The 223,933-nt window shown below is 63.7% G+C and carries 221 protein-coding genes, 4 tRNA genes, 3 rRNA genes, 4 pseudogenes and 1 riboswitch (1 of these 233 running past the window's edge); of the genes and pseudogenes, 152 read left to right on the top strand and 80 right to left on the bottom strand.

Annotation, left to right across the window (positions count from 1 at the left end):
- Positions 1-79 precede the first annotated feature (79 nt).
- The 31 genes and pseudogenes from rpsJ (at position 80) to dsbD (ending at position 17,177) form a co-directional block, all read left to right on the top strand.
- Positions 80-391, top strand: coding sequence for a 30S ribosomal protein S10 (gene rpsJ, locus OKW37_RS22005; protein ID WP_006998489.1), 312 nt, complete (start codon positions 80-82; stop codon positions 389-391).
- 201 nt (positions 392-592) lie between these two features.
- On the top strand, positions 593-1,252 hold the full coding sequence (gene rplC / locus OKW37_RS22000) for a 50S ribosomal protein L3 (protein WP_429408099.1): 660 nt from the start codon (positions 593-595) through the stop codon (positions 1,250-1,252).
- Complete coding sequence (rplD, locus tag OKW37_RS21995; RefSeq protein ID WP_090802165.1) at positions 1,252-1,872, top strand: 50S ribosomal protein L4; 621 nt, start codon at positions 1,252-1,254, stop codon at positions 1,870-1,872. The genes rplC and rplD overlap by 1 nt, the downstream gene beginning before the upstream one ends.
- Positions 1,869-2,183 carry a 50S ribosomal protein L23 gene (gene rplW, locus OKW37_RS21990; RefSeq protein ID WP_008923345.1) on the top strand — a complete coding sequence of 105 codons (315 nt, stop codon included), beginning with the start codon at positions 1,869-1,871 and terminating at the stop codon, positions 2,181-2,183. Before rplD ends, rplW begins: the two co-directional genes overlap by 4 nt.
- A gap of 2 nt (positions 2,184-2,185) precedes the next feature.
- The gene (rplB, locus tag OKW37_RS21985) at positions 2,186-3,013 is read left to right on the top strand and encodes a 50S ribosomal protein L2 (RefSeq protein WP_184065465.1); all 828 of its coding nucleotides are present in this window, start codon (positions 2,186-2,188) and stop codon (positions 3,011-3,013) included.
- 10 nt (positions 3,014-3,023) lie between these two features.
- Complete coding sequence (gene rpsS / locus OKW37_RS21980; protein ID WP_006998484.1) at positions 3,024-3,299, top strand: 30S ribosomal protein S19; 276 nt, start codon at positions 3,024-3,026, stop codon at positions 3,297-3,299.
- Positions 3,300-3,311: 12 nt separating this feature from the next.
- Positions 3,312-3,642, top strand: a pseudogene (gene rplV / locus OKW37_RS21975) (50S ribosomal protein L22).
- A gap of 11 nt (positions 3,643-3,653) precedes the next feature.
- Positions 3,654-4,460 (top strand): 30S ribosomal protein S3, encoded by an 807-nt coding sequence (rpsC, locus tag OKW37_RS21970; protein WP_012434570.1) that lies wholly within the window; start codon positions 3,654-3,656, stop codon positions 4,458-4,460.
- A 2-nt stretch (positions 4,461-4,462) separates the two neighbouring features.
- The gene (rplP, locus tag OKW37_RS21965) at positions 4,463-4,879 is read left to right on the top strand and encodes a 50S ribosomal protein L16 (RefSeq protein WP_008923342.1); all 417 of its coding nucleotides are present in this window, start codon (positions 4,463-4,465) and stop codon (positions 4,877-4,879) included.
- Between the two features lie 10 nt (positions 4,880-4,889).
- Positions 4,890-5,084, top strand: coding sequence for a 50S ribosomal protein L29 (gene rpmC / locus OKW37_RS21960; protein WP_007180130.1), 195 nt, complete (start codon positions 4,890-4,892; stop codon positions 5,082-5,084).
- Positions 5,081-5,353: a 30S ribosomal protein S17 gene (gene rpsQ, locus OKW37_RS21955; RefSeq protein WP_007180129.1), complete on the top strand. Its 273-nt coding sequence runs from the start codon at positions 5,081-5,083 to the stop codon at positions 5,351-5,353. Before rpmC ends, rpsQ begins: the two co-directional genes overlap by 4 nt.
- 290 nt (positions 5,354-5,643) lie before the next feature.
- On the top strand, positions 5,644-6,012 hold the full coding sequence (gene rplN / locus OKW37_RS21950; RefSeq protein WP_006998478.1) for a 50S ribosomal protein L14: 369 nt from the start codon (positions 5,644-5,646) through the stop codon (positions 6,010-6,012).
- A 9-nt stretch (positions 6,013-6,021) separates the two neighbouring features.
- Positions 6,022-6,330, top strand: a complete 309-nt coding sequence (gene rplX, locus OKW37_RS21945; protein ID WP_184035555.1) for a 50S ribosomal protein L24 — start codon at positions 6,022-6,024, stop codon at positions 6,328-6,330.
- Positions 6,331-6,346: 16 nt separating this feature from the next.
- Positions 6,347-6,886, top strand: a complete 540-nt coding sequence (gene rplE / locus OKW37_RS21940) for a 50S ribosomal protein L5 (RefSeq protein WP_090802163.1) — start codon at positions 6,347-6,349, stop codon at positions 6,884-6,886.
- Between the two features lie 7 nt (positions 6,887-6,893).
- Positions 6,894-7,199 (top strand): 30S ribosomal protein S14, encoded by a 306-nt coding sequence (gene rpsN, locus OKW37_RS21935; protein WP_090802162.1) that lies wholly within the window; start codon positions 6,894-6,896, stop codon positions 7,197-7,199.
- Positions 7,200-7,213: 14 nt separating this feature from the next.
- The gene (gene rpsH, locus OKW37_RS21930; RefSeq protein WP_006052216.1) at positions 7,214-7,609 is read left to right on the top strand and encodes a 30S ribosomal protein S8; all 396 of its coding nucleotides are present in this window, start codon (positions 7,214-7,216) and stop codon (positions 7,607-7,609) included.
- Between the two features lie 18 nt (positions 7,610-7,627).
- Positions 7,628-8,158, top strand: a complete 531-nt coding sequence (rplF, locus tag OKW37_RS21925) for a 50S ribosomal protein L6 (RefSeq protein WP_018420154.1) — start codon at positions 7,628-7,630, stop codon at positions 8,156-8,158.
- A gap of 12 nt (positions 8,159-8,170) precedes the next feature.
- Complete coding sequence (rplR, locus tag OKW37_RS21920) at positions 8,171-8,536, top strand: 50S ribosomal protein L18 (protein WP_134169729.1); 366 nt, start codon at positions 8,171-8,173, stop codon at positions 8,534-8,536.
- 14 nt (positions 8,537-8,550) lie between these two features.
- On the top strand, positions 8,551-9,069 hold the full coding sequence (gene rpsE / locus OKW37_RS21915) for a 30S ribosomal protein S5 (protein ID WP_184065468.1): 519 nt from the start codon (positions 8,551-8,553) through the stop codon (positions 9,067-9,069).
- 11 nt (positions 9,070-9,080) lie between these two features.
- Complete coding sequence (rpmD, locus tag OKW37_RS21910) at positions 9,081-9,263, top strand: 50S ribosomal protein L30 (protein ID WP_008923335.1); 183 nt, start codon at positions 9,081-9,083, stop codon at positions 9,261-9,263.
- Between the two features lie 29 nt (positions 9,264-9,292).
- Positions 9,293-9,727 carry a 50S ribosomal protein L15 gene (gene rplO, locus OKW37_RS21905; RefSeq protein WP_075303261.1) on the top strand — a complete coding sequence of 145 codons (435 nt, stop codon included), beginning with the start codon at positions 9,293-9,295 and terminating at the stop codon, positions 9,725-9,727.
- Between the two features lie 46 nt (positions 9,728-9,773).
- Positions 9,774-11,120, top strand: coding sequence for a preprotein translocase subunit SecY (secY, locus tag OKW37_RS21900; protein WP_090802158.1), 1,347 nt, complete (start codon positions 9,774-9,776; stop codon positions 11,118-11,120).
- 8 nt (positions 11,121-11,128) lie between these two features.
- Entirely contained in the window at positions 11,129-11,347 is a 219-nt protein-coding gene (gene infA, locus OKW37_RS21895) for a translation initiation factor IF-1 (protein WP_004521905.1), read from the top strand.
- A 20-nt stretch (positions 11,348-11,367) separates the two neighbouring features.
- Entirely contained in the window at positions 11,368-11,484 is a 117-nt protein-coding gene (rpmJ, locus tag OKW37_RS21890) for a 50S ribosomal protein L36 (RefSeq protein ID WP_004199844.1), read from the top strand.
- A 41-nt stretch (positions 11,485-11,525) separates the two neighbouring features.
- The gene (gene rpsM, locus OKW37_RS21885) at positions 11,526-11,891 is read left to right on the top strand and encodes a 30S ribosomal protein S13 (RefSeq protein ID WP_013589830.1); all 366 of its coding nucleotides are present in this window, start codon (positions 11,526-11,528) and stop codon (positions 11,889-11,891) included.
- A 28-nt stretch (positions 11,892-11,919) separates the two neighbouring features.
- Complete coding sequence (gene rpsK, locus OKW37_RS21880) at positions 11,920-12,324, top strand: 30S ribosomal protein S11 (protein ID WP_006052224.1); 405 nt, start codon at positions 11,920-11,922, stop codon at positions 12,322-12,324.
- A gap of 147 nt (positions 12,325-12,471) precedes the next feature.
- On the top strand, positions 12,472-13,095 hold the full coding sequence (gene rpsD, locus OKW37_RS21875; RefSeq protein WP_013090752.1) for a 30S ribosomal protein S4: 624 nt from the start codon (positions 12,472-12,474) through the stop codon (positions 13,093-13,095).
- Between the two features lie 124 nt (positions 13,096-13,219).
- Positions 13,220-14,197, top strand: coding sequence for a DNA-directed RNA polymerase subunit alpha (locus OKW37_RS21870; protein ID WP_007730697.1), 978 nt, complete (start codon positions 13,220-13,222; stop codon positions 14,195-14,197).
- Between the two features lie 192 nt (positions 14,198-14,389).
- Positions 14,390-14,782 carry a 50S ribosomal protein L17 gene (rplQ, locus tag OKW37_RS21865; RefSeq protein ID WP_013090750.1) on the top strand — a complete coding sequence of 131 codons (393 nt, stop codon included), beginning with the start codon at positions 14,390-14,392 and terminating at the stop codon, positions 14,780-14,782.
- A 189-nt stretch (positions 14,783-14,971) separates the two neighbouring features.
- A complete protein-coding gene (gene cutA / locus OKW37_RS21860) occupies positions 14,972-15,304 on the top strand; it encodes a divalent-cation tolerance protein CutA (protein ID WP_409259630.1) in 333 nt (110 codons plus the stop codon).
- Positions 15,297-17,177 carry a protein-disulfide reductase DsbD gene (gene dsbD, locus OKW37_RS21855; RefSeq protein WP_429408104.1) on the top strand — a complete coding sequence of 627 codons (1,881 nt, stop codon included), beginning with the start codon at positions 15,297-15,299 and terminating at the stop codon, positions 17,175-17,177. Before cutA ends, dsbD begins: the two co-directional genes overlap by 8 nt.
- 123 nt (positions 17,178-17,300) lie before the next feature.
- Here dsbD and hemB read toward each other — a convergent pair whose 3' ends face one another.
- Entirely contained in the window at positions 17,301-18,299 is a 999-nt protein-coding gene (hemB, locus tag OKW37_RS21850) for a porphobilinogen synthase (RefSeq protein WP_429356259.1), read from the bottom strand.
- A 278-nt stretch (positions 18,300-18,577) separates the two neighbouring features.
- Positions 18,578-19,240 carry a ribosome biogenesis GTP-binding protein YihA/YsxC gene (gene yihA / locus OKW37_RS21845; RefSeq protein ID WP_429408107.1) on the bottom strand — a complete coding sequence of 221 codons (663 nt, stop codon included), beginning with the start codon at positions 19,238-19,240 and terminating at the stop codon, positions 18,578-18,580.
- 220 nt (positions 19,241-19,460) lie between these two features.
- Between yihA and OKW37_RS21840 the strand changes: the two genes are divergently transcribed.
- The 5 genes from OKW37_RS21840 to msrQ all read left to right on the top strand — a co-directional run bounded on the left by OKW37_RS21840 (position 19,461) and on the right by msrQ (position 25,567).
- Entirely contained in the window at positions 19,461-20,114 is a 654-nt protein-coding gene (locus tag OKW37_RS21840) for a c-type cytochrome (RefSeq protein WP_184036008.1), read from the top strand.
- A 118-nt stretch (positions 20,115-20,232) separates the two neighbouring features.
- Positions 20,233-22,443 (top strand): cytochrome c biogenesis protein ResB, encoded by a 2,211-nt coding sequence (locus OKW37_RS21835; protein ID WP_429509914.1) that lies wholly within the window; start codon positions 20,233-20,235, stop codon positions 22,441-22,443.
- 4 nt (positions 22,444-22,447) lie between these two features.
- Positions 22,448-23,659 carry a c-type cytochrome biogenesis protein CcsB gene (gene ccsB, locus OKW37_RS21830; RefSeq protein ID WP_184065481.1) on the top strand — a complete coding sequence of 404 codons (1,212 nt, stop codon included), beginning with the start codon at positions 22,448-22,450 and terminating at the stop codon, positions 23,657-23,659.
- Positions 23,660-23,865: 206 nt separating this feature from the next.
- On the top strand, positions 23,866-24,861 hold the full coding sequence (msrP, locus tag OKW37_RS21825; RefSeq protein WP_184065483.1) for a protein-methionine-sulfoxide reductase catalytic subunit MsrP: 996 nt from the start codon (positions 23,866-23,868) through the stop codon (positions 24,859-24,861).
- Positions 24,862-24,871: 10 nt separating this feature from the next.
- Positions 24,872-25,567, top strand: coding sequence for a protein-methionine-sulfoxide reductase heme-binding subunit MsrQ (msrQ, locus tag OKW37_RS21820; RefSeq protein ID WP_429408110.1), 696 nt, complete (start codon positions 24,872-24,874; stop codon positions 25,565-25,567).
- Positions 25,568-25,678: 111 nt separating this feature from the next.
- Here msrQ and lysA read toward each other — a convergent pair whose 3' ends face one another.
- Both lysA and lptM read right to left on the bottom strand, forming a co-directional pair.
- Complete coding sequence (lysA, locus tag OKW37_RS21815) at positions 25,679-26,941, bottom strand: diaminopimelate decarboxylase (RefSeq protein ID WP_429408112.1); 1,263 nt, start codon at positions 26,939-26,941, stop codon at positions 25,679-25,681.
- A 9-nt stretch (positions 26,942-26,950) separates the two neighbouring features.
- The gene (lptM, locus tag OKW37_RS21810; RefSeq protein ID WP_090802141.1) at positions 26,951-27,295 is read right to left on the bottom strand and encodes an LPS translocon maturation chaperone LptM; all 345 of its coding nucleotides are present in this window, start codon (positions 27,293-27,295) and stop codon (positions 26,951-26,953) included.
- 35 nt (positions 27,296-27,330) lie between these two features.
- On the opposite strand from lptM, the gene cyaY reads away from it, so the two are divergent.
- On the top strand, positions 27,331-27,651 hold the full coding sequence (gene cyaY / locus OKW37_RS21805; RefSeq protein ID WP_184065492.1) for an iron donor protein CyaY: 321 nt from the start codon (positions 27,331-27,333) through the stop codon (positions 27,649-27,651).
- 95 nt (positions 27,652-27,746) lie between these two features.
- Here the strand turns inward: cyaY and OKW37_RS21800 are convergent, their stop codons facing one another.
- Positions 27,747-30,143, bottom strand: a complete 2,397-nt coding sequence (locus OKW37_RS21800; RefSeq protein ID WP_429408115.1) for a penicillin-binding protein 1A — start codon at positions 30,141-30,143, stop codon at positions 27,747-27,749.
- A 270-nt stretch (positions 30,144-30,413) separates the two neighbouring features.
- Between OKW37_RS21800 and pilM the strand changes: the two genes are divergently transcribed.
- The 7 genes from pilM to OKW37_RS21765 all read left to right on the top strand — a co-directional run bounded on the left by pilM (position 30,414) and on the right by OKW37_RS21765 (position 37,834).
- A complete protein-coding gene (gene pilM, locus OKW37_RS21795) occupies positions 30,414-31,403 on the top strand; it encodes a pilus assembly protein PilM (RefSeq protein WP_090802137.1) in 990 nt (329 codons plus the stop codon).
- Positions 31,400-32,086, top strand: coding sequence for a fimbrial assembly protein (locus OKW37_RS21790; RefSeq protein WP_429408117.1), 687 nt, complete (start codon positions 31,400-31,402; stop codon positions 32,084-32,086). The genes pilM and OKW37_RS21790 overlap by 4 nt, the downstream gene beginning before the upstream one ends.
- Positions 32,083-33,021, top strand: coding sequence for a hypothetical protein (locus tag OKW37_RS21785; protein ID WP_429408120.1), 939 nt, complete (start codon positions 32,083-32,085; stop codon positions 33,019-33,021). Before OKW37_RS21790 ends, OKW37_RS21785 begins: the two co-directional genes overlap by 4 nt.
- Entirely contained in the window at positions 33,018-34,736 is a 1,719-nt protein-coding gene (pilQ, locus tag OKW37_RS21780) for a type IV pilus secretin PilQ (RefSeq protein WP_429408122.1), read from the top strand. The genes OKW37_RS21785 and pilQ overlap by 4 nt, the downstream gene beginning before the upstream one ends.
- Positions 34,737-34,850: 114 nt before the next feature.
- Complete coding sequence (locus tag OKW37_RS21775) at positions 34,851-35,402, top strand: shikimate kinase (RefSeq protein WP_090802131.1); 552 nt, start codon at positions 34,851-34,853, stop codon at positions 35,400-35,402.
- An 8-nt stretch (positions 35,403-35,410) separates the two neighbouring features.
- A complete protein-coding gene (aroB, locus tag OKW37_RS21770) occupies positions 35,411-36,487 on the top strand; it encodes a 3-dehydroquinate synthase (protein WP_429408124.1) in 1,077 nt (358 codons plus the stop codon).
- Positions 36,488-36,631: 144 nt separating this feature from the next.
- Complete coding sequence (locus tag OKW37_RS21765) at positions 36,632-37,834, top strand: deoxyguanosinetriphosphate triphosphohydrolase (protein WP_429408501.1); 1,203 nt, start codon at positions 36,632-36,634, stop codon at positions 37,832-37,834.
- A gap of 103 nt (positions 37,835-37,937) precedes the next feature.
- Here OKW37_RS21765 and OKW37_RS21760 read toward each other — a convergent pair whose 3' ends face one another.
- Both OKW37_RS21760 and OKW37_RS21755 read right to left on the bottom strand, forming a co-directional pair.
- Positions 37,938-38,318 (bottom strand): DUF883 family protein, encoded by a 381-nt coding sequence (locus OKW37_RS21760; RefSeq protein WP_090802126.1) that lies wholly within the window; start codon positions 38,316-38,318, stop codon positions 37,938-37,940.
- Positions 38,319-38,685: 367 nt separating this feature from the next.
- Complete coding sequence (locus OKW37_RS21755) at positions 38,686-39,411, bottom strand: OmpW/AlkL family protein (RefSeq protein ID WP_429356249.1); 726 nt, start codon at positions 39,409-39,411, stop codon at positions 38,686-38,688.
- Positions 39,412-39,598: 187 nt separating this feature from the next.
- On the opposite strand from OKW37_RS21755, the gene OKW37_RS21750 reads away from it, so the two are divergent.
- The 3 genes from OKW37_RS21750 (at position 39,599) to OKW37_RS21740 (ending at position 46,936) form a co-directional block, all read left to right on the top strand.
- Positions 39,599-40,306 (top strand): transposase, encoded by a 708-nt coding sequence (locus OKW37_RS21750; protein WP_013090727.1) that lies wholly within the window; start codon positions 39,599-39,601, stop codon positions 40,304-40,306.
- Between the two features lie 352 nt (positions 40,307-40,658).
- A complete protein-coding gene (locus OKW37_RS21745) occupies positions 40,659-45,362 on the top strand; it encodes a glutamate synthase-related protein (protein WP_429408126.1) in 4,704 nt (1,567 codons plus the stop codon).
- 104 nt (positions 45,363-45,466) lie between these two features.
- A complete protein-coding gene (locus OKW37_RS21740) occupies positions 45,467-46,936 on the top strand; it encodes a glutamate synthase subunit beta (protein WP_090802122.1) in 1,470 nt (489 codons plus the stop codon).
- Positions 46,937-47,133: 197 nt separating this feature from the next.
- On the opposite strand, the gene OKW37_RS21735 is transcribed toward OKW37_RS21740, so the two are convergent.
- Positions 47,134-48,399 (bottom strand): D-amino acid dehydrogenase, encoded by a 1,266-nt coding sequence (locus tag OKW37_RS21735; RefSeq protein ID WP_429408128.1) that lies wholly within the window; start codon positions 48,397-48,399, stop codon positions 47,134-47,136.
- 27 nt (positions 48,400-48,426) lie between these two features.
- Positions 48,427-49,686, bottom strand: a complete 1,260-nt coding sequence (locus tag OKW37_RS21730; RefSeq protein WP_429408130.1) for an MFS transporter — start codon at positions 49,684-49,686, stop codon at positions 48,427-48,429.
- Positions 49,687-50,039: 353 nt separating this feature from the next.
- On the opposite strand from OKW37_RS21730, the gene OKW37_RS21725 reads away from it, so the two are divergent.
- Complete coding sequence (locus tag OKW37_RS21725; protein ID WP_429356245.1) at positions 50,040-50,915, top strand: tyrosine-protein phosphatase; 876 nt, start codon at positions 50,040-50,042, stop codon at positions 50,913-50,915.
- Between the two features lie 190 nt (positions 50,916-51,105).
- On the opposite strand, the gene OKW37_RS21720 is transcribed toward OKW37_RS21725, so the two are convergent.
- On the bottom strand, positions 51,106-52,413 hold the full coding sequence (locus OKW37_RS21720; RefSeq protein WP_429509913.1) for an ATP-binding protein: 1,308 nt from the start codon (positions 52,411-52,413) through the stop codon (positions 51,106-51,108).
- The gene (locus OKW37_RS21715; RefSeq protein WP_018420192.1) at positions 52,410-53,150 is read right to left on the bottom strand and encodes a response regulator; all 741 of its coding nucleotides are present in this window, start codon (positions 53,148-53,150) and stop codon (positions 52,410-52,412) included. The genes OKW37_RS21720 and OKW37_RS21715 overlap by 4 nt, the downstream gene beginning before the upstream one ends.
- Before the next feature lie 392 nt (positions 53,151-53,542).
- On the opposite strand from OKW37_RS21715, the gene OKW37_RS21710 reads away from it, so the two are divergent.
- The 4 genes from OKW37_RS21710 to OKW37_RS21695 all read left to right on the top strand — a co-directional run bounded on the left by OKW37_RS21710 (position 53,543) and on the right by OKW37_RS21695 (position 55,457).
- A complete protein-coding gene (locus OKW37_RS21710; protein ID WP_429408132.1) occupies positions 53,543-53,734 on the top strand; it encodes a hypothetical protein in 192 nt (63 codons plus the stop codon).
- Between the two features lie 15 nt (positions 53,735-53,749).
- The gene (locus OKW37_RS21705) at positions 53,750-53,947 is read left to right on the top strand and encodes a DUF6726 family protein (protein WP_184070632.1); all 198 of its coding nucleotides are present in this window, start codon (positions 53,750-53,752) and stop codon (positions 53,945-53,947) included.
- A 3-nt stretch (positions 53,948-53,950) separates the two neighbouring features.
- Entirely contained in the window at positions 53,951-54,664 is a 714-nt protein-coding gene (locus OKW37_RS21700; protein ID WP_429408134.1) for a hypothetical protein, read from the top strand.
- Positions 54,665-54,785: 121 nt separating this feature from the next.
- Positions 54,786-55,457 (top strand): flagellar basal body L-ring protein FlgH, encoded by a 672-nt coding sequence (locus tag OKW37_RS21695; RefSeq protein WP_184035706.1) that lies wholly within the window; start codon positions 54,786-54,788, stop codon positions 55,455-55,457.
- A gap of 94 nt (positions 55,458-55,551) precedes the next feature.
- On the opposite strand, the gene OKW37_RS21690 is transcribed toward OKW37_RS21695, so the two are convergent.
- The 5 genes from OKW37_RS21690 to OKW37_RS21670 all read right to left on the bottom strand — a co-directional run bounded on the left by OKW37_RS21690 (position 55,552) and on the right by OKW37_RS21670 (position 60,360).
- Positions 55,552-56,295 carry a response regulator gene (locus OKW37_RS21690; protein WP_184065545.1) on the bottom strand — a complete coding sequence of 248 codons (744 nt, stop codon included), beginning with the start codon at positions 56,293-56,295 and terminating at the stop codon, positions 55,552-55,554.
- Positions 56,296-56,396: 101 nt separating this feature from the next.
- Complete coding sequence (locus tag OKW37_RS21685; protein ID WP_429408137.1) at positions 56,397-57,065, bottom strand: hypothetical protein; 669 nt, start codon at positions 57,063-57,065, stop codon at positions 56,397-56,399.
- Positions 57,066-57,129: 64 nt separating this feature from the next.
- On the bottom strand, positions 57,130-57,603 hold the full coding sequence (locus tag OKW37_RS21680) for a hypothetical protein (RefSeq protein WP_429408139.1): 474 nt from the start codon (positions 57,601-57,603) through the stop codon (positions 57,130-57,132).
- A gap of 205 nt (positions 57,604-57,808) precedes the next feature.
- Complete coding sequence (locus tag OKW37_RS21675; protein ID WP_090802109.1) at positions 57,809-58,612, bottom strand: SDR family NAD(P)-dependent oxidoreductase; 804 nt, start codon at positions 58,610-58,612, stop codon at positions 57,809-57,811.
- Positions 58,609-60,360 (bottom strand): ABC transporter ATP-binding protein/permease, encoded by a 1,752-nt coding sequence (locus OKW37_RS21670; RefSeq protein ID WP_184065552.1) that lies wholly within the window; start codon positions 60,358-60,360, stop codon positions 58,609-58,611. The genes OKW37_RS21675 and OKW37_RS21670 overlap by 4 nt, the downstream gene beginning before the upstream one ends.
- 431 nt (positions 60,361-60,791) lie before the next feature.
- Positions 60,792-60,915, top strand: a riboswitch (TPP riboswitch).
- 221 nt (positions 60,916-61,136) lie between these two features.
- Between OKW37_RS21670 and OKW37_RS21665 the strand changes: the two genes are divergently transcribed.
- From OKW37_RS21665 to tatC, 28 genes are all read left to right on the top strand, one after another.
- The gene (locus tag OKW37_RS21665; protein WP_429408141.1) at positions 61,137-62,273 is read left to right on the top strand and encodes an FAD-dependent oxidoreductase; all 1,137 of its coding nucleotides are present in this window, start codon (positions 61,137-61,139) and stop codon (positions 62,271-62,273) included.
- 59 nt (positions 62,274-62,332) lie between these two features.
- The gene (gene thiS, locus OKW37_RS21660) at positions 62,333-62,530 is read left to right on the top strand and encodes a sulfur carrier protein ThiS (RefSeq protein WP_026225709.1); all 198 of its coding nucleotides are present in this window, start codon (positions 62,333-62,335) and stop codon (positions 62,528-62,530) included.
- A gap of 107 nt (positions 62,531-62,637) precedes the next feature.
- A complete protein-coding gene (locus tag OKW37_RS21655) occupies positions 62,638-63,453 on the top strand; it encodes a thiazole synthase (RefSeq protein WP_184052290.1) in 816 nt (271 codons plus the stop codon).
- On the top strand, positions 63,450-64,553 hold the full coding sequence (thiE, locus tag OKW37_RS21650; RefSeq protein ID WP_429408143.1) for a thiamine phosphate synthase: 1,104 nt from the start codon (positions 63,450-63,452) through the stop codon (positions 64,551-64,553). Before OKW37_RS21655 ends, thiE begins: the two co-directional genes overlap by 4 nt.
- 91 nt (positions 64,554-64,644) lie before the next feature.
- The gene (locus tag OKW37_RS21645; RefSeq protein ID WP_018420056.1) at positions 64,645-65,469 is read left to right on the top strand and encodes an ABC transporter ATP-binding protein; all 825 of its coding nucleotides are present in this window, start codon (positions 64,645-64,647) and stop codon (positions 65,467-65,469) included.
- Positions 65,466-66,233 (top strand): lipid asymmetry maintenance ABC transporter permease subunit MlaE, encoded by a 768-nt coding sequence (gene mlaE / locus OKW37_RS21640; RefSeq protein WP_018420057.1) that lies wholly within the window; start codon positions 65,466-65,468, stop codon positions 66,231-66,233. The genes OKW37_RS21645 and mlaE overlap by 4 nt, the downstream gene beginning before the upstream one ends.
- Before the next feature lie 90 nt (positions 66,234-66,323).
- The gene (mlaD, locus tag OKW37_RS21635) at positions 66,324-66,854 is read left to right on the top strand and encodes an outer membrane lipid asymmetry maintenance protein MlaD (RefSeq protein WP_187612918.1); all 531 of its coding nucleotides are present in this window, start codon (positions 66,324-66,326) and stop codon (positions 66,852-66,854) included.
- 19 nt (positions 66,855-66,873) lie between these two features.
- Positions 66,874-67,854, top strand: a complete 981-nt coding sequence (locus OKW37_RS21630; protein WP_187612917.1) for an MlaA family lipoprotein — start codon at positions 66,874-66,876, stop codon at positions 67,852-67,854.
- Positions 67,855-67,968: 114 nt separating this feature from the next.
- The gene (locus tag OKW37_RS21625) at positions 67,969-68,601 is read left to right on the top strand and encodes an MlaC/ttg2D family ABC transporter substrate-binding protein (protein ID WP_187612916.1); all 633 of its coding nucleotides are present in this window, start codon (positions 67,969-67,971) and stop codon (positions 68,599-68,601) included.
- A complete protein-coding gene (locus tag OKW37_RS21620; RefSeq protein ID WP_184065569.1) occupies positions 68,598-68,918 on the top strand; it encodes an STAS domain-containing protein in 321 nt (106 codons plus the stop codon). The genes OKW37_RS21625 and OKW37_RS21620 overlap by 4 nt, the downstream gene beginning before the upstream one ends.
- A gap of 191 nt (positions 68,919-69,109) precedes the next feature.
- A complete protein-coding gene (locus tag OKW37_RS21615; RefSeq protein WP_090802100.1) occupies positions 69,110-70,042 on the top strand; it encodes an ABC transporter ATP-binding protein in 933 nt (310 codons plus the stop codon).
- Positions 70,039-70,803 (top strand): ABC transporter permease, encoded by a 765-nt coding sequence (locus OKW37_RS21610; protein ID WP_184052306.1) that lies wholly within the window; start codon positions 70,039-70,041, stop codon positions 70,801-70,803. Before OKW37_RS21615 ends, OKW37_RS21610 begins: the two co-directional genes overlap by 4 nt.
- A gap of 15 nt (positions 70,804-70,818) precedes the next feature.
- The gene (locus tag OKW37_RS21605) at positions 70,819-71,058 is read left to right on the top strand and encodes a BolA family protein (protein ID WP_008918725.1); all 240 of its coding nucleotides are present in this window, start codon (positions 70,819-70,821) and stop codon (positions 71,056-71,058) included.
- 111 nt (positions 71,059-71,169) lie between these two features.
- Positions 71,170-72,432 carry a UDP-N-acetylglucosamine 1-carboxyvinyltransferase gene (gene murA / locus OKW37_RS21600; RefSeq protein ID WP_090802097.1) on the top strand — a complete coding sequence of 421 codons (1,263 nt, stop codon included), beginning with the start codon at positions 71,170-71,172 and terminating at the stop codon, positions 72,430-72,432.
- Entirely contained in the window at positions 72,429-73,130 is a 702-nt protein-coding gene (gene hisG, locus OKW37_RS21595) for an ATP phosphoribosyltransferase (RefSeq protein WP_090802096.1), read from the top strand. Before murA ends, hisG begins: the two co-directional genes overlap by 4 nt.
- Positions 73,131-73,188: 58 nt before the next feature.
- Positions 73,189-74,523, top strand: a complete 1,335-nt coding sequence (hisD, locus tag OKW37_RS21590; protein WP_429408149.1) for a histidinol dehydrogenase — start codon at positions 73,189-73,191, stop codon at positions 74,521-74,523.
- Positions 74,524-74,766: 243 nt separating this feature from the next.
- Positions 74,767-75,837 carry a histidinol-phosphate transaminase gene (gene hisC / locus OKW37_RS21585; protein WP_429408150.1) on the top strand — a complete coding sequence of 357 codons (1,071 nt, stop codon included), beginning with the start codon at positions 74,767-74,769 and terminating at the stop codon, positions 75,835-75,837.
- Positions 75,838-75,952: 115 nt separating this feature from the next.
- Positions 75,953-76,540: an imidazoleglycerol-phosphate dehydratase HisB gene (gene hisB, locus OKW37_RS21580; protein WP_013090696.1), complete on the top strand. Its 588-nt coding sequence runs from the start codon at positions 75,953-75,955 to the stop codon at positions 76,538-76,540.
- Positions 76,541-76,701: 161 nt separating this feature from the next.
- The gene (gene hisH / locus OKW37_RS21575; RefSeq protein ID WP_429356236.1) at positions 76,702-77,343 is read left to right on the top strand and encodes an imidazole glycerol phosphate synthase subunit HisH; all 642 of its coding nucleotides are present in this window, start codon (positions 76,702-76,704) and stop codon (positions 77,341-77,343) included.
- Between the two features lie 181 nt (positions 77,344-77,524).
- Entirely contained in the window at positions 77,525-78,277 is a 753-nt protein-coding gene (hisA, locus tag OKW37_RS21570; protein WP_429408152.1) for a 1-(5-phosphoribosyl)-5-[(5-phosphoribosylamino)methylideneamino]imidazole-4-carboxamide isomerase, read from the top strand.
- 246 nt (positions 78,278-78,523) lie between these two features.
- Positions 78,524-79,297 carry an imidazole glycerol phosphate synthase subunit HisF gene (gene hisF, locus OKW37_RS21565; protein WP_429408154.1) on the top strand — a complete coding sequence of 258 codons (774 nt, stop codon included), beginning with the start codon at positions 78,524-78,526 and terminating at the stop codon, positions 79,295-79,297.
- A gap of 1 nt (position 79,298) precedes the next feature.
- Positions 79,299-79,709 carry a phosphoribosyl-AMP cyclohydrolase gene (gene hisI, locus OKW37_RS21560; RefSeq protein ID WP_090802086.1) on the top strand — a complete coding sequence of 137 codons (411 nt, stop codon included), beginning with the start codon at positions 79,299-79,301 and terminating at the stop codon, positions 79,707-79,709.
- Positions 79,706-80,101, top strand: coding sequence for a phosphoribosyl-ATP diphosphatase (locus OKW37_RS21555; protein WP_429408156.1), 396 nt, complete (start codon positions 79,706-79,708; stop codon positions 80,099-80,101). Before hisI ends, OKW37_RS21555 begins: the two co-directional genes overlap by 4 nt.
- A 90-nt stretch (positions 80,102-80,191) precedes the next feature.
- A complete protein-coding gene (locus OKW37_RS21550; protein WP_184065591.1) occupies positions 80,192-80,587 on the top strand; it encodes a DUF4870 family protein in 396 nt (131 codons plus the stop codon).
- A 93-nt stretch (positions 80,588-80,680) separates the two neighbouring features.
- Positions 80,681-81,046, top strand: coding sequence for a histidine triad nucleotide-binding protein (locus OKW37_RS21545; RefSeq protein ID WP_184035806.1), 366 nt, complete (start codon positions 80,681-80,683; stop codon positions 81,044-81,046).
- Positions 81,047-81,314: 268 nt separating this feature from the next.
- Complete coding sequence (tatA, locus tag OKW37_RS21540) at positions 81,315-81,560, top strand: Sec-independent protein translocase subunit TatA (protein WP_090802080.1); 246 nt, start codon at positions 81,315-81,317, stop codon at positions 81,558-81,560.
- A 48-nt stretch (positions 81,561-81,608) separates the two neighbouring features.
- Positions 81,609-82,151 carry a Sec-independent protein translocase protein TatB gene (gene tatB / locus OKW37_RS21535; protein WP_090802078.1) on the top strand — a complete coding sequence of 181 codons (543 nt, stop codon included), beginning with the start codon at positions 81,609-81,611 and terminating at the stop codon, positions 82,149-82,151.
- A 34-nt stretch (positions 82,152-82,185) separates the two neighbouring features.
- A complete protein-coding gene (gene tatC, locus OKW37_RS21530) occupies positions 82,186-82,971 on the top strand; it encodes a twin-arginine translocase subunit TatC (protein WP_429408159.1) in 786 nt (261 codons plus the stop codon).
- A gap of 90 nt (positions 82,972-83,061) precedes the next feature.
- Here tatC and OKW37_RS21525 read toward each other — a convergent pair whose 3' ends face one another.
- Positions 83,062-84,285, bottom strand: a complete 1,224-nt coding sequence (locus OKW37_RS21525) for a Do family serine endopeptidase (protein ID WP_429408161.1) — start codon at positions 84,283-84,285, stop codon at positions 83,062-83,064.
- Positions 84,286-84,304: 19 nt separating this feature from the next.
- Here OKW37_RS21525 and OKW37_RS21520 point away from each other — a divergent pair, with 19 nt between their 5' ends.
- The 7 genes from OKW37_RS21520 (at position 84,305) to OKW37_RS21490 (ending at position 89,425) form a co-directional block, all read left to right on the top strand.
- Positions 84,305-85,051, top strand: a complete 747-nt coding sequence (locus OKW37_RS21520) for a Nif3-like dinuclear metal center hexameric protein (RefSeq protein ID WP_090802074.1) — start codon at positions 84,305-84,307, stop codon at positions 85,049-85,051.
- Positions 85,052-85,271: 220 nt separating this feature from the next.
- Positions 85,272-85,892, top strand: a complete 621-nt coding sequence (petA, locus tag OKW37_RS21515) for a ubiquinol-cytochrome c reductase iron-sulfur subunit (protein ID WP_429408503.1) — start codon at positions 85,272-85,274, stop codon at positions 85,890-85,892.
- Positions 85,892-87,271, top strand: a complete 1,380-nt coding sequence (locus OKW37_RS21510) for a cytochrome b (RefSeq protein ID WP_184065603.1) — start codon at positions 85,892-85,894, stop codon at positions 87,269-87,271. The genes petA and OKW37_RS21510 overlap by 1 nt, the downstream gene beginning before the upstream one ends.
- A gap of 23 nt (positions 87,272-87,294) precedes the next feature.
- Complete coding sequence (locus OKW37_RS21505; RefSeq protein WP_184065606.1) at positions 87,295-88,050, top strand: cytochrome c1; 756 nt, start codon at positions 87,295-87,297, stop codon at positions 88,048-88,050.
- Positions 88,051-88,145: 95 nt separating this feature from the next.
- Positions 88,146-88,757 carry a glutathione S-transferase N-terminal domain-containing protein gene (locus OKW37_RS21500; RefSeq protein ID WP_006052302.1) on the top strand — a complete coding sequence of 204 codons (612 nt, stop codon included), beginning with the start codon at positions 88,146-88,148 and terminating at the stop codon, positions 88,755-88,757.
- A 66-nt stretch (positions 88,758-88,823) separates the two neighbouring features.
- Positions 88,824-89,330 (top strand): ClpXP protease specificity-enhancing factor, encoded by a 507-nt coding sequence (locus tag OKW37_RS21495; protein ID WP_429408164.1) that lies wholly within the window; start codon positions 88,824-88,826, stop codon positions 89,328-89,330.
- Positions 89,331-89,349: 19 nt separating this feature from the next.
- Positions 89,350-89,425: transfer RNA gene (locus OKW37_RS21490), tRNA-Thr, on the top strand.
- Positions 89,426-89,435: 10 nt separating this feature from the next.
- Here OKW37_RS21490 and OKW37_RS21485 read toward each other — a convergent pair.
- Complete coding sequence (locus tag OKW37_RS21485) at positions 89,436-89,669, bottom strand: hypothetical protein (RefSeq protein ID WP_184065612.1); 234 nt, start codon at positions 89,667-89,669, stop codon at positions 89,436-89,438.
- A gap of 187 nt (positions 89,670-89,856) precedes the next feature.
- On the opposite strand from OKW37_RS21485, the gene OKW37_RS21480 reads away from it, so the two are divergent.
- The gene (locus tag OKW37_RS21480) at positions 89,857-90,981 is read left to right on the top strand and encodes a methyltransferase (protein WP_429408166.1); all 1,125 of its coding nucleotides are present in this window, start codon (positions 89,857-89,859) and stop codon (positions 90,979-90,981) included.
- A 25-nt stretch (positions 90,982-91,006) separates the two neighbouring features.
- Here OKW37_RS21480 and OKW37_RS21475 read toward each other — a convergent pair whose 3' ends face one another.
- A complete protein-coding gene (locus tag OKW37_RS21475; RefSeq protein WP_429408168.1) occupies positions 91,007-92,278 on the bottom strand; it encodes a TIGR03862 family flavoprotein in 1,272 nt (423 codons plus the stop codon).
- Between the two features lie 441 nt (positions 92,279-92,719).
- Here OKW37_RS21475 and OKW37_RS21470 point away from each other — a divergent pair, with 441 nt between their 5' ends.
- Positions 92,720-92,929: a DUF1059 domain-containing protein gene (locus OKW37_RS21470; protein ID WP_090805487.1), complete on the top strand. Its 210-nt coding sequence runs from the start codon at positions 92,720-92,722 to the stop codon at positions 92,927-92,929.
- 134 nt (positions 92,930-93,063) lie between these two features.
- On the opposite strand, the gene OKW37_RS21465 is transcribed toward OKW37_RS21470, so the two are convergent.
- Positions 93,064-93,384, bottom strand: a complete 321-nt coding sequence (locus OKW37_RS21465; RefSeq protein WP_090802066.1) for a DNA-binding protein — start codon at positions 93,382-93,384, stop codon at positions 93,064-93,066.
- A 389-nt stretch (positions 93,385-93,773) separates the two neighbouring features.
- Between OKW37_RS21465 and OKW37_RS21460 the strand changes: the two genes are divergently transcribed.
- The gene (locus OKW37_RS21460; RefSeq protein ID WP_429408170.1) at positions 93,774-94,616 is read left to right on the top strand and encodes a class I SAM-dependent methyltransferase; all 843 of its coding nucleotides are present in this window, start codon (positions 93,774-93,776) and stop codon (positions 94,614-94,616) included.
- Positions 94,617-94,636: 20 nt separating this feature from the next.
- Here the strand turns inward: OKW37_RS21460 and OKW37_RS21455 are convergent, their stop codons facing one another.
- Positions 94,637-95,191 (bottom strand): DUF1415 domain-containing protein, encoded by a 555-nt coding sequence (locus tag OKW37_RS21455; protein ID WP_429408172.1) that lies wholly within the window; start codon positions 95,189-95,191, stop codon positions 94,637-94,639.
- Between the two features lie 58 nt (positions 95,192-95,249).
- The gene (locus OKW37_RS21450; protein ID WP_184065627.1) at positions 95,250-95,897 is read right to left on the bottom strand and encodes a TetR/AcrR family transcriptional regulator; all 648 of its coding nucleotides are present in this window, start codon (positions 95,895-95,897) and stop codon (positions 95,250-95,252) included.
- A 153-nt stretch (positions 95,898-96,050) separates the two neighbouring features.
- Between OKW37_RS21450 and OKW37_RS21445 the strand changes: the two genes are divergently transcribed.
- Entirely contained in the window at positions 96,051-97,334 is a 1,284-nt protein-coding gene (locus OKW37_RS21445) for an MFS transporter (protein ID WP_184065630.1), read from the top strand.
- 169 nt (positions 97,335-97,503) lie between these two features.
- Positions 97,504-98,121 carry a nitroreductase family protein gene (locus OKW37_RS21440; protein WP_260321396.1) on the top strand — a complete coding sequence of 206 codons (618 nt, stop codon included), beginning with the start codon at positions 97,504-97,506 and terminating at the stop codon, positions 98,119-98,121.
- Between the two features lie 103 nt (positions 98,122-98,224).
- Here the strand turns inward: OKW37_RS21440 and OKW37_RS21435 are convergent, their stop codons facing one another.
- A complete protein-coding gene (locus tag OKW37_RS21435; protein WP_429408176.1) occupies positions 98,225-99,718 on the bottom strand; it encodes an MFS transporter in 1,494 nt (497 codons plus the stop codon).
- Between the two features lie 188 nt (positions 99,719-99,906).
- Between OKW37_RS21435 and OKW37_RS21430 the strand changes: the two genes are divergently transcribed.
- On the top strand, positions 99,907-101,157 hold the full coding sequence (locus OKW37_RS21430; protein ID WP_429408178.1) for an Hsp70 family protein: 1,251 nt from the start codon (positions 99,907-99,909) through the stop codon (positions 101,155-101,157).
- Between the two features lie 134 nt (positions 101,158-101,291).
- Here the strand turns inward: OKW37_RS21430 and OKW37_RS21425 are convergent, their stop codons facing one another.
- Complete coding sequence (locus tag OKW37_RS21425; protein WP_007180251.1) at positions 101,292-101,495, bottom strand: cold-shock protein; 204 nt, start codon at positions 101,493-101,495, stop codon at positions 101,292-101,294.
- A gap of 429 nt (positions 101,496-101,924) precedes the next feature.
- Here OKW37_RS21425 and OKW37_RS21420 point away from each other — a divergent pair.
- Positions 101,925-103,521: pseudogene (locus OKW37_RS21420) on the top strand (APC family permease).
- A gap of 117 nt (positions 103,522-103,638) precedes the next feature.
- On the opposite strand, the gene OKW37_RS21415 reads toward OKW37_RS21420, so the two are convergent.
- The 7 genes from OKW37_RS21415 to OKW37_RS21385 form a co-directional block, all read right to left on the bottom strand.
- Positions 103,639-104,424 (bottom strand): DODA-type extradiol aromatic ring-opening family dioxygenase, encoded by a 786-nt coding sequence (locus OKW37_RS21415; RefSeq protein ID WP_184065641.1) that lies wholly within the window; start codon positions 104,422-104,424, stop codon positions 103,639-103,641.
- A 134-nt stretch (positions 104,425-104,558) separates the two neighbouring features.
- A complete protein-coding gene (locus tag OKW37_RS21410) occupies positions 104,559-105,161 on the bottom strand; it encodes a UbiX family flavin prenyltransferase (protein WP_429408182.1) in 603 nt (200 codons plus the stop codon).
- 40 nt (positions 105,162-105,201) lie between these two features.
- Entirely contained in the window at positions 105,202-105,513 is a 312-nt protein-coding gene (gene grxD / locus OKW37_RS21405; protein ID WP_018420101.1) for a Grx4 family monothiol glutaredoxin, read from the bottom strand.
- Positions 105,514-105,625: 112 nt separating this feature from the next.
- On the bottom strand, positions 105,626-106,513 hold the full coding sequence (gene prmC / locus OKW37_RS21400) for a peptide chain release factor N(5)-glutamine methyltransferase (RefSeq protein ID WP_429408185.1): 888 nt from the start codon (positions 106,511-106,513) through the stop codon (positions 105,626-105,628).
- Positions 106,514-106,523: 10 nt separating this feature from the next.
- Positions 106,524-107,606 carry a peptide chain release factor 1 gene (prfA, locus tag OKW37_RS21395; protein ID WP_429408188.1) on the bottom strand — a complete coding sequence of 361 codons (1,083 nt, stop codon included), beginning with the start codon at positions 107,604-107,606 and terminating at the stop codon, positions 106,524-106,526.
- A gap of 121 nt (positions 107,607-107,727) precedes the next feature.
- On the bottom strand, positions 107,728-109,014 hold the full coding sequence (gene hemA, locus OKW37_RS21390) for a glutamyl-tRNA reductase (RefSeq protein WP_090802047.1): 1,287 nt from the start codon (positions 109,012-109,014) through the stop codon (positions 107,728-107,730).
- Positions 109,015-109,093: 79 nt separating this feature from the next.
- Positions 109,094-109,804 (bottom strand): response regulator transcription factor, encoded by a 711-nt coding sequence (locus OKW37_RS21385; protein ID WP_429408192.1) that lies wholly within the window; start codon positions 109,802-109,804, stop codon positions 109,094-109,096.
- A gap of 229 nt (positions 109,805-110,033) precedes the next feature.
- On the opposite strand from OKW37_RS21385, the gene OKW37_RS21380 reads away from it, so the two are divergent.
- From OKW37_RS21380 to OKW37_RS21370, 3 genes are read left to right on the top strand one after another with little or no spacing between them, the layout of a single operon-like run.
- Positions 110,034-110,312 (top strand): hypothetical protein, encoded by a 279-nt coding sequence (locus OKW37_RS21380; protein WP_429335374.1) that lies wholly within the window; start codon positions 110,034-110,036, stop codon positions 110,310-110,312.
- A gap of 18 nt (positions 110,313-110,330) precedes the next feature.
- Positions 110,331-112,145 carry an aminopeptidase P family protein gene (locus OKW37_RS21375; protein ID WP_429408195.1) on the top strand — a complete coding sequence of 605 codons (1,815 nt, stop codon included), beginning with the start codon at positions 110,331-110,333 and terminating at the stop codon, positions 112,143-112,145.
- Between the two features lie 33 nt (positions 112,146-112,178).
- Positions 112,179-112,802 carry an HAD family hydrolase gene (locus OKW37_RS21370; protein ID WP_090802041.1) on the top strand — a complete coding sequence of 208 codons (624 nt, stop codon included), beginning with the start codon at positions 112,179-112,181 and terminating at the stop codon, positions 112,800-112,802.
- 14 nt (positions 112,803-112,816) lie between these two features.
- Here the strand turns inward: OKW37_RS21370 and OKW37_RS21365 are convergent, their stop codons facing one another.
- The 7 genes from OKW37_RS21365 to ychF all read right to left on the bottom strand — a co-directional run bounded on the left by OKW37_RS21365 (position 112,817) and on the right by ychF (position 122,072).
- Entirely contained in the window at positions 112,817-113,941 is a 1,125-nt protein-coding gene (locus tag OKW37_RS21365; RefSeq protein WP_429408197.1) for a DUF748 domain-containing protein, read from the bottom strand.
- A 156-nt stretch (positions 113,942-114,097) separates the two neighbouring features.
- The gene (gene ettA / locus OKW37_RS21360; RefSeq protein ID WP_184035945.1) at positions 114,098-115,762 is read right to left on the bottom strand and encodes an energy-dependent translational throttle protein EttA; all 1,665 of its coding nucleotides are present in this window, start codon (positions 115,760-115,762) and stop codon (positions 114,098-114,100) included.
- A 231-nt stretch (positions 115,763-115,993) separates the two neighbouring features.
- Positions 115,994-117,082, bottom strand: coding sequence for a sn-glycerol-3-phosphate import ATP-binding protein UgpC (locus tag OKW37_RS21355; protein ID WP_429408199.1), 1,089 nt, complete (start codon positions 117,080-117,082; stop codon positions 115,994-115,996).
- Positions 117,083-117,132: 50 nt separating this feature from the next.
- Positions 117,133-117,978, bottom strand: coding sequence for a sn-glycerol-3-phosphate ABC transporter permease UgpE (ugpE, locus tag OKW37_RS21350; RefSeq protein ID WP_429362858.1), 846 nt, complete (start codon positions 117,976-117,978; stop codon positions 117,133-117,135).
- A complete protein-coding gene (gene ugpA, locus OKW37_RS21345; RefSeq protein ID WP_429356216.1) occupies positions 117,975-118,859 on the bottom strand; it encodes a sn-glycerol-3-phosphate ABC transporter permease UgpA in 885 nt (294 codons plus the stop codon). Before ugpA ends, ugpE begins: the two co-directional genes overlap by 4 nt.
- 72 nt (positions 118,860-118,931) lie before the next feature.
- Positions 118,932-120,257, bottom strand: a complete 1,326-nt coding sequence (gene ugpB / locus OKW37_RS21340) for a sn-glycerol-3-phosphate ABC transporter substrate-binding protein UgpB (protein ID WP_090802032.1) — start codon at positions 120,255-120,257, stop codon at positions 118,932-118,934.
- 720 nt (positions 120,258-120,977) lie between these two features.
- On the bottom strand, positions 120,978-122,072 hold the full coding sequence (ychF, locus tag OKW37_RS21335; RefSeq protein WP_429509910.1) for a redox-regulated ATPase YchF: 1,095 nt from the start codon (positions 122,070-122,072) through the stop codon (positions 120,978-120,980).
- A 268-nt stretch (positions 122,073-122,340) separates the two neighbouring features.
- Between ychF and OKW37_RS21330 the strand changes: the two genes are divergently transcribed.
- The 5 genes from OKW37_RS21330 (at position 122,341) to OKW37_RS21310 (ending at position 127,772) form a co-directional block, all read left to right on the top strand.
- Positions 122,341-122,709, top strand: coding sequence for a hypothetical protein (locus OKW37_RS21330; RefSeq protein WP_260330594.1), 369 nt, complete (start codon positions 122,341-122,343; stop codon positions 122,707-122,709).
- A 236-nt stretch (positions 122,710-122,945) separates the two neighbouring features.
- Complete coding sequence (locus OKW37_RS21325; RefSeq protein WP_429408202.1) at positions 122,946-124,118, top strand: UbiH/UbiF family hydroxylase; 1,173 nt, start codon at positions 122,946-122,948, stop codon at positions 124,116-124,118.
- Positions 124,119-124,322: 204 nt separating this feature from the next.
- Positions 124,323-125,048 (top strand): DsbC family protein, encoded by a 726-nt coding sequence (locus OKW37_RS21320; RefSeq protein WP_090802025.1) that lies wholly within the window; start codon positions 124,323-124,325, stop codon positions 125,046-125,048.
- 145 nt (positions 125,049-125,193) lie between these two features.
- Complete coding sequence (locus OKW37_RS21315; protein WP_429408204.1) at positions 125,194-126,984, top strand: M61 family metallopeptidase; 1,791 nt, start codon at positions 125,194-125,196, stop codon at positions 126,982-126,984.
- A 191-nt stretch (positions 126,985-127,175) separates the two neighbouring features.
- Positions 127,176-127,772 carry an FMN-dependent NADH-azoreductase gene (locus OKW37_RS21310; RefSeq protein WP_429356211.1) on the top strand — a complete coding sequence of 199 codons (597 nt, stop codon included), beginning with the start codon at positions 127,176-127,178 and terminating at the stop codon, positions 127,770-127,772.
- 126 nt (positions 127,773-127,898) lie between these two features.
- Here the strand turns inward: OKW37_RS21310 and OKW37_RS21305 are convergent, their stop codons facing one another.
- From OKW37_RS21305 to rpe, 8 genes are all read right to left on the bottom strand, one after another.
- Entirely contained in the window at positions 127,899-128,714 is an 816-nt protein-coding gene (locus OKW37_RS21305) for a uracil-DNA glycosylase (protein WP_429408208.1), read from the bottom strand.
- An 85-nt stretch (positions 128,715-128,799) separates the two neighbouring features.
- Positions 128,800-129,426 carry a CYTH domain-containing protein gene (locus OKW37_RS21300; RefSeq protein ID WP_429408210.1) on the bottom strand — a complete coding sequence of 209 codons (627 nt, stop codon included), beginning with the start codon at positions 129,424-129,426 and terminating at the stop codon, positions 128,800-128,802.
- Positions 129,427-129,488: 62 nt separating this feature from the next.
- The gene (gene trpC / locus OKW37_RS21295; protein WP_429356209.1) at positions 129,489-130,274 is read right to left on the bottom strand and encodes an indole-3-glycerol phosphate synthase TrpC; all 786 of its coding nucleotides are present in this window, start codon (positions 130,272-130,274) and stop codon (positions 129,489-129,491) included.
- An 18-nt stretch (positions 130,275-130,292) separates the two neighbouring features.
- A complete protein-coding gene (gene trpD / locus OKW37_RS21290; RefSeq protein WP_090805481.1) occupies positions 130,293-131,324 on the bottom strand; it encodes an anthranilate phosphoribosyltransferase in 1,032 nt (343 codons plus the stop codon).
- A 19-nt stretch (positions 131,325-131,343) separates the two neighbouring features.
- A complete protein-coding gene (locus OKW37_RS21285; protein WP_187614361.1) occupies positions 131,344-131,961 on the bottom strand; it encodes an aminodeoxychorismate/anthranilate synthase component II in 618 nt (205 codons plus the stop codon).
- A 13-nt stretch (positions 131,962-131,974) separates the two neighbouring features.
- On the bottom strand, positions 131,975-133,468 hold the full coding sequence (gene trpE, locus OKW37_RS21280) for an anthranilate synthase component I (protein ID WP_429408213.1): 1,494 nt from the start codon (positions 133,466-133,468) through the stop codon (positions 131,975-131,977).
- A gap of 376 nt (positions 133,469-133,844) precedes the next feature.
- Positions 133,845-134,561, bottom strand: coding sequence for a phosphoglycolate phosphatase (locus OKW37_RS21275; RefSeq protein WP_429408215.1), 717 nt, complete (start codon positions 134,559-134,561; stop codon positions 133,845-133,847).
- Positions 134,562-134,574: 13 nt separating this feature from the next.
- The gene (rpe, locus tag OKW37_RS21270; RefSeq protein WP_429408217.1) at positions 134,575-135,258 is read right to left on the bottom strand and encodes a ribulose-phosphate 3-epimerase; all 684 of its coding nucleotides are present in this window, start codon (positions 135,256-135,258) and stop codon (positions 134,575-134,577) included.
- A gap of 328 nt (positions 135,259-135,586) precedes the next feature.
- On the opposite strand from rpe, the gene apaG reads away from it, so the two are divergent.
- Positions 135,587-135,961, top strand: a complete 375-nt coding sequence (gene apaG, locus OKW37_RS21265) for a Co2+/Mg2+ efflux protein ApaG (RefSeq protein WP_184009102.1) — start codon at positions 135,587-135,589, stop codon at positions 135,959-135,961.
- A 145-nt stretch (positions 135,962-136,106) separates the two neighbouring features.
- Here apaG and OKW37_RS21260 read toward each other — a convergent pair whose 3' ends face one another.
- Positions 136,107-136,268: a hypothetical protein gene (locus OKW37_RS21260; protein ID WP_176078910.1), complete on the bottom strand. Its 162-nt coding sequence runs from the start codon at positions 136,266-136,268 to the stop codon at positions 136,107-136,109.
- Between the two features lie 28 nt (positions 136,269-136,296).
- Between OKW37_RS21260 and mltA the strand changes: the two genes are divergently transcribed.
- Positions 136,297-137,415: a murein transglycosylase A gene (gene mltA / locus OKW37_RS21255; RefSeq protein ID WP_429408219.1), complete on the top strand. Its 1,119-nt coding sequence runs from the start codon at positions 136,297-136,299 to the stop codon at positions 137,413-137,415.
- A gap of 188 nt (positions 137,416-137,603) precedes the next feature.
- Here mltA and paaK read toward each other — a convergent pair whose 3' ends face one another.
- The 4 genes from paaK to paaN form a co-directional block, all read right to left on the bottom strand.
- A complete protein-coding gene (gene paaK, locus OKW37_RS21250) occupies positions 137,604-138,908 on the bottom strand; it encodes a phenylacetate--CoA ligase PaaK (RefSeq protein ID WP_429356206.1) in 1,305 nt (434 codons plus the stop codon).
- A 112-nt stretch (positions 138,909-139,020) separates the two neighbouring features.
- The gene (gene paaI / locus OKW37_RS21245) at positions 139,021-139,482 is read right to left on the bottom strand and encodes a hydroxyphenylacetyl-CoA thioesterase PaaI (protein WP_090802007.1); all 462 of its coding nucleotides are present in this window, start codon (positions 139,480-139,482) and stop codon (positions 139,021-139,023) included.
- 1 nt (position 139,483) lies between these two features.
- Positions 139,484-140,275 (bottom strand): 2-(1,2-epoxy-1,2-dihydrophenyl)acetyl-CoA isomerase PaaG, encoded by a 792-nt coding sequence (gene paaG / locus OKW37_RS21240; RefSeq protein ID WP_429408222.1) that lies wholly within the window; start codon positions 140,273-140,275, stop codon positions 139,484-139,486.
- A gap of 166 nt (positions 140,276-140,441) precedes the next feature.
- Complete coding sequence (gene paaN, locus OKW37_RS21235; protein WP_429408224.1) at positions 140,442-142,142, bottom strand: phenylacetic acid degradation protein PaaN; 1,701 nt, start codon at positions 142,140-142,142, stop codon at positions 140,442-140,444.
- A gap of 135 nt (positions 142,143-142,277) precedes the next feature.
- Between paaN and OKW37_RS21230 the strand changes: the two genes are divergently transcribed.
- The 6 genes from OKW37_RS21230 (at position 142,278) to rrf (ending at position 148,905) form a co-directional block, all read left to right on the top strand.
- Positions 142,278-143,054 (top strand): enoyl-CoA hydratase, encoded by a 777-nt coding sequence (locus tag OKW37_RS21230; protein ID WP_429408226.1) that lies wholly within the window; start codon positions 142,278-142,280, stop codon positions 143,052-143,054.
- Positions 143,055-143,523: 469 nt separating this feature from the next.
- Positions 143,524-145,056 (top strand): 16S ribosomal RNA (locus OKW37_RS21225).
- A 74-nt stretch (positions 145,057-145,130) separates the two neighbouring features.
- Positions 145,131-145,207 (top strand) — tRNA-Ile (locus OKW37_RS21220).
- Positions 145,208-145,260: 53 nt separating this feature from the next.
- A tRNA-Ala gene (locus OKW37_RS21215) sits at positions 145,261-145,336 on the top strand.
- A gap of 346 nt (positions 145,337-145,682) precedes the next feature.
- Positions 145,683-148,564, top strand: a 23S ribosomal RNA gene (locus OKW37_RS21210).
- A 227-nt stretch (positions 148,565-148,791) separates the two neighbouring features.
- Positions 148,792-148,905, top strand: a 5S ribosomal RNA gene (rrf, locus tag OKW37_RS21205).
- Together the 16S, 23S and 5S rRNA genes with 2 tRNA genes alongside form the textbook arrangement of a ribosomal RNA operon.
- Before the next feature lie 120 nt (positions 148,906-149,025).
- Here rrf and OKW37_RS21200 read toward each other — a convergent pair.
- Together OKW37_RS21200 and OKW37_RS21195 are read right to left on the bottom strand one after the other, a co-directional pair.
- A pseudogene (locus OKW37_RS21200) lies at positions 149,026-149,587 on the bottom strand (transposase); the annotation flags it as partial.
- Positions 149,588-149,689: 102 nt separating this feature from the next.
- Entirely contained in the window at positions 149,690-150,886 is a 1,197-nt protein-coding gene (locus OKW37_RS21195) for a M20 aminoacylase family protein (protein ID WP_429408228.1), read from the bottom strand.
- Between the two features lie 187 nt (positions 150,887-151,073).
- Here OKW37_RS21195 and OKW37_RS21190 point away from each other — a divergent pair, with 187 nt between their 5' ends.
- Positions 151,074-153,152, top strand: coding sequence for a molybdopterin-containing oxidoreductase family protein (locus OKW37_RS21190; protein WP_429408230.1), 2,079 nt, complete (start codon positions 151,074-151,076; stop codon positions 153,150-153,152).
- 147 nt (positions 153,153-153,299) lie between these two features.
- Positions 153,300-154,973: a long-chain fatty acid--CoA ligase gene (locus OKW37_RS21185; protein WP_429408232.1), complete on the top strand. Its 1,674-nt coding sequence runs from the start codon at positions 153,300-153,302 to the stop codon at positions 154,971-154,973.
- 126 nt (positions 154,974-155,099) lie between these two features.
- Here OKW37_RS21185 and OKW37_RS21180 read toward each other — a convergent pair whose 3' ends face one another.
- On the bottom strand, positions 155,100-156,296 hold the full coding sequence (locus OKW37_RS21180) for a porin (protein ID WP_090801980.1): 1,197 nt from the start codon (positions 156,294-156,296) through the stop codon (positions 155,100-155,102).
- A 304-nt stretch (positions 156,297-156,600) separates the two neighbouring features.
- Between OKW37_RS21180 and coq7 the strand changes: the two genes are divergently transcribed.
- From coq7 to lpxC, 18 genes are all read left to right on the top strand, one after another.
- Positions 156,601-157,239, top strand: a complete 639-nt coding sequence (gene coq7, locus OKW37_RS21175) for a 2-polyprenyl-3-methyl-6-methoxy-1,4-benzoquinone monooxygenase (protein ID WP_429408234.1) — start codon at positions 156,601-156,603, stop codon at positions 157,237-157,239.
- Positions 157,240-157,696: 457 nt separating this feature from the next.
- Complete coding sequence (gene mraZ / locus OKW37_RS21170) at positions 157,697-158,125, top strand: division/cell wall cluster transcriptional repressor MraZ (protein ID WP_013090620.1); 429 nt, start codon at positions 157,697-157,699, stop codon at positions 158,123-158,125.
- A gap of 15 nt (positions 158,126-158,140) precedes the next feature.
- The gene (gene rsmH, locus OKW37_RS21165; RefSeq protein ID WP_184058589.1) at positions 158,141-159,094 is read left to right on the top strand and encodes a 16S rRNA (cytosine(1402)-N(4))-methyltransferase RsmH; all 954 of its coding nucleotides are present in this window, start codon (positions 158,141-158,143) and stop codon (positions 159,092-159,094) included.
- A complete protein-coding gene (ftsL, locus tag OKW37_RS21160) occupies positions 159,091-159,441 on the top strand; it encodes a cell division protein FtsL (protein ID WP_090801975.1) in 351 nt (116 codons plus the stop codon). The genes rsmH and ftsL overlap by 4 nt, the downstream gene beginning before the upstream one ends.
- Complete coding sequence (locus tag OKW37_RS21155) at positions 159,438-161,303, top strand: peptidoglycan D,D-transpeptidase FtsI family protein (RefSeq protein ID WP_184058587.1); 1,866 nt, start codon at positions 159,438-159,440, stop codon at positions 161,301-161,303. Before ftsL ends, OKW37_RS21155 begins: the two co-directional genes overlap by 4 nt.
- Positions 161,300-162,862: a UDP-N-acetylmuramoyl-L-alanyl-D-glutamate--2,6-diaminopimelate ligase gene (locus tag OKW37_RS21150; RefSeq protein ID WP_429408237.1), complete on the top strand. Its 1,563-nt coding sequence runs from the start codon at positions 161,300-161,302 to the stop codon at positions 162,860-162,862. Before OKW37_RS21155 ends, OKW37_RS21150 begins: the two co-directional genes overlap by 4 nt.
- Positions 162,859-164,271 (top strand): UDP-N-acetylmuramoyl-tripeptide--D-alanyl-D-alanine ligase, encoded by a 1,413-nt coding sequence (locus OKW37_RS21145; protein ID WP_429408239.1) that lies wholly within the window; start codon positions 162,859-162,861, stop codon positions 164,269-164,271. Before OKW37_RS21150 ends, OKW37_RS21145 begins: the two co-directional genes overlap by 4 nt.
- Before the next feature lie 17 nt (positions 164,272-164,288).
- Entirely contained in the window at positions 164,289-165,458 is a 1,170-nt protein-coding gene (gene mraY / locus OKW37_RS21140) for a phospho-N-acetylmuramoyl-pentapeptide-transferase (RefSeq protein WP_090801969.1), read from the top strand.
- A 25-nt stretch (positions 165,459-165,483) separates the two neighbouring features.
- On the top strand, positions 165,484-167,022 hold the full coding sequence (murD, locus tag OKW37_RS21135; protein ID WP_429408241.1) for a UDP-N-acetylmuramoyl-L-alanine--D-glutamate ligase: 1,539 nt from the start codon (positions 165,484-165,486) through the stop codon (positions 167,020-167,022).
- Complete coding sequence (gene ftsW, locus OKW37_RS21130) at positions 167,019-168,284, top strand: putative lipid II flippase FtsW (protein WP_184058576.1); 1,266 nt, start codon at positions 167,019-167,021, stop codon at positions 168,282-168,284. Before murD ends, ftsW begins: the two co-directional genes overlap by 4 nt.
- Positions 168,281-169,405, top strand: a complete 1,125-nt coding sequence (gene murG, locus OKW37_RS21125; RefSeq protein ID WP_429408243.1) for an undecaprenyldiphospho-muramoylpentapeptide beta-N-acetylglucosaminyltransferase — start codon at positions 168,281-168,283, stop codon at positions 169,403-169,405. Before ftsW ends, murG begins: the two co-directional genes overlap by 4 nt.
- Positions 169,402-170,805: a UDP-N-acetylmuramate--L-alanine ligase gene (gene murC / locus OKW37_RS21120; RefSeq protein ID WP_429408245.1), complete on the top strand. Its 1,404-nt coding sequence runs from the start codon at positions 169,402-169,404 to the stop codon at positions 170,803-170,805. Before murG ends, murC begins: the two co-directional genes overlap by 4 nt.
- 1 nt (position 170,806) lies before the next feature.
- Positions 170,807-171,748: a D-alanine--D-alanine ligase gene (locus tag OKW37_RS21115; protein WP_090801962.1), complete on the top strand. Its 942-nt coding sequence runs from the start codon at positions 170,807-170,809 to the stop codon at positions 171,746-171,748.
- Positions 171,749-171,771: 23 nt separating this feature from the next.
- A complete protein-coding gene (locus OKW37_RS21110; protein WP_090801961.1) occupies positions 171,772-172,524 on the top strand; it encodes a cell division protein FtsQ/DivIB in 753 nt (250 codons plus the stop codon).
- Positions 172,525-172,551: 27 nt separating this feature from the next.
- Complete coding sequence (gene ftsA, locus OKW37_RS21105; protein ID WP_008921172.1) at positions 172,552-173,784, top strand: cell division protein FtsA; 1,233 nt, start codon at positions 172,552-172,554, stop codon at positions 173,782-173,784.
- A gap of 116 nt (positions 173,785-173,900) precedes the next feature.
- Positions 173,901-175,103, top strand: a complete 1,203-nt coding sequence (gene ftsZ, locus OKW37_RS21100; protein WP_184058571.1) for a cell division protein FtsZ — start codon at positions 173,901-173,903, stop codon at positions 175,101-175,103.
- Between the two features lie 265 nt (positions 175,104-175,368).
- Entirely contained in the window at positions 175,369-175,872 is a 504-nt protein-coding gene (locus tag OKW37_RS21095; protein ID WP_429408248.1) for a peroxiredoxin, read from the top strand.
- Between the two features lie 286 nt (positions 175,873-176,158).
- Positions 176,159-177,076 (top strand): UDP-3-O-acyl-N-acetylglucosamine deacetylase, encoded by a 918-nt coding sequence (lpxC, locus tag OKW37_RS21090; protein ID WP_429408250.1) that lies wholly within the window; start codon positions 176,159-176,161, stop codon positions 177,074-177,076.
- A gap of 64 nt (positions 177,077-177,140) precedes the next feature.
- Here lpxC and OKW37_RS21085 read toward each other — a convergent pair whose 3' ends face one another.
- Positions 177,141-177,623 carry a DciA family protein gene (locus OKW37_RS21085; RefSeq protein WP_187610014.1) on the bottom strand — a complete coding sequence of 161 codons (483 nt, stop codon included), beginning with the start codon at positions 177,621-177,623 and terminating at the stop codon, positions 177,141-177,143.
- Between the two features lie 285 nt (positions 177,624-177,908).
- On the opposite strand from OKW37_RS21085, the gene secA reads away from it, so the two are divergent.
- The 4 genes from secA (at position 177,909) to OKW37_RS21065 (ending at position 183,476) form a co-directional block, all read left to right on the top strand.
- Positions 177,909-180,725, top strand: a complete 2,817-nt coding sequence (gene secA / locus OKW37_RS21080) for a preprotein translocase subunit SecA (RefSeq protein ID WP_429408252.1) — start codon at positions 177,909-177,911, stop codon at positions 180,723-180,725.
- A gap of 153 nt (positions 180,726-180,878) precedes the next feature.
- Positions 180,879-182,120, top strand: coding sequence for a bifunctional glutamate N-acetyltransferase/amino-acid acetyltransferase ArgJ (gene argJ / locus OKW37_RS21075; RefSeq protein WP_429408254.1), 1,242 nt, complete (start codon positions 180,879-180,881; stop codon positions 182,118-182,120).
- Positions 182,121-182,157: 37 nt separating this feature from the next.
- Positions 182,158-183,027 (top strand): ATP-binding protein, encoded by an 870-nt coding sequence (locus OKW37_RS21070; RefSeq protein WP_090801949.1) that lies wholly within the window; start codon positions 182,158-182,160, stop codon positions 183,025-183,027.
- A complete protein-coding gene (locus tag OKW37_RS21065) occupies positions 183,024-183,476 on the top strand; it encodes an NUDIX domain-containing protein (RefSeq protein WP_184058560.1) in 453 nt (150 codons plus the stop codon). The genes OKW37_RS21070 and OKW37_RS21065 overlap by 4 nt, the downstream gene beginning before the upstream one ends.
- A gap of 83 nt (positions 183,477-183,559) precedes the next feature.
- Here OKW37_RS21065 and OKW37_RS21060 read toward each other — a convergent pair whose 3' ends face one another.
- The 7 genes from OKW37_RS21060 to OKW37_RS21030 all read right to left on the bottom strand — a co-directional run bounded on the left by OKW37_RS21060 (position 183,560) and on the right by OKW37_RS21030 (position 190,355).
- Positions 183,560-183,763 carry a DNA gyrase inhibitor YacG gene (locus tag OKW37_RS21060; protein WP_084754177.1) on the bottom strand — a complete coding sequence of 68 codons (204 nt, stop codon included), beginning with the start codon at positions 183,761-183,763 and terminating at the stop codon, positions 183,560-183,562.
- A gap of 123 nt (positions 183,764-183,886) precedes the next feature.
- The gene (zapD, locus tag OKW37_RS21055) at positions 183,887-184,642 is read right to left on the bottom strand and encodes a cell division protein ZapD (protein ID WP_008921182.1); all 756 of its coding nucleotides are present in this window, start codon (positions 184,640-184,642) and stop codon (positions 183,887-183,889) included.
- A 188-nt stretch (positions 184,643-184,830) separates the two neighbouring features.
- Positions 184,831-185,445 (bottom strand): dephospho-CoA kinase, encoded by a 615-nt coding sequence (gene coaE / locus OKW37_RS21050; protein WP_429335348.1) that lies wholly within the window; start codon positions 185,443-185,445, stop codon positions 184,831-184,833.
- 3 nt (positions 185,446-185,448) lie between these two features.
- The gene (locus OKW37_RS21045) at positions 185,449-186,390 is read right to left on the bottom strand and encodes a prepilin peptidase (protein ID WP_184058556.1); all 942 of its coding nucleotides are present in this window, start codon (positions 186,388-186,390) and stop codon (positions 185,449-185,451) included.
- Between the two features lie 27 nt (positions 186,391-186,417).
- A complete protein-coding gene (locus OKW37_RS21040; protein WP_429408257.1) occupies positions 186,418-187,656 on the bottom strand; it encodes a type II secretion system F family protein in 1,239 nt (412 codons plus the stop codon).
- On the bottom strand, positions 187,653-188,909 hold the full coding sequence (locus tag OKW37_RS21035; protein ID WP_184051022.1) for a GspE/PulE family protein: 1,257 nt from the start codon (positions 188,907-188,909) through the stop codon (positions 187,653-187,655). The genes OKW37_RS21040 and OKW37_RS21035 overlap by 4 nt, the downstream gene beginning before the upstream one ends.
- A gap of 147 nt (positions 188,910-189,056) precedes the next feature.
- The gene (locus OKW37_RS21030; protein ID WP_090801938.1) at positions 189,057-190,355 is read right to left on the bottom strand and encodes an HlyC/CorC family transporter; all 1,299 of its coding nucleotides are present in this window, start codon (positions 190,353-190,355) and stop codon (positions 189,057-189,059) included.
- 112 nt (positions 190,356-190,467) lie between these two features.
- Between OKW37_RS21030 and OKW37_RS21025 the strand changes: the two genes are divergently transcribed.
- Complete coding sequence (locus tag OKW37_RS21025; protein WP_409259250.1) at positions 190,468-190,581, top strand: hypothetical protein; 114 nt, start codon at positions 190,468-190,470, stop codon at positions 190,579-190,581.
- Positions 190,582-190,778: 197 nt separating this feature from the next.
- Here the strand turns inward: OKW37_RS21025 and OKW37_RS21020 are convergent, their stop codons facing one another.
- A complete protein-coding gene (locus tag OKW37_RS21020) occupies positions 190,779-191,162 on the bottom strand; it encodes a hypothetical protein (RefSeq protein ID WP_429408259.1) in 384 nt (127 codons plus the stop codon).
- 796 nt (positions 191,163-191,958) lie between these two features.
- Here OKW37_RS21020 and OKW37_RS21015 point away from each other — a divergent pair.
- The 4 genes from OKW37_RS21015 (at position 191,959) to OKW37_RS21000 (ending at position 194,880) form a co-directional block, all read left to right on the top strand.
- Positions 191,959-192,642: a recombinase family protein gene (locus OKW37_RS21015; RefSeq protein ID WP_429408261.1), complete on the top strand. Its 684-nt coding sequence runs from the start codon at positions 191,959-191,961 to the stop codon at positions 192,640-192,642.
- Between the two features lie 2 nt (positions 192,643-192,644).
- Positions 192,645-193,643 carry a hypothetical protein gene (locus OKW37_RS21010; protein WP_429408263.1) on the top strand — a complete coding sequence of 333 codons (999 nt, stop codon included), beginning with the start codon at positions 192,645-192,647 and terminating at the stop codon, positions 193,641-193,643.
- Between the two features lie 164 nt (positions 193,644-193,807).
- Positions 193,808-194,503 carry a hypothetical protein gene (locus OKW37_RS21005; RefSeq protein ID WP_429408265.1) on the top strand — a complete coding sequence of 232 codons (696 nt, stop codon included), beginning with the start codon at positions 193,808-193,810 and terminating at the stop codon, positions 194,501-194,503.
- A 176-nt stretch (positions 194,504-194,679) separates the two neighbouring features.
- Entirely contained in the window at positions 194,680-194,880 is a 201-nt protein-coding gene (locus OKW37_RS21000; RefSeq protein ID WP_429408267.1) for a hypothetical protein, read from the top strand.
- Here OKW37_RS21000 and OKW37_RS20995 read toward each other — a convergent pair.
- The 3 genes from OKW37_RS20995 to OKW37_RS20985 all read right to left on the bottom strand — a co-directional run bounded on the left by OKW37_RS20995 (position 194,869) and on the right by OKW37_RS20985 (position 197,613).
- Positions 194,869-196,404: a DUF6538 domain-containing protein gene (locus OKW37_RS20995; RefSeq protein ID WP_429408268.1), complete on the bottom strand. Its 1,536-nt coding sequence runs from the start codon at positions 196,402-196,404 to the stop codon at positions 194,869-194,871. The genes OKW37_RS21000 and OKW37_RS20995 overlap by 12 nt on opposite strands.
- Positions 196,405-196,494: 90 nt before the next feature.
- Positions 196,495-196,571, bottom strand: a tRNA-Pro gene (locus OKW37_RS20990).
- A gap of 49 nt (positions 196,572-196,620) precedes the next feature.
- Entirely contained in the window at positions 196,621-197,613 is a 993-nt protein-coding gene (locus OKW37_RS20985) for a polyprenyl synthetase family protein (RefSeq protein ID WP_184058549.1), read from the bottom strand.
- A gap of 285 nt (positions 197,614-197,898) precedes the next feature.
- On the opposite strand from OKW37_RS20985, the gene rplU reads away from it, so the two are divergent.
- The 4 genes from rplU (at position 197,899) to proB (ending at position 201,043) form a co-directional block, all read left to right on the top strand.
- Positions 197,899-198,210 carry a 50S ribosomal protein L21 gene (rplU, locus tag OKW37_RS20980; RefSeq protein WP_007180329.1) on the top strand — a complete coding sequence of 104 codons (312 nt, stop codon included), beginning with the start codon at positions 197,899-197,901 and terminating at the stop codon, positions 198,208-198,210.
- 25 nt (positions 198,211-198,235) lie between these two features.
- Entirely contained in the window at positions 198,236-198,496 is a 261-nt protein-coding gene (rpmA, locus tag OKW37_RS20975; protein WP_184058546.1) for a 50S ribosomal protein L27, read from the top strand.
- A gap of 237 nt (positions 198,497-198,733) precedes the next feature.
- The gene (gene cgtA / locus OKW37_RS20970) at positions 198,734-199,855 is read left to right on the top strand and encodes an Obg family GTPase CgtA (protein WP_184051016.1); all 1,122 of its coding nucleotides are present in this window, start codon (positions 198,734-198,736) and stop codon (positions 199,853-199,855) included.
- A 69-nt stretch (positions 199,856-199,924) separates the two neighbouring features.
- Positions 199,925-201,043, top strand: a complete 1,119-nt coding sequence (gene proB / locus OKW37_RS20965) for a glutamate 5-kinase (RefSeq protein ID WP_429408271.1) — start codon at positions 199,925-199,927, stop codon at positions 201,041-201,043.
- 133 nt (positions 201,044-201,176) lie between these two features.
- Here the strand turns inward: proB and OKW37_RS20960 are convergent, their stop codons facing one another.
- Both OKW37_RS20960 and OKW37_RS20955 read right to left on the bottom strand, forming a co-directional pair.
- Complete coding sequence (locus tag OKW37_RS20960) at positions 201,177-201,734, bottom strand: CNP1-like family protein (RefSeq protein WP_184058542.1); 558 nt, start codon at positions 201,732-201,734, stop codon at positions 201,177-201,179.
- 76 nt (positions 201,735-201,810) lie between these two features.
- Positions 201,811-202,560 (bottom strand): RNA pyrophosphohydrolase, encoded by a 750-nt coding sequence (locus OKW37_RS20955; RefSeq protein ID WP_090801927.1) that lies wholly within the window; start codon positions 202,558-202,560, stop codon positions 201,811-201,813.
- Between the two features lie 300 nt (positions 202,561-202,860).
- Here OKW37_RS20955 and OKW37_RS20950 point away from each other — a divergent pair, with 300 nt between their 5' ends.
- Both OKW37_RS20950 and OKW37_RS20945 read left to right on the top strand, forming a co-directional pair.
- Positions 202,861-204,597, top strand: coding sequence for a proline--tRNA ligase (locus OKW37_RS20950; protein ID WP_090801925.1), 1,737 nt, complete (start codon positions 202,861-202,863; stop codon positions 204,595-204,597).
- 12 nt (positions 204,598-204,609) lie between these two features.
- Positions 204,610-205,209 (top strand): MarC family protein, encoded by a 600-nt coding sequence (locus tag OKW37_RS20945; protein WP_184058540.1) that lies wholly within the window; start codon positions 204,610-204,612, stop codon positions 205,207-205,209.
- 97 nt (positions 205,210-205,306) lie between these two features.
- Here the strand turns inward: OKW37_RS20945 and OKW37_RS20940 are convergent, their stop codons facing one another.
- Entirely contained in the window at positions 205,307-205,858 is a 552-nt protein-coding gene (locus tag OKW37_RS20940) for a hypoxanthine-guanine phosphoribosyltransferase (protein ID WP_184058538.1), read from the bottom strand.
- Between the two features lie 152 nt (positions 205,859-206,010).
- A complete protein-coding gene (gene ffh / locus OKW37_RS20935; RefSeq protein WP_090801921.1) occupies positions 206,011-207,378 on the bottom strand; it encodes a signal recognition particle protein in 1,368 nt (455 codons plus the stop codon).
- A gap of 81 nt (positions 207,379-207,459) precedes the next feature.
- On the opposite strand from ffh, the pseudogene OKW37_RS20930 reads away from it, so the two are divergent.
- From OKW37_RS20930 to OKW37_RS20900, 7 genes and pseudogenes are all read left to right on the top strand, one after another.
- Positions 207,460-208,384: pseudogene (locus OKW37_RS20930) on the top strand (cytochrome C assembly family protein).
- Between the two features lie 8 nt (positions 208,385-208,392).
- Entirely contained in the window at positions 208,393-208,704 is a 312-nt protein-coding gene (locus OKW37_RS20925) for a PP0621 family protein (protein WP_429408273.1), read from the top strand.
- Positions 208,701-209,297: a 1,6-anhydro-N-acetylmuramyl-L-alanine amidase AmpD gene (gene ampD, locus OKW37_RS20920; RefSeq protein WP_429408275.1), complete on the top strand. Its 597-nt coding sequence runs from the start codon at positions 208,701-208,703 to the stop codon at positions 209,295-209,297. Before OKW37_RS20925 ends, ampD begins: the two co-directional genes overlap by 4 nt.
- 527 nt (positions 209,298-209,824) lie before the next feature.
- Positions 209,825-212,848, top strand: a complete 3,024-nt coding sequence (locus OKW37_RS20915; RefSeq protein ID WP_429408277.1) for a ribonucleoside-diphosphate reductase subunit alpha — start codon at positions 209,825-209,827, stop codon at positions 212,846-212,848.
- 597 nt (positions 212,849-213,445) lie between these two features.
- Positions 213,446-214,681, top strand: a complete 1,236-nt coding sequence (locus tag OKW37_RS20910; protein WP_184051000.1) for a ribonucleotide-diphosphate reductase subunit beta — start codon at positions 213,446-213,448, stop codon at positions 214,679-214,681.
- An 87-nt stretch (positions 214,682-214,768) separates the two neighbouring features.
- Complete coding sequence (locus OKW37_RS20905) at positions 214,769-215,086, top strand: hypothetical protein (RefSeq protein ID WP_084754174.1); 318 nt, start codon at positions 214,769-214,771, stop codon at positions 215,084-215,086.
- Between the two features lie 29 nt (positions 215,087-215,115).
- The gene (locus tag OKW37_RS20900) at positions 215,116-215,757 is read left to right on the top strand and encodes a histone H1-like DNA-binding protein (RefSeq protein WP_429356170.1); all 642 of its coding nucleotides are present in this window, start codon (positions 215,116-215,118) and stop codon (positions 215,755-215,757) included.
- Positions 215,758-215,980: 223 nt separating this feature from the next.
- Here the strand turns inward: OKW37_RS20900 and OKW37_RS20895 are convergent, their stop codons facing one another.
- The 10 genes from OKW37_RS20895 to OKW37_RS20850 form a co-directional block, all read right to left on the bottom strand.
- On the bottom strand, positions 215,981-216,457 hold the full coding sequence (locus tag OKW37_RS20895) for a hypothetical protein (protein WP_184058527.1): 477 nt from the start codon (positions 216,455-216,457) through the stop codon (positions 215,981-215,983).
- 25 nt (positions 216,458-216,482) lie between these two features.
- On the bottom strand, positions 216,483-217,421 hold the full coding sequence (locus tag OKW37_RS20890; protein WP_090801910.1) for a carbohydrate kinase family protein: 939 nt from the start codon (positions 217,419-217,421) through the stop codon (positions 216,483-216,485).
- 95 nt (positions 217,422-217,516) lie between these two features.
- Positions 217,517-218,017, bottom strand: coding sequence for a thiol peroxidase (gene tpx / locus OKW37_RS20885; RefSeq protein WP_090801909.1), 501 nt, complete (start codon positions 218,015-218,017; stop codon positions 217,517-217,519).
- A gap of 72 nt (positions 218,018-218,089) precedes the next feature.
- Positions 218,090-219,472 (bottom strand): zinc-ribbon and DUF3426 domain-containing protein, encoded by a 1,383-nt coding sequence (locus OKW37_RS20880; RefSeq protein WP_429408280.1) that lies wholly within the window; start codon positions 219,470-219,472, stop codon positions 218,090-218,092.
- 47 nt (positions 219,473-219,519) lie between these two features.
- Complete coding sequence (gene prmA, locus OKW37_RS20875) at positions 219,520-220,422, bottom strand: 50S ribosomal protein L11 methyltransferase (RefSeq protein WP_090801906.1); 903 nt, start codon at positions 220,420-220,422, stop codon at positions 219,520-219,522.
- A gap of 3 nt (positions 220,423-220,425) precedes the next feature.
- Entirely contained in the window at positions 220,426-221,790 is a 1,365-nt protein-coding gene (accC, locus tag OKW37_RS20870; RefSeq protein WP_184050991.1) for an acetyl-CoA carboxylase biotin carboxylase subunit, read from the bottom strand.
- A 116-nt stretch (positions 221,791-221,906) separates the two neighbouring features.
- Complete coding sequence (gene accB, locus OKW37_RS20865) at positions 221,907-222,380, bottom strand: acetyl-CoA carboxylase biotin carboxyl carrier protein (protein WP_090801903.1); 474 nt, start codon at positions 222,378-222,380, stop codon at positions 221,907-221,909.
- A 78-nt stretch (positions 222,381-222,458) separates the two neighbouring features.
- The gene (gene aroQ, locus OKW37_RS20860; RefSeq protein WP_090801901.1) at positions 222,459-222,914 is read right to left on the bottom strand and encodes a type II 3-dehydroquinate dehydratase; all 456 of its coding nucleotides are present in this window, start codon (positions 222,912-222,914) and stop codon (positions 222,459-222,461) included.
- A gap of 208 nt (positions 222,915-223,122) precedes the next feature.
- Positions 223,123-223,683: a TlpA family protein disulfide reductase gene (locus OKW37_RS20855; RefSeq protein ID WP_429408282.1), complete on the bottom strand. Its 561-nt coding sequence runs from the start codon at positions 223,681-223,683 to the stop codon at positions 223,123-223,125.
- Between the two features lie 19 nt (positions 223,684-223,702).
- Positions 223,703-223,933: the end of a UDP-N-acetylmuramate--alanine ligase gene (locus OKW37_RS20850; RefSeq protein WP_090801898.1), read on the bottom strand. 420 nt of this gene lie beyond the right edge of the window; 231 of the gene's 651 nt are visible here — the last part of the coding sequence; the start codon falls outside the window, past its right edge; it ends in the stop codon at positions 223,703-223,705.

Here is a 223,933-nt window from a genome sequence, read left to right as displayed (position 1 = left end):
CTCTGCGCGAGCGTCCGAGCCTACGTTCTTTTTCTAATCGGCGGTGCAATATCGCCTCGCTCTTTTCAAGGAATTTGTCATGCAGAACCAGAAAATCCGCATTCGCCTGAAGGCTTTCGACTATCGCCTGATCGACCAATCGGCAGCTGAAATCGTCGATACGGCAAAGCGGACTGGCGCGATTGTTCGTGGTCCCGTACCCCTGCCGACCCGCATTCAACGCTTCGATATCCTGCGTTCGCCGCACGTCAACAAGACCTCGCGTGACCAGCTCGAAATCCGCACCCACCAACGTCTGATGGACATCGTTGATCCGACGGACAAGACCGTCGACGCGCTCATGAAGCTGGATCTCCCGGCTGGCGTGGACGTTGAAATCAAGCTGCAGTAAGGCTTCCAGCCCTTGCCCGGCCACCCGGGCAACGCTAAGTCATTGATTGCTTGCGGAAAACGAAAAGGCTCGCTATACTGTTGAGCTTTTCGCGCATTTGCGTAAAAAAGTCGGCGTCCTGCAGCATGGTTTCATGCCCGAAGCGGTGCCGGCATTTTGTAAATTAGCCCCGACCAATCGCAGTCGGGAATGGAGAAAACGATGAGCCTTGGACTCGTAGGTCGCAAGGTTGGTATGACCCGTATCTTCACGGCTGAAGGGGATTCAATTCCCGTCACCGTGCTGGACGTGTCCGACAACCGCGTGACGCAGATCAAGACTGTTGAAACCGACGGCTACACGGCCGTGCAGGTTGCCTTCGGTATGCGCCGTGCATCCCGCGTGACGAAGCCGTTGGCAGGTCATCTCGCCAAAGCCGGTGTTCAAGCCGGTGAAATCCTCAAAGAATTCCAGATCGATGCCGCTAAGGCTGCCGAACTGTCGAGCGGCGCCGTGGTTGGTCCCGAGCTGTTCGAAGTGGGCCAGAAGGTCGACGTGCAAGGCGTGTCGATCGGTAAAGGCTACGCCGGTACCATCAAGCGTTATAACTTCTCGTCTGGCCGTGCATCACACGGTAACTCGCGCTCGCACAATGTGCCGGGCTCGATCGGTATGGCGCAGGATCCGGGTCGTGTTTTCCCGGGTAAGCGCATGACCGGTCACATGGGTGATGAGAAGGTAACGGTGCAAAACCTCGAAATCGCTCGTATCGATGCTGACCGCAAGTTGCTGCTGGTCAAGGGCGCCGTTCCGGGTGCGAAGGGTGGCAAGGTATTCGTTACGCCGGCCGTGAAGACGCGTGCCGTGAAAGGAGCGAAATAATGGAACTTAAGCTCCTGAATGCCAATGGTCAGGAAAGTGCAGGCGTTAGCGCGTCGGACGTCGTGTTCGGCCGCGACTACAACGAAGCCCTGATTCACCAGGTGGTGGTTGCGTACCAGGCGAATGCCCGTAGCGGCAACCGCGCGCAGAAGGATCGTGAGCAGGTTAAACACACGACCAAGAAGCCGTGGCGCCAGAAGGGTACGGGCCGCGCCCGTGCCGGTATGTCGTCGAGCCCGCTGTGGCGCGGCGGTGGCCGTATTTTCCCGAATTCGCCGGAAGAAAACTTTTCGCACAAGGTCAACAAGAAGATGCATCGTGCAGGTCTCTGCTCGATCTTCTCGCAGCTGGCCCGCGAAGGCCGCATCTCGGTGGTCGATGAGTTGACGCTCGAAGCGCCGAAGACGAAGCTGCTGGCCGAAAAATTCAAGGCGATGGGTCTCGATTCCGTGCTGGTGATTACCGACACGGTTGACGAAAACCTGTACCTCGCGTCGCGCAACCTCGCCCACGTGGCGGTTGTGGAGCCGCGTTACGCCGACCCGCTGTCGCTGATCTACTTCAAGAAGATCCTGATCACGAAGGCTGCGGTCGCCCAGATCGAGGAGTTGCTGTCATGAGCGAGATTCGCAAGAACGATCATCGTTTGATGCAGGTCCTGCTCGCGCCGGTGGTCTCCGAAAAGGCGACGCTGGTGGCCGACAAGAACGAACAGGTTGTGTTCGAAGTCGCGCCGGATGCCACGAAGCAGGAAGTGAAAGCTGCAGTCGAGCTGCTGTTCAAGGTGGAAGTCGATTCCGTCAACGTGCTGGTCGCGAAGGGCAAAGCCAAGCGCTTTGGTCGCTTCATGGGCAAGCGCAAGGACGTGAAGAAGGCGTACGTCTGCCTGAAGCCCGGCCAGGAAATCAACTTTGAAGCGGAGGCCAAGTAATCATGGCAATCGTGAAAGTTAAGCCGACTTCGCCGGGTCGCCGCGCGATGGTCAAGGTGGTCAACAAGGAACTGCACAAGGGCAAGCCGTTCGCAGCGCTGCTCGACACGCAGTCGTCGACCGCCGGCCGTAACAACAACGGTCACATCACCACGCGTCACAAGGGTGGTGGTCACAAGCATCACTATCGTGTCGTCGACTTCCGTCGCACGAAGGATGGTATTCCCGCAAAGGTCGAGCGTCTCGAGTACGACCCGAACCGTAGCGCGAACATCGCGCTGGTTCTGTACGCAGACGGCGAGCGCCGCTACATCATCGCTCCGAAGGGTATTGCCGTCGGTCAACAGCTGATGTCGGGTTCGGAGGCGCCGATCCGCGCAGGTAACACGCTGCCGATCCGCAACATCCCGGTCGGTACGACGATTCACTGCATCGAAATGCTGCCGGGCAAGGGCGCGCAAATGGCGCGTTCGGCGGGTACGTCGGCGATGCTGCTGGCTCGCGAAGGCATCTACGCGCAGGTTCGTCTGCGTTCGGGCGAAATCCGCCGCGTTCACGTTGAATGCCGCGCAACGATCGGTGAAGTAGGCAACGAAGAGCATAGCCTCCGTCAAATCGGTAAGGCTGGTGCGAACCGCTGGCGCGGTATCCGCCCGACGGTGCGTGGCGTTGCAATGAACCCGGTCGACCACCCGCACGGTGGTGGCGAGGGCAAGACTGCGGCAGGCCGCGATCCGGTGAGCCCGTGGGGCACGCCGACGAAGGGCTATCGCACCCGCAGCAACAAGCGCACGACGAGCATGATCGTCCAGCGCCGTCACAAGCGTTAAGGAGTAGGCAATGGCACGTTCTATTAAGAAAGGTCCGTTCTGCGACGCCCATTTGCTGAAGAAGGTTGAGGCGGCTGCAGCATCGCGTGACAAGAAACCGATCAAGACCTGGTCGCGTCGCTCGACGATCCTGCCGGACTTCATCGGCCTGACGATCGCCGTTCACAACGGCCGTCAACACGTTCCGGTGTATGTCACGGAAAACATGGTCGGCCACAAGCTTGGCGAGTTCGCACTGACCCGTACGTTCAAGGGACACGCGGCCGACAAGAAGGCCAAGAAATAAGGGGCAATCAAGATGGAAGTGAAAGCAATTCATCGCGGTGCCCGCATCTCGGCGCAGAAAACGCGCCTTGTGGCTGACCAGATCCGCGGTTTGCCGGTCGACAAGGCGCTGAACGTTCTGACGTTCTCGCCGAAGAAGGCTGCGGGGGATCGTGAAAAAGGTCGTGCTGTCGGCGATCGCGAATGCGGAGCACAATGAAGGCGCCGATATCGACGAGCTCAAGATCAAGAGCATCTACGTCGACAAGGCAGCATCGCTGAAGCGTTTCACCGCGCGCGCTAAAGGCCGCGGTAACCGCATCGAGAAGCAATCCTGTCACATCACTGTGACGGTCGGGAATTAAGGGGTCATACGATGGGACAGAAAATTCATCCGACTGGCTTCCGTTTGGCCGTCAGCCGCAATTGGGCTTCGCGTTGGTACGCGAACAACAACAATTTCGCGGCGATGTTGCAGGAAGACATCGGTGTTCGTGAATACCTGAAGAAGAAGCTGAAGAACGCGTCCGTCGGCCGCGTTGTGATCGAGCGTCCTGCAAAGAACGCGCGTATCACGATTTTCAGCTCGCGTCCGGGTGTCGTGATCGGCAAGAAGGGTGAAGACATCGAACTGCTGAAGTCCGAGCTGCAAAAGCGCATGGGCGTTCCGGTTCACGTCAACATCGAAGAAATCCGCAAGCCGGAAACGGACGCGCAACTGATCGCTGATTCGATCACGCAACAGCTCGAGCGCCGGATCATGTTCCGCCGCGCGATGAAGCGTGCGATGCAGAACGCGATGCGTCTGGGTGCTCAAGGCATCAAGATCATGAGCGCTGGCCGTCTGAACGGTATCGAAATCGCCCGTACGGAATGGTATCGCGAAGGTCGCGTGCCGCTTCATACGCTGCGTGCGGATATCGACTACGCAACGTCGGAAGCAAAGACGACGTACGGCATCATCGGCGTGAAGGTGTGGGTCTACAAGGGCGACACGCTCGGCCGCAACGACGCACCGGTGGTCGAAGAAGTCGCCGAAGAAAAGCGTCCGCGCCGCAATGCACGTCCGGGTGGCGATCGCCGTCCGCGTCGTGATGGCGAAGGTGGTGGCCCGGCAGGTGCACGCCGTGGCGCTCCCCGACGTGCTGGCGGTGCCGGCGGCGACGGGAAGACTGGAGAATAACGATGCTGCAACCGAAACGCAGAAAGTATCGCAAAGAGCAGAAAGGTCGTAACACCGGCGTTGCTACCCGCGGCAACGCGGTGTCGTTCGGTGAGTTCGGCCTGAAGGCTGTCGGTCGTGGCCGTCTGACCGCGCGCCAGATTGAAGCGGCGCGTCGTGCAATGACGCGTCACATCAAGCGCGGTGGCCGCATCTGGATCCGGATCTTCCCGGACAAGCCGATCTCGACCAAGCCGGCGGAAGTGCGTATGGGTAACGGTAAGGGTAACCCGGAGTACTACGTCGCTGAGATTCAACCGGGCAAGATGCTGTACGAAATGGACGGCGTAACCGAAGAACTGGCGCGCGAAGCGTTCCGTCTGGCTGCAGCGAAGCTGCCGCTGAAGACGACGTTTATCGTGCGTCAGCTCGGCGCCTAAGGAGCAAATGATGAAGGCTTCCGAACTTCACCAGAAAGATCAGGCCGCGCTCAACAAGGAGCTGTCGGACCTGTTGAAGGCGCAATTCGGCCTGCGCATGCAACTCGCGACCCAGCAGCTCACGAACACGAGCCAGCTGAAGAAGGTCCGTCGCGACATCGCGCGTGTGCGGACCGTCCTGACTGAGAAGGCGAACCAGAAATGAACGATAGCGTAAAAACCTCGCTCAAGCGGACGCTGGTCGGCAAGGTCGTCAGCAACAAGATGGACAAGACGGTTACCGTGCTGGTCGAGCACCGCGTGAAGCACCCGATCTACGGCAAGTACGTCGTGCGGTCGAAGAAGTACCACGCGCATGACGACGCGAACACCTACAACGAGGGTGACCTCGTTGAAATCCAGGAAACTCGTCCGATTTCGAAGACGAAGGCTTGGGTTGTGGCTCGCCTGGTCGAGGCTGCTCGCGTCATCTAATGTCGCAAAGCTGTAGAAGTAGTTGAAATCGCAGTAAGTTTCGCTTGCAAGACCGAGATTATTTGATATAATTTCGGTCTTCCCTCTTTGTGGGAGCCCCGTCGCGGGCGAAGTTGGTGGGGGAAGCGGTTCGGGCGCCAGCCCAGACCGAAGGATTCACCGGATTGCGATGGCGGGTTTCGTTTGCCGTCGCTGCTGTTCTAACCCAAGCAGCCGATCGGCTGACGGGACCAAGACTGACCGGGAAGCGCCATGGTGGCGTGACCGGATTAAGTTGGGAAAGATAAACCATGATCCAGACCGAAACTCGGCTTGAAGTGGCCGACAACACGGGTGCACGTGAAGTCATGTGCATCAAGGTGCTCGGCGGCTCGAAGCGTCGTTATGCCAGCATTGGCGACATCATCAAGGTGACTGTCAAAGAGGCAACGCCGCGCGGGCGCGTGAAGAAAGGCGAAATCTACAACGCCGTGGTGGTTCGCACCGCCAAGGGCGTGCGTCGTCAGGACGGCTCGCTGATCAAGTTCGACGGCAACGCGGCTGTGTTGCTCAACACCAAGCTCGAACCGATCGGTACCCGTATTTTTGGGCCTGTCACGCGCGAGTTGCGTAGCGAACGATTCATGAAGATCGTTTCGCTGGCGCCTGAAGTGCTGTAAGGAGTCGCGATGAACAAGATTCGCAAGAGTGACGAAGTTATCGTCATCACCGGCAAAGATAAGGGCAAGCGTGGCGTGGTGCTGGCCGTTCACGGCGAGACCGTGACTGTCGAGGGCATCAACCTCGTCAAGAAGCACGTCAAGCCGAACCCGATGAAGGGTACGACGGGCGGCGTGGAAGCCAAGACGATGCCGCTGCAAATTTCGAACGTCGCATTGGTGGACGCGAATGGCAAGCCATCGCGTGTAGGCATCAAGGTCGAAGGGGGCAAGAAGGTCCGTTTCCTGAAGACGACCGGTGCCGTACTGAGCGCCTGACGCTGCGGAGTAAAAAATGGCTCGTTTGCAAGAGTTTTACAAAGAGAAGGTTGTACCCGGCCTCATCGAGAAGTTCGGTTACAAGTCCGTGATGGAAGTGCCGCGCATCACCAAGATCACCCTGAACATGGGCCTTGGCGAAGCCGTTGCTGACAAGAAGATCATCGAAAACGCCGTTGGCGATCTGACGAAGATCGCGGGCCAGAAGCCGGTGATCACGAAGGCACGCAAGGCAATCGCTGGCTTCAAGATCCGTCAGGGCTATCCGATCGGTGCAATGGTCACGCTGCGTGGCCAGGCAATGTACGAATTCCTGGACCGTTTCGTGACGGTTGCGCTCCCCCGTGTGCGCGACTTCCGTGGCGTGTCGGGCAAGGCGTTCGATGGTCGCGGCAACTACAACGTCGGTGTGAAAGAGCAGATCATTTTCCCCGAAATCGACTACGACAAGATCGACGCACTGCGTGGGCTGAACATCAGCATCACGACGACTGCGAAGACTGACGACGAAGCAAAGGCTCTGCTCGCCAGCTTCAAGTTCCCGTTCAGAAACTGAGGTTACCGTGGCTAAACTGGCACTGATCGAACGTGAAAAGAAGCGTGCTCGCCTCGCCGCCAAGTACGCTCCCAAGCGTGCAGCATTGAAGGCAATCATTGGCGATACGAGCAAGTCGGAAGAAGAGCATTACGCAGCACGCCTGGAACTGCAGCAACTGCCGCGAAACTCTAACCCGACCCGTAAGCGCAACCGTTGCGCAATTACCGGTCGTCCGCGCGGCACGTTCCGTAAATTCGGGCTGGCGCGTAACAAGATTCGCGAAATCGCGTTCCGCGGCGAGATCCCTGGCCTGACCAAGGCGAGCTGGTAATAGGAGAAACATAAATGAGCATGAGTGATCCTATCGCCGATATGCTGACTCGCATCCGCAATGCGCAGATGGTCGAGAAGGTTTCGGTGACTATGCCCTCGTCGAAAGTCAAGGTTGCGATTGCGCAGGTCCTGAAGGACGAAGGTTATATCGACGATTTCGCAGTGAAGTCCGAAGGTGCGAAGTCGGAATTGAACATCGTGTTGAAGTATTACGCTGGCCGTCCGGTCATCGAGCGCATTGAACGCGTCTCGAAGCCTGGTCTGCGTGTGTACCGCGGCCGTAACGACATCCCCGTGGTCATGAATGGCTTGGGCGTGGCAATCGTGTCGACGCCGAAGGGCGTGATGACGGACCGCAAGGCACGTGCAACGGGCGTTGGCGGCGAAGTCATCTGCTATGTCGCTTAAGGCCGAAAGGAGAGAAACATGTCTCGAGTAGGTAAGAGCCCAATCGCGCTGCAAGGCGCGGAAGTGGCCCTGAGCGCCGACAGCATTACTGTCAAGGGTCCGCTGGGTACGATTTCGCAGGCTGCCAACAGCCTCGTGAAGGTAGTGAACGACAGCGGCACGCTGAAGTTCGAGCCGGTCGATGAAAGTCGCGAGGCGAATGCGATGTCGGGCACGATGCGCGCGCTGGTTGCGAACATGGTGCACGGCGTGACGAAGGGTTTCGAGCGCAAGCTGACGCTGGTCGGCGTCGGTTACCGCGCACAAGCGCAAGGCGACAAGCTGAACCTGTCGCTGGGTTTCTCGCACCCGGTGGTGCACCAGATGCCGGCTGGCGTCAAGGCAGAAACCCCGTCGCAAACCGAAATCGTGATCAAGGGGATCAACAAGCAACAAGTCGGTCAAGTCGCTGCAGAAGTGCGCGGCTACCGCCCGCCGGAGCCCTACAAGGGCAAGGGCGTGCGTTACGCCGATGAGGTTGTGATCCTCAAAGAAACGAAGAAGAAGTAAGGGTGCGCAATCATGGATAAGACTCAATCTCGCCTGCGCCGCGCTCGTCAGACGCGTATCAAGATCGCTGAGCTGCAGGTCGCGCGTCTCGCCGTGCATCGCACGAACACGCACATCTATGCGCAAGTGTTCTCGCCGTGCGGCACCAAGGTGCTCGCTAGCGCGTCGACGCTCGAAGCCGAAGTGCGTGCGCAACTGGCCGATCAATCGGGAAAGGGCGGCAACGTTGCTGCTGCAACCCTGATCGGCAAGCGCATTGCAGAAAAGGCTAAGGCTGTCGGCATCGAATCCGTCGCCTTCGACCGTTCGGGTTTCCGTTACCACGGCCGCGTGAAAGCGCTGGCTGACGCGGCGCGCGAAGCCGGACTCAAGTTCTAAGGGAAGAATTCGTCATGGCAAAGATGCAAGCTAAAGTTCAGGCTGACGAACGCGACGACGGCCTTCGTGAAAAAATGATCGCGGTTAACCGCGTGACCAAAGTCGTGAAGGGTGGCCGTATTCTCGGCTTCGCTGCACTGACCGTGGTTGGCGACGGTGATGGCCGCGTCGGTATGGGCAAGGGCAAGGCGAAGGAAGTGCCGGTCGCTGTCCAGAAGGCGATGGAACAGGCTCGCCGCAACATGTTCAAGGTGCCGTTGAAGAACGGTACCTTGCAACACGAAGTGCACGGTAAGCACGGCGCATCGATGGTCCTCCTCGCTCCGGCGAAGGACGGTACCGGCGTGATCGCAGGCGGCCCGATGCGCGCCGTGTTCGACGTGATGGGCGTGCAGAACGTTGTGGCCAAGAGCCACGGCTCGACGAACCCGTACAACCTCGTTCGTGCGACGCTCGATGGTCTGCGCAAGCAGTCCACGCCGGCCGACATCGCTGCGAAGCGTGGCAAGTCCGTCGAAGAAATTCTGGGCTAAAGGTGGACACCATGTCTGATAAAACTGTCAAGGTCCAGCTCGTCAAGAGCCTGATCGGCACCCGTGAATCGCACCGTGCAACGGTGCGTGGCCTGGGCCTGCGCCGACTCAACTCGGTTAGCGAGTTGCAGGATACGCCGGCTGTGCGCGGCATGATCAACAAGGTTTCGTACCTCGTTAAGGTCATCAGCTAAGCGGCTGACCAGGACTCAAGGAGTTGATAATGGAATTGAATAACCTGAAGCCGGCCGAAGGCGCGAAGCACGCAAAGCGCCGCGTTGGTCGCGGCATCGGCTCCGGCCTCGGCAAGACCGCTGGCCGTGGTCACAAGGGTCAGAAGTCGCGTTCGGGCGGCTTTCACAAGGTTGGCTTTGAAGGCGGTCAAATGCCGCTGCAACGTCGCCTGCCGAAGCGTGGCTTCACCTCGCTGACGAAGGAATTCGTCGGTGAAGTACGTCTCTCGGATCTGGAGAAGCTGCCGGTCGACGAAATCGATCTGCTGGCTCTCAAGCAAGCCGGCCTCGTCGGCGAGCTGATCCGTAGCGCCAAGATCATTGCAACGGGCGAGCTCAAGCGCAAGGTCGTTGTGAAAGGTCTGGGTGCGACGAAGGGCGCACGTGCTGCTATCGAGGCAGCCGGTGGCTCTTTTGCCGAGTAACGCGCGAGTTAATTGCCGTCACTAGCACTTGCATCGGAGAAGGTACTTGGCTAACAGCCCGAGTCTCGCAAAACCCGGTCGCAGCGCGGCGAAGTTTGGCGATTTGCGCCGGCGAGCAGTGTTCCTGCTGCTGGCGCTAGTCGTCTACCGTATCGGCGCGCATATTCCGGTGCCGGGTATCGACCCGGACCAACTGGCGAAACTGTTCCAAAGCCAGTCGGGCGGCATCCTTGGCATGTTTAACATGTTCTCGGGTGGCGCACTTTCGCGGTTCACGATTTTCGCGCTGGGGATCATGCCGTACATTTCGGCGTCGATCATCATGCAGTTGCTGGCGATTGTTTCGCCGCAGCTCGAAGCGCTGAAAAAGGAAGGGCAGGCAGGTCAGCGAAAGATTACGCAGTACACGCGGATCTTCACGGTTGTGCTGGCGACGTTCCAGGCGTTCGGTATTGCCGTCGCTCTGGAAAATCAGCCGGGCCTCGTGATCGATCCGGGGATGGTATTCCGCTTGACGACGGTTGTGACGCTGGTGACCGGCACGATGTTCCTGATGTGGCTGGGTGAGCAGATCACGGAGCGCGGGCTTGGCAACGGTATCTCGATCATCATATTCGGCGGTATTGCGGCGGGTTTCCCGAACGCAATCGGTGGTCTCTTTGAACTGGTGCGAACCGGCTCGATGAGCATCATCTCGGCGATTATCGTCGTCGCGCTGATTGCTGCTGTGACCTATGTGGTGGTGTTCATCGAACGCGGCCAGCGCAAGATACTTGTGAATTATGCGAAGCGGCAGGTGGGCAACAAGATTTACGGCGGCCAGTCTTCGCATTTGCCGCTGAAGCTGAATATGTCGGGCGTGATTCCACCGATCTTCGCATCGTCGATCATTCTCTTCCCGGCAACTATCCTGAACTGGTTCAGTTCGGGTTCGCGTACCAGCTGGTTCGCAGACACGTTGCACAACGTTGCCGAAGCCCTGAAGCCCGGTCAACCGGTGTACGTGTTGCTGTACGCGTTGGCGATCGTCTTCTTCTGCTTCTTTTACACTGCACTGGTGTTTAACAGCAGGGAAACGGCCGACAACCTGAAAAAGAGCGGCGCTTTCGTCCCAGGTATCCGCCCGGGCGATCAGACGGCGCGATATATCGACCGCATCCTCACGCGTTTGACGCTTGCCGGTGCGATCTACATCGTGTTCGTTTGCCTGCTGCCTGAATTTCTGGTGCTACGCTGGAACGTGCCGTTTTATTTTGGTGGAACGTCGCTGCTGATCATTGTCGTCGTCACAATGGATTTCATGGCGCAGGTGCAGTCGTACGTTATGTCGCAACAGTATGAATCGCTGCTGAAGAAAGCTAATTTCAAAGGCGGCGGCGTCCCGATGCGTTGAAAGGACTTATGGCCAAAGACGATGTTATCCAGATGCAGGGCGAAGTAATCGAGAACCTGCCTAATGCTACCTTCAGGGTGAAGCTGGAAAACGGCCATGTCGTGTTGGGACACATATCCGGCAAAATGCGGATGCACTACATCCGGATCTTGCCGGGCGACAAGGTGACGGTTGAATTGACGCCTTACGATCTGTCGCGTGCGCGGATCGTGTTCCGGGCGAAGTGATTTGAAAAAAGGGTAATATCATGAAAGTGATGGCATCGGTTAAGCGCATTTGCCGCAATTGCAAGATTATCAAGCGCAAAGGCGTTGTGCGCGTGATTTGCAGTTCTGATCCGCGCCACAAACAGCGTCAAGGCTGAACGCCGCGCTTTTGCTTGCGCTTTTTGTTTGAGGAAAAACAATGGCTCGTATCGCAGGGGTTAACATCCCGAATCACCAGCATACTGAAATCGGCCTGACGGCTATTTACGGTGTCGGTCGCACGCGCTCGCGCGACATTTGCGTCGCTGCTGGTGTGGCATTTTCGAAGAAGGTCAAAGACCTGACTGACGCAGACCTCGAAAAGCTGCGTGAAGAAGTCGGCAAGTTCATCGTTGAAGGCGATCTGCGCCGTGAAACGACGATGAACATCAAGCGCCTGATGGATCTCGGCTGCTATCGTGGCGTGCGGCATCGTAAGGGTCTGCCCCTGCGCGGCCAGCGTACGCGTACGAATGCCCGTACGCGCAAGGGTCCGCGTCGTGCAGCGCAATCGCTGAAGAAGTAAGCGGAACTGACAGTTACAGGAAAACGTAATGGCTAAGGCTTCGAACAACTCCGCGGCGCAACGCGTTCGCAAGAAGGTCAAGAAGAACGTCGCCGAGGGCGTGGTTCACGTTCACGCGTCGTTCAACAACACCATCATCACGATCACCGACCGTCAAGGCAACGCGCTTGCCTGGGCAACGTCGGGAGGTCAGGGCTTCAAGGGTTCGCGTAAGTCGACTCCGTTTGCAGCTCAGGTCGCAGCTGAATCAGCTGGCCGCGTGGCGATGGAATACGGCGTGAAGAACCTCGAAGTGCGGATCAAGGGCCCCGGTCCTGGCCGGGAATCGGCGGTGCGCGCGCTGCATGGTCTTGGCATCAAGATCACCGCGATCTCCGACGTGACGCCGGTCCCGCATAACGGCTGCCGTCCGCCGAAGCGTCGTCGTATCTAAGACGCTGGTATTTCGAGCGCCTGTTCCCGCCTTGCGCGGTGGCGGGCTGCGCGTGTTATTGAATTGACTAAGCCCACCGTTCGACTCAAAGGGTTCGGACTAGCGCGAGTGGAAGCATTCGCGTGATAAATCACAGAAGGAATCAACGTGGCACGTTATATCGGCCCCAAGGCCAAGCTGTCCCGCCGGGAAGGCACTGACCTCTTCCTGAAGAGCGCGCGCCGTTCGCTCGCTGACAAGTGCAAGCTTGACAGCAAGCCCGGCCAGCACGGCCGTACCTCGGGCGCACGTACGTCCGACTATGGCACTCAGCTGCGCGAGAAGCAAAAAGTAAAGCGTATCTACGGTGTCCTCGAGCGCCAGTTCCGTCGCTACTTCGCTGAAGCAGACCGCCTGAAGGGCAACACGGGTGAGAACCTGCTGCAACTGCTCGAATCGCGTCTGGACAACGTCGTGTATCGCATGGGCTTTGGCTCGACGCGCGCTGAAGCACGTCAGCTCGTTGGCCACAAGGCAATCACGGTGAACGGCGTCGTAACGAACATCCCGTCGATGCAGGTGAAGGCTGGGGACGTCGTCGCCGTGCGCGAACAGAAGCGCAAGCAGGCTCGCATCATTGAGGCGCTGTCGCTCGCTGAGCAAGGCGGCATGCCGAGCTGGGTCGCGGTCGACGCGAAGAAGTTCGAAGGTACCTTCAAGCAGAAGCCGGAACGCAGCGACATCGCTGGCGACATCAACGAAAGCCTGATCGTCGAATTGTATTCGCGGTAATCGGATTGACGGCCGGGGCGCCCTGATTGCGTTGCGCAAGGGGGCGTCTCGGCTGTTTATTTTCAGGTTGTTACCGGTCAGCCTTATCGGTGTAACGAGCCGAGGGTATTGAAAAGGAAAACCTATGCAAACCAGTTTGTTGAAGCCCAAGATTATTGCAGTTGAATCGCTTGGCGAGAGCCACGCGAAAGTGGTCATGGAGCCGTTTGAACGCGGTTATGGCCACACCTTGGGCAACGCGCTTCGGCGCGTGCTGTTGTCGTCGATGGTGGGCTATGCCCCGACCGAGGTGACGATTGCAGGCGTCGTGCACGAGTATTCGACGCTCGACGGTGTGCAAGAGGATGTGGTCAACCTGTTGTTGAACCTGAAGGGCGTCGTCTTCAAGCTGCATAATCGTGACGAAGTGACGGTTACGCTGCGGAAGGAAGGCGAAGGCGTGGTCACGGCCGGCGATATCGAACTCGCACACGATTGCGAAGTCATCAATCCCGATCACGTGATTGCGCATCTATCGAAGGGCGGCAAGCTCGACGTGCAGATCAAGGTCGAAAAGGGCCGCGGCTATGTGCCGGGCAATGTGCGTCGTTACGGTGAAGAGTCGGCCAAGATCATCGGCCGGATCGTGCTGGACGCCTCGTTTTCGCCGGTTCGTCGCGTGAGCTACGCGGTCGAAAGCGCTCGCGTCGAGCAGCGCACCGACCTCGACAAGCTCGTGATGAACATCGAGACCAACGGTGTGATTTCGCCGGAAGAAGCGATCCGACAATCGGCGCGCATTCTGGTCGATCAGTTGTCGGTGTTCGCGGCGCTGGAAGGTACCGAAGCAGCGGCGGAAGCGCCGTCGCGCGCACCGCAGATCGATCCGATCCTGCTGCGTCCGGTCGACGATCTCGAACTGACGGTTCGTTCCGCGAACTGCCTGAAGGCCGAGAACATCTACTACATCGGCGACCTGATCCAGCGTACCGAGAACGAACTGCTCAAGACTCCGAATCTGGGTCGCAAGTCGCTGAACGAGATCAAGGAAGTTCTGGCATCGCGTGGGCTGACGCTCGGCATGAAGCTCGAAAACTGGCCGCCGGCTGGTCTCGACAAGTAAGCGGACAACTCGGTCGGGTGTGGACCCGCGAATTGCACCGCTGTACTGTACTGGCAAAGGCGCGGATTTTCCTTTAAAATCCGCGTCTTGTCTTTTGTCACTACCGGCCCGTGCGCTCACTGTTTGTAGTCGATGCTGCAGAACGAGTGCGATAGAAGAGCTGGACCAAAACTTTGAACTGAAGGAATTAACATGCGTCACCGTCATGGTCTGCGGAAACTGAACCGCACGAGCAGCCACCGTTTGGCAATGCTCCGTAACATGTCCAACTCGCTGATCGAGCACGAAGTCATCAAGACCACGCTGCCGAAGGCCAAGGAACTTCGTAAAGTCGTCGAGCCGCTGATCACGCTCGGCAAGAAGCCGTCGCTCGCAAACCGTCGTCTGGCGTTCAACCGCCTGCGCGATCGTGACTCGGTCACGAAGCTGTTCGACGTGCTCGGCCCGCGCTACGCAAACCGTCCGGGCGGCTACCTGCGCGTGCTGAAGTTCGGCTTCCGCGTCGGTGACAATGCGCCGATGGCACTGGTCGAACTGCTCGACCGTCCGGAAGTCGAAGAAACGGAAGTGCAAGAAGCTGAGTAAGCTTTCTGCTTCGACAAAAAGCCAGGCGCATCGCCTGGCTTTTTTGTTTTCTGCGGCGGATTTTTCATTGATAGCGAAAGCCGCTTCGCCGTGACCAAATGTCGCGGCCGCACCGCGTGGCGCCCTGCAGGGCGACAGGGCCAGGTGATACGATATCGGGATCGAAATCCTGCGCCGCCGGAGCTTGGTGTGAGTGTGAATGTGACCTTGGTGCTGACAACGGTGCCGGATGCGGCCGGCGCTCAAAAGCTCGCAGCCGACGCGCTCGCCGCTCGCCTTTGCGCGTGCGTCACCCAGCTACGCAGCGTGCAGTCGAGCTATCACTGGCAGGGCGCGATCGAAACCGCGCAGGAAATCCAGCTGCTGTTCAAGACCAGCGCCGCTCGCGCGCTCGAACTGGAGCAATACATTCAGGCTCACCATCCCTACGGCACGCCGGAAATCCTCTCATGGCAAGCGACGGCCTCCGCCGCCTACGGGCAGTGGATCACTGCTGAAACCCAACGCCCTGTTCATGTTTAACGGTCTCGACCGGCGCGCGCGCGCTGCGCTGCGCACCGCATTCTTTCTGCTCGGCTGGGTGTTCCTCGCGCAAGTCGCCACGCTCGCGCGCGCCGCGGACGACTTCCTCGACCCGTCCGTCGCGTTCCGGTTCAGCGCGACCGAGGCCCCCGGCCAAGTCGTCGTCACCTACAAGATTGCGGACGGCTACTACATGTACCGCGAGCGCTTCGCGTTCGCGACCCGCAACGGCACGGCGACGCTTGGCGAGCCTGAACTGCCAGGCGGTCATGTGAAGTTCGATCAGACATTCAACAAGAATGTCGAGACGTATCGCAACGAGCTGACGATTCGTATTCCGGTCAAGCAGGCTGCCGGACCGTTCGATCTTGCGGTGACGTCGCAGGGCTGCGCCGACGCGGGCATCTGCTACCCCCCGATGGAGCGCGTGTACCACGTGAGCAGCGAGGCGCTGCAGCTGGCTGGCAGAAGGGCGGCGACCCCAAGCGCGCAACAATCGGCCGCCGCTGACGACGAACCTTGGTACGAACGCGCCACCAGCGCCGATTACGCGCAGTCGCTGCTGCAGCGTGGCGGTTTTTTTGCGATCGTCGGGCTTTATTTCGTTGCCGGCGCCATTCTGAGCTTGCTGCCGTGCTCGTATCCGATGATTCCGATTCTGTCGGCGATCATCATCGGTGAGGGAGCGCGCGTCACGCGCAGGCGTGGCTTCGCGCTGTCGCTCGCGTATGTAGTCGGGATGGCGCTCGTGTACACGGTGCTGGGTGTCGTGGCGGCACTCGTCGGGCAGAGTCTCGGCGCATGGCTGCAGAACCCGTGGGTGCTCGGCGCGTTCGGCGGGCTTCTGACGATTTTCGCGCTGCTGCTGATCGCCGGTGTGGATCTCGAACTGCCGCCGCGCTGGCGCGATCGCATGTCGAGCGGGTCAGCGGGACGCTCGGGTGGCAAATTTACCGCGGTCGCCGTGATGGGCGCGCTGTCGGCGCTGGTGGTCGGCGCCTGCATGACCGCGCCGCTTTTTGCGGTGCTCGCTTTCATCGCGCATACCGGCAACGCCGTGCTCGGTGGCGCGGCACTGTTCTCGATGGGCATCGGGCTCGGACTGCCGCTGCTGATCATTGGCCTCGGCGCGGGTACACTGCTGCCGCGCGCGGGCAAGTGGATGGACAGCGTAAAAGTGTTCTTTGGCGTCGTTCTGCTGGCCGCGGCGCTGTGGATCGTTTGGCCGGTGCTCGGCGGGGCGGCGTCGATGCTGTTGAGCGCCCTCTGGCTGCTGATCGCCGCGGTTGCGCTCGGCCTGTTTTCCAAGTCGGTTGCAGGCGCCTCGATATGGCACCGGCTTGGGCGGGCGGTCGGCGTCGTGATGGCGGTTTGGGCAGGCGCGCTTCTAGTTGGCCTCGCGGCGGGATCGTTGGATCCGCTGCGACCGCTGGCGGTGCTCGCGGCTCGCGTCGGCAATCAGGCGAGCATCGCGAAGGATGGCTCCAGCGCGGCCGCAACGGCGCCGCAAAGCGAATTGACGTTCGCGCCGGTACGTTCATCGGATCAGCTCGACCAGGCCGTCAAAACGGCGGCGCAGCCAGCCATGCTCGATTTTTACGCGGACTGGTGCGTGAGCTGCAAGGAGATGGAGAAATTCACCTTCAGCGACCCGCGCGTTCAGGCGAAGCTGAAGCAGATGAATCTGCTGCGCGCCGACGTCACTGCGAACAATACCGACGACCAGGCGCTGCTCAAGCGCTTCAATCTGTTCGGGCCGCCGGGGATTATTTTTTTCGATCAGGGTGGCAAGGAAGTGTTGCGGGAGGTCGGCTACGAATCGGCGGATAAATTCCTGCGCACACTGGATCGGGCGAGTGCATCGGGGGTGTAATCGAAGGCCGCGGGGCGTAGCAAGACCGCCGCTTCGCAAACGGCAGCACAAAAAAACGGAGGCGAAACCGTAAGGTTCGCCTCCGTTTTTTTCTCGACGGCCGCGCGCTAAACCGCGCCTGGTTTACTTCTGCGAACGCAGGATCTTCGCGGCATCCAGCGCGAAATACGTCAGCACGCCGTCCGCGCCTGCACGCTTGAACGCGAGCAGCGATTCCATCATCACCTTGTCGTGATCGAGCCAGCCATTCTGCGCGGCGGCCTTCAGCATGGCGTATTCGCCGCTTACCTGGTACACGTAGGTGGGGAACTGGAACTCGTCCTTCACGCGACGCACGATGTCCAGATACGGCATGCCCGGCTTGACCATCACCATGTCCGCGCCTTCGTTGATGTCGGCCTGCACTTCGCGCAGCGCCTCGTTGGAATTTGCCGGGTCCATCTGGTAGGTCATCTTGTTGCTCTTGCCGAGGTTCGTCGCGGAACCGACGGCATCGCGGAACGGGCCGTAGAACGCCGAAGCGTACTTCGCCGCGTACGCCATGATGCGCGTGTGGATGTGGTCCTCGCTCTCGAGCATTTCGCGGATCGCACCAATGCGTCCGTCCATCATGTCCGACGGCGCGACGATGTCGACGCCGGCTTCCGCCTGCGCACGAGCCTGCTCGACGAGGATCTCGACGGTTTCGTCGTTGATCACGTAGCCGGCTTCGTCGAGCACGCCGTCCTGACCATGGCTCGTATACGGATCGAGCGCCACGTCGGTGAGCACGCCGAGCCCCGGAAAATTCTTCTTCAACTCACGCACCGCGCGCGGGATCAGGCCCGCCGGGTTGGCCGCTTCACGGCCTTCGGGCGTCTTCAGCGAGGGCTCGATCGCGGGAAACAGAGACAACACCGGCACGCCCAGTTCGACGCACTGCCCGGCGACGCCCATCAGCAGATCGACCGACACGCGCTCGACGCCCGGCATCGACGGCACGGCTTGCCGCACGTTGGTTCCCTCGACGATGAACACGGGGTAAATCAGATCGTTGGTCGTGAGGAGGTTTTCGCGCATCATGCGACGCGAGAAGTCGTCACGGCGCATGCGGCGCGGACGGTAGTGCGGGTAGAAGCTCATATCGAATCGAAGATCGTGGATAGGTGGAGTGGACAAATAGCACCTGGCTCCGCTCCCGGAAACTTTTCGAGACAATGGTATATCATACCGATCGAGCAAGGCGCCTAGCGCTGACCTCCCCGCTTCTCCTCCCTGAGCGGGTGCCTGTCGTTTTTCGATTAGGCTGTTTGACCCGCCGTTCAAGCGGCGGGTTTTTTTATGCGCGGCCGCAAACGCGCTCTGACGCGGGTTTTACAGGCATATCACGCGTGCCGCGGGATTCCTGCATTGATATGCGTTCAGCCCGCGGCCGGCGTTTCGCCTGTTTCGCCCGCTGCCTCCGGGATCAGCCAGCTCTCGATCAGCTCATGCGCTTCATCGAGCCCCGTTCGCTTGAGCGCCGAAAACAGTTGCGTGGTGAGTTCGCCGCGATAGCCCGCAGCCCGATATTCGGCCAGTCCCTTCTGCGCGGTGCGCAACGCGTTCGTGCTTTCCTGGCGCGTCAATTTGTCGCATTTGGTGAGCAGCGTGTGGATCGGCTTGCCGGTCGGCGCGAACCACTCGATCATGCGCCGATCGAGATCCGTCAGAGGGCGGCGCGAATCCATCATGAGGATCATGCCGCGCAGTTGCGAGCGCGATTGCAGATACGTGGACAGCAGCGCTTCCCAGTGCGCCTTCGCCGCACCCGGCACTTCCGCATAACCGTAGCCCGGCAGGTCGACCAGATAGGCGGTCGGCTCATCCGCCTTGCCAACCGAAAAATAATTGATGTGCTGCGTGCGGCCAGGCGTCTTACTTGCGAATGCAAGTCGCTTCTGATTGCAGAGCACGTTGATCGCGGTCGATTTGCCCGCGTTCGAGCGTCCCGCGAAAGCGATCTCGGGCTGCGCGGTGGCCGGCAGGTCGCGCAGATGATTGACGGTGGTATAGAAGCGGGATTCGTGGAGCAGGAAGGGCATGGTGGAAGCCAGATTGGAGAAGCTGCGGAGCCCGCAGCGGGAACGGGGTCAAGCCCGACTGGCGTCTAAGCGATTAGCGAGTTATTGTACAATACGATGGTTTACTGAAAACCTTAGGAGGCCGCCCCACGTGCCTTGGCGGCTCCTGGCGGTCACTCGGTCGCCGTCGTCGTACTTTGCAGAACATCTAAAATCCCACAAGACGAGACAGGGTGTGCGAATGAATCGACTGTGCAAGACTCTGATGGTGCTTCATGTAACGGCAGGTCTTTCAGGTTTGGCAATTCAGGCACGAGCAGCAGATCCGGCAAAGCCGGACATCAATCGGGGGCAGGCAATCGCGGTACAGGTATGCGCGTCATGTCACGGCGCAGACGGCAACAGTGCCGGCGGCGCATACCCGAAACTGGCGGGCCAGCATCCTGAGTACCTCGTCAAGCAGCTCAGAGATTTCAAGGCGCAGCCGGGCGCCAAACAGGCCGCGCGCAACAATGCGATCATGGCGGGCATGGCCGCCGCGCTTTCCGATCAGGACATGATCAACGTCGCGGCTTACTTCTCGACGCAGACGCCCAAGCCAGGCTATGCGCACAACAAGAAGACCGTCGCGGTGGGGCAGCAGATCTATCGCGGTGGGATTGCCGACCGCGGGGTGCCGGCCTGCGCGGCCTGTCACGGGCCCACGGGGCAGGGCATTCCGATCCAGTATCCACGCCTGTCGGGGCAGTGGGCCGAGTACTCGGTGACGCAATTGACCGCGTTCACGCAAGGTCCGGGCGCTCGTAATAACAACGACGCGATGCATGCGATAGCATCGCGTCTGTCGGACAACGAAATCAAAGCGGTTGCCGACTACATCGCGGGCCTGCATTAAGCGCTTCGTCCGCGCAAATCCAACCGGCCCGGCGAGGCCGGTGAAAAACAAGAAAAGGGTGAGGGTGTCGTCGCTACGACAGCCCTTCACCCTTTTTTGCTGTTCAGTCGGAGATTGAATGAGCGTCACCACGTCGGGTCTGCAGTCGAAGTCGGGCAATCGCGTCATGCGCAGCGCCATCGAGCTCCTGAGCTCGATGCGTTTCGCCATTGCGCTGCTCGTCATTCTGTCGATCGCCAGCATCATCGGTACCGTCCTCACGCAGGACGATCCGTATCCCAACTACGTCAACCAGTTCGGTCCGTTCTGGGCGGACATCTTCCGCGCGCTGAGCCTCTACACGGTGTACAGCTCGTGGTGGTTCATGCTGATTCTCGGCTTCCTGATGGTGTCTGTGTCGCTCTGCGTGATCCGAAATGCGCCGAAGATGGTCGCCGACGCGAAGAGCTGGAAGGACAAGGTTCGAGAAGGCAGCCTGCGCGCGTTCCATCACAAGGGTGAGTTCGCGGTGCACGGCACGCGCGCGCAGTCGGCGGCGGTGCTCGTAAGGTTGTCGGCGAAGCTCGGCTACAAGTTCGTCACGCGCGAGTCGGACGGCGCGACGTTGATCGCCGCGAAGCGTGGCGCGCTGACGAAGTTCGGCTACATCTCCGCGCACCTCGCGATCGTCGTGATCTGCCTCGGCGGCCTGCTCGACAGCAATCTGCCGATCAAGCTGCAAATGTGGCTGTTCGATAAGTCGCCGATCAACTCGAACACGGTGATCAACGAGATTTCGCCCGAGCATCGGCTGTCGCAATCGAACCCGACGTTCCGCGGCTACGCGTGGGTACCCGAAGGGCAGCACGTGTCGACCGCGATCCTGAATCAGCCCAATGGTTCGCTGATCCAGGACCTGCCGTTTTCGATCGAGCTCAACAAGTTCATCGTCGATTACTACTCGACCGGCATGCCGAAGCTGTTCGCGAGCGACATCGTCGTGATCGATCACAAGACCGGCGCGCGCGTGCCGGCGCGCGTCGAGGTCAACAAGCCGTTCGAATACGACGGCGTGTCGATTTATCAATCGAGCTTCCAGGACGGCGGCTCGCAGATGCAGATGACTGCCTTCCCGATGTCCGGCCCGAGTGCAAAGCCCGCGCCGTTTGGCGGCACGATCGGCGGCAGCGCGCCGTTGAGCTCGGCCACGCCGCTGGCCGATGGCCAGACCGTCGAATTCACCGACTTCCGCGCGATCAACGTCGAAAACATCTCGAACGGCAACGGGCAGAACGATGCGCGCGGGGTTGTCGCGCAGCACTCGCTGAAGGAAGCGTTCGACGAGCGCCTCGGCTCCGGCGCGAAAACGTCGAAGCCGCTCGATCTGCACAACGTCGGCCCGTCGGTGCAGTACAAGATTCGCGGCAAGGATGGCCAGGCGCGCGAGTACAACAACTACATGCTGCCCGTCGACGTGAACGGCGAGAAAATGTTCCTCGCCGGCATGCGCTTGAATCCCGACGACCCGTTCCGCTACCTGCGCATTCCCGCCGACAGCGGCGGCACGCTCAAGGAATGGATGAATCTGCGCGCCACGCTGGAAGACCCGAACCAACGGGCCATCGCCGCTCATCAATTCGCGCAGCATTCGGTGCCGGGTTCAAATGCGGAGTTGCAGCAACATCTGGAGGAAAGCGCCTTGCGGGTGCTGACCCTTTTTGCGGGCGCCGACAGCAGCATGAAGATGCCGAATGGCGAAACGCTCGGCGGCTTCCAGGCGGTCGCTGGGTTTATCGACCGCTCGGTACCGAAGGGCGAGCAGGAAAAGGCGGCGGGCCTGCTGCTTCGCATGCTCGAAGGCGTGACGTGGGACTTGTGGCAACTGTCGCGCCAGCGGCTCGGCGAGCCCGCCGCGCCGGCCGATGCGGACACGAGCCGCTTCATCCAGAGTTCGCTTAATGCGATTTCCGACAGCTTTCTGTATGGATCGCCGGTCTATTTGCAGCTTGACTCATTCAAGCAGGTGCAAGCTTCGGTATTTCAGTTGACGCGCGCGCCGGGCAAAAAAGTCGTGTATCTTGGCAGCCTGCTTCTCGTATTGGGCATCTTCTCGATGTTCTACGTTCGCGAACGGCGTCTGTGGTTCTGGCTCAAGGACACGGACCACGGCACGAGCGTCGTAATGGCGATGTCGAGCGCGCGTAAGACGCTAGACTTCGAGAAAGAGTTCGTCCAGACGCGGGCCGCCGTGAGCGCCGCACTGGGCGCGAAACTCATCGAAGCAGCCGATGCCAGCCCGGCCGGTCAGGCCGCCGCTGCATCGGCAAGCTCACAGGATTCGACCCGGTAAGATCATGGACTTGACTCAGGTTTCCTCCTCCTCTTCTTCTGCTTCACGCGCCGACAAGGCGTTTGCGAGCAGCACGCCCGAACTCCCGAACTTCGACGAACGGCCGTTTCTGAAACGCCTGGGTATCGTCGACTGGCTGTTCGCGCTCGCGCTTGTCGGGGGCGCCGGGTTCGCGCTGTCGCGCTATTACCCGTTCATGAACTACTACGACAAACTGGTGCTGATGTGCTCGGTGCCGGTTTTCGTCGTGCTCGGCTGGCGCTGGAAGCCGGTGCGTCCGCTGATGGTGGGAATCGCCGCGCTGTCGCTGCTCGCAATCCAGATCTACCACGGCGATCTGAGCCGCGCCGACAACGCTTTCTTCCTCAAGTATTTCCTGTCGAGCCAGTCCGCGATCCTGTGGATGAGCGCGCTCTTCGTATTCGCGACCGGGTTCTACTGGATCGCGCTGCTGTCGCGCTCGCCGACCGGCGCCGCGATCGGCTCGACGATGACGTGGGCGGCGGTGCTGATGGGCTTCGTCGGCATGATGGTGCGCTGGTACGAGTCGTATCTGATCGGCGCGGACGTCGGCCATATTCCGATTTCGAACCTCTATGAAGTGTTCGTGCTGTTCAGCCTGATCACCGCGCTGTTCTATCTGTACTACGAGCAGCACTACAACACGCGCGCGCTCGGCGCGTTCGTGTTGCTCGTGATCAGCGCAGCCGTCGGCTTCCTGATGTGGTACTCGGTCGCGCGCGACGCGCAGCAGATCCAGCCGCTCGTGCCGGCGCTGCAAAGCTGGTGGATGAAGATTCACGTGCCGGCGAACTTCATCGGCTATGGCAGCTTCGCGCTGTCGGCGATGGTCGGCGTCGCATATCTGGCGAAGGAACGCGGCGTGCTCGCGGATCGTCTGCCGGCGCTCGACGTGCTCGACGACGTGATGTACAAGTCGATCGCGGTCGGCTTCGCGTTCTTCACGATCGCGACGATTCTCGGCGCGCTGTGGGCCGCCCAAGCCTGGGGCGGCTACTGGAGCTGGGACCCGAAGGAGACGTGGGCGCTGATCGTGTGGCTGAACTACGCGGCCTGGCTGCACATGCGTATGATGAAGGGCCTGCGCGGCGCGCTCGCCGCGTGGTGGGCGCTGACCGGGCTGCTGGTCACGAGCTTCGCGTTCCTCGGCGTGAACATGTTCCTGTCGGGCTTGCATAGCTACGGCAAGCTGTAAGATCCGCCGCGCTGAACCGACTAAGAACCGCCGCGTGCTTTCGCACCGGCGGTTTTTTTATGGCCGATGGAATATTCGTTGCTCCCCGGTGTTCGCCAGTCGAGCACCAGAGCAACTACCCATGGATGACAGACGCCCCCAAAGGGGCGATCATCAATAAGGCTCCGCAACGCGCGCGACGCGGCGGGCCGGCAAGGAGTAGCACGATGTGGATCAAGCGAAGCGACAGAATTCAACTGACCGGCGATGACATCGCGCGCAGCGAAATCGCGCCGCGGCACGTGTTCGAGAACCGGCGACGCATCCTGCAGGCGGCGGGCGCGATGGCGCTCGGCGGCCTGATCGGCGTGAGCGGCGAGGCGCTCGCGACCTACTCGTCGCCCGATCCGAAGGCGCAGAAGCTCGCGGCGAAAACCAACACCAGGTTCGTCGCGCTCGACAAGATCACGCCGTACAAGGACATCACCACCTACAACAATTTCTACGAGTTCGGCACCGATAAATCCGACCCCTCGCAGCGCGCGGGCACGTTGCGGCCGCATCCGTGGAAGGTGAGCGTCGAGGGCGAGATCAAGAATCCGAAGGTGTACGACATCGACGATCTGCTGAAGCTCGCGCCGCTCGAGGAGCGTGTGTACCGGCATCGCTGCGTCGAAGGTTGGTCGATCGTGGTGCCGTGGATCGGCGTCTCGCTGTCGGAGCTGATCAAACGCGTCGAACCGACCGGCAATGCAAAGTACGTGCAGTTCATCACGCTCGCCGATCCGTCGCAGATGCCAGGGTTGTCGGCACCCATACTCGATTGGCCGTACTCCGAAGGCCTGCGGATGGACGAGGCGATGCATCCGCTGACGCTACTGACGATGGGCCTCTACGGCCAGGTGCTGCCGAATCAGAACGGCGCGCCGGTGCGCGTCGTGGTGCCGTGGAAGTACGGCTTCAAGAGCGCGAAGTCGCTCGTGAAAATCCGCTTCGTCGAGAAGCAGCCGCCGACGAGCTGGAACACGTACGCGTCGAACGAATATGGGTTTTATTCGAACGTGAATCCGAATGTCGATCATCCGCGCTGGAGTCAAGCCACTGAACGGCGCATCGGCGAAGACGGCTTTTTCACGCCGAAACGCAAGACGCTGATGTTCAACGGTTACGGCGATCAGGTCGCGTCGCTCTATCAGGGCATGGACCTGAAGAAGAACTTCTAGGGCGAGCGCGATGGTTTCCGATACGCAAACTGTCACCCGCACCGAGCCTGCGACGCGGCGGACGTCGTCGGCGGCGAAGCCGCGTTCCACCGGCGGCGCGCGCTGGGTCGTGCCCACCAAAGTCGCAGTCTTTATCGCGGCGCTCTATCCTCTCGCGCGCCTCGTGCTGTTCGGCCTGACCGACCGGCTCGGCGCGAATCCGATTGAATTCATCACGCGCTCGACCGGCCTGTGGACGCTCGTGTTCCTGTGCATCACGCTCGCGGTGACGCCGCTACGCCGTCTGACCGGCGTCGCCGCGTTCGTGCGTTTGCGCCGCATGCTCGGGCTCTACACGTTCTTCTACGCGACGCTGCATTTCACCACGTACCTGTGGTTCGACAAGTGGTTCGATGTTGCGGAGATTCTGAAGGACATCGGCAAGCGGCCGTTCATCACGGTGGGCTTCGCGGCGTTCGTGCTGCTGATCGCGCTCGCGGTCACGTCGCCGCGCGCGATGGTGCGCAAGCTCGGACGTCGCTGGCAAACGCTGCATCGCGCGATCTATGCGATCGGCGTGCTCGCGATCCTGCATTTCTGGTGGATGAAGGCGGGCAAGCACGACCTGCTGCTGCCGAAGATCTACGGCGCGGTGATGATCGCGTTGCTGGGATGGCGGCTGGTGGTGTGGATACGTGAGCGGAGGATGGGAACGCGCCGACGATGATGGCGAGTTTATTGGCGTCACGCTGTTTCAAATAAAAATGGCGATGCCACCGTGGCATCGCCGTTTTCGTTGCTGCGCTCGACCTTCGCGCTCTGCCGCAGGGACTGACGTTTACGCCGGCAGTATTGTTTCATCCGCAAACAGCTGCTTGAGCTCTTCGCGCGCGCGAACCACATGCGCCTGTGTACCATCCACCATCACCTCGGCGGCGCGCGCACGGGTGTTGTAGTTCGAGCTCATCACGAAGCCGTACGCGCCGGCCGAGCGGATCGCGAGCAGATCGCCGGGTTCGACCGCGAGCAGCCGCTCGCGGCCGAGCCAGTCGCCGCTTTCGCAGACCGGGCCGACCACGTCGTACACATGCGCGGGGACGTCGCGCTTCACGACCGGCTCGATGGCGTGATAGGCGTCGTACATCGCGGGGCGCGCGAGATCGGTCATCGCCGCGTCGACGATCGCGAAGTTCTTGTCCTCGCCCGGCTTCAGAAACTCGAGACGTGTGAGCAGCACGCCCGCATTGCCGACCAGCGAGCGGCCCGGCTCGAAATAGACTTCGCGGTGACCGTGGCCGCGCGCTTCGATGCGATCGAGCACCGTGCGCACGAACTCACCGATTTCCGGCGGCGTTTCGTCGTCGTAGGTGATGCCCAGACCGCCGCCGACGTCGATATGGCGAATCGACACGCCGTCCTGCTCGATCTGCTCGACGAGTTCCAGCACCTTATCGATCGCGTCGAGATAGGGCGCGACTTCGGTGATCTGCGAGCCAATATGGCAGTCGATGCCGATCACCTCGAGATTCGACATCGCCGCGGCCGCCTGGTAGGTGGCACGCGCATCTTCGAACGCGACGCCGAACTTGTTGGTCTTGAGTCCGGTGGAAATGTACGGATGCGTTTTCGCATCGACATCGGGATTCACGCGCAGCGACACCGGCGCTTTCTTGCCCATCTCGCCCGCCACCGTGTTGAGGCGGTCGAGTTCGGGAATCGATTCGACGTTGAAGCATTTGACGCCCGCCGCGAGCGCGTCGCGCATTTCGCTTGCCTGCTTGCCAACGCCCGAAAACACGGTGTTTTCCGCTTTGCCGCCAGCCGCGAGCACGCGCGCGAGCTCGCCGCCCGACACGATGTCGAAGCCCGCGCCGAGGCGCGCGAACACGTTCAGCACCGCGAGATTGCTGTTGGCCTTGACGGCCACGTGCACGCTCGCGCGACGCCCCGCGCAGGCGCCCGCATAGGCGTTCCACGCAGCGGTGAGCGCGGCGCGTGAATAGACGTAGAGCGGCGTGCCGAACTGCTCGGCGAGGGAAACGGCGGACACGCCTTCGGCGTGCAATACGCCGTCGACGTAGTCAAATGCGGATCGAGTCATGCGAAAGTCTTATTGAACGGAAGGGACGGCAGAGGCGGGCAGCGGCACTGCTGGAGCCGATGCCGCCGAAGCGGGCGGCGCCGCGAGCTGGTCTTCGGGGGCGAGCGTGAGCGGCGTGCCCGAGGTGTCCGGGATCGAACCCGTGTCGGCCGCGCTGCCGCTAGCCGGTTGCGTTCGATCGGTCGATGGCGTTTGCGTGCGGTGAGCCGGCGGGGCAGGCATCGGCGGTACGGTCGGCAGATAGAGTGAGCCGCGTTGGCCGCAGCCGGTAAGCGCACAACCTGCGAGAATGACTAAAACCGCTACAATCGCGCGGCCGGGCGCTGCCGCGCGCATCCGAGTTACGACTCGCATGACTGTCCCTGAATGAATAATCGATGGAGTTTAGCATGTCCGATAGTGATTACCTGACCCGTGCGGAAGCCGTGCTGGCCGCCATCGAGAGCGCGCTCGACGACATCGACGCCGACATCGAGCTCGAGCGCAGCGGCAACGTTTTGACGCTCGAATTCGAGAACCGCACGAAGATCATCGTCAACCTTCAGCCGCCGCTGAGCGAGATCTGGATCGCAGCGAAGGCCGGCGGTTTCCACTTCCGTTTCGTCGACGGTGAATGGCGCGACACGCGCAGCGGCGCGGAGTTTTTCGCGGCGCTGTCGCAGTATGCGACGCAGCAGGCTGGCGAGCCGGTGCGGATCGCCGCGCTATGAGCGCGGTGTAATCAGCGCGAGACGCTCTCAAAACAAAACCGCCGCGTAACGAACGCGGCGGTTTTTTTCTTTTCTAGCGGGACATCGACGCAGCCTCAGTGCCCGCGGAACAGATTCATGATGTCCTGCTTTTCCTGTTCGCCGACCTGTTCCGGCGCGGCGGCTGCCGCGCTCGCCTCCGCATCGAGCGTCGCCTGACTGACGCCGACCGTCGCGATGAAACCGTGGCCCGGCGTGAACTCGTCGAAATAAAGCTCCGAGCCGATTTCGCTGACGTCGTCGGGGCGTGGCATCGTGTACTCGGGCACCCCCTTCAGCGCGCGTCCCATGTACTCGATCCACACCGGCAGCGCCAGGCCGCCGCCGGTTTCCTTGTCGCCGAGGCTGCGCGGGTTGTCGTAGCCGATCCACGCGATCGCGGTGAGCGTGTGCTGATAGCCGGCGAACCACGCGTCACGGGAATCGTTGGTCGTGCCGGTCTTGCCGGCGAGATCGGTGCGCTTGAGCACGTTGCTCTTCGCCCCGGTGCCGTGCTGCGCGACGCTTTGCAGCAGGCTGTTCATCACGTAGGCGTTGCGCGGTTGGATCGCGAATGGCGCGCTTTGCCCGGCCACGAGCGGCTGCGCGTGCGCGACGACGATGCCGCGCTGATCGGTGACCTCCGCGATCAGATACGGATTGATCCGGTAGCCGCCGTTGGCGAACACCGAGAACGCGCCGGCCATTTGCAGCGGCGTCACGAGACCCGCGCCGAGCGCCATCGGCAGATAGGCGGGATGGCGGTCCGCGTCGAAGCCAAACCGCGTGATGTATTGCTGCGCGTACTTCGGGCCGATCTGGTTCAGGATGCGGATCGACACGAGGTTCTTCGATTTCTGCAGCGCGGTGCGCATCGTCATCGGACCGTCGAAGCCGCCGCCGTAGTTTTTCGGCTCCCACGCCTGGCCGCCGGTTTCGGCGGCGCTGAAGAAGAGCGGCGCGTCGTTGATGATCGTGGCGGGCCCGAGGCCCTTTTCGAGCGACGCCGAATAGATGAACGGCTTGAAGCTGGAGCCCGGCTGACGCCACGCCTGCGTCACATGATTGAACTTGTTCTTGTTGAAGTCGAAGCCGCCGACCAGCGAGCGGATCGCACCGTCCTGCGGCACCACCGAGATGAACGCGCCTTCCACCTGGGGCAATTGCGTGATCGACCAGTCGCCCTCGTCGTTCTTCACGAGCCGCACGATCGCGCCGGGCCGGATGCGCTGATTCGGCTGCGCGCGAGGGCCGAGCGCGAACTGCGCATAGCGCAGGCCGTCGCCCTGAATGGTCGCGACATTGCCGTCGATGAACGCCGCCTGGACCTGCTTCGGGCTCGCCGCCGTGACGACGGCCGCGATGATTTCGCCATTGTCGGGATGTTCGAGCAGCGCGTCGTCGATGGCCTGCTCGCGCTCGTCGGCGTCGGCCGGCAGATCGATGAACGCCTCCGGGCCGCGATAGCCGTGACGGCGCTCGTAGTCCATCAGGCCTTTGCGCACCGCGTGGTAGGCGACGTCCTGATCGGCCGAGTCGATCGTGGTCACGACGTTCAGGCCGCGCGTGTAGGCTTCCTCGCGATACTGCGCGTACATCATCTGCCGCACCATTTCCGCGACGTATTCCGCGTGCACGCTGTACTCCTTGCCCATGCCCTTCACGACGAGCCGTTGCCGGCTCGCCTCGTCGTACTGTTCCTGAGTGATGTAGTGCAATTCGTACATGCGCTGCAGGATGTACTCCTGGCGCACCTTCGCACGCTTCGGATTGACGACCGGGTTATACGCGGAGGGCGCCTTCGGCAGACCGGCGAGCATCGCCGATTCGGCGAGCGTCAGGTCCTTCAGATCCTTGCCGAAGTACACGCGCGCGGCACTCGCGAAACCGTACGCGCGCTGACCGAGATAGATCTGATTCATGTACACCTCGAGAATCTGATCCTTGCTCAGCTTCGACTCGATCTTGTACGCGAGCAGCATCTCGTAAATCTTGCGCGTGTACGTCTTCTCGCTGGACAGAAAGAAGTTGCGCGCGACCTGCATCGTGATCGTGCTCGCGCCTTGCGTCGCATGACCGTTGGTCAGCGCGACGATGCCGGCTCGCGCGATGCCGGTGAGGTCGACGCCACCGTGCTCATAGAAGCGCGCGTCCTCGATCGCGAGGATCGCTTTCTTCAGGCTGTCGGGCACGTCCTGGATGTGCACGATGTCGCGTCGCTCCGCGCCGAATTCGCCGATCAGCACGTGGTCGGCCGTATAGATTCGCAGCGGCACTTTGGGCTGATAGTCGGTCAATGCATCGAGTGACGGCAGGTTTGGCGTCGCGACGACGAGCGCATAGCCGAGCACCAGCGCCACGCATACGATGCCCGCCACGATCAACCCGACAAAGCCGAGGATCAGCTTCAGCCATAACGGACGTTTGCGCTGTTTCGGCGCGGGCGGTGGGGACGCAGGAGACGTGGCTTGCATAGGAGTACCGGAAAAACAGTCCCGCGATTATAGCCGCCAGGGTTTTTCTGCTTTCGACAAGCTTACGAATAACGTGTAATCGGCACACGCCAGGCGGCGCGGGAATGACTTCGCTGTAGTCCCAACTGTAGTCGCTTTGATGTCGCTCGGGGCGGCTTCGCATCCGCGTTAGCCATTCGGCTGAATGTCGTTAGGACGTGCGTCTGCCGACAATGATCCCTCGTTACTCGCGTTCGAATGGTTCGTCGCGTGAGTCAGAGGGAGGGCGGTATGGCCTATAAAAATTCGTGGCTTCAGGCGGTGCGGGAGGGCCGGCAGCGTTTCGCCGCCGGCATCGATGTCGGTTCGCAAAACGTGCGTCTCGTCGTGGTGAGTCAACGCGCCCGGGGCGCGCTGCATCTCGAACATATGAGCACGGTGCCGTTCGCGGCCGGCACCATGGCGGGCGCCGAGATCGTCGATCGGCAGGCCGTCGCGCGGGCGTTGCGCGATGCGTTCGCCGGTTTGCCGCGCGTATGCGCGACGCACGCGCTGCGCTGCGCGATGGCCGTGCCTTCGTCGGCCACGCTGACGACGACAGTGCCGCTCGCGCGGCTCGCCGCTCAGAGCGACTGCGAGGCGGAGGACGGCGGCGTTGCGCTCGCCGGACTTGCGCCCGCGGTGATGGGAGAGGCGGAGCGCATCGCCGGCCTCGAGCGTCATGCGCTCGCGGTCGACTGGTACGTCGACGAGACGCCGTCGCCGGTGCGCTCGGTCAAGATCGCCGCGACCGCGCGTCAGCATCTCGAAGCGCGGATCGAATGCGCCGCGACCGCAGGGATTTCGCTGTCCGCGATCGATGGCGAACCGCACGCGGCATTGCGCGCGCTGCGCCACGCGGCCAGTCGCGAGCTCGACCCGAACGAGCCGTACGCGGCGGTGTGGGTCGGTACGGACGGCGTGTACGGCTGGAGCGTCGTCGATGGCGCGAGCGTCGGCGAGATGCGCTACCCGGCGCCGGAGCATGCCGATCTCGCCGACGCGTTGCGCGATCTCATGCGCGGGCCGGAGTTCGACTGCGCGCTGATTGGCGGCGAAATCGATCTGCTCGACGGCGTCGGCTTTTCACTCGCCGATATTGGCGACGTGCTCGGCTGCTCGGCGCTGCCGTTCGAATGCGCGCTGCTCGGCAGCCACGCGCGGCCGCTCGACGACGCCTTGCTGCACGAGCCGGCTGGCGCGGTCGCGTTTGGGCTCGCGTTGCGCGGGGTGCTGGAATGAAGGCCGTTCTGTCGTTTTCGTCTGGCGTCGCCGCGAGTGCCGATCAGCGCGCCGCTGTACCGTGGCTGGGCGGCTTCAATCTGCTGCCGTATCGCCAACGCAACGCGCGACTCGCGCGGCGCCGCTGTATGCGCGACTGGGCTGTGGCTGCTTGTGTCGGTGCCGCGGGTGTGTCGCTCGTCGCCGGTTGGCAGAGCGTCGCCGCAGCGCGGCTCGATGCGCGGCGCGCGGCGGCCGGGCAGGCGCTGACTCCGCTCGCCGTGCCGCTCGCGGAGCACGCGAAGCTGTCGCGGGCCGAACAGGATGAGCGCGAAGCCGCGGCGCGCGCCGCGAGTCTCGCGAGGCCGCTCGCACATCTGCGCGATCTGCTCGACGCGCTGAGCTTCGAACCCGGCGATCGCGTCGTGTTGCGGCAGCTGCGCCAGCGCGAGTACGAGACTGAATTGCTGGCGACTTCGAGTGACCATATCGCATCGGCTGAGTGGCTCAAGCGGCTCGGCGCGATCCACGGCGTGCAGGGCGCGGAGATGCGCGATCTGCATCGGCCGACGGGGAAGGGCGGCGCGTCGACGGAACAGGCGATAGGCGGACCCGTGGAGTTCGATGCGCGCCTGCGCTGGGGCGATCCGCCGCACAAAGCGACGCGCGCCCTGAAGGCCGCAGCAACGGGAGGTGCGCGATGAGCACGACCTTTTTCGAGGCGGGTGGTGCGGCGCATGGATCCGCGGGTTTTTCGCGCTGGGTCAAGCAGGCGCGTATGCCGCTCGAGGCGTGGAGCCGGCGCCGTCGCTGGCTCGTCGCGGCGACGCTTGCCGCGCTCGTGTTCGGCGTCGGCGCGTACGGCTGGAACGCGGCTGATCTCGCCGGACTGGAAGCGAGCCGCGCGGCGCTCGCGGTCAGCACGCAGCGTCTCGCACACGCGCGGCACACGCTCGCACAGCTGCCGTCGCTGCGCCATGCAGCCGCGGCGATGCCGGCCACGGCGTCGAGCGCCGTGTCGTGGAACTCCGCCGACGACGTGCGCATCGTCTCCGAGCTGGCCACGCAAAGCGGCGTCGCGCTGCTTGCGGTGGAACCGGGCGCGGCGAGCGGCGAGGGCGTCGAGCGGATGCGCGTGCTGCAGCTCACCGCGCGCACCGACTTCGTTCACCTGATGGCGTTTTTCCACGGGCTCGCGCAACTGCCGGTGCTGATCGTTCCCGTCGACGTGACCGTCAAGCAGGACGGCAAAGGGCTCGCGGTGGCCGCGACGCTGCAGGTGTACGCCGCGCTGCGACCGGTGCCCGACACCCCGGCTGCGAGCGCCGAGGCGAGCCCTGACGCCGACGAGGCTGCCGACGATGACGACGAAGGCCTCGTGTTCTTCGATCCATTTGCGAAGTCGCAGATCTCCGCGAGCGGCGAGCTGGGCGATGCTTCTGAGTTGCGCCTTGTCGGTTTGCTGCGCGATCGTACCCGCGGGCTCGCGCTGCTCGACACGCCAGACGGCACGACGACGGTCGCGGCCGGGCAACGACTGGGCGTCGAGCGGGTCACACAGCTCGACGCGCTTGGCATTACGCTCGCGAACGGCGGCGCGACGCGCACGCTGACGCTGACGCTGACGGAGGCGTCATGATGCGCCCGCTCAAGCGATGGTGCGTCGCGACGCTGGGTGTCGGACGCGAGGTCCGCGTCGTCTCCGGACGGTGTTTCGGGCTCTACGTCGCCGCGACGCTGGGTGCCGGCGTCGCACAGGCAGCGACGCCACTGCTGCTGCCGCCGTTGCCGACTTACGCGGCGCTCGACGACCCGGCCGTATCGGCCAACACCGCCTACGAGACGGCGCCGCTGCCGAGCGGCGGCATCGGCCAGGCGGCCAATCCGTTCGGCGACGTTTCCACGCCAGGCGCGGCCCAGGAGCCGGACACGCTCCAGCCGGCCGCGCGTTCCGCGATAGCGCCCGACGCTTCCCCGGACGACGTCGCCAACGGCCCAATGCCGCCGCCTTCGCCAAGACAACCCGCCACCCCGGCTCGCGACGACAGTGCCGGCACGCCTGGTCTCGAAGGCCCGCCGGTCCCGGTGCCGCCGCGGCCGCGCCTCGCCGACGCATCGGCGAGTGCGGACTCGGGCCTTCCCGCGGGCAACGAGCCGATCTCGCTGAACTTTCAGCGTGCGCAACTTGGCGCGGTCCTGAAAGCGTTCGCCGAGTTCACCGGCCTGAACATCGTCGCCAGCGACAAAGTGCGCGGCGCCGTGTCGATACGTCTCGACAAGGTGCCGTGGCGCACCGCGTTCGACACCTTGCTCGACGTCAACAATCTGGCGATGGAGCGCCACGGCAACGTAATCTGGGTCGCGCCTGCCGCCGAGCTCGCCGCGCGCGAACGTCAGCGCTTCGAAGCCCACGCGCGTGCCGCGGACCTCGAGCCGCTCGCGAGCCGCACCTTCGAGCTGCACTACGCGCATGCCGAGGACGTGCGTCGCCTGCTGACCGGTTCCGGCACGCAGCGCGTGCTGTCCAAACGTGGCGCGGTCACCGCTGATCCGCGCACCAACCTGCTGTTCGTCACCGATCTCGCGGGGCGGCTCGAGCAGATCGCGGCGCTGATCGCTTCCGTCGACCGGCCGACTCGCCAGGTGCTGATCGAGGCTCAGATCGTCGAAGGCGACCAAGGCTTTTCGCGCAATCTCGGGGTGCGGCTGTCGCTCGCCGGCACCAGTGCGGACGGTACGTCGAGAGGGCTGACGGGTGGGACGGACGGCTCCGTGTACGATCTGTCGGCCCGACCGATCTCCGGATTCGATGCCGCGACCGCCGGCCTCACGCTGTTCGCGGCTCACGCGACCCGGCTGCTGAATATCGAACTCTCGGCGCTCGAGTCCGAAGGGCATGGGAAAATCGTGTCGAGCCCACGGGTCGTCACCGCGGACCGGATGAAGGCGATCGTCGAGCAGGGCACCGAGCTGCCGTATCAGGCGAAGGTCGGCCAGGGCGTATCGGGCGTGCAGTTTCGCCGGGCGACGCTCAAACTGGAGGTCGAGCCGCAGATCATGCCGGATGGCCGCGTGGTGCTCGATCTCGACGTCGCGAAGGACAGCGTCGGCGAGCAGACCGACGCCGGGCCCGCGATCAACACCAAGCACGTGCAAACGCGCGTCGAGGTCGAGGACGGTGGTACGGTGTCGATCGGCGGAATTTACGAGACCGACGACCGTGACGACGTCGAGCGGGTGCCCCTCCTCGGCAAAATACCGGTTCTGGGCGCATTGTTCCGCCATCGGACTCATCGCGACACGCGTAGCGAACTGGCGGTTTTCATCACGCCGCGCGTGGTGCGGGAAAATTAGGGCATATAGGGCACGCATGCACCGCCGTCCGCCGGCGGCGCGCAGGCTCGACAAGGCAGCCGCTTTGCCAGTAAGCTGCGGCACGAACTACACCGGATTAGCCAGAGGACACCGTTGCAAGCGCGGGACGCACACGCCAATGTTTTTTTCGTAGGGCTCATGGGGGCAGGAAAAACCACTGTGGGTCGGGCGGTTGCGCGCCGTCTCGAGCGCCCGTTCTTCGATTCCGACCATGAAATCGAGGCGCGCACGGGCGCGCGCATTCCCGTGATCTTCGAGCTCGAGGGCGAAGCGGGCTTTCGCGATCGCGAAGCGAGCGTGATCTCCGAGCTGACCGGGCGCGACAATATCGTGCTCGCGACCGGCGGCGGTGCAGTCCTGCGGCCGGAAAACCGCGAAGCGTTGAAAAGCCGTGGCCTCGTGATCTATCTGCGCGCCAATCCGCATGACCTGTGGCTGCGCACGCGGCGCGACAAGAATCGCCCGCTGCTGCAAACGGAAGACCCCAAGGCGCGCCTCGAAGCGCTCTATGAAGTGCGCGACCCGCTGTACCGCGAATGCGCGCACTTCGTGATCGAAACCGGCCGGCCCTCGGTCAACGGACTCGTCAACATGGTTCTGATGCAGCTCGAGATGGCCGGCGTCGCCAAACATCCTGCTTCATAATGGACCGTATGATTACCGTCAACGTCGAACTGGGCGAGCGCGCCTACCCCATCTATATCGGTGCCGGCCTGATCGGCCAGACCGCGCTGTTCGCGCCGCATATCGCCGGCAACTCGGTCACGATCGTCACCAATAGCACCGTCGATCCGCTCTACGGCGACAAGCTGCGCGCAGCGCTTGCGCCGCTGAACAAGCAGGTGTCCACGGTGGTTTTGCCGGACGGCGAAGCACACAAGAATCTGCAGACGCTGAACCTGATCTTCGACGCGCTGCTCGGCTCGCGCGCCGACCGCAAGACCACGCTGATCGCGCTCGGTGGCGGTGTGGTCGGCGACATGACCGGGTTTGCCGCCGCCTGCTACATGCGCGGCGTGCCGTTCATCCAGGTGCCGACCACGTTGCTGTCGCAGGTGGATTCGTCGGTCGGCGGCAAGACCGGCATCAATCATCCGCTGGGCAAGAATATGATCGGCGCGTTCTACCAGCCTCGGGCGGTGATCGCTGACATCGGCGCATTGCGTACGTTGCCCGAACGCGAACTCGCGGCGGGCATCGCCGAGGTCATCAAGACCGGCGCAATCGCCGACGCCGGATTCTTCACCTGGATCGAGGCCAATATCGAGGCTTTGAACCGCTGCGAACCGGAGGCGTTGACCGAGGCAGTCAAACGCTCGTGCGAGATCAAGGCGTCGGTGGTGGCGCAGGACGAGCGCGAAGGTGGTCTGCGCGCGATCCTCAACTTCGGTCACACGTTCGGCCACGCGATCGAAGCCGGACTCGGCTATGGCGAGTGGCTGCACGGCGAGGCGGTCGGTTGCGGAATGGTGATGGCGGCGGATCTGTCCGTGAGGCTCGGCCATCTCGATGAAGCGTCGCGCAAGCGGCTCGTCGACGTCGTGCTTGCCGCGCATCTGCCCACTCGTGCTCCCGCGCTCGGCGCGGATCGTTACATCGAGCTGATGCAGATCGACAAGAAGGCGGAAGCCGGCGCGATCAAGTTCATTCTGCTGAAGCGTTTCGGTGAGACACTGATCACCCGCGCGCCCGACGCCGACGTGCATGCGACGCTGGCCGCCGCCGTCTAGATTCAACACGGCCCTGCAGCCACGCTTCACGCACCCGCGTCACGAGGCGCCGCCCATGTTTCGGAGGACCCGGTGACTGACAGGCGCAGCGACGATATCCAGCATGACACGACGAGCGCGCGCGCAGGCGCCGGGAACGGCGTCATCGCCGCCACGGTCAGCGCCGCGGATGCCGCTGCCGCGGTTGCCACACCCGCCGTCCCCGCGCCGACCCAGCAGGCGCTCGAAGCGCATCTTGCGCCGTACGCGGCGCATTCGAGCCAGTCGCGTGGGCGTCGCTATGCGGAAACCGCGCCGAGCGCGCGTACCGAGTTTCAGCGCGACCGCGACCGCATCGTCCACTCGACCGCATTCCGGCGGCTCGAATATAAGACGCAGGTATTCGTCAACCACGAGGGCGACCTGTTTCGCACGCGCCTCACCCATAGCCTCGAAGTTGCGCAGATCGCGCGCTCGGTTGCGCGCAATCTGCGCGTCAATGAAGATCTCGTCGAAGCGATTTCGCTGGCGCACGATCTCGGCCATACGCCGTTCGGCCATGCCGGCCAGGATGCGTTGAACGAATGCATGCGCGAGCATGGCGGTTTCGAGCACAACCTGCAGAGCCTCACGGTCGTCGACGAACTTGAAGAGCACTACGGAGCGTTCAATGGGTTGAACCTGTGCTTCGAGACGCGCGAGGGCATTCTCAAGCACTGCTCACGCGACAACGCGCGCCGGCTCGGGACATTGGGCGAGCGCTTTCTCGAAGGGCGGCAACCGTCGCTCGAAGCGCAGATCGCCAACGTCGCCGACGAAATCGCGTACAACAATCACGACGTCGACGACGGTCTGCGCTCCGGTCTGCTGTCGCTCGAGCAGCTCGCCGAAGTGGAACTCTGGCAGACGCACTGCGAGGCGGCGCGCGGCGACTATCCGCAGATCGAGGGGCGTCGGCTGATTCACGAGACGGTGCGGCGCGTGATCAATACGCTGATCGTCGATCTGATCGAAACGACGCGGGCCAATCTCGCGCGCTACGCGCCGGCGTCACTCGACGACGTGCGCGCGGCGCCCCCGCTCGTCGCGCACAGTGATGCGATCGCCGCGCAGGCCGCGGCGCTCAAGCGCTTCCTGTTCAGAAATATGTACCGTCACTATCGCGTGATGCGCATGGCCAACAAGGCACGCCGCGTCGTGGTCGGCCTGTTCGACGCGTTCACCGACGACCCGCGGCTGCTGCCGCCGGACTATCAGTCGGCCGATGCGACGCGTCAGCCGCGTTTGATCGCGCATTACATCGCGGGGATGACCGATCGTTACGCGCTGAAGGAGTATCGGCGGCTGTTCGTGATCGACGATAACTAGCCGCTGGCGGCTGGGCGCGGCAAGGGGTGTAACGTTCAGCGTTGCCGCATCGAAGTGGCCGTCGCGCCCCCTTGCCAGCACCGTCAAACCGGGCAAGCCAGTGTCATCGCGAACGGGACGCGAACAGCGCCCCCAGCACCAGCGCAAGCCCGCCGACGATCGCAATCGTCTGCCACGGATTTTCATGCACGTAGTGATCGGCGTCCGAGATCGCGACGCCCGCACGATCGCGCATCGCGTCGCGCGTGTCGTTCAGCCGCTCGCGCGCGGCGTCCAACTGTTTGCGCAGCCTGCCGCGCAGGGCCACGGCGTCGGCCTGCGTGCCGTCGGCCAAGGTCGATTCGAGTTCCGACAGCAGGGTGCGCAACTCGACCGCGATGTCTTCGGCCGCGTGGCGGCTGTGGCGAGCGATGCGCCGCGCGCGGCGACTCGCGCTGGTCCAGGATTCGCCGAGGGCGTCTCGCGTATTTGGAAGTGCTGTCATGGTCGCTCCGTCGATGAGTTGAAAGGCCCCGCGCATCGTCGCGCGGACACGCTATGCGTAGACGCAGTATCACGTCGTCGCATAGGAAACGCCATCTAAACGCAACTTCGATGCCAAGCGCTGCATTGCCGGCACCGCTGCACGCGTGCGGCTCGCGACAGGATGGGGCGTGCCCGTATCGTCGCCGGATTTTGCACATGGACGCGCCGAATTCGCGTCAAATTTACAAACGCTGATGCCGGATGACGCTGCCATCCCGATGCAACAGAGACGCCAAATGCAAACGCCGTGATCGGTTCGATGACGGCGTTCCCCAGGTCGCGAAAATTCGACTACCCTAATTCAAGCTACCTGCTTTAGCGAAGCGTTAGAAACGGTAACCGACGTTGACGTAAGTGACGATCGGGTTCAGCTTGATCTTGGTTTGCGATTGCACGGTCAGCGTGCCGACCGGCGTGGCCGATGCCGAACTGAGCTTTGCGGTCGTGCTGAGCGGCAGGTACGAGATCGACACGCCGGCGAACCAATGCTGATTGAAGGCGTACGTGAAGCCCGCATTAAACACGGGTTCCCACGAACTATCCGTCGACACACTGGTCGGACCATGCAGAACGTTGGCTTCGAATGCGCTGTTGGAAATGTGTTCGTCGGTGAACCAGATGCGGCTCACACCGAGACCGAGATACGGGCGGAACGAAGCGGTCGGCGCGTTGAAGTAGTACTTGAACAGCAGCGTCGGGCTCCACTGTTTGGCCTGCCCGAGCTTGCCGAACTGCGCGAAGCTGCCCGTGCCGTACAGATCGAAAGTAGGGGGGACGCCAATGACGAATTCGGTTGCGATATGGTCGGTGACGAAGTAGCCGGCGGTGAAACCGATGGTATCGGCCGAACTCAGCGAGGCGCCGGTGTTGGCTTCGGTGATGTTGGTTGGGCTACCGCCAATGCTGGTCACGGTCAGTGGGTCGCTGCTCGATTGGGGCGCCAGATGGAACCAGCCCGTCGAGAAGTAAATGGTGCCGGCCGATTGTGCGTGCGCTGCCGTGCTCATGCAGGCTAGCACTGCCATCCCCGTTACGGCCTGTTTTAATTTCATATGTGCTCCTCCAAAAAAGGCCCGCTCATTATGACTACAACGTTTGAAACAAACCATACGCGGCGGTTAGAGTTTTCTCCCTAAGCACCGCGTGGTTTCTGGCTTGGCCGCATGGCGCCGAACCTTGCGCCCATGCGGCTCTTCGGACCTTCGGGTATATACCAACGCGACTATTGGACACTCCAGCATGGCACGGCTTGCACGTCTTTATGTCCCCGACCAGCCGCAGCACGTCATCCTCCGCGGGCTCGACCAGCAGCCCGCCTTCGTCGACGACCAGGACTACGAGCTTTTCATCGACTGTCTGAAGGCGGCCTCCCGGGACCATCACCTTTCCATCCACGCTTACGCCTTGATGCCGGGCGCCGTGCAACTGCTCGTCACGCCCACCGAGGAGTCGAGCCTGCCCAAGGCGATGCAGGCCGTCGGGCGGCGTTATGTCGCGCACTTCAACCGGCGCTATGCGCGTCGCGGCACCTTGTGGGAAGGCCGTTACCGGGCCACCGTGATCGAGGGTGAGCGCTACTTCCTGCTTGCGAGCCGGGTTGTGGAAATGTGTCCGGTGCGCTTGCAGCTGGTCAACGCGGCCGAGGATTATCGCTGGTCGAGCTACCGTCATCACATCGGCCTCACCCTCGACAGTCTGATCACGGATCACCCCCTTTACTGGTCGCTCGGCAATACGCCGTTCGAGCGACAGCGTGCTTATCGCGAACTGTGCGAGCAGCCGCTCGACGAGCGCGAGGCAAGTCAGCTTCAGCAAGCCACGTTGAAGGGCTGGGTGCTCGGCAGCGACACGTACCGCGAATGGGCGGCGCGCGCCGCCAACCGACGTGTGTCACCCCTACCGCGTGGCCGGCCACGCAAGGTGCGCGAGACGCCGCATACGCAGTGAGGCGGCGGCAGGGCGATACCCCGGCGGCGCCGATAGAGCCGCTTTAAATCCGATTAAAGTGTTTTGCATCAAGGGACTGCATGAAGACGGCACGTCGGATGCCGTTTTCTTTTGCCCAAAGTTGATGTGGCACCAATAAAAAATAACCGCACTGCACCAATTTGATAATCGGGGGCTGATCATTAGGTTTTATTTGCTATTTCCTTGATTCGTCGCGTATATTCCGATTTCCGACGCTTTTCGTCCCGCGCAGTCTTGCTGCGAGAAGAGCGCCGTCGTGGTCCCGAAGCGCACTGCGGCAAAAGCACAATGGTTTAACGGCCTGTCCGGCCTCCTCACAGACGGTGTCCCCATGAACGATCATCAGCAACCGATTCACCCGGTTCCCGCCGCCCAAGGTCTGTACGACCCGCAAAACGAGCATGATGCCTGCGGCGTCGGCTTCGTCGCCCATATCAAGGGACACAAGAGTCACGAAATCATCCAGCAGGGCCTGAAGATTCTCGAGAACCTCGATCACCGGGGCGCCGTCGGCGCCGATCCGCTGATGGGCGACGGCGCGGGCATCCTGATCCAGATTCCGGACGGCTTCTATCGCGAAGAGATGGCCCGGCAGGGCGTGACGCTGCCGCCGGCTGGCGAATACGGCGTCGGCATGATTTTCCTGCCGAAGGAGCACGCGTCGCGCATCGCCTGCGAACAGGAGCTCGAGCGCACGGTGAAGGCCGAGGGTCAGGTCGTGCTCGGCTGGCGCGACGTGCCGGTCGACCACGCCATGCCGATCTCGCCGACCGTGAAGGCGAGCGAGCCGCTGATCCGCCAGATCTTTATCGGCCGCGGCAAGGACATCATGGTGACCGACGCGCTCGAGCGGAAGCTGTACATCATCCGCAAGACCGCGAGCCATCGCATCCAGGCGCTGAAGCTCAAGCACGGCAAGGAATACTTCGTGCCGTCGATGTCGGCGCGCACGGTCGTCTACAAGGGTCTGCTGCTGGCGGGCCAGGTCGGCGTGTACTACCGCGATCTGCAGGACGACCGCACCATCTCGGCGCTCGCACTCGTGCACCAGCGCTTCTCGACCAACACGTTCCCGGCGTGGGAACTGGCTCACCCGTACCGCATGATCGCCCACAACGGCGAAATCAACACGGTGAAGGGCAACGTCAACTGGCTGAACGCGCGTACCGGCGCGATCGCCTCGCACGTACTCGGCGACGATCTGCCGAAGCTGTGGCCGCTGATCTATCCGGGCCAATCGGATACGGCATCGTTTGACAACTGTCTCGAACTGCTGGTGATGGCCGGCTACCCGCTCGTCCACGCGATGATGATGATGATTCCGGAAGCCTGGGAACAGCACACGCTGATGGACGAAAATCGCCGCGCGTTCTACGAATACCACGCCGCCATGATGGAGCCGTGGGACGGCCCCGCCGCCATCGCGTTCACCGACGGCCGCCAGATCGGCGCGACGCTCGACCGTAACGGTCTGCGCCCGGCGCGCTACATCGTCACCGACGACGACCTCGTCATCATGGCGTCGGAAGCCGGCACGTTGCCTATTTCCGAGTCGAAGATCGTCAAGAAGTGGCGTCTGCAGCCGGGCAAGATGTTCCTGATCGACATGGAGCACGGCCGCATCATCGACGACAAGGAACTGAAGGACAACCTCGCGAACGCCAAGCCGTACAAGAGCTGGATCGACGCCGTGCGCATCAAGCTCGACGAGATCGAGGCGAAGGCCGAAGACGTCGTGACGGAACGCCGCGAAGCAGCTGCGCTGCTGGATCGCCAGCAGGCGTTCGGCTACACCCAGGAAGACCTGAAGTTCCTGATGGCGCCGATGGCGCAAGCGGGCGAGGAAGCCGTCGGCTCGATGGGCAACGACTCGCCGCTCGCGGTCATGTCCAACAAGAACAAGACGCTCTATCACTACTTCAAGCAGCTGTTCGCGCAGGTCACGAACCCGCCGATCGACCCGATCCGTGAAAACATGGTGATGTCGCTCGTGTCGTTCATCGGCCCGAAGCCGAACCTGCTCGACACGAACAATATCAACCCGCCGATGCGTCTCGAAGTATCGCAGCCGGTGCTCGACTTCAAGGACATCGCGAAGATCCGCGCGATCGATCAGTACACGGGCGGCAAGTTCAGCTCGTACGAACTGAACATCTGCTATCCGGTCGCCTGGGGCAAGGAAGGCATCGAGGCACGCCTTGCGTCGCTGTGCGCGGAAGCCGTCGATGCGGTCAAGTCCGGCTACAACATGCTGATCGTGTCGGACCGCAAGACCGACCGCGACAACGTCGCGATTCCGGCGCTGCTCGCTACGGCCGCGATCCACACGCACCTCGTGCAGCAGGGTCTGCGCACGAGCACGGGTCTCGTCGTCGAAACCGGTTCGGCGCGTGAAACGCACCACTTCGCGCTGCTCGCGGGCTATGGCGCGGAAGCCGTGCACCCGTACCTCGCAATGGAAACGCTGAGCCAGCTCGCGGCCGGCCTGAAGGGCGACCTGTCGGCGGAGAAGGCGGTCTACAACTTCACGAAGGCAGTCGGCAAGGGTCTGCAGAAGGTCATGTCGAAGATGGGTATTTCGACCTACATGTCGTACACCGGCGCGCAGATTTTCGAAGCGGTCGGTCTCGCCGCGGATCTGGTGTCGAAGTACTTCCACGGCACGTCGTCGAAAGTCGGCGGCATTGGTCTGTTCGACGTCGCGGAAGAAGCGATCCGTTTGCATCGCGAAGCATTCGGCGACAACCCGGTCCTCGCGAACATGCTGGACGCGGGCGGCGAGTACGCGTACCGCGTGCGCGGCGAAGAACACATGTGGACGCCGGATGCGATCGCCAAGCTGCAGCACTCGGCGCGCAGCAACTCGTACCAGACGTACAAGGAATACGCGCATCTGATCAACGATCAGACCAAGCGCCACATGACCTTCCGCGGCCTGTTCGAGTTCAAGTTCGATCCGACCAAGGCGATCCCGCTCGACGAAGTCGAACCGGCGAAGGAAATCGTCAAGCGTTTCGCGACCGGCGCAATGTCGATGGGCTCGATCAGCACCGAAGCGCACGCCACGCTCGCCGTCGCGATGAACCGCATCGGCGGAAAGTCGAACACCGGTGAAGGCGGTGAAGACGCAAACCGTTACCGCAACGAACTGCGCGGCATTCCGATCAAGAACGGCGACACGATGAAGTCCGTGATCGGCGACGAAGTGGTCGTCGACATTGCGTTGAAGGAAGGCGATTCGCTGCGCTCGCGCATCAAGCAGGTCGCGTCGGGCCGCTTCGGCGTGACGGCGGAGTACCTCGTGTCGGCCGACCAGATCCAGATCAAGATGGCGCAGGGCGCGAAGCCGGGCGAAGGCGGTCAGCTGCCGGGTCACAAGGTGTCGGACTACATCGGCAAGCTGCGTTACTCGGTGCCGGGCGTCGGCCTGATTTCGCCGCCGCCGCACCACGACATCTACTCGATCGAAGATCTGGCGCAGCTGATTCACGATCTGAAGAACGTGAACGCGTCGTCGAGCATCTCGGTGAAGCTCGTGTCGGAGTCGGGCGTCGGTACGGTTGCCGCGGGTGTCGCGAAGGCGAAGGCCGACCACGTCGTGATCGCCGGTCATGACGGCGGCACGGGTGCATCGCCGCTGTCGTCGATCAAGCATGCGGGCACGCCGTGGGAACTGGGTCTCGCCGAAACGCAGCAGACGCTGGTGCTGAACCGGCTGCGCGGCCGTATCCGCGTGCAGGCCGACGGTCAGATGAAGACCGGCCGCGACGTCGTGATCGGCGCGCTGCTCGGCGCTGACGAGTTCGGCTTCGCGACGGCGCCGCTCGTCGTCGAAGGCTGCATCATGATGCGCAAGTGCCATCTGAACACGTGCCCGGTCGGCGTCGCGACGCAAGATCCGGTGCTGCGCGCGAAGTTCCAGGGCCAGCCGGAACACGTCGTGAACTTCTTCTTCTTCATTGCGGAAGAGGCGCGCGAAATCATGGCGCAACTCGGTATCCGCAGGTTCGACGACCTGATCGGTCGCGCGGAACTGCTCGACACGAAGAAGGGTATCGAGCACTGGAAGGCGAAGGGCCTCGACTTCTCGCGTGTGTTCTACCAGCCGCAAGTGCCGGCGGAAGTCGCGCGCAAGCACGTCGACGTGCAGGATCACGGCCTCGACCGCGCGCTCGACCACACGCTGATCGAGAAGGCGAAGGCCGCGATCGAAAAAGGCGAGCACGTGTCGTTCATCCAGCCGGTGCGCAACGTGAACCGCACGGTCGGCGCGATGCTGTCGGGCACGATCGCGAAGAAGTACGGCCACGAAGGACTCGCGGACGACGCGATCCACATCCAGTTGAAGGGCACCGCGGGTCAGAGCTTCGGCGCGTTCCTCGCAAAGGGCATCACGCTGGATCTGGTCGGCGACGGCAACGACTACGTGGGCAAGGGCCTGTCGGGCGGCCGCATCATCATCCGTCCGACCAACGATTTCCGCGGCAAGTCGGAAGAGAACATCATCTGCGGCAACACGGTGATGTACGGCGCGATCGAAGGCGAAGCCTTCTTCCGCGGCGTGGCCGGCGAGCGATTCTGCGTGCGTAACTCGGGCGCGACGGCGGTCGTCGAAGGCACGGGCGACCACGGTTGCGAATACATGACGGGCGGCACGGTCGTCGTGCTCGGCGAGACGGGCCGTAACTTCGCGGCCGGCATGTCGGGCGGCATCGCGTACGTGTTCGATCCGGACGGCATGTTCGCGAGCAAGTGCAACAAGTCGATGGTCGCGCTCGAACCGGTGCTGCAACAGGCAGAACAGGAGCGCACGGTCGATCAGGGCGTGTGGCATCGCGGCACGACGGACGAAGCGCTGCTCAAGGGGCTCATCGAGCGTCACTTCCAGTTCACGGGCTCGCCGCGCGCGAAGGCGCTGCTCGAAAACTGGGACGCGGCACGCCGTCAGTTCGTGAAGGTGTTCCCGACCGAATACAAGCGCGCGCTCGGCGAACTCGCCGCGAAGAAGGCGAACAGCGAAGTGCTCGCCGCCTGAGCTGCCTTCACGGAAGTCAACTTTAGACGTACCCGCCGCGTTCCGACCAATCGACGCGCGGCGGGTCCAGATTACCCCTAGATACAGATAGAGAAGAGAACCACATGGGCAAGGCAACCGGTTTTCTCGAGTTCGAACGTCGCCACGAGACGTACGAGGCTCCGCTCACGCGTGTGAAGCACTACAAGGAATTCGTCGCGGCACTGACCGACGACGAAGCGAAGATTCAAGGCGCGCGTTGCATGGACTGCGGCATTCCGTTCTGCAACAGCGGCTGCCCGGTCAACAACATCATCCCGGACTTCAACGACCTGGTGTTCCGTCAGGACTGGAAGAACGCGATCGAAGTGCTGCATTCGACCAACAACTTCCCCGAGTTCACGGGCCGCATCTGCCCGGCACCGTGCGAAGCGGCGTGCACGCTCGGCATCAACGACGACCCGGTCGGCATCAAGTCGATCGAGCACGCGATCATCGACAAAGCCTGGACCGAAGGCTGGGTCGCGCCGCAAACGCCGAAGCACAAGACCGGCAAGAAGGTCGCCGTGGTCGGCTCGGGCCCCGCGGGTCTCGCGGCCGCGCAGCAGCTCGCGCGCGCCGGTCATGACGTGACCGTGTTCGAGAAGAACGACCGGATCGGCGGCCTGCTGCGTTATGGCATCCCCGACTTCAAACTGGAGAAGTGGCAGATCGACCGCCGCATGCGCCAGATGGAAGGCGAAGGCGTGACGTTCCGCACCAACGTGTTCATCGGCAAGCCGGACTCGCTGCCGGCGCACATCGGCAACACGGCGAAGGAAACCATCACGCCGGCCGAGCTGAACGAACAGTTCGACGCGGTCGTGATCGCCGGTGGTTCCGAAATGCCGCGCGATCTGCCGGTGCCGGGCCGCGAGCTCGAAGGCGTGTACTACGCGATGGAATTCCTGCCGCAGCAGAACAAGGTCAACGCCGGCGACAAAGTGCCGAACCAGCTCGTCGCGAAGGGCAAGCACGTCGTCGTGATCGGCGGCGGCGATACCGGTTCCGACTGCGTGGGCACGTCGAACCGTCACGGCGCGAAGAGCGTCACGCAGTTCGAACTGCTGCCGCAGCCGCCGGAAGAAGAGAACAAGCCGCTCGTATGGCCGTACTGGCCGATCAAGCTGCGCACGTCGTCGTCGCATGAGGAAGGCTGCGAGCGCGACTGGGCGGTCGCGACCAAGCGTCTCGAAGGCAAGAACGGCAAGGTCGAGAAGCTGATCGCCGCGCGCGTCGAATGGAAGGACGGCAAGATGGTCGAAGTGCCGAACTCCGAATTCGAAATGAAGGCCGACCTCGTGCTGCTCGCGATGGGCTTCACGCAGCCGGTGTCGCCGGTGCTCGAAGCGTTCGGCGTCGACAAGGATGCGCGCGGCAACGTGCGCGCCACGACCGAGGGCGACAAGGCGTACTACACGTCGGTGAACAAGGTGTTCACGGCAGGCGACATGCGCCGCGGCCAGTCGCTCGTGGTGTGGGCGATTCGCGAAGGCCGTCAGTGCGCACGTTCGGTCGATGCGTTCCTGATGGGGCATTCGGAACTGCCGCGTTAAGCGTCTTCAGCCGGTGTGCGTGCCTGGCGTTCCATGCCGCGCGCGCCGGCGACGATTTGCAGGAAGACGTGGAGACGGCAAGGCGCCCCATGAAGGGCACCTGTAGCGGGAAAGCAATGCAGTAAAAAAGAAACCGGGCTCGCCTGAATGGGGGAGCCCGGTTTTCTTTTATCTCGTCGCGGTGCGTTATGTCCGCCTCATTGGCGATAGCGCGCGAGCGTCAGACCGTCGAGATCGATCTCCGGTTTGCGCTGCGCGATCAGATCCGCGACCACGCGCGCCGAGCCCATCGACATCGCCCAGCCCGTCGAGCCGTGCCCGAGGTTCAGCCATAAGTTGTCGATGTTGCACGGGCCGAGCAGCGGCGCGCCATCGGGCGTCATCGGCCGGCGGCCGACCCAGAAGTGCGCGGAAGTCGGATTGGCCGCGTGCGGAAACCAGTCGCGCAGCACCGTGAGCAGCGTTTGCAGCGCCTGCTCGCGCAACGTCGTCTGGCGATTGCCGAGCTCCGCCGTACCCGCGATGCGCAGGTTGTTGCCGAAGCGCGTGATCGCCGTCTTCAGCGATTCGTCCATCAGTGCCGCCCGTGGCGCTTTTTCCTCGTCGATCACAGGCAGCGTGGCCGAATAGCCCTTCACCGGATAGAGCGGCACCTTCACGCCGAGCGGCGCGAGCAACGCCGCGCTATCGACGCCGAGCGCGACGACCACCGCGTCGGCCGGCAGCGTCTGCGCGCCCTGCTCGCTTTGAATATGCACGCCGCGCACCGTCGCTCCCTCGACATCGAGCGACGTGACGCGCGTGTCGAAGCGAAAGCTCACGCCATTGCGTTCACAGATCGCGCGCAGTTCGCGGGTGAAGCGCGCGCAGTCGCCGGCTTCGTCGTCGGGCAGATAGAGGCCCGAGAACGGCGCTTGACGCGCCCAGCGCAGACCGGGCTCGATCTCCGCGCACTGCGCGGCGCTGACTTCCCGATGCACGATGCCCCCCTCGCGCAGCACCGCAAGCGCCGGCTGCGCGAGTTCGACGTCGTACTCGCTGCGAAACAGTTGCAGATAGCCCTGGCTGCAGCCGTAGTCGAACGGATGACGGCCGCGGAATTCGTGCAGGCAAGCGCGGCTGTAGTACGCGATGCGCTGCATACGCTGCTTGTTCACGCGAAAGCGGTCGAGGTCGCACTCGCGCAGCCAGCGCGCGATCCAGCGCCATTGAGCCGGATCGAGCGTCGGCCGGAAGATCAGCGGCGAGGCCGGCTTGAACAGGTACTTGAGGATTTTCACCGGCATGCCGGGCGCGGCCCATGGCGTCACGTAGCCCGGCGCGATCACGCCGGCGTTGCCGAAACTCGTGGACAGGGCGACGTCGGGTTCGCGCTCGATCACCGTCACGTCGCAGCCTTGCTGGCACAGATAAAAAGCAGTGGCGACGCCGATGACGCCGCCGCCGAGTACGATCGTTTTCATGATTGGGAACTGCGGTGTCAGACGATCTCAAGCGGCGGAGCCAGCCGCCCCTAGCACCTTGCCCTTCGTTTCCGGCAGGCACAACGCGGCGACGATCACGAGCAGATACCCCGCGCCCGCGACGATGCCCATCGCCTTCACGAGTGTCATCGTCTGCGCGAAGGTACCGACGAGTATCGGAAAGAACGAGCCGAGCCCGCGCCCGAGGTTGTAGCAGAAGCCTTGCCCCGAGCCGCGGATTTCGTTCGGATACAGCTCCGACAGATACGCGCCGATGCCCGCGAAAATCCCCTGCACGACGATGCCGAGCGGAAAGCCGAGCGCGAGCATCATCGTGTCGGTGATCGGCAGCATCGTGTAGACCATGCCGAGCACGAACGAGCCGACCGCGAACAGCACGAACGACGCGCGCCGGCCGATCCTGTCGCACAGAATCGCGCCGACGATATAGCCGGCGAACGAACCGACGATCAGCACGATCAGATAGCCGCTCGTATTGAACACCGACAGATGGCGCTCCGTCTTCAGATAGGTGGGCAGCCACGTCGTGATCGCGTAGTAGCCGCCGAGCATGCCGGTGCACAGCGCGCTGCCGAGCACAGTTGTCTTCAGATGCGCGGCCGAGAAGATCTGCATGAAGTGCGACGTGTTGATGCCGCTTTCGCGCGCGCGACGCGTCGCGACAAAGATGTCGGGGTCGCTGACGTTGCGGCGGATATAGATGATCCATGCGGCGGGCAGCAGGCCAACCCAGAAACACGCGCGCCACGCGTACTGCTCGGGCAGCAGCGCGAAAGCCGCCCAGTAGACGATCGCCGCGGCCGCCCAGCCGAACGACCAGCTGCTCTGCACGGTGCCGACCGCCTTTGCGCGATGCTGTGGAGAGCGGATCGTCTCGGCCATCATGATCGTCACGACCGACCACTCACCGCCGAAGCCGATGCCCTGCAGCGTACGCGTGGCGAGCAACTGCCAGAACGACTGCGTGAAGCCAGACAGGAACGTGAAGATCGCGAAGGTGGCGATCGTCCATTGCAATACACGGATGCGGCCGTGGCGATCGGCAAGAATGCCGGCGAGCCAGCCCCCGATCGCCGACGAAATCAGCGAGCTGGTGGCGATCATGCCTGCTTCGCTTTTGCTCATGCCCCACGTCGCGATCAGCGTCGGGATGAGGAACGAGTAGATCATGAAGTCGAACGCGTCGACCGCGTATCCGCCGAAACCGGCGAATAGCGTGCGACGCTCGCGCGGGGTCAGCTCGGTGAACCATTGGAGAGAAGACATGTTTTGTTGTGGTCTCCAGGTTTCTTGTGCCTGCGGGGGCCGGATGGGAGGGTGTCAGTATTCTACGGGGATGCGGCGTCGTGAGGCCAGTTGGGGTCAAAAAGGGCGTGCGCGAGGTAACGGCCGATAAGGCACCGCAAGGGAACGGAAATCAGTGGGCCAACCGTCCCTCTTTTTTCTTACTAACCCCTACGATGTAACGCAAAACTTTCTGGTCAACGTTAAACTGCGTCTGCAGCCCCGGCTGCCCCACGCAATCCTCCTATACACCTGTCGCCCCGATGTCCGTTACCGCGAAAAACCGTTCGCCTTTCCGCGCCTTTGCGAGCACGACCGTGCCCGTGGAGCGCGGCATGCCCGGCGAAGCGTCGGCGGCGCGGCGACGCTTTCTGAGGGGCTCGGCCGGTGCGATGCTGGCCGCGGGTTTCGGCAGCACGCTGCTGTCCGCCTGCGGCGGTAGTCTCGAAGCCGATCAGCCGGCTACGCCGCGGCTCGTGTCGGTCAGCAACTTCCGCGATGTCGGCGGCGCGGGTGCCGGCTACCTGACCGTCGACGGCAAACAGATGCGGCGCGGCGTGTTCTATCGCGCGAACGCGCTGACGCTGAGCGGCACCGACACGGCGACGCTCGACAAGCTCGGTATCGTGTCGGTCTACGACCTGCGCACGCCCGCCGAAATCGCACGCGCCGCCGACGTGCTGCCGAGCGGCGCGACATCCTCGACGCTGAACGTGCTCGGCACGAACGACTTCGTCGCGCCCCCGGTCGATTCTCCCGTCGACGCCGTCGCGTTCATGCAGGCGCAGGCGCGCGCGTATGTGACGGGCGGCCCGCAGCGAGCCGCCTATGGCGCGTTGCTCGGCGCGCTCGCCGACGGCACGGGCGCGCAGCTATTCCACTCGAACGCGGGCAAGGATCGCGCGGGCTGGGTCGCGGCGCTGCTGCTCAGCATCGCCAACGTTCCGCTCGACGTGATCATGCAGGACTACCTGCTCAGCAACGTCTATCTCGCGCCATCGATCGCCGCGCAAACTACCACGCTGCGCGCGCAGGAAGGCGCGGCCATCGCGACGGCGAGAGCGCCGTTGCTCGACGTCGACGAGAACTATCTGCAGGCGGGCTTCGACCAGGTGCAGGCGAGCTACGGCACGATGGCGAGCTACCTGACGCAAGGCCTCGGTCTTTCCACGGCGACGGTCGACGCGCTGCGCAATCGGCTCGTGCATTGACGCGCTTCGCTGGCGCGCTTTGGTGGCCTTCCTGCAGCGCAAAAAAAAGTCCGCCGCAGAGGTGCGGGCGGACCGGGAAGGGCTGCATCAAGGTTGCCGGGGGTGACTATAAGGCCGCACCCCGCGCGACAGTCGATGCGGTAAGGGCAGGTAAGTGTCCGGTCCGCGCCGCGTTTGCCTGCGAACATCCTTACGACAGCGCCGGGTCCACCGGCAATTCGATCCGCACTTCGAGCCCCCCCTGCGCGTGATTGCGCACGAGGCAGCGTCCACCGCGATCGTGCGCGAGCCGCGCGACGATCGCGAGACCGAGCCCGCAATGGCCTTCGCCGCCGCGCGCGGCGTCGAGCCGCACGAACGGCTTCATCGCCGCGGCAATGCGGTCGTCGGGAATGCCGGCGCCGTGGTCGCGCACGCTGATCGTCCAATGACGGTCGCTGCACGCGGTCGAGATTTCCACGGGCGGCATGCCGTGTTCGAGCGCGTTGTCGACGAGGTTCGTCACGAGCCGGTCGAGCAGCGTGCGCGGCAGCGTGAACGAGGGGCCGGCGCGCAGATCGAGCGCGAACAGCGGGGTTTCGGCGGGGTCCGCCGCTTCGGCGGTTTCAGCGGCCTCGGCGTAATCGCCCGAGGAAAACTGCTCGCGCAAGAACTCGTCGACTTCGACGGGCGGTCCGGCGTCCGCCGATTGGCCCGCGAATTCGAGGAACTGCTGGACGATGTTGGTCAGGGAATCGACGTCGCGGATCAGGCCCGCGCGCTCGTTTTCGTCGACCAGCACGCTTGCGCGCAGCTTCAGGCGCGTGAGCGGCGCCTTCAGATCGTGCGCGACGCCGGCGAGCATCACCGCCTGGTCGTCGCCGGCTTCGTTCAGGCGCCGCATCATGTCGTTGAATGAGCCGATCAGCTCACGCAGTTCGCGCGGGCCCTGCACCGGCACGGGTTGGGGCCGGCCGCCCGAGCCGAACGCGCGCGACGCATCGGCCACGCGCGACAACGGCCGTTGCATCTGCCACACCGCGAACAACGACAGGATCAGCCCGGCGACCAGCATCGACACCGATTCGATCAGAAAGCGCGGCGGCGGCGGCAGGTCGACCGGCACGACGACCCAGTTCGACTTGCCCGGGACCAGCACCCACAGTTGCGGCGGACGCAGATCGTCGACGGCGATCTGCGTGCCGGCCGGCAGGTTCTCACGCAGGTGCCGGCTCAGTTCGACCACCATATGCTCGTGCGGCTCGCGCAGATGCACGCTGGTCGGCATGTTCCAGGTGGGCACCAGATGCACGCGCATCGCCGGCGCGAGCGCGGCGCCCTTGATCGGCTCGCCGTTGATCGCCTGCAGCACGAGCAGAATGCCGCGCGCGAAGCCGTCGATTTCATGGCGCGGCGGCTGCATCGTCACCAGCACGAACCAGCTCGCCTGAATCGCGAACAGCACCGCCGCCGACAGCAACGCCATTCTGCCGAACAGCGTGTTCAGCGGATTTCTCATGCGCTCGGGGCGGCCCCGTCCTCGAAGGGTGTGCCGTTGGCGTCGGGCACGAACACGTAGCCCTTGCCGCGCACCGTTTGCACGTAGCACGGGTTCGACGGGTCGTCCTCGATCACGCGGCGCAGGCGCCAGATCGGTACGTCGAGGCTACGGTCGCGGAACGCGAGGTTGTCGCGATGCACGAGATCGTGAATCAGCACGCGCGACAGCACCTTGTACGGATTGTTGACGAAGATCTTCAGCAGCGCGAATTCGCTGTCGCGCAGCGGCAGCTTGGCGTCGTCGCGGCTCAGCGAGCGCGTGGCGAAGTCCAGTTCGAATGGACCGAAGCGATAGCGCTTGCGTGCTTCGGGCGCGCTCGTGGTGGACGGCCCGCGCCGGCGCAACACGGTCTGGATCCGCACGAGCAGTTCGCGCGGATCGAACGGCTTGGTCAGATAGTCGTCCGCGCCGAGCGACAGGCCGACGATGCGGTCGGCCACCGTGCCGCGCGCGGTCACGAAGATCACTGGGATGTCGTCGCCGGCGGCGCGCAACGCGGTGAGCGCGCGCAGGCCGTCGGTGTTCGGCATCATGATGTCGAGCACGACGACCGACGGCCGCTCACGCTCGAGACGACGCTGCAAATGGGTGCCGTCATGCAGCACGGACGCATCGAAGCCGTTCGACTGCAGAAACTTGCAAAGCAGATCGCGTACGACCGGATCGTCGTCGACGATAAGGACCTGTGGATTCATGGCGAAATTCTAGACTGGCCCGCCCGACGCGCGACCGGGCATTTCCTTACCAACGCTTACTGTGTGCCGCTCGGTGCTGGCGGGCTCGCGCCGGGGCGGATCAGCGAAGGTGCAGCGCTTACTTTAGCACTGCCTGATCCGGCTCTGCGCGACGACAGGCACGCGATGACAACAGTTGGCAAGCACTCGAAAGCCCTCGCAAGCCCACGGAACGGATCGTAACAACCGCGCGAAAGCGTGCTTTGCTTCGCCCATCGTCGGCACCCGCGCGGCGCGATGATTGGTTCCGCAGCAAGTCGCGCCGCACGCCGAACGAGGCCCGCTGCCTCGGACGACGGCGCGCGGCGTTCAACCGACACCGGTGCGCAATGCGCACCTTCGCGAGGTCCATCATGACGATCCACAATACGCTCAGTTCCATGCCTTTCTCCTCGCTGGCGAATAAGCCGGCCACGGAGAAATCCGCCAGTTCAAACTCCACGGGCGCAGCGGCGAAATCGCAGCAGAGCGCCGGGCTCGGGAAGCCTGCACTGCCTGCGCCGGGCACGGGGCTCATCGGCCATCTGCTCAACACGACTGCGTGAATCGGCGAGGTCCGCGTGCCATTATCCAGAACTACTGAGCAGCGGCGGCGCGCCGTGGCGTGGCTCGTTGCCGGCGCGCTGCTGTTGCCGCTCGGCGGCTGCGGCGCCGCGGCGCTGCCGTGCCGGGTCACGGCGGCGACCCTGAAAGTGCTGCCGGTCGTCGGCCATGCGGCGGCGACGCCTTTCGACATGTGCGCTTCCGCGATCGATTGAATCATGACGCTCACCCGGATGGTTGGTGCACTGATGCTGCTCGGCGGCGTGCTGTCGTGCGCTGCGCATGCACAGCTCGTCGCGCGCAGTGCGAAGGCGGCCAGCGCGGCATCGAATAGCGTCGTCACCGACACGCGGCGGCGCTCGCCGGACGCGCCGTTTTCGTTTCGCGGCGTCGCGCTCGGCATCACGATCGACGAATTCCGTGCGGGCTCGACCGTGCGCGCGACGCCGGTCGGCAGCGTGCCGATCTGCGAGACGGACGTGCAGGCCGGAGCGCTCGGCATGCGGCTGAAGTCGCACGATAGCCTGAGCGTCGCATGCCGCTGGGCGCATCGCGATGATGAACGCTGGGCGGTGTCGCAGGCCGTGGTCGATGGTGCGCCGGCGCTCGAACACGTGATGCGCTTCGCGCGCATTGACGGGCAGGGCGCGCTGCGTCTCTACGAGATGTCGTTCGTGGTCGACGAGCTGACCGCGGAGGATCTGCGCGACGCGCTCGAGGATCGTTACGGGCCGCCGCGTCTCGCGACGCGCAACGCGGCGGCGCCGGGCGCGATGCCGATGTACGTATGGGAGAACGCGGTGAGTTCGATCACGCTGTGCTTTCTGCCCGGCAGCCGCAACGGCACGCTCACGTATCTGCTGAAGGGCTCGGATGCGTGGATGAAAGCGGTCGTGCGGCAATGGCAGGCGAGCGGCGCCGACGCGGGCTGACGCGGGCTGACGTTTGCCAGGCAACCCTGATTACCGGTGCGATCCCAGCGCCGAAACCGGGCGGTGTCCGGATAGGCCGCCTCACTTCGACTCCTTTCATCCTTTCCGCCACGGAGCCAGCATGACCGCGCTACGTCTCACCCTCGTGCTCGGCGCCGCGAGCTGTCTCGCGGCCTGTTCGAGCGCGCAGACCAGGTCGATCGTCGAAACGCCGATGGCGCCGCCGCTCGCGTCCGCGCCGTTGAACGTCAACACGCAAGGCGCGATCTATCAGGCCGGCGCGCCGTTGCTGCTGTATGAGACGCCGCGCGCGCAGCACGTCGGCGACGTGCTGACGATCCGGCTGTCGGAATCGTATAGCGGCAACAACAGCGCCAGCGCGTCGGCGAACCGCACGAGCAGCATCACCGCGACTGCCGCGGATCAATCGACGAATGCCGCCGCGCGACTCGCCAAACTATTCAACATCGGCTCTGCCAGCACCGACTACAAAGGGCAGGGCAATCTGAGCGACATCAGCGACATGACGGGCACGCTAGCCGTGACCGTGATCGGCACGGTGTCGGGCGGCAATCTCGTCGTGTCAGGCGAGAAGGTGATCGCGATGAGCGGGACCCGCGACCGTCTTCGACTCTCGGGCATCGTCAATCCCAAGGACATCGAAGCAGGCAATTACGTCGCGTCGAGCAAGGTCGCGAACGCGCGCATCGAGCAGGCGGGCCTCGGCATGGTCAACGATGCGACGACGATGGGCTGGCTGCAGAGGATGTTTCTGAGTGTGCTGACGTTTTGACCGTCAGCCGGGTCAGCGCGGTGCGCGCGACACCGCGCTGCGCGTTACGTGCGACGCGTGGGCCGCATCAACCGGCTTCGACCATCAGGCGCCGCTAACCGAGCGGCGGCGCAAGCCCGCGTTCGGCCGCGCCGATCTCGCCGTCCGGCACGAACACGTAGCCGTGTCCCCACACCGTCTGCACGTAGCGCGGTTCCGACGGGTCGACTTCGATCAATCGACGCAAGCGCCAGATCGATACGTCGAGACTGCGATTGCGATGCGCTTCGCTATTGCCGTGCAGTTTTTCGAGCAGCTGCGCACGCGTGAGCACGGTCATCGCGTGCGTGACGAACACCTTCAGCATCGCGAATTCGCTCGAACGCAGCGTGATGCGTTCGCCGTCGCGGCGCAGTTCGCGCGCGGGGAAGTTCACTTCGAAGCGGCCGAAATGATAGGGCGCGCGCTGTTCGGGCGCGCCCGGCGCGATCGAGCCGCGACGCCGCAGCACGGTGCGAATCCGCGCGACGAGCTCGCTCGGTTCGAAAGGCTTGCCGAGATAATCGTCGGCGCCGAGTTCGAGGCCGATCACGCGATCGATCGGATCGGCGCGCGCGGTCAGCAGGATCACGGGAATGTCGTCGCCGGCGACACGCAAGGCGCGCAGCGCGCTGATGCCGTCGAGCTCTGGCATCATGATGTCGAGCACGACGAGCGCGGGACGCTCCTGCTGCAATCTGCGCTGCAACGCCAAGCCATTTTCCAGCATGGCGACCTTGAAGCCGCGGCCGTGCAGATATTCGCTGACGAGCTCGCGTACGACGGGATCGTCATCGACGATCAGGATGGTCTGGTTCATTCAGGTCATCTTAGTGATGCGCACGGGCCGCGCAAAGCGTATACCGCTTTCCAATCCTTTCCCGTGTAAGGCGCTGCAAGCGAAAGCAAAGCCGCGAGCACTCAGTGGGGCGGCGGGAAGGCCTGCGAGGTTTGCAGGGTCTGCTGTTGCTGCGCTTGACGCGGGAAATCGGTCCGATCGACCACCATCCGCTCGATCAGTCCGCCGAGCTTGACCGAGGCCGACGAAAAACGGTCGGTGTTCAGGCCGCCGGTCTGATATCGCGCGGTGACCAGAATGCGGCCACCCTGGATCAGCGTCAGATCGATGATCGACAGGTACTGGATCGATTCGTCGCTGAACGAGCGGCGGCCATAGTCGATCGCGGCGTCGTAGACGAGCCGCGCTTCGCAGCCGGCCGGCGAGGTGCCCGGATTGTAGACGTCCGAACGAATACCGCGCCGCTCAAGCGCGAGCTGCAGCGCCGGCACGAAATCGCCGACCGACACCGTCGGGTTCACTTCGATGCAGAGGTGCTGCAAATCCGCGGGCCGCCCGTTGACGAAGGTCGGCGACGAGTAGTTCGACGCGATCGCGTAGCCGGCCTGGATGACCGAGCCGGTGGCGTCGGCGGCCTGGATCAGCGTCCAGGCGCAGCCGTCGAGCGCGAGCGTCAGCGTCGCGGCGAAGGCGGCGAGGGCGCAACGACGCCGGCATATCAGCGAGGCGACCGGACACAGGCGCGAATGCCTGGTTGCCGCTGGCGCGCGCACGGTCGGCGACGAGGTCATGAGGCAGCGCCCGATCCCGGTCACGAAATGCGATGGAGCATCAAAAGCAGCGACGGCCGCGCGCTCAGCGCGTCACGCGCAGTCGCAGTTCGTTCTGACCTTGCACGCTCGCGGTGACGTTCACGCGACGGGCGTCGGTGGTCACGACGAAATGCTGGCGCACCGGTGTGTTGACGTCATGCACGACGCGCGGAAAGCAGGCGGCGATGTCGGCGCCGAGTTCTTCGAGCGGATCGTTGATGACGCCGTCGGCTTGCCAGTGCGCGCGCCAGTGGCAGTCGTACGCGTGCGGGCTGGCGCGGCAATCGTCCGTATTGGAGACGCCCGGCAGTTGCGCGGCGGTCTCGTTTGGCAGTCGCCGGAAATCGCTCGCATCGACGATGTGCGTGAGCGCCGCGCAGATATCGGCGGGTTGGTTCGGCTCGGTCGTTTGCGCGGCATCGACGGCGTTCGTGAGCAGCAGCGCCGCGCCGCAGGCGAGCGCGATGCGCGGGAGCAAAGACGGGAGCAAAGGTGAAACACGGCGAGCGAATGACATGGGCGAGGAGTCCGAAGAGCGGTTGCGATGAAAGACGTGACTGACATCAACGACGGCCGGCGCATGGCGCGGCCCGTACGACTATCGTCGCTGCTCGCCGGCATTTTCAAAGCGCGGAACAGCTTGCGCGCTCCGCAAATGCTTTCGAACTCTTCTCGTGTCTTTCCGGATGTTGCGCCCGGAGGTGCCGGCGCGCAGGCGAGGCTTAACCGAGCGTCAAGCCGCCATCGATGTGAATCACCTGGCCGGTGATGTGGCGTGCCGCGTCGGACAGCAGGAATGCGATCAGCGCGGCGACGTCGTCCGGTTCGGCAACATGACCGAGCGGCGTGGCTTCGGCGGCGTGCGCCCACACGGCCGCGTTGTCGGCGCTTGGGCCGCGATCCTTGCGCGTGTAGCCCGGCGCCACGCAATTGACGGTCACGCCGAGCGGCGCGAGCTCCGCGGCCGCCGTTTTCGCAAGCGCTTCGAGTGCCGCTTTCGCGGCCGCCGTCGCGGCGAATGGCGCATCCGCGCGATAGCGATGCGCGACGAACGAACTCAAGGCGACCACGCGACCGCGCTTCGATGTTTCGAGCGCGGGCATCGCGCGCCGCACGAGCGCGGCGAAGGCGGCTGGCATCGCGGCGAAGGCGGCGCCGAAGGTGTCGGGATCGAGCGCGGCCAGCGTTTGGCGCTGCGCATGGCCGGCGTTCGCGACCAGTTGATCGAGTGCGCCGAAGCTCGCGAGCGTCTGATGGATCACGTGCTCCGCCGCGCCGCGCTCGGCGAGGTCGCCGAACACGGTCGCGCAGCGTGCGCCGCTTGCCGTGCAGTCGGCGGCAACCTGCACGAGCCGTCGACGGGAGGCGTCGTCTGCGCCGCGCGCGTGCAGCATCAACGACGTATGCGGCGCCGCGAGGCGCCGTGCGAGCGCCGCGCCGATGCCGGAACCGGCGCCGGTGATCAGCACGACGCGTGCGGCGGTGCCGTGCGCTTCGCTGACGTGAGCGCCGCTCGCGTCGCTCACGCCGCTACCGCTTCGACAGAACGCTCGACGTCGAGCGTTTCGTCATGGAACGCTGCGAGCGATTCGCGATGCGCGACGCTGACGATCGCAGCCTTCGGCAACCGCTCGGTGAACAGCCGATAGAGCCGCGCCTCGTTTTCCGCGTCGAGCGCGCTGGTCGCTTCGTCGAGGAACAGGTAGTCCGGCTTGTGCAGCAGCACGCGCGCGGCGGCGAAGCGCTGCTGCTCACCCGGCGACAGCACGCGAGTCCAGTGCGCCGTTTCCTGCAGACGGTCCGCGTATTCCGACAGATGGCAGGTGATGAGCGCGTCGCGGCATTCGTCGTCGCCATAGGTGTCCGCCGCCGACGGATACGCGAGCGCCGCCTTCAGCGTGCCGATCGGCATGTAGCTGATCTGCGGGATGAACATCATGCGCGCGTTGACCGGTGCGTCGATCGAGCCGTCGCCGAACGGCCACAGGCCCGCGAGCGCGCGCATCAGCGTGCTCTTGCCGGCGCCCGACGGACCGCGCACGAGCCAGCGCGAGCCCGGCCGGATCGCGATATCGCGGATGCGCGACAGTGGGTTGCCATTGGGCAGGGCGAGCTGGAGGCTGTCGGTGGTAAGCGTGTTGCTGTCGACGAAATGCAGATTGATGCCGCCATGTTCCGTGGCCGGCGACACCGATTCCTTCAGACGCGGCGAATGCACGACGCGCTTGAATTCGCGCAACCGGTTCACGGTCGCGCGCCATTCGACGAGGCTCGTATAACTGTTGATGAACCACGAGAACGAATCGCTGACCGTGCCGAACGCGCTCGAAATCTGCATCAGCACGCCGAACGTGAACGCGCCCGCGAAGTAGCGCGGCGAGGCGACGACGATCGGGAAAATGATCGCGATCTGGCCGTAGAAGCTCAGCACGAAGGTCAGGCGCTTCGTGTACTTCATCACCTGCCACCAGTTGTCGCGGATGCGGCCGAACAGCGTGCGCGCGTTCGTCTTCTCGGTTTCCATGCCGTTGTAGAACGCGATCTGCTCGGCGTTCTCACGCAGCCGGATCAAGCCGAAACGGAAATCGGCCTCGACTTTCTGCGCCTGATAGTTGATCGACACGAGCGGATGGCCGACCTTCTGCGTGACGAGCGAGCCGCCCACCGCATACAGCGCCGCGGCCCACACCATGTAGCCGGGGATCTGCAGCGGCATGCCGCCGAGCGAGATGCTCAACGCGCCCGCGAGCGACCACAGGATCGTGATGAACGACACGAGCGTGACGACGGTCGACAGCAGATCGAGCGTTAGCGACAGCGTGGTGGTCGCGAACGACTGCAGGTCGTCGCTGATCCGCTGGTCGGGGTTGTCGGCGAGACGGTCGCGCTCGATGCGGTAGAACGCGCTGTCGTCGAGCCACTCGTTCAGGTAGCGGGTGGTCAGCCACTGGCGCCAGCGGAAGCCGAGCATCTGGCGCAGATAGCGTCCATACACGGCGAGGATGATGAAACCGAACGCGAGTCCGGTAAAGATCATCAGCAGGTGCGGGAAGTCGTGGACGTTCTTCGCCTGCAGCGCGTTGTAGAAGTCCCTGCTCCAGCTATTCAGGCGCACGTTGATCCAGACGACGAGCAGGTTCATCACGATGATCGTGACGAGCAGCCCCCACGCGATGCCTCGTTCCTCGGAAACCCAGTAGGGCTTGATCAGGGTCCACGCGGAGACCTTTTCGTCGGGCGGCAGCGCGGGGCTGGCGGAAGTATGTGGTGTCATGAGCATCCTGATGAAGTGCTGACCCGAAGTGCCATTCCGGCGTACGGGTCCGATCTGGTTGACCCATGTCGGGCGATCCCGCGAACAGCAGGCGCCTTTGCGAGGGCGTGGCTGCCGCGGGTCTGCGATACCTGGCCGGGCATCGCGCCATCACGCTCGATGAACGCGAGTCCGGACGGGCGCCCGATTCTGGCGTGACGCCCTTAAGCGAAAATTAATTTTCGGGGCCGGCATCCGCTGCGGTGCCGCCGCCACGCATGCGGCCACGAGCGTCGCGCGCGCCGCGTTTTTGCGGCACCGGTCACGGCATTGTGCCAGAGCGCCGGGCCGCTTCGCACCGGCATCTCGATAGACGGTGCCAGATCAAAATTGGGGTGGCCACCATGGAGCGCTGGTTTGCGGGCGCCGCGCCTTTTATGGTCTAATGACCTGCGACGAAACAGGGGTGCTTCGCCCACAGGCGGCATGACTTTCATGCCGGGGCGGCGAGGCTGAGAGAGACCCTTTGCACCCGATCCGGGTAATACCGGCGCGGGAAGTTTCCGGAAGCAACCGTCTTCCATTCCCCGCCGGGCGGCGAGCGCAGCTCACATGTGCACGTCGTGACCGGCCGGCTTCACCCGCCGGTTTCGTCCTGGGTACGTGCGTTTTTGGCCGTACGGAAAGGACTCGATGACCGCCTATTCTTCAGACATGCATTTTTCCCTTCGTCACGCCGCCTCGGGCGAGCCGTGCCGTTTTGGTTTTGCCCACCGCAGTCGAACGGAGCGCGCGCGATGAACCGTCCCGCCCGACCCGATTTCGCCGTGCTCGGCGGCGGCCTGTGCGGCCGCCTGGTCGCGTGGCGCCTCGCTGGCGACGGGCATCGCGTGGCGCTCTACGAGCGCGGCGATGCCACCGGTTCGCAGGCTGCCGCGTGGGTCGCCGCCGCGATGCTCGCGCCGCTGGCAGAGGCCGCGAGCGCCGAGCCGCTGATCACGCGGCTTGGCGCGAGTTCGCTCGAAAGCTGGCCGCGCGTGCTTGCCGAACTGCCGGAGCCGGTGTTTTTCCAGCGCAACGGCACGCTCGTCGTCTGGCATCACGCGGATCGCACCGAGGCGCCGCTATTCGAGCGGCGCGTGCGTGCGAACGCGCCGGCCGAGTTGCTCGACGGCGGCTTCGTCGCGTTGGCGGGCGCGCAGCTCGGCGCCGCCGAACCCGCGTTGGCCGGCCGCTTCAGCCAAGGCTGGCTGCTGCCGCGAGAAGGCCAGCTCGACAACCGCCAGGTGCTGTCCGCGCTCGCGGCCGGGCTTGCCGAGCGCGGCGTCGACACGCACTGGAACACGCCGATCGACGACGCGGCGCTGCCCGAGGCCGGCATCACCATCGATTGCCGCGGGCTCGGCGCGAAGCCGGTGCTGCCGACGCTGCGCGGCATCCGCGGCGAAGTTGCGCGCGTGCATGCGCCTCACCTGCAGCTGACGCGCCCGGTGCGGCTACTGCATCCGCGTTACCCGCTGTATATCGCGCCGAAGCAGAACGGCCTCTACGTGATCGGCGCGACCGAGGTGGAGGGCGAGGACATGTCGCCCGTCAGCGTGCGTTCGGCGCTCGAGTTGCTGAGCGCGGCGTTTTCGGTGCACCCGGGCTTCGGCGAGGCGCGCATTCTCGAGCTGAATTCGCAGTGCCGGCCGACCTTGCCCGATCATCGTCCCGCGCTGCTGTGGGACGGCGCGCGCACGCTGCGCGTGAACGGCCTGTACCGGCACGGCTACATGATCGCGCCCGAAGTCGCCGACGAAGCCGTGCGCTTCGCGAGCGCGCTGCTCGACGGCCGCGTCGGTGATGCCGACGCATTCGCCGGATGGCGGCGCGACTCACGCTGGAGCGAGCTGTTCCAGCAGCATTTCGCGCGCGAGCCGGCCCGAGCGTAGCGGCCAACGTGCCGCGCGCGATGCCGCTTGCGCCATCGATTGAACCGTATTCGAACACCATGGACATTCACATCAATCAGAAGCCGTTGTCGCTGCCCGAGGGCGCGACTGTCGCCGATGCGCTCGCCGCCTTTGGCGCGCGTCCGCCGTTCGCGGTCGCGCTCAACGGCGATTTCGTCGCGCGTGCGCAGCATGCGGCGCGCGCGTTGCAAACGGGCGACCGGCTCGACGTCGTGCAGCCGGTCGCGGGCGGCTGAGCGCGACCGCGCCAGCCTGTCGCTTACCGAACGCAACAACCGTCGCCGAAAACCCATTGCCGCAACGCGGTCGGTTCTAGCCGCGAGGGCAAACCAGGATGATGCAAATGACTTCTCACGAGACCGCCGACGCGCTGACGCTATACGGTCAAACTTTTGCAAGCCGCGTGCTGCTCGGCACATCGCGCTATCCGTCGCTGCAATCGCTGTCCGATTCGATCGACGCCGCGCGCCCCGGCATGGTGACGGTCGCGCTGCGCCGTCAGATGAACGAGGGCCACGCCGAAGCCGGCTTCTTCGATCTGCTCAAGCGCCATGGCGTGCCGCTCTTGCCGAACACGGCGGGTTGCCTGAGCGTCGGTGAAGCGGTGACGACCGCGCACATGGCGCGCGAAATCTTCGAGACCGAGTGGATCAAGCTCGAACTGATCGGCGACGACTACACACTGCAGCCCGACCCGGTCGGCCTGATCGAAGCCGCCGCGCGGCTCGTCAAGGATGGCTTCAAGGTGCTGCCGTACTGCACCGAAGATCTGGTGATCGGCCGCCGTCTGCTCGACGCCGGCTGCGAGGCGCTGATGCCGTGGGGCGCGCCGATCGGCACCGGCAAGGGCGTGATCAATCCATACGGGCTGCGCGTGTTGCGCGAGCGGCTGCCGGACGTGCCGCTGATCGTCGACGCCGGGCTCGGCGTGCCGTCGCATGCGGCCCAGGTGATGGAGTGGGGCTTCGACGGCGTGCTGCTGAACACGGCCGTGTCGCAGGCGACGCACCCCGACGCGATGGCGCGCGCGTTCGCGCTGGGCGTCGAGGCGGGTCGGCAAGCGTATCTCGCGGGCCCGATGGCCGAGCGCGAGAGCGCGCACGCGAGCACGCCGGTGATCGGCATGCCGTTCTGGCATCAGGATGGAGGTGCCGCATGACTCAGTCGTTGACGCTGAAGGACCGCGATCTGTTCTGGCCGACGGCCGACGAACTCATCGAAGCCGCCGAGCGCATCCGCGCACGTCTCGGCGACTGGCCGCCGACGCACGCGCCGTGGCGCATCTGCCTGATCGCACCCGACGAACCGAACGGTGGCGACCTGATCGTGATCGCCGACGCACAGCAGCACGGCGAGCAGATCGCGCGCTGGCTGACGCGGGGTGCGGGCGTGATCGTCGCCGCGGAAAACCGCGCGACGCTGCATCTGGGCGGCGAGAAGTACGGCCTCGAAGGCCATCTGGCGGAAGACTGGATTCCCGCGCTTGCCGCGTTCCTCGACTGCGGTTTCGATCCGCACGACGCGCTGGTGCTCGCGCTCGCGTGGCGCGATGGCGACGAGACCCGCGCCGACGATGCTTTCCCGGCCGACCTCGCTCGCTTTCCGCGCCTTACCGACCTGCCGGCGGCACCCGCCAAGGCGTTCCCGCGCTGCCCGGCAAGGCTCGGCCTGTATCCGGTGTTGCCGACCGCGGACTGGGTCGAACGGGTGGTCGGCTTCGGCGTGAAGACGGTGCAGTTGCGCCGCAAGTCGGCCGAACCCGCCGACGAGCTGAAGCGCGAAATCGCGCGCTGCGTGGCGGCCGGCCGCGCGCACGACGCGCAGGTGTTCATCAACGATCACTGGCAGGCGGCGCTCGAGGCGGGCGCGTACGGCGTGCACCTCGGCCAGGAAGACGTGCATACCGCGGATCTGTCCGCGCTGGCTGACGCGGGCATCCGCCTGGGCCTGTCCACTCATGGCTTCTACGAGATGCTGAAGGCGCTGCATTTCCGACCGAGCTACATTGCATTGGGCGCCGTGTTCCCGACCACGACCAAGGTCATGCCGACCGCGCCGCAGGGCTTGCGCCGCCTCGCACGCTATGTGCGGCTGCTCGACGGCGTGGTGCCGCTCGTCGCGATCGGCGGGATCGATCTGCAGGTGCTGCCGGACGTGCTCGCGACCGGCGTCGGCTGCGCGGCCGTGGTGCGCGCGGTGACGGAAGCGGCCGACCCTGCCGCCGCCGTTTCTGCACTGCAGCACACGTTTACGCAATAATCGTCAGGCATAGTCAAGGAACGGGGCACCTCACGGCAGCTTTTGCACGATGGCCCTATAATTCGGCCTTCCCTGTAAAAGGATTGTCAGTTTGGTGCCTTCCTATCCCGAGACCTTACTCGAGCTGCGCGACGTCGACTTCGGTTACGGCGACCGGCTCGTCCTGTCGAATCTGAATCTGCGCTTTCGTCGCGGTCAGGTCGTCGCGGTCATGGGCGGCTCGGGTTGCGGCAAGACCACGGTGCTGCGGCTGATCGGCGGCCTCGTGCGCGCCCAGCGCGGCCAGGTGCTGTTCCATGGCGAGGACATCGGCGAGCAGACGCGCGAAGGCCTTTACGCGCTGCGCCGCAAGATGGGCATGCTGTTCCAGTTCGGCGCGCTGTTCACCGACATGTCGGTGTTCGAAAACGTCGCCTTCTCGCTTCGCGAGCATACCGATCTCCCCGAAGAACTGCTGCGCGACCTCGTGCTGATGAAGCTCAACGCGGTCGGTCTGCGCGGCGCGCGCGACCTGCTGCCGTCCGAGATTTCCGGCGGCATGGCGCGGCGCGTGGCGCTCGCGCGCGCAATCGCGCTCGACCCCGAACTGATGATGTACGACGAGCCGTTCGCCGGTCTCGACCCAATCTCGCTCGGCATCACCGCGAACCTGATCCGCACGCTGAACCGGGCGCTCGGCGCCACGTCGATTCTCGTCACGCACGACGTGCCGGAATCATTCGCGATCGCCGACTACGTGTACTTCCTGTCCAACGGCGGTGTGCTTGCCGAGGGCACGCCCGACGAACTGCGCGCGTCGACCGATCCGACCGTGCGGCAGTTCATCGACGGCGCGCCGGACGGCCCGTTCAGATTCCACTATCCGGCGCAGACGCCGCTCGCGGCGGACTTCGGCATCGGCGGAGGCCAGTCATGATCAGTACGATCGGTCGCTCGGTCATCACCGGGCTCGGCACCGCCGGCTACGCGACGCGCTTCTTCCTGCGGCTCGTGCTCGAATTTTTCCCGCTGCTGCGCCGCCCGCGTCTTGTCACGAAGCAGATCCACTTCGTCGGTAATTATTCGCTCGTGATCATCGCGGTGTCGGGGCTGTTCGTCGGCTTCGTGCTCGGGCTGCAAGGCTATTACACGCTGAACCGTTACGGCTCCGAGCAGGCGCTCGGGTTGCTGGTCGCGCTGTCGCTCGTGCGCGAGCTCGGGCCGGTCGTGACCGCGCTGCTGTTCGCCGGGCGCGCGGGCACGTCGCTGACCGCCGAAATCGGCCTGATGAAGGCGGGCGAGCAGCTCACCGCGATGGAAATGATGGCCGTCGATCCGGTCAAGGTCGTGATCGCGCCGCGCCTGTGGGCCGGCATCGTGTCGATGCCGATCCTCGCCGCGATCTTCAGCGCGGTCGGCGTTCTGGGCGGTTACGTGGTGGGCGTGCTGCTGATCGGCGTCGATGCCGGCGCGTTCTGGTCGCAGATGCAAAGCGGCGTCGACGTGTGGCGCGATGTCGGCGCCGGGGTCGTCAAGAGTGTGGTGTTCGGCCTCGCGGTGACCTTCGTCGCGCTGTTTCAGGGCTACGAGGCGAAGCCGACGCCGGAAGGCGTGTCGCGCGCGACGACCCGCACGGTCGTGTACGCGTCGCTCGCGGTGCTCGGGCTCGATTTCCTGCTGACCGCGCTAATGTTCAGCTAAGACCGCACAGCATGCCGGCTGCCGGCGGTGCATGTGCGCCGCGCACGGCGGGAGGTGGCGGCGGCGCGGCGGATTCACTTTGGGATGACGATGAAAAAGAATGTTCTCGACTTCTGGGTCGGCCTGTTCGTGGTGCTGGGTTTCGTGGCGTTGCTGTTTCTTGCGCTGAAGGCCGGCAATATGAGCTCGTTGTCGTTCCAGGCAACCTACCCGGTCAAGCTGAAGTTCGACAACATCGGCGGGCTGAAGCCACGCGCGCCGGTGAAGAGCGCCGGCGTGACGGTCGGCCGGGTCGCGTCGATCGGCTTCGACAGCAACACCTACCAGGCGCTCGTCACGATCGATATCGACAAGCAATATCAGTTTCCGAGGGACACTTCGGCGAAGATCCTGACCTCGGGTCTGCTCGGCGAGCAGTACATCGGGCTCGAGCCGGGGGGCGACTCGGAAATGCTGAAGGCCGGCGATACGATCTCGATGACGCAATCGGCGATCGTGCTGGAAAACCTGATCGGCCAGTTCCTGTATAGCAAGGCCGCGGATTCCGGCGCGGCGAAGCCCGCCGCATCCGCCCCTGCACCGGCGCCGGGCGCGCCGGCCTCCGGCGCTGCCGGCCAGTAAGGCCAACAAGGAGAACTAGATGCAGACGACACTGCAGACCGCGCGCAGCGGCGCGCGCGTCCTACAGTTCGGCAAGGTCGCCGTGGCGGCTGCGCTGCTCGCCGGTTGCACGACCGTGCAGACGCCTACCAAGGGCGACCCGTTCGAAGGGCTGAACCGTACGATCTTCACCGTCAACGACAAGATCGACCAGTACGCGCTGAAGCCGGTTGCGCAGGGCTACGTTTGGGTCACGCCGCAGCCGGTTCGCGACAGCGTGACGAACTTTTTCTCGAACATCGGCGACGTCTATATTGCGGCGAACAACCTGCTGCAGCTGCGCATCGCCGACGGCGTGTCCGACATCATGCGGATCGTGATCAACACGTTGTTCGGCGTCGGCGGCCTGTTCGACGTCGCGACGCTCGCGAAGCTCCCGAAGCACGACAACGACCTCGGTCTGACGCTCGGCCACTACGGCGTGCCGGCGGGCCCCTATCTGGTGCTGCCGCTGTTCGGGCCGAGCACGGTGCGCGATGCGGTCGGCTCGCTCGGCAACTACTACGTGAACCCGATCAGCTACGTCGACCCGCCGGGCCTGAGCTGGGCGCTGTATGGCCTGAACATCGTCAACACGCGCGCGAACCTGCTCGGAGCGAGCAACCTGCTGGAAGGCGCGGCACTCGACAAATACTCGTTCGTGCGTAACGCGTATCTGCAGCGCCGGCAGTATCTGTTGTCGGATAACCGCCGGCGGCCGCAGGAACTGCCGAGCTACGACGAGGAAGCGCCGCTGCCGAAGTACGACGAAGGCGAGACGGGCGCGGCAGGTGTGCCGGCCAAGCCGGCTCCCGCATCCGGCGCGGCCGTGGGCACGCCGCAAGGCGCGTCGGCACCGGAGGCCGCGTCGGGCGCCGAAACACCGCCTCTCGACCTGAAAGGCGGCCCGGAGACGCAAGTTCCGGCCGGTCAGTTGGTGCCGCCCACGCGCTTCAACTTCCCGTCCTTAAGATTGCATTGAACGTGCAGCCGTAACAGATCGATACGACTCTCGCAGTTTGCGCATGGATTGCCGTCGAACTCGCGTGATAAGGTCGATTCAAACTGTTGCATTATTTTTGAGGCAAAGCTCGATATGAAAAAATTCTTCCTGATTCCGTTGTTTGCCGCGTTGTTTTCGTTCATCAGCGCGGGCGCATCGGCGCAAACCGTCGACACCAGCTCGCCCGACGCGCTGATCAAGACCGTCACCCAGCAGGTGATGGACGCGATTCGGGGCGACAAGTCGATCCAGCAGGGCGACATCACGCACATCACGGCGCTCGTCAACGAAAAGATCCTGCCGTACACCGATTTCCGCCGCACCACCCAGCTCGCGATGGGCCGTAACTGGCGCACCGCGACGCCCGAACAGCAGAACCAGGTGGTCGAGCAGTTCAAGATGCTGCTGATCCGCACGTACGCGGGCGCGCTCGCGCAGGTGCGCGACCAGCAGATCCAGTACAAGCCGTTCCGCATGAATCCGGACGACACCGACACGGTGGTGCGCTCGGTCGTGATGAACAACGGCCAGCCGATCGAACTCGACTACCGCCTGTACAAGACGGCGCAGGGCTGGCGCGTGTATGACATCAACGTGCTCGGCGCGTGGCTGATCCAGGCGTATCAGCAGCAGTTCAACGAGCAGATCCAGCAGAAGGGCGTGGACGGACTGATCCAGTTCCTCACGCAGCGCAATCAGCAACTCGCCGCGGGCAAGCAGTCGTGAGCGACGTGCTGAACCCGGTGGCGAACCGCTTCGACAGCGGCACGACGCTGACCCACGAGAGCGCGAAGGCCGCGCTCGCAGCGGGTCTGCAACGCATCGCGGCGGGTGCGGGCGGCGTCGATTGCGCGCCGCTCACGCAATTCGATTCGTCGGCGCTCGCCGTCCTGCTCGCGTGGGTGCGGGCCGCGGCGGCGCGCGGCGGCAAGTTCGAAATCGTCAATCTGCCGGCTGGGCTCGCCAGTCTCGCGCAGGCCTACGGCGTCGATACACTTCTCTCTTCTGGCGCCTCCAGCATGGTTGCGTCAGCGCGACATTGACGCTCCTCTAGCGTCGTCTCCCCCTTTCCGGCCAGGCCGGGGGTGTCAGTTTTTGCCCTATAATCAAACGTTTTTTTGGGGCGTCGAACTGGCCCCCTAATCGGCCCCGGTTCCCGTTACTTCCAGCATTTGCGCGTCCCCAAGCTCCATTGGGGCTACTTCAGGCGCCGCGACGCACGCGGCCCATAGTCATGTCAGCCATAGAAATTCGTAACGTCAAGAAGCGCTACAAGGACTTGCAGGCGCTCAAGGGCGTCAGCCTCACGGTCGAAGAAGGCGAGTTCTTCGGACTGCTCGGTCCGAACGGCGCGGGCAAGACGACGCTCATCAGCATACTCGCGGGTCTCGCGCGCGCCGACGAAGGCAGCATCGCGGTGCGCGGTCACGACGTCGTCGACGATTTCCGCAACGCGCGCCGCGCGCTCGGCGTGGTGCCGCAGGAGCTCGTGTTCGATCCGTTCTTCACGGTGCGCGAAACCTTGCGCATCCAGTCCGGCTACTACGGGCTGCGCAACAACGACGCGTGGATCGACGAGATCATGGCCAATCTCGATCTCACCGAAAAGGCCGATGCCAACATGCGCGCGCTGTCGGGCGGCATGAAGCGCCGCGTGCTGGTCGCGCAGGCGCTCGTGCACCGCCCGCCGGTGATCGTGCTCGACGAGCCGACCGCGGGTGTCGACGTCGAGTTGCGCCAGACGCTGTGGAAGTTCATCTCGCGCTTGAATCGCGAAGGCCACACGATCGTGCTGACCACGCACTATCTGGAAGAAGCCGAATCGTTGTGCGACCGCATCGCGATGCTGCGCCGTGGCGAGGTCGTTGCGCTCGATCGCACCAGCACACTGCTGCAGCGTTTCGCCGGCATGCAACTGTTCGTGCGCTTCGCGCAGGGCGTGCTGCCCGCCGAGCTGCGTCCGCTCGAGGCGGAAAGCGGCGCCGGCAACGGCAATGGCCGCCAGCATCTGCTGCGCCTGACGAGCTACGACGACGTCGAGCGCATCCTCGCGCAGTGCCGCGCGGCCGGTTGTACATTCGAAGAAATCGAGGTCCGCAAGGCCGACCTCGAAGACGTATTCGTTCAGGTGATGAACGGTCCAGAAGTGATCGAGGGGCTTGCATGAGCGGGTACAGTGGATTTAGCACGCTGTTTTACAAAGAACTGCTGCGCTTCTGGAAGGTGTCTTTCCAGACCGTGCTCGCGCCGGTCATCACCGCGCTGCTTTACCTGACCATCTTCGGCCACGCGCTGCGCGGCCACGTGCAGGTCTATCCGGGCGTCGAATACACGAGCTTCCTGATTCCGGGCCTCGTGATGATGAGCGTGCTGCAGAACGCGTTCGCGAATAGTTCTTCGTCGCTGATTCAATCGAAGATCACCGGCAACCTCGTGTTCGTGCTGCTGCCGCCGCTGTCGCACCACGAGATGTTCGCGGCCTACGTGCTCGCGGCCGTGGCGCGCGGGCTGTGTGTCGGCTTCGGCGTGTTCATCGTGACGATCTGGTTCGTGCCGCTCGCCTTCACCGCGCCGCTCTATATCATCGTGTTCGCGATGTTCGGCTCGGCGATTCTCGGCACGCTGGGTCTGATCGCCGGCATTTGGGCCGAGAAGTTCGACCAGCTCGCCGCGTTCCAGAACTTTCTGATCATGCCGCTCACGTTCCTGTCGGGCGTGTTCTACTCGACGCATACGCTGCCGCCCGTATGGCGCGAAGTATCGCGGCTCAATCCGTTTTTCTACATGATCGACGGCTTTCGCTATGGTTTTTTCGGCGTGTCGGATATCGACCCGCTGGTGAGCCTCGCGATCGTCGCCGGTTTCTTCGTGGTGCTGGCCGCCGTGGCGATGCGCATGCTCGCTACCGGCTACAAGCTGCGCCACTGACGAGGAGCTTCTCTCATGTTGCCGACTCCCGAACAGGTCAAACAGTACATTGCAGCTGGACTCGCGTGCGAGCATCTCGAAGTCGAAGGCGACGGTCAGCATTTCTTTGCGACGATCGTCTCGCCGAACTTCGAAGGCAAGCGCCTGATCCAGCGTCACCAACTCGTGTATGCGGCGCTCGGCGACCGCATGCGCGAAGAAATCCACGCGCTCAGCATGAAGACGCTGACGCCCGCCGAATGGCAGAACGCGTAATCTGGAAACTTAGTGCGAATTACTCAGGAAGGGCGCGACACCGCTAGCGGCGCGCCGAACACAGACAAAGCAGGTCCGGACGCGAACCGGGCCGATCAGGAACCGACAGGCATGGATAAACTCATCATTGAAGGTGGCTACCCGCTCTCCGGTGAAGTTGTCGTCTCGGGTGCGAAAAACGCGGCATTGCCGATCCTGTGCGCGGCTCTGCTGAGCGCCGATCCGGTGCATCTGGAGAACGTGCCCGATCTGCAGGACGTGCGCACGATGCTCAAGCTGCTCGGCCAGATGGGCGTGCGTATCGAAGCCGGCGAAGGGCGCGTCGCGCTCGACGCGTCGAAGGTCGACAACCTCGTCGCGCCGTACGAAATGGTGAAGACGATGCGCGCGTCGATCCTCGTGCTCGGTCCGCTCGTCGCGCGCTTCGGTCATGCGCGCGTGTCGCTGCCGGGCGGCTGCGCGATCGGCGCGCGTCCGGTCGATCAGCACATCAAGGGTCTGCAGGCGATGGGCGCCGAGATCACGATCGAGCACGGCTTCATCGAAGCGCGCGCGAAGCGTCTGAAGGGCGCGCGCATCGTCACCGACATGATCACCGTGACCGGTACCGAGAACCTGCTGATGGCGGCGGTGCTCGCCGAAGGCGAGACGGTCATCGAGAACGCAGCGCGCGAACCCGAAGTGGTCGACCTCGCGCGTCTGCTCGTCGCGATGGGCGCGAAGATCGAAGGCATCGGCACCGACCGTCTGGTGATCCATGGCGTCGACAAGCTGCACGGTGCGAAGCACACGGTGATTCCGGACCGCATCGAAGCGGGCACTTTCCTGTGCGCGGTCGCGACGGCCGGCGGCGACGTCATGCTGCGCAAGATGCGTCCGCTGCTGCTCGAAGCCGTCACCGAAAAGCTGCGCGAAGCGGGCGTCACGGTCGAGGAAGGCGACGACTGGATGCGCGTGCGCATGGACAAGCGCCCGAGCGCGGTCACGTTCCGCACCTCCGAATACCCGGCGTTTCCGACCGACATGCAGGCGCAGTTCATGGCACTCAACACGATCGCCGACGGTACGTCGCAAGTCGTGGAGACGATCTTCGAAAACCGTTTCATGCACGTCCAGGAGCTGAACCGTCTCGGCGCGAGCATCACGATCGACGGCAACACCGCGCTCGTAACCGGCGTCGAAAAACTGTCCGGCGCGAAGGTGATGGCCACCGATCTGCGCGCGTCCGCGAGTCTTGTGATCGCCGCGCTGCGCGCCGAGGGCGAGACGCTGATCGACCGCATCTATCACCTCGATCGCGGCTACGACCGCATGGAAGCGAAGCTCAATGCGATCGGCGCGAAGGTGCGCCGGGTTTCCGGGAGCGGGGCATGAGTTCGATGCCGCAAACGTCGTCGTCGCCGGCGGTCAGCGCGCCGCTCACGCTCGCGTTGTCGAAAGGGCGTATCTTCGAGGAAACGCTGCCGCTGCTCGCGGCGGCCGGCATCGAAGTAGCGGAAGATCCGGAGAGCTCGCGCAAGCTGATTCTGCCGACCACCGACCCGAACCTGCGCGTGATCGTCGTGCGCGCGACCGACGTGCCGACCTATGTCGAGTACGGCGCGGCCGACTTCGGCGTGGCCGGCAAGGACGTGCTGCTCGAGCATGGCGGCAGCGGCCTGTATCAGCCGGTGGATCTGGACATTGCGCGTTGCCGCATGTCGGTCGCGGTCGCGGCCGGTTTCGATTATGCGAACGCGGTGCGCCAGGGCGCGCGTCTGCGGGTCGCTACCAAGTATGTTGAAACCGCTCGTGAGCATTTTGCCGCCAAGGGCGTTCACGTCGATCTGATCAAGCTGTACGGTTCGATGGAACTCGCTCCGCTGGTTGGTCTCGCCGACGCGATCGTCGACCTGGTCAGCTCGGGCAATACGCTGCGCGCGAACAATCTGGTCGAGGTGGAGGAGATCATGCAGATTTCGTCGCGTCTCGTCGTGAACCAGGCAGCGCTGAAGCTCAAACGCGCCGCGTTGCGGCCGATTCTCGACGCGTTTGCCAATGCTTCGTCGAAAACCGCCGCCCCGGCGGCCTGACTGACGATGGCAATGTGACGTTGCACTGATAGCGCGCCTTACCGAAACGGATACCTGTATGTCTACCAAGATTCGCAAACTCGATTCCACCGCTCGCGACTTCCACAAGTCGCTGCATGCGGTGCTAGCGTTCGAGGCGAGCGAAGACGAAGCCATCGAGCGCGCGGTCGCGCAGATTCTGAACGACGTGAAGGCGCGCGGCGACGAGGCGGTGCTCGAGTACACGAATCGCTTCGATCGCGTCGATGTGAAAAGCGTGGCCGAGCTCGAACTGCCGATGGCCGAACTCGAGGCGGCGCTCGAAAGTCTCGAGCCGAAGCGGCGCGCGTCGCTCGAAGCGGCGGCGGCACGCGTGCGCGGCTATCACGAGAAGCAGAAGATCGAGTGCGGCAGCCATAGCTGGCAGTACACCGAAGCGGACGGCACCGTGCTCGGCCAGAAGGTCACGCCGCTCGATCGCGCGGGGATCTACGTGCCGGGTGGCAAGGCCGCGTATCCGTCGTCGGTGCTGATGAACGCGATACCGGCGCGGGTGGCCGGCGTGCGCGAAATCGTGATGGTCGTGCCGACGCCGGAAGGCGTGAAGAATCCGCTCGTGCTCGCGGCGGCTCTGCTGGGTGGCGTCGATCGCGTGTTCACGATCGGCGGCGCGCAGGCGGTAGCTGCACTCGCGTACGGCACGCAGACTGTGCCCGCGGTCGACAAGATCTGCGGCCCCGGCAACGCGTACGTCGCGTCGGCGAAGCGTCGCGTGTTCGGCACGGTCGGCATCGACATGATCGCCGGGCCGTCGGAAATCCTCGTGTTGTGCGACGGCACGACCGACCCGCGCTGGGTCGCGATGGACCTGTTTTCGCAAGCCGAGCACGACGAGCTCGCGCAGTCGATCCTGCTGTGCCCCAACGACGCGTTCATCGCGCGCGTGCAGGAAGCGATCGACGAACTGCTGCCCACCCTGCCGCGCCGCGAAGTGATCCGCACGTCGCTCGAAAACCGCGGCGCGCTGATCAAGGTGCGCGACATGGCCGAGGCCTGCGCGATCGCCAATGACATCGCGCCGGAGCACCTTGAAATTTCGGCGCTGGAGCCGCATCAGTGGGCGCAGCAGATCCGTCACGCAGGCGCGATCTTCCTTGGCCGTTACACGAGCGAGAGCCTCGGCGACTACTGCGCGGGCCCGAATCATGTGCTGCCGACGTCGCGTACCGCACGGTTTTCGTCGCCGCTCGGCGTCTATGATTTCTTCAAGCGTTCGAGCCTGATCGAGGTCAGCGCGGAAGGTGCGCAGACGCTCGGCGAGATTGCCGCGGAACTGGCATACGGCGAAGGTCTGCAAGCGCACGCACGCAGCGCCGAATACCGGATGCGGCAGAACAACAACGAACGCGGCTGAGGCGGAGCGCTGATCGCGCTGGCGCGCGGCGGAGCTCAAGCAGGCGTAAGCGGGAGCAGGCGAAGCGGCGAGGGCGGCAACCGCCGCCGCATCGACCGGCTTCCATGTTTTCCGGCTTCCACCCGCTCGAGCGACGGCTCGAGCCCACCCGCCCCATTCAATAACGACGACAGAGACCAACCCGAGCGCCCCATGCCGACGACGCCGACCCGGCGTCTTTCGCACGGCCCGGCCCCCGAACCTATGACGACACGTCAAGACATCATCCGCAGCGACGTGCTCGCAATGACGAGCTATCCGGTTCCGGACGCCACCGGCTTCATCAAGCTCGACGCGATGGAAAACCCGTTTCCGCTGCCGCCGGAACTTGCCGCGCATCTCGGCGAGCGTCTGGCCGGCGTCGCGTTGAACCGTTATCCGGCGCCGCGCCCCGAGCAGTTGATCGAGCGCATTCGTCACGTGATGGGCGTGCCGGCGGGGTGCGACGTGCTGCTCGGCAACGGCTCGGATGAAATCATCAGCATCATGTCGGTCGCGTGCGCGAAGCCGGGCGCGAAGGTGCTCGCGCCGGTGCCGGGCTTCGTCATGTATCAGATGTCGGCGAAGCTGGCGAATCTCGAATTCGTCGGCGTGCCGCTCAAAGCCGACTTCACGCTCGACACCGACGCGATGCTCGCGGCGATCGCCGAGCATGAACCGGCGATCATCTATCTCGCGTATCCGAACAACCCGACCGGCACGCTGTTCGATGACGCCGAAATCGAGCGCGTCATCGCCGCGGCGGGCAAGAGCCTCGTCGTGATCGACGAGGCGTATCAGCCGTTCGCGCAGAAGAGCTGGCTGCCGCGCGCCGACCAGTTCGACAACGTCGTCGTGATGCGCACGGTGTCGAAGCTGGGCCTCGCCGGCATTCGCCTCGGTTACCTGGTCGGCAAGCCCGCGTGGCTGACCGAGTTCGACAAGGTCCGCCCGCCGTACAACACCAACGTGCTGACGCAGGCCGCCGCTGATTTCCTGCTCGACCACATCGGCGTGCTCGATGCGCAGGCCGCGCAATTGCGCGACGAACGCGAGAAACTCGCGCAGGCGGTGGCCGCGCTGCCGGGCGCCGAAGTGTTCACTAGCGCGGGCAACTTCCTGCTCGTGCGGGTGCCCGATGCGTCGGTATTGTTCGAAACCCTGCTAACGGCGCGGATTCTGATCAAAAACGTGAGTAAAATGCATCCATTGCTGGCCAATTGCGTGCGTTTGACCGTCGGTTCGCCGAACGAGAACGCCCAGTTGCTCGCCGGCCTGAAACTCGTGTTGCGGTAACCCGCCGCATCGAGCGGCGGCACTGAGCCGCTGCGTTGAACGGCTGCACTGAGCAGCCCGCCAGTTTGTCCATCCCACATTACTAGCGCTTTTAAGCCAGATTCGAGGAATTGCCATGCGCCTTGCGGAAGTCGTTCGCAACACCAGCGAAACGCAGATCCGTGTGAAGATCAACCTGGACGGCACCGGCCAGCAGAAGCTGGCCACCGGTGTGCCGTTCCTGGACCACATGCTCGACCAGATCGCCCGCCACGGGTTGTTCGACCTCGAGATCGAAGCGCATGGCGACCTGCATATCGACGACCATCACACGGTCGAAGACACCGGCATCACGCTCGGCCAGGCCGTCGCGAAGGCGATCGGCGATCGCAAGGGCATCCGCCGCTACGGGCATTCCTACGTGCCGCTCGACGAAGCGCTGTCGCGCGTCGTGATCGATTTTTCCGGCCGTCCGGGCCTCGAATTTCACGTGCCGTTCACGCGCGCGCGCATCGGCACGTTCGACGTCGACCTGTCGATCGAATTCTTCCGCGGCTTCGTGAACCATGCCGGCGTGACGCTGCACATCGACAACCTGCGTGGCATCAACGCGCACCATCAGCTCGAAACGGTGTTCAAGGCATTCGGGCGTGCGCTGCGCATGGCCGTCGAACTCGACGAGCGCGCGGCCGGACAGATTCCGTCGACCAAGGGCAGCCTCTAACGTAACGGCCGTAGCAGGCCTTAACACGGGTTTCACCGCCTCCAACGTCTTCAGGCCACTCACCTTCAGGCGATTCATCGGGCAGGACCGCATTTGCCGGCACGTCGTTTGACGCCGCGCGGCGGCATCGATGGATCGAGGGCAGAGCGGCCAAACTTGAAATGAAAACTTCGATAGCGATTGTGGATTACGGAATGGGCAACCTGCGCTCGGTTGCCCAGGCACTGCGTAAAGCGGCGCCGGAAGCGGAGGTGGCGATCGTCGATCGTCCGGAAGCGATCCGCTCGGCCGACCGCGTGGTGCTGCCGGGCCAGGGTGCGATGCCCGACTGCATGCGCAGTCTCGGCGCGTCCGGTTTGCAGGAAGCGGTCGTCGAGGCGTCGCGCAGCAAGCCGCTGATGGGCGTGTGCGTCGGCGAGCAGATGCTGTTCGACTGGAGCGCCGAGGGCGACACGCCGGGTCTGGGTCTGTTGCCCGGCAAGGCGGTGCGCTTCGAGCTCGAAGGCCAGGTGCAGGACGACGGCTCGCGCTTCAAGGTCCCGCAGATGGGCTGGAACCGCGTGCGTCAGGCGCAGCCGCATCCGCTGTGGGACGGTGTCGCCGACAACGCGTTCTTCTACTTCGTGCACAGCTACTACGTGGTTCCGGACAACCCGGCGCATACGTCGGGCGAAACGGTCTACGGCGTGCCCTTTACCTCGGCGGTAGCGCGGGATAACATCTTTGCCACCCAATTCCACCCTGAAAAGAGCGCCGAGGCGGGTTTGCGCGTGTATCGCAACTTCGTGCACTGGAACCCGTGAACGCCTTTTTTCATCCCGTTGCCGCCCGCGCGTCGCGCGGTGCCGCGGTCCCGCATCCGACCGGCGCCCCACTGGAGCGCCGAACGAGTTGTACTAAACTAGCGAGACGGTATTGCGGCGGGCTGACTCGCCAGCCGCTGCCGCCGACCTTCAATCCACTCCCAGATAACACCCGATTGCTATGCTGCTGATTCCCGCCATCGACCTGAAAGACGGTCAGTGTGTACGCCTCAAACAGGGCGATATGGACCAGGCGACGATTTTCTCCGAGGAACCGGCGGCAATGGCCCGACATTGGGTCGACCGCGGCGCGCGTCGTCTGCATCTCGTCGATCTGAATGGCGCGTTCGCCGGCAAGCCGAAGAACGGCGATGCAATCCGGGCGATCATCGATGAAGTGGGCGGCGCGATTCCGGTTCAGTTGGGCGGTGGCATCCGCGACCTGAACACGATCGAGCGCTATCTGGACGACGGTTTGTCGTACGTGATCATCGGCACGGCCGCGGTGAAGAACCCGGGCTTTCTGCAGGACGCGTGCACCGCGTTCGGCGGTCACATCATCGTCGGCCTCGACGCGAAAGACGGCAAGGTCGCCACCGACGGCTGGAGCAAGCTGACCGGTCACGAAGTGGCCGACCTCGCGCGCAAGTTCGAGGACTACGGCTGCGAGTCGATCATCTACACCGACATCGGCCGTGACGGCATGCTGCAAGGCATCAACATCGAAGCGACGGTGCGCCTTGCGCGCGCGGTCAAGATTCCGGTGATCGCGAGCGGCGGCCTGTCGAACCTCGCGGACATCGAATCGCTGTGCGAAGTCGAAGGCGAGGGCATCGAGGGCGTAATCTGCGGTCGCGCGATCTATTCGGGCGACCTCGACTTCGCGGCCGCGCAGGCGCTCGCGGACAAGCTGCGCGAAGCGGACGACGCTTAAGCACGGCGTCGGCTGCGCGTGCTGGGCAGCTTGCGCGGGCCGCCGGCGTTGCGCTCGTGTCGGCTTGCGGCGCTCGTTCGAACGATGGCTTGCCTGTAACGCGCGTCGCACGATCAAGCGCCCGGAACCTCGCCAGCTTCCGGCCGGCACCTCACTCGCGGCGCGACGCAACCGCTCGCGCCGGCACCGTGCCGCTTGCCCGCAAGCGAGCGGCCTCATCAGCGGTATTGGCAGAATTGCACGATCATGGCTCTAGCTAAACGCATCATCCCCTGTCTCGACGTCACCGCGGGCCGCGTGGTCAAGGGCGTCAACTTCGTCGAACTGCGCGACGCGGGCGACCCGGTCGAAATCGCGCGCCGTTACGACGATCAGGGCGCCGACGAACTGACGTTCCTCGACATCACCGCGACCTCGGATCAGCGCGACCTGATTCTGCCGATCATCGAGGCGGTCGCTTCGCAGGTGTTCATTCCGCTGACGGTCGGCGGCGGCGTGCGCGCGGTCGAAGACGTGCGGCGCCTGCTGAACGCGGGCGCAGACAAGATCAGCATGAACTCGTCGGCGGTAGCGAATCCGCAACTCGTGAAGGACGCGACCGACAAATACGGCTCGCAGTGCATCGTCGTCGCGATCGACGCGAAGCGCGTATCGGCCGACGGCGAAACGCCGCGCTGGGAAGTGTTCACGCACGGCGGCCGCAAGGCCACCGGTCTCGATGCGGTCGAATGGGCGCGCAAGATGGCCGAGTTGGGCGCGGGCGAAATCCTGTTGACAAGCATGGATCGCGACGGCACCAGGAGCGGCTTCGACCTTTCGCTCACGCGCTCGGTGTCGGACGCGGTGCCGGTGCCGGTGATCGCCTCGGGCGGCGTCGGCAATCTGCAGCATCTCGCCGACGGCATCAAGAGCGGTCACGCGGACGCGGTGCTCGCCGCGAGCATCTTCCACTATGGCGAACACACGGTCGGCGAGGCCAAGCGCTTCATGGCCGACCAGGGCATTTCGGTGAGGTTGTGACGTGACGAATCCTTCGGCAGTGAACTGGCTCGACAAGGTCAAGTGGGACGCGAACGGCCTCGTGCCGGTGATTGCGCAGGAAGCGTCGACGAACGACGTGCTGATGTTCGCGTGGATGAACCGCGAGGCCCTCGCGAAGACCGTCGAGACCGGCCGCGCGGTGTATTTCTCGCGCTCGCGCCAGCGCCTGTGGTTCAAGGGTGAGGAGTCGGGCCACGTGCAGCATGTGCATGAAGTGCGACTCGATTGCGACGAAGACGTCGTGCTGCTGAAAGTCGAGCAGGTATCGGGCATCGCGTGCCATACCGGCCGCCACTCGTGCTTTTTCCAGAAATTCGAAGGCTCGGTGGACGATGGCGACTGGCAGGCCGTCGATCCCGTGCTGAAAGACCCCGAACACATCTACAAATGACGCAATCCACGCAAAAACCGTCGCCCGCCACGGCTTCCACGCTCGACACGCTGCTGCGCCTCGCGGCGGTGATCGACAGCCGCAAGGGCGGCGATCCGGACATCTCGTATGTATCGCGCCTGTTCCACAAGGGCGACGACGCAGTGCTGAAAAAGATCGGCGAAGAAGCCACCGAAGTCGTGCTGGCCGCGAAGGACGTGCGCCAGGGCGGCGCACCGAAGGCGCTGGTCGGCGAGGTTGCGGACCTGTGGTTCCACTGCCTCGTGATGCTGTCGCATTTCGATCTGAGCCCCGCCGACGTGATCGCCGAACTCGAGCGTCGCGAAGGCCTGTCGGGCATCGAGGAAAAGGCGCTGCGCAAGAGCCGCGAGCGCGAGGAAAACGGCGACTGAGCAGCCGGAGCGGAAATCTGGCGTTTCCGCTTGAAGTCGCGCGCGCCGGCACCAATATAGCGGTAACCGCACCTCCGGGAGGACGCAAGCATGGAACAGCCGCAGGGAAGCTATCCGCCGCCGGTCTACCGCCACGCGATGGAGCCTGAGCGCGAGCGCAGCCTGCGCACGCTCACGCACGTGCTGTACGCGCTGTATGCGGTCCACTGGCTGACCGGCGGGCTCACCATTCTGGTCGCGATCATCATCAACTACGTCAAACGGTCGGACGTGGCCGGCACGCCGTACGAAGCGCACTTCGAATGGCAGATCCGCACGTTCTGGCTGGGCCTCGTCGGTTACGCGATCGGCGCGTTGCTGCTGCTCGTCGTGATCGGCATTCCGGTGCTGTGGGCAGTCAGCATATGGATGTTGTACCGTATTATCAAAGGCTGGCTGTATCTGTACGATAACAAGTCGTTCGCGAATCCGGCCAGTTGGGTCTGAACGCTAGCCGGTCCGTATGGGCGGGCCGGCTTTCGGATCGAACCTCGGCGCGGGCGGCTTCGCTCGCCCAAGTCATACCGCGTCAGGAATATGATGAGTCACGATCCGAACTGCCTTTTCTGCAAGATTGCCGCTGGCGAAATCCCGTCGACCAGGGTCCACGAAGACGACGAGTTCGTCGCCTTCCGCGACATCCGTCCGGCGGCCGAAACGCATGTGCTGGTGATTCCTCGCAAGCACATTGCAACGCTGTCGAACTGCACGGAAAGCGACGCGCCTCTGCTTGGTAGAATGCTTGTCCTGGCCGCGCGACTGGCCGAACAATTGGGGGTCGCCTATAACGGCGGCGAAACGGGCTTTCGCACGGTAATCAATACCGGTCCGGGCGGTGGTCAGGAGGTGTATCACCTGCACGCGCACATTCTCGCGGGACCGCGTCCCTGGCAACGCATGGGCTGAGCGCCGGTTCACGCGTCATGCGCGCTGCGTGGCAAGTGCGCACCGCCGCGAGTTTTGGTCGAGGACAATAGCGCCTTCGTTGTTTTTACCGCTGTGTAATAACGTCGACGCGATCGTGTGGCCACAATGACAGGCGAAGATGGCCGCATTGCGAGCGAGGCGGTGCAGCCTGATGTAACGTAGAGATATATCGAGACGAAGCGCACGCGCTTCAGGTTATGCAAATTGGCCGCATCAAGATGCGGCGCCGGGGTTAAGGAGAGTAGTCATGGGTTCGTTGAGTATTTGGCATTGGTTGATCGTTCTGTTGATCGTCGCGCTCGTGTTCGGCACGAAGAAGCTGCGCAACATCGGCAGCGATCTGGGCGGCGCCGTGAAGGGCTTCAAGGAAGGCATGAAGGAAGCCGATTCGTCGTCGGCCGACGCGCAACAGCAGCAGCGCGAGCTGCCGCGCAACGGCGCGGTGGACGTCGAAGCGAAGGAAAAGACGCAGCAATCGAGCGATTACCGCTAAGCCGCGGCCTTCGCGCCGTTCCCGCGTTTCTGACGGACATTCCACTTCATGCTGGACCTCGGTCTAACCAAGATGGCGCTGATCGGCGTCGTCGCGCTGGTCGTCCTCGGGCCTGAGCGCCTGCCGCGTGTCGCTCGCACGGCCGGCGCGCTGTTCGGCCGCGCACAGCGGTACATCAACGACGTCAAGGCCGAAGTCACGCGCGAAATCGAGCTCGACGAATTGCGGCGCATGAAGACCGAGTTCGAGAAGGCCGCGAGCAATGTCGAAACGGCAGTTCAGGACAATCTGCGCAAGCACGAGAATGAACTGAACGAAGCATGGAATAGCGGTACGTCGGTATCGCCGAGCATCGCCGGCGGCGCGCTCGAAGACGCCGGCAGCGGAGCCAGCGGCAGCGCGGGTGCCACCTCGTGGCCCGTCAGTACGCCGGCCGCCGCGCCCAAACGCAAGACCTGGCGCGTCCAGCAGAGCGCCACGCCCACCTGGTACAAGCGAGCGAGCCTGCGGCGCACGCGCGTGCAGTCGGGCGCCGCGCGCGTTGCGCGGCACACACCTGCCAACCTGCGTCGTCCGACGCGGTTTTTCTGATGTTCAGATCGACAATCCCCAACCGAGGGCCGGTGTGAGCGACCCCCAGCAATCCCAGAACGAAGGCACTGAAGAGACCTTCATTTCCCACCTCGTCGAACTGCGTGACCGCATCATCCGTGCGGGGCTCGCCGTCGTCGTCGTGTTCGTCGGGCTCGTGTACTGGGCGCCGGACATCTTCAGACTGCTCGCCCGTCCGCTGATGATGAATCTGCCGAAGGACGGCAAGATGATCGTCACCGACGTCACCGGCTCGTTCTTCGTGCCGATGAAGGTGACGATGCTGGTCGCCTTCGTGATCGCGCTGCCGGTCGTGCTGTACCAGATCTGGGCGTTCGTCGCGCCTGGGCTCTATCAGCACGAGAAGAAGCTCGTCGCGCCGCTCGTCGCGAGCAGCTACACGCTGTTCCTGTGCGGCATGGCGTTCGCGTACTTCGTCGTGTTTCCGACCATCTTCCGCGTGATGGCGCACTACAATGCGCCGCTTGGCGCGGAGATGACAACCGATATCAACAATTACCTGAGCTTCGTGCTGACGATGTTCATCGCGTTCGGCGTCACGTTCGAGGTACCGATCGTCGTCGTGCTGCTGGTGCGGATGAACGTGGTGACGCTGAAGAAGCTGAAGGAGATCAGGCCGTATGTGATCGTCGGCGCGTTCGTGGTGTCGGCCGTCGTAACGCCGCCGGACGTGTTTTCGCAGCTGATCCTCGCGGTTCCGCTGATTCTGCTGTACGAAGCTGGCATCGTCGCGGCGCGGTTGATCGTCGGCAAGCAGCCGGTGGTCGTGGAGGATGCGAGTCCGCCGCCGTCTAGTTGAAGTGCCGCGAGTCAGTGCCGGGCGTCAAATGAAAAAGGGCAGTTCATTGCGGACTGCCCTTATTCATTGCGTGGAATCGCGGCATTAGCTTCAGCCGCCTTCGTCATCCGGCTGATCGCCGCCGCCGTTCTCGTCTTCCGTCTGTTTCGGCGGCGGCGGGCGTTTGCCGATCTTCACGTCGAGATCGATCTGATGACCTTTGCGCACCAGATGCACTTTCGCCGCCGTACCGGGCTTGATCTGCGCGATCACGTTCAACAGACGCGTGGTATCGGTGATCGCCTGGCCGTTTACGCTCGTCAGGATGTCGCCGGGCTTGATGCCCGCGCGGTCGGCCGGGCCGCTTTTCAGCACGCCCGCGACAATCGCGCCCGACTTCTGATCGAGCCCGAACGACTCCGCGATTTCCGGCGTGACGTCCTGCGGTTCGACGCCGATCCAGCCGCGCGTGACCGTGCCGGTCGTAATGATGCTCTCGAGCACGCTGCGCGCGGTCGACACCGGAATCGCGAAGCCGATGCCGAGCGAGCCGCCCGAGCGCGAGTAGATTGCGGTGTTGATGCCGAGCAGGTTGCCGTTCACGTCGACGAGCGCACCGCCCGAGTTGCCGGGGTTGATCGGGGCGTCGGTCTGGATGAAGTTTTCGAACGTATTGATGCCGAGATGGTTGCGGCCGAGCGCGCTGACGATGCCCATCGTTACGGTCTGCCCGACGCCGAACGGATTGCCGATCGCGAGCACGACGTCGCCGACGCGGGTCTGGTCCATCCGGCCGAGCGTGATGGTGGGCAGATCGGTCATATTGACCTTGAGCACGGCCAGATCGGTTTCGGGGTCGATGCCGATGACCTTCGCGCTGGCGGTGCGGCCATCGGCGAGCGCGATTTCGATCTGATCGGCGCCGTCGACGACGTGCTGGTTCGTTAGAATGTAACCTTCCGAACTCACTATCACGCCTGAGCCGAGATTCGAGGCAGGCTGCTCCTGCTGCTTGCGATTGTTCCTGTCGCCGAAGAAGTAGCGGAACAGCGGGTCTTTGGCGCGCGGGTCGGGAGGCAGCGAGCCATCCTTGCTGGAGAACACGTTGACGACCGCGGGCATGGCCTTTTGCGCCGCTTCGGCATAGGACGTTTCGGCATGGCCAGTGCCGATGCCCGGCGCCACTTCCCGTAGCGCGACGATCGGTTCGGCGAGTTGTCTGCCGAATTGTCCTTGACGCTGCAGCCACTGCGGTTTGAGGGTCGCAATGATGAACATCAGCGCCAACAGCACCGTCACCGCTTGGGCAAATAACAGCCAGAAGCGTCTAAGCATCTGAAGACTAGAGGTCTATATGGATCGGATTGAACTTGAATTGTACTTGAACAATCTCCTTGAAACCGCGCGCTTCAAGGACTATTGCCCGAACGGATTGCAGGTCGAAGGACGCCGCCGGATCAACAAACTCGCGACCGGCGTTACCGCGTCGGTGGCCTTCCTGGAGGCCGCGCTCGACTGGGGCGCGGACGCCGTGCTGGTCCATCACGGCTACTTCTGGCGCAACGAGGCACCGCAGATTACCGGCCGCAAACATGCTCGTTTGAAGCTGCTGCTCGCCAACGACCTGAACCTGTTCGCCTACCATCTGCCGCTCGACGATCATCCCGAGTTCGGCAACAACGCGCAGATCGGCGAGAAGATGGGCTGGATCAGCGACGCGCGTTTCGGCGACAACGATCTCGGCTGGCTCGCCACGCTGCCAATGCCGATCACGCTGTCGCACCTCACCGCGGAGATCGCGCAGACACTGGGCCGCACGCCGCTCGTGTTCGGCGATCCGGATATGGAGCTGCGCCGCGTCGGCTGGTGCACGGGCGCCGCGCAAGGCATGTTCGACGCGGCGATCAACGCGGGTGTCGACGTCTACGTGACCGGCGAGGTTTCGGAGTCGGTGATGCATACGGCGGCGGAAAGCGGCGTCGCGTTTCTGGCAGCTGGCCACCACGCGACCGAGCGCTTCGGCGTGCAGGCGGTGGGCAAGCATCTGTCCGAATCGTTCGATATCGAACATCTGTTTATCGATATCCCCAATCCCGTTTGAATTGCGAATTGCATTAACGAAGAACAAAGCAGGAATACCGCAGAAGGCACTTAAAAGGAGGTGCGAAAAAGTTTGCGATCGGTACGGACAAACCCTGAGTTATCAAGGGCTTCGCACGGTTTTTGGCAATCGGCCCTTGTAAATGGCGACTCCATTCGAGCAAACTAGCGGCGGTAGAAGCGACGTGAAGGAAAAATCCAACTCAGAAGTGGGGCGTGTGATGCGAGACAAAGAAGAGGAACGCGTCGATGGCAGCCGCCGTAACTGGCTGGTAGCGACGACCGTAGCAGGCGGCATAGGAGGTGTTGCCGTTGTCGTACCCTTTGTTAGTTCCTTTGCACCATCCGAAAAGGCCAAGGCCGCAGGTGCCCCGGTCGAAGCCGATATCAGTGGTCTGAAGCCCGGCGACATGATGACGGTCGCCTGGCGTGGCAAGCCGGTGTGGATCATCAACCGCACGGACCGCATGCTCGCCGATGTTCAAAAAGCCGACAGCCAGGTAGCGGACCCCCACTCGCTGAATCCGTTTTCGATGCCGCTGCCGGAGTACTGCAACAACGAATTCCGTTCACGCGCCGAGAACAAGCATCTGCTGGTTGCCGTCGCCGTTTGCACGCATCTGGGCTGCACGCCGACGCCGCGCTTCCAGGAAGGCCCGCAGCCGAATCTCCCCGACGACTGGCCCGGCGGTTTCCTGTGCCCGTGCCACGGCTCGACCTACGACATGGCCGGCCGCGTCTTCAAGAACAAACCCGCTCCGCAGAACCTCGACATCCCGCGCTTCATGTTCACGTCGGCGACGGCCCTTGTGATCGGGAAGGACGAAAAAGGAGAAGCGTAATGGCGAGCGAACACGAAGTAGAGACGACCGGGCTGGCTGGTTGGATCGACCAGCGCTTCCCGATGACTGCCACGTGGAAGAAGCACGTTTCCGAGTACTACGCACCGAAGAACTTCAACTTCTGGTACTTCTTCGGTTCGCTTGCGTTGCTGGTGCTGGTCAACCAGATCGTCACCGGCATTTTCCTGACGATGAACTACAAGCCCGACGCGACGCTCGCGTTCTCGTCGGTCGAGTACATCATGCGCGAGGTGCCGTGGGGCTGGCTGATCCGCTACATGCACTCGACGGGTGCGTCGATGTTTTTCGTCGTCGTGTATCTGCACATGTTCCGCGGGCTCATGTACGGCTCGTACCGCAAGCCGCGCGAGCTCGTGTGGATTTTCGGCTGCCTGATCTTCCTGAGCCTGATGGCCGAGGCATTCTTCGGCTATCTGCTGCCGTGGGGGCAGATGTCGTTCTGGGGCGCGCAGGTGATCGTGAACCTGTTCTCGGCGATTCCGTTCATCGGGCCGGATCTGTCGCTGTGGATTCGCGGCGACTACGTCGTGTCCGACGTCACGCTGAACCGCTTCTTCGCGTTCCACGTGATCGCGATTCCGCTGGTGCTGGTCGGCCTCGTGATCGCCCACCTCGTCGCGCTGCACGAAGTCGGCTCGAACAACCCGGACGGCATCGAGATCAAGGCCAAGAAGGGCCCGGATGGCGTGCCGCTCGACGGCATTCCGTTCCACCCGTACTACTCGGTGCACGACTTCATGGGCGTAACGATCTTCCTGCTGATCTTCGCGGCGATCATCTTCTTCGCGCCGGAAATGGGTGGGTACTTCCTTGAAGCCAACAACTTCATCCCCGCGAATCCGCTGCAGACGCCGCCGGAAATTGCGCCTGTGTGGTACTTCACCGCCTTTTATGCGATGCTGCGCGCCACTACCGATCCATTCAAGATCGTGCTGATGATCGTCATCGCGCTACTCGGGTTGCTGGCGCTCGTGCGCGCGCGCGGCAAGTGGAAGCTCGGTCTGCCGGTGCTTGCGGTGCTGGTGATCGTCGCGATGGTGTTCACCGAATCGAAGTTCTGGGGCGTCGTGGTGATGGGCAGCGCGGTGATTTCGCTGTTCTTCCTGCCGTGGCTCGACCGGTCGCCGGTCAGGTCTATTCGCTACCGGCCGTTCTTCCACAAGGTTTTCTTCGGGATCTTCGTGATCGCGTTCCTGACGCTCGGCTTCCTCGGCACGCGACCGCCATCGCCGGCCGCGACGCTGATCGCCCAGATCTGTGCGCTGATCTACTTCGCGTTTTTCCTCGGCATGCCCTTCTGGACCCGGCTTGGCAAGTTCAAGCAGCCGCCGGAACGGGTGCGGTTCAAGCCTCACTAATCGCGAGCCAGGAGAACATGAAGATGAAAAAACTGCTTTCGATGTGCGCGCTGGTCGGCGCGACCGTGCTTGCGCTGCTGGCCGCTCCGGTTCACGCGGACGAGAATTTCCCGCTCGATCGCGCGCCGGACAACACGAACAATTTCGCTTCTTTGCAGCGCGGCGCGCAATTGTTTGTAAACTACTGCCTGAATTGCCACAGCGCGAACCTGATGCGCTACAACCGCCTGACCGATCTCGGCATCACGCCGAACGAAATCCAGGCGAACCTGCTGTTCACCACCGACAAGGTCGGCAACACGATGACCGTGGCGATGCGCCCGGAGGACGCGAAAGCGTGGTTTGGGGCGACGCCGCCGGATCTGTCGGTGGAGGCGCGGGCGCGCGGCACGGACTGGCTTTACACGTATCTGCGGAGTTTTTACCGCGACGATACGCGGCCGACCGGCTGGAACAATCTGGTGTACCAAAACGTGAGCATGCCTCACGTGCTGTGGCAGCTTCAGGGGCAGCGTGCGGCGAAATTCGGCGACGAAACCGACGAAAGAACCGGCGAAAAAGTACACAAATTCCTCGGCTTCCAGCAACTGACTCCGGGGACGATGTCGCCGGTAGATTATGATTCTGCTGTGGCCGACCTCGTGTCGTACCTGTCATGGATGTCCGAACCGACGCAGCAAACCCGCAGGCAACTTGGCGTGTGGGTGCTGTTGTTCCTCGGTATCCTGAGCTTTTTCGCCTGGCGACTGAACGCCGCGTACTGGAAACATATCAAATAATCACGCCGCTACATGGCGTGGGGCCGGCGCCAGGAAAAACCTGCTGAACGGTTTTTCCGCGCGCTGGCCCTTCAGCTTTTTGAGGAAACGTAAACATGATGGTTCTGTATTCCGGCACTACTTGCCCGTTCTCCCAGCGTTGCCGGCTGGTGTTGTTCGAAAAGGGCATGGACTTCGAGATCCGCGACGTCGACCTGTTCAACAAGCCGGAAGACATCGCCGTGATGAATCCGTATGGTCAGGTGCCGATTCTCGTCGAACGGGACCTGATTCTGTACGAATCGAACATCATCAACGAGTACATCGACGAGCGCTTCCCGCACCCGCAGCTGATGCCGGCCGATCCGGTCCAGCGCGCGCGTGCCCGCCTGTTCCTGCTCAACTTCGAGAAAGAGCTGTTCGTCCACGTCGGCACGCTCGAAAACGAGAAGGGCAAGGCAGCGGAGAAGAATCACGAGAAGGCGCGCCTCGCGATCCGCGATCGCCTGACGCAGCTCGCGCCGATCTTCCTGAAGAACAAGTACATGCTCGGCGAAGAGTTCTCGATGCTCGACGTCGCGATCGCACCGCTGCTTTGGCGCCTTGACCACTACGGTATCGAGCTGTCGAAGAACGCCGCGCCGCTGATGAAGTACGCCGAGCGCATTTTCAGCCGCCCGGCTTATATCGAAGCGCTGACGCCGTCGGAAAAGGTGATGCGTCGTTGAGTTTGGCTTTGGAGCGCGGACGCCGCATCGCTTCGATGCGCGACCGCGCCCGCAAGAGGACTGTTGATGCAAGAGATTTCCACGAAGCCTTATCTGTTGCGCGCGCTCTACGAGTGGTGCACGGATAACGGCTACACACCGCATATCGCGGTCCGCGTCGACAATCAGACGCACGTGCCACGTCAGTTCGTGCGCGACAACGAGATCGTGTTGAACATCAGCTTCGAGGCGACCAGCCAGCTGCAGATGGGCAACGAGTGGATCGAGTTCAACGCGCGCTTCTCCGGCAAGTCCCACAAGATCGAAGTGCCGGTCGCCAATATTCTTGCGATCTACGCGCGCGAGAACGGCCAGGGTATGGCGTTCCCGGTCGAATCGGCGGGCGGCGAGGCTCAGGATTCGGGCGCGGATGCCGCGGACGAAGCTGACACGCCGGCGGCTCCGCGCGCCGTCGAAACCGCCCCCGCCGCCCCTGCCGACCCTGCCGCGGCCACCGACGCCGCCGACAAACCGCAGCCCGACGACGATGGCTCGAAAGGCGGCGGAAGGGCTCGCCTTAAGATCGTGAAATGAAGTAGAATCACGGCCTCATGCCGGCTTAGCTCATCAGGTAGAGCGCTTGACTTGTAATCATGAGGTGGCGGGTTCGAGTCCTGCAGCCGGCACCAGATTGCGTTATCAGCAGTAACTGGAAATGCTAGAAAACCCCGTCGAAGCACACGCTTTGGCGGGGTTTTTCTTTTTTCGGTGGAAATTGCCCGGATCGTTGCTGATGCCGATCACCGAAGCCTTGGCCCGGCTTGTTTGCGACGAGGGTTTCACGCACGTCAAAACGTGCGAAGGCAGCGTGAGGTGAGCCGCGCGATGGCTCAAAAACCACGATATCTCTTTCACCTTGTCGATTGTAGACATTATTGTCTACTTTCGGTGCGTCTAGACTCACCTCATCACCGTCACCAATTCATGCCGCGCCGCGAATCCGCACGGCGGCGGTACGTTACTATTCGGGCGTCGCCCGGGATGGCGGGCAGCCGCCGGACATTCCGGTCCGCTGTCGCGGTCCACGTCGCCGGCGACGTCACATCGACTCCATTGCACCATGACCAGCCCCGCAACTCTCACCTGGCCAGAAGCCGACGGCCCGCGCACCGTACGTTGGCGTTCCGAAGCGGCCGTGCCGCCGCCGAAGCGCGTCGTCGTCGCCGACGACCGCACCACCGCCGATTCGGCCTACCGCCTCGCCTGCGAAGGCACCGCGCTGCTATGGCGCGGCGACTTCCAGAACGCGCGCCAACTGCTGCAGGCCGTCACGCGCCGGCTCGAACGCAAGCCGCGCAAGCAGGGAGCCACACCGCTCGACGCGTTCAACCAGCATCGGCAGGCGCAGTCGCAGCGCGCGCGCACGCTCGGCATGATCCTGATTCCGCTCGATGCCGACTACGCCATTCCGCTGCGTCGCGCGCCCGACGTGCGGCAGGCCTGCATCGAAGCTTATGGACCGGCGAGCGGTGACGCGTCGGTCGTGTCGTTGCGTGAGTTGCTCGGTTTGATCGGCGCGCACGAATGGCGCAAGAAGGGCGTCGAGATTACGGCGCTCGGCGAGCGCATCCATCCGCACTACGGTGTGTTCTCACCGGTGCGCGGCGAGTACGTCGATCTGGTCGCTCGCACGCCGCTGCCGTCGCTGGACCTCGCGTTCGATATCGGCACCGGCACTGGCGTGCTGGCCGCGCTGCTGGCCAAACGCGGCGTGCGCAAGATCGTCGCGACGGACCAGGATGCGCGCGCGCTTGCGTGTGCTCGTGAAAATCTCGCGCGTCTTGGTTACGCCGAGCAGGTCGAGATCGTGCAGGCCGATCTGTTTCCGGACGGTCGGGCACCGCTCGTCGTCTGCAATCCGCCGTGGGTGCCGGCGCGGCCCGCGTCGCCGCTCGAATACGCGGTCTACGATCCGGACAGCCGCATGCTGGTCGGCTTCCTGAACGGCCTCGCTGATCATCTGACGCCGGGCGGCGAGGGCTGGCTGATCATTTCGGATTTCGCCGAGCACCTTGGGCTGCGTACGCGCGAGTGGCTGCTCGCGGCGATCAAGCACGCGGGGCTCAGTGTCGTGGGGCGCGAGGACATTCGTCCACGGCATCCGAAGGCCAGCGATCAGAACGATCCGTTGTATGTTGCGCGAGCGGCCGAGGTCACGTCGTTGTGGCGGCTCAAGGCGCGGTGACGGCGACTGCGGGCGACTGCGCGCGTCACGCCGACGTGCCGTGCGCTTCCAGATACGCGCACGCGCCCCGGCCAGCGACCAGCCCGCTGGCAAAGCAGGCGGTCAGCAGATAACCACCGGTCGGCGCCTCCCAATCGAGCATTTCGCCCGCGCAGAATGCGCCGGGCATCCGGTCGATCATCAGATGCGCGTCCAACGCCTCGAACGGGATTCCGCCCGCCGTACTGATCGCTTCCTCGATCGGTCGCGCGCGCAGCAGTCGCATCGGCAGCGCCTTGATCGCGTGGGCGAGGCCGCGTGCATCGGCGAAGGCTTCTTTCGACAGAATCTCGTGCAACAACGCCAGCTTGACCCCGCCGATTCCGATTCGCCCGTGCAGATGACTCGCGATCGAGCGTGAGCCGCGCGGCCGCGTCACTTCCTCCACGACTCGCTCGAGCGGCAAGCCTGGCGCGAGATCCAGCGCGATCGTGACCTCGCCGCCGGCGAGAATCCGCTCGCGGATCGGCGCCGACAACGCGTAAATCAGGCTCCCTTCGAGGCCCGTTTCGGTCAAAAGTATTTCACCTTGTCGATTGTGGACTTTTCCGTCTACGCCGGTGACGGAAATCGCGACCGTCTTGATCGGCTGACCCGCGAAACGCTCGCGCAGATACGGGCTCCAGTCCGCGTCGAAGCCGCAGTTCGCGGGACGCAGCGGCGTCACCGGCACGTCGCGCGACGTCATCAGCGGCACCCACGCGGCGTCGGAGCCGAGACGCGGCCAACTGGCGCCGCCGAGCGCGAACACGACCGCGTCGCAGCTGATCGTCTGCTCACCGTTGGGCGTGTCGAAGCGCAACGCGTGGGCGGCACCGTCTTCGGATGTTGACGCCCAGCCGCTCCACTTGCGACGCATATGAAACTGCACACCCGCTTCGCGCAGCCGATGCAGCCACGCGCGCAGCATCGGCGCGGCCTTCATGTCGGACGGAAATACGCGCCCCGAACTGCCGACGAACGTCTCGACGCCCAACTCGCGCAACCATGTGCACAGCGCGTCGGGACCGAACGCGTCGAGTAACGGCGCGATGCGCTCGCGGCGCGAGCCGTAGCGGTCGAGAAACGGCGCGAGGGCTTCCGAATGCGTGATGTTCATGCCGCCTTTGCCCGCCATCAGGAATTTGCGGCCGACCGACGGCATCGCGTCATATACGTGGACTTGCACGCCGCGCCCGGCAAGCGTCTCCGCGGCCATCAGGCCGGCGGGGCCGCCGCCGATCACGGCGACGCGGGCGGAATCGAGCGAGAATGACATGCGGTTCAGCGGATCAACGGGGAGAAAAGGCGGTGCGCCGCGGTGACCGAACGGATATGCGGCGCGAAGGGCGCTATTGTCACACCGCGCGCGGCCCGCGGCAAACGCCGACAAACTCTGTCGAACTGTGCTCGGTACTGGCAAACAGGCGGCTATTCGCCAGGCGACCGGGCTCGATCGCCCCAGACCGGAAAATACTGGATTCAGTCTTTCTCCCGGCCGTTGCGCATCGCATTCACCGCTTGGCCCGCGCCGCACGCGACCTATACTTTTCAAACATCTTCCATCGGACGCCGTTCGCGTCGTTCCTCGCGTCAATCCCCCATCACGTCGCTTGCGACGCAGCCGCTGCGGCGCGCTTCACTGCCGCGCGCCGGCAGCCGACGCGAAGCGCCTGATGCATCGATGGAAGAGTCGATCGTCTGGTTCAAGGAGATTGCCATGACCCGCAAATATATCGACTGTCGCGAGTTTCCGAGCGAAACGAACTGCACTGTCGCGCTATCCGCCGACAGCGACGGCGAACTGCTCGAAGCCGCGGTCCAGCATGCCGTCAGCGTTCACAAGCACGCGGATTCGCCGGAGCTGCGCGAGCAGCTGAAGACGCTATTTCATGAGGGAACGCCGCCAGTCGAGGCGCGGCACGCTTGAGACACCCGTGGAAGGGGAGTGTGGAAGCCCGCGTCGCGAGCGGCATCCAGCCGCCCGCGTGCGGGCGTGTTGCAGCAGTCTTGCGTGACACGAGAAACGCGATACCAAGCCAATCTAACCAGCATGCCGACGCGCTAACCCGGATACGCCTCATCGACCTTCAGCCCGGCGAGCTTGAAGATCACCCGCAACGTCTGCGGCTTGATGTCGCGTCGCGACGCGAGCGTCGTCATCACGAAGTCGAGCACCTTGGCGTACTTGAGCATCGTCAGGCAGGTCTCGAGGTCGACGTTGCCGTCACGCATGACCTCGGCGAGCCGCAGCATTTCCGTGGAGATGTCGCGAGCCATCTCCAGTTCGAGTTGCTGTTTCTCCGACCATGCCGGCGCGGCGGTGAGCTTCGCCATCATTTCCTGAAACTTCTGTTCGACATTTCCGTTGGGTACCGTATCCATTGCCGCCTCTTCTGTGATCATCCGAGCGCGCGACCCGTTGCAAAGCCGGCCGCTGCTGGTTACGTAACGTTCGCCCCTTGTTGCGGGACCGCTCTCCCCAAATGCATCCGGTTCGCGTGTCCGGGTTGCACGGCCGGACAGCTTCCTGTTTTCGACGACGCGGCTTGCACCCGCAGGCTCAGCCGACGCTCAAGCTGTTTTCAGCCATTCTCGAGACACTTCCGCGCAGCGCCTTTCGAGCAGGAAGTGTTCCCGATGGACCGCCTATCTCGCGTGACCCGGGCAGCGTACTCGCTGGGATTGCCGCACTTTGGGTAAACTGGCAGCAACCTTTCTCTTTTTCCGTCATCTGTCGCACGTTCGCACTGCAATTGATGGCGGCCCATACGATGTCCGGCAAAACCCACGAAATCCGTCCCAACCAGTCCGTCGAACTGCTCAAAGAGCTCCACATCCTCACGCGCGACGGCAAGATGAATCAGGACAGCCGTCGCAAGCTGAAGCAGGTCTACCATCTGTTCCAGTTCATCGAGCCGCTACTCAAGGACCTGAAGCACCAGCAGGGGGCGCTGACGCTCGTCGATCACGGCGCGGGCAAGTCATACCTCGGTTTTATCCTGTACGACCTGTTTTTCAAGGAGTTTCAGGACGTGGCTGGTGGGGCTTCGCACATTTACGGCATTGAAACGCGCGAAGAGCTGGTGACGAAGTCCGAAGAGCTGGCGGCTCGGCTCGGCTTCAAGGGGATGTCGTTTCTGAATCTGTCGGTGGCGGAGTCGATCACGTCGACGCGGCTGCCCGCCGAAATCGACATCGTGACCGCGCTGCACGCGTGCAATACCGCCACCGACGACGCGATCCGTTTCGCGCTCGAAAAGCACGCGAAGTACATCGTCGTCGTGCCGTGCTGCCAGGCCGAGGTAGCCGGCGTGCTGCGGCAGAACAAAGGCAAGGCTCTGAAGACCGCGCTGACGGAAATCTGGCGGCACCCGCTGCACACGCGCGAATTCGGCAGCCAGATCACGAACGTGCTGCGCTGCCTGCAGCTCGAAGCGCATGGCTATCAGGTCAGCGTGACCGAGCTGGTCGGCTGGGAACACTCGATGAAAAACGAGTTGATCATCGCGCAGTACAAGGACCTGCCGCGGCGCCGGCCCGCTGAGCGGCTCGGCGAAGTTCTGGACGCGCTCGGGCTCGATGCGCTGAAGGAGCGATTTTTCGTGCCGGCCTGAGGCGCGGCCTGGCGCATCACTTAGCGCTTCATCAACGCATCCCAGCCCGCGAGGCCAATGCGCCGCAGCGTTTCCTGATTGCGCTCGTAGATCTCTTCCGCGTCGGGAAAGGCCTGCACGGCCCGCTCGATGCTGTCCTCGCGCAGCAGATGCAGGATCGGATAGGGCGCCCGGTTCGTGTAGTTTTCGATATCGTCGGGCTCGCTGCCTTCGAACTGGTAATGCGGATGAAAGCTCGCGATCTGGATGACGCCTTCGAGCCGCAGTTGCTGGACCAGCCGGTCGGCGAAGAACAGGCAGTCGTTGAAGCCGAGAAAGTCCTCGAACGCGCACGGCAGGATCAGCAACGTCGTGTCGATGGCGGCGGGGTCGGCGACGACGAGGGTCTGCAACTCGGCTTCCAGGTCGGCCAGCACCGCTTCGAGCGTGTCCGCTTCGCTGAGCGCATAGCGAATCTGCCCCTTCACATGCACGGCCTTCGCGAACGGACACAGGTTCAGGCCGATCACGGCCTCCGTCAGCCAATGACGGGTCGCGGTGATAACGGCATCGTGGGATTCGGCGGGCAACGGCATGGCGGACGGATGTGACGGGAAAACGCGCAATTCTAAAGGACCCAGCTGACGGACTGGCTCAGCGAACCGGCTTCTCCGCGCAAGCGGCCGCTATCAACTGCGCGGCGACTTTCGGCGCGGCTAGGATCGGCCCGCAGCCCGGCCCGTAAGTCTGGCTCGCCGCGTACACGCCCTCGATCAGCAGACCGAGCCCATCGGCCAGCGCTTGCGGATCGCCGGCGCCGGCCGCTGTCGACAGTTCGACGAGGCGCGCCATCAAGCGCTGCTTGTTGCGGAACACGAACTGCCGCGCCGGATGCGCGGTATCCGAAAACTCCACCGACACGTTCACGAACGGGCAGCCGCGGTAATCGTCGACCGAGGCGCGCACCGCGAGGTCGTCGAAGTACTGCTGAAGCTGCTTCGCCGGCTCGCCAGGATGCTTCGCGAAGCTCTTCTCGACGTAGCGGAAGAACTGCTCGTCCTTCTGCTCCAGATACGCCATCACGAGCTCGTCCTTCGACGAAAACTGCCGGTACAGACTCATCTTGTTCACGCCCGCGCGCTCGACCACCGCATCGACGCCGACCGTGCGCACGCCCTCGCGATAGAACAACTCGCTGGCCGCGCGCAGCAGATGCAGCTGCGCCTGCGGCCCGGCGGTCTGTGCGCCGCGCGCGCGCCGCGCACGAGTAGGGGCGGGCTTGGGGGTTTCGCTGTCGGACATGGCAAGTCACCCGAATGAGATTGACGCCTTGACATGTTACCGACCAGTAACTAAGATCGCAACACTATTGTGACCGATCTGTCACAAGTCATTCACCGAGGCCGTAATAATACGAACGACGCCGCCACCCGGGCCGCGTCGATGGGAGAATCGATGAACTGGGCTGCGCGACTGATAGGCGGGCGTTTCCACTACGGCTGGTTGACCGTCGCCGTGGTGTTCCTGGTGTTGCTCGCGGCTGCGGGTACGCGAGCGACACCGAGCGTGATGATGGTGCCGCTCGAGCACCAATTCGGCTGGAGCCGCGCGACGATTTCGCTCGCGATCTCGGTGAACATCGCGCTGTACGGGTTGATGGGGCCGTTCGCGGCCGCCGCGATGCAGCGCTTCGGTGTGCGCCCCACGCTGCTGAGCGCGCTCGGCGCGATGGCCGCGGGTGTCGCGCTGTCGTCGCTGATGACTCATCCGTGGCAAATGGTGCTGATCTGGGGCGTGATGGTCGGCGGCTCGACCGGGGTAGCGGCGCTGTCGCTGTCGGCGACGGTCGTGACGCGCTGGTTCACGACGCGCCGCGGTCTCGTGATGGGTATCCTGACCGCCAGCTCGGCGACCGGCCAGCTGGTGTTTCTGCCGCTGCTCGCGGCCATCGCCGAGCATTACGGCTGGCGTCAGGTCGTGTGGGTCGTCGCGCTCGCGGCGGCCGTCGTGATTCCGCTCGTCGCCTTCCTGCTGCCCGAGCATCCGGCCAGCATGCAGCTGCGCCCGTACGGCGAACCCCATGACGCGCCCATCACGACGACCGTCACCAGGCAGAATCCGCTCGCGATCGCATTCGGCACGCTCGCGTCGGCGAGCAAAACGCGCGACTTCTGGCTGCTGTTCTTCAGCTTCTTCATTTGCGGCGCGAGCACCAATGGCTATGTCGGCACCCATCTGATCGCGATGTGCGGCGACTACGGGATGACCGAAGTGCAGGGCGCGTCGTTGCTCGCGGCGATGGGCGTGTTCGACCTGTTCGGCACGACGATGTCGGGCTGGCTGTCGGACCGCTTCAATAGCCGCGTGCTGCTGTTCTGGTATTACGGGCTGCGGGGGCTGTCGCTGATGTATCTGCCGCACGCGTTCGGCATCGACTTTTTCGGACTGCCGCTGTTCGCGGTGTTCTACGGTCTCGACTGGATCGCCACCGTGCCGCCGACCGTGCGTCTTGCGACCGACGTCTACGGCAAGGAATCGGCGCCGATCGTGTTCGGCTGGGTGGTCGCGGGCCACCAGCTCGGCGCGGCGTTCGCGGCGCTCGGCGCGGGCATGCTGCGCGCGAGTCTTGGCACCTACACGGTCGCATCGATGATTTCCGGCGGCTTGTGTTTGATCGCCGCGGTGATCGTGCTGCGCATCAACCGCCCGGCCAAGGTGCCGACGCCGCAGGCAATCTGAGGCGCCCTCGCGAGCCGCGCGGATTCACCGTCAGCGAAGCAACGACGCACGGCCCCATAACGGGGCCGTGCGCGTTTTCTCAGCCAGCACGCATAGCGCCGCGCCGCAACTTGGAGCGCGCACCGAAAGCCCGTTATGCTATGTGGCCTCGGGCAGCCGCCCGGAGAACATGAATATCTACCGAGAGAAGCGCATGGCCACCAAACCCGCCTCAACCGAAGTTGCCATTCACGAGCTGATTGCAGGCCGTTGGAGCCCTCGCGCGTATTCGAGCGAGCCGGTGAGCCGCGATCAGTTGCGCGCCGTGCTCGAAGCGGCGCGCTGGGCGCCGTCTTCATATAACGTGCAGCCTTGGCGTTTTGTGGTATTCGATCGCAGCGTCGACGAAGTCGCGTTCAAGAAGGCTTTCGCCACGCTGGTGCCGTTCAACCAGGGCTGGAATGCGCTCGCGCCGGTGCTGATCGCGGTGACCGCGCACACACTGACCAACAAGGGCGACGTAAACCGCTGCGCGTTCTACGACGCCGGCGCGGCGGCGATGTCGCTGGTGCTGCAGGCGCACGCGCTCGGCCTCGCCGCGCACCAGATGAGCGGCTTCGACGTGAACGCGTTCCGTACCACCTTCGAACTACCAAAGGACGTCGAGCCGATCGCGATGATCTCGCTCGGCCATTACGGCGACGTCGACAAACTTGACCCGGTCCTGCGCGAACGCGAGAAGGCGCCGCGTCAACGCGCGGCGCTGGCGGATATCGCGTACGCCGGCGCCTGGAAGAAGGCGTTCTGAGCGATGGATTCGCCGCGCTTGCCGCGCGATTTCGCGTAAAGCGAAGAAAGCAGTCGATGAGCAACGAAGCAGTCAGGCACGCGCGGCACGGTCCGCGCGTTTTTCATGCAGCGCCGTCCATGCCGTTCTCGCCATCCGTCACGCTGGACAGCGGCGCGGCCACATGTTCGAGCGACTTGCGCTCCGCGTCGACACCCCAGATCGCCGCGACGAGCGCCGCCGCGAGCATCAACGCCGAGCCGACCAGATAGCCCGAAAACACCTCGCTGCGCTGATGCGTATCGATCAGCCGACCGAAAAACGCCGGCCCGATGATGCCGCCGAGCGCGGTGCCGAACGCATAGAAAACCGCGATCGCGAGCGCGCGGATTTCGAGCGGAAACGATTCGCTCACGGTCAGATACGCGGAACTCGCGGCCGCCGACGCAAAGAAGAAAATGACCATCCAGGCGACCGTCTGCGTGACGACGCTCAGCAGTTGCTGCTCGAACAGATAGCCCGACAGTGTCAGCAGGATCGCCGACATCGCGTAGGTCGCGGCGATCATCTTGCGTCGACCGATCACGTCGAACAGCCGCCCGAGCACGAGCGGCCCCAGGAAATTGCCGAGCGCGAAAGGCAGCAGATACCAGCCGATGTCGTCGCCCGGCACGTGATAGAAGTCGGTGAGGACGAGCGCGTAGGTGAAAAAGATCGCGTTGTAGAAGAATGCCTGCGCGGTCATCAACGTGAGACCGACCAGCGCGCGGCGCCGGTGCACGTTGAACAGCGTGTGGAACACCTCGCGCAACGGCGTATGGTCGCGCGCGCGCAGCCGCAGCCGCGTGAGGGCGTCGTCGGCAAGCGTGTGGCCGTCGTTGCGAAAACGCGTCTCGATGCCCTCGACGATCGTGCGGGCGTCGCGCTCGTCGCCGTGCGTGAGTAGCCAGCGCGGGCTTTCGGGTATCCAGATGCGCATCGGCAGGATCACCAGCGCGAGCACCGCGCCGATGAAAAAACACGCGCGCCAGCCCCAGTCGGAAGGCAGCAGGTGCGGATCGAGCAGCACCAGCGAGCCCGCGGCGCCGAGCCCCGCGCCCACCCAGAACGTGCCGTTGATGCCGAGGTCGGTCCAGCCGCGCACGCGTGCCGGCGTGAATTCCTGGATCGTCGAGTTGATCGCCGTGTATTCGCCGCCGATACCCGCACCGGTCAGGAAGCGGAACAGCATGAAGCTCATCAGATTCCACGACAGCGCGGTCGCCGCGGTCGCGGCCAGATACAGCGTCAGCGTGATGAAAAACAGCTTGCGGCGGCCGAGCCGGTCGGTCAGCCAGCCGAAACCGAGCGCACCGAGCACCGCGCCGGCAATGTATGCGCTGCCCGCGAGGCCGACGTCGGCATTCGAAAAGCGCAGCGCCGGGCTGGTTTTCAGCGCGCTCGCGACCGCGCCGGCGAGCGTCACCTCGAGGCCGTCGAGCAGCCACGTCACGCCGAGCGCAACCACGATCAGCGTATGAAAGCGGCCCCACGGCAGACGGTCTAGCCGCGACGGCAGATCGGTTTCGATCAGCGTGGCGTGCGGGTCATCGACGGCGGCGGTGGGCGGCACGCTCATGACGCGAAGTCTCCTCGATGGCGAAATGGGGCGGCATATTCGGTCGGACGTAGCAACATCCATTCCGCGCCATGATTTCAAACGATCTTGCGGCCGTCCCGGCAGCTTCAGTTGATGCTGCCGGAGTTTTCGTGATACAAAGCCGCTCCCCTTTCTTTGCGCGCCAGCCGTGAGCGGCCATTCCTGCCATGAACTATTGCGCGATTGACTTCGGTACTTCCAATTCGGCCGTCGCGGTTCCGATCGGCCCGCAGCTGAAGCTGGCGCCGGTCGAAGGCGCGTACACGACGCTGCCCACCGCGGTCTTCTTCAATACCGACGAACACACCAGCGAATTCGGGCGCGCGGCGCTCGCTGCTTACATCGACGGTTTCGACGGCCGGCTGATGCGCTCGATGAAAAGCATTCTCGGCTCGCCGCTCGCCGAGAATACGACCGATCTCGGCGACGGCAGTGCGATCAAGTACACCGACGTGATCGCGACGTTCCTGACTCACCTGAAGCGCGCGGCCGAGGCGAGCGCCGGCGGCGCGATTGACCGCGCGGTGCTGGGCCGCCCGGTGTTCTTCGTCGACGACGACCCGCGCGCCGACCAGATGGCGCAGCAACAGCTCGAAGCCGCTGCGCGCACGGCCGGCTTGCGCGACATCCACTTTCAGTATGAACCGATCGCAGCTGCGTTCGACTACGAATCGCACCTGAGCGCCGAGGGGCTCGTGCTTGTGGCGGACATCGGCGGCGGTACGTCGGACTTTTCGCTCGTGCGAGTGGGGCCGGAACGGATGAAGCGCGTCGAGCGCAAGGACGATGTGCTCGCGCACCACGGCGTGCACGTCGCGGGTACGGACTTCGACCGCCGCGTCGAACTCGCCACGATACTGCGCGAACTCGGCTACCAGTCGCTCGATCCGCAAGGGCGCGAAATCCCGAACCGGATTTATTTCGATCTCGCGACCTGGCACCTGATCAACACCGTCTACACGCCGAAGCGCGTCAGCGAACTCGCGCTGATGCGGCACCTTTTCACGGAGACGAAGCACCACGACCGGCTGATGCGCGTGGTCGAGCAGCGTTTCGGGCACGCGCTCGCCGCCCACGCGGAAGAGGCGAAGATCGGCGTGGCGGCGGGCGGCGAGACCGTGATCGATCTCGAGCAGGTGGAAGAGGATCTGCGTCTCGCGTTCGACGAAGCGCAGCTCGTCAAAGCGGGCGAGGAAGAAACGCGACGCATCGTGCAGGCCGCGCGCGATACGGTGCAGGCGGCGGGCATCGCGCCGCGCGATGTCGACGCGATCTATTTCACCGGCGGGTCAACCGGCCTCGCGTTTCTGTCGGGCGCGTTGGCCGCGGCGTTTCCAGACGCGCAAGCGGTATTCGGCGATCGTCTCGCGAGCGTTGCGACCGGCCTCGGTATTCATGCGCGGCGTGTATTCGGATAATCCCGAATAATCAACAAATAATCCGCCGCGGATTGCGAAGTAACGCGAAGTTAATCGGCGCATTCAGATTGGCCGCCGTAATAAAAAACCCCGCCGAGGCGGGGTTTTTTTGCGTCCAGAAGGAAGCGCGGAGCTTACACCGGCTTGATGTTAGCCGCTTGCTTGCCCTTCGGGCCCGTCTTCACTTCAAACGTGACCTTCTGGTTTTCTTGGAGCGTCTTGAAGCCTTCAGTGCGAATTTCGGAGAAATGCGCGAACAGATCTTCACCGCCGCCGTCCGGAGTGATGAAGCCAAAGCCCTTAGCGTCGTTGAACCACTTGACGGTACCGGTTTCCATATTACTTTTTCCTAAAAATGGTGAATAAGGCCGAAGCCCGGGGTGCATGAAAATCAAGGAAGGGGGTAATGGGACCAACCGGAGTACCGTTGATGGGCGAACTACGAAAGAACCACTTCACTCGCCACTTGAAATCCTGCCCGAACGTTATACGGCGAATTCGGACGAAGGTCAACAGTCTAGACGAAACTTTGCCGGACAGATCCGAAATTTTCTTACAAAGGTTGCGCATGGGGACAACTTTTTGTAGGGAGAACCCTTAGTTCGGCTGCGGTTTCGCTGCAGTAACACGGTGCAACCGTTAAACTACGCGCCGCGCGTCGGTTGCACCTATTCCGCATCTGGACGCGCTTACATGCGCGTCACCCCGTCCCCACCGCCACAAGCGATGTCACGCGGTGCCGACATGGTTCTGATTTAGGAGAAGACTTGAAAAGTTCTATACCAACGGAACATCGGGCCATTCGCGCTGATGCTGACCGGTCTGGGCTCGATCATCGGTTCGGGTTGGCTGTTCGGCGCGTGGAAGGCTGCAAAAATTGCCGGTCCGGCTGCGATTTGCGCATGGATCATCGGTGCGGTCGTGATTCTCGCGATTGCGCTGACCTACGCGGAACTTGGCGCGGTGTTTCCGGAATCTGGCGGGATGGTGCGCTATGCGCGCTACTCGCACGGCGCGCTGGTCGGTTTCATCAGCGCGTGGGCCAACTGGATCGCGATCGTGTCGGTGATCCCGATCGAGGCCGAAGCATCGATCCAATATATGAGTACCTGGCCCTATCCCTGGGCGCATGCGCTGTTCGTCGACGGGTCGTTGACGACCAACGGCCTGCTGTTGTCCGCCGGGCTCGTCATCATCTATTTCCTGCTCAACTACTGGGGCGTCAAGCTGTTCGCGCGCGCCAACTCGGCGATCACGATCTTCAAGTTCCTGATCCCGGGCGCAACGATCGTCGGCCTGATGATGACAGGCGTCCACACCGAGAACTTTGGTCAGACGACCACGTTCGCGCCGTACGGCTGGTCGGCGGTGCTGACCGCGGTCGCGACGAGCGGCATCGTGTTCGCATTCAACGGTTTCCAGAGCCCGATCAACCTGGCCGGTGAAGCGCGAAATCCGGCCAGGAGCGTGCCGTTCGCGGTGATCGGCTCGATCCTGCTCGCGCTCGTGATCTACGTGTTGCTGCAGATCGCATACATCGGTGCCGTGAATCCGGCCGACGTGATGAAGGGCTGGAGCCACTTCAGCTTTGCTTCGCCGTTCGCGGAACTGGCGATTGCGCTGAACCTGAACTGGCTGGCGATCCTGCTGTACGTCGACGCGTTCGTGAGCCCGAGCGGCACCGGTACGACCTACATGGCAACCACCTCGCGCATGATCTACGCGATGGAGCGCAACAACACGATGCCGAAGATGTTCGGTAACGTGCACCCGTTCTATGGCGTTCCGCGCAACGCGATGTGGTTCAACCTGCTCGTCTCGTTCATCTTCCTGTTCTTCTTCCGCGGCTGGAGTTCGCTCGCGGCGGTGATTTCGGTCGCGACCGTGATCTCGTACCTGACCGGCCCGATCAGCCTGATGGCACTGCGCCGCGCGGCAACCGATCTCGAGCGCCCGCTGCACATCGCCGGCATGAAGGTGATCGCGCCGTTCGCGTTTGTCTGCGCGTCGCTGATCCTGTACTGGGCGAGGTGGCCGCTGACCGGCGAAATCATTCTGCTGATGGTCGTCGCGCTGCCGGTGTATTTCTACTTCCAGGCGAAGTCGGGCTTCGAGGGCTGGGGCCGTGACCTGAAGGCTGCCTGGTGGCTGGTCGCGTATCTGCCGATCATGGCGATCCTGTCGCTGATCGGCAGCAAGGAGTTTGGCGGCTTCGGCATTCTGCCTTACGGCTGGGACATGCTCGTCGTGATCGCCTTCGCGTTGGTGTTCTACTTCTGGGGCGTGAACAGCGGCTATCGTTCGGAGTATCTGGACGAGCGGCTCGAGCACGACGAAGTGCTCGAAGTTATCGGCGCGCATTGAGCGCCGGTCGAAACCGACGATCCGCTCGACGCGGGTCTTTCGGGGCCGATAAAAAGCCCGCCCGATCGATGATCAGGCGGGCTTTTTGTTGACCTTTGTGCGCGACCCCGCGCCGGATCAGGCGGTCCCGAACACGTAGTTCGTCATCGCGAGCGAGCGTTGGTAGGTGCCGAGCGACTGGATCGCGAGCGAATAGTCGTCGTCGGCGGCACCGAGCGCGGCGAATACCGGCAACAGATGCTCGTCGGTCGGATGCATCAACACCGCGTGCGGCGCCTGGCGGCGATAGTCGAGCAGCGCGTCGATATCGCGCGCGACGAGCTTGTCCTCGAACCAGTCGGTGAATTCGGCCACACGCGGATCGGCGTCTTCCGGGCGCGCGGAGAAATCGGCGGCGCGCAGGTTATGGGTGATCTGGCCGGAGCCGATCACCATCACGCCTTCGTCTTTTAGCGCGCGCAGCGCGCGGCCGACGCGGAAATGATGCGCGGCGTCCTTGTGCGGTTGGATCGACAGTTGCGCGATTGGCACGTCCGCTCGCGGAAACATCAGCAGCATCGGCACCCATGCGCCGTGGTCGAGTCCGTGCGGCTGCACGTCCGCGACGATGCCGCTCGCGCCGAGCAGCGCGGCGGCGCTACGTGCGATGTCGGGCGCGCCCGGCGCCGGATATTGGATTTCATAGAGCTGGCGCGGAAAACCATAAAAATCGTGGATGGTTTCAGGCGCCGTCGCGATGCTCGCGAGTGGCTGCGCGGTACCCCAGTGCGCCGACAACATCAGGATTGCCTCGGGACGCGGCAATTGCGTGGCGAGCGCGCCGAACTCGGCGGACGGCATTGACGGATCGATCGGCAACGTGGGTGCGCCGTGAGACAGGAAAAGCGAAGGTAAGCGGTTCATGACAGCAACGCGGCCGTGTAAGCACGGCACGGAGAAATTGGGTTGCTACCAATATAGGTCCGCACGCCAGCTTGATAAATGGGCTCGGCGGGAATTGATTGCGTCGCAGCCGTTGTTAATCCGCGTTGTCGCGGTTACTCCTGCGCGCCCCGCAATCCTTCCCACGCTGGCGACAACGCCGGCCCCAGCGCAAACAGATCGAGCACGCGTGCGACAGTGTGGTCGACCATCTCGTCGATCGAAGCAGGCCGATTATAGAACGCGGGCAGCGGCGGGAAGATCACTCCGCCCATTTCGGTGACGGCCGTCATATTGCGCAGATGCGCGAGATTGAACGGCGTTTCGCGCACCAGCAGCACGAGACGGCGACGCTCCTTCAGTGTGACGTCGGCGGCGCGGGTGATCAGGTTGTCGGCGAAACCGTGCGCGATGCTCGCGAGAGTTTTCATCGAGCAGGGCGCGACGATCATGCCGTCGGTCGCGAACGAGCCGGACGCGATGCTCGCGCCGACATCGCGCACCGAATGGACGACATCCGCGAGCGGATGCACGTCTTCCTTGCCCAAATCGAGTTCATGCTGGATGTTGAGCCAACCCGCGCTCGAAATCAGCAGGTGGCTCTCGACGCCGCCGAGCCGCCGCAGCGTCTCGAGCAGCCGGATGCCGTAGATGGCGCCGGTGGCGCCGGTGATCGCGACGATCAGCCGGCGAGGCACCGCGGTGCGTGCTTGCTGCATGGCTTGCGGCGCCTGATGAAGCGAACGAAGCGTAGAACGCTCAGGCCGCGGCGAACAGCTGCTGCAGTTCGCCCGATTCGTACATCTCCATCATGATGTCCGAGCCGCCGATGAATTCGCCCTTCACGTACAGCTGCGGAATGGTCGGCCAGTTCGAGAACACCTTGATGCCCTGACGGATTTCGTCGTCTTCGAGCACATTGACGGTCTTGATCTCACCGGCACCGCACGCCTTCAGGATCTGGATGGCGCGGCCGGAAAAACCGCACATCGGGAACTGGGCCGTGCCCTTCATGAAGAGAACGACGTTGTTGCCGTCGACGATTTGCTTGATGCGTTGTTGCGTATCCATGACTGACCTTGCGGTTCCGATAAAGGATGGGAATAGGCTGAAATGATAGCGGATTTCGCTACGGGCGGCCGCAGTCACGTCGCGCCTGGGGTTTTAGCCTCGGCGACCGCGCTCAGGCCGCAGCGGCGCGCAGCACGCCGCCGCTGATCCGCTCGATGCCGGCGAGATCGCGCGCCGAGCGGACCTCGGCAAAACCGCGTTCGCTCAACAATGCGCGCACGGCTTCGGCCTGGTCGTAGCCATGTTCGATCCAAACCGTGCCGTCGGCGGCGAGACGCTCGGGGGCGCCGGCGACGATCGCGCGGATCGCGCTGAGGCCGTCGGCCTCGTCGGTGAGCGCGCCGCGCGGCTCGAAGCGCAGATCGCCCTCACGCAGATGCGGGTCGCCGCTCGCGATATACGGTGGATTGCTGACGATCGCATCGAAGCGCAACGCGGCGTCGAGCGAGCCGTACCAGTCGCTGGGCAGGAAAACGACGGCGCCCCCCGGGCGTTTCACGTCGAGCAGGCGCGCGCCGTTGCGCGCGGCGACGGCGAGCGCGTCGGCCGAGCGGTCGAGCGCCCAGACCTGCGCGTCGGGCCGCATCGACGCGATCGCCACCGCGATTGCGCCGGTCCCGGTGCCGAGATCGAGCACACGTGGGCGCGGCCGAGGTTCGATCGCCGCGAGCGCGGTCTCCACCAGCAGCTCGGTCTCAGGACGCGGAATCAGCACGTGCGGCGTCACTTCGAATTCGAGCCCGAAGAACTCGCGCGCACCGACGAGCTGCGCGACCGGCTCGCCGGCCATGCGCCGCGCCTCGAGCGTGCGATAACGCTCGACGCTTGCGCGTTCGAGCGGCTCCTCGCCGCGCGTGATCAGCTGCGTGCGCCGCCAACCGAGCACATGCGTGAGCAGAATCCGCGCTTCGAGCGGCGGCAGCGGCGATGCGCGCATTAGCGCCTCGGCCGTGGGGGGCAGAGCGGTGGGGTCGAGCGGAGCCGGGGAGGCGTCGGTCATTGTCGGGGCGTTAGTCCGCGTCGCCGAGCGAAGCCAGCAGTTCGGCCTGATGCTCGCTGACGAGCGCCGCGATCAGTTCTTCGAGATCGCCGTCCATGATCGCGTCGAGGCGATACAGCGTCAGGTTGATGCGGTGATCGGTGAGGCGCCCCTGCGGGAAGTTGTACGTGCGGATGCGCTCCGAACGGTCGCCCGAGCCGATCAGGTTCTTGCGCGTCGCCGCTTCCTTCGCCTGCTGCTCGTGGGCCTGCTTGTCCTTGATGCGCGCGGCGAGCACCTTCAGCGCGCGATCCTTGTTCTTGTGCTGCGAGCGGTCGTCCTGACATTCGACGACGATGCCCGTCGGCAAGTGCGTGACGCGCACCGCCGAGTCGGTCTTGTTGATGTGCTGGCCGCCCGCGCCCGACGCGCGGAACGTGTCGATACGCAGATCGGCCGGATTGATCTCGACTTCGCCGATCTCGTCCGCTTCCGGCATCACCGCGACCGTGCACGCCGAGGTATGGATGCGGCCCTGCGTTTCGGTGGCCGGCACGCGCTGCACGCGATGCCCGCCCGACTCGAACTTCAGCTTCGAATACGCGGCATCGCCGGCAATTCGCACGATCACTTCGCGATAGCCCCCGAGGTCCGATTCGCTCGCCGACATCATCTCGACCTGCCAGCGGTTGCGCTCGGCATAGCGCAGATACATGCGCAGCAGATCGCCCGCGAACAGTGCGGATTCGTCGCCGCCGGTGCCCGCGCGGATTTCGAGGAAAATGTTGCGCTCGTCGTTCGGGTCTCTCGGCAGCAGCATTTTCTGCAGTTCGACGCCGAGCGTCTCCATACGATCGCGTGCTGCGCGGATTTCCTCTTCGGCGAAATCGCGCATCGACGTGTCGGCGAGCAGTTCCTGCGCGGTGGCGGCGTCGTTCTGCGCCCGGCGCCACAGCCCGTAATGCTCGACGACCGGGTCGAGCTCCGCGTGTTCGCGCGTCAGCTTGCGGTACTGGTCGAGGTTGGCGGTGATGTCCTCGCGGCTCAACAGGTCGTTCAGTTCGGCCAGCCGGGTGGTCAGCTGGTCGAGCTTGCGTTGCATGCTCGTTTTCATCGGGCGGGTAGCGGAGCGGACTCCGGAATGGATGCGGCCAGGGGAACGGGCGAGTGCCCGGGGCGGAAGCACTTCGCGAGCCACGGCGGTGGCGCGCGGGGGTGCGGCGAGCACTGCGCCGCTAACGCTCGGTAGAGCCGGGGTGTTTGTAGAAGCCGCTCATCAGCTCGATCAGCTTGTCGCGGTTGTCGGTGCTCGCGCGATTCAGCGCGTGCGTAGGACCATGGATCAGCTTGTTGGTGAGCGATTGCGACAGTGCCTCGAGGACTGCGGCCGGATCGTCGCCGCGCGCGAGCATTTTCTGCGCGCGTTCGACCTCTGCGCGGCGCAGCGTGTCGGCCTGCGTGTGCATGTGGCGGATCACCGGCACGATGCTGCGCGCATCAAGCCACTGCATGAAGTTCTGCACGCGCGTTTCGATGATCGCTTCGGCCTGCGCGACCGCGGCCTGGCGCGACGCATTGCCTTCGCGGACGATCGCGCCGAGGTCGTCGACGGTGTACAGGAACACGTCTTCGAGCTGGCCGGCTTCGGGTTCGATGTCACGCGGCACCGCGAGGTCGACCATGAAAATCGGCCGGTGACGGCGCGCCTTGACCGCGCGCTCGACCGCGCCAAGACCGATGATCGGCAACGTGGACGCCGTGCACGACACGATGATGTCGAATTCGTGCATCCGCGCGGGGAGCTCGGAGAGCGGAATGGCGCGGCCGTTGAAGCGCTCGGCGAGCCGCATGCCGCGCTCGGCGGTTCGGTTCGCGACGACGAGTTCCCGCGGATGCTGCGCCGCGAAGTGCGTCGCGCAAAGCTCGATCATTTCGCCAGCACCGATGAACAGCACGCGCTGGTTCGCGATCTTGTCGAAAATGCGTTGGGCGAGGCGTACCGCGGCGGCGGCCATCGACACCGACTGCGCGCCGATCTCGGTGGTGCTGCGCACTTCCTTCGCGACGGCGAAGGTGCGCTGGAATAGCTGATTCAGGTAGGTGCCGAGGGCGCCGGCTTCGGAGGCGGTGCGCACCGCGTCCTTCATTTGTCCGACGATCTGCGTTTCGCCGAGCACCATCGAATCGAGCCCCGACGCGACGCGGAACGCATGGCGCACGGCTTCGGACTGCGGCAGCGCATAGACGTGCGGCGCGAGTTCATCGATCGGGAGGTTGTGGTACTTCGACAGCCACTGCACCGAGGCTTCGCGCGCGGCGAGGTCGTCGGTCGCGCAGTAGAGTTCGGTGCGGTTGCAGGTGGACAGAATTGCCGCCTCGGGCGCGTTGGGGGCCATGTGGCCCAGCCAGATGCCTTTGAACGTATCCAGAGCGGGCTTTATCTGTTCGAGCGGAAACGCCACGCGTTCGCGCAAGGCGACAGGCGCAGTGTGATGGTTGATTCCGATCGTTAGAAGCTGCATTTGGGGGAGCTATCGTTCAGCCTTATATTATAGCGTTTCCACGATACTCACATTCTGCCCGCCATATATCCCGCATGCGTCAGTTCGCGCCTGTCGGGCTCTCCGGCGGGATCGCGTCGAGCTGGTAACCGTAACCATAGACCGGCGTCAGCGTGTAGCCAAGCTCCGGGCGCAGTTGCAACTTGCTGCGCACGCGCGACGCGTGGGTGTCGATGGTGCGCGAATTTACGTCACGGCGGCGGGCCCACACGGTTTCGAGAATATGCGCGCGCGACACCGGCCGCGCGAGATTGTTGAACAGCACCAGCGCGAGGCGGAATTCCTTCGGCGTCAGGATCACGGTCAGGTCGCGGAATGTCACGGCCAAATTCGCCGCGTCGAACGTATAGCCGCCGATCACCTCGCGTCGACGGTTGGGCGGCCGCCGCAGGCCCGCACGGCGCTGCAGCGCCTCGACACGCGCGAGCATTTCGGGGCCGCGCACTGGCTTGCTGAGACAGTCGTCGGCGCCGGCATGCAGCGCGGCGACGATCTGGCATTCGCGCGGTGCGCTCAGCAGCATCATGATGGGCAGGCCCGGCAGAATGGAGCGCGCGCGCGGGATCACGTCTTCGGCGCAATGGTCGCCGGCCCAACTTTCGGTGATCAACAGGTCGAAAAATTCGTCGGTAGCGCGCTGCAGGAAGGTGGCGCTAGTGGTGAAGTGCTGGCACACGTGGCCGCCAGCGAAAATGAGCCGGTCGACCAGCTTGGCGTGTTGCACGTCGGGTTCGATAAGGGCGATGCGCATGGCGCTGCGTCAGCCTGGCAACGGGCGAAGCATGAGGCGTTTTCGTCAGACTTACAACTTGCCTAAGCACACCCCGATCCCTAAACTCAACCGCTATGCGGAAAGCGCCGTGCTGAACTTGTATAGTTGAGGAGGCAAAAATGCTAGCGTTGGCGGCTCCTTTCGCCTATGAGACGAATCCGAAATTGATCTTGCCGTGTTTGAGCGCCCAGTCTGGAGTCGACGCCTGATGGGTTGGCCAGGCATTCTCGTACTCGGCGCGGTGATCGGCCTCGCGGGCTGGTGGTTGCATCCGCAGCGCCGCGCGAGCCGCGCCCGCTGGTGGGCCGCGCTGTTGGCCGGTGTGCTCGGCACGAGCGTCGCGCGGATGGCCGGCAATGTGACAAGTCTCTTCCATGACGGCGACATGCTCGAATGGCCGGTATGCACCGCCGTCGCGCTCGTCGCCGTCGCCGTGACAGTCGGCCTCTTGTCGCGTCAATCAACGCGCCGGTCAATCCGTCGATGAATCCTTGCAGGTAACTCCATGAACGCCCGACTTCCCGAAACCTCCTCCATTCCCGAGCGCCTCGCGAGCCTGCGCGCCGCGATGGCGCGCGAGGGCATTGCCGCTTACCTCGTGCCGTCGGCGGATCCGCATCTGTCCGAGTATCTGCCAGGGCGCTGGCAAGGCCGCCAGTGGCTGTCGGGCTTCACCGGCTCGGCCGGCACGCTGATCGTCACCGCCGATTTCGCCGGCGTCTGGACCGACAGCCGCTACTGGGAGCAGGCAAGTGCGCAGCTCGCCGGCAGCGGTGTCGAGCTGATGAAGATGACTGGCGGCCAGCTCACGACGCCGCATTTCGAATGGCTCGCGCAGAACGTCGCGAGCGGCGGCACGGTCGGTGTGGACGGCGCGGTGCTGGGCGTCGCGGCCGCGCGCGCGTTGAGCGCCGCACTGAACGCGCGCGGCGTGCAATTGCGCACCGACCTCGACCTGTTCGACGCGATCTGGGCGCAGCGCCCGGCGCTGCCCGCCGACGCCGTCTTCGAGCACGCCGCGCCGCAAGCGGGCGTCACACGTGCGGACAAGCTTGCGCAGGTGCGTCGCGCGATGGTCGAGAAAGGCGCGCAGTGGCACTTCATCTCGACGCTCGACGACCTCGCCTGGCTGCTGAATCTGCGCGGCGCCGACGTCAGCTACAACCCGGTGTTCGTCGCGCACGCGCTGATCGGCGTGGATCGGGCGTCGCTATTTATCGCCGACGGCAAGGTGTCGCCGGCGCTCGCCGAAGTGCTCGTGCGCGACGGCATCAGCGTCGAGCCGTACGCGAAAACCGCCGACGCGCTTGCTGCGCTGCCAGCCGGCAGCACGCTGCTAATCGATCCGCGCCGCATCACGTACGGCTCGCTGCAGGCGGTGCCGTCGTCGGTCAAGGTGGTCGAGGCGGTCAATCCGTCCACTTTCCTGAAGTCGTGCAAGACCGCCGCCGATGCCGCGCACGTGCGTGAGACGATGGAGCAGGACGGCGCCGCGCTCGCCGAATTCTTCGCGTGGTTCGAAAGCGCGCTCGGCCGCGAGCGCATCACCGAGCTGACGATCGACGAGCGTCTGACGGCAGCTCGCGCGCGCCGTCCCGGCTTCGTGTCGCTGAGCTTCGCGACGATCGCGGGCTTCAATGCGAACGGTGCGATGCCGCACTATCGCGCGACCGAGGAGTCGCATGCGGTGATCGAAGGCAACGGCCTGCTGCTGATCGATTCGGGTGGCCAGTATCTGAGCGGCACGACCGACATTACACGCGTCGTCCCGGTCGGCACGCCGAGCAGCGAACAGCGCCGCGATTTCACCGTCGTGCTGAAGGGCATGATCGCGCTGTCACGCGCGCAATTCCCGCGCGGCATCCGCTCGCCGATGCTCGACGCGATCGCGCGCGCACCGATCTGGCAGGCCGGCGCCGACTATGGCCACGGCACCGGTCACGGGGTCGGCTACTTCCTGAACGTGCACGAAGGCCCGCAGGTGATCTCGCACTACGCACCGGCCGAACCGTGGACCGCGATGGAGGAGGGCATGATCACGTCGAACGAGCCGGGTCTGTATCGGTCGGGCAAGTGGGGCGTGCGAATCGAAAACCTCGTGCTGAACGTGGCCGCGGAAAAAACCGAATTCGGCGACTTCCTGAAGTTCGAAACGCTGACGCTGTGCCCGATCGACGCGCGCTGCATCGAGCTGTCGCTGCTGCGCGACGACGAGCGCGCGTGGCTCAACGCGTATCACGAGACGGTGCGCGCGCGCCTCGCGCCGCATGTATCGGGCGACGCGAAAGCGTGGCTGGAACTGCGCACGCAACCCATCTGAGCATAGCGGCGACCTTCCAAAGGAGCGAGGTGCATGGCGATCAAGGCAGTGGTGTTCGATTTCGGCGGTGTGCTGATCGACTGGAGTCCCGAGTACCTGTACCGCGAGCTGATTCCCGACGAACTCGAGCGCCGCTGGTTCCTCACGCACGTCTGCTCGATGGACTGGGTGATCCGCCAGGATGGCGGTCAGCCGATCGTCGAAGCCACCGACGAGCTGATCGCGCGGTTTCCCGATCACGAACCGCTGATCCGCGCGTTCTATGAGCGCTGGCACCAGATGGTGGCGGGTGTGCTCGACGACGGCATCGCGCTGATGGAAAAGCTCGAAGCGGCCGAGGTGCCGCTCTTCGGGCTGACCAACTGGTCGGCCGAGACGTTTCCGTACGCGTGGGAGCACTATCCGGTGCTGCGGCGGTTTCGCGACGTCGTCGTGTCGGGGCGCGTGAAACTCGTGAAGCCCGACCCGGCGATCTTCGCGGAGATGCGCCGGCGCATCGAACTGCAAATGCCCGGTGTCGAGCCGGCCGAACTCGTCTTCATCGACGACAACGCGAAGAACGCCGAAGCCGCGAAGGCGCTCGGCTGGCACGGCGTGCATCACACGAGCGCGGCGCAAACGGAAGCCAAGCTGCGCGAGTTGGGCTTGCCGGTTTGAGCTGACCGCCGCCGCTACTGCCCCAGCAGATTCTTCAGCGCATTGCCGAGACCCTTGACGGTCTCGCCCGCACCCTTCGCGACGCCTTCGACGCTGACCCCGAGCGCCTGCGCAAACCCCGCGCCGATGCGCGCGAGGATCCCTTCGCGCACCGAGAACTTCGGATCGCGCAGATCGCCGTCGAGCACGAAATGCAGCGTGACATTGCCGTTATGCGTCTTCAGCGCCGCGACGGCGGCGCGGGTCGGAATCGACATGAACGTCTCGAGCGGATTGTCGGATTCGGCGAGCTGCAGATTGTGGACCGTCACCGTGCCGGGCGCATGGAGATGATAGTTCCGCACCGTCGATTCGATCGTCAGATCGACGGTGCCGCCCGTCACCTGTGAGCGCGTGCCGGCCTTCTTCAGCAGATACGGATCGAGCATCGCAATATCGACGCCGTGCAGCGTGCTCGTCGTCTGCGAATCGCGGCTGGCGATTTTGATCCAGCCGTCGAACGTCACGGTGCCCGTATGCGCCGGCCCCTTCATCGAGCCGCGAACGCTGACATGGGTCGGTTCGGTAAGCGCCGGCAGATGCAGATGGTCGACGCTCGCGTTCGCGTTGCTGACCGTGACCTTGAACGGCGGCGGCCCGACAGTCATGTCGTAGAAATGGAAGTTGCCGTGTTCGAAGCGGATATGGTCGACCAGCTTTTCGCGCGGGATCGGCGGCGCCGTGCCGGCGTTGCCCGGCTGATCGCCGCGGTTCAGCGATTCGCGCAGGTTCGGCAGCAGATTCAGCGAGCCGTCCTTCGTGCGTAACACGGCCATGTCGAAGCCGCGCACGACGACCTCGCGGATATGCATGCGCCGCGCGATCAGATCGCGCACGTCCGGGGTGATCGTGATTTCGTCGGCGCGTAGCGGTTCACCCGCTGGCCAGTCAGGCGGCGCTTTTAGCACGACGTGGGTGAGGTGTACCGAGGTGAGGCCGACGTCGATACTGTCGGCGCTGCCGAGCGGCCCGAGCGCCGCGCTGACGCGATTCTTGACTTCCTGTTGCGCGAATTGCATCGCGCCGATCGCGATCAGAACCAACGCCAAAAGCGTTCCGCCCACGATGACGATCCAGCGCCTGCCCTTCGACATCGCCATGCCTGTCTCCTCGTTGCCGCGTCGCGCGGCGCTGTGTTGACCGTCTGTCGCGTGCGCGAGACTTTCACGCGCGCCTCCATCTAGCGACGGTTAGCAACGCGCATGCCCCGCGGCCCGTCCGGCATCGCGCCAGACGGGCCGTCGTCCGCCCGCTTCTTAACGCGAGATCGGCTTGTAGCGCAGGCGCTTCGGCCGCGCGCCTTCCTCGCCGAGACGCGCGCGCTTGTCCGCTTCGTATTCCTGGTAGTTGCCGTCGAAGAACGTGACTTGCGAGTCGCCTTCGAACGCGAGGATATGCGTCGCGATGCGATCGAGGAACCAGCGATCGTGCGAAATCACGAGCACCGAGCCCGCGAATTCGAGCAGCGCGTCTTCGAGCGCGCGCAGCGTTTCGACGTCGAGGTCGTTCGACGGTTCGTCGAGCAGCAGAACGTTGCCGCCCGCGATCAGCGTCTTCGCCAGATGCAGACGACCGCGCTCGCCGCCGGACAGATTGCCGACGATCTTCTGCTGGTCGCCGCCCTTGAAATTGAAGCGGCCGATATACGCGCGCGATGGTGTTTCGTACTTGCCGACCGTCAGCACGTCCGCGCCGCCCGAGATTTCCTCGAACACGGTCTTGGTGCCTGCGAGCGCTTCGCGGCTCTGGTCCACGTACGCGAGCTTGACGGTCGGACCCTGCACGATTTCGCCCGAATCCGGTTGCTCGCGACCGGTCAGCATCCGGAACAGCGTCGACTTGCCGGCGCCGTTCGGACCGATGATGCCGACGATCGCGCCGGCCGGGATCTTGAAGCTGACGTTATCGAGCAGCAGCCGGTCGCCGTACGACTTGCTGACGTTCTTGAACTCGATCACTTCATTGCCGAGGCGGTCGCCGACCGGAATGAAGATTTCCTGCGTTTCGTTGCGCTTCTGGTAGTCCTGGCTGTTCAGTTCCTCGAAGCGCGCGATACGCGCCTTCGACTTCGCCTGGCGGCCCTTCGGGTTCTGGCGCACCCACTCGAGTTCCTTCTTGATCGCCTTCTGGCGCGCGGACTCCGACGCTTCTTCCTGCTTCAGACGCTCTTCCTTCTGATCGAGCCAGCTGCTGTAGTTGCCCTTCCACGGAATGCCGTGGCCGCGGTCGAGTTCGAGAATCCACTCGGCGGCGTTGTCGAGGAAGTACCGATCGTGCGTGACGGCGACCACGGTACCCGGGAAGCGCGTCAGGAACTGCTCGAGCCATTCGACCGATTCCGCGTCGAGGTGGTTGGTCGGCTCGTCGAGCAGCAGCATGTCGGGCTTTTGCAGCAGCAGCTTGCACAGCGCCACGCGGCGCTTTTCGCCGCCCGACAGATGCTCGATCTTCGCGTCCCATGCCGGCAGGCGCAGTGCGTCGGCGGCGATTTCGATCTGCTGCTCGGCGCTGCCGTCGGTCGTTGCGAGGATCGCTTCGTACTTCGCCTGCTCGGCGGCCAGCGCGTCGAAGTCGGCGTCCGGCTCCGCGTAGGCCGCGTAGATTTCGTCGAGCTTCTTCTGCGCTTTGAATACGTCGCCGAGGCCTTCCTCGACCGCTTCACGCACGGTTTTCTGCGGATCGAGTTGCGGCTCCTGCGGCAGATAGCCGATGTTCAGGTTCGGCATCGGTGTCGCTTCGCCTTCGATCTCGGTGTCCACACCGGCCATGATGCGGATCAGGGTCGACTTGCCCGAGCCGTTCAGGCCGAGCAGGCCGATCTTCGCGCCGGGGAAGAACGAAAGCGAAATGTCTTTCAGGATCTGGCGCTTGGGCGGCACGATTTTGCCGACCCGGTTCATGGTGAAAACGTATTGGGCCATTAGCTTGCAGTAGACGTTGACGACGCCGGCCGCGTGCGGGCGGGCAGTCGGGGGTGAATGGGTAGTCGGTGTGAGGGCCGGGCGGAACACCCGGCGCCGGCCGGCGCGGCGTCGGATTCGACGACGCTGCCGCGCGCGGCATGTGGTTCAGGTGGCATTGTACTTCGCGCCGAGGGCCGGGCGGCAAGGGGGGCCGGCGGCGGGCCGCCGTCGCGTCGCGCCGCGGGCGTCTCAGTTCGCGCGCCGTCCAGTCTCCGGATCGAAGAAGTGCAGATGCTGCGCGGGCAGCACGACCTGCAGCGCCTCGCCGGCCGCGGGACGATGCGCGTGAGGCAGCCGCGCGGTCACATCGTGCTTGCCCCAGCGGCCGTGCGCGAGATTGTCCGCGCCGAGAATTTCGCAAGAATCGACGCTCAGTGTCGCGAACGGTGCGTTGGCCGTGCCCGGGCTCAAATGCTCGGGGCGAATGCCGAGCGTCCACTCGCGGCCTGTCGCGACTTCGCGGCCGATCGACGGCACGCCCGCGAGCGGCAGCTTCGGGCCGTTGCCGGCGACGTCGAAGGTCGAGCCGTCGTCCGCGACACGGCCTTCGAGCAGGTTCATCCCCGGCGAGCCGATGAAGCTCGCGACGAACACCGTGGCCGGCCGCTCGTAGACTTCGGTCGGCGCGCCGATCTGCTCGGCGTGGCCCTGGTTCATCACGATCACGCGCTGCGCCAGCGTCATCGCTTCGATCTGATCGTGCGTGACGTACAGACTCGTGGTCTTGAGGCGCGCATGCAGGCGCTGGATTTCGAGGCGCATCTGCACGCGCAAACGCGCGTCGAGATTCGACAGCGGCTCGTCGAACAGAAACACCGCCGGCTCGCGCACGATCGCGCGGCCCATCGCGACGCGCTGCCGCTGCCCGCCCGACAACTCGCGCGGCTTGCGCTGCAGCAGCGCGCCGAGCTCGAGAATCTGCGCGGCGGCTTCGACGCGTTTCGCGATCTGCGCACGATCGACGCGCGCGATCTTCAGCGCGTAACCCATGTTCTCGGCCACGCTCATATGCGGATACAGCGCGTAGTTCTGGAACACCATCGCGATGTTGCGATCCTTCGGCTCCAGCTCGTTGACGACCTTGCCGGCGATCGAAATGCTGCCGTCGGAGATGCGCTCGAGCCCGGCGACCATCCGCAGCAAGGTCGATTTGCCGCAGCCGGACGGGCCGACCATGACGACGAATTCGCCGTCGGCGACGTCGACGTCGATGCCGTGCAACACGAACTGTTTGCCGTCGTAGGTTTTCTTAACGCTTTGCAGAGTCAGTGCAGCCATGCCGTTCTAGCCTTTGATTTTGAGTGCTTGTCGCAGTCCGCCATACCGGATCATTTTTCCGAATCCACGAGGCCGCGCACGAACCAGCGCTGCATCGTCAGCACGACGGCGAGCGGCGGCAGCATCGCGAGCAGCGTGGCCGTCATCACCAGATGCCATTCGGTCGCGGTATCGCCCGAGGCGATCATTCCCTTGATGCCGATCACCGCGGTGATCAGCGACTGCTGGCTGGTGATCAGGATCGGCCACAGATACTGGTTCCAGCCGTAGATGAACGTGATCACGAAGAGCGCCGCCATCGTGGTCCGCGACAGCGGCAGCACGACGTCCCAGAAGAAGCGCAGCGCGCCCGCGCCGTCGATGCGCGCGGCTTCCATCAGCTCGTCCGGCAGCGTCTTGAAGAACTGGCGGAACAGGAACGTCGCGGTCGCCGACGCGATCAAAGGCAGCGTCAAACCGGTATATGTATTGCTCAGATGCATCGACGACACCACCTGCACGGTCGGGAAAATCCGCACTTCGACCGGCAGCATCAGCGTGATGAAGATCAGCCAGAACGCGAGCGTGCGAAACGGAAAGCGGAAGTAGACGATCGCGTACGCGGAGATCATCGACACGGCGATCTTGCCGATCGCGATGACGAGCGCCATCACGAGGCTGTTGACCAGCATGCGATTGAACGGCGCCGCGGCGTTGCCGGTGCCCTGCGTCCAGATCGTGACGATGTTCTCGAACAGATGCGTGCTCGGCACGAGCGACAGCGGCACCGTGAACACCTCGTGCTCGCTCATCGTCGCCGCGCAGAACGCGACGTACACCGGAAACACCACCAGCACGACGCCGATGATCAGCACCGCGTGACAGAACAGGTCGAAACCGCGTCGGTTCTCGATCATGAGTATTGAACCCTGCGTTCGATGAAGCGGAATTGCACGACGGTCAGTGCCACGACGATGATCATCAGCACGACCGACTGCGCGCCCGAACTGCCGATGTCGAGCCCCTGGAAGCCTTCGGCGAAAATCTTGTAGATCAGCGTGCGGGTGGCCTGGCCGGGGCCGCCGCCGGTCGCCGCGTCGATCACGGGAAAGGTGTCGAAGAACGCGTAGGTGATGTTGATCACCAGCAGAAAGAACGTGGTCGGCGACAGCAGCGGCAGGGCGATGCCGAAGAAGCGGCGCACCGGACCGGCGCCGTCGATCGCGGCCGCTTCGATCAGCGAGCGCGGAATCGCCTGCAGGCCCGCATAGAAGAACAGGAAGTTATAGCTGATCTGCTGCCAGACCGACGCGAGCACGACGAGGAACATCGCCTGACCGGGGTTCAGCGCGTGATTCCACACGATGCCGTGTTTCGCGAGCGCATACGTGACGAGGCCGATGCTCGGGTTGAACAGGAACGACCACAGCACCGCGGCGATCGCGGGCGCGACCGCGTACGGCCAGATCAGCAGCGTTTGATAGGCCTTAGCGCCGCGCGTCACGCGATCCGCGCAGACCGCGAGCAACAGCGAGATCACGAGGCCCGACACGGTGACGAGCGTGCAGAACACGATTGTCGTGTTGAACGACGCCAGATACAGCGGGTCGGCGAACAACTGTTTGAAGTTCGCGAGTCCGACGAACGCGCTCGACGTACCGAACGCGTCCTGTGTTTGCGTCGATTGCCAGAGCGCGACGCCCGCCGGCCAGAGGAAGAACACGAGCGTGATGAGCAGCTGCGGCGCGACGAGCAGGTAGGGCAGCACGCTGGTGCCGAAGTAGGAGCGCTTTTCCATCGGAATGTCCAGAGTGTGCTGCAACGACGGGTTCCCGCGCAGGAGCGCCGGAACCCTGCCTGCAGGCGATGCTTAGTTGCTGGCCTTTTCGAAGCGGCGCAGCAGGTCGTCGCCGCGCGCGACGGACGAGTCGAGCGCCTGTTGCGGCGTCTTCTTGTCCGCCCACACCTGCTCGAGTTCTTCGTCGATCACGGTGCGGATCTGCGGCATGTTGCCCAGACGCAGACCCTTCGTGAACGGCAGCGGCGGCTTGTTCAGCATCTGGCGGATCGCGGTGTCGCTGCCGGGGTTCTTGTCGTAGAAGCCCTGCTGGCGCGTCAGGTCATACGCGGCGGTCGTGATCGGCAGATAGCCGGTGTCCTGATGCCACTTCGCGGCGACTGGCGCCGTGGCCAGATAGGCGAGGAACTTCGCGACGCCCTTGTAGACGGCCGGGTCCTTGCCCGACAGCACCCACAGGCTCGCCCCGCCGATGATCGCGTTCTGCGGCGCGCCCTTCACGCTGTCGTCGTACGGCATCATGCCGGTGCCGAAGTTGAACTTCGCGTATTTCTTGATCGTCGCGAGCGAGCCTGACGAGTTCGTGATGATGCCGCAGTCGCCGCTATAGAACTTCGACACCGGTTCGTCCTTGCGGCCGACATAGGTGAACGTGCCGTCCTTCGCCATGTTCTGCAGGAACTGGATGTGCGCGACCTGCAGCGGCTTGTTGAATTCGAGCTGCGCGTCCATGCCGTCGAAGCCGTTGTTACGCGACGCGAACGGCGCCGCATGCCACGCGCTGTAGTTCTCGAGCTGAATCCAGCTTTGCCAGCCCGACGAGTAGCCGCACGACATGCCCGAGGCCTTCAGCTTCTGCGCATCGGTGTGCAACTCGGCCCAGGTCTTCGGCGGCTGGTTGGGATCGAGGCCAGCCTTCTTGAACGCATCCTTGTTGTAGTACAGCACCGGCGTCGAGCTGTTGAACGGCATCGAGATCAGTTCGCCGGTTTTCGAGTCGCTGTAATAGCTCGCGATGGTCGGCACGAAGGCTTTCTGATCGAGCGGCAGGCCCGCGTCCTTGAATACCTGCGTGACCGGGACGATGGCTTTCTTCGCCTGCATCATCGTCGCGGTGCCGACCTCGTAGACCTGCAGGATGGCCGGCGCATTGCCGCTGCGATAGGCGGCGATGCCGGCGGCGAGGGTCTGGTCGTAGGTGCCCTTGAACACGGGCACGATCTTGTAGTCGTTTTGCGATTTGTTGAAGTCGTTCGCGATGTCGTTCAGACGTTCACCCAGTGCGGCTTCCATGGCGTGCCAGAACTGGATTTCGGTCGCGGCGTGAGCCGCCTGGCTGACGCCGATGCTCAATACAGCGGCGACGGAAAGTGAACGGAACAGCGGCTTGTAATTCATCGATTTGTCTCCGGTTCGGAAGGGGCGCGGACGCGAATCGCGCGATTCTAGTTGTGTTCGATGACATTCCGGCGGCGGCGCGCCGGAAGCCGAAATTTAGCATTGGCTGTCACGGAAAGGAAATAAACGGGAATCTATTCGGAAAGATCACGGGTGATGCAACTCGGGCCACGGCGCGGGCAAAAGCAATCGCCTCATGCAACACGTCCGATCGGTCGGGCCGATACCTGAAGGTTCGTACACGATTGGGTCGCCAAGGCATTCCCATCATGTCGGAGCTTTCGGCATGCCATTGACGCCTAATCCGGGAACGCACACTTTCGGCAGGGACGCCTTCTTCATGCATGGCGACAGCTAGAGTCATCCGCGTAGCCTGGCCATAGGGGCCGACGGCGCGAACGCGGAAGGTTTGGGAATCGCTCTTGCCTGTGCGTTGCCGAGAAATCCCGCAACTGTGCTGAAGGTCGTAGACCCTGTCGAAGGCGACAGTCACATTCTCGCGGTATCGCGTGTGTGCGGCATTCCGTTTATTGACGATGCGCCGAAAAACTACAAGGCCAAAGCGTTGCACGCTGTTTCGGCGGTCACGACTGCAAATCCGCACATCAAGGCCCGTTGTCTCGACGCGTTGCGGAGGTCGTAGCGCGCAAACAAAAAAGCCCGCAACCCCTGAGGGTTCGCGGGCCTTAAGCGCGCAGCGCAGTTTGCGCTGCTTCGCGCTTAGACGTTGAACAAAAAGTTCATCACGTCGCCATCATGCACGACGTACTCCTTGCCTTCCGCGCGCATCTTGCCGGCTTCCTTCGCGCCTTGTTCACCCTTGTAGGTGATGTAGTCGTCGAAGCTGATCGTCTGCGCGCGGATGAAGCCGCGCTCGAAGTCGGTGTGGATCGCGCCGGCCGCCTTCGGCGCCGTATCGCCGACGTGGATCGTCCACGCGCGCACTTCCTTCACGCCGGCCGTGAAGTAGGTCTGCAGGCCGAGCAGCTTGAAGCCCGCGCGGATCACGCGGTTCAAGCCCGGCTCATGCATGCCCATGTCGGCGAGGAAGACTTCCATGTCGGCTTCGTCGAGGTCGGCGATTTCCGCTTCGACCGCCGCGCACACGGCCACGACCGGCGCGCCTTCAGCAGCCGCGAACTTCGTGATCGCGTCGAGGTGCGGGTTGTTCTCGAAGCCGTTTTCCTTCACGTTGGCGACGTACATCGTCGGCTTGGCGGTGATCAGGCAGAACGGCTTGAGCGTGGCCTTTTCTTCATCGGTCAGATCGAGCGCGCGGACCGGCTTCGCCTGGTCGAGCTGCGCGCGGACCTTCTCCAGCACCGCCGCGTTCTTCGCGGCTTCCTTGTCGTTACCCGACTTGGCCGCCTTGGAATAGCGCGCGAGCGACTTCTCGACGGTGGCGAGGTCGGCAAGCGCGAGCTCGGTGTTGATCACCTCGATGTCCGACAGCGGATCGATCTTGTTCGCGACGTGAATCACGTTGTCGTCTTCGAAGCAGCGTACGACGTGCGTGATCGCGTCGGTTTCGCGGATATTCGCGAGGAACTGGTTGCCGAGGCCCTCGCCCTTGCTCGCGCCGGCCACCAGACCGGCGATGTCGACAAACTCGACCACGGCCGGCAGGATGCGCTCCGGCTTGACGATTTCGGCGAGCGCCTTCAGCCGCGCGTCCGGCACCTCGACGATGCCGACGTTCGGCTCGATCGTGCAGAACGGATAGTTTTCGGCGGCGATTCCCGCCTTGGTCAGCGCGTTGAACAGGGTGGACTTGCCGACGTTGGGCAGGCCGACGATGCCGCATTTGAGGCTCATGGAAATCCTTCAGTGAATCAGTAGGTTGCGTGATGCGCTCGACGCTGCGCGCGGATTCGGAAAGCCTTCGCGTGAGGTGGGGCGCGGCAGGCTCAGCGGAGCGGACAAGACACCGAATCGGGGCGTTGGCTCGACGATTGAGTGCGAGTTTTCACGGAAAGCGCAATTGTAACCCGTTCGCCCGCGCGGACCCGGCGGCGCATTGGCGCGAAGCCACTGTAGAATCGTCAGTTCAGAGTCGGCAGCGCTCAATTTCCGGGGGAGCAACGTGGGACTCATCAGATGGGTTGGGATCGGCGTCGCCGCCGCGGTCGTGGTGGGCTCGGTCGCGACATGGGTCGCGCCGAATTTCGACGAAGCGCAGGCCACCACGGACCGGCAGACCATCGATTGTTTGACGACCCACCTGTCGCACGAAGATCACGCCGACATCGCGCGGTTCGCCGATAAGAACGACTACGACTCGCTATGGCGCGTGTTCGACCGCGTGTTCCCCGACTGCGCGGTACGCAGCGATCAGCGCGATCGCAAGGCGGAGCTCGAGGCGGCCGCGTGGCGCAACCTCTCGTCCAATCGCGACTTCATGCGCATGCGCGAGGCGAACGCGGCGCTCGCGGCAAGCGCCGCGACGCATTAGCACGACGCATCGAGGTCGCGCGGCCACCGGCCCGGGACTCACATGCGCGTGGCCGCCAACGCATGAAGTGCGGGTTGCGCGAGCGGCCGGCATCAGACTCGCACAGTCCCGGCCGACAACCTCAGGCTCTGCCCCCAGACACCATGTCCGGCACGAGCCCGCGAGGCCCCGCGCACAGCGCCCAACGGCCGCGCCCGTCGATCCGTCCCCCGCACCCCCGCGGCTATAATGCGCGCATGAACGCACACCACCAGACCTTTGATGCCGCCGTGATCGGCGGCGGGCTCGTCGGCAAGACCGCGGCGCTCGCGCTCACGCAAGCCGGACTGCGCGTCGCACTGCTCGCGCAGCCTTGCGCGGCGCTGCCCGCCGGTGCTGTCTTCGACTCGCGCGTCTATGCGTTGTCGTCGAGTTCGCAGGCCTTGTTCGAACGGCTGCGGGTCTGGCAGGCGCTCGATCACACACGGCTCGGTCCCGTCTACGACATGCGCGTCTATGGCGACGCGCACGCCGAGCTGCATTTCTCGGCGTTTCAGGCATCGGTGCCGCAGCTTGCGTGGATCGTCGAGTCGTCGGTGATCGAGCGCGCGCTCGATGCCGCGCTGCGCTTCCAGCCGAACCTCACGTGGTTCGACGCGCGCGCGCAGGCGCTCGATTTCTCCGTCGACAACGCGAGCGTCGGCCTCGCGAACGGCAACGTGCTCGAAGCGGATCTGGTAGTCGGCGCGGACGGCGCGCACTCGTGGGTGCGCGCGCAGATCGGCTCGAAGATGGTGCGCCGCGACTACAGACAGATCGGTGTGGTCGCCAATTTCAAGGCTGCGAAGCCGCACGGCGAAACCGCGTATCAGTGGTTCCGCGAGGGCGAGATCATCGCGTTGCTGCCGATGCCGGACGGCCACGTGTCGCTGGTCTGGTCGGCGCGCACCGAACACGCCGAGCAGTTGCTCGCGCTCGATCCCGAGCGGCTCGCCGCCGAAGTCGAGCACGTGAGCGGTGAACAGTTCGGTGCGCTCGACTGCGTGACGCCCGCGCAGGGCTTCCCGCTCGCGTTGCAGACCGTGGACCGGCTCGTCGCCCCGCGGGTCGCGCTGGTCGGCGATGCCGCACATCTGATCCATCCGTTGGCAGGACAGGGCATGAACCTCGGCTTGCGCGACGTCGCCGCGCTCGCGAGCACGATCGGCGGCAAGGAGTCGTTCCGCGATCTCGGCGACATGGTGCTGCTGCGTCGCTACGAACGCGCGCGCCGCGAAGACATTCACGCGCTGATGATCGCCACCGACGGCCTGCAGAAACTGTTCTCGGTGCCCGGTCCGCTCGCGCGCGCCGTGCGCAATACCGGCATGGCGTTCGTCGGCGCGCAGCCATTCATCAAGCGCTGGCTCGTGTCGGCCGCGCTGGGGTAAACCGCGACGAGGCGTCGGGCGGATAGCCGATGGCCGGTCACCGGCGCCCGGGACAGGTATCATGACCGGATCGAAGCGCTGCGATCCGCCCTTATCCGACCCCCGATCGAACCTGATCGAGCCTGATTGAACAGATAGGCGGCCGAAACTCGCGGCCGGAACGTAAAAAACGCGCAGGTGCGCGACTGACTCCAGGACTCCAGCATGAAAAAGACCTTCCGCATCGCCGCCGCCGCGCTCGCGATCGGTGCCGCTATGCTCGGCTGCTCGGCGCAGGCCGACCAGACCACCGACAAGCTCAAGGCCACCTTGCAAACCCGTCTTTCCGACGTGACGATCAAAAGCGTGTCGAAGACGCCGATCGCGGGCCTGTACGAAGTGAATCTCGGCACGCAGATCGTCTACAGCGATGCGAGCGGCGACTACCTGATGCTCGGCGACATGGTGGACTCGAAGACGCGCAAGAATCTGACCGAGGCACGCCTGTCGGAAACCAACCGCATCGACTTTGCGAGCCTGCCGTTCGGCAACGCGGTGAAGGTCGTGCGCGGCAATGGCGCGCGCAAGATCGCGGTGTTCTCCGATCCGAACTGCCCGTACTGCAAGCAGCTCGAAAAAACGCTGCTGTCGATCGACAACGTGACGGTCTACACGTTCCTGTACCCGGTGCTGTCGCCCGATTCGACGGCCAAGTCGAAGTCGATCTGGTGCTCGGCCGATCGCGCGAAGGCGTGGGAATCGTGGATGCAGGACCGTCAGGCGCCGACCGCCGCCGCCACCTGCGACACCGCCGCGATCGACAAGAACCTCGCGCTCGGCCGTTCGATGAACGTCGAAGGCACGCCGACGGTGTTTCTCGCCGACGGTCGCCGCCTGCCCGGCGCGGTGCCGGCAGATCGGCTCGACAAGGAACTGTCGGCCGTGCACTGAACAGCGCGCTGGCCACAGCGCCACGCCCGCCCCGGGCGCGCAACAGATGCAACGTTCAAACTGAAGGAGGCGCACGCAGCGCCTCCTTTCGCATCGAGCCCCGAACTTCTCCGCCTCACTCTCCTGACACTCCCAAGCGCCGCCGATGAAGCCGATCCGCTACACCATCGTTCCGGGTAACCCCGCCGCCCACCTGTTCGAAGTCACCGTGACCGTCGCCGATCCCGATCCGGCCGGCCAGCGTTTCATGCTGCCGGTGTGGATTCCGGGCAGCTACATGGTGCGCGAGTTCGCGCGCAACATCGTCACGCTGCGCGCGGTGAACGACGCGGGCCGCAAGGTGCGCGTCGAGAAGATCGACAAGCACATGTGGCAGGCCGCGCCGGTCAAGGGAGCCTTGACGCTGCGCTACGAGGTGTACGCATGGGACCTGTCGGTGCGCGCCGCGCATCTGGACGACACGATCGGCTTTTTCAACGGCACCAGCGTGTTCCTGTCGCCGCTCGGCCATGAGGACGCGCAGTGCGTGGTCGATATCCAGAAGCCGCAGGGCGCGGCGTATCGCGGCTGGCGCGTCGCGACCGCGCTGCCGGAAGCGCGCGGCACGAAGCGCTATGGCTTCGGCGAATACCGCGCGCAGAACTACGACGAACTGATCGACCATCCTGTGACGCTCGGGGAATTCGCGCTCGCGACGTTCAAGGCGCACGGCGTGCCGCACGACGTCGTGATAGGCGGTCGCGTGACCGGGCTCGACATGGAGCGTCTGTGCAAGGACCTGAAGCGCATCTGCGAAGCGCAGATCGCGTTGTTCGAACCGAAGTCGAAGAAGGCGCCGGTCGAGCGCTACGTGTTCATGACGCAGGCTGTCACCGACGGTTACGGCGGGCTCGAGCATCGCGCGTCGACCGCGCTGATCTGCAATCGCACCGATCTGCCGGTGCAGGGCCGCGAGCCGATGAGCGAGGGCTACCGGACCTATCTCGGTCTGTGCAGCCACGAGTATTTCCACACGTGGAATGTGAAGCGGATCAAGCCGGCCGAGTTCGCGCCGTATGACCTCGGCGTCGAAAACTACACGTCGATGCTGTGGCTGTTCGAGGGCTTCACGTCGTATTACGACGACCTGATTCTCGTACGCAGCGGCGTGATCTCGCAGGACGACTATTTCGGCCTGGTCGGCAAGGTGATCGGCGGGGTGCAGCGCGGCAGCGGGCGCCTCAAGCAGAGCGTCGCCGAAAGCTCGTTCGATGCGTGGGTCAAGTACTACCGGCAGGACGAGAACGCGCCGAACGCGATCGTCAGCTATTACACGAAGGGCTCGCTGATCGCGCTCGCCTTCGACCTGACGATCCGCGCGCAGACCAGCAACCAGAAATCGCTCGACGACGTGATGCGTCTGCTGTGGAAGCGCTTTGGCCGTGACTTTTATCGAGGCAAGCCGGTCGGCGTCGACGAAAGCGAGATCGAGGCGATTTTCGCGGAAGCGAGCGGCGCGCAACTGGCCGAACTGTTCGCCGAGGGCGTGCGCGGCACGCGCGATCTGCCGCTCGACGCGCTGCTCGCGCCGTTCGGCGTGGCGCTCGCGCCGGACGTCGACAAAAACGGCAAGCCGTCGCTCGGCGTGCGGCTACGCGGTGGCGCGGATTGCGCGCTCGCGACCGTGCACGAGGGCAGCGCCGCGCAGAAGGCCGGCCTCTCCGCTGGCGACGTGCTGATCGCGATCGATGGTCTGCGCGTGACCGGCGGGAATATCGATGCTCTGCTGATGCGCTATCAGCCGGGCGCGAAAGTCGACGTGCACGCGTTCCGCCGCGACGAGTTGCGGGTCACGCAGGTGAAGCTCGACGGTCCCGAAGTGGCCCGCTACAAGCTCACGGTCAGCGATCACCGTCCCGCCGCGCGCAAAGCCCTTGAGCGCTGGCTGACGAAGTGATCGGCGTGGTGGTGGGCCGCACCGGACGGTCCACCGATCGTCGCCTGTCCCGTCGTCAATCGGCGGAGGAGGGCGGTTGATTGTTCTACCCATGCAACAATCCTTCGCCGCCGGACGGCTTTTTCGCCGGCCGGTAAAAAAACACAATGACTTCACTCGCGCAACACTGCGCGCCCCTACTGGAGTCAACCATGACCACGATCCTGCAAATCAACTCGGCAGCCCGTTCGCAAGGCGCGAACTCGACGCTTCTCGTCAACGAGCTGACGGAAAAGCTGCAACAGTCGAATCCGGGCGCGCAAGTCGTCGTCCGTAACCTGCAAGCCGAACCGCTGCCGCACCTCGACGACGCCGTGCTCGGCGCGTTCTTCACGCCGGCCGACCAGCGCACCCCGGAACAGGCCGCCATCGCCGCACGCAGCGAAGCGCTGATCGCCGAACTGCAAGCCGCCGACGTCATCGTGATCGGTGCGCCGATGTACAACTTCGGCATTTCGTCGCAACTGAAGACGTACTTCGACTTCATCGCACGTGCGGGCATCACGTTCCGTTACACCGCGACCGGCCCGGAAGGCCTCGTGACGGGCAAGAAGGTCCACGTCGTGTCGGCGCGCGGCGGCAAGTATCTCGGCACGCCGAACGATAGCCAGACGCCGTACCTGAAGAGCTTCCTCGGCTTCCTCGGCATGACCGACGTGAACTTCATCTACGCCGAAGGCCTGAACATGGGCCCGGACGCCGCGAACGCCGCGCTGAGCTCGGCACGCGAAGCGATCGCCGCGGTTTAAGCGGGTTTGTCCTGCCGCATTGCGCAGCTTCGATGCGGCGCGAGCGGTGAAAAGAATAACGCCACGGATGGGTCCACCCTCCGTGGCGTTTTCGTTGTGTATCGCAATCTTCTGACGACGACGCTCTCACGCAAGCATTTGCGCGTCGTCCGGTAGACGCCAGTCGATCGGCTCCCGGCCGTGCTGCAACAGATATTCGTTCGCCTTCGCGAAATGCCCGCAACCGAGAAAGCCGCGATGCGCGGACAGCGGCGACGGATGCGGCGCCTCCAGCACATAGTGCGACTTGCCCCCGAGTAGCGCGCGCTTTGCCTGCGCATGCGCGCCCCACAGCATGAAGACGAGGTTCTGATGCCGCGTCGCGAGTTCGTGGATCAGCGTGTCGGTACATTTCTCCCAGCCGCGTTTCGCGTGGCTCGCGGCGCTGTCGCGCTCGACGGTCAGCACCGTGTTCAGCAGCAGCACGCCCTGTTTGGCCCAGCTGTCGAGGCAACCGTGCTGCGGCGTCCGGTGACCGAGACTCGCGGCGATTTCCTTGAAGATGTTGCGCAGCGACGGTGGCGGCCGCACGTGCGGCGCGACCGAAAACGCGAGACCATGCGCCTGCGGCGTGCCGCGGTCTTCGCCGTGGTACGGGTCCTGGCCGAGGATTACGACTTTCACTTCGTCGGGGCTCGTCAGGCGAAGCGCGCGGAACACATCGGCCGGATAGATCGTTTTGCCGGCGGCACGCTCACCGTCGACGAAGCGGCACAGCGGCGCGTAGGTGTCGCTGTCGATGAAGGGTTTCAGGTGCGCGCGCCAGGCCGCTGGTAGCGCGGCGAATTGTGCTTCGAGCGTGGGCGGGGCGGCGGTGGGGGCGGCGGAGGCCGGGGCGGGCGCGACATCGTCGAACAGCGATGCCTGCGGCAAACTGGAGCGGGTGCGGGAAGCGGAGGTCATGGCGGGGAAGTGTCGCAGCAAACGCGGACTAGCTCAAGTTGCGGCAAGCGAGCGCATGAGGTGCCGCGGGTTTCGGGCAACGCGCTCACGTGGCGCGCAACCGATACCCGCGCTGCGCCTTGCTGATGTCATCCGGCGCGAGGCCGGCAATCCGTTTGCCGAGTTCGGCGGCGAGCGTGTGAAGCGCCGCTTCGTCGCCCGATTTCAGTTCGAGCTCGATCTCCGAGATCGGCGCGCGGCGCGCTTCATCGTCGACTTCGGCAAGCACGTCGCCCTGATCGATCGCCGCCTCGATCTGAGCGCCGTCGGAGTCGAGCAGCCATAGCGTGCGCGTGAAATCGGTGTGGAACAGCTCGATCAGCGCAGGCGCGGCCTGTTTCAGCGCATCCGCGGCGGCGGGTTCGTCGCAAGCGCTCAGCAACGATTCGATTTCGAGCTTCGCGCCCGCGACCGGCAATTCCCATTCGTGCCGGCTATGCAAGCCGTTCGTCGCCGTGCCGACCGTCTTGAAGGTCTGCAGCCAGCCGTCCGGGGTCTGCCGTAGACGCAGCGCGCTCTTTGACGACGCCAGCGTCAACTGCGGCGTATCGAAGTAAATGTTCACGAGCTTGATCGCGCGTCCGTTCTTGCCGGCGCGCGCGGCGAACCACTGCGTCGCCGCCTGCACCTGCGAAGCCGGCAGCGCCAGCTTGATTTCGCGTTCCATGCCCATGCTGGGTGTCCTCGTTGCGTGGATTTCTCTGCGCCCGATACGCGGATACGTCGATACGACGCTCAGAAAAACATCCGCGCGAGTTCCACGCCCGGCTCGTCCGCGCGCATGAACGCTTCGCCGACGAGGAAGGTATGCACATTCCGCGCGCGCATGCGCTCGACGTCGTCGCGCGACAGGATGCCCGATTCGGTCACGACGATGCGATCGTCGGGAATCGCGTCGAGCATGCCGAGCGTCGTGTCGAGCGAGGTTTCGAAGGTGCGCAGATTGCGGTTGTTGATGCCGATCAGTGGCGTCTTCAGCGTCAGCGCTTCCTTGAGTTCATCGCTGTCGTGCACTTCGACGAGCACCGCGAGCCCCAGCGAATGCGCGAGCGCTTCGAGGTCCTGCATCTCGGCGGTTTCGAGCGCGGCGGCGATCAGCAGGATTGCGTCGGCCCCCATCGCGCGTGCTTCGACAACCTGATACGGATCGACGATGAAGTCCTTGCGTATCACCGGCAACTGGCACGCGGCGCGCGCTTGCTGCAGATAGGCGACGCTGCCCTGGAAGAACTGCACGTCGGTCAGCACGGACAGACACGCCGCGCCGTGCTTCTCATACGAACGCGCGATGTCGGCCGGCACGAAGCGCTCGCGCAGCACGCCCTTCGACGGGCTCGCCTTCTTCACTTCGGAGATCACCGCGGCGAGACCCGCCGTGTGCTTGGCGCGCAATGCGCCGACGAAGTCGCGGAGATCGCGCGACGACGCTTCGAGCCGCAGTTCTTCGAGCGGCACGCTTTGCTCGGCCGCCCGGACTTCTTCGCGTTTGACCGCGATGATGCGGTCGAGGATGTCGCTCATAAATGTCTCGCTACGTGATTACTGCTTGAATTGCTGGGTGAAGCGCACCAGTTCGTCGACCTTCGCGCGTGCCTTGCCGCTCGCGATCGCTTCGCGCGCGAGCTCGATGCCGTCCGCGATCGTGGCCGCGACGTTCGCCGAATAGAGTGCCGTGCCGGCGTTCAGCGTGACGATTTCCCGCGCGACGCCGGGCTTGTTGCTAAGCGCGTCGAGCAGCATGACCTTCGACTCGCCCGCGTCGGCGACTTTGAGCGTGCGGTTCGACACCATCTGCATGCCGAAGTCTTCCGGATGGATCTCGTACTCGCGGATCTCGCCGTCGCGCAACTCGCCGACCAGCGTGGCGCCGCCGAGCGACACTTCGTCCATGCCGTCCATCCCGTACACGACGAGCACGTGCTTGGCGCCGAGGCGCTGCATCACGCGCACCTGAATGCCGACGAGGTCGGGGTGAAACACGCCCATCAGCTGATTCGGCGCGCCGGCCGGATTGGTGAGCGGTCCGAGGATATTGAAGATCGTGCGGATGCCGAGTTCCCGGCGTACCGGCGCGACGTTTTTCATCGCCGGATGATGGTTCGGCGCGAACATGAAGCCCATGCCCGTTTCCGCAATCGATGCCGCGACCTGCTCCGGCTGCAGATCGATGTTGACGCCGAGCGCTTCGAGCACGTCCGCGCTGCCCGACTTGCTCGATACGCCGCGATTGCCGTGCTTTGCGACCTTCGCGCCCGCCGCGGCCGACACGAACATCGTCGCGGTGGAAATGTTGAACGTGTGCGCGCCGTCGCCGCCGGTGCCGACGATATCGACGAAGTTCGAGTTGTCCTGGACGTCGACGTGCCGGGCAAATTCACGCATCACCGTGGCGGCCGCGGTGATTTCGCCGATGGTCTCTTTCTTGACGCGCAGACCGGTGATGATCGCCGCCGACATCACGGGCGAGAGTTCGCCGCGCATGATGAGGCGCATCAGGTGCAGCATTTCGTCGTGAAAAATCTCGCGGTGCTCGATGGTCCGCTGCAAGGCTTCCTGGGGCGTAATGGACATGATCTCGTCTCCCTTTGTGTCAGGCATTGCGGGACGCCGCGTGATTCGAGGCCTTGCCGGCGACGGCGAGCTTTGACTGCTTGACGAAGTTTTCGAGCAGCGCGTGGCCGTGTTCGGACAGGATCGATTCCGGGTGGAACTGCACGCCTTCCACGGCCAGTTCCTTGTGGCGCACGCCCATGATTTCGCCGTCTTCAGTCCATGCCGATACTTCGAGGCAGTCGGGCAGCGATTCGCGTTCGATCGCGAGCGAGTGGTAGCGCGTCACCGTGAAATGCTTCGGCAGGTCTTCGAATACGCCCTTGCAGTCGGTTTCGATCGTGCTGACCTTGCCGTGCATGATGGTCTGCGCGCGCACGACGCGGCCGCCGAACGCCTCGCCGATCGCCTGATGGCCGAGGCACACGCCGAGAATCGGCGTCTTGCCGGCGAATTCGCGCAGCACGTCGAGCGTGATGCCCGCGTGTTGCGGATTGCTTGGGCCCGGCGACAGGCAGATGCGCTCGGGGTTCAGCCTGGCGATTTCATCGAGCGTGATTTCGTCGTTGCGATAGGTGCGCACGTCTTCGCCGAGTTCGCCGAAGTACTGCACCAGGTTGTAGGTGAACGAGTCGTAGTTGTCGATCATGAGCAGCATGGTGTGTCTCCGGTCAGAAGTCGCTATCGAGGCCGTCCTGGACCTGCTCGGCGGCGCGCATTACCGCGCGTGCCTTGTTCTCGGTCTCCTGCCATTCGGATTCGGGCACCGAATCGGCGACCACGCCCGCGGCCGCCTGCACATACAGATTGCCGTTCGCAATCACGCCGGTGCGGATCGTGATGGCCAGATCCATCTCGCCGGTGAACGACAGATAGCCGACCGCCCCGCCGTACAGGCCGCGCTTGACGGGCTCGAGCTCGTCGATCAGCTCCATCGCGCGGACCTTCGGCGCGCCCGACAGCGTGCCGGCCGGGAAGGTGGCGCGCAGCACGTCGAAATTGGTCATGTCGTTCTTGAGCTTGCCTTCGACCGAGCTGACGATGTGCTGCACGTGCGAGTACTTCTCGATCACCATCTTGTCGGTCACGACCACCGAGCCGATCTGCGCGATGCGGCCGACGTCGTTGCGCGCGAGGTCGATCAGCATCACATGCTCGGCGATTTCCTTCGGATCGTTCAGCAGCTCGGTAGCGAGCGCGGCATCGCGCTCGGGCGTGTTGCCGCGCGGACGGGTGCCGGCCAGCGGGCGGATCGTGACGATACGGTCCTCGCCGCGCTTTTCCTGGCGCACCAGAATCTCCGGCGACGCGCCGACCACGTGGAAGTCGCCGAAGTTGTAGTAGTACATGTACGGCGACGGATTCAGCGAGCGCAGCGCGCGATACAGCGACAGCGGATTGTCGCGGTACGGCTTGATCAGGCGCTGACCGACCTGCACCTGCATCAGTTCGCCGGCGGCGACGTATTCCTTCGCCTTGCGCACGGCCGCCAGGTAATCGTCTTTCGCGAATTCGCGGTAGATCTCGGTGCGTACGCTGGCCGACACGACGGGCGGCTCGACGGTGACGCGCAGCCGCTGGCGCAGTTCGCGCAGACGGTGCTTCGCTTTCGTGTAGGCCTCAGCCTGGGTCGGGTCGGCGTAGACCACCAGATAGAGCTTGCCGGCGAGGTTGTCGATGACGGCGACTTCCTCGGTCAGCAGCAGCTGGATGTCGGGCAGATTGAGGTCGTCTTTCGGCGCGCTGTGCGCGAGCTTCTTCTCGATGTAGCGCACCGCGTCATAGCCGAAGTAGCCGGCGAGACCGCCCGTGAAGCGCGGCAGCCCCGGGCGTTGCGCGACGTTGAAGCGCGCCTGGAATTGCTGGATGAACGCGAGCGGATCGCCGTCGTGCGTCTCGACGACCTTGCCGTCGCGGACCACTTCCGACACGCCGTTGCGCGTGCGCATGAGAGTCCGCGCCGGCAGGCCGATGAACGAATAACGCCCGAAGCGTTCGCCGCCGACCACCGACTCCAGCAGGAACGAGTTCGCGCCGTTGCGCTCGGTCTGCGCGAGCTTCAGGTACAGCGACAGCGGCGTCTCGAGGTCGGCGAGCGCTTCGGCGATCAGCGGGATGCGGTTGAAACCCTCGTTGGCGAGGGACTGGAATTCGAGTTCGGTCATGTTCCGATCCTGTACGGTGGTCCGGCGGCAGCAAGCGTCGGGCAAAGCGGGGCTAAGCGCCTCCGGTCAGGGCGTGGGTCGACGTTCTCGACACAATGATACCGACCGGCGCGGGTCTTCCATCGGCGCGTGCGAGCGGTGCGGGTGAGCAACGGTACCTTGCGGGTACGCGCAGGCTCAATCAGCCGATGCAGCTGCGCAAAAACAGATCGATGGAAAAAGCGCGTGAGCGCAGCGAAGTAAAAAACGGTTGCCGAAGACGAGCTTCAGCGTACCTCAGGCGAGGTTAGCGCGACCAGCGACGCCAGGGCCAGGCTCCCCGGTCGATGCTAATCAGACTCCGTTTTTTATTCAGAAACATGAGGATGAAGGACTGTTAAGTCGTGGATTGATGCGCTGCGATCGCCCTGGCGGCGTCGAGCAGCGAGGCAACTATACCATCGGATTTTATCGTTTGTATAGCTTGGCCGTGGTTGTACCCGTAGGGCACGGTCAGCGTTGCCATGCCGGCCGCGCGGCCCGCCAGCGCGTCGTTTTCCGAGTCGCCGATCGCCACCGTGGCGCTCGGCTCGACGCCGAGTTGCGCGGCGGCGGTCAGCATCGGCAGCGGGTCTGGTTTCTTTTTCGCGAGACTGTCGCCGCCGAGCACGACGCTGAAATACGGTGCAAGCCGGTACTGCTGCAGCAATTCGAGCGCGAAGCGGTGCGGCTTGTTGGTCACGCAGGCGAGCTTCAGGCCCGCGTCGCGCAGCGCGCGCAGACCGGCCTCGACGTCTGGATAAAGCCGCGTGTGCACGCCGTTGATCTTCGCGTACTCGGCCTGATAGATCGCGAGCGCTTCGGCGAAGCGCTCTTGCGCGTGCTCGGCTTCGAAGCGCGGCGCAAGCACGCTGCGGATCAGATGCTCCGAACCCTTGCCGACGTAGCCGACCACTTCCTCGCGCGTCGTTTCCTCCGCGTCGAGCTGAGCGAGCATACCGTTCAGGCCGGCGGTGAAGTCGTCGGCCGTGTCGATCATCGTGCCGTCGAGGTCGATGATCGCGGCTTCGAGGCGCGCGCCGGTAAACGTCGGGGCGGGATACGAAGTGGTCATGAGGCGCTGGTTTTTAACGCTGGACGGTCGCGAGGGCGGCGCGCATCTTGTCGATCACGACCTTGTGATCGGGCTGGCCAAAGATCGCCGAGCCGGCCACGAACGTGTCCGCGCCGGCCGCCGCGATTTCCGCGATGTTGTCGACCTTCACGCCGCCGTCCACTTCGAGGTGGATGTCGCGGCCGGTGCGCTCGGTGTACGCGTCGATGCGTTTGCGCGCTTCGCGCAGCTTGTTGAGCGCCTCGGGGATGAACGACTGGCCGCCGAAGCCCGGGTTTACCGACATGATCAGCACGAGGTCGACCTTGTCCATCACATGATCGAGATAGTTCAGCGACGTCGCCGGATTGAACACGAGGCCGGCCTTGCAGCCGTGGTCGCGGATCAGCGACAGCGTGCGGTCGATGTGATCCGACGCTTCCGGGTGAAAGCTGATCAGGTTCGCGCCGGCTTTCGCGAAGTCCGGCACGATGCGGTCGACGGGACGCACCATCAGGTGCACGTCGATCGGCACGTCCACGTGCGGGCGGATCGCTTCGCATACGAGCGGGCCGATGGTCAGGTTCGGCACGTAGTGGTTGTCCATCACGTCGAAGTGGATCCAGTCGGCGCCGGCGACGACGACGTTGCGGACTTCTTCGCCCAGGCGGGCGAAGTCGGCGGAGAGAATGCTGGGGGCGATGCGAAATTGCGTCATGACAGGGGGCCGATGCAAGCGGGAAAGCGCCATTTTACCGGTTTTGCGCGTGCAGACCGGGGTGCTGGCCGCGGTTGGCGTGGCGGAATCGCGCGATGAAACTTCGCAAAGTGCCGGCGCAAAAACGACATGGAGACTGGGCGCGGCAAAGCAGCCGTGTCCCAACGTCTTAGACACTGCTGGCCGAAAGGCGTATCCGGTTGCGGCCATGCCGCGCATCAAGCAGAATGCCATTCCATGAGCGCCGCATCGCCGCTGCACCCGCAGACCATTGGCGTTCGGGCCTTCCACGATTTTTCACAGCCCGTTTGATCAGATCGGAATCAGGATGAGCCAGTACGAATTCAGCGTCTCGGCGCAGGTGCACTACCTGCCCGAAGAATCGGACCCGGAGCGTCGCCAGTACGCCTTTGCCTACACGCTGACCATCCGTAACACCGGCCAGGTGCCCGCACAGTTGATCGCGCGTCACTGGATTATCACCGACAGCGAGAACACCGTCCAGGAAGTCAAAGGCCTGGGCGTGGTCGGTCATCAGCCGCTGCTCAAGCCGGGCGAGCATTTCGAATACACGAGTTGGGCAGTGATCGCGACGCCGGTCGGCACGATGCGCGGCGATTACTTCTGCGTGGCGGAGGATGGTGAGCGCTTCGAGGCGCCGGTGCCGGAGTTCGTGTTGCGCATGCCGCGGACGTTGCATTGAACCGGCGCGGTGTTGCGCGGTCTTTAATGAGTTCGTATCGGCGCGCGGCGCAGCGGGCAGTTGAGTGGGTGGTTGGATGAGCGCTCAGACGAGCGCTTGAGGCGCGAGGGGTTGTGCGGTTCTGTATGCAACCCGCCGGCCAGGCTCACTGCGGCTTTTGCTGTTGGGACCGTTCCGCCGGCTTGGCACGTCGCGCTTTTTTCTTGCCAGACGACGTCCACACAACGATAAAGACGAGCAGGAACAGCGCGAGCAGCGATTCCAGCGCGAAGATGAGCATCGGGTATTCGTCGAACAAATCAGACATGGCGGTTTCCATCAACAACGAACATTGTATGCGTTTTGTCCGCCGAGCCGGCGCGTGGGTCGGTGCATTGTCGGTTGCGGTGTTGCTTGCCTCCTGCGGCGGCGGCGGCGCGCTCCGGCCTTCGCCGCCGAGCGGCGCGGCGATCATCCCCGGCCAGATCGCGTCGTCGCGCTTGACCGCGGTTGCGTGGCAGCAGGTGCCGGGCTGGCAGGACGACTCGCTGATCGGCGCGACGGCCGCGTTGCGGCAAAACTGCACGAGGCTCGCGCGTCAGCCGAACTGGTCGCGTGCATGCGCGGCCGCCGCGCAAATCGACGATCTCGACGTCACCGGCGCGCGCGCCTTCTTCGAAGCCTACTTCACGCCGTTCCAGCTCGCGAATAGCGACGGCACGCTCGACGGTCTGGTCACCGGTTACTACGAGCCACTGCTGCGGGGCTCGCGCACGCGGCATGGGGTATATCAGACCGCGCTGTACCGCTGGCCCGCCGGCTATCGCGTGGGGGCGCCGTTGCCGGCGCGCGCCCAACTCGAACGCTCGGGCGCGCTCAGCGGCAACGAACTCGTGTGGGTCGACGATCCGATCGAAGCATTCTTTTTGCAGGTGCAGGGCTCCGGGCGCATCGTGATGGAAGACGGCAGCGTGATGCGCGTCGGCTTTGGCGGTACCAACAATCAGCCGTACAAGTCGATCGGGCGCTGGCTGCTCGATCATGGCGAGATCACACCCGCGCAGGCAACGATGCAGGGCATCAAGGCATGGGCACGCGCGAATCCGACGCGCGTCGATGGATTGCTCGACACCAATCCGCGCTTCGTGTTTTTTCGCGAGATGCCGTCGGCCGAAAGTATGCCGAGCGGCGGCGCGGACGGCCCGATCGGCGCGCTCGGCGTGCCGCTGACGCCGGAGCGCTCGATTGCGGTCGACCCGAGCGCGATTCCGCTCGGCACGCCGGTGTTCCTGCAGACCACACGGCCGCTGACGAACTCGCCGATGAACCGCCTCGTGTTCGCGCAGGACACGGGCACCGCGATCAAAGGCGGCGTGCGCGCCGACTACTTCTGGGGCCTCGGCGACGATGCCGGTGATCTGGCTGGCAAGATGAAGCAGGGTGGCCGGATGTGGTTGCTGCTGCCGAATTCGTGAGGCGGTGGGGCCCAGGCGGAAGCGTGACTGCCGTTTGAGTTACAGCAGTTTTCGGGAGGCGGGTTGGAGGCTGCCGCGAAGCCGTTAATAGAAGTCGTGGAAATCGGCGTCACGTTCGGATCAGGATCCGTGCGTGACGCCGTTTTTTGTTGGGCTCTTACGCTGCGCGTCGCTGCCCGTTGCCTGACTTAGAGCCCCGATCTGCGCTTGTCGACCACCCGCCGCGCCTTGCCCACCGAGCGCTCGATCCCATTCACGGCCAGCACGTTCACCACCGCGCTTACGCCAATCAGCGCCTTGATGTCGTACGCCAGCGCGTTTTTCGCGGTGGTTAGCGCGGAAGTATCCGGCGCGCTTTCGGGGCACGGTTCGACGTTCAGCGTCAACACGTCGAGCGGCCCTTCCTTCGTCAGTACGATCTGATAGTGCGGCGCGAGCGCGTGCTGCTTGAGCAGCAACTCTTCGATCTGCGTCGGGAACACATTGACGCCACGGACGATCATCATGTCGTCCGAGCGGCCCGTGATTTTTTCCATACGCCGCATCGTGCGGGCGCTGCCCGGCAGCAGGCGCGTGAGATCGCGCGTGCGGTAGCGGATGATCGGCAGCGCTTCTTTCGTCAGCGACGTGAACACGAGCTCGCCGAGTTCGCCATCGGGCAGCACCTCGCCCGTTTCGGGGTCGATGATCTCGGGATAGAAATGGTCTTCCCAGATCGTCGGGCCGTCTTTGGTCTCGATGCACTCCGAGGCGACGCCCGGGCCCATCACTTCGGAGAGACCGTAGATGTCGACCGCGTCGATGCCCATGCGTTTTTCGATCGCCTCGCGCATTTCGTTGGTCCACGGCTCAGCGCCGAAGATGCCGATGCGCAATGAGCAGCTAGCCGGGTCGATACCCTGGCGCTCGAGTTCGTCGGCGATCGACAGCATGTAGCTCGGTGTCACCATGATGATGTCCGGCCGGAAGTCCTGGATCAGCTGCACCTGCTTTTCGGTCTGACCACCGCCGAACGGAATCACGGTGAGCCCCGCGCGCTCGGCGCCGTAATGCGCGCCGAGGCCGCCCGTGAAGAGGCCGTAGCCGTAGCTCACGTGCACCTTGTCGCCGCGCTTCGCGCCGGCGGCGCGTATCGAACGGGCGACGAGATTCGCCCACGTGTCGATGTCGCGCGCCGTATAGCCGACGACGGTCGGCTTGCCGGTCGTCCCAGACGATGCATGGATTCGCGAAATCTGCTCCTGCGGCACCGCGAACATGCCGAACGGATAGTTGTCGCGCAAATCCTTCTTCGTCGTGAACGGTAAGCGCGCGAGGTCCGCGAGCGACTTGACATCGCCCGGATGAACACCGGCTTCGTCGAACTTGCGCCGGTACACCGGCGAATTTTCATACGCATGGGTGAGTGACCATTTGAGCCGTTCAAGTTGGAGCGCGGCGAGCTCGTCGCGGCTGGCGGTCTCGATCGGATCGAGCGGAAGAGCGGTGCTCATCGAATGTCTCCTTGCTGCCTCAGTATCTGAGTTTGATATGTAACGCGTTGGCGTCAGAGAGCCACGCAGACAGTCGTCCGCGAGGGCGGCTCTGGCTTGCCGCCGCTCAATGTCAGTCGCCGGTGGGAATCAGGTTGCCCCTGATTTGCGCCGACTTGCCGCGAAACATCGCGACGGTCTCGCCGGCGCGATTCGTGACGCGAATATCGTAGATGCCAGTGCGCCCGCTCGATGTCTGCTCGACCGCTTCGGCGCTCAGCACGTCGCCGCCGTAGACCGGCCGGAGGTATTCGATCGAGCAGCCGGCGGCAACCGTATTGATGTTGTAGGTGTTGCAGGCGAACGCGAAGGTCGAATCGGCGAGCGTGAAGATCAGGCCACCGTGGCAGATCTGATGGCCGTTCAGGAAGTCGTCGCGCACCGCCATGCGCAGCCGCGCATAGCCGGGGCGCACTTCGAGAATCTCGAGCCCGAGCGCGCGACTGCAGGCGTCGTTTTCGTACATCGCGGCGGCTGTCGCGCGGGCGAGTTCGTCGGCAGTCATCTGGTCGGGGCGGGTGGTTTGCGTGGACATCTCAACGCCCCTCGAAGCGCGGCGCGCGCTTTTCGATAAATGCCTGCACGCCTTCCGCGTAATCGTGCGAGGCGCCTAGTTGGCGCTGCAGATCACGCTCGAGATCGAGCTGCTGGTCGAGCGTTTGCGTCGTGCCGGCACGCATCGCCTGCTTGATCGCGGCGATCGCCCGCGTCGGTTGCTGGGCAAGCTGGGCCGCGAGTTTTGCCGCGGCCGGAGCCAGTTCGGCGTCGTCGAGCGCTTGCCAGATCAAGCCCCAGCTTTCGGCTTTGTCGGCGCTGAGCTTGTCGCCGGTGATCGCGAGGCCGAGCGCGCGTGCCATGCCAACGCGTTGCGGCAGGAACCACGTCCCGCCCGAATCCGGCACGAGGCCGATCTTCACGAACGCCTGGATGAAACTCGCGGAGCGAGCTGCGAGCACCAGGTCGCAGGCCAACGCGAGATTGGCGCCCGCGCCGGCGGCCGTGCCGTTGACCGCGGCGATCACCGGAAACGGTAGCGCTTGCAGACGGCGGATCAACGGATTGAAGTATTCATCGATCACGGCGCCGAGGTCGGTCATCGCGCCGGGCGTGAAATCGAGGTCGGCGAGATCCTGGCCGGCGCAGAAGCCGCGTCCCGCGCCGGTGAGCACGAGCGCACGGGCGCCGGACTTTTCGACCTGGTCGAGTGCCGCGCCGAGTTGCTGATGCATCGCGCGCGTGAAGCTGTTGAGCTTGTCCGGGCGGTTCAGCGTAATGGTGGCGACATGGCTCGATGAGTCGATGTCCAGCCGGATCGCTTCATATGACATGGGGTGTCTCCTCAAACTCTCTTTGGCCGATGGGCACGGTCGCTCGACTAGCGTCGGCGCGTGATGCCGATCCGATGTCTGATGTTAGTCAGAGCGCACGACTCGGTCCATCCGCCGAACGGCATAGGACGAAGTCGTGCGTTGTGCTGAAGCCTTCTTATGCCGTTCAGCCAGCTACCGCGGGCGCCGCTTTCGGTTCAACATGAACGCGGCTTTGAACGACACGGAAGCGGTTGGCGACGAAAGCGGCATCGGCAAGCGCGGCATTCGCGGCCGGGTTGGCGCCGGTGCCGTGAAAGTCCGAAAAAGCCGCGGACTGGTTGACGAACACGCCACCGGTCAGGTTGATCGACAGTGCGACGCCGCCGCGGATCGACGCTTCGTGCGCGGCGTCGAGCACGGCGTCGTCCGTGCTGTAGACCGCCAGCGTTAGCGCGCCGTGCTCGGCAGCAATGTCGCCAGCGAGGTCGAGTGACTGCGCGGTCGAGTCCGTCGCGATGACGAACGAGATCGGCCCGAACCATTCTCTCGTGAACTGGGCGTGGTCGGTCGAGGCGTCGAGTTGCAATACGAGCGGTGTGCGCACGCGAGCGCCCGGAAAGGACGGATGGTCGAGCGTCTGGCTCGCGACGAGAACGCGGCCGAGCCCGGCGGCTTCGTCGATGCGCTGCACGACGCCTTCGTTCTGGATCGCGCCGAGCAGTTCGACGGCGCGGGCCGGATCGGCGACGAGCTTTTGCACCGCGCCGGCAAGCGCCTGGGAGACATCGTCAAAGCTGAGCGTGCCTTCCGCGGTGCGAATGCCGTCTCGCCGTACGTAGATATTTTGCGGCGCGGTGCACATCTGGCCTGAGTACAGCGCCAGCGAGAACGCGATGTTGCGCGCGGCCGCCTTGATGTCGTCGACCGAGTCGATGACGATCTGATTGACGCCAGCTTTTTCGGTGTAGACCTGCGCGTGGTGCGCGTTGCGCTCGAGCCAGGTGCCGTTCTGGGTGCTGCCCGTGAAGTCGATCAGTTTGATCTCGGGGCGCTGGGCCAGTTGCTGGACGAGGGCGCCGTCGTTTGGGGCGGTGGCCAGCAGCGTGACGACGTTCGGATCGAAGCCCGCTTCGCGCAACACGTCACGCGCGATGCGCACGGTCAGCGCGAGCGGCAGGATCGCGCCCGGATGCGGCTTGACGATCACCGTGTTGCCGGTGGCCAGATCGGCGAACAGGCCCGGATAGCCGTTCCACGTCGGGAATGTGCAGCAGCCGAGCACGAGGCCGATGCCGCGCGGCACGACGGTGTAGCGCTTGTGCATCGCGAGCGGCGGGTTTTTGCCTTGCGGCTTTTCCCAGTGCGCGTCGGCGGGAATACGGCGCAGCTGATCCCAGGCATACGCGACCGCTTCGAGCGCGCGATCCTGCGCGTGTGGGCCCCCTGCCTGGAAGGCCATCATGAACGCCTGACCGGTCGTGTGCATCACGCTGTAGCCGAGCTCGAAGCTGGCGCGATTCAGGCGCGCGAGGATTTCGAGGCTCACGCCGATCCATGCCTGCGAGCCGGCGGCGCGCCAATCGCGTTGCGCCGCGGCAGATGCGGCGATGAGCGCGCTCGGGTCGGCTTTCGGGTAACGCACGCCGAGCTGGAAGCCGAACGGCGAAACCTCTGCGCCGACGGTCTCTCCCGTCGACGGTTGGTCCAGGTCGAACGTTTTGTCTAGAAGCGCCTTGAACGCGGCTTCGCCGTCCGCGTTAGCTGTTTCCCCGTACACTTTCGGACTGGGCATCTCGACGAACGGGCTCCAGTAGCCGCGCGTTTCGAGCGCGGCGAGCGCTTTGTGCAGCGTGTCTTCGTGCTTGGTGAATAGCGGATGTGTCATGGCAAAGAGGCTCGGCTGTACGTTGGGGAAATACCTGTCGAATAATTGACCGACCGGTTGGTTGGGGAATGGTAGCATCACCACAGACGATGCGCGAAGCGTTTTTCGCGTGCGATTAACCCTTATGGAGGCGGCATGGCTTACGAAAACATTCTGGTTGAGACGCGGGGACGGGTCGGACTGATTACGCTCAACCGTCCGAAGGCTCTGAATGCACTGAACGACGCGCTGATGGACGAACTAGGCGCAGCGTTGCGCGAGTTCGACGGCGACGAGTCGATTGGCGCAATCGTCGTGACGGGCAGCGAGAAAGCATTCGCGGCGGGTGCGGACATCGGGATGATGGCGTCGTACTCCTATATGGATGTCTACAAGGGCGACTACATCACGCGCAATTGGGAAACGGTTCGCTCGATCCGTAAGCCGATCATTGCCGCGGTGGCGGGCTTCGCGCTCGGCGGCGGCTGCGAACTGGCGATGACGTGCGATATCATTTTCGCCGCCGACACGGCGAAGTTCGGTCAACCGGAAATCAAGCTCGGGATCATGCCGGGCGCGGGCGGCACGCAGCGCTTGCCGCGGGCGGTGTCAAAAGCGAAGGCGATGGACCTCTGTTTGACCGCCCGTTTCATGGATGCCGCCGAAGCGGAGCGCGCCGGACTGGTTTCGCGCGTGATCCCGGCGGCATCGCTGCTTGACGAAGCGGTCGGCGCGGCCGCCACCATTGCGGAATTTCCGCTGCCGGCGGTGCTGATGGTCAAGGAGTCGGTCAACCGAGCCTTTGAAACGACGCTCGCGGAGGGCGTGCATTTCGAGCGCCGCCTGTTCCATTCGCTCTTCGCCACCGAAGACCAGAAAGAGGGGATGGCCGCGTTCGTGGAGAAGCGCAAACCGGTTTTCAAGCACCGTTAATACGCTTGTCAAAATATCGCTTGCAAGTCCCGATGTCGGCGACTAGAATTCCGCACTTTCGCGCTCCGGACGCCGGGGTGCGGAGAAGCGGGAAGCCTTTGATGGCGTGGGCTTCGGCGGCGTGGGCAGGTTAGGCGAGTGATAAAAACCTGTTGACGATCCGACGGAAGTTCTCCATAATCCCGTTTCTCTGCTGCAGACGCAGCGACGCAAACGAAGCAGTGCCGGGTAGTGGTGGTTCAGGCGCGGCGGGTTTGGCGGACCGATCTTTAAAAACTAACAGTCGATAAGTGTGGGCGCTTGATGCGGAATGCGGCGGCGGATTCTCCGGAATCTGCTGTCAGGCAGAAGTATCAGAAGCCTCACACAGTATTAGAGGAAGGTTTGTCTGTCGAAAGACGGATCAATCATCGTCAGTACGTTGAGTGAGCGACCGGGTTCGAGAGAGCCCGAACACAGTAACAGGTTTGAACTGAAGAGTTTGATCCTGGCTCAGATTGAACGCTGGCGGCATGCCTTACACATGCAAGTCGAACGGCAGCACGGACTCCGGTCTGGTGGCGAGTGGCGAACGGGTGAGTAATACATCGGAACGTGTCCTGGAGTGGGGGATAGCCCGGCGAAAGCCGGATTAATACCGCATACGCTCGGGAGAGGAAAGCGGGGGATCTTTCGGGACCTCGCGCTCAAGGGGCGGCCGATGGCAGATTAGGTAGTTGGTGGGGTAAAGGCCTACCAAGCCGACGATCTGTAGCTGGTCTGAGAGGACGACCAGCCACACTGGGACTGAGACACGGCCCAGACTCCTACGGGAGGCAGCAGTGGGGAATTTTGGACAATGGGCGCAAGCCTGATCCAGCAATGCCGCGTGTGTGAAGAAGGCCTTCGGGTTGTAAAGCACTTTTGTCCGGAAAGAAAACCTCGTGGCTAATATCCGTGAGGGATGACGGTACCGGAAGAATAAGCACCGGCTAACTACGTGCCAGCAGCCGCGGTAATACGTAGGGTGCGAGCGTTAATCGGAATTACTGGGCGTAAAGCGTGCGCAGGCGGTGCTGTAAGACCGATGTGAAATCCCCGGGCTTAACCTGGGAACTGCATTGGTGACTGCAGCGCTGGAGTATGGCAGAGGGGGGTGGAATTCCACGTGTAGCAGTGAAATGCGTAGAGATGTGGAGGAACACCGATGGCGAAGGCAGCCCCCTGGGCCAATACTGACGCTCATGCACGAAAGCGTGGGGAGCAAACAGGATTAGATACCCTGGTAGTCCACGCCCTAAACGATGTCAACTGGTTGTCGGGCCTTCATTGGCTTGGTAACGTAGCTAACGCGTGAAGTTGACCGCCTGGGGAGTACGGTCGCAAGATTAAAACTCAAAGGAATTGACGGGGACCCGCACAAGCGGTGGATGATGTGGATTAATTCGATGCAACGCGAAAAACCTTACCTACCCTTGACATGTATGGAATCCTGCCGAGAGGCGGGAGTGCCCGAAAGGGAGCCATAACACAGGTGCTGCATGGCTGTCGTCAGCTCGTGTCGTGAGATGTTGGGTTAAGTCCCGCAACGAGCGCAACCCTTGTCCCTAGTTGCTACGCAAGAGCACTCCAGGGAGACTGCCGGTGACAAACCGGAGGAAGGTGGGGATGACGTCAAGTCCTCATGGCCCTTATGGGTAGGGCTTCACACGTCATACAATGGTCGGAACAGAGGGTTGCCAAGCCGCGAGGTGGAGCCAATCCCAGAAAACCGATCGTAGTCCGGATCGCACTCTGCAACTCGGGTGCGTGAAGCTGGAATCGCTAGTAATCGCGGATCAGCATGCCGCGGTGAATACGTTCCCGGGTCTTGTACACACCGCCCGTCACACCATGGGAGTGGGTTTTACCAGAAGTGGCTAGTCTAACCGCAAGGAGGACGGTCACCACGGTAGGATTCATGACTGGGGTGAAGTCGTAACAAGGTAGCCGTATCGGAAGGTGCGGCTGGATCACCTCCTTTCCAGAGCTGTGCATTCCCTGCACTCAAGTGCTCACGCTTATCGGCTGTGGTTAGAAGCAACGCAGACAGGCTCAGGGTCTGTAGCTCAGCCGGTTAGAGCACCGTCTTGATAAGGCGGGGGTCGATGGTTCGAATCCATCCAGACCCACCACGGTCTTGTCTGGTGAGCTGAAGGGCTGGGGCCGCTGGACTATCTGTGGGACTGGGGGATTAGCTCAGCTGGGAGAGCACCTGCTTTGCAAGCAGGGGGTCGTCGGTTCGATCCCGTCATCCTCCACCAATCCTCAATGCGCAGGGTTCTGCATGAAGGCAGAGCGTTGCGCATTGGCGATTGAGCCAGTCAGAGCGGTATGAGGCACAGGCTTCATACCGGCTGCCGTTCTTTAACAATCAGGAAGAAGTAGTAAAGAGATTCACGAAAGCATACCTGGAGATGGGTGTGTGAGTAGGTGAATCAGGGTTGTGATTGTATCGATGTATTTTAAAGGTGATCGAAAGATTGCTTTGGAATACGGCGCAACACGAATACTCAACCTGTAGCGAGTGCGTCTATCCCCTCCGGGGATGGGACCCACGTAAGCGCTAAAGCGCTAACGTGGGTCGACACAGAGACACACCCGTTATAGGGTCAAGCGAACAAGTGCATGTGGTGGATGCCTTGGCGATCACAGGCGATGAAGGACGCGGTAGCCTGCGAAAAGCTCCGGGGAGCTGGCAAACGAGCATTGATCCGGAGATGTCCGAATGGGGAAACCCACTCCTAATGGAGTATCCGTAGCTGAATCCATAGGCTGCGTGAGGCGAACGCGGTGAACTGAAACATCTAAGTAACCGCAGGAAAAGAAATCAACCGAGATTCCCAGAGTAGTGGCGAGCGAAATGGGATCAGCCGGTACACGTTATCTGTATTGTTAGTCGAACGCTCTGGAAAGTGCGGCCATAGCAGGTGATAGCCCTGTAGACGAAAACAGCATGGAAGAACTGGGTGTACGAGAAGTAGGGCGGGACACGTGAAATCCTGTCTGAAGATGGGGGGACCATCCTCCAAGGCTAAATACTCGTGATCGACCGATAGTGAACCAGTACCGTGAGGGAAAGGCGAAAAGAACCCCGGGAGGGGAGTGAAACAGATCCTGAAACCGCATGCATACAAACAGTCGGAGCCTCTGCGAAGGGGTGACGGCGTACCTTTTGTATAATGGGTCAGCGACTTACATTCAGTGGCGAGCTTAACCGATTAGGGCAGGCGTAGCGAAAGCGAGTCCGAACAGGGCGTCCAGTCGCTGGGTGTAGACCCGAAACCAGGTGATCTATCCATGGCCAGGTTGAAGGCACGGTAACACGTGCTGGAGGACCGAACCCACTAACGTTGAAAAGTTAGGGGATGAGCTGTGGATAGGGGTGAAAGGCTAAACAAACCTGGAAATAGCTGGTTCTCTCCGAAAACTATTTAGGTAGTGCCTCGTGTCTCACCTTCGGGGGTAGAGCACTGTCATGGTTGTGGGGTCCATTGCGGATTACTACGCCATAGCAAACTCCGAATACCGAAGAGTGCAATCACGGGAGACAGACATCGGGTGCTAACGTCCGGTGTCAAGAGGGAAACAACCCAGACCGCCAGCTAAGGTCCCCAAATATGGCTAAGTGGGAAACGAAGTGGGAAGGCTAAAACAGTCAGGAGGTTGGCTTAGAAGCAGCCACCCTTTAAAGAAAGCGTAATAGCTCACTGATCGAGTCGTCCTGCGCGGAAGATGTAACGGGGCTAAGCCATATACCGAAGCTGCGGATGCACAGTAATGTGCATGGTAGGAGAGCGTTCCGTAAGCCTGCGAAGGTGCACTGGAAAGTGTGCTGGAGGTATCGGAAGTGCGAATGCTGACATGAGTAGCGATAAAGGGGGTGAAAGGCCCCCTCGCCGTAAGCCCAAGGTTTCCTACGCAACGTTCATCGGCGTAGGGTGAGTCGGCCCCTAAGGCGAGGCAGAAATGCGTAGCTGATGGGAAGCAGATTAATATTTCTGCACCATTGTGAAATGCGATGGGGGGACGGATCGCGGAAGGTTGTCCGGGTGTTGGAAGTCCCGGTCCTTGCATTGGAGAAGGCGCTTTGGCAAATCCGGGCGCAGAATTCAAGGGTGCGAGGCGAGCCACTTCGGTGGCGAAGCAACTGGAAGGGGTTCCAGGAAAAGCCTCTAAGCTTCAGTTTCACAGTGACCGTACCGCAAACCGACACAGGTGGGCGAGATGAGTATTCTAAGGCGCTTGAGAGAACTCGGGAGAAGGAACTCGGCAAATTGGTACCGTAACTTCGGGATAAGGTACGCCCTCATAGCCTGACTGGCCTGCGCCAGAAGGGTGAAAGGGTTGCAATAAACTGGTGGCTGCGACTGTTTAATAAAAACACAGCACTCTGCAAACACGAAAGTGGACGTATAGGGTGTGACGCCTGCCCGGTGCCGGAAGATTAAATGATGGGGTGCAAGCTCCTGATTGAAGTCCCGGTAAACGGCGGCCGTAACTATAACGGTCCTAAGGTAGCGAAATTCCTTGTCGGGTAAGTTCCGACCTGCACGAATGGCGTAACGATGGCCACACTGTCTCCTCCCGAGACTCAGCGAAGTTGAAGTGTTTGTGATGATGCAATCTCCCCGCGGCTAGACGGAAAGACCCCATGAACCTTTACTGCAGCTTTGCATTGGACTTTGAACCGGTCTGTGTAGGATAGGTGGGAGGCTATGAAGTTGGGACGCCAGTCTCAATGGAGCCGTCCTTGAAATACCACCCTGATCTGTTTGAGGTTCTAACCTTGGCCCGTGATCCGGGTCGGGGACAGTGCATGGTAGGCAGTTTGACTGGGGCGGTCTCCTCCCAAAGTGTAACGGAGGAGTACGAAGGTACGCTAGGTACGGTCGGAAATCGTGCTGATAGTGCAATGGCATAAGCGTGCTTGACTGTGAGACTGACAAGTCGAACAGGTGCGAAAGCAGGTCATAGTGATCCGGTGGTTCTGTATGGAAGGGCCATCGCTCAACGGATAAAAGGTACTCTGGGGATAACAGGCTGATACCGCCCAAGAGTTCATATCGACGGCGGTGTTTGGCACCTCGATGTCGGCTCATCTCATCCTGGGGCTGTAGCCGGTCCCAAGGGTATGGCTGTTCGCCATTTAAAGAGGTACGTGAGCTGGGTTTAAAACGTCGTGAGACAGTTTGGTCCCTATCTGCCGTGGGCGCTGGATATTTGAAGGGGGCTGCTCCTAGTACGAGAGGACCGGAGTGGACGAACCTCTGGTGTACCGGTTGTCACGCCAGTGGCATCGCCGGGTAGCTATGTTCGGAAGAGATAACCGCTGAAAGCATCTAAGCGGGAAACTCGCCTTAAGATGAGATATCCCCGGGGCTTCGAGCCCCTTGAAGGGTCGTTCAAGACCAGGACGTTGATAGGTCAGGTGTGCACGTACAGTAATGTACTGAGCTAACTGATACTAATTGCCCGTAAGGCTTGATCCTATAACAGGTGTGTCTCGACCCGCGGTAGTGCTTCAGCACTTACGCGGGTCCGATCCCCGAAGGGGATTGGTGTGAACTCCCGCGGGAGCTCACAGAAACGCCCGGTTGGGATTCAGTGTTGTGCCAGAAACAACACAACCCTCCCCACTCGAATCCTTTACGCTTCTTCCCGATTGGCTGTGGCGCAACCGGTTGACTCCAACCCTGCGACGCAGCAACCCGTCATGCCTGATGACCATAGCGAGTCGGCCCCACCCCTTCCCATCCCGAACAGGACCGTGAAACGACTCCACGCCGATGATAGTGCGGATTGCCCGTGTGAAAGTAGGTAATCGTCAGGCTCCCCCCAGTCAGAAACCCCACCCGCCGCGGTGGGGTTTTTGCGTTTACGCGGCCAAAATTAACAAACAGCAGAAGCAAGCGACACCTCCGCCCGCTTCAACGCTTTTCAACTGGTTCTCCCGCTGCCGACGCAATATACCCCAGACCCGGCGATAACCATAGCTCGGCAGGTCAGTGACGGTCAGCCGTATTTCTTCGACCAGCCCGGCATCGTCCGTCTTCCTGGCGCTGCGTCCATCCTGCCAGTCGGCTGGACGTGCAAGCCTTGCCGCTCACGTTTGAGCGCGCTACACCGAGAACGTCGCAGACCTGCTTCACTGCTCGTCCCCCGGCAATGAGGGTGAGCGCGCAATCCATTTTCGCGACTTCGCCACCTCCACCGCCTCACGGAGAATCTCGCTCTCCATTGTCTTTTTGCCGAGCAGTCGCTGGAGTTCCCTGATTTGCTTCAGCGCATCGCTCAGCTCCGACGCTGGTACGACTTCCTCGCCGGCACTGACAGCCGACAGGCTGCCATCCTGATACAGCTTGCGCCCAGTGAAACAGCTGGTTCGGATTCACGCCGTGCTGGCGTGCAACCATCGAGACCGACTTGCCCGGCTCGAAACTCTCTCTCACCATCGCCAACTTCTCTTCCGCTGACCACCGCCGCCGGCGTTCCGGTCCCATCAACACTTCCATCACTTCTTGTTTGTTGTTAGTCAAAAACACAGTCATATGCCTTCCCGCTATTTTAAGTGGGAAACTGTGTCCGGCGATTCAGGGGGCCGCTCCATCAACTCTCTACTTCCCTTGCGCCAGAAACTTCTGCGCCAGTCGGACCCAATACGTCGATCCCACCGGCAACAACTCGTCGTTAAAGTCATAACTCGCGTTGTGCAGCATACAAGGGCCCGCGCCGTGGCCCGCCTCGCGGTGGCCGCCATCGCCGTTGCCCAAAAACGCATAGCAACCCGGTTTCGCCAGCAGCATGAACGAAAAATCTTCGGCACCCATGGTCGGTTCAACCGCGTCATCGACATTTTCCGCGCCAACGATCTCTTTCATGACCGACGCCGCAAAACGCGCTTCCTCGCTGCTGTTGATCGTCGGGGGATAGTTCCGGTGGAATTGGATCTGAACGGAGCAATCGTATGCTTCGGCTGTACTGTGCGCGATCTTGCGCATGCGTGACTCGATCAGGTCGAGCGTTTCTGTAGTGAAGGTCCGAACGGTCCCCGCGATCCATGCGTCGTCCGGTACTACATTGACCGCATCGCCCGCATGTATCTGCGTTATCGACAATACCGCAGTATCCAGCGGCTTTTTGTTTCGCGTGATGATGCTTTGCAGCCCGTTGGCAATTTGCACCGCCGCAAAGACCGGATCACGGCCATTGTGCGGTAGCGCTGCATGCGAGCCGACGCCCTTGATTTCGATGCGAAATTCATTGCTCGACGCCATGATCGGGCCTTCGCTCACGCCGAAGTGGCCCGCCGGCATGCCCGGCCAGTTGTGAATGCCAAACACGGCGTCCACGGGGAATTTGTTGAACAAGCCGTCGTCCATCATAGCCTTCGCGCCGGCGCCGCCTTCTTCAGCCGGCTGGAAAATGAACACGATCGTGCCGTCGAAAGCACCATGTTTGGCCAGGTAGTGCGCGGCACCGAGCAGCATCGCCGTATGTCCGTCGTGCCCGCACGCATGCATCTTGCCGTCGTTCGTCGACCGATGATCGAAGCTGTTGAGCTCCTGGATCGGCAGCGCGTCCATGTCGGCTCGCAGACCAATCGCGCGCGAGCCGTTACCTCGTTTCAATACGCCGACCACGCCCGTCTTGCCGAAACCACGGTGGGTCTCGATGCCCCAGGACTCGAGCGAACGCGCGACGAGATCAGCAGTCGCCGTCTCTTCGTAGCGCAGCTCCGGGTGGGCATGGATGGTTCGTCGAAGGGTCTGGATTTCGCCGCGAGCGGCCTGAATTTCGGGGATGAGTTTCATGATGGAGTGATTATGCGTTTGTGCTTGACGAGCATGAGATCGCCGCGGACCACGTCGGCCCGGGCACTGCGGATGATTGATTCTACGCCGAAGGCATTTTTGGTGGCGCCACCGAGGTCGGCGGCCTATAGACGTAATAAAATTCCACTTTGCGCGACCGCTTACTGCTCGCCAGGACACATTGCCGATGAACGCCCCGACCGAATTCGCGCGCGCCGTGTGCCCGCACGATTGCCCCGACACCTGCGCGATGCGCGTGACCATCGACAATGGACGGGCGATCAAGGTCGCCGGCGATCCCGACCATCCGCCGACTCAGGGCGTGCTGTGCACGAAGGTCAGTCGTTACGCGGAGCGTGTATACCATCCGAACCGATTGACGACGCCCATGAAGCGTGTCGGCCGCAAGGGCGAGGGCCGTTTCGAGCCAATCAACTGGGACGAAGCGTTCGACCTTGCCGCAAGCCGCCTCGGCGAGATTGTCCGTCGCGCGCCGGAAGCGATTCTGCCTTACAGCTACGCGGGCACGATGGGCTTGGTGCAGGGCGATAGCATCGCGCAACGCTTTTTCCACAAGCTCGGCGCATCGCAGCTGGATCGCGCGATTTGCGCGGCGGCCGGCGCTGCCGGCCTCAAATACACGTACGGCGCCGGCATCGGTATGCACACCGAGTTTTTCGCCGAGAGCGAGGTGATCCTGATCTGGGGAGCGAATCCGATCGCATCGAATCTGCATTTCTGGACGCGCGCGCAGGAAGCCAAACGTCGCGGCGCCCGGCTGATCGCAATCGATCCGTATCGCTCGCTGACCGCGGAGAAATGCCATCAACACATCGCGCTAAAGCCAGGCACAGACGGCGCTCTCGCGCTCGGCATCATGAACGTCCTGATTACCGAGAATCTGCTCGACCACGAGTACATCGCGGCGCACACGCTGGGCTTCGCCGACTTGAAGGCGCGTGCGCTCAGCTATCCACTGTCTCGGGTTAGTGAAATCTGTGGCGTCGAAGAAGAGGAAATCGCCGATCTTGCGCGACTTTACGCCAGGACGCGGAAAGCCGCGATCCGCTTGAACTACGGTCTGCAGCGGGTGCGTGGCGGCGGCAATGCAGTGCGCGCAATCGCGTGTCTGCCGTCGCTGACCGGCGCATGGCGCGAGCGCGCGGGCGGGGCGCTGTTGTCGTCGAGCGGTTGGGCACCGGTCGACTCGCACGCGTTGCAGCGTCCCGACCTGATGCCGGGTTGGCCGTCGAAGCCGAGCCGCGTGATCAATATGAATGCGATCGGCGACGCGTTGCTGCATCCGGGCGACGCGACGTTCGGCCCCAAGGTCGAGGCGATCGTGGTCTACAACTCGAATCCGGTCGCGGTCGCACCGGACTCCGAACGCGTCGCGGCGGGTTTTGCGCGCGAGGATCTGTTCACGATCGTGCTCGAGCATTTCCAGACCGACACCGCGGATTACGCCGACCTGCTGTTGCCTGCCACGACGCAGCTCGAGCATCTCGACGTGCACAAGTCGTACGGTCACACGCACGTGATGGTCAACCTGCCCGCCATCGCGCCGTTCGGCGACGCACGGCCGAATACCGAGATCTTCCGCAGCCTCGCGCGCCGCATGGGCATGACGGAACCGGCGCTCTTCGACAGCGACGAAGCCGTCGCGCAAGCCGCATTTCGCTGGGACGACAAGACGCTGGACGGTGTCGACTGGCCGATGCTGAAGCAAGCCGGCTGGGCCCGTCTCAATGTGCCTGATGCGCCATTTGCCGACGGTGGTTTTCGCACGCCATCCGGCAAGTGCGAGTTCTACAGCGAGCGCCTTGCGCAACAGGGCCTCGACCCGCTGCCGGACTACCTGCCACCCTACGAATCGGCCGACGGCGCGCCCGAACTGGCGGCCCGCTATCCGCTCGCGATGATTTCACCGCCCGCGCGCAACTTCCTGAACAGCACCTTCGTGAACATCGAGAGTCTGCGCGCGACGGAAGGCGAGCCGCATCTGGACATCCACCCTGCCGACGCGCACGCGCGCGGCATCGGCGACGGCGATCAGGTGCGCATCTTCAACGACCGCGGCTCGATGCAAGCGCGTGCCCGCGTGACCGACCGGGCGCGCGAAGGCCTGGTCGTCGGGTTGTCGATCTGGTGGAAGAAGCTCGCGCCGGACGGCCGCAACGCGAACCAGTTGACGAGCCAGGCACTCACCGATCTCGGCGGTTCGGCGACGTTTTACGACTGTCTCGTCGAAGTCGAGCGGGCCTGAAAGCCGCGCCGCACATTGAAGCTGGCGCCCAGCCTCGCAAGTTCGAGGCTGCCGTCTAACCTCATCGCTTTGCCCATTGGCCGCAATATGCCCATGCTACGATGCGTTTTTAGCACGACCATTCGAAAATAATTCAGGAGACGCTGCATGGAGAAAATCTGGCTGAAATCTTATCCGCCCGGCGTTCCAGCAGAGATCGAGCCGACACGCTATTCGTCGGTGGCCGAGTTGCTCGAGGAAGCCTTTCGCGAACACCGCGCAAAGCCGGCGTTCGTGTGCATGGGCAAGCAGATCAGCTACGGTGAACTCGACGAGCTTTCGCGCAATCTTGCAGCGTGGCTGCAGTCGAAAGGGCTCACGCGCGGCTCGCGTGTCGCGATCATGATGCCGAACGTGCTGCAGTATCCAGTCGCGCTCGCCGCGATTCTGCGCGCGGGCTATGTGGTCGTGAATGTGAATCCGCTGTACACGCCGCGCGAACTCGAGCACCAACTGAAGGACAGCGGCACTGAGGCGATCATTCTGCTCGAGAATTTCGCGGGGACCTTGCAGGCAATCGTGCGCAATACGCCGGTCAAGCATGTGGTCGTCGCGGCGATGGGCGACCTGATGGGCATCAAAGGCCCGCTCGTGAACTTCGTCGTGCGCAAGGTCAAGAAGATGGTGCCGGCGTGGAGCCTGGCTGGGCACGTCAAGTTCAACGACACGGTCTCGGAGGGCGCACGTCTGACGTTCAAGCCGGTCCAGCAGGGGCCCGACGATATCGCGTTCCTGCAATACACTGGCGGCACCACCGGCGTGGCCAAGGGCGCGACGCTGCTGCACCGGAACCTGATCGCGAACGTGCTGCAGTCGGAGGTCTGGCTCAATCCGGTGCGCGCGAACCGCACGGATATCGATCAGTTCATTACGGTCGTCGCGTTGCCGCTGTATCACGTGTTCGCGCTGACCGTGTGCGGGCTGCTGACGATCCGCACCGGCGGTCTCGGCGTGCTGATTCCGAATCCGCGCGATATCCCCGGCATGATCAAGTCGCTCGAGGGGTATGCGATCACGACGATTCCCGCGGTCAACACGCTCTACAACGCGATGTTGAACAGCCCCGACTTCCACAAGCTCGACTTCTCGAAGCTGCTGACCGCGAACGGCGGCGGCATGGCGGTGCAGGAGGCGGTCGCGAAGCGCTGGTTCGAGCTGACGCGCACGCCGATCGTCGAGGGCTACGGGCTGTCGGAAACGTCGCCGTGCGTGACCTGCAATCCCGTCACCGCCACCGAATACAACGGCACGATCGGCCTGCCGCTGCCGTCGACCGAAGTCTCGATCCGCGACGACGAAGGCAACGAAGTGCCGCCCGGCCAGTCCGGCGAGATCTGCATCCGCGGCCCGCAGGTGATGGCGGGCTACTGGAACAGGCCCGACGAAACCGCCAAGGTGATGACGGCGGACGGCTTCTTTAAATCAGGCGACGTCGGCATCATGGGCGCGGACGGCTTTGTGAAGATCGTCGATCGCAAGAAGGACATGATTCTGGTGTCCGGCTTCAACGTGTATCCGAATGAAGTCGAGGACGTCGTCGCAAAGCTGCCGGGTGTGTTCGAAGTCGCGGCGGTGGGTGTACCGGATCAGCATTCCGGCGAGGCAGTGAAGCTGTTCGTCGTGAAAAAGGATCCGTCGCTGACCGACGAACAGATCTTCGCATACTGCAAAACGCAACTGACCGGCTACAAGCGGCCGAAGGTCGTCGAATTCCGCACGGAGTTGCCGAAGAGCAATGTCGGCAAGATCCTGCGCCGCGAGTTGCGCGACGGCAGGGCTTAAGCGAGCGAAGAACAAAAGCCCGGCGCACGAAAGTGCGCCGGGCTTTTTGTTGCCCGTACAAAATCCGCGCATAAAAAAAGGCGCCCGAAGGCGCCTTTGAGACAAACTGCGTTTTTTTACGACTTATTAGAACTTGTGACGGATACCGATGCGAGCCGTGAACTGGTTGCTGCTCGTCGAACCGGTCAGGCCGTTGATGCCTGCCGTTGCTGCGACCACCTGACCCGTTGCGTTGACCGTGTCGCCCAAAGCGTGCTGGTACACGCCGACCAGGTACACGTCGGTACGCTTGGACAGGAAGTAGTCCACGCCAAGCGCGCCTTGGTGGTACTGAGCACGCGAGTTGCCTTCGATCTGCTCGCCGCGCGTGTAGTCATACGCTGCGCCGACCAGCAGTGCCGGGGTCAACTGATACTTGAAGTTGATTTCGCCGTTGTTGAACGTTGCCTTCTGGCCAGCGAACGGCGACGCGAACGTCTTGCCGAGGTTGCCGAACTGGATGTTCGAATACGTCAGGCCGATGGTTGCCGCGCCGAACGTGTATGCACCGCCCGCGCCGACGACCTGGTACGTGTTGGCCGATGCGAAGCCTGCGTAGATCGGGGTCGTGACTGCGAAGTTAGCTGCAGTAGTACCCACGGCCGGCGTATTCGTTGCGATCGTGCCGCCGTTGTTGAACAGACCGCCCGAAGCTGCCGGCGTGCGTGCGTTCAAATAACCCAAGCCCAATTGCAGCGGACCGTTGTTATAGCCAGCACCCAACGACCAGATCTGGTTGTGCGTGAAGTCACCGGCGACGCCGCCGAAGCTATACGTGCCGCCGAACGTCAGGCCGTTGTAGTTTTTGCTGGTGTACTTGACCGTGTTATTGGTGCGATACGCGTTGTTGAAGTTGTCGATATCGCCCGGGTGAGCGGCGATGTAGCCGCCCCACTGATCACCCGATTCGAACGGACCCACGTAGTCGACGACGGAGTCGTACTGACGACCCAGCGTGACCGTGCCGAACTGGCTCGACAGACCGACATATGCCTGACGACCGAACATCAGGCCGCCTTGACCGAGCTTGCCGTTGGTCACGTCAAAGCCGTTTTCCAACACGAACAGGGCCTTCAGACCGCCGCCCAGATCTTCAGTGCCACGCAGGCCGAAACGCGAGCCTTGCAGGACGCCGCTGGACATGTTGTACAGATGCTTACCGCCCGAGTTGGTGTTCATGTTGATACCAACGTCAACGATGCCGTACAGGGTCACGCTGCTCTGCGCATGAGCGACGCCTGCGAATGCGCCCAGTGCTGCGAGAGCGAGAAGCGACTTTTTCATCGAATGATCTCCAAGGAATACGAATCTTTTGTACAAGGCGAAATATTTAGTTAGTGCTGAAGGCCTTGCTGTCCAACTTCGCGAGAAGTTGCCACGTAATGTAACAAAAGGCATACATGGAACAAAGAAAAAGGAGTCGCTCCGGAAGGCCGCTGTTTCGTTTACGCAACATGGTCTAGAATCGCAAATTAACCGCCCATTTCATGCGGATTGGTGCCTGTCGGGCCACCGGTTTCGCGTCGCGAGGCCTTGTCGCACGGACCTTCCGGAACGATGCGGCGGTTATCGAATCAGGGAGCGCTTTATGTTGCTGGACGAGTTGATTGGCGAGTTTGATCGGGGTTTACGCTCACTGACGGGGGTCTCGCGGATGAGCCGTCCGCTGCCGCTTCCGCAGGCTTGCGCGGCGACGGCCGAAGCTCCCGAACTCTCGCCCGCGGAGCGCGCGCATGCGGCGGGTTTGATGCGTGTGAACCACGTCGGCGAAGTGTGCGCGCAGGCGCTTTACCAGGCGCAGAAACTCGCCACCGACTCACCTTCATTGCGCGCCATGTTCGATCACGCCGCGTCGGAAGAAGAGGATCATCTGGCGTGGACCGCCAAACGCCTCCAGGCGCTCGACTCGCGTCCGAGTCTGCTCAATCCGCTGTGGTACACCGGCGCGCTCGCGATCGGTCTCGCCGCGGGGCGTCTCGGCGATCGCGTGAGTCTTGGCTTCATGGCCGAAACGGAGAGCCAGGTCGAGCAGCATCTCGACAGTCATCTCGATCAGCTCCCCGCCGCGGACCATGAATCGCGCGCGATCGTCGAGCAGATGCGCGTCGATGAAGCGCAGCACGGCAAGGCCGCGATGGACGCGGGCGGCATCGAGTTGCCGTTTCCTGCACGCGCGTTGATGCGTGCGATGTCGAAGGTGATGACGCGCACCGCCTATTACATATGAGCGTTTCACCCGCTTCGCTTCGCTAACCGGAGCACCGCACGTATCGCCTCAGCCATCGCTGAACGCATTTTCGCAAGCGAGACGGCGCCGCGCGCCCCGTTCGTCGTCGGTCCGGACGACGCCGCTTTTTTCCCTTTCAGAATCCCTTGACGATCTCTTTCAATTCGCGCTGTTTCCTCGCACTTTTCACGTATCACCTTCACAAGTTGCACTAGCCCTTTCATTTATAACGGTTTTCTGTTTTATGCTGGACGTGAAGGAGTCGCGCTAAGTCCTTGTTCTAGCAAACAAAATCCGCTCGAAAAGCGCGCCGCTCCCTTGACCCGTGTTTAGCGTTCCTCTAAAGTGGGAGACAGTGTGAGAAAGTGTTTTTTTGTGTGTTCTCGGCACCACTTTCGGGTAGATTTTCACGGACCGGGCGGGCGGCGCAAACAGCGCCGCAATAGGGGAGAGCGAAGTGTTCCAAGGGGCGTCGGCGCTGACGCTCGATGCGAAAGGGCGGATGTCGATTCCCTCTCGTTATCGGGATGCGCTGCAAACACAGGCAGAGGGCCGGGTGACGATCACCAAGCACCCGGACGGCTGCCTGTTGCTCTTTCCGCGTCCCGAATGGGAAATCTTCCGTGACAAGGTCGACAAGCTGCCCATGAACGCCGCCTGGTGGAAACGCATTTTTCTCGGCAATGCAATGGATGTGGATATGGACGGCGCAGGCCGTGTGCTCGTGTCGCCGGAGTTGCGAGCGGCTGGCTCGCTGGAGAAAGAAGTGACCTTGCTCGGCATGGGCCGCCATTTCGAGCTGTGGGATGCACAGATCTACGCCGCGAAGGAACAGGCGGCGATCGCCGAGGGCATGCCCGACGCGTTGAAAGATTTCACGTTCTGATCGCGGCTTATTTATATGGCTTCTGCGATGGGAAACGAATTGCAGCATCGCACGGTGCTGTTGAACGAAGCGGTCGATGCGCTGGTCACGCGCGCCGACGGCACGTATGTGGACGGCACGTTCGGCCGTGGCGGCCATAGCCGCCTCGTGCTGGAACGGCTCGGTGAAGCAGGGCGGCTGATCGCGTTCGATAAAGATCCGCTCGCGATCGCGACGGCGCAGAAGATCGCCGATCCGCGCTTTGCCATCGTCCACGAGAGTTTTGCTTCACTGCGCGCCGCGATGGCGGAGCGCGGGGTAGGGCGTGTGTCGGGGGTGTTGCTGGATCTGGGCGTGTCGTCGCCGCAAGTCGACGATCCGGAGCGGGGCTTCAGCTTCCGCGCCGACGGCCCGCTCGACATGCGGATGGACCCGACGCGCGGCGAGTCCGCCGCTGACTGGCTCGCGCGGGCCACGGTGCAGGAATTGACGGAGGTGATACGAGATTATGGGGAAGAACGGTTTGCTTTTCAGATTGCAAAGGCGCTTGTTGCTCGCCGGGCAGAGTCCGACCGTCTTGGGCCTCTCGTCAGCACGGGCGAGCTTGCCCAAATCGTGGCTAACGTCGTCAAAACCCGTGAGAAGGGCAAGGACCCGGCAACCCGCACCTTTCAGGCTATACGGATTCACGTCAATCAAGAGCTTGCGGAGCTGCAAGTCGTTCTAGACGCAGCGTTGTCGTTGTTGGAGCAAGGGGGGCGGCTGGTGGTCATCAGCTTTCATTCGCTCGAGGACCGGATCGTCAAGCGATTCATGCAGGCGCACGCGAGCGCGCCGGCGGTGGATCGCCGTCTGCCGATCCGCGCGGTCGACCTGCCGAGCCCTCCGCTCAAGATCATCGGCCGCGTCTTCGCGAGCGACGCTGAGGTCGCCGGCAACCCGCGCGCCCGTTCTGCCGTGATGCGCGTGGCGGAGCGGATCGCGCCATGAACCGCCTCAATATTTTCCTGCTGATCATCGTGATGGGTTGTGCCTTGTCGGTCGTCAACGCGACCAATCAGCAGCGTCAGATCTTTATTCAGCTGCAGCGCGCGCAGTCGCAGGAGCGTCAGCTGCAGCAGGACTATTCGCAGCTTCAATATCAGCAGAGCGCGCTGTCCAAAACGTCGCGCATCGAGCAGCTCGCCACCGCCTCGCTGAAGATGCAATCGGTCACCACCGGCCGCACCCAGTACCTGACGCTCGCCCCGGGCGCCGCGACGGCGATCGACGCACCCATTCCGACTTCCGCGCCGGCCTCGGCGCCGGTCGCGACCCGTCGCGGAGCCACGCGATGAAAAAATCGTCGGCCCACAAGAGCGTTGCGTTTTCGGCCAATCCGATTCTGTCGGTGCGCCTGCCGATGTGGCGCTCGAAGCTCGTCGTGTTCCTGCTGTTCATGGCGTTCGTCGCGCTCGCCGCGCGCGCGTTCTGGATTCAGGGCCCGGGCAACGCGTTCTATCTGAAGCAGGGCGAGATCCGCTATCAGCGCCGCATCGACATGCCGGCCACGCGCGGCAAGATTCTCGACCGCAACGGCCTCGTGCTCGCCACGAGTCTGCCGGTGCGCGCAATCTGGGCGATTCCCGAATCGGTGCCCGACGACCTCGGCGCCGACAAGCTCGACGCGCTCGGCAAACTGCTCGGCATGACCACTAGGGAATTGCGCTCGAAGCTGTCGGAAGACAAGACCTTCGTCTACGTGAAGCGCCAGGTGCCGGTCGACGTCGCAGAAAAAGTCGCGGCGCTCGACATCCCCGGCATTTACTCGCGCGACGAGTACAAGCGCTTCTATCCGGAAGGCGAGATCACCGCTCACCTGATCGGCTTCACGAACGTCGAGGACGAGGGCCAGGAAGGCGTCGAGCTCGGCGACCAGAAGCTGCTCGCGGGCATGTCGGGCAGCCGTCGCGTGATCAAGGACCGGATGGGCCACATCATCGAGGACGTCGACGAACAGGTCGTGCCGCACAACGGCAAGGACGTCGATCTGTCGATCGACAGCAAGATCCAGTACATCGCCTATACGAACCTGAAAGCGGCCGTCGAGAAATTCAAGGCGAAGGCCGGCGCGGCGATGGTGATCGACGTGCGCACCGGCGAAGTGCTCGCGCTCGTCAATTACCCGACCTACAACCCGAACGACCGCTCGCACCTGACCGGCGACCAGTTGCGCAACCGCATCCTGACCGACACGTTCGAGCCGGGTTCGATCATGAAGCCGTTCACGGTGTCGCTCGCGCTCGATCTGCACCGGGTGACGCCGACTACACTGGTAGATACGGGCAACGGCCACTTCGTACTCGACGGCGCGCCGATTACCGACGACAGCGGCTTCGGCGTGCTGACGGTCGGCGGCGTGATCCAGAAGTCGAGCAACATCGGCGCGACCAAAATCGCGATGCAGTTGCGGCCCGAAGAGATGTGGAACATGTACACCAGCATCGGTCTCGGCCAGGCACCGAAGGTCGGCTTTCCGGGCGCGGCGGCGGGCCGTCTGCGTCCGTGGAAGAGCTGGCGCCGCATCGAGCAGGCGACGATGTCGTACGGCTATGGCCTGTCGGTGTCGCTGTTCCAGCTCGGCCGCGCGTACACCGCGATCGCGCACGACGGCGAAATCATGCCGGTGACGATTTTCCACACGCCGGGCGACCCGCCGGCCACCGGTCCGCAGATCTTCTCGCCGACCACCGCGCGTGAAGTGCGCGCGATGCTCGAAACCGTGGTGTCGCCGCAAGGCACGTCGCCGGATGCGGCGGTGCCCGGCTATCGCGTCGGCGGCAAGAGCGGTACCGCATACAAGCACGGTCCGCACGGCTACGACCACTCCAAATATCGCGCCTCGTTCGTCGGTATGGCGCCGATGCCGAATCCGCGCATCGTCGTTGCGGTGTCGGTCGACGAGCCGACGGCCGGTAGCCACTTCGGCGGCCAGGTGTCGGGCCCGGTGTTTTCGGGCATCGCCGGGGATACGCTGCGCGCGCTGAACGTGCCGCCCGACATGCCCGTCAAGCAGATGGTCGTGTCCGACGATTCGGCGCCGCCCGCGCCCGGCGCGCCGGCCACGCCGCCCGTGGTGAAGAAGCTGTCGACGAGCCCCGGCGTGAAGAGGATGACCATTTCCGCCACCCCGAAAAATCATCCAGGAGTCGAGCGATGAGCGCGCTGCGCGAGCAACATCCAGCGCACCGGCAGATCGCCGACGCCCTCGCCTGGCTGCACGCGCACGTGCAGCCAGGCGCGCATCTGCACGCCGACACGCGCTCGCTCGCGGCCGGCGACGCGTTCTTCGCGTACGCGGTCGATGGCGCGGACAACCGCGCATTCATCGACGCGGCCATCAAGCGCGGTGCGGCCGCCGTGCTCGTGCAACCCGAAGGTTTCAGCGGCACGCTCGACGCGGCCGCCGCACATGCGGTGCCGGCGTTGAACGAACTCGCCGGCACGATCGCGAGCGCGTGGTATCGCGATCCGAGCGACGCGATGCTCGCGGTCGGCATCACCGGCACGAACGGCAAGACCTCGTGCAGCCAGTGGGTCGCCGCGGCGCTGTCCGCGCGCGGCATGCGCTGCGCGATCGTCGGCACGCTCGGCACAGGGCTCGTCGGCCAACTCGTGCACACCGGCTTCACGACGCCCGACGCACCGCAATTGCAACGCAGCCTCGCGCAATTGCGCGACGCGGGCGCGCAGGCGGTGGCGATGGAAGTGTCGTCGCATGCGCTGCACCAGGGGCGCGTGAACGGCACCGCTTTCGACATCGCGGTGTTCACGAACCTGACGCAGGACCATCTCGACTATCACGGCACGTTCGAGGCCTATGAAGCCGCCAAGGTGCGTCTGTTCGCCTGGCCCGAGCTGCGCGCGGCCGTGATCAATCGCGACGATGCCGCCGGCCGGCGTTTGCTCGCGAGCACGCGTAGTCACGCGCGCACGATCGCGTATGGCATCGAGGGCGAGCATGGCGACGCCAACGCTGACGGCACACCGCAAGCCGACGCGTGGCTCACTGCATCGAACGTGCATGCCACCGCGACCGGCACCGCGTTTCATCTGAGCACCTCGGACTGGGGCAACGCCGAAGTCGAAGTGCAAACGCTCGGCCTCTTCAATGTCGGCAATCTGCTCGCGGTGCTCGGCGTGCTGCTCGCCGCCGACGTGCCGTTCGACGCGGCGCTCGCCGAACTCGCGAAGCTCGAACCGGTGAACGGCCGCATGCAGCGTCTGGGCGGCCGTCTGCAGAACGACGAGCCACTCGTCGTGATCGACTACGCGCACACACCCGATGCGCTCGAAAAGACGCTCGAAGCACTGCGGCCGATCGCGACCGCGCGCGGCGGCGAACTCGTCTGCATGTTCGGCTGCGGCGGCGACCGCGATGCGACCAAGCGTCCGCTGATGGGCGCGATCGCCGAGCGGCTGGCGGACAACGTCGTCGTGACGAGCGACAACCCGCGCAGCGAAGATCCGCTCGCGATCATCGAGCAAATTGCCGCGGGCATGCAGGATGCGTCGAAGGCGCGCCGCATCGAGGACCGCGCGAGCGCGATCCTGCAGGCAATCCGCGGCGCCGCGCGCGAAGACGTGATCGTGCTGGCCGGCAAGGGGCACGAAGCCACCCAGGAAATCATGGGCAAGAAACGCGCTTTCTCCGATCAGGACCATGCCCGCCTCGCGCTCGCCGCGCGCGCCACACAAACACGCGGAGGTGGCGAATGAACATGTTCTCGCTACGTGCAGCCGCCGCGCAAATCCCCGGCGCGAGCGTCACCGGCGACGACAGCGTGCGCTTCGAGCGCGTGTCGACCGACAGCCGCAGCGCCGGCCCCGGCGATCTGTTCATCGCGATCAAGGGTGACCGTTTCGACGCGCACGACTTCCTGCCGCAAGTGGCCGAGCGCAACGTCGCGGCGGTGCTCGTCGCGCGCACGCCGGATAGCTGGAGCGTGCCCGCGATCCGCGTCGCCGATACGCGCGAAGCGCTCGGCGCGCTCGCGCGCGGCTGGCGTCGTCAGTTCGACCTGCCGCTCGTCGCGGTCACGGGCAGCAACGGCAAGACCACGGTCAAGGAAATGATCGCCTCGATCTTCGCGGCCGCGGTCGGCGCGGATGCGCGTCTCGCGACCGCGGGCAATTTCAACAACGACATCGGCCTTCCGCTCACGCTGTTCCGTCTGCATGCCGCGCATCGGCTCGCGGTGGTCGAGCTCGGCATGAACCATCCTGGCGAAACCGAACTGCTCGCGAAACTCGCCGAGCCGACGGTTGCCGTCGTCAACAACGCGCAGCGCGAGCACCAGGAATTCATGGCGACCGTCGAGGCGGTCGCGCTCGAACACGCGAGCGTGATTCACGCGCTGTCGCCGGAAGGCACGGCGGTATTCCCCGCCGACGACGCATACGCGAGCATCTGGCGCGTCGCCGCGACCGGCAGTCGCATCATCGATTTCGCGTTGAACAGCGCGGAGCGCACGACCGAAGCCGCGGTGAAGGGCAGGTTCGACGGCAAGCGTTTGAATATCGACACGCCGCAAGGCCATCTCGACGTCACGCTGCAGGTGCTCGGCAATCACAACGCGCACAACGCGCTCGCGGCGGCCTCGGCCGCGTTGGCAGCGGGCGTGTCGCTCGACGCGATCCAGCGCGGCCTCGAATCGTTCGGCGCGGTGAAGGGCCGTCTGCAGGTCAAGCAGGCCGTGCTCGGCACGCTCGCGGGCGCAACCGTGATCGACGACACCTACAACGCGAATCCCGATTCGATGCGCGCCGCGATCGACGTGCTCGCGTCACGTGAATCGCCGCGTGTGCTCGTGATGGGCGACATGGGCGAAGTCGGCGACGACGGCCCGGCGTTTCACCGCGAAATCGGCGCGTATGCGAAAGAGAGCGGTATCGACGCGCTGTATGCGATGGGCGACGCCTCGCGCGACGCCTGCACCGCATACGGCGCGGGCGCGCACCACGTCGCCGATGTCGGCGCACTGGTTGGGCAACTGCAGCAGGCCGGCTTCGGCGCTGCCGCAACGCTTCTCGTGAAAGGCTCGCGCTTCATGCAGATGGAGCGCGTGGTGGACGCCGTTACGAGTCCACAACCCAACGCCGCGGGCACGACGCCCGCTGCACATTGAAATAGAAGGATCCAGGCATGCTACTGGCGCTGGCGCAATGGCTGCAGAATGACGCAAGCTTCTTGCGCGTGTTCAGTTATCTGACGTTTCGCGCGGTGATGGCGACCATCACCGCGTTGTTGATCGGGCTCGTCTGCGGCCCGGCGGTCATTCGCAAGCTGACCGCGATGAAGGTCGGCCAGGCCGTTCGCAAGGACGGCCCCCAAACTCACCTCGTCAAATCGGGCACGCCGACGATGGGCGGCGTGCTGATCCTGCTCGGCATTGCCGTGGCCACGCTGCTGTGGGCCGATCTGACCAACCGCTTCATCTGGATCGTGATGCTCGTCACGTTCGGCTTCGGCGTGATCGGCTGGGTCGACGATTACCGCAAGGTCGTCCACAAGGACCCGCGCGGCATGTCGTCGCGCGAGAAGTATTTCTGGCAATCGGTGATCGGCCTGTTCGCGGCGGTTTATCTCGCGTTCAGCGTGTCCGAGGCGAGCAACGTGCGCGTGTTCGACCTGTTCATGGCGTGGGTGCGCAGCGGTCTGTCGATGGGCCTGCCCGCGCGCGCCGACCTGCTGTTGCCGTTCTTCAAGTCGATGACCTATCCGCTCGGCGTGTGGGGCTTCATCGTGTTGACGTATCTGGTGATCGTCGGCGCGAGCAACGCGGTGAATTTGACCGACGGCCTCGACGGCCTCGTGATCATGCCGGTCGTGCTGGTCGGCGCGTCGCTCGGCGTGTTCGCGTACGTGATGGGCAGCTCGGTCTACTCGAAATACCTGCTGTTCCCGCACATCCCCGGCGCGGGCGAATTGCTGATCTTCTGTTCGGCGATGGGCGGCGCGGGTCTCGCGTTCCTTTGGTTCAACACGCACCCGGCGCAGATGTTCATGGGCGACGTCGGCGCGCTCGCGCTCGGTGGCGCGCTCGGCACGGTCGCGGTGATCGTGCGTCAGGAAATCGTGCTGTTCATCATGGGCGGCATTTTCGTCGCGGAAACGCTGTCGGTGATGTTGCAGGTCACGTGGTTCAAATACACGAAGCGCCGTTACGGCGAAGGGCGGCGGCTCTTCAAGATGGCACCGCTGCATCACCATTTCGAATTGTCGGGCTGGAAGGAAACGCAGGTGGTCGTGCGTTTCTGGATCATCACGTTGATGTTGTGCCTGTTCGGTTTGTCCACGCTCAAATTGCGTTAAGCAGCAGTATTTAAGGAAGCAGGCGATGTTCGGCGAGAAGTTTCGGGATCGGCAAAAGCCGATGGTGCTCGTGCTGGGACTGGGTGAATCCGGTCTCGCGATGGCGCGCTGGTGCGCCAGGCACGGCTGTCGGCTGCGCGTGGCCGATACGCGCGAAGTGCCGCCGAATCTGTCCGCGCTTGAAGCGCATAGCGTCGATGCCGATTTCGTCGGCGGTCCGTTTTCGCCGGTGCTGCTCGAAGGCGTCGAGCTGGTCGCGATCAGCCCGGGACTGTCGCCGCTGGCCGCCGATCTGCTGCCGCTGGTCACGGCGGCGCGCGAGCAGGGCATCCCGGTGTGGGGCGAACTCGAACTGTTCTCGCAGGCGCTGCGCACGCTCGGCGAGTCCGGCTACGCGCCGAAGGTGATCGCGATCACCGGCACGAACGGCAAGACCACGACGACGAGCCTCGCCGGCTTGCTGTGCGAACGCGCGGGCAAGAAGGTCGCGGTGGCGGGCAACATCAGCCCGTCGCTGCTCGACAAGCTCTCCGAAGCGATCGACCAGACCGCGCTGCCCGACGTGTGGGTGCTCGAACTGTCGAGCTTCCAGCTGGAGACCTCGCATACGTTTACGCCGGACGCGGCCGCCGTGCTCAACATCACGCAGGATCATCTGGACTGGCACGGCGGACTCGATGCGTATGCAGCCGCGAAGGGCCGCATCTTCGGTACACGGACGGTGCGCGTGCTGAACCGCGACGACGCACGCGTAATGGCGCTCGCGCCCGCCAGCGGCGACGCGGAGGTCGTCACGTTCGGCGTGACCGAGCCGAAGAACGACGGTGACTATGGCCTCCTGCGCGACAACGGCATGGTGTGGCTCGTCGAAGCGCAAGATCGCGACGCGAGCGACGAGTCCCCCAAGGGGACTTCCTTCGGGGCGCCGACGCCGAAGCGCCGTCGCAAGAACGAAGCAGCCGCAGCGCCCGACATCGCGTTGAAGCGTCTGATGCCCGCCGACGCACTGCGCATCCGTGGCCTGCACAACGCGGCCAACGCGTTGGCCGCGTACGCGCTCGCACGCGCGATCGGCCTGCCCGGCGCGCCGCTTTTGCACGGCCTGCGCGAATATCGCGGCGAGCCGCATCGCGTGGAACTGATCGCGTCGATCGACGGCATCGACTATGTGGACGACAGCAAGGGCACCAACGTCGGCGCGACGGTCGCCGCGCTCGACGGTCTCGCGCAGCGCGTCGTGCTGATCGCCGGCGGCGACGGCAAGGGTCAGGAGTTCGAGCCGCTCGCCGCACCGGTGATGCGCTGGTGCCGCGCGGTGATGCTGATCGGCCGCGACGCGCCACAGATTCGCGCGGCGCTCGAACATTGCGGCGTCGCGATGACCGATCACGCGACTCTTGAAGACGCGACGCGCGCGGCCACCGCGCTCGCGCAGCCCGGCGACGCGGTGCTGCTGTCGCCCGCGTGCGCGAGCTTCGACATGTTCAAGGGTTACGCACACCGCGCGGCGGTATTCCGCAGCACGGTCGAAGATATCGCGGCCGAACGGGGGACGATGATATGAGCTGGTCGGAACGTTTCGGCTCGCGCGAACCCTCCGGCGGCAACGGCGCCGCGGCGCGCACGTCCACCCGCACCGGCGGCAGCGGTCTCGCGAGCGCGGTCAACGGCGTGCGGCCGCTGCGCTCGCGCATGCTCGACTACGACCACTCGCTGCTGTGGGTCGTCGTCGCGCTGCTCGGGCTCGGCGTCGTGATGGTGTACTCGGCGTCGATCGCGATGCCCGATTCGCCGAAGTACGCGTCGTATCGCGATTGGGCGTTCCTCGTGCGCCAGATCATCTTCGTGCTGATCGGCGCGGCGGTCGGCGTCGCGTCGTTCCGCATTCCGATTTCGACGTGGGACAAGTACGCACCGAAGCTCTTCCTGATCTCGCTCGTCGCGCTCGTGATCGTGCTGATCCCGCACGTCGGCAAGGGCGTGAACGGCGCGCGCCGCTGGATTCCGCTCGGCATCACGAACATGCAGCCGTCGGAAATCATGAAGCTCGCGGTGACGATCTACGCGGCGAACTACACGGTGCGCAAGCAGGAATACATGCACAGCTTCGCCAAGGGCTTTCTGCCGATGGCCGTCGCGGTCGGTCTCGTCGGCATGCTGCTGCTGCTCGAGCCGGACATGGGCGCGTTCATGGTGATCGCGGCGATCGCGATGGGCGTGCTGTTCCTCGGCGGTGTGAACGGCAAGCTGTTCGGCGGCCTCGTCGCGACCGCGGTGGGCACGTTCACGTTGCTGGTGTGGGCGTCGCCGTGGCGTCGTGAGCGGATCTTCGCCTACCTCGACCCGTGGGACGATCGCTACGCGCAGGGCAAGGCGTATCAGCTGACGCACTCGCTGATCGCGTTCGGGCGCGGCGAGTGGTTCGGCGTCGGTCTCGGCGGCAGCGTCGAGAAGCTCAACTATCTGCCGGAAGCGCATACCGACTTCATTCTCGCGGTGATCGGCGAGGAGCTGGGTTTCGTCGGCGTGCTCGTCGTGATCCTGATGTTCTACTGGATCGTGCGCCGTTCGTTCGAGATCGGCCGCCAGGCGCTCGCACTCGATCGCACGTTCGCGGGTCTGGTCGCGAAGGGCGTCGGCATATGGTTCGGCGCGCAGACCTTCATCAACATGGGCGTGAACCTCGGCCTACTGCCGACCAAGGGCCTGACGTTGCCGCTCGTCAGTTACGGCGGTTCGGGCATCTTGCTGAACTGCGTGGCGATCGCGGTGCTGATGCGGGTCGACTATGAAAATCGTGTGTTGATGCGCGGGGGCAAGGTATGACGGCTCTGCCACAACGCACGCTGATGGTGATGGCCGGCGGCACCGGGGGACACGTGTTCCCGGGGCTCGCGGTTGCCCATCTGATGCAGGCGTGGGGCTGGAAAGTCGTGTGGCTCGGCAACCCCGCGGGCATGGAAGCGACGCTGGTACCGAAGCACGGCATTCCAATGGAATACCTGCGCTTCGGCGGCGTGCGCGGCAAGGGTCTGAAGACCAAGCTGATGCTGCCGGTGAATCTGCTGCGCGCGTGCACGCAGAGTTTGAGCGTGCTGCGTCGCGTGAAGCCCGACGTCGTCCTCGGCATGGGCGGCTACATCACGTTCCCGGCCGGTCTGATGACCGCGCTGAGCGGCCGGCCGCTCGTGCTGCACGAACAGAATTCGATCGCGGGTCTCGCGAACAAGGTGCTCGCGAAGCTCGCGAAGCGCGTGCTGGTCGCATTTCCGGATGCGCTGCCGCACAGCGAATGGACCGGTAATCCGATTCGCGAGGAACTTGCGCGGGCGAATCCACCCAAAGCACGCTACGCGCAGCGTAATGGTCCGCTGAACATGCTCGTCGTGGGCGGCAGTCTCGGCGCTGCGGCGTTGAACGAAGTCGTGCCGCGCGCCGTCGCGCTGCTTGGCTCCAACGAGAGGCCGCGCATCGTGCATCAGGCGGGTGCGAAGCATATCGACGCGCTGCGCGAGAACTACGCGGCGGCTGGTTTGCAGGCTGGTGCGGATGTCTCGCTCGTGCCGTTCATCGACGACATGACGAGCGCCTACGAAGCAGCCGATCTGGTGATCTGCCGCTCGGGCGCGATGACCGTGTCGGAGATCTCGGCGGTCGGCGTCGCGGCGCTGTTCGTGCCGTTCCCGTACGCGGTCGACGATCACCAGACCACTAATGCAGCGTTCCTCGCCGACAACGGCGCGGCGCTGGTCGTGCAACAACGCGATCTGTCGGCGGAAAAGCTCGCCGACTGGTTGCGCAGCCAGACGCGGGAAAGTCTCGCGGAAATGGCGGAGCGTTCGCGCTCGCTCGCGAAACCGGATGCCACCGAACAGGTCGCGCAGATCTGCGCGACGGTGGCGGCTGCGGGTTCGATGGCGGGCGTGAGCCCAGAAGGAAAGCAATGAAACACATCGTCAAACACATTCATTTCGTCGGCATCGGCGGCGTGGGCATGAGCGGCATCGCCGAAGTGCTCGTCAATCTCGGCTATCAGGTGAGCGGCTCGGACCTGTCGGGCAACGCGGTCACCGAGCGCCTCGCCGGGCTCGGCGCGCGCATTTCGATCGGGCACGCGGCGGAGAACATCGAAGGCGCGGACGCGGTGGTGGTGTCGACCGCGGTGCGCAGCGACAATCCGGAAGTGCTGGCCGCGCGTCATCGCCGCATTCCGATCGTGCCGCGCGCGGTGATGCTCGCGGAGTTGATGCGTCTGAAGCAAGGCATCGCGATTGCCGGCACGCACGGCAAGACCACGACCACGTCGCTGGTCGCGAGCGTGCTCGCCGCGGGCGGGCTCGATCCGACCTTCGTGATCGGCGGCCGGCTGATCAGCGCGGGCGCGAATGCGCGCCTCGGCACCGGCGACTTCATCGTCGCCGAGGCGGACGAATCGGACGCGTCGTTCCTGAACCTGTTCCCGGTGATCGAGGTCATCACGAACATCGACGCCGATCATATGGACACCTATGGTCACGACTTCGCGCGTCTGAAGCAGGCCTTCATCGAATTCACGCACCGTTTGCCGTTCTACGGCATCGCGGTGCTGTGCGTCGACGATCCGAACGTGAAGGAGATCCTGCCGTTCGTGTCGAAGCCGATCATCCGCTACGGTTTCGCGGCCGATGCGCAGGTGCGCGCGGTCAACGTCGAAGCTCGCGAAGGCCTCATGCATTTCACCGTGATGCGCGAAGACGCGGCGCCGCTCGACGTCACGTTGAACCTGCCGGGCGAGCACAACGTGCAGAACGCGTTGGCCGCAATTGCAATTGCGACTGAACTTGAAGTGAAAGATGCCGATATCCAGCGAGCGCTCGCGGATTTCAACGGCGTCGGCCGACGCTTCCAACGCTATGGCGAAGTGCCGGCTCTCAGCGACGGCCAGGCCGCGGGCTCCTACACGCTGGTGGACGACTACGGTCACCACCCGGTCGAAATGGCCGCCACGTTGGCGGCGGCGCGCGGCGCATTTCCGGGCCGGCGTCTGGTGCTGGCGTTCCAGCCGCACCGCTTCACGCGCACGCGTGATTGCTTCGAGGATTTCGTGAAAGTGCTGTCGACCGTCGACGCGCTCGTGCTGACCGAAGTCTATGCGGCCGGCGAAGCGCCGATCGTCGCCGCCGACGGCCGCGCATTGGCGCGCGCGCTGCGCGTCGCGGGCAAGGTCGAGCCGGTGTTTGTCGATACGGTGGATGAAGTGCCGGACGCGCTGTCCGCGGTGGTGCGCGACGGCGATGTGGTGATTACGATGGGCGCGGGTTCGATCGGCGGTGTGCCGGTTCGACTCGCTCAGGAACAGAAGGTGTGAGATGAGCAGTATCGACCCTAAACAATTCGGCAAGGTGGCAGTGCTGCTCGGCGGTAATTCCGCCGAGCGCGAGGTGTCGCTCAATTCCGGGCGCCTGGTGTTGCAAGGCCTGCGTGACGCGGGCGTCGACGCGCATCCGTTCGATCCGGCCGAGCGTCCGCTGTCCGCATTGAAGGATGAAGGCTTCGTGCGCGCGTTCAACGCGCTGCATGGCGGCTACGGCGAGAACGGCCAGATCCAGGGCGCGCTGGATTTCTATGGCATCCGTTACACCGGTAGCGGCGTGCTCGGCTCGGCGCTCGGTCTCGACAAGTTCCGCACCAAGCTCGTGTGGCAGCAGCTCGGCATTCCGACTCCGCCGTTCGAAGCGGTGCTGCGCGGTGACGACTACGAAGCGCGCGCCAAGGAGATCGTCGCGAAGCTCGGTCTGCCGCTGTTCGTGAAGCCGGCGAGCGAAGGTTCGAGTGTCGCCGTCATCAAGGTGAAGAGCGCGGACGCGCTGCCGGCCGCGTTGATCGAAGCCGTGAAGCACGACCGTATCGTCGTGGTCGAGAAGAGCATCGAAGGCGGCGGCGAGTACACCGCGTGCATCGCCGGCAATCTGGACCTGCCGGTGATCCGCATCGTGCCGGCCGGCGAGTTCTACGACTACCACGCGAAGTACGTCGCCAACGACACGCAGTATCTGATTCCGTGCGGTCTCGGCGCCGAAGAGGAAGCGCGCCTGAAGGTGCTCGCGCGCCGCGCGTTCGATGTGCTCGGCTGCACCGACTGGGGGCGCGCGGACTTCATGCTCGACGGCGAAGGCAAGCCGTACTTCCTCGAAGTGAATACGGCGCCCGGCATGACCGATCACTCGCTGCCGCCGAAAGCGGCGCGCGCGGTCGGCATCAGCTATCAGGAACTGGTGGTCGGCGTGTTGGCGCTGACGCTGCAGGATTAACCAAGGCAACCGCAAGCGACACCATGTGGAACAACGTTCGCCAGCTCAATCTCGCCACCAACGCGTTGCACGCGTTGCTGGTGCTCGTGCTGCTGGCGGCGGGCGGTTACTGGCTGATCCAGCGCCCGAATTTCGCGCTGCGCGAGATCCAGATCGACGGCGATACCGAGCACATCAATTCGCCGACGGTACGCGCCGGCGTGGTGGGGCGACTGAAGGGCAACTACTTCACGGTCGATCTCGACGCCGCACGGCAGGCGTTCGAGCAGATGCCGTGGGTGCGTCACGCGAGCGTACGGCGCGTGTGGCCGAATGCACTGGCTGTCACGCTCGAGGAGTACAAGCCGCTTGGGACGTGGGGCAGCGATCAGCTGGTGAGCGTCGACGGCGAGCTGTTCACCGCGAACCAGGGCGAGCTCGACGGAGACCTGCCGGCGTTCGACGGCCCGGACGGTACGGCGAAGGAAGTCGTCGCGCGTTATCACGACTTCCAGAAGTGGTTCGCGGCGATCCACGAGACGCCCGAGGAAGTGACGCTGTCGCCGCGCTACGCGTGGACGGTGAAGCTGTCGAACGGCACGCAGGTGGAGTTGGGCCGCGAACGCAATCAGGACACGCTGGCCGATCGCAGCAAGCGCCTGACCGCGGCATGGAGCGCGGTGACGCAACGTTGGGGAAAGGATATCGAGAATGCGGACTTGCGCTATCCGAACGGTTTCGCGATTCGTGCCACTGGCATGCGCTTCATCAGCGAACCCGACAAGGGCAAGAAGTAAACGGACATCACACGCACTGAGCACGCTATGAGTAAAGACTATAAAGATCTGCTGGTCGCCCTCGACATCGGAACGTCGAAGGTAGTGGCCATCGTCGCCGAGTTGAAGGGCGAGGGTCACTACGAGGTGATCGGTCTCGGCCAGAGCGAATCGAAGGGGCTCAAGAAGGGCGTGGTGGTGAATATCGAAGCCACCGTGCAGTCGATTCAGCGCGCGCTCGAGGAAGCCGAGCTGATGGCCGACTGCAAGATCACGAATGTGTTCACCGGGATCGCCGGCAGCCATATCCGCAGCTTCAATTCGAGCGGCATGGTCGCGATCAAGGAGAAGGAAGTCACGCAGGCGGACGTCGCGCGCGTGATCGAAACCGCCAAGGCGATCAACATTCCGACCGACCAGCAGGTGCTGCATATCCTCACGCAGGAATTCATCATCGACGGTCAGGAAGACGTGCGCGAGCCGATCGGCATGAGCGGCATCCGCCTCGAAGTGAAGGTGCATATCGTGACCGGTGCCGTGAGCGCGGCGCAGAACATCGTCAAGTGCGTGCGTCGCTGCGGCCTCGAAGTGAACGACCTGATTCTGCAGCCGCTCGCGTCTTCGCTCGCGGTGCTGACGGAAGACGAAAAGGAACTGGGCGTGGTGCTGGTCGACATCGGCGGCGGCACGACGGACATCGCGATCTTCAGCGAAGGCGCGATTCGCCACACGGCCGTGATTCCGATCGCCGGCGACCAGATCACGAGCGACATCGCGATGGCGCTGCGAACGCCGACGCCGGATGCCGAGGACATCAAGGTCGACTACGGCATCGCCAAGCAGGCGCTCGCCGATCCGGACGAGATGATCGAAGTGCCGGGTCTCGGCGAGCGCGGGCCGCGCACGCTGTCGCGCCAGGCATTGGCGGCCGTGATCGAGCCGCGCGTCGAAGAGCTGTTTTCGCTCGTGCAGCAGGTGGTGCGCGAGTCGGGTTATGAAGAACTGCTGAGCTCGGGCGTCGTGCTGACGGGCGGCGCGTCGATGATGATCGGCATGGTCGAGCTCGGTGAGGACATTTTCCTGAAACCGGTGCGCATCGGCGTGCCGGAGTATGCGGGCGGTCTCGCCGACGTCGTGCGCAATCCGCGCTATTCGACGGCGATGGGTCTGCTCGTCGAAGGACGCTCGCAGCGTATGCGCGGGCGCAAGGTTGCGGTGCAGTCGGGGTCGATGGGACAGGTGTTCTCGCGCATGAAGGACTGGTTCCTCGGCAACTTCTGACTACGGGTTTCGAGAAATTCGCGCTGGTGCCGGCGGCCGGCGCGCGACAGGGGGTTGCCCGATCTCCTGCCGGATAACGCCGAGTGGCGGTAACTTTTTATCTTGACGGAGGCAACATGGAATTCCAGATGCTGGAAACCGAAACGAGCGGCACGATCATCAAGGTCGTCGGAGTCGGTGGCGCTGGCGGCAATGCCGTTCAGCACATGATCAACAAAGGCGTGCAAGGCGTCGACTTCATCGTGATGAACACGGACGCGCAGGCGCTGTCGCGTTCGCGTGCCACCGCGGTGATCCAGCTCGGCAACACGGGTCTGGGCGCGGGCGCCAAGCCGGAAATGGGCCACGCCGCCGCTGAGGAAGCACGCGAGCGTATCGCCGACGCACTGCGCGGCGCGCACATGGTGTTCATCACCGCCGGCATGGGTGGCGGTACCGGCACGGGCGCGGCACCGGTCGTCGCGCAGATCGCGAAGGAAATGGGTATTTTGACCGTTGGCGTCGTCAGCAAGCCGTTCGAATTCGAAGGCGGCAAGCGTATGCGCGTGGCGGAAGCCGGTTCGCAGCAACTGGAGGATCACGTCGACTCGCTGATCGTCGTGCTGAACGACAAGCTGTTCGAGGTGATGGGCGACGACGCCGAGATGGACAAGTGCTTCCAGTGCGCTGACGACGTTCTGAACAATGCGGTCGCGGGCATTGCGGAAATCATCAACGTCGACGGTCTCGTCAACGTCGACTTCGAAGACGTGAAGACCGTGATGGGCGAGCAGGGCAAGGCGATGATGGGCACGGCGACGGTTGCCGGCGTCGATCGCGCGCGTCTCGCGGCCGAACAGGCCGTCGCGAGCCCGCTGCTGGAAGGCGTCGATCTGTCGGGCGCGCGCGGCGTGCTGGTCAACATCACGTCGAGCCGTTCGCTGCGTCTGTCGGAAACGCGCGAAGTGATGAACACGATCAAGAGCTATGCCGCGGAAGATGCCACGGTGATCTTCGGCGCCGTGTACGACGACGCGATGGGCGACGCGCTGCGCGTGACGGTCGTCGCGACGGGCCTCGGCCGCGCGGCGAAGAAGCAGCAATCTGCACCGATGACGCTGCTGCGCACCGGCACCGACAACCAGCCGATCGGCGCGATGGCGCATGCGGCGTACGCACCGGCGGCAGGCCACGCCAGCACGGCCGACTACGGCGCGCTCGATACGCCGGCAGTGTGGCGCACCTCGCGCGACACGGCGGCCTCGCACGTGCAGGCGCTGCAGGAAAAGGGCGTCGATACGTACGACATTCCGGCATTCCTGCGCAAGCAGGCGGACTGAGCGCACGGGCAGGCTTCGTTGCCGCGTTGCGAGTAAGGTCGCAGATGCAGCGCTGGCGGACGAACGCACGAGCGTGGCGGGTGAACGGCAAGCAGGTCGCTTATCGTCTGATTCGCGGCAGGGGCAACTGCCCTCTGCGGATTCGCGAAGCGGACGAAGTGGCTGCCGCCGAACGGCGTTGGCTTATAGTTGAATGGGCCGAACCGAAATTCACTGCGACACGAGGACGTGCGAGCGTGCTTCGCATCGATGCAAAGGACTGAGCATGATCAAGGAAGGTGAAAAGCTGCCCGACGCGACGCTCTTCGAGTACGTCGAAGACGAGCGGGCGGGCTGCACGATCGGACCGAACAGTTTCGACGTGCACGAGCAGACGGCGGGCAAGCGCGTGGTGATCTTCGGATTGCCCGGCGCGTTCACGCCGACCTGTTCGGCCAAACATGTACCGGGCTATGTCGAGCATGCCGAGCAGTTGCGCGCTGCCGGCATCGACGAAATCTGGTGCGTGTCCGTCAACGACGCGTTCGTCATGGGCGCGTGGGGACGCGATCAGCACACCTCGGGCAAGGTGCGCATGATGGCGGACGGTAGTGCGGCTTTCACACGGGCGCTTGGTCTGGAGCAGGATCTGTCGGCGCGCGGCATGGGGATCCGTTCCCTGCGCTACGCGATGGTGATCGACGACGGCGTGGTCAAGACGCTGAACGTCGAGGCTTCCGGCAAATTCGAAGTCAGCGATGCAGCGAGTATTCTCGCCACGTTGAGCTAGTTGCTGACGTCGCACCTTCGTCGCGACCCTGCGCTTATGCCGCGTGGCGTTACGGCAACGGTGATTACGACGCTTTTGTGACAGGCCGTTACGCGGGCCGATGACCGGAAACGCCTCCGTTCCGGGGCATCGGCCCGTCACGCTTTCCGTCGGGGAGCCCAGTGGGTAATGCAGCGAAACAGATTGTCACGTTCCCCGCAAAGACGCTGGTCTGGGGATTGGAGTATAATTCGCGCTATGAAATAAAAAATCCTGATTAGGATTTTCAATCGAACAGAATGCCACCATGTTGAAGCAGCGCACAATTAAATCGATCGTCAAGACTGTCGGCATCGGGCTGCACTCCGGCCGTAAAGTCAATCTGACGCTCCGCCCGGCGGCGCCGGGCACTGGCATCGTGTTTTCGCGCGTGGATTTGCCCACGCCGGTGGACATTCCTGCGTCGGCGCTGGCGATTGGCGATACGCGTCTGGCTTCCGTGTTGCAGAAAGACGGCGCGCGCGTGTCGACCATCGAGCATCTGATGTCCGCCTGTGCCGGTCTTGGCATCGACAATCTTTACGTCGACGTCACCGCCGAGGAAATCCCGATCATGGACGGCAGCGCGGGTTCGTTCGTGTTCCTGATCCAGTCGGCGGGTATCGAAGAGCAGAACGCGCCGAAGAGATTCATCAAGGTCACGAAGCCGGTCGAAATCCGTGACGGCGACAAGTTCGCGCGCCTCGATCCGTACTTCGGTTTCAAGCTCAAATTCACGATCGACTTCCGTCACCCGGCCGTGGACAAAACCGGTCAGGCGTTGGAAGTGGATTTCGCCAACACGTCGTACGTGCGCGAAATCGCGCGTGCCCGCACGTTCGGCTTCGCGCATGAAGTGGAAATGATGCGTGAGCTCGGCCTCGCGCGCGGCGGCAGCATGGACAACGCGATCGTGCTCGACGAGTATCGCATCCTGAACAACGACGGCTTGCGTTACGACGACGAGTTCGTCAAGCACAAAATGCTCGACGCCATCGGCGACCTGTACGTGGTCGGCCACCCGCTGCTCGCGTCGTACACCGCATACAAGTCGGGCCACGGTCTGAACAACGCGTTGCTGCGTGAGCTGCTCGCGCACGAAGACTCGTACGAAATCGTCACTTTCGACGACACGCAGAAGGCCCCGCGCGGCTTCGCGTACGAGACGCAGACTGCGTTCGCATAAAGCCAGCGTAACAGGCAAGCAAATGAAAAACGGCCCCTCGGGGCCGTTTTTTTTCGTCGAGCGTTCAGCGATTGCGCCGATGCCGCGCGGCCATGCGCGCGAGCGCCTCCTGCAACGGCGAAGGCTCGAGCGATTCGCTCAACGCCTGCAGTGCGGCGGCGCCCGCCGGCGTCATGCGCGCCTGTTTTACGGGCGGCGGTTCTTTCAGCGGCTGCGGCCGCACGCGAATCTTCAGCGACTGCACGGGCCAGCCGCGCTGTTGCAAATCCGCCAGCAGCCGCGGCTCCAGATGCCGCAGACGCGCCGCGAGCGCGTTGTGCGCGGCGAACAGGGCCAGCACGCCCTCCTTGATGAAGCCAGGCTCGACGCTCGTCGCCAGATAATCGGGCAGCAGCTCGCGCAGATCCTTCTCGAGCGCGGCGATCTGCTCGACGCCTGCGCGCAGCGCAGCGAACGCGTCCGTGCGGCCGAGTACCTCGGCAAGCGGTTGCGGACGGCGCCGATCGAACTGCTTCGGCGGCCTTGAAAAGGACGAAAAACGGCTCATGTTTGGGATTGACGACGTGAGCTCGCCCCATGCGCGCTCACGCCGCGATTGTACCGCGCGGGCAGCTTGCGAAGTCGGTCCGCGCCGCGCCGGAGGTTGCCGGGCGGGGCTGGCGGAGGCCGGCGCCGTCACGCCTGCGACACGAGCGCGGCCGGAGGCGCGTGCTAAAATGCCCGATTCGAATTCACTCTTGGACTAAGCCGCCGAGGACTTTCCGACCCAGGCGCGGTATGCGCATAGTGCATACCGCGAGCCAGCCGAAGCCGCGACGCAGACACCGATCCGATGACCACCGGTTTTCTACAGAAGATTTTTGGCAGCCGTAATCAGCGGCTAGTCAAGCAATATCAAAAGACCGTCGCGGCGATCAATGCGCTCGAGCCGCAGATCGAGCAATTGACGGATGACCAACTGCGCGCCAAAACGGGTGAATTCCGCCAGCGCGTCGCGAGCGGCGAATCGCTCGACAAGATCCTGCCGGAAGCGTTCGCGGTCTGCCGCGAGGCCAGCAAGCGGGTGCTGAAGATGCGCCACTTCGACGTGCAGCTGATCGGCGGTATGGCGCTGCACTACGGCAAGATCAGCGAAATGCGCACCGGCGAGGGCAAGACGCTCGTCGCGACGCTGCCGGTCTACCTGAACGCGCTGTCGGGCCGCGGCGTCCACGTGGTCACGGTCAACGACTACCTCGCGCAGCGCGACGCCGAATGGATGGCGCGTCTCTACAACTTCCTCGGTCTGTCGGTCGGTATCAACCTGTCGCAGATGGAGCACACGGCGAAGCAGCAAGCCTACGCCGCCGACATCACCTACGGCACCAACAACGAATTCGGCTTCGACTACCTGCGCGACAACATGGTCTACGAGACCGACGCGCGCGTGCAGCGTAGCCTGAACTTCGCGGTCGTCGACGAGGTGGACTCGATCCTGATCGACGAAGCGCGTACGCCGCTGATCATCTCCGGCCAGGCCGAAGATCACACCGAACTCTACGTGCGCATGAACGCGTTGCCGCCGCTGCTCGAGCGCCAGATCGGCGAAGAGAAGGCGGACGGCACCGGCGTCGAGAAGCCGGGCGACTACACGCTGGACGAAAAAGGCCGTCAGGTCTTCCTGACCGAGTCGGGCCACGAAAAGGCCGAGCGCCTGCTCTCCGAGTGGGGCCTGATCGGCGACGGCGAAAGCCTGTACGCGCCGCAGAACATCACGCTGATGCACCACGTGTACGCGGCGTTGCGCGCGCACACGCTGTTCTTCAAGGATCAGCACTACGTCGTGCAGAACGGCGAAGTGATCATCGTCGACGAATTTACCGGCCGTCTGATGGCCGGCCGCCGTTGGTCTGACGGTCTGCACCAGGCGGTCGAGGCGAAGGAACACGTGAAGATCCAGAGCGAGAACCAGACGCTCGCATCGATCACGTTCCAGAACTACTTCCGCATGTACGCGAAGCTGGCCGGCATGACCGGCACGGCCGACACCGAAGCGTACGAATTCAACGAGATCTACGGTCTCGAAACGGTCGTGATCCCGACCAACCGTCCGCCGAAGCGGATCGACAAGCAGGATCAGATCTACAAGACCGCGAAGGAACGCTACGACGCGGTGATCCGCGACATTCGCGAGTGCTTCGAACGAGGTCAGCCGGTGCTGGTTGGCACGACGTCGATCGAGAACTCGGAGCTGCTGTCGCATCTGCTGAAGCAGGTCAGCTTGCCGCACGAAGTGCTGAACGCGAAACAGCACGCGCGCGAAGCGGAGATCGTCGCCGAAGCGGGCCGTCCGCAGCGCGTCACGATCGCGACCAACATGGCCGGCCGTGGTACGGACATCGTGCTCGGCGGCAACGCGGAGAAGCAGGCGTCGTTCATCGAGCAGGACGAAACGCTCGCCGCCGACGAAAAGCAGCGCCGCATCCAGAAGCTGCACGACGAATGGCAGACGCTGCACGATCAGGTGAAGGCCGCAGGCGGTCTGCACATCATCGGCACCGAGCGTCACGAGTCGCGCCGGATCGACAACCAGCTGCGCGGCCGTGCGGGCCGTCAGGGCGACCCGGGTTCGTCGCGCTTCTATCTGTCGCTGGAAGATCCGCTGCTGCGCATTTTCGCGGGCGACCGCGTGCGCGCGATCATGGACCGCCTGAAGATGCCGGAAGGCGAGGCGATCGAAGCGGGCATCGTGTCGCGCTCGATTGAATCGGCGCAACGCAAGGTCGAGGCGCGCAACTTCGATATTCGTAAGCAATTGCTCGAATACGACGACGTATCGAACGACCAGCGCAAGGTGATCTACCAGCAGCGCAACGAACTGCTCGAAGCGAACGACATCACCGAGACCATCAGCGCGATGCGTCACGGCGTGGTCGGCGACATCGTGCATCAGTTCGTGCCGGTGGGCAGCATCGAAGAGCAGTGGGACGTGCCCGAGCTCGAGGAAGTGCTGCGCAACGAATGGCAGCTCGACCTCGCGATTCAGGAAATGATCAACGAGTCGAACTCGATCAGCGTGGAAGAGATTCTCGAAGCGGTCGAGGCCGCCGCGGACGAAGGGTACGAGGCGAAGGTCCAGCTGGTCGGCCGCGAATCGTTCAGCGCGTTCGAGCGCTCGATCATGCTGCAGACGCTCGACCGCGCGTGGCGCGAGCATCTGGCCGCGCTCGATCATCTGCGTCAGGGCATCCATCTGCGCGGCTATGCGCAGAAGAACCCGAAGCAGGAATACAAGCGCGAGGCGTTCGAACTGTTCGCCGCGATGCTCGACGCCGTGAAGCTCGAAGTCACGCGCATCGTGATGAACGTGCAGATCCAGTCGCCGGAGCAGCTCGAAGCGGCCGCGGAGCAGATGGAAGAGCAGGGCGGTCATCTGGAGAACGTCGAGTTCCGTCATGCCGAGTTCGCGGAAGCCGGCGCCGCCGCGCCGGTCGCGGCCGAAGCGGCCACCGCCGCGATGATCGGCGACGCGATGAGCCACGGCCACGGCGCAGCGCCGCAGGCGGCCGTGCACATGAATGCCGACAACGTGCCGAAGGTCGGCCGCAACGACCCGTGCCCGTGCGGCAGCGGCAAGAAGTACAAGCAGTGCCACGGCAGGATCGCCTGATGGCGATGCGGCGCGCTTCCGGGCGCGCCGTGTCGTTTTTAAGCGCCGTTTGGCCGTTTTGATTTCGCGGGTGACCCGGCAACACACCCGGGTCATCAGTTCCGTTTCCCCGATGCCGGCGTCCGCCGGCATTTTCTTCGACAGGTCGCGACCATGGCTGTCAACTTTCCCTCGATCGATCCCGCTCAACTCCACCCCGTCGCCGGCGTCAAGCTAGGCTGGGCGGAAGCGAATATCCGCAAACCGAACCGCAAGGACGTGCTCGTCATTTCCGTCGACGAAGGCGCGACGGTAGGCGGCGTGTTCACGCAGAACCGCTTCTGCGCGGCGCCCGTCACGGTCTGCCGCGAGAACCTGCAGCGCGTGCGCGCGGGCGGCAAGCCGATTCGCGCGCTGGTGATCAACACCGGCAACGCGAACGCGGGCACCGGTGAGCCGGGCCTCGCCGCGACGCGCGAAACCTGCGCGGAACTCGCGCGTCTCGCCGACATCGTGCCCGAGCAGGTGCTGCCGTTCTCGACGGGCGTGATTCTCGAACCGCTGCCGGTCGATCGTCTGAAGGCGGGCTTGCCGGCCGCGCTCGCGAACCGCAAGGAAGCGAACTGGTACGACGCGGCGCAGTCGATCATGACGACCGACACGCTGCCGAAGGCGAGCTCGCGCCAGGTCACGATCGGCGGTCATACCGTCACGCTGACCGGCATCAGCAAGGGCGCCGGCATGATCAAGCCGAACATGGCGACCATGCTCGGCTTCCTCGCGTTCGACGCAGCCGTCGCGCAGCCGGTCCTCGACGAGCTCGTGAAGCACGTCGCGGATCGCTCGTTCAACTGCATCACGATCGATGGCGATACGTCGACCAACGATTCGTTCATCCTGATCGCGTCGGGCAAATCGAGCCTGCCCGCGATCACGTCCACCGATTCGCCCGCTTATGCAGCGCTGCGCGACGCGGTGACCGAGGTCGCGCAGAACCTCGCGCAACTGATCGTGCGCGACGGCGAGGGCGCGACCAAATTCATGACCGTGCATGTCGAAGGCGGCTCGAGCGTCGGCGAATGCCGCCAGATCGCCTACGCGATCGGCCACTCGCCGCTCGTCAAGACGGCCTTCTATGCATCGGACCCGAACCTCGGCCGTATTCTCGCGGCCATCGGCTATGCCGGCGTTGACGATCTCGACGTCGGCAAGATCGATCTGTATCTGGACGACGTGCTGGTCGCGACTGCCGGCGGCCGCAACCCGGCCTACCGCGAAGAAGACGGCCAGCGCGTGATGAAAAAAAGCGAGATCGGCATTCGCGTCGTGCTCGGCCGCGGTAATGCGCAAGCCACGATCTGGACCTGCGATCTGTCGCACGACTACGTGAGCATCAACGCCGACTACCGCTCGTAATCAGCTTCAAAGCGCGGCCACGGGCCGCCTACTCACCATGGACAAACTCGAACAGTTTCTGAACCGGGCCGAAGCCGTGCTCGGCCGCCTGGAAGCGATGCTTCCGCCCGCCGCGCCGGACATCGACTGGTCGGCCGCGGTCGCTTTCCGCTGGCGCAAGCGCCAGGGTCGCGGCTACTTGCAGCCGGTGCATGCCATTTCGCCGATCACGCTCGACGACCTGCAGAACATCGATCGCCAGAAGGGGTTGATCGAACAGAACACGCGCCAGTTCGTGCGCGGTCAGCCGGCCAACAACGTGCTGCTGACGGGCGCGCGCGGTACCGGCAAGTCGTCGCTGATCAAGGCGTGCCTGAACGCGTATGCGAAAGACGGCCTGCGCCTGATCGAAGTGGACAAGGACGATCTGCACGACCTCGGCGACATCGTCGATCTGATCGCGAAGCGGCCGGAGCGCTTCGTCGTGTTCTGCGACGACCTGTCGTTCGAAGAAGGCGAGTCAGGCTACAAGGCGCTGAAGGTCGCGCTCGACGGCTCGGTGGCCGCGCAGTCCGACAACGTACTGATCTATGCGACGTCGAACCGCCGCCATCTGCTGCCCGAGTACATGAGCGACAACGAGACGTACAAGCACACTTCGGACGGCGAGATTCATCCGGGTGAACTGGTTGAAGAGAAGATTTCGCTGTCCGAGCGTTTCGGGCTGTGGGTCAGCTTCTATCCGTTCAAGCAGGACGACTACCTGACGATCATCGCGCACTGGCTGCGCCATTTCGGTTGCGACGACGCCGAGATCGAATCGGCGCGCGGCGATGCGCTCGTGTGGGCGCTCGAACGTGGCTCGCGCTCGGGACGGGTCGCATGGCAGTTCGCGCGCGACTGGTCCGGCCGTAAAACGCCGGCATGAGCGACGCTGACAAAAGCGCCGGCGTCGGCAATAGCGTCGGCGCCAACGGCGCTGGCCGTCCGGTCACCGAAGTCGCGGTCGGCGTGCTGGTGCAGCCGGATGGGCGCTATCTGCTCGCGCAGCGTCCGACGGGCAAGCCGTACGAGGGCTACTGGGAGTTTCCGGGCGGCAAGCTCGAAGCGGGCGAATCGGTCGAGGCCGCGCTCGCGCGAGAGCTGCACGAGGAGCTGGGAATCGAGGTCGAGGCGAGCCATCTGTGGCATACGCTCGAACACGATTATCCGCACGCCTATGTGCGCCTCTTCTTCTGCAAGGTGACGCAGTGGTCGGGCGAGCCGCACGGCCGTGAAGGCCAGGCCTTCGTCTGGCAGAGCTTGCCTGCGGATGTCTCGCCGTTGCTGCCGGCCACGATCCCGGTGCTGGAGTGGCTCGCGGCTGAGAAGAAGTGATTGAAGGCAGTGATTGAAAAAGCCACGCGGTAGCGGGCGCTGTATCGGCAGCGCCGGTTCGCGTGGCTTTTTTACTGACTCGCTCAGTGCGGGTTGTAGTCGCCGCGCGGCGTTTCCTCTTCGGACGAAGATCCTTCCTGTTCGTTGCCGCCAATCCTGTATTTTTCGGCGGCCCATGCGCCCAGATCGGTCTGTTTGCAGCGCTCGGAGCAGAACGGACGGAAGCGGCTCTCGGAGGTCCAGCGGACATCTTTACCGCAGGTAGGACATTTGACGACGGTAGGCATACGGTCGGACGGTCAATCGCAAACGGAACAAGTAACGAATATAGGGCTATTTCGCGCCGGTTCAAAGGCGCGTTCGGTCAAATCCGGTGTGCGCTGCTCAATGCGGCGGTGATTGACAGGCGATTACAGGCTGCAGAGCGTGAGTTGGAACGGCACGTCGACGTCGACCGCGCGCGGCCGCAGATCGCCGTCCTGCACCGTAAAGCGCACCCACAGCATGTACTTGTTGGCGCTCGCTTCGGGAATCACGCGCAATTCGGGAGCGACGCGAACCTGCATCAATTGATACGAGCGGCCCGACAGCATTTGCTGATAGCTGCCTTGCATCGCCATCACCTTCGATGCCTGGCCCGACTCACGCGCGAGCCGCAGCACGATGGTGGCCGCGTCGCGCAGCGGCAAAAGCGGTGTCACCCACTTGGCGATGTCCTGGCGACGCTGATCGGGATGCAACTGTTGCCACGCGTAATACGAGGGCAGGTCGAATTTGCAGGTACCACCGGGGATGATTGCGCGGCTGCGAATGCTCGCGAGCCACTCGTTGTCTGCAAGATGCTGGCCGGTCTTGCCTTGCATCTGCGTGAGCCCCGCAAGCGTCTGCTCGATTTCGCCGAGCACCGCTTCGAGCGCGTTCTGCTCGATGCCCGGATTGCCGCGAAATGGCGCGAGCGTTTGCCGCTGCCGCTCGAGCTCTTTCATCAGATCCGATTTCAGATCCGCGCGGCCCGCCACTTCGGAGATTTCGAACAGCGTTGTCAGTGCGACGTGATGTTCCCGCGCGTCTTCCTGAGTCAGAAAGAACGTGAAGCGCTCGAACAGATCTTCGAGCCGCAACAGCGTCCGGATTCGCTCATTGAAGGGGTACTCGTAAAGGATCAAGCGGGCTCGCCTCGGGCGTGGTCGGTGACAGGAATGCAAAACATTCTAATGCCGTGGGACTACCCAGGCAATCACGCACTTTTTCTGCGCGCTTTCGCAACTTTTTTGTGAGTTCCCGGTGTTACGAGCGCTTCGGCTCCCGCGTGCGCGCAAAGTTCAATGTGCCGGTGACGACGCGTCTGCGCGCGCTACAACTCGGCATCGCCCTTCGCCAGCGACAGATAGGCTTGATGGTGAGCGTCCACCTGCGCCTCGAGTTCTTCGAGCGGCGCATTGTCATTGACGATCACGTCGTCGGCGGCGGCGAGCCGCGCTTCGCGCGTGGCCTGGCGCGCAATGATTGCGAGCACCTGCTCACGGCTGAAGCCGTTGCGGCTCACCACACGCGCGATCTGCGTGTCGACGCTGCAATCGACGGTGAGCACGCGATTCACGCGGTTCTTCCAGGTCCCGGACTCGACCAGCAAGGGCACCACGACTATCACATACGGTCCTTTCGCTTCGCGCTCTTCGCGTTCGGTTTCCGCGCGAATCAGCGGATGCGTGATGCCTTCGAGACGTTTGCGCGCGGTCTCGTCGCTGAACACGAGCGTGCGCATGCGCGCGCGATCGAGGGAGCCGTCGGCGGCGACGAATTGCGCGCCGAATGCGGCGGCGATGTGCGGCATTGCGAGGCCATGCGGCGCGGTGATGCGATGCGCGATCACGTCCGTGTCGACGAGCGGCACGCCGCGCGCGGCGAACAGATCGGCCACCGTCGATTTGCCGCTGCCGATGCCGCCAGTGAGTCCCACAACGAACATGGTTCAGCCCCCCAGAGCCAGATAAAGCGGCGTGCCGGCAAACAGCGTCAACACACCGCCCGCCGCGAGAAACGGCCCGAACGGCAGCGGCTCCTCGAAGCGCATTCGGCCGCGCCACGTCGCCGCGAGGCCGATCACGGCACCGGCCACCGCGGCGACCAGCACGATCTGCGGCAGCGCGGGCCAGCCGAGCCACGCGCCGAGCGCGGCGAGCAGCTTGAAGTCTCCATAGCCCATGCCTTCGATACCACGCACGAGCTTGAACGCCCAATGCACGGCCCACAACGCCAGATATCCGAAGATAGCGCCGAGCACCGCATCATGCAGATTCGTGAACATGCCGTTGAAATTGACGATCAGGCCGGCCCACAACAGCGGCAGCGTCAAGGAGTCGGGCAGCAAATGCGTGTCGACGTCGATCGCGCTCATCGCGAGCAACGTCGCGCACAGGCCGAACGCGGCGAGTGCCATCAGCGTCGGGCCGAACGCTATCAGTGCGCCTGCCGCGAAAGCGGCGCTCGCGATTTCGAGCAGCGGATAGCGTGCGCTGATATGCGTGCCGCACGCGGAACAACGGCCGCGTAACAGCAGGTAGCTCAGCACCGGCAAGTTTTCCCACGCGCTCAGCACATGGCCGCAATGCGGGCACGCGCTGCGCGGCACCCACAGGTTGTAGCGCGCGGGCAGTCCGTGGTCGGGCGGCGGCACGTCGGTGGTCTCGCTGATTTCGGCGCGCCATGCACGCTCGAGCATGATCGGCAATCGATGCACGACCACGTTCAGGAAGCTGCCAATCACGAGGCCAAGCACGATCGCGAATGCGATCTGCACGCCGGCGGGTAGGCTCGCGAGCGCGAGGCCGATATCGCTGGCAAAGCGGCCCGGCAGTAAGCCCGCGAGCAGGCTGGAGGAAGTTTGTGACACGAGCGGAAGAGGAGCCTGCATGGTGACGAAGTGGATTCGGCTGCGATGCTACACCACGTTGCCGAGTTGAATAATGGGAAGATACATCGCGATGACGAGGCCGCCGACCAGGGTGCCGAGCACGACGATCACGAGCGGTTCACACAGGCTCGATAGCGTGCCGATCCTGTCGTCGACCTGGCGATCCGCAAGCGACGCGACATCGAGCAGCATGCTGTCGAGCGCGCCGGATTCCTCCGCGACCGCAACGGGCTGCACGACTTCGGGAGGAAAGCAGCGGGCCGCGAGCATAGCCGCGGCGAGCCGTTCGCCGCGCCGCAATCTGATGGCGATGCTTGCCGTCGCGCGATCGAAGAAGGCATTGCCGGTCGCCTGAGTGAGCGAATCGAATGCGTCGGCGAGCGGCGTGCCGGCGGACAGCAAGGTGCCAAGCGCGCGACTCCAGCGCGCCGCGCACAGCGTGCGCAGCAGTGGGCCGGCCACCGGCAGGTCGAGCGACAGGCGCGCGAAGCGGATGCGCGCGCTTACCGAACGACGCAGCACGAGCGTGATGGCCGAGCTCATTGCGAGCATCAGTATGAACAGCGGCACACTCCAGCGCGCGGCGGCCGCCGAGAGCGCCAGCACGAACTGCGTCGGCGCGGGCAGCTTCGCGCCGAAGCCATCGAAGATCTGCTTGAACGTCGGCACGACCCACACCAGCAATGCGGCAGTTATCGCGAGCGCGAGCAGCAGGACCGCGGCTGGATAGGTGAGAGCCGCGCGCACCTTCGCGCGCTGCGCAGCGGCGCGTTCGCGATCGTCGGCGAGGCGGGCGAGCACGGTGACGAGCGCGCCCGCCGCTTCGCCCACCTCGACGAGCTGGCAATACAGCGCATTGAACTGCGCCGGGTGCCGCTGCAAGGCCGCCGAAAACTGCAGGCCGGCGGTGATGTCGCGCGCGATAGTGCCGACGATGCGCGGCATGCCTTGTCGCTGACCCGACGTCGACGCCTGCGCGAGTAGTTCGAGCGCGGGCGCGAGCGCCAAACCGGCACGCAGCAGACTGGACAGTTGTCGCGTGAACAGCGTGACAGCGGCCGCGCTCGTCTTCGGGCGTGGCGCCGGCCCTTGCGTTGCGAGTTCGACGATAAAGAGGTTGTCGCGTTTGAGCATCGTGCGTGCGGCGCTCGCGTCGGGCGCGATCAGCGTGCCGCTTTGGCGCGTGCCGTCCGCGTCGACGCCGCGCCATCTGAAGCGTAGGTCGGCTGAGACGGACCGGGTTGGTGACAGCGCGGCGGTACTCATGCGACCTCCGTCGCGGCGAGCGCTTCGGCGAGACTCGTGGTGCCGTCGCGCACGCGCGCAAGCGCCGCGTCGCGTAACGTCGCGACCTGTTCCATCTGCGCGAGGCGGGCCAACTCGTGCGCGCCCGCGCTCGCGACGATCTGCTCACGCATCGCGTCGGAGACGGGCATCACCTGATGAATGCCGACGCGCCCCCGATAGCCGATGCCATGACAAACCGCGCAGCCGGTCGCCGCATACGGTTGCCAGCCGTCGAGCTCATGTTCGCCAAAGCCCGCGGCGTGGAGTGCCGCCGGCGAATGCGGCGCGGGCGCGCGGCATGCGACGCACAGTCGCCGCACCAGCCGCTGCGCGGTCACCATGCGCAGCGCGGCGGCAAGGTTGTACGGCTCGACACCGATGTCGATGAGCCGCGCGATGGCCGCGGGCGCGTCGTTCGTATGCAGCGTGGACAGCACGAGGTGACCGGTTTGGGCGGCCTTCACGGCAACGTCGGCGGTTTCGTTGTCGCGGATTTCGCCAACCATGATCACGTCCGGGTCCTGACGCAGAAAAGCCCGCAGCGCGACCGCGAAAGTCAGTCCGGCTTTTTCGCGCACGCTGACCTGGTTGATGCCGGCCAGCTGGATCTCGGCTGGGTCTTCCACCGAGCAGAGGTTGCGTGCCTCGCCGTTCAGCAGGTTCAGGAAGCAGTACAGCGATAGTGTCTTGCCGCTGCCCGTCGGTCCGGTGACGAGCATCAGACCGTGCGGCGCGCGGATCGCGGCGTCGACGGCTTCGCGCTGCCGCGGATCGAGGCCGAGCGAATCGAGCGAAAGATCGGCGGGCAACGCGTCGAGCCGTCGTAGCACGAGCTTTTCGCCGAACAGTGTCGGCAGCGAATTGACGCGGTAATCCTCGAGCCGTCCTGGCGACGTCGCGAGGCGTAGCCGGCCGTCCTGCGGCACGCGTCGCTCGGCGATGTCCATGCGCGCGAGCACTTTCACACGCGTGACGAACGCGTCGCGCAGATGGGCGGGCGGCCGCGGGATTTCATGCAGCACGCCGTCGATGCGCAGGCGCACACGCCAGCCATGCTCGGCCGGCTCGATGTGGATATCCGACGCATTGCGCCGCGTCGCTTCGTGCAACGTGTCGGTCAACAGACGCACGGCTGGGGCGTTGTCGGGATCGTTCAGACTCGTTGCGCTGGATTCGCCGTCGACAGCGAGTGGGCGCGGCAATGCCGCGGCGGTGGCAAAAGGTGTTTGCATGAGAGACCGGTGATGAACCGCCTTTAGAACATGACGGCTTCATCTTCCGGTTGCGGGCGTCCGAATGCCATTCGGCCATTCGGCTAATGGCGTGTTTCGCGAGCCTGTGCGATGCTGAACGAAAATCAGCGTGCGGCGGCGCGAAGTTCAGCCTGACCTTGCTTTACCGGCCTTCGTGCGCGACGGCGGTTTGAAAAGCTTGACGGTGCGGATCGCCTGATCGTCGCTGCGCATCACTTCGAGCTTGGTGTCTCCGATGTGCACGCAGACGTCGCCGTCGGGGATGTCTTCGAGGATTTCGAGAATCAGGCCGTTCAGCGTTTTGGGGCCATCGGTGGGTAGCCCGAGTTGCAGCCAGCGGTTGAGCTCGCGCAACGGCATGCTTCCCGCGACGATGCATTCGCCCGCCTCGTTCCAGCCACCGCGCGAGCTGGCGCTACGCGGAATCGACGTGGTGAATTCGCCGATCAGTTCCTCGATGATGTCTTCCGGTGTGACGAGGCCTTGCAGTTCGCCGTATTCGTTGACGACCAGCGCGATGCGTTGCCGGCTCTCCTGAAAGTATTGCAGCTGCTGGAACACCGGCGTGCCGCTTGGCACGAAGTACGGCTCGGCGAGCAGCTCGCGCAAGGTATCGCGCTCGAGCTCCTGGTTGTGCAGCGCTGACAGCGTCTTGCGCACGTGCAGCACACCGAGCACGCGGTCGATGTCGCCTTGGTAGACGATCAGCTTGTTGTGATAGCAGGTCTCCAGTTGATGCAGGATCTGTTCGAACGGGGCATCGAAGTCGAGGGCCTCGATACGGCGACGCGGGATCATCACGTCATCGACGGAGATGTTTTCGAGGTCGAACAGGTTCAGCAGGATGCTGCGGTGCTTGGTGGGCATGAAGCTTCCCGACTCGAGCACGATGGTGCGCAGTTCTTCGGTGGACAGCCGCTGGTCGCGCGCGCCCTTCGTGTTGATGTGCAGCACGCGCAGGATGCCGGTCGCGAACAGGTTGACAAACCAGATCAGTGGTCTCGCGACGCGCATCAACGGCGCGATCAGCAGGCTCGCGGGCAGCGCGATTTTCTCGGGAAACGTCGCGCCGACGATCTTCGGTGTGATCTCCGCGAACACGATAATGAGGAACGCGACGATACCGGTCGCGATCGACAGCACGAGGCTATTGCGGCCGAACGTATGCAGCGCGAGCGATGTCGTGAGTACCGGAATGATCGTGTTGAACAGGTTGTTGCCGATGAGGATCACGCCGAGCAGCTGATCGGTTTTTGCGAGCAGGCCCTGAGTCGTCTTTGCGCCGAGCGTGTTCTTGCTGGCGAGATGTTTGAGGCGATGACGATTGAGCGCCATCATCGCTGTCTCGGAAATGGAAAAGAAGGCGGAGCAGACAAGCAGTAGAAGGACGGCGCCGATCTGCGCCCATAAGGGAAGTTGTTCCACGCGTCGTGAAAAATAAGGGAAAGGATGGAGAGAATATAGCAGAGGGGGCCGCGCGCTCCGGTGTGGACGAAGGCTGACGCCGCTAGGACGACAACGTGGCAACGTACGCGCTGTGCCTGGCGAGCCGGAGGAAAGAAAGCGGCGAAGGGCAGCACGAGAGCAACGAAAAAAGCGCCGCGCAAAACAAAAAACCGCCCAGCAACACTGCGGCGGTTTTGAACCTTGAGCTAACAAGGAGAATCTGGTCGGGGTGAGAGGATTCGATTCTCTCTGAGCCCCGTCCCATAAGGCTCTGACGCTGGCCGCTGCCCGTTGTGGGATGCGGTTGTGTAGCACTCGGTGCGCTACGGAGACCACAGAATAGCAGAAGCCGTGCACCGACAGTGGCACGCGGGAATTGCCGGCCCGCGAGTTACGGGCACGTCACTCGCATACCTTGCCCTTGAGCCAAACATTCAGATTCTCGTTGTTATTGGCCTGCGCATGGGCTTGGTTCAACGTGAGTCGCCCATAGAATTTCCCGTTTTGGTCAACAATGACTGGCGGGTTGTTGGCGAAACGGTTGCAAGGGCTGACGTCGGAGTACGCGGAACCATAGTCCCCGTAGTGGTTGAAAATGCTTGTCGATTCGTAGGGCGAGCCGTGCGGGCCGTATTCGTTCTGCACAGAGTGTTGATCGTATTGCGAGCAAGTCAGGCAGCCTAGGAAGACGTCATGGTCCCGTCCGCCGAACAGGAGTAGCGGGGCGTTCTGCGCGATTGCAATAGCGGACGTGGTGAGTAATAGGGCGGGAAGCAAGCGTTTCATTCTCATTGCGCGTTTTCGTGCCTTATCGTGATTGGACCGCTTGTCTTTTCTTCCGGCCTAGAACGAGAAGCCCGATGCCGACAACCAAGAGTCCCAAAACAAGTCGGTGCTGCAAAGTCAGCATGTCAGGTTCGCCCGTGTAATCCAGCTTATTCAGCAGGACGGAGCCGAGCAGCATTAGGGTGCCAATAATTTTCCACACGAAACGCATCTTCTAGGTTCTTGTTCTTATTCGAGAGGGCGCATCTTTGCCGGTGGACGACGATGTTGTCAAACACGCCGACCGAAAGTTGGCGGAGATTTCTGCGGGACCCTACAGCGCGCCGCTAGCGCCGAGCGTCCCCATGCGACCATTCCGACGCAACTGCCGGGAGTCGGGCCGAAGTCCAGAGGGTAACCAGTTGGCATCTCGGGGCTGACGCCGCCCTGCCGAAGCAGGGGGCCGTCGATTCAGTCTTGCTGGGACGGTGTCGGCGCGCCCAATTGCAGGTAGATCAACACTAGCAGCGGGATCAGTCCTATTCCATAGACGAGTATCAAAAAGCTGGAAAGCGAATAGAGGAAGACCTTTTGCCCCTTTGTGATGTTTGCGTACCAGTTCTTCATAGCCTTTGTGGATGTTTTGGTGTTGGCTCGTCTATTAACGGCAAGGAAGATAGATTCTTGATGGTACGTTAGGGCATGCGGTAACGTAACCGGATGACGACACCCGAATCGGTAACGCAAAAGACTGATTGACAGCCCATACGTTACTGGTTACGATTCACGCTCCTTAACGTTACTGAGGCCGTAAATCATGGCAATTCGGGCGTACCTGCGGGCATCAACCGCCGATCAAGATGCGGAGCGCGCACGCGATAGCTTGGCGAAGTTCGCTGCCGAGCACGGCGCGAAGGTGACGGCGTTCTATGTTGAGAACGTGAGCGGGACGAAGTTGAACCGCCCTGCTCTCGATGATTTGCTTGACGAGGCACACGCAGGCGACGTGCTGCTAGTCGAGGGTATCGACCGCCTTACGCGTCTGACGCAGGAGGATTGGGATGCCCTGAAGGACCGCATTCGGGCTAAGAAGCTGTTGATCGTAGCGAAGTACGTACCGATGACTCACGAGCTTCTGGCGGCAACGCAAGCGCAACGAGTGGACTGGGCGCATGACGCGACGAAGGCGGCGCTGCGTGATCTGATGGTTGAACTTGCTGCTGCCAAAGCACGTGAGGACTACGAGGTGCGCCGTGAGCGGGCCGCGCAGGGCGTCGAGCGGCGTAGGGAGAGGGATGCCGCAGGGCTGACGGATACGAAGGGCTACGCGGGCCGCAAAGCGGATGCTGACATGCACCGCAGGATCGTGGACCTGAAGCAGCGCGGCATGACGTACAGCCAGATCGCTGACACGCTCAAAACCACGAGGCCGACTATCGCACGCGCCCTGCGTGCAGCCGGGATGTTGCACGACTCTGCCAGCGCAGACACGAGCCGATAAACATGATCGACTACAAGGCGTACGAGGCGCGGTTGCTGGCCGTCGAGTTACCTGCGGCGATGGATCGCAAGGCGCACGAGGCGCGGCTGCGTAGGCAGCGGCGAGGCCGAGGAACCGCTGCGGACGCGCAGGCGGCTGCCGCGCATCGGCAAGCTGGGGAGATACCAACGCTGGACGGGATCGTTGCCGGGGCCGAGAAAGAACTGGGCAAGCTGTTGCCAAAGGGCTACCGGCGACCGGCCATTGATAACCGTGACGATGCGCTGTATGCGCTGCGACTGGCCTGCCATGTGGCCGGGTCTACGTACTTCAACGATACGCATCCATGGAACAGGCCGGACGTGATCGACGCCATCCGGGTTGCGGAAACGAGGAAGCTCCGGCCGTTCATCCGGCGCATTGCGCGGCTGGCGTTCGGCCCAACGATGCGAGACCTGTACATGCCACCCGGTACGTTCAGACTGGAAACGAAGCTGCTGGACGAAGACACCGACACCGTGCCGAAGTCAGGGCTGGCGGCGGCGGTTTCTCGTGATACGGCCTCGCCGGCCGACGATGACGCGCACCCACTGGGCAGGCTGGACGTACTACGGCGGCTGTTCGACGGGCAAACACCTGCCCTACAGGCGGATGTGATTGACTTCGTGCGGCTTGCGTACGGGAGCACTCCAACATGGATGACTGTCAGACCAGCGAAGCCACGCGGCGGTAAGCGGGCTGGTGCGGGCCGTCCTGCCGGTGCAAGACAGCGCCCGAAGCCGACCGAAGTAGAGCGGGAGCAAGTCGAGCGCAAGACGGTCGAGAGGACGCCGGACCAGAAACGGCGGCGGCATGTGGCGTACTACAACCGCTGGAAGCTCGACAGAATGCTGAAGGACGGAGGGGTGCTGGAGTGCGACGAGCCGGAAGCTGCACCTGCGGAACGCGAACCGGAAGACCCGATCGACATACTCACTGAGATAGCTCCGGGTGCTGGCGGTGACGGGGAGTTGCCGTTCTGAGGACAGGGGCTGGCGATGGCCCCGGAATGCCACGCACGCGTGCGCCCGTGCGCGGACGCACGGTGACGGATTAACGACGGACGATGTGAAGGACGAGGCGACTGATGGCACCACCGAAGGGATTTCGTAGAACGAGGCACGAGCCGAAAGCGGGACCGCACTGCGTGAACCCGCGAAATGGCTACTTGCCGACCGAGCGCAAGGCGCGGACAGCACCGGCTCTCGCCTCACCACCACCCGGACAGGGCATCCGCGAGCATGTACGCGGCTGCGCACGTTGCCAGCGGGTGTGGGCACGGCAGATCACGGGCGGCGTCTCTAGTGGGCGCTTCGAGGCGTGGCTGCGAGGGCAGTCCAAGTTCGTCGGCTCGCGCTGCCCAAAATGCGGCGGCTGGCACTATCGCGTCTCGAACGGTTCCTGTATCGGCTGCCGTAAGCCGGGCTGGAAGTTCGAGCGCGTGGAGGTTGGCGGCGGCACACGCTGGCGCGTCGAGCGTGACGAAGCGCCTCGAACGAGTGCGGAGAACAAGCGCGAGATGAGGGCGATTGAGCAAGCCGAGAAGCACGCGGATGCGACTGGTGAGGGCTTCGAGATGTTCACGCACGGCGGCGTCACGGCGCGGCGGTTGCCGAAGTCCGACAAGCTCAGGGTATCGGCTCCCGGCTGGCGCGGGCTTAACGTTCCCGACTTCGGGGCGTGGCTATCGACGTTCCCTGATCCACTGGAGAAAGTGCGCGAGATCGCGACGAACGGTGCACCCGGTTTGCCTCTGGCGCTGCGGTGGGCGGGCTGGTCCGGATTCGATGATGTGCCTGATCCTGACGGCGTGCTGATGCGGCTGCTGTTCTCTGTGGACTAGGTTCTAAGGTGTCTTCGGGACACGCTCTCGATTACCCGAAGCCCCGGCTGGCAGCGCACACAGCGGAATTAATCAATGTGTGTGCTAGTTTGAGCGGTGCGCGAGCGGCGGACTGCCGGGCGCCCTCAGGTCCGGCATAATTGACGCATTGCTCACTGCCTACATGGTGGCTCGACATGGAGATACCCGATACCCAAGCGGACACCGCGAAGCTGCGCGCAGCGGTCTCGCGAATGATCGACGAAACGATTGAGATTCAGGAGCGTCAGCGTCGATGGGGCATGTTGGGGCCGTTTCTGATCGGGGGCGGCTCGTTCTTGGCTGCGGCGGCCTTCTTTGCCGCCTGCTTCCGCGTTGCCAAGTGGCTAACACTGTAGGGCGAGCGGTGGCGTTGCGGGCACGCCCGGAACGGTCAGACCGTGGATGCGGAACAGGGACAGCGCTTCGACAAGCGGGCGGAGCGGGTAGAACTCGCTGCCGTAGCCGCTGGACGCGTCGCCGTCATCGTGGCCTTGCATGGCGTCCGCTACGTCCTTGCCGATGCTGCGCTCGCGGCAGGTATCCTTGAAGGTATGGCGGAACGAGTAGAACACCATGCGCTTGTCGGTAACACCGCACGGCCCGCGCAGGTACTTCCCGAACCACTTCGACCAGTTACCGGATTCCTCGCCGTACGAGTTCGGCTTGAGGGCAGGGAAGATGCGCGGCTTGCCCTTATGGCTATGTGCGTACGCAACGAAGCCGAGGGCGATCAGGTCCGGGTGCAACGGGATGCGCCGCACGCTGCCCGCGTTCTTCACCGCTTGTCCACGCTCATCGTTATGGACGAGCCGGAGGCACCATGCCGTCTTCCGGGTGTCGTCAGCGTCGATGTATGCCTCTTCGCGGATGTCGTCCGGTGCTAGCTGGCACAACTCTTCAAGTCGTGCGCCGGTGAATAGTGCTAGCAGCGGGAGCCAGTACGCAGCTTCGCCCGCGCCGCCAGCCGGACGCGTGTTCTCCGAGTACACCGGGCTGGAGAAGATCGCCTGCAAGGCGTCCTCGCTGAATGAGATGACGGGCTTACCCGCCTTTCGGACAGCAGCGCGGATGCCCTTGGCGACATTCGTAGTGAGCCGATCATTCTTACAGGCGAAGTTGAGCAGGATGGAAAGTTGCTCGATCTGCTTGTTCGTGTTGACCCCTGTTTGCCCGGACGAGAGCAGCGCATCCTTGAAGGCGATGATGTGACTGCGCTGGATGTCCCGGATCGGCATGAGGCCGACAAGTTCGCGGAAACGGCGTACAGCACGGGCCGCCTTGTCGAGCGTACGCTGTGGCTTCTTGCGCTCCCTGTCCCATGCGTCGATCAGGTCCGTGAAGTACAGCGTTGGCTTGCCGGTGACAGGTGGCTGGGCGGCGCGCTGAAGCTGCGGCGGCTTGCGCTCTGCTTCCTCGTCCTTTAGGAGGCGCTTGGCTGCACGCTCTATCTGCATACGCCGTTCAACATCGCGGTCGAACTCCAGAGCCTCGTCTTCGTCTAGTCCTTCGTCGCGGGCGTGACTGACTATCGACTGATACCACTCATCCGACTCCAACCGGTCGCGTTCAGCGTCTTCCAACCCGGCGCGCTTGGCGTTGGCGTCGGACTGTGCCGCATTGATGATGGAGCGGACCTTGACTGAGATGGGATCGCTGATGGCCGGGGTGGGCGTGGCGGCGCGTGCCAGATCGGCGCGAAGCTCCGCGAACAGTTCGTCCGAGCGCAGGCTTTCGGCGCGACATAGACGAACGGCCTCGGCGCGCTTGATGCGCCCGAAGCCCTTGTAAAGCTCGGTCTTGCGGATGACTGCTTGGAGTTCTTTTGGAACGCGGCGACGGAACTCGTAACGTCCGTTGCGTTCATTCAGATGTGTGCACATGTGGAGTGCCTGTGTGTAGCACCCACATGGAGCAACAGGCTTGTCAGGCTTGGGATTGGCGGGAAAGACTGACCAATCAACAACTTAAATTGGTCGGGGTGAGAGGATTCGAACCTCCGGCCTCTACGTCCCGAACGTAGCGCTCTACCAGGCTAAGCTACACCCCGATTGGGTACTGCTGACTCGATTCAGACTAATTCGGTGTTTCAGTCTCGTTCAAGACTGTCTTGCCGTCGAGTAAGAGCATAATTCTAGCAGGCTCTCCTTGAAAATGGAATGGGGAAATGACGATATTGCTGCCGCGGCTGCATGCGCCTCCTGTTTCGCGCACTCGAGCGTGTGATCCAGCGCGCCCGAGCGCGTGATCGCGTCGAAAATGGTATCGAAACGGTCGGTGCCACCTTGCTCGATGGCTTCGCGCGCAAGCGCCGACTGCTCGGGCGTGCCGCGTTCGATCAGATAGATGAGCGGAAGCGTCGGTTTGCCTTCGCGCAGATCGTCGCCGGCGTTCTTGCCCATCGACTCGGCCGTCCCCGTGTAGTCGAGCCAGTCGTCCATGATCTGGAACGCGGTGCCGATGCGACGACCGTACTCGGCGGCGGCGGCTTCGGTTTTCGCGTCCGCGCCGGCCAGCACCGCGCCGAGCTGGGCGGCCGCCTCGAACAACTTTGCGGTCTTGTAGCGGATCACCTGCATGTAACGGGCTTCGTCGACGTCGGCATCGTGCATGTTCAACAACTGCAGCACTTCGCCTTCAGAGATGATGTTGGTCGCTTCCGACAGAATTTCCATCACGCGCATCTTGCCCACGCCGACCATCATCTGGAACGACCGTGAGTAAAGAAAGTCACCGACCAGCACGCTCGCCGCGTTGCCGAACAGCGCATTGGCGGTCTGGCGGCCGCGCCTCAGGTCGGACTCGTCGACCACGTCGTCATGCAGCAGCGTGGCCGTGTGGATGAATTCGACGACCGCTGCCAGCTCGTGCCGGTGCCCCGTCGTATCGCCGAGCGCGCCCGCCACCAGCAACAGCAGCGCGGGCCGCAGCCGCTTGCCGCCGGCGCTGATGATGTACTCGGAAATCTGATTGATCAACATCACGTCCGACGCAAGACGTTGCCGGATGACGCGATTGACCTGCTGCATGTCTTCGGCGATTGGAGCAAGCAGGCTGGCGACGTTGGGGGAGGTGGTGGCAGTCGACGACATGATGGCTGAATTGGGTAGTGCCGCGAATTATAAGGCGATCGGGGCGCTTCCGGGTCGTCGGCTGCGGCGTGGATGCGCTCCGCATGGCGCGCGGGGCGCCTGCCAAGGCCGTCTGCGGGGCGCCGCGCGTCGCAGGTATGCCATCTGCGAGCGCCTGCGAGGGAGGGCGAAGCCGGACGGTAGACGGTTTGGCAAGCAGGTTTTGACCGAGCAGCTAACTCTATGTATAATCGACAGTTTCCGCGCGCGGTGCGTGGGAAAAATGAATACAGAGTGAGGTTCTCAATGTACGCGGTCATAAAAACCGGTGGCAAGCAGTACAAGGTTGCCGTCGGCGAAAAACTTAAAGTAGAACAGATACCGGCAGACATTGACGCTGAAATCACGCTCGACCAGGTTCTCGCAGTGGGCGAAGGCGAATCGATTAAGTTCGGTACGCCGCTGGTCAGTGGGGCTTCCGTCAAGGCTACCGTCGTGTCGCAAGGTCGTCACGCCAAAGTGACGATCTTCAAGATGCGTCGCCGGAAGCACTACCAGAAGCATGGCGGCCACCGCCAGAACTATACCGAACTGCGCATCGACGCGATCAACGCGTAAGCGCACCGGTTAAGGAGCAAATCAAATGGCACACAAAAAGGCAGGCGGATCGTCCCGAAACGGCCGCGACTCCGAATCGAAGCGCCTCGGCGTGAAGGTTTACGGCGGCCAGGCTATCAATGCTGGTGGCATCATCGTGCGTCAGCGCGGTACGCGCATGCACGCTGGCGACAACGTCGGCATGGGCAAGGATCACACCCTGTTCGCGCTGAAGGACGGCCACGTCCAGTTCTCGACGAAGGGCGCGGCGAAGAAGCACACCGTTTCCGTCGTCCCGGCAGCCTGAGTTTAATCAGGCACGGGCTTCAGGACCGGAAAAAGGCCCCGCGAAGTTCGCGGGGCTTTTTTTATTGCGGCGCCCCTTTAGCTTGGCGCCCAAGCCGCGCAGCCGACCGCTCCTCATAGGCGGACTATGCCGGTCGGTCGATTGATCAACGCGCGGCGCGCGCGGCAAAATAGCAGCATCCAATCAGTATCAACCCCTGCATCGAATCGGGCAGTACACCACGGGACGGAGTAACACATGAAGTTCATTGACGAAGCGAGGATTGAAGTCATCGCCGGCGACGGAGGGGATGGCAGCGCGTCGATGCGCCGCGAGAAGTTCGTCCCGTTCGGCGGCCCCGATGGCGGTGACGGCGGCCGGGGCGGCAGCGTGATCGCGGTGGCTGACCGCAACATCAACACGCTGATTGATTACCGCTACGCGAAAAAACATTTGGCGCGCAACGGCGAAAACGGCCGCGGCTCGGATTGCTACGGCAAGGGTGGTGATGACATCACGCTGCGCATGCCGGTCGGCACCACCATCACGGACATGGAAACCGGCGAGCTGATCGCCGATCTGACCGAGCACAACCAGAGCGTGCAAATCGCGCAAGGGGGAGCCGGCGGCCTCGGCAACCTCCATTTCAAGTCCAGCACGAACCGCGCGCCGCGTCAGAAGACCGACGGCAAGCCGGGCGAGCGCCGCATGGTCCGCCTCGAACTGAAAGTGCTGGCCGACGTCGGTCTGCTCGGCATGCCGAATGCGGGCAAGTCGACGTTTATCTCGTCGGTGTCGAACGCGAAGCCGAAAATCGCCGATTACCCGTTCACCACGCTCGCGCCGAACCTCGGCGTCGTGCGCGTCGGGCCGAGCCGCAGCTTCGTGATTGCCGACATTCCGGGGCTGATCGAAGGCGCGGCGGAAGGCGCCGGCCTAGGCCATCAATTCCTGCGTCACCTGCAGCGCACCGGGCTGCTGCTGCACATCGTCGACATCGCACCGTTCGATGAATCGATCGATCCGGTCGCCGAAGCGAAGGCGATCGTCAACGAACTGCGCAAGTACGACGAAGAGCTTTATCAGAAGCCGCGCTGGCTTGTGCTGAACAAGCTGGACATGGTGCCTGAGGACGATCGCGAAGCGCGCGTGGCGGCGTTCCTCGAAGGCTTCGGCTGGGACGGTCCGGTGTTCGAGATTTCGGCGCTGACTGGCCAGGGCTGTGAAAATCTTTGCTACGCCGTGTTCGACTACCTCGCCGAGCACTCCGACGCGCAACGCGCGGCCGAAGCCGAAGACCTGGCCTCCGACGTGCGTTTCCGCGACGGGACGCAAGTACCGGCCGCGACCCGCGAAGCCGGCACCGATCCGCAGGAATAACAACTCGAGCGCCGGCGCCAGCGGCGGGTGCCGGTATGCATCACGCGTCATCTTGGGAGACAGCGCACAATGCGTTCCGTCATCGCAGATTCACGGCGATTGGTCGTCAAAGTCGGTTCGAGTCTCGTCACGAACGACGGGCGCGGCCTCGATCATGCGGCGATCGGCCGCTGGGCCGCGCAAATTGCCGCACTGCGCGCGCAAGGCAAGGAAGTGGTGCTGGTCAGCTCGGGCGCGATCGCCGAGGGCATGCAGCGGCTCGGCTGGACGAAGCGGCCGCGTGAAATCGATGAGCTGCAGGCGGCCGCGGCGGTCGGTCAGATGGGTCTCGCGCAAGTGTACGAAAGCCGCTTCGCCGAACATTCCATCCAGACTGCGCAGATCCTGCTTACTCACGCTGACCTTGCTGACCGCGAGCGCTATCTGAACGCTCGCTCCACGCTGCTCACGCTGCTGGGGCTCGGAGTTGTACCGATCATCAACGAGAACGACACGGTCGTCACCGACGAAATCAAGTTCGGCGACAACGACACGCTCGGCGCGCTGGTTGCCAATCTGATCGAGGGCGACGCGCTGATCATTCTGACGGACCAGCAAGGCCTCTTCACCGCAGATCCGCGCAAGGACCCGACCGCGACACTCGTCCAGCAAGCCGACGCCGGCGCGCCCGAGCTCGAAGCGATGGCGGGCGGTGCGGGCTCGAGCCTCGGCCGCGGCGGCATGCTCACCAAGATTCTCGCTGCGAAGCGTGCGGCCCATAGCGGCGCCAATACGGTGATCGCGAGTGGGCGCGAGTCGGACGTGCTGGTGAGACTGGCGGCCGGCGAGCCGATCGGCACCCAACTGATCGCGCGCACCGCGCGCATGGCGGCGCGCAAGCAATGGATGGCCGATCACCTGCAGGTGCGCGGCCACGTCGTGATCGATGACGGCGCGGTCGAAAAACTGACCGCCGGCGGCAAGAGCTTGCTGCCGATCGGCATCGTCGGTGTGCAGGGTGCATTCGCGCGCGGCGAGGTGATCGCGTGTCTGAGCGCGTCAGGCCGCGAGGTCGCACGTGGTTTGACGAACTACAGCAGCGCGGAAACCAAACTGATCCAGCGGCGTCCGAGCGGAGAAATTGAGTCAGTGCTCGGCTATATGCTCGAGCCCGAACTGATTCATCGCGACAATCTCGTGGTGCTTTGATCTGCGAGGCGGCGCGCATATCGCGCGTATGAAGAGCCAACAATTAAGCCGTTCCAGCGCAGGCTGGAACGGCTTTTTAATCGTCACGGATAAGCAACGGCGCCTGAGTCGGGCGCGCGCCGCGCAACCGGCCTCAATGAATCTGCGACGTCTGCGTGCGCTTGTAACGAATGTTCTCGACGATGTGCTGCGCGCTGCCGGTCGGAATCTTGTTTGCGCACATATAGTCCTGATACAACGCGGCCTGGTACGCATTCAGCGCGCCGTTTTCTATCCGCGAAAACGGGTTTGCGACCGTCGTGTCCCAGCCGTCGTGATCGGCGTTCAGGCCCGCATACTGACGCCATTCATACGTGTCGCAGCGGATGCCCTCGTAATTGACGTTGCGCGCACCGCCCGGGCTCGTGACGACCACCGTGTAACGCACCACGCCGTCGTCGCCGACGCTGACGGACTTCGGGTCGATCGCAAATTGCAGCGGCGTATTGCCGGAGACTTCGAACGGCAGCAGGTTCGCGTCGGAGGGCAGCGGCGGCAACGTGTCGACCTTGTTTTCAACCCAGTTGCTCTTGCGATCCAGCAGATAGGTGAACTCGCTGTCGTCTTTGTTGGTCGGTTTGCCGGCGCTCGAACAGCCTGCCAGCAGGGCGCCGGTGGCGACGCACGCCACGGCGAATGCAAGTGCTTTCAATCTGATTCCCTCGAGAGACAGACGCGGCTCGAAAGCCGCGCCAGAGAGAGGCGGCGCGAGCCGCCGCCTGGAATGGTTAATCGCGCACGCCTCGTCGTACTAACGGGGCGACGGCCTCGTCGGCTTCGGCCGTTTCGCGCTCATCCTCCGATCTCATGTTGGCATCCGGTGAGCCGGGACCGCAATCCGGCGCGACCAGCACGTGCGTCGAAGTTTCGACGCTGACCGAAGTTACGGTCGTGACGGTGGTGACCACCGTGCTTACCGTGGAATCCGGCGGGCTTTGCATCGACGACGCTATCCGGGGATAACGCGACCCATGATGCCCGCCAGGTTTTTCCGCACGCGGCGCAGGCCGGCGCATGAAACGGGACAGCTCCGTTAGCGCCAACTGATACACATCCCGCTTGAACTCGATCACACAGTCGAGCGGCACCCAATACTCGTTCCAACGCCACGCATCGAACTCAGGGTGGTCGGTGGCGCGCAAACAGATGTCGCAGTCGCGTCCTACCATCCGGAGCAAAAACCAGATTTGTTTCTGGCCGCGGTAATGACCGCGTACTTCGCGCTTGATGAACTTGTCAGGCACCTCATAACGCAACCAGTCGCGCGTGCGACCGATCACCTTGACGTGCTCAGGAAGCAGCCCGGTCTCTTCGTGTAACTCCCGATACATCGCTTGCACGGGGGTCTCACCATATTTGATGCCCCCTTGCGGAAACTGCCAGGAATGTTCACGGAGTCGTTTGCCCCAAAACACCTCGTTGTGCGCGTTCAAGAGGATGATGCCGACGTTCGGGCGAAAGCCTTCACGATCCAGCATACAACCACCTTCGAATCCTTTAAAATTGCTTTGATTATAAACAGATAACGGACCCTACGCACCGAATCGCATCAGAATGGAGCGATTCGCCGCAACAGGCCCGGGTTTGCGGTAGCCTGTCGGTTTTCCGTGCCTATCCCTTGTGAGAGAAGCTTTGCGCGGCGGTTTCGGCGCCGCACGGGGGCAGGGCGCCGCCAGTCGGGCGAACCCTTCCGGCTTCGCCGCGGATCTGTGTCGATTTCCCTCATTTTCCCCTTTTCTGGCGGTCCTACCGGAAGCCGCCGCTTTTGGACACCTTGAATGAAAGCTTCCCGTTTCTTTATCGGCACTCTCAAAGAAGCGCCCGCCGACGCCGAAATCATCAGCCACAAGCTCATGGTGCGCGCGGGCATGATCCGTCGCGTCGCGGGCGGTATCTATAACTACCTGCCGGTCGGCCTGCGTTCGATCCGCAAGGTGGAAGCGATCGTGCGTGAGGAAATGAACCGGGCGGGCGCCATCGAGCTGTTGATGCCGGCCGTGCAGCCGGCCGAACTGTGGCAGGAATCGGGGCGCTGGGAGAAGTACGGTCCCGAGCTGCTGCGCTTCAAAGACCGCAAGCAGGCCGATTTCGTGATGGGCCCGACGCACGAGGAAGTGGTCACCGACATCGCGCGCAACCAGATCAAGAGCTATCGCCAACTGCCGGTCAACTTCTATCAGATCCAGACGAAGTTCCGCGACGAGATCCGTCCGCGTTTCGGCGTGATGCGCGGCCGCGAGTTCATCATGAAAGACGCGTACTCGTTCGACAAGGACGCGCAGGGTCTGCGCGAGTCGTATCGCAAGATGTACGACGCGTACGTGCGCATCTTCACGCGCCTCGGTCTGGACTTCCGCGCGGTGGCGGCCGACAACGGCTCGATCGGCGGCAGCGGCTCGCATGAGTTCCATGTGATCGCCGACACCGGCGAAGACGACATCGCGTATTGCCCGACCTCCGATTTCGCCGCGAACGTCGAGGCGGCCGAAGCGCTACCGCTGATCGCAGAGCGCGCGGCGCCGGCAGAAGAGATGAAGAAGACCGCGACGCCCGGCAAGGCGAAGTGCGAGGCGGTTGCCGAACTGCTGAACATTCCGCTCGAACGCACGATCAAGTCGGTCGTGCTCGCCACCGAGAACGAAGGCGCCGAGCCGACGATCTGGCTGCTGATGCTGCGCGGCGATCATGATCTGAACGAGATCAAGGCGGCCAAGCTCCCGGGCCTCGGTAATTTCCGCATGGCGACCGAAGCCGAGATCGTCGAGACGTTCGGCACACCGCCGGGCTATCTCGGTCCGATCAACACGAAGAAGCCGGTCAAGGTGATCGCGGACCGCACGGTCGCGAACATGAGCGACTTCGTGGTCGGCTCGAACGACGTCGACTATCACACCACCGGCGTGAACTGGGGCCGCGACCTGCCCGAGCCGGTCGTCGCCGACATCCGCAATGTGAAGAAGGGCGATCCGTCGCCGGACGGCAGGGGCGTGCTCGACATCTGCCGCGGCATCGAAGTGGGCCACGTGTTCCAGCTCGGCACCAAGTATTCCGAAGCGATGAACGCGGCCTGTCTCGACGAAACCGGAAAGCCTCGGCCGATGGAAATGGGCTGCTACGGCATCGGCGTCACGCGGATTCTCGGCGCCGCGATCGAACAGAATTTCGACGACAAGGGCATCATCTGGCCGGAGTCGATTGCGCCGTTCGAAGTCGTGCTGTGCCCGATGGGCTATGACCGCAGCGACGCGGTGCGTGAGCAGGCCGACAAGCTGTACGCGGAACTCGTCGCGGCCGGTATCGACGTGATCCTCGACGATCGCGGCGAGCGGCCGGGCGTAATGTTCGCCGACTGGGAACTGATCGGCGTGCCGCATCGACTGGTGATCGGCGACCGTGGTCTGAAGGACGGCAAGATCGAGTATCAGGGCCGTCGCGAGGCCGAAGCGACGCTGCTGCCGGTCGCGGATGCCGCGCAGACCGTGATCGGCAAAGTGCGCGCGGCGCTGGCGAACTAAGCGGAGCGGGCGGTGGAGTACACCTTCCTGTCCGCGACGGTGCTGCTGATCCTGATCACCGATCCGCTCGGCAACATCCCGATCTTCGTCAGCTGTCTGCGCGGTGTGGCGCCGGAGCGTCGCACGGTCGTGATCCTGCGCGAGGTCGCGATCGCGTTTGCGATCCTGCTGGTGTTCATGATGCTCGGGCAGAGCTTTCTGCGCATGATGAGCCTCAGCGACCAGTCGTTGCGGATCGGCGGCGGCATCGTGCTGTTTCTGATTGCGCTGCGTATGGTGTTTCCGCATCCGGACGGTCCGTTCGGCGGCGACGCGCGCGGCGGCGAGCCGCTGATCGTGCCGCTCGCGATTCCTGCGCTAGCGGGTCCGTCAGCGTTGGCGACGGTCATGCTGCTGACCTCGCAGGCGCCGGGCAAAACGGTCGAGTGGGTCGGCGCGCTGACCGTCACGATGATCATCTGTGCGATCGTGCTGATGCTCGCCGAGCGCATTCAGGCGTGGCTCGGTGAACGTGTGATGGCGGCGTTCGAGCGGCTGATGGGGCTCGTGCTCGTCGCGATTTCAGTCGAGATGATGCTCGGTGGAATCCGCTCTTTCGTGCACAAGCTGTGAAACGCGAGCCGGTGCGCGCATTGCCACTGTCGCAGCCATAAAAAAGCAGCCAGGCAGGCTGCTTTTTTTTCGCCGGTGGGCGGGGCGGATGCCCCGCTCACGCTCCCTCGGTCAACGCCCGAATGGTCGGCAGGTTGCGCCAGTAGCCCTTCGCATCCATCCCGCAGCCGAACACGTACCGGTCCGGCACTTCGAAGCCGCAGTAATCGGGGCGCAGCGGTTTCGCCTTCGGAATGATCTTCTCGCACAGCACCGCGGACAGGAAGCGCTTTGCGCCCATCGCGAGGATGCGATCGCGGATTGCGGCCATCGTCTCGCCTTCGTCGAGGATGTCGTCGAGCACGAGCACCACGCGATCCTTGACCGACTCGGCCGGCGCGACGCGCCATTGCATCTCGTTGCTGCCCTTCGTCGTATTGCGGTAGCGCGTCAGGTGGATGTAGTCGAACTCGAGCGGGAAATCGAGGTGCGGCAGCAGCATGCCGGTGAATACTGCGGCGCCGCCCATCACCGACAGCACGAGCGGGAAGTCCTCGCTCATCTCGTCGCGGATGGCAGCCGCCATGCGGGCGATCGACGCAGTGACGTCCGAGGCCGAAACTATCTCTTCGGAGTGTTGAAAAATATGGAAGGCTTCTTCGCGGTTCATGACGTCTGACGGACGGTAACTGTATACATAGTGTGAGTGGCAACGTCCCGAGGGACGTTCCCGCGAGGGACGGCGCAATGCGCTACAGAATAAACCCGCACGATGCCGAAGTCATCCGCACTCGGCGCGAGCGCGCGCCGGTCCCATCAAGCTTAGCGCATGCCGGGCATCATGCCCTTCATGCCGCGCATCATCTTCTGCAGGTTGCCGCCCTTGAGCTTCTTCATCATCGTGCGCATCTGTTCGTACTGGTTCAGCATGCGGTTGACTTCCTGCACCTGCACGCCCGCACCTGCGGCGATGCGGCGCTTGCGGGTCGCCTTGATCAGTTCGGGCTTGGCGCGCTCGGCCGGCGTCATCGAGTTGATGATGCCTTCCATGCGGCGCATCTGCTTCTCGGCCTGACTCATGTCGGCGCCGGCCGCGGCTTGCTGAAACTGCGCGGGCAGCTTGTCCATCAGCGACGACAGGCCGCCCATGCCCTTCATTTGCGTGAGCTGAGCGCGGAAATCGTTGAGGTCGAAGTCGCCGCCTTTCTTGACCTTGTCGGCGAGCTTCTGCGCGGCCTGCACGTCGACGCCGCGCTGCGCTTCCTCCACCAGCGCGAGAATGTCGCCCATGCCGAGAATCCGGCTCGCCATGCGGTCCGGGTGGAACACTTCGAGGCCGTCGAGTTTTTCGGCGACACCCACGAACTTGACCGGCTTGCCCGTCACGTGACGCACCGAGAGCGCCGCGCCACCGCGCGAATCACCGTCGAGCTTGGTGAGCACGACGCCGGTGAGCGGCAGCGCGTCGCTGAACGCCTTCGCGGTGTTGACCGCGTCCTGGCCGAGCATCGCGTCGACGACGAACAGCGTTTCCGCCGGCTTCAGCTCGGCGTGCAGCGCGGTGATTTCGTTCATCATCACCTCGTCGATACCGAGACGGCCGGCCGTGTCGACGAGCAGCACGTCGTGATAGTGGCGCTTGGCCCAGTCGAGCGCGGCGCGGGCAATGTCGACCGGCTTCTGGTTCAGCTCCGACGGGAAGAAGTCCGCGCCGACCTGCTCGGTCACCGTTTTCAGCTGCGCGATGGCGGCGGGACGATAGACGTCGCACGAAACGGTCAGCACCTTCTTCTTGTACTTCTCGCGCAGCAGCTTGGCGAGCTTGCCGACCGTAGTCGTTTTGCCGGCGCCCTGCAGACCCGCCATCAGGATGATCGCGGGCGGCGCGACGGCGAGATTGAGTTCGGAGGCCTTGCCTTCGTAATCGCCGCCGATCACCGCGGTCAGTTCGCGCTGCACGACGCCGACGAGCGCCTGACCCGGCGACAGGCTGGAGATCACTTCCTCGCCGAGCGCCTTCTCCTTGACCTTCGCGATGAACTCGCGCACGACGGGCAGCGCCACGTCGGCCTCGAGCAGTGCGAGACGCACCTCGCGCAGCATTTCCTGGGTGTTCGCCTCGGTGAGCCGGGCTTCGCCGCGCAGCGTCTTGACGACGCGCGCCATCCGTTGAGTCAGATTGTCGAGCATGGGGAGCGATGAACGGTGGGGCCCGCGCAGCGCGCGAAGCGCAATACGTCGCGGAGTAGGGCCCTAGTGTAAACTTCGAATATGGATATTGTACTGTATGCCCTCACCGCGCTTCTCTATGGCGGTCTTGCCGTGGCCGGCTGGCGCTCGCACCGGCACGCGGCCGTGCGGCCGCTGCTCGAGAGCGTGCCGCCGCTGCCCGGTCATGCCGCCAACGCGGGCGCTCTGGTGGCCTCCGGCATGAGCGCGCCCGGGCGCGCGCTGCTGTTCGTCGCGCTGCTCGCTCACGGCGTGCTGCTGCATACCACGATCTTCCCGCAGAACGCGATGGTGTTCGGCTTCGCGTTCGCGCTGTCGGCGATGTTCTGGCTCGGCGCCGGCATCTACTGGATCGAGAGTTTCTTTTTCCCGCTCGACGGACTGCGCCTGCTGGTGTTGCCACTCGCGTGCGTCGCGTCGCTGCTGCCGCTCGCGTTCGGCGGCGTGCGCGTGCTGCCGTATGCGGCCGCGCCGATGTTCAAGCTGCACTTCCTGATTGCGAATATCGCATACGGTCTGTTCGCGGATCGCGGCGCTGCACGCGGTGCTGATGCTGGCGGTCGAGCGGCGTCTGCATTCGATGCGCGGTGGTCTCGCGCAAAGGCACGCGGCGGCGGACAATGGCTGGTGGTCGAGTTGGCTCGACGCGCTGCCGCCGCTGCTCACGCTCGAGAAGCTGCTGTTCCGTCTGATCGGCGCCGGCTTCGTGCTGCTCACGCTGACGCTGCTGTCGGGCATCCTGTTCAGCGAGCAGCTGATCGACCGCGCGTTGCGGCTCGATCACAAGACCGTGTTCGCGATTCTTTCGTGGGTGATGTTCGGCGCGCTGCTGACCGCGCGCAAGGTGTCCGGCTGGCGCGGCCGTGCGGCATTGCGCTGGGTGCTGGCCTCGTTCGTCGCGCTGTTGCTCGCGTACGTCGGCAGCCGTTTTGTTTTCGAGGTGCTGTTGCACCGGCCCGTGGTGTGAGTGTCCCCATGCGACAAATCTTTTTGCTGATTCTGCTGTTCATCGTCGGTCAATGGCTCGTGAAGGCGCTGCGCCGCCACGACGCACAGTCCGCGCAACGCACCGGTGCCGGCGGTGCCAACGCTGCCGGCACCGCGAATGGCGGCGCGCGTTCTTCGAATGGGCAACAGCCGCAGCTTGCCGAGCCGATGATCCGCTGCGTCGAGTGCGGCGTGCACGCACCGAAGAGCGACTCGGTCAGCGTCGCGGGGCATGCGTTCTGCTGCGCCGCGCACGCGCAGCGCCACGGCGCGCGTCCGAGCGGCCGCGACGCCCGATGAGCGGCGCGTACACCGTCGATGCCGACGGTTGGGTTCCTGCCGCACGCAAGCTTGCCTCGCCAAACTTCGAAGCGCGGCCGCAAGGCGCGCTGCCGACGCTGATCGTCGTTCACAACATCAGCCTGCCGCCGAACCAGTTCGGCGGCACCGCGATTGCCGAGCTGTTCCAGAACGCGCTCGACTGCAACACTCACCCGTACTACGACACGCATCTGCGCGGCGTGCGCGTGTCCGCGCATTTCGTGATTCATCGCGATGGCGCACTCGAGCAGTTCGTGTCGTGCAACGAGCGCGCGTGGCACGCGGGGCCGTCGAATTTTTTCGGCCGCGAGCGCTGCAATGATTTCTCGATCGGCATCGAGCTCGAAGGCAGCGACACCACCGCCTTCGAAGCGGCGCAATACCGCACGCTCGCCGCGCTCGTCAGAGCACTGAAGGCACGCTATCCGATCGACGCGCTTGCCGGCCACTCCGACATCGCACCCGGTCGCAAGACCGATCCCGGTCCGTATTTCGAGTGGCCGCGACTGCAGCGCGACACGTTGCTCGACGGGCGGTATTTCCCCTATCTCAAGTTTTGCGAAACGCGGTAACCCCTTCGCACGATCTTGCGTGATCCACGGAGAACGAGGCGCAGCCTGCTTCTCCGGGGAGCTTCTGCGCGCCGCGTGAAGCAAAAGTCAAGACTGCGAGCGCAAATAAAACCTTTTGACCTGTCTCGAAACTCCACTATACTTGGTGCCAACAACTGAGTTTCGCACTATATCTTGTGTTGTGCTGTGAATAACCATGTGCATAACCGAGTGAATAAGAGTGGATAAGTCTGCGGCGTCCCGCTCCCCGAGCCTGGCGCCGCAAGCATTCCAGACAGCGAAAAAAATTCCTGGGGCGCAACCGGTAGGGGATCTCCGGCCGCATCCAGAAGCATTCAGGAAAGGACCAGCCAGTGATCGCGACCGACCCGATGAAGACCGTCATCAAATCGAACCAGGCTTCCTCGCAGTTGCATCCCGCCAACCGGCGTAGCCGGCCTTCCTGCACCTCATCGCACGCGGCGGCGCGGCGTTCGATTTAATCCGCGGCACTCGCCGCAATATTTCCAAGACCAGGAGCTTTGCACATGCAAACCACCGACAACGTGACGACCCGTTACGAGGGCTCACCGACTGGCCAGGCCTTCGGCCAGACCCAAGGCGCGCAGGCACTCGCGGCGCAAGCGAATTACGCCGACTACAAGGTGATCCGCCGCAACGGCAGCGTGGTGTCGTTCGAGCCGTCGAAAATCGCGATCGCCGTGACGAAGGCGTTCCTCGCCGTCAATGGTGGTCAGGGCGCGGCGTCGGCACGGGTGCGCGAACTGGTCGAGCAACTCACGCAGAACGTGGTGCGCGCGCTGGTGCGCAGCCGTCCGAATGGCGGCACGTTCCATATCGAAGACATTCAGGATCAGGTCGAACTCGCGCTGATGCGCGGCGGCGAACACAACGTCGCGCGTGCTTACGTGCTGTATCGCGAGAAGCGCAACCAGGCGCGCGCGCATGACGCTCATGAAGGTCAGGCAGCGGAAGGCGCCAGCACCCCGGGCCTGAACGTGACCGACAACGGCATCACGCGTGCGCTGGACATGGCTGCGCTGCGCGGCATCATCGAGTCCGCGTGCGCGAACCTCGGCGACGCCGTAAGCGCCGAGCCGATCGTCGCGGAAACGGTGAAGAACCTGTACGACGGCGTGCCGATGAGCCAGGTGTACGACTCGGCGATCCTCGCTGCCCGTACGATGATCGAAAAGGACCCGGCCTACAGCCAGGTCACCGCGCGCATCCTGCTGCATACGATCCGCCGCGAGATTCTCGAAGAGGAAGTCACGCAAGCCGAGATGGGCGAGCGCTACGCCGAGTACTTCCCGCAGTTCATCAAGCGCGGCGTGCAAGCCGAGCTGCTCGACGACAAGCTGCTGCAGTTCGACCTGAAGCGCCTCGGGGCCGCGCTCGACGCGAACCGCGACCTGCAGTTCGGCTACCTCGGTCTGCAGACGCTGTACGACCGCTACTTCCTGCATCACGACAACGTGCGTATCGAAATGCCCCAGGCATTCTTTATGCGTGTCGCGATGGGTCTGTCGCTGAACGAGATCGACCGCGAAGCGCGCGCGATCGAGTTCTACAACGTGCTGTCGAGCTTCGACTTCATGAGTTCGACGCCGACGCTGTTCAACTCCGGCACCCGCCGCTCGCAGCTGTCGTCTTGCTACCTGACCACGGTCGACGACGACCTCGACGGCATCTACGAAGCGCTGAAGGAAAACGCGCTGCTGTCGAAGTTCGCCGGCGGCCTCGGCAACGACTGGACGCGTGTGCGCGCGCTCGGCTCGCACATCAAGGGCACCAACGGCAAGTCGCAGGGCGTGGTGCCGTTCCTGAAGGTCGTCAACGACACGGCGGTCGCCGTGAACCAGGGCGGCAAGCGCAAGGGCGCGGTGTGCGCGTACCTCGAATCGTGGCACCTCGACATCGAGGAATTCCTCGAGCTGCGCAAGAACACCGGCGACGACCGTCGTCGCACGCACGACATGAACACTGCGAACTGGATTCCCGACCTGTTCATGAAGCGCGTGATGGAAGGCGGCGACTGGACGCTGTTCTCGCCGTCCACCTGCCCGGACCTGCACGACAAGTTCGGCGCCGAGTTCGAAACGGCTTACACGGCTTACGAAGACAAGGTCGCGCGCGGCGAGATCAAGCTGTTCAAGAAGATCCCGGCGGCGCAACTGTGGCGCAAGATGCTGGGCATGCTGTTCGAAACCGGCCATCCGTGGATCACGTTCAAGGATCCGTGCAACGTGCGCTCGCCGCAGCAGCACGTCGGCGTCGTCCACTCGTCGAACCTGTGCACGGAAATCACGCTGAACACGAGCGACGCCGAAATCGCCGTCTGTAACCTCGGCTCGGTGAACCTCGTCGCGCACCTGAAGGAGCAGGCCGACGGCACGCTCGCGCTCGACCACGACAAGCTGAAGCGCACGATCAGCGTCGCGATGCGCATGCTCGACAACGTGATCGACATCAACTACTACGCGGTCGCCAAGGCGCGCAACTCGAACCTGAAGCACCGTCCGGTCGGCCTCGGCATCATGGGCTTCCAGGACTGCCTGCACGTGCTGCGCACGCCGTACGCGTCGCAGGAAGCAGTCGAGTTCGCCGATCGCTCGATGGAAGCGGTTTGCTACTACGCGTACTACGCGTCGACCGAGCTCGCCGAAGAGCGCGGCCGCTACTCGAGCTACCGCGGTTCGCTGTGGGATCGCGGCATCCTCCCGCAGGATTCGGTGGCGCTGCTCGCCGAAGCGCGCGGCGGTTATGTCGAGGTCGATTCGAGCGAGTCGATGGACTGGCCCGCGCTGCGCTCGCGTATCTCGACCTACGGCATGCGCAACTCGAACTGCGTGGCGATCGCGCCGACCGCGACGATCTCGAACATCATCGGCGTGTCGGCGTGCATCGAGCCGACCTATCAGAACCTGTACGTGAAGTCGAACCTGTCGGGCGAGTTCACGGTGGTCAACGACTACCTGGTGCGCGACCTGAAGGCGCGCGGCCTGTGGGACGAAGTGATGGTCGCCGACCTGAAGTACTTCGACGGCACGCTGTCGCGCATCGACCGCATCCCGGCCGACCTGCGTGCGATCTACGCGACCGCGTTCGAAGTCGATCCGGTGTGGCTCGTCGAGTCGGCTTCGCGTCGTCAGAAGTGGATCGACCAGGCGCAGTCGCTGAACATCTACATGGCGGGCGCATCGGGCAAGAAGCTCGACGAGATCTACAAGCTCGCATGGCTGCGCGGTCTGAAGACCACCTACTACCTGCGCACGATGGCGGCGACGCACGTCGAGAAGTCGACGGTCGCGCACGGCGCGCTGAACGCGGTGAGCTCGGGTCATGACGGCTCGGGTGGCGCGGGCGGCGCGGCAGGCGGCTTCGGCGTGGGCGGCGGCGCGGCGGGTGGTGTGGGCGGCGGCTTCCAGGCTGCTGCGGCGGTCGCGGCGACTGCCGCGGTCGCGCTCGACGCGGCACCCGAAGCGGATGGTCCGGTCTGCATGATGCGTCCGGGCGATCCTGGCTTCGACGAGTGCGAGGCTTGCCAGTAAAGATTGGCAAGCAGCGGGAGCGATGCTTGCTAACTGCACGCGAGGGTCGTAGGTGGTGATCCGCAGGCGGTGAGCGACGCGCCCCGTCGATGAAGTAGAAGCAGGTCGACGAGCGGTGAGCAGTATCGAAGTCTCACCACTCGTCGATGCAGTGAAGCAACCCAGCCGTTGGCAACACCAGACGATCGCACGACATGGCATCGCACCTCGACCGCCAACGCTGACGCAACACGCTCGACACGGCTCACCGCCGACTCTCGCGATGCGCGGCTCGTGCGGCATCGATCAATCCATCGATCAGTCCATCGATCAGTCGGCGGATGCCGTGAACGCACTGCGCAATACATATAGATAGAGCAACGAAACGTCGTGTCGAAACGTTGCTCTTCGAGTTCGCGAAGGATCTCGGCAACACATGTTCAACACGCGTTCATCACGCGTCACTCGATGCGTCACTGGATGGGTCACACGCAGCATGTTGAACAAAGTGTTGTATGAACGTAGCAACGCGAATCGAAAACAGGAATTTTCGCGAGTGAACTCTTTTATCGCTCGTGAAAAGATGGTACAAACCGTTCTAAATTGATGGTGACATTTATGCTCAACTGGGATGACGAGATCACTGCCGTAACTCCCTCGAGCGCGACGCAACCGAACGTGTTGCGCAACGCTGCGGGGTCGGCTGTTGATTCGCAAATCGGAACGCGTTCCGCTCCGCATGCTCCCTCCGCTCAAGAAGTCTTCGCGAACGACGTCGCTGTCGCTCCCGTCGCTCATATTGGCAACGCGGTTGCCGACGCGGCGGCCGCTTCCGAAGCGCGCGTCAATGTCGCCGACAAGCGCATCATCAACGGCCAGACTGACGTCAATCAGTTGGTGCCGTTCAAGTACAAGTGGGCTTGGGAAAAGTATCTGGCGGGTTGCGCCAACCACTGGATGCCGCAGGAAGTGAACATGTCGCGCGACATCGCCCTGTGGAAAGACCCGAACGGGCTGACCGAAGACGAGCGCCGCGTCGTCAAGCGCAACCTCGGTTTCTTCGTGACGGCAGATTCCCTCGCCGCCAACAACATCGTGCTGGGCACCTACCGCCACATCACGGCGCCCGAATGCCGCCAGTTCCTGCTGCGCCAGGCGTTCGAAGAGGCGATCCACACACACGCTTACCAGTACATCGTCGAGTCGCTCGGTCTGGACGAGGGCGAAATCTTCAACGCGTATCACGAGGTTCCATCGATCCGCGCGAAAGACGAATTCCTGATTCCGTACATCCACGTGCTGACCGACCCGGCCTTCAAGACCGGTACGCTCGAAGCAGACCAGACGCTGCTGCGCTCGCTGATCGTGTTCGCCTGTGTGATGGAAGGCCTGTTCTTCTACGTCGGCTTTACGCAAATCCTGGCGCTCGGCCGCCAGAACAAGATGACCGGCGCGGCGGAGCAGTACCAGTACATCCTGCGTGACGAGTCGATGCACTGCAACTTCGGCATCGACCTGATCAACCAGATCAAACTCGAAAACCCGCACCTGTGGACGGCCGAATTCCGCGCCGAAATTCGCGCGATCTTCCAGCAGGCGGTCGAGCTCGAATACCGCTACGCCGAAGATACGATGCCGCGCGGCGTGCTCGGCCTCAACGCGTCGATGTTCAAGAGCTATCTGCGCTTCATCTGCAACCGCCGTTGCCAGCAGATCGGTCTCGATCCGCTGTACCCGAACGAGGAAAACCCGTTCCCGTGGATGAGCGAGATGATCGACCTGAAGAAGGAACGCAATTTCTTCGAGACGCGAGTGATCGAATATCAGACTGGCGGTGCGCTTTCCTGGGAGTAAGCCGGGATTCGTATCGCGGATGTATTCATTGATGGGGATGCCGCCGCCTGTGGCCGCGGCGCCCCGGGTTAGGAGCAGAACGGCCTGATGCAAAGCGTGCCCGGTGCCTTGACGGCCCACAAACATGACAGGCACTTTGCGGACCCTTCAGTGGGATGGGCAAACTTCCCCCCGGAAAAAGCCGCTGGCGTCGTTGCCGGCGGCCCGATCAAGCAATTGCCGGCGTCGCCTTGCGACGCCGACCAGATTTGGCGCGCGGTGCCTTCGGGCACGGCGCGCCTTACCGCATTCATTAGCGTAAGCGCGCCGCACCTGCGTACGCCGATGAATAGCCCGCTTCGTAGCGCGCGCCCTGAGAAGCGTCCGCGGGAAGCGGGTTTTGACGAAGGGTGTAGTTTGAACTGACCTCATCTGAAAACCTGAAGGAGAAAATGATGGCAACTGCAAAGAAGGCCGCGGCCAAGAAGCCCGCAGCAAAGAAGACCGCAGCAAAGAAGGCTGCTCCGGCTAAGAAGGCTGCTCCGGCCAAGAAGGTCGCCGCGAAGAAGGTCGCCGCGAAGAAGGTCGCAGTGAAGAAGGTCGCTGCGAAGAAGGTTGCAGCGAAGAAGGTTGCAGCGAAGAAGGTCGCGGCGAAGAAGGCAGCACCGGCGAAGAAAGCCGCAGTGAAGAAGGTCGCGGCGAAGAAGGTTGCAGCCAAGAAGGTCGCGGCGAAGAAGGCAGCACCGGCGAAGAAAGCCGCGGTGAAGAAGGTTGCAGCGAAGAAGGTCGCAGCGAAGAAGGCAGCACCGGCGAAGAAGGCCGCAGCGAAGAAGGCAGCACCGGCGAAGAAGGCCGCTGCCAAGAAGGCGGCGCCTGCCAAAAAGGCTGCAGCCAAGAAAGCTGCACCTGCCAAGAAGGCTGCCGCGAAGAAGGCCGCTGCGCCTGCGAAGAAGGCTGCCCCTGCGAAGAAGGCTGTCGCCAAGAAGGCCGCGCCTGCTCCCGCTGCGCCTGCTGTCTCGAGCGCACCGGCGGCGACGGTGAAGACCGCGCTGAACCCGGCAGCGGCATGGCCGTTCCCGACGGGCAGCCGTCCGTAAGCAGTAGCAGTAAGTCGACACATCGTACGATGTGTCGGATGACCGGGTCGTGCTCGATTTCTTGCGGGCGCCACCCGGTCAATGACCCGTTACCGGTGTGTCGGTGGCGGGTTTTTTTGCCCGTCGTCCCGAAAAGAAAAAACACGCATGGACCCGTGAGGACCCATGCGTGTGAAGTCGTCGTCGCGGCGCTGAACTACGCGCCGCCGCGCGGGAGGTGCGCTTAGTGTGTGACGCGCGTGACGCCGCCGCTCGACAGCAGCCTCACGCGATCGCCTGCGCGGAAGATTTCGCCGGTAGCAGTTTGGGTGACGGCGCGCATGTCGCCGTTGTCGAGGCGCACGGTGATTTCGATACCGTCGCGCATGGCGACGCGGTTTTCGATTGCATTGCCGGCGACCGCACCGCCGATACCGCCGACGATACCCGTCGCGACCGAGCCACGTCCGCCGCCGATCGTGCTGCCGGCTAGCGCGCCGAGCGCCCCGCCACCGAGTGCGCCGATGCCGATCGGCTGACCGTCGTTCGTGCTGATCCGCACCGCGCGCACGCTCTCCACCGTGGCCATGCGAACCGTCTGTTCACGCTGCGCCTGCGAGGCGGTGAAAACGTCGGGAGAGCTGCTGTTGACCGCACACCCCGACATGGCCAGCGAACCGGCGAACAAGGTGACGACGATCAGGCGACTCGATGTTCTCATTCCCAAACTCCCATAGCACGCGATATCAGTGCAGGTCGTATCCGAAGGCCTGCTTGAACCGCTCGTTGATTTCCGCCCGACTGGGCGCGTAGTTTTGCGGGCCTTGATGCTCGATCTTCAGTGCGCCCATCAGGCTGGCGAGACGGCCGGTCGTGGCCCACCCGAGACCCTTCTCGATACCGTAGAGCAAGCCGCCGCGAAACGCGTCGCCGCAGCCGGTGGGATCGAGCACCTGCCTGGCCGTGACCGCCGGAATCTCTTCGATACCGCCGCCGTGATGGATCTGCGCACCCTTCTCGCCGAGCGTGATGATCAGCGCGTCGACCTTGCCGGCGATCTGTTCGATCGACCAGCCGGTCTTGTTGCTCACCAGCGCGGCTTCGTAATCGTTGACCGCTACATAAGTAGCAAGTTCAATGATGCGCCGCAGCGTCTCGCCGTCGAACAGCGGCAAGCCCTGGCCCGGATCGAAGATGAACGGCACGCCTGCGGCGGCAAGCTGTTCGGAGTGCTGGACCATGCCGTCATAGCCGTCCGGCGCGACGATGCCGAGCGTCAGGCCCGCCACTTCGTCGGCGCGGTTCTGATGCGACTGCATCATCGCGCCCGGATGGAAAGCGGTGATCTGGTTGTTCTCGAGGTCGGTCGTGATCATCGCCTGCGCCGAGTAGGTGTCGGGCACGACGAGCACGTTTTCCGTCGACAGGCCGAGCTGCGCGAGCCGGTCCAGATAGAGCTGTGCGTCGACGGCGCCGATCGCGCCCATGATGCGTGCGTCGCCGCCGAGCAGATTCAGCGCATAGGCGATGTTGCCCGCGCAGCCGCCGAACTCGCGACGCATGGTCGGCACGAGAAAGCTTACGTTCAGGATGTGGACCTGCTCCGGCAGGATGTGCTCCCGAAAGCGGCCTTCGAAGGTCATGATGTTGTCGTACGCGAGCGAGCCGCAGATGAGCGTAGCCAAGGCGAGCGTTCCTGTATGAAAGCGGTGGGAAGAGACGCGCCGCGCCGACAGCGCCGCGCGCGAGGCGCGGCGCCGTGGTTCGCGCGCGAGAGGGCTTACTTCAGCGCTGCGAGCGCTGCGTCGTAGTTCGGCTCGTTCTTGATCTCGCCGACCAGCTCGGCGTGCACGACCTTGTCGTTTTCGTCGAGCACGACGACCGCGCGCGCGGTCAGGCCGGTCAGCGGACCGCTCGTCACGTCGACGCCGTACGCTTGCGCGAACTCATGGCCGCGGAACGTCGACGCGGTCACCACGTTCTCGATGCCCTCGGTCGTGCAGAAGCGCGACGCCGCGAACGGCAGGTCGCCCGACACGACGATGACGGCCGTGTTGCTGAGCTTCGCGGCGGCTTCGTTGAACTTGCGCGTCGACGTCGCGCAGGTCGGCGTGTCGAGACTCGGGACGATGTTGAGCACCTTGCGCTTGCCGGCGAAGTCGGCGAGCGTCAGCGGCTTCAGGTCTCGGCCGATCAGCGAGAATGCGGCGGCCTGCTGGCCGACCGACGGGAACGTGCCGCTTACTTCGATCGGGTTGCCACCCAGCGTGACTTGACTCATGTGTTGTGCTCCGAAAAGGGCGTCAGTGATGACAATGATGCGCCCGCTCGGGAGCGGGCGCGCGAGGGTGCGTTACGGATAAAAAATCTGTACGCGAAAATTGGAGGCAATCGCGCTGCCGGTGTCGAGGTGCACGATCATCGTCTGCGTCGCGTGCGCGGGCAGGCCGGACGCGATCACGGTGCCGGGCGGCACGTAATCCTGCGGCCACAGCACGCGCCGCACGGCGACGTTGTTCTGATCGTCGAGCAGCGTGAGTTCGATCGCGGGGTAGGCGAGCGCGATGTTCAGGCGGTTGTGCAGCGGCATCTTCAACTCGAGCTTGTGCGGGCCGTCGATCTGCCGCAGATCGGAGGGCTCGACCAGCAGGCCTTCGATATCGTGCGGCGGCGTCAGCTGACAGCCGAGATGCGCGCAGGCCTGCGCGTACAGGATCTGCGAGCGCGGCAGGTTGACCATCACGGTCTCGCGTTGCCACCACGCGAGTTGCGCGAGCAGCGCAATGACGAGCAGCGCGGCGAGCACCACACCGGCGACGATCCAGCCGACGCGTCCGGCGTCCACCGGGCGGGTTTCGCGCACGACCGGGAACGGATCGTCGCCATCGCTGACGGGCGGATTAACCGAGAATGGCTCGCCGCTCGATGGGGCGAGCGACGGACCGCCCGGCGGGCGCGGGCCGCCGGGACCGCCGCCGCCCGAAGCACCTGCGGCAGCCATGCCTGCGGCGGCGCCGAAGCCGCCCACGCCCCCACCGACCGGGCCGAAGTGCGGCTCGTTGTCGGGCATGCCATGCAGACTTGCTGGTTCGCGCAGCGCCGGTTCATCGAGCGTGGACGGCTCCGGGCGTTCGATCTTGTGCCAGACGCGCGGCGCTTCGTCTTCGACTCGCGGTGGGGGAGCAGGCGCGGTGGGCGGGACAACAGGTGGTTCATCGACCGCGTTGTCGGCGGGATAGGCGAAGGGTTCGAGCGGCGCGTCGGCCAGCGTCGGCTCATCGTCCGTGGGTAGCGGTGCCGTGAAAGCGCCGGCGCGCAATTCCGGTTCGGTCGCCTGGCGAGGAGTGCCCGATGTGACGGGTGCGTGCTCGTTGCCGCCAGGCGGCAGCGGCGCGAGCGGCACGCTGCTCGCGTGGTCGCGCAAACGGGCATCGAGCGTGCTGCGGGAAATGCTGGTGGAGTCTTGTTCCGAAGCCGGCGCCCATGGGTCCCACGCGACCCCGCTGAAGTCCGGGTTGGGTTGCCGCACACCCGACAGCGCTTCGATTGCCGCCGCGGCGGCAACCGGTTTGGCCGTGGAAAAATCGCCGCCTTCGGAGACGTCGAACAGACTGCTCGACGCGTCGAAGGCTTCCTGGCAATGCCCGCACCGCACGAGGCCGCGGCGCTGCGCAAGCTGCGCCGGTTGCAGAAGGAAGACAGTTTCGCAGAAGGGGCAACGCGTCGCCAGGTGCATATCGAGCCGTTAAGCCTGAGGCCGTTAGGTTGACAATACGCCTTATTCTAATTGCTTTCGCGGCGCGTTCCGGCGAGGCACACCCAACCTTCATGTTCGCGCCACACGCTGATATCGATCCAGCGCGCGTAGACCTGCGCGACCTCCTCGGCCTGGCGGGCGAGAATGCCCGACAGCGCGATGTGGCCGCCCGGCTTCACCTTCGACGACAGCATCGACGCCATCAGCTTGAGCGGATTCGACAGGATGTTCGCGACCACGACGTCGAATTCGCCGGCCGGACAGGCGTCGGGCAGGCCATAGGTGACTTCGGCGTGATTGCGTTCGCTATTGTGACGCGCCGATTCGACCGCCTGCGGATCGATATCGATGCCGATCACCGGATCGGCGCCGCACTTCTTCGCGAGAATCGCGAGGATGCCCGAGCCGCAACCGTAGTCGAGCACGGACTGGCCGGGCTTGATCGACTGCTCGATCCACTCCATGCACAGACGCGTGGTGGGGTGGCTGCCGGTGCCGAACGCGAGGCCCGGATCGAGTTCGAGCACGAGCGCGTCGGGGTCCGGTGCATCGTGCCACGACGGCACGACCCAGATGCGCTCGCCGATCTGGATCGGATCGAACTGCGACTGCGTGAGCCGCACCCAGTCCTGCTCCTCGACCTCGCGCACGGTATATGCCGGCGCGGCATCGAGTCCGATCTCGTTGGCCGCGGCGGTCAGCAGCACGGCCGGATCGTGTTCCGGCGCGAGCAGCGCGATCACGCGCGAATGCTGCCATGCCGTGCGATCCGGCGTGAGGCCGGGCTCGCCGAACAGCGGCTGCTCGTCGGGCGTGTCGGCGTCGGCGTCTTCGACCGACACCGACAACGCGCCCAGCTCGAGCAGCGCGTCGGACAACTCCTCCGCGTGCTCGCGCGCCAGTTCGGCAACCAGTTCCCGATAGCTCATGACTTACGCTTCTTCCGCGACCTGCTGACGCGCGGCCAGCCGGTTTTCGAGGTAGTGGATGCTGGTGCCGCCTTCGACGAACTTCGCGTCGAGCATCAGCTCACGGTGCAGAGGGATGTTGGTCTGAATACCTTCGACCACCATTTCCGACAGCGCGATGCGCATCCGCATGATCGCCTGTTCGCGCGTGGCGCCGTAAGCGATCAGCTTGCCGATCATCGAATCGTAGTGCGGCGGCACGAAATAACCATTGTAGGCGTGCGAATCGACGCGGATGCCGGGACCGCCCGGCATATGCCACGAGGTCAGGCGTCCCGGTGACGGCGTGAACTTGAACGGATCTTCGGCGTTGATCCGGCATTCGATCGCATGGCCGCGGAACTGGATGTCGCGCTGACGGAACGTGAGCTTCTCGCCGGCCGCGATGCGGATCTGTTCCTGCACGATGTCGACACCGGTGATCAGTTCGGTCACCGGATGCTCGACCTGTACGCGCGTGTTCATCTCGATGAAGTAGAACTCGCCGTTTTCATACAGGAACTCGAAGGTGCCCGCGCCGAGATAGCCCATCTTCTTGCACGCGTCCGCGCAACGATCACCGATACGGTCGATCAGGCGACGCGCGATGCCCGGCGCCGGCGCTTCCTCGATCACCTTCTGGTGACGGCGTTGCATCGAGCAGTCGCGCTCGCCGAGCCACACGGCGTTCTTGAACGAGTCGGCCAGCACCTGGATTTCGATGTGCCGCGGGTTCTCGAGGAATTTCTCCATGTAGACCTGCGGGTTGCCGAACGCGCGGCCGGCTTCCTCGCGGGTCATGATGACCGCGTTGACGAGCGCCGCTTCCGTGTGGACCACGCGCATGCCGCGGCCGCCGCCGCCGCCAGCCGCCTTGATGATGACCGGATAACCGATCTGGCGGGCGATCTTCACGACCTCCTTCGGATCGTCCGGCAGCGCGCCTTCCGAACCCGGCACGCAAGGCACGCCGGTCTTGATCATGGTCTGCTTGGCCGTGACCTTGTCGCCCATCATGCGGATCGTTTCCGGACGCGGGCCGATGAAGGTGAAGCCGGACTGCTCGACGCGCTCGGCGAAGTCGGCGTTCTCCGACAGGAAGCCGTAGCCGGGGTGGATCGCTTCGGCGTCGGTGACTTCGGCCGCGCTGATCAGCGCGGGCATGTTCAGATAGCTCAGATTCGACGGTGCCGGGCCGATGCAGACCGCCTCGTCGGCGAGCTTCACGTACTTGGCTTCCTTGTCGGCTTCCGAATAGACGACGACCGTCTTGACGCCGAGCTCGCGGCAGGCGCGCTGGATACGAAGCGCGATCTCGCCACGATTGGCAATGAGGATTTTTTCAAACATAGCGGGTTTTCGACTCATCAATGGGCGCCGGGTCGGTCATGACGCCGGCTGCCGCAGAGGATCGGTCGCGCGCCTCGGGACGAGCGGCGCGCGGGCGGCAAATAGTGCGTGCCGCGTTAGCCGACCACGAACAGCGGTTGGCCGTATTCGACCGCCTGGCCGTTTTCGACGAGTATTTCCTTGACCACGCCGGACTTGTCCGACTCGATCTCGTTGAGCAGCTTCATCGCTTCGATGATGCAGATGGTCTGGCCTTCCTTGACCGTGTCGCCGACCTGCACGAACGGATCGGCGCCCGGCGACGGCGCGCGGTAGAACGTGCCGACCATCGGCGAGGTGACGACGTGACCCTGCGGCGCGGCGGCGGCCGGCGTGGCCGGAGCGCCCGCGGGGGCTGCGGGTGCTTCGACAGCGCCGAACGGTGCCGGTTGTGCGAATTGCGGTACGGCGTATGAGGCGGACGGCTGGACGTAAACCGGCGGCGCATTCTTGACGATGCGGACCTTGCCTTCGCCCTCGGTCACTTCGAGTTCGGAAATACCGGACTCCGAGACGAGGTCGATCAGAGTTTTGAGCTTACGTAGATCCATCAGGTTGCCCCTTTCAATGCGTAGTGTGCCGGCGTGTGCAAAGTCGCAGTAGCCGGCTCAAATTGGACGTGTTTGGATTCAGCCGCGCGACGACCCGGCCGCGAGCCGGTCGAGCGCGAATTCGAGCGCGTACAGATACCCCTTCCAGCCGAGGCCGCAAATGACGCCCTCAGCCTGGTCGGAGAAATACGAGTGATGCCGGAACGGTTCGCGGCGATGCACGTTCGACAGATGAATCTCGACGAACGGGATGCCGACCCCCGCCAGTGCGTCGCGAATGGCCACGCTCGTGTGTGTGTACGCGGCGGGATTGATCAGGATGAAATCGGTTTGCTCGGTGCGGGCCGCCTGAATACGGTCGACCAGCGCGCCTTCGTGATTGCTCTGGAATGACGCGAGCTCGACGCCTGCGTCGGCTGCGCGGTCCGCGAGCGCCTGATCGATCTGCGGCAGGGTCACGCGACCGTAGACCTCGGGTTCCCGGCTGCCGAGAAGATTGAGGTTGGGTCCGTGCAGTACCAGCAGTCGCGTCATGGTCGCTTCTTTTTCCGTGGAATTGCGCGCACTTTAGCGCTGATTAGAGAAACTTGTCTAGTTTCGCACGCGTACGCGGCGACGGCCGGCGCGGGCCGCCGCGCAGCCTTGGGTCCAACTTCACTCAAATTCGGGAATTATCCGTGTATTTTTGCTCGTTCTGCACGGAATCGCATGCCAAAAAGCGTAGCGTGGGAAATCGGGAAATTTACAGCGCGTCGAGCGTCTGACGCAGCGCCGTCGGGTCGATCTGGCCCAATTTTGTCGAGCGGATGTTGCCTTTTGCGTCGATCACGACGGTAAACGGCAAACCGCCCGCATTGTTGCCGAACGCGCGCGCGAGGTCGGCGCCCCCGAAGCCGGTCACGTAGATGGGGTACGCGACCTTGATCTTCTGTAGGAAGGTCTGGATGTTCTTTTCCGAGTCGACGCCGAGGCCGACGAACTGGATGCCTTTCTTCGCGTACTCGCGCTGGATCTGCGACAGCGCCGGCATTTCCTCGACGCACGGAGCGCACCACGACGCCCAGAAGTTGACGACGATCGGGTGGCCCTTGAGCAGGCTCAGCGACTGCGGTTTGCCGTCGACGCTCGTGACCGGCGCGCTCCACAGTTGCTGCACGGGACTCGCGGAGGTGGCAGGCCGCGCTCCGGCCTGCGCCGCGTACGCGACGTCGGAACCGCGATCGAGCCAGTGATTGGCCAGTACGCCGCCGCCCGCGGCAATCAGCGCGACGACCGCGCCCGCCAGCATACGTCTCGTGCTCATCGTGCTCCGTTCTGTCTGATCAATTGGTGAAGGACGGCACTTCGTCGCCGTCGAGCAGCGCCTGCACCGCCGGCAAATTGGCCCGCGCCGTGCGGCCGCGCGCGTCGGCGCGTACCGCGCCACGCAGGTCGTCGGTTTCGTACAGCGCGACGTGGATGCCGACCGGCTCGGCGTTGCGCTCGCCCGCGGGGCGCCACAGAAAGCTCAGCGTTTCAACGTAGCCGCGGCCCGCGAAGTGGCGCGTTTCCGA

The sequence above is a fragment of the Paraburkholderia sp. MM5482-R2 genome (genome assembly GCF_050436125.1).
GTDB lineage: Bacteria > Pseudomonadota > Gammaproteobacteria > Burkholderiales > Burkholderiaceae > Paraburkholderia > Paraburkholderia tuberum.
The sequence above is the reverse complement of the archived record's forward strand: the minus strand, read 5'-3'. Positions and strand labels throughout refer to the sequence as shown.

Bases quoted from the DNA above. Each gene is read 5' to 3' on its own strand.
- proB (WP_429408271.1), top strand. From the start codon at position 199,925: ATGCGTTCCGTCATCGCAGATTCACGGCGATTGGTCGTCAAAGTCGGT.
- OKW37_RS21045 (WP_184058556.1), bottom strand. From the start codon at position 186,390: ATGCAGGCTCCTCTTCCGCTCGTGTCACAAACTTCCTCCAGCCTGCTC.
- rpmA (WP_184058546.1), top strand. From the start codon at position 198,236: ATGGCACACAAAAAGGCAGGCGGATCGTCCCGAAACGGCCGCGACTCC.
- OKW37_RS21180 (WP_090801980.1), bottom strand. From the start codon at position 156,296: ATGAAAAAGTCGCTTCTCGCTCTCGCAGCACTGGGCGCATTCGCAGGC.
- OKW37_RS21460 (WP_429408170.1), top strand. From the start codon at position 93,774: ATGTCCGGCAAAACCCACGAAATCCGTCCCAACCAGTCCGTCGAACTG.
- ugpA (WP_429356216.1), bottom strand. From the start codon at position 118,859: ATGGAAAAGCGCTCCTACTTCGGCACCAGCGTGCTGCCCTACCTGCTC.
- tpx (WP_090801909.1), bottom strand. From the start codon at position 218,017: ATGAGTCAAGTCACGCTGGGTGGCAACCCGATCGAAGTAAGCGGCACG.
- OKW37_RS20905 (WP_084754174.1), top strand. From the start codon at position 214,769: ATGCAAAGCGTGCCCGGTGCCTTGACGGCCCACAAACATGACAGGCAC.
- OKW37_RS21760 (WP_090802126.1), bottom strand. From the start codon at position 38,318: ATGACAGCACTTCCAAATACGCGAGACGCCCTCGGCGAATCCTGGACC.
- OKW37_RS21150 (WP_429408237.1), top strand. From the start codon at position 161,300: ATGAGCGCGCTGCGCGAGCAACATCCAGCGCACCGGCAGATCGCCGAC.
- rpsQ (WP_007180129.1), top strand. From the start codon at position 5,081: ATGAACGATAGCGTAAAAACCTCGCTCAAGCGGACGCTGGTCGGCAAG.
- apaG (WP_184009102.1), top strand. From the start codon at position 135,587: ATGAGCCAGTACGAATTCAGCGTCTCGGCGCAGGTGCACTACCTGCCC.
- rpmD (WP_008923335.1), top strand. From the start codon at position 9,081: ATGTCTGATAAAACTGTCAAGGTCCAGCTCGTCAAGAGCCTGATCGGC.
- OKW37_RS21370 (WP_090802041.1), top strand. From the start codon at position 112,179: ATGGCGATCAAGGCAGTGGTGTTCGATTTCGGCGGTGTGCTGATCGAC.
- OKW37_RS21835 (WP_429509914.1), top strand. From the start codon at position 20,233: ATGAGCGTCACCACGTCGGGTCTGCAGTCGAAGTCGGGCAATCGCGTC.
- OKW37_RS21015 (WP_429408261.1), top strand. From the start codon at position 191,959: ATGGCAATTCGGGCGTACCTGCGGGCATCAACCGCCGATCAAGATGCG.
- mlaE (WP_018420057.1), top strand. From the start codon at position 65,466: ATGATCAGTACGATCGGTCGCTCGGTCATCACCGGGCTCGGCACCGCC.
- hisC (WP_429408150.1), top strand. From the start codon at position 74,767: ATGACGACACGTCAAGACATCATCCGCAGCGACGTGCTCGCAATGACG.
- OKW37_RS21355 (WP_429408199.1), bottom strand. From the start codon at position 117,082: ATGGCTGCACTGACTCTGCAAAGCGTTAAGAAAACCTACGACGGCAAA.
- aroB (WP_429408124.1), top strand. From the start codon at position 35,411: ATGATTACCGTCAACGTCGAACTGGGCGAGCGCGCCTACCCCATCTAT.
- cgtA (WP_184051016.1), top strand. From the start codon at position 198,734: ATGAAGTTCATTGACGAAGCGAGGATTGAAGTCATCGCCGGCGACGGA.
- OKW37_RS21195 (WP_429408228.1), bottom strand. From the start codon at position 150,886: ATGAAACTCATCCCCGAAATTCAGGCCGCTCGCGGCGAAATCCAGACC.
- ftsZ (WP_184058571.1), top strand. From the start codon at position 173,901: ATGGAATTCCAGATGCTGGAAACCGAAACGAGCGGCACGATCATCAAG.
- msrQ (WP_429408110.1), top strand. From the start codon at position 24,872: ATGGTTTCCGATACGCAAACTGTCACCCGCACCGAGCCTGCGACGCGG.
- OKW37_RS21700 (WP_429408134.1), top strand. From the start codon at position 53,951: ATGACGCTCACCCGGATGGTTGGTGCACTGATGCTGCTCGGCGGCGTG.
- rpsK (WP_006052224.1), top strand. From the start codon at position 11,920: ATGGCTAAGGCTTCGAACAACTCCGCGGCGCAACGCGTTCGCAAGAAG.
- petA (WP_429408503.1), top strand. From the start codon at position 85,272: ATGCGAGACAAAGAAGAGGAACGCGTCGATGGCAGCCGCCGTAACTGG.
- mltA (WP_429408219.1), top strand. From the start codon at position 136,297: ATGCGTTTTGTCCGCCGAGCCGGCGCGTGGGTCGGTGCATTGTCGGTT.
- rplC (WP_429408099.1), top strand. From the start codon at position 593: ATGAGCCTTGGACTCGTAGGTCGCAAGGTTGGTATGACCCGTATCTTC.
- OKW37_RS21800 (WP_429408115.1), bottom strand. From the start codon at position 30,143: ATGCAAGCCACGTCTCCTGCGTCCCCACCGCCCGCGCCGAAACAGCGC.
- murG (WP_429408243.1), top strand. From the start codon at position 168,281: ATGACGGCTCTGCCACAACGCACGCTGATGGTGATGGCCGGCGGCACC.
- OKW37_RS21455 (WP_429408172.1), bottom strand. From the start codon at position 95,191: ATGCCGTTGCCCGCCGAATCCCACGATGCCGTTATCACCGCGACCCGT.
- grxD (WP_018420101.1), bottom strand. From the start codon at position 105,513: ATGGATACGCAACAACGCATCAAGCAAATCGTCGACGGCAACAACGTC.
- ampD (WP_429408275.1), top strand. From the start codon at position 208,701: ATGAGCGGCGCGTACACCGTCGATGCCGACGGTTGGGTTCCTGCCGCA.
- OKW37_RS21610 (WP_184052306.1), top strand. From the start codon at position 70,039: ATGAGCGGGTACAGTGGATTTAGCACGCTGTTTTACAAAGAACTGCTG.
- lysA (WP_429408112.1), bottom strand. From the start codon at position 26,941: ATGACTCGATCCGCATTTGACTACGTCGACGGCGTATTGCACGCCGAA.
- OKW37_RS21550 (WP_184065591.1), top strand. From the start codon at position 80,192: ATGGAACAGCCGCAGGGAAGCTATCCGCCGCCGGTCTACCGCCACGCG.
- OKW37_RS21375 (WP_429408195.1), top strand. From the start codon at position 110,331: ATGAACGCCCGACTTCCCGAAACCTCCTCCATTCCCGAGCGCCTCGCG.
- hisB (WP_013090696.1), top strand. From the start codon at position 75,953: ATGCGCCTTGCGGAAGTCGTTCGCAACACCAGCGAAACGCAGATCCGT.
- OKW37_RS20910 (WP_184051000.1), top strand. From the start codon at position 213,446: ATGCTCAACTGGGATGACGAGATCACTGCCGTAACTCCCTCGAGCGCG.
- pilM (WP_090802137.1), top strand. From the start codon at position 30,414: ATGGCCTATAAAAATTCGTGGCTTCAGGCGGTGCGGGAGGGCCGGCAG.
- OKW37_RS21685 (WP_429408137.1), bottom strand. From the start codon at position 57,065: ATGACCTCGTCGCCGACCGTGCGCGCGCCAGCGGCAACCAGGCATTCG.
- OKW37_RS21020 (WP_429408259.1), bottom strand. From the start codon at position 191,162: ATGAAACGCTTGCTTCCCGCCCTATTACTCACCACGTCCGCTATTGCA.
- OKW37_RS21065 (WP_184058560.1), top strand. From the start codon at position 183,024: ATGAGCGACGCTGACAAAAGCGCCGGCGTCGGCAATAGCGTCGGCGCC.
- coaE (WP_429335348.1), bottom strand. From the start codon at position 185,445: ATGTTCGTTGTGGGACTCACTGGCGGCATCGGCAGCGGCAAATCGACG.
- OKW37_RS21520 (WP_090802074.1), top strand. From the start codon at position 84,305: ATGGATCGGATTGAACTTGAATTGTACTTGAACAATCTCCTTGAAACC.
- murA (WP_090802097.1), top strand. From the start codon at position 71,170: ATGGATAAACTCATCATTGAAGGTGGCTACCCGCTCTCCGGTGAAGTT.
- hemA (WP_090802047.1), bottom strand. From the start codon at position 109,014: ATGCAGCTTCTAACGATCGGAATCAACCATCACACTGCGCCTGTCGCC.
- OKW37_RS21425 (WP_007180251.1), bottom strand. From the start codon at position 101,495: ATGGAAACCGGTACCGTCAAGTGGTTCAACGACGCTAAGGGCTTTGGC.
- OKW37_RS21735 (WP_429408128.1), bottom strand. From the start codon at position 48,399: ATGAAAACGATCGTACTCGGCGGCGGCGTCATCGGCGTCGCCACTGCT.
- OKW37_RS21190 (WP_429408230.1), top strand. From the start codon at position 151,074: ATGAACGCCCCGACCGAATTCGCGCGCGCCGTGTGCCCGCACGATTGC.
- OKW37_RS21655 (WP_184052290.1), top strand. From the start codon at position 62,638: ATGACTTCTCACGAGACCGCCGACGCGCTGACGCTATACGGTCAAACT.
- OKW37_RS21430 (WP_429408178.1), top strand. From the start codon at position 99,907: ATGAACTATTGCGCGATTGACTTCGGTACTTCCAATTCGGCCGTCGCG.
- OKW37_RS21680 (WP_429408139.1), bottom strand. From the start codon at position 57,603: ATGTCATTCGCTCGCCGTGTTTCACCTTTGCTCCCGTCTTTGCTCCCG.
- OKW37_RS21505 (WP_184065606.1), top strand. From the start codon at position 87,295: ATGAAAAAACTGCTTTCGATGTGCGCGCTGGTCGGCGCGACCGTGCTT.
- trpC (WP_429356209.1), bottom strand. From the start codon at position 130,274: ATGAGCGACATCCTCGACCGCATCATCGCGGTCAAACGCGAAGAAGTC.
- cyaY (WP_184065492.1), top strand. From the start codon at position 27,331: ATGTCCGATAGTGATTACCTGACCCGTGCGGAAGCCGTGCTGGCCGCC.
- coq7 (WP_429408234.1), top strand. From the start codon at position 156,601: ATGTTGCTGGACGAGTTGATTGGCGAGTTTGATCGGGGTTTACGCTCA.
- trpE (WP_429408213.1), bottom strand. From the start codon at position 133,468: ATGACCGAACTCGAATTCCAGTCCCTCGCCAACGAGGGTTTCAACCGC.
- OKW37_RS21040 (WP_429408257.1), bottom strand. From the start codon at position 187,656: ATGAGTACCGCCGCGCTGTCACCAACCCGGTCCGTCTCAGCCGACCTA.
- OKW37_RS20950 (WP_090801925.1), top strand. From the start codon at position 202,861: ATGAAAGCTTCCCGTTTCTTTATCGGCACTCTCAAAGAAGCGCCCGCC.
- OKW37_RS20955 (WP_090801927.1), bottom strand. From the start codon at position 202,560: ATGCTGGATCGTGAAGGCTTTCGCCCGAACGTCGGCATCATCCTCTTG.
- rplR (WP_134169729.1), top strand. From the start codon at position 8,171: ATGGATAAGACTCAATCTCGCCTGCGCCGCGCTCGTCAGACGCGTATC.
- rplN (WP_006998478.1), top strand. From the start codon at position 5,644: ATGATCCAGACCGAAACTCGGCTTGAAGTGGCCGACAACACGGGTGCA.
- murD (WP_429408241.1), top strand. From the start codon at position 165,484: ATGTTCGGCGAGAAGTTTCGGGATCGGCAAAAGCCGATGGTGCTCGTG.
- OKW37_RS20880 (WP_429408280.1), bottom strand. From the start codon at position 219,472: ATGCACCTGGCGACGCGTTGCCCCTTCTGCGAAACTGTCTTCCTTCTG.
- rpsJ (WP_006998489.1), top strand. From the start codon at position 80: ATGCAGAACCAGAAAATCCGCATTCGCCTGAAGGCTTTCGACTATCGC.
- rplQ (WP_013090750.1), top strand. From the start codon at position 14,390: ATGCGTCACCGTCATGGTCTGCGGAAACTGAACCGCACGAGCAGCCAC.
- murC (WP_429408245.1), top strand. From the start codon at position 169,402: ATGAAACACATCGTCAAACACATTCATTTCGTCGGCATCGGCGGCGTG.
- OKW37_RS21325 (WP_429408202.1), top strand. From the start codon at position 122,946: ATGAACGCACACCACCAGACCTTTGATGCCGCCGTGATCGGCGGCGGG.
- OKW37_RS21465 (WP_090802066.1), bottom strand. From the start codon at position 93,384: ATGGATACGGTACCCAACGGAAATGTCGAACAGAAGTTTCAGGAAATG.
- OKW37_RS21085 (WP_187610014.1), bottom strand. From the start codon at position 177,623: ATGAGCCGTTTTTCGTCCTTTTCAAGGCCGCCGAAGCAGTTCGATCGG.
- OKW37_RS21385 (WP_429408192.1), bottom strand. From the start codon at position 109,804: ATGCGCATCGCCCTTATCGAACCCGACGTGCAACACGCCAAGCTGGTC.
- OKW37_RS21715 (WP_018420192.1), bottom strand. From the start codon at position 53,150: ATGAATCCACAGGTCCTTATCGTCGACGACGATCCGGTCGTACGCGAT.
- OKW37_RS21470 (WP_090805487.1), top strand. From the start codon at position 92,720: ATGACCCGCAAATATATCGACTGTCGCGAGTTTCCGAGCGAAACGAAC.
- OKW37_RS21630 (WP_187612917.1), top strand. From the start codon at position 66,874: ATGCAGACGACACTGCAGACCGCGCGCAGCGGCGCGCGCGTCCTACAG.
- OKW37_RS21285 (WP_187614361.1), bottom strand. From the start codon at position 131,961: ATGCTGCTCATGATCGACAACTACGACTCGTTCACCTACAACCTGGTG.
- OKW37_RS20855 (WP_429408282.1), bottom strand. From the start codon at position 223,683: ATGAGCACGAGACGTATGCTGGCGGGCGCGGTCGTCGCGCTGATTGCC.
- paaG (WP_429408222.1), bottom strand. From the start codon at position 140,275: ATGTCATATGAAGCGATCCGGCTGGACATCGACTCATCGAGCCATGTC.
- OKW37_RS21510 (WP_184065603.1), top strand. From the start codon at position 85,892: ATGGCGAGCGAACACGAAGTAGAGACGACCGGGCTGGCTGGTTGGATC.
- hisF (WP_429408154.1), top strand. From the start codon at position 78,524: ATGGCTCTAGCTAAACGCATCATCCCCTGTCTCGACGTCACCGCGGGC.
- OKW37_RS21260 (WP_176078910.1), bottom strand. From the start codon at position 136,268: ATGTCTGATTTGTTCGACGAATACCCGATGCTCATCTTCGCGCTGGAA.
- OKW37_RS21365 (WP_429408197.1), bottom strand. From the start codon at position 113,941: ATGGCGATGTCGAAGGGCAGGCGCTGGATCGTCATCGTGGGCGGAACG.
- rplE (WP_090802163.1), top strand. From the start codon at position 6,347: ATGGCTCGTTTGCAAGAGTTTTACAAAGAGAAGGTTGTACCCGGCCTC.
- rpsS (WP_006998484.1), top strand. From the start codon at position 3,024: ATGGCACGTTCTATTAAGAAAGGTCCGTTCTGCGACGCCCATTTGCTG.
- OKW37_RS21495 (WP_429408164.1), top strand. From the start codon at position 88,824: ATGCAAGAGATTTCCACGAAGCCTTATCTGTTGCGCGCGCTCTACGAG.
- OKW37_RS21755 (WP_429356249.1), bottom strand. From the start codon at position 39,411: ATGAAATTAAAACAGGCCGTAACGGGGATGGCAGTGCTAGCCTGCATG.
- rplB (WP_184065465.1), top strand. From the start codon at position 2,186: ATGGCAATCGTGAAAGTTAAGCCGACTTCGCCGGGTCGCCGCGCGATG.
- OKW37_RS21870 (WP_007730697.1), top strand. From the start codon at position 13,220: ATGCAAACCAGTTTGTTGAAGCCCAAGATTATTGCAGTTGAATCGCTT.
- accC (WP_184050991.1), bottom strand. From the start codon at position 221,790: ATGTTTGAAAAAATCCTCATTGCCAATCGTGGCGAGATCGCGCTTCGT.
- rplO (WP_075303261.1), top strand. From the start codon at position 9,293: ATGGAATTGAATAACCTGAAGCCGGCCGAAGGCGCGAAGCACGCAAAG.
- rpmJ (WP_004199844.1), top strand. From the start codon at position 11,368: ATGAAAGTGATGGCATCGGTTAAGCGCATTTGCCGCAATTGCAAGATT.
- OKW37_RS21625 (WP_187612916.1), top strand. From the start codon at position 67,969: ATGAAAAAATTCTTCCTGATTCCGTTGTTTGCCGCGTTGTTTTCGTTC.
- OKW37_RS21000 (WP_429408267.1), top strand. From the start codon at position 194,680: ATGGAGATACCCGATACCCAAGCGGACACCGCGAAGCTGCGCGCAGCG.
- OKW37_RS21110 (WP_090801961.1), top strand. From the start codon at position 171,772: ATGTGGAACAACGTTCGCCAGCTCAATCTCGCCACCAACGCGTTGCAC.
- rpsM (WP_013589830.1), top strand. From the start codon at position 11,526: ATGGCTCGTATCGCAGGGGTTAACATCCCGAATCACCAGCATACTGAA.
- lpxC (WP_429408250.1), top strand. From the start codon at position 176,159: ATGTTGAAGCAGCGCACAATTAAATCGATCGTCAAGACTGTCGGCATC.
- OKW37_RS21310 (WP_429356211.1), top strand. From the start codon at position 127,176: ATGACCACGATCCTGCAAATCAACTCGGCAGCCCGTTCGCAAGGCGCG.
- mraY (WP_090801969.1), top strand. From the start codon at position 164,289: ATGCTACTGGCGCTGGCGCAATGGCTGCAGAATGACGCAAGCTTCTTG.
- OKW37_RS21010 (WP_429408263.1), top strand. From the start codon at position 192,645: ATGATCGACTACAAGGCGTACGAGGCGCGGTTGCTGGCCGTCGAGTTA.
- argJ (WP_429408254.1), top strand. From the start codon at position 180,879: ATGGCTGTCAACTTTCCCTCGATCGATCCCGCTCAACTCCACCCCGTC.
- prmC (WP_429408185.1), bottom strand. From the start codon at position 106,513: ATGACCGACGCCTCCCCGGCTCCGCTCGACCCCACCGCTCTGCCCCCC.
- OKW37_RS21545 (WP_184035806.1), top strand. From the start codon at position 80,681: ATGAGTCACGATCCGAACTGCCTTTTCTGCAAGATTGCCGCTGGCGAA.
- OKW37_RS21275 (WP_429408215.1), bottom strand. From the start codon at position 134,561: ATGACCACTTCGTATCCCGCCCCGACGTTTACCGGCGCGCGCCTCGAA.
- OKW37_RS21665 (WP_429408141.1), top strand. From the start codon at position 61,137: ATGAACCGTCCCGCCCGACCCGATTTCGCCGTGCTCGGCGGCGGCCTG.
- rplP (WP_008923342.1), top strand. From the start codon at position 4,463: ATGCTGCAACCGAAACGCAGAAAGTATCGCAAAGAGCAGAAAGGTCGT.
- ffh (WP_090801921.1), bottom strand. From the start codon at position 207,378: ATGCTCGACAATCTGACTCAACGGATGGCGCGCGTCGTCAAGACGCTG.
- OKW37_RS21095 (WP_429408248.1), top strand. From the start codon at position 175,369: ATGATCAAGGAAGGTGAAAAGCTGCCCGACGCGACGCTCTTCGAGTAC.
- OKW37_RS21785 (WP_429408120.1), top strand. From the start codon at position 32,083: ATGAGCACGACCTTTTTCGAGGCGGGTGGTGCGGCGCATGGATCCGCG.
- dsbD (WP_429408104.1), top strand. From the start codon at position 15,297: ATGTTTAACGGTCTCGACCGGCGCGCGCGCGCTGCGCTGCGCACCGCA.
- OKW37_RS21695 (WP_184035706.1), top strand. From the start codon at position 54,786: ATGACCGCGCTACGTCTCACCCTCGTGCTCGGCGCCGCGAGCTGTCTC.
- hisH (WP_429356236.1), top strand. From the start codon at position 76,702: ATGAAAACTTCGATAGCGATTGTGGATTACGGAATGGGCAACCTGCGC.
- OKW37_RS21320 (WP_090802025.1), top strand. From the start codon at position 124,323: ATGAAAAAGACCTTCCGCATCGCCGCCGCCGCGCTCGCGATCGGTGCC.
- rpe (WP_429408217.1), bottom strand. From the start codon at position 135,258: ATGACGCAATTTCGCATCGCCCCCAGCATTCTCTCCGCCGACTTCGCC.
- rplF (WP_018420154.1), top strand. From the start codon at position 7,628: ATGTCTCGAGTAGGTAAGAGCCCAATCGCGCTGCAAGGCGCGGAAGTG.
- OKW37_RS21690 (WP_184065545.1), bottom strand. From the start codon at position 56,295: ATGAACCAGACCATCCTGATCGTCGATGACGATCCCGTCGTACGCGAG.
- ftsW (WP_184058576.1), top strand. From the start codon at position 167,019: ATGAGCTGGTCGGAACGTTTCGGCTCGCGCGAACCCTCCGGCGGCAAC.
- OKW37_RS20985 (WP_184058549.1), bottom strand. From the start codon at position 197,613: ATGTCGTCGACTGCCACCACCTCCCCCAACGTCGCCAGCCTGCTTGCT.
- paaI (WP_090802007.1), bottom strand. From the start codon at position 139,482: ATGTCCACGCAAACCACCCGCCCCGACCAGATGACTGCCGACGAACTC.
- paaN (WP_429408224.1), bottom strand. From the start codon at position 142,142: ATGACACATCCGCTATTCACCAAGCACGAAGACACGCTGCACAAAGCG.
- OKW37_RS21155 (WP_184058587.1), top strand. From the start codon at position 159,438: ATGAAAAAATCGTCGGCCCACAAGAGCGTTGCGTTTTCGGCCAATCCG.
- OKW37_RS21145 (WP_429408239.1), top strand. From the start codon at position 162,859: ATGAACATGTTCTCGCTACGTGCAGCCGCCGCGCAAATCCCCGGCGCG.
- lptM (WP_090802141.1), bottom strand. From the start codon at position 27,295: ATGCGAGTCGTAACTCGGATGCGCGCGGCAGCGCCCGGCCGCGCGATT.
- OKW37_RS21185 (WP_429408232.1), top strand. From the start codon at position 153,300: ATGGAGAAAATCTGGCTGAAATCTTATCCGCCCGGCGTTCCAGCAGAG.
- OKW37_RS21720 (WP_429509913.1), bottom strand. From the start codon at position 52,413: ATGAGAAATCCGCTGAACACGCTGTTCGGCAGAATGGCGTTGCTGTCG.
- OKW37_RS21300 (WP_429408210.1), bottom strand. From the start codon at position 129,426: ATGGGCATGGAACGCGAAATCAAGCTGGCGCTGCCGGCTTCGCAGGTG.
- rpsH (WP_006052216.1), top strand. From the start codon at position 7,214: ATGAGCATGAGTGATCCTATCGCCGATATGCTGACTCGCATCCGCAAT.
- OKW37_RS21070 (WP_090801949.1), top strand. From the start codon at position 182,158: ATGGACAAACTCGAACAGTTTCTGAACCGGGCCGAAGCCGTGCTCGGC.
- OKW37_RS21745 (WP_429408126.1), top strand. From the start codon at position 40,659: ATGAACGATCATCAGCAACCGATTCACCCGGTTCCCGCCGCCCAAGGT.
- OKW37_RS21710 (WP_429408132.1), top strand. From the start codon at position 53,543: ATGACGATCCACAATACGCTCAGTTCCATGCCTTTCTCCTCGCTGGCG.
- hisG (WP_090802096.1), top strand. From the start codon at position 72,429: ATGAGTTCGATGCCGCAAACGTCGTCGTCGCCGGCGGTCAGCGCGCCG.
- mlaD (WP_187612918.1), top strand. From the start codon at position 66,324: ATGAAAAAGAATGTTCTCGACTTCTGGGTCGGCCTGTTCGTGGTGCTG.
- secA (WP_429408252.1), top strand. From the start codon at position 177,909: ATGACCACCGGTTTTCTACAGAAGATTTTTGGCAGCCGTAATCAGCGG.
- OKW37_RS21615 (WP_090802100.1), top strand. From the start codon at position 69,110: ATGTCAGCCATAGAAATTCGTAACGTCAAGAAGCGCTACAAGGACTTG.
- rplD (WP_090802165.1), top strand. From the start codon at position 1,252: ATGGAACTTAAGCTCCTGAATGCCAATGGTCAGGAAAGTGCAGGCGTT.
- pilQ (WP_429408122.1), top strand. From the start codon at position 33,018: ATGATGCGCCCGCTCAAGCGATGGTGCGTCGCGACGCTGGGTGTCGGA.
- OKW37_RS21485 (WP_184065612.1), bottom strand. From the start codon at position 89,669: ATGTCTACAATCGACAAGGTGAAAGAGATATCGTGGTTTTTGAGCCAT.
- hemB (WP_429356259.1), bottom strand. From the start codon at position 18,299: ATGAGCTTCTACCCGCACTACCGTCCGCGCCGCATGCGCCGTGACGAC.
- OKW37_RS21525 (WP_429408161.1), bottom strand. From the start codon at position 84,285: ATGCTTAGACGCTTCTGGCTGTTATTTGCCCAAGCGGTGACGGTGCTG.
- OKW37_RS21730 (WP_429408130.1), bottom strand. From the start codon at position 49,686: ATGTCTTCTCTCCAATGGTTCACCGAGCTGACCCCGCGCGAGCGTCGC.
- hisD (WP_429408149.1), top strand. From the start codon at position 73,189: ATGTCTACCAAGATTCGCAAACTCGATTCCACCGCTCGCGACTTCCAC.
- OKW37_RS21410 (WP_429408182.1), bottom strand. From the start codon at position 105,161: ATGCAGCAAGCACGCACCGCGGTGCCTCGCCGGCTGATCGTCGCGATC.
- paaK (WP_429356206.1), bottom strand. From the start codon at position 138,908: ATGAGCACCGCTCTTCCGCTCGATCCGATCGAGACCGCCAGCCGCGAC.
- OKW37_RS20895 (WP_184058527.1), bottom strand. From the start codon at position 216,457: ATGAGAACATCGAGTCGCCTGATCGTCGTCACCTTGTTCGCCGGTTCG.
- ugpB (WP_090802032.1), bottom strand. From the start codon at position 120,257: ATGAATTACAAGCCGCTGTTCCGTTCACTTTCCGTCGCCGCTGTATTG.
- OKW37_RS21740 (WP_090802122.1), top strand. From the start codon at position 45,467: ATGGGCAAGGCAACCGGTTTTCTCGAGTTCGAACGTCGCCACGAGACG.
- msrP (WP_184065483.1), top strand. From the start codon at position 23,866: ATGTGGATCAAGCGAAGCGACAGAATTCAACTGACCGGCGATGACATC.
- OKW37_RS21605 (WP_008918725.1), top strand. From the start codon at position 70,819: ATGTTGCCGACTCCCGAACAGGTCAAACAGTACATTGCAGCTGGACTC.
- OKW37_RS21725 (WP_429356245.1), top strand. From the start codon at position 50,040: ATGCCCGGCGAAGCGTCGGCGGCGCGGCGACGCTTTCTGAGGGGCTCG.
- OKW37_RS21790 (WP_429408117.1), top strand. From the start codon at position 31,400: ATGAAGGCCGTTCTGTCGTTTTCGTCTGGCGTCGCCGCGAGTGCCGAT.
- OKW37_RS21450 (WP_184065627.1), bottom strand. From the start codon at position 95,897: ATGTCCGACAGCGAAACCCCCAAGCCCGCCCCTACTCGTGCGCGGCGC.
- prmA (WP_090801906.1), bottom strand. From the start codon at position 220,422: ATGAGCTATCGGGAACTGGTTGCCGAACTGGCGCGCGAGCACGCGGAG.
- OKW37_RS21035 (WP_184051022.1), bottom strand. From the start codon at position 188,909: ATGCAAACACCTTTTGCCACCGCCGCGGCATTGCCGCGCCCACTCGCT.
- rplX (WP_184035555.1), top strand. From the start codon at position 6,022: ATGAACAAGATTCGCAAGAGTGACGAAGTTATCGTCATCACCGGCAAA.
- OKW37_RS21060 (WP_084754177.1), bottom strand. From the start codon at position 183,763: ATGCCTACCGTCGTCAAATGTCCTACCTGCGGTAAAGATGTCCGCTGG.
- OKW37_RS20900 (WP_429356170.1), top strand. From the start codon at position 215,116: ATGGCAACTGCAAAGAAGGCCGCGGCCAAGAAGCCCGCAGCAAAGAAG.
- OKW37_RS21380 (WP_429335374.1), top strand. From the start codon at position 110,034: ATGGGTTGGCCAGGCATTCTCGTACTCGGCGCGGTGATCGGCCTCGCG.
- accB (WP_090801903.1), bottom strand. From the start codon at position 222,380: ATGGATCTACGTAAGCTCAAAACTCTGATCGACCTCGTCTCGGAGTCC.
- OKW37_RS21230 (WP_429408226.1), top strand. From the start codon at position 142,278: ATGGCTTACGAAAACATTCTGGTTGAGACGCGGGGACGGGTCGGACTG.
- OKW37_RS21305 (WP_429408208.1), bottom strand. From the start codon at position 128,714: ATGACCTCCGCTTCCCGCACCCGCTCCAGTTTGCCGCAGGCATCGCTG.
- rplU (WP_007180329.1), top strand. From the start codon at position 197,899: ATGTACGCGGTCATAAAAACCGGTGGCAAGCAGTACAAGGTTGCCGTC.
- OKW37_RS21435 (WP_429408176.1), bottom strand. From the start codon at position 99,718: ATGAGCGTGCCGCCCACCGCCGCCGTCGATGACCCGCACGCCACGCTG.
- rpsC (WP_012434570.1), top strand. From the start codon at position 3,654: ATGGGACAGAAAATTCATCCGACTGGCTTCCGTTTGGCCGTCAGCCGC.
- OKW37_RS21750 (WP_013090727.1), top strand. From the start codon at position 39,599: ATGGCACGGCTTGCACGTCTTTATGTCCCCGACCAGCCGCAGCACGTC.
- OKW37_RS21315 (WP_429408204.1), top strand. From the start codon at position 125,194: ATGAAGCCGATCCGCTACACCATCGTTCCGGGTAACCCCGCCGCCCAC.
- aroQ (WP_090801901.1), bottom strand. From the start codon at position 222,914: ATGACGCGACTGCTGGTACTGCACGGACCCAACCTCAATCTTCTCGGC.
- ccsB (WP_184065481.1), top strand. From the start codon at position 22,448: ATGGACTTGACTCAGGTTTCCTCCTCCTCTTCTTCTGCTTCACGCGCC.
- OKW37_RS21475 (WP_429408168.1), bottom strand. From the start codon at position 92,278: ATGTCATTCTCGCTCGATTCCGCCCGCGTCGCCGTGATCGGCGGCGGC.
- tatA (WP_090802080.1), top strand. From the start codon at position 81,315: ATGGGTTCGTTGAGTATTTGGCATTGGTTGATCGTTCTGTTGATCGTC.
- ettA (WP_184035945.1), bottom strand. From the start codon at position 115,762: ATGGCCCAATACGTTTTCACCATGAACCGGGTCGGCAAAATCGTGCCG.
- OKW37_RS20915 (WP_429408277.1), top strand. From the start codon at position 209,825: ATGCAAACCACCGACAACGTGACGACCCGTTACGAGGGCTCACCGACT.
- rpmC (WP_007180130.1), top strand. From the start codon at position 4,890: ATGAAGGCTTCCGAACTTCACCAGAAAGATCAGGCCGCGCTCAACAAG.
- OKW37_RS20995 (WP_429408268.1), bottom strand. From the start codon at position 196,404: ATGTGCACACATCTGAATGAACGCAACGGACGTTACGAGTTCCGTCGC.
- ftsA (WP_008921172.1), top strand. From the start codon at position 172,552: ATGAGTAAAGACTATAAAGATCTGCTGGTCGCCCTCGACATCGGAACG.
- ftsL (WP_090801975.1), top strand. From the start codon at position 159,091: ATGAACCGCCTCAATATTTTCCTGCTGATCATCGTGATGGGTTGTGCC.
- OKW37_RS21500 (WP_006052302.1), top strand. From the start codon at position 88,146: ATGATGGTTCTGTATTCCGGCACTACTTGCCCGTTCTCCCAGCGTTGC.
- thiS (WP_026225709.1), top strand. From the start codon at position 62,333: ATGGACATTCACATCAATCAGAAGCCGTTGTCGCTGCCCGAGGGCGCG.
- thiE (WP_429408143.1), top strand. From the start codon at position 63,450: ATGACTCAGTCGTTGACGCTGAAGGACCGCGATCTGTTCTGGCCGACG.
- prfA (WP_429408188.1), bottom strand. From the start codon at position 107,606: ATGAAAACGAGCATGCAACGCAAGCTCGACCAGCTGACCACCCGGCTG.
- tatB (WP_090802078.1), top strand. From the start codon at position 81,609: ATGCTGGACCTCGGTCTAACCAAGATGGCGCTGATCGGCGTCGTCGCG.
- OKW37_RS21445 (WP_184065630.1), top strand. From the start codon at position 96,051: ATGAACTGGGCTGCGCGACTGATAGGCGGGCGTTTCCACTACGGCTGG.
- infA (WP_004521905.1), top strand. From the start codon at position 11,129: ATGGCCAAAGACGATGTTATCCAGATGCAGGGCGAAGTAATCGAGAAC.
- OKW37_RS20925 (WP_429408273.1), top strand. From the start codon at position 208,393: ATGCGACAAATCTTTTTGCTGATTCTGCTGTTCATCGTCGGTCAATGG.
- hisA (WP_429408152.1), top strand. From the start codon at position 77,525: ATGCTGCTGATTCCCGCCATCGACCTGAAAGACGGTCAGTGTGTACGC.
- OKW37_RS21115 (WP_090801962.1), top strand. From the start codon at position 170,807: ATGAGCAGTATCGACCCTAAACAATTCGGCAAGGTGGCAGTGCTGCTC.
- OKW37_RS21415 (WP_184065641.1), bottom strand. From the start codon at position 104,424: ATGAACCGCTTACCTTCGCTTTTCCTGTCTCACGGCGCACCCACGTTG.
- ugpE (WP_429362858.1), bottom strand. From the start codon at position 117,978: ATGATCGAGAACCGACGCGGTTTCGACCTGTTCTGTCACGCGGTGCTG.
- OKW37_RS21840 (WP_184036008.1), top strand. From the start codon at position 19,461: ATGAATCGACTGTGCAAGACTCTGATGGTGCTTCATGTAACGGCAGGT.
- OKW37_RS21480 (WP_429408166.1), top strand. From the start codon at position 89,857: ATGACCAGCCCCGCAACTCTCACCTGGCCAGAAGCCGACGGCCCGCGC.
- OKW37_RS21440 (WP_260321396.1), top strand. From the start codon at position 97,504: ATGAATATCTACCGAGAGAAGCGCATGGCCACCAAACCCGCCTCAACC.
- yihA (WP_429408107.1), bottom strand. From the start codon at position 19,240: ATGCCCTTCCTGCTCCACGAATCCCGCTTCTATACCACCGTCAATCAT.
- rpsE (WP_184065468.1), top strand. From the start codon at position 8,551: ATGGCAAAGATGCAAGCTAAAGTTCAGGCTGACGAACGCGACGACGGC.
- trpD (WP_090805481.1), bottom strand. From the start codon at position 131,324: ATGTCCATTACGCCCCAGGAAGCCTTGCAGCGGACCATCGAGCACCGC.
- rplW (WP_008923345.1), top strand. From the start codon at position 1,869: ATGAGCGAGATTCGCAAGAACGATCATCGTTTGATGCAGGTCCTGCTC.
- rsmH (WP_184058589.1), top strand. From the start codon at position 158,141: ATGGCTTCTGCGATGGGAAACGAATTGCAGCATCGCACGGTGCTGTTG.
- OKW37_RS21555 (WP_429408156.1), top strand. From the start codon at position 79,706: ATGACGCAATCCACGCAAAAACCGTCGCCCGCCACGGCTTCCACGCTC.
- ychF (WP_429509910.1), bottom strand. From the start codon at position 122,072: ATGAGCCTCAAATGCGGCATCGTCGGCCTGCCCAACGTCGGCAAGTCC.
- OKW37_RS21670 (WP_184065552.1), bottom strand. From the start codon at position 60,360: ATGACACCACATACTTCCGCCAGCCCCGCGCTGCCGCCCGACGAAAAG.
- OKW37_RS20940 (WP_184058538.1), bottom strand. From the start codon at position 205,858: ATGAACCGCGAAGAAGCCTTCCATATTTTTCAACACTCCGAAGAGATA.